Here is a 226,661-nt window from a genome sequence, read left to right on the forward strand (position 1 = left end):
GCTGAGCCGGCTGGCACGGGACCCGGACGAACCGGGACTGGATGTCAGACCACTGCAGGGGCGCGAAGGTTACCGTCTGCGCATCGGCCGGTGGAGGGTTCTGTTTCGTCGGCAGGATGACGATCTGGTCATTCTGGTGTTGGACGCAGGCGCACGAGGAGGCATCTACAAATGAGTGAAGCGGTTCAGATCATCGAGCGCGACGGCAAACCCGAATATGCCGTGGTTCCCATCGACACCTATGAGCGCCTGGTGGCGAGCGCCGAAAAGGCCGAGGACATCCGGACTTTCGACCGCGCCATGGTCGAGCTGGAGCGTGGCGAGGACGAGGTTGTGCCGGAGGCGGTTGCGCAGCGGCTTCTGGCCGGGGACGAGCACCCGATGCGCGTCTGGCGTGAACATCGCGGGTTGACGCAGGAGTCGCTGGCGACGGCGGCGGGGGTGGGCAAGTCCTACATCTCCCAACTGGAAGCCGGTAGCAAGTCCGGTTCCGTGGATGCCATGCGTCGCATCGCCGCTATCCTCGAGGTCGACATCGAGGATCTGCTCCCGGTAGAGCCCTGAGGAACGGCGGCCTTTGGCGGCCCCCGGAGCTGACCGAATGCCGATCCGGGGACAACGCGGATACCCTGCTCAGGCGCGCCGACCGGGCGCTGTACTCGGCCAAGAACGACGGACGCGACCGGATCGAGGTGGTTGATCCGGAGACCGAGCCGGGGGCCTTTGCTCCGGACCCCGCTGTCCCGGCCGACACGTCGCGAAACGGGCCCGGTGAGGCCCGCTCAGGCCGGTAGCGGAATCAGCCTTCCCCGCGGAGCGGGCCCAGTTCCAGCAGCTCCAGGCGGTGATTGCCCGAGGGGTGCGGCTCGGAGGGGCCCTGGACGAGCAGGGCCAGACCTTCGTTGATTGCGTTCTCCGCGAGCCACTGGTGCGCAAAGTCGTTCCAGTCGCTGCGGTCCTCGGCCACGGCCTCCGGCCGGACACCGTAGGAAAACTGCAGGCCCTGAGCGGTCTCGGGGTGCGGCGTAAAGGCCGCGATCCAGCAGGGCAGGCCCAGGCCGGCGATGCGTCGGGCGGTGGCGCCGCTGAGCGTGGGCACCAGCGTGACCTGCGGTCGGCTCCGGTGCGCGGTGTGGAATACGCTGCGCGCGATCAGGTCGGCGGCACGCTCCTGCTCGGGCAGGTCGGGTTCGTCCGGGTGGTCGGTGCCCGCGGCGGCGTCGCGTTCCGGTTCGATCGAACGGGCGATGGCTGCCAGCATCGCCACCGACTCCACCGGATAGCGCCCCATCGCGGACTCGCCGGAGAGCATCACGCAGTCGGTGCCGCCGAGGATGGCATTCGCCACGTCGGTGGCCTCGGCGCGCGTGGGCCGGCGCGAGTTCACCATCGACTCCAGCATCTGCGTGGCGGTGATCACCGGGCGGTTGTGCCGGTTGGCACGGCGGGTGATGCGGCGCTGGGCCAGCGCGATGCTCGCGATCGGGATCTCCACCCCCAGATCCCCGCGCGCCACCATGATGCCGTCGGCCGTCTCGAGGATGCTGTCGAGCTGCTCCAGCGCATCGGCGCGCTCGATCTTGGCAATGATGAAGGGGTTGTAGCCCAGATCCTCCGCGGCCTTGCGCACCGCCAGGATGTCCTCGCCGTCGACCACGAAACTCTGGCTGACCGCGTCCACCCCGTGCTGCGCCGCAAACCGCAGCCATGCGTGATCGTCCAGCGTGAAGGCGCGGATGCCCAGATCGATGCCCGGCAGGTTCAGCCCCTTGCGCGAGCGCAGCTCCCCGCCGGTCTGCACGCGGCAGCTGACGTCGGGCCCGGCGACCGACTCCACCTCCAGCTCGATGTAGCCGTCGTTCAAAAACAGCGCATCGCCCGGCTGCACCGCCTCCGGCAACCCGGAGAACGACACGCTGACCCGCGAGGCGTCCCCGATGCACTCCTGCGTGGTCAGCGTGATGCCCTGACCCGGCTCCAGCTCGATCGGCTCCTCGGCCAGCTCGCCAATGCGCATCTTCCGTATCCAGCGCTGCCAGCAGTATTCTCGGACGTCCTGCATGTCGAGGCTGTATGCCTGTCACGCTGCCTGACTCGTAGAAGCGGCGCAGTCCCTTGTGCCGACACGACTTGATCTTTGGCGAGCGCAGCGCATTGCGCGACACGCGATATATCATCGATTTGATCAGTCGAGAAAGGCGACGGCTTTGACGAGGGCGTGGGCGCGGGTGCCGGGTTGGAGGCGCAGGCGTTCGGCGGAGAGGCGGGTGAGTTCGGCCATCAGGGTCTGGCCGTCGTGCTGGCGGCAGACGGCGAGGATGCGCGCGGGACCGTGGTGGCCGGGGGCCTCGTCGAGGGACTCGATGGTGACCGGGACGATGTTGAGGACGGAGACGTCGTCGGGCGCGGAGAGGGCGAGGGCGACGTCGCGGGCATCGATGCGCAGGCGGGCCTGGCTCCCGGCGCCGTTGGTGGTGCCGGGGGTGGATGGTACGTGGTAGCGGGCCTCGGGCGGGCCGAAGGGGTGCAGGCCGTGTTCGTCGGGCGGGCCCAGTTCGCCCTGGAGGACGGAGACGGCGCCTTCGTCGCGGAACAGGGGGGAGTCGGCGCGGGCGAGGGCGTCGCGCAGGGGTTCCAGGCGTTCGAGCTGGCCGTCGTGCATGAAGGCGACGCGGGTGGCGAGGCGTTCGACCTCGTCCGGGGCGTGGGTGACGAGCAGGGTGGGGATGCCGGTCTCCTCGGACAGCCGCGCGAGGAAGGGCATGATCTCGCGCCGGGTCTGGGTGTCCAGGGCGTTCAGGGGTTCGTCGAGCAGCAGCAGGTCGGGGCTGGTGAGCAGGGCGCGGCCGAGGGCGACGCGCTGGCGCTGGCCGCCGGAGAGCGCCTCGGCGCGGCGCCCCAGCAGGTCATCGATGCCGAGCAGGCGGGCGACCTCGTCCAGGTGCAGGCGGCGCAGGGGCTCCGGTGTGCGCTTGTAGCCGTAGAGCAGGTTGCCGCGTACCGACAGGTGCGGGAGCAGGGTGGATTCCTGGAACACCAGGCCGACGCGGCGGCGGTGCAGCGGGACGAAGGTCTTGCCGGATTGCCAGGGGGTGGCGCCGAAGTGCACCTCGGCGCCGGGCGGGTGTTCCAGCCCCGCGATAATGCGCAGCAGTGTGGTCTTGCCGCAGCCGGAGCGGCCGAACAGGGCGGTGACGCCCTGCAGCGGGAAGGCGGTGTCCACGTCCAGGGTGAAGCCTGCGCGCTCCAGCCGCGCCTTGATCCGCAGGGTCTCGGTCATGGGGCCGGTCACGGGCGCACCGTGTCGAAGCGGCGGTTGATCGCGTAGACCACGAACAGCACCGCGAAGGCGAAGATCAGCAGGCCCAGCGACAGGCGGTGGGCGGCCTCGAAGTCCATGGCCTCGGCGTGGTCGTAGATCAGGATGGACAGCACCTGGGTCTCGCCGGGGATCGCGCCGCCCAGCATCAGGATCACGCCGAACTCGCCGAGGGTGTGGGCGAAGGCGAGGGTGGCGGCGACGATGAAGCCGCCGCGGGTCATCGGCAGGATGACGGTGAAGAAACGGTCGATGCGCCCGGCGCCCAGCGAGCCGGCGATCTCCACCGGGCGGCGGCCGAGGTTGGCGAAGGCCTGCTGCAGCGGCTGCACGGCGAACGGCAGGGAGTAGATCACCGAGGCGATCAGGATGCCCTGGAAGGTGAAGGCCAGGTGGTTCAGGCCCCAGTTCTCCAGCGTGCTGCCGACCGGGCCGGCCGGGCCCAGCAGGACCAATAGATAGAAGCCCAGCACGGTGGGCGGCAGCACCAGCGGCAGGGCGACCAGTGCCTGCACCGCGGTGCGCAAGCCACCGGGGGCGCGGCCATTGGCCAGCCACCAGGCGATGGGCGTGGCGATCACCAGCAGGATCAGCGTGGTGTAGATCGCCAGCTTGAGGGTGACCTCGATCGCCATCCAGTCCGTGGAGCTCAGGTCGAACATGGGTGCTTACGGGGCGGCCGTGGTGGCTTCGGCGGAGCGGTTTTCGGCGAGGTCGTCGCCGGGCATCACGAAGCCGTAGCGACGCATGATCTCGCGGGCGGTGTCGGCGTTCATGTAGTCCGCGAAGCGGTGCGCGGTCTCGTTGTGTTCTCCGCGCCGAGTGATGATGAAGCCCTGGGTCAGGGGTTCGTGCAGCGCGTCGTCGATCAGGTAGTGCGGGTGCTCGGCGAGATCGGGAAACTCCGCGAGCGACAGCGCGATGATGCCGATGTCCGCGCCGCCGGCCTGCACCATGCGCGCGGTCTGGGCGATGTTGTCGCCGTTGACGATCCTGGGCTGCAGTTCCTTCCAGACGCCGGCGGCCTTCAGTGCCTCCATCGCCCGCACGCCGTAGGGGGCGTGCGTGGGCGAGGCGATGGCCACGCGGCGGATGTCGTTGCGCGTCAGGTCCTCCAGCGTCAGCTCTGACGCATCCATGCGGTTGCTCCACAGCACGATGCGGCCGATGGCGTAGACCTCCGGCTCGGTGACCGCGTGGCCCTCGGCGCGCAGCTTCTGCGGGTAGGCGATGTCGGCGGAGAAGAAGACGTCGTAGGGGGCGCCGTTCATGATCTGCGTGGTCATGCGGCCGGAGGAGCCGTAGGTCACGCGGATCGCGTCGTCCGGGTGTTCGCGCTCGTATTCCTCGATGATTTCGTCCAGCGCGAAGCGCAGGTCGGAGGCGGCGGCGATGGTCAGCGGGTCGTTAGCGGCCACCAGGCCGGGCAGCAACAGGAGCAGGGTCAGGAGCAGGGTGCGCAGGTGCATCATCGGGCGTCCTTTTCTTCCGGCCGAGTGCCCCGGGGGGAACGCGTTGTCGGTTCGTTCTTTCCCGCACGAGGGTACTCGTGCCTTTTGCACGGGATCGGGCCACGGGTGGAGGATCCGGGTGTCGGGTCGGCGGGGATTTTTGCATTCGCGTTATGTTTAGTGAAACATAACGGGCTCGATGAACCCGGTCAAGCATCGGGCGGTCGGGCCCGGTGGCCGCAGGGGCCGGGGGACCGCCGGCCGGCCGTGCATTCCGGATCCGGGATGCCTCGATTCAGCGCCTTTTTGAAGGAGTGCGCATGAGTAACGAAACGAACGAACCGATGGACGAGCCGCAGCTGGAGATCAGCGTGGATGCGTCGCGCGAGCTGGTGGATATCGGGCTGGCGGTACTGCTGGACATCCGCCAGCCGTTCGAGCTGGAGCTGGAAGGCGCGGTGGATGGTGCGGTATCGGTGCCGCTGTTCCGGCTGAAGCAGCTGCTGGGCAAGCATCTGTCGGAAGAAGAACAGGAGCTGCTGGATGCGGACGAGCCGGACGAGCGGGACTTCCAGCACTTCCTGTCGCTGATCAACCAGCACCATGTGCGCCAGGATCAGATCCTGCTGTGCCTGTGCAACAGCGGGCGGCGCAGCCTGCGGGCGGCGCAGCTGCTGCGCGATCTGGGGTATGTACGCAGCCTGTCGGTGCGCGAGGGGTTTCGCGGGTGGCAGGGGGCCGGGGAGGCGGATTGAGGGTCGCGGGCCGCGGCGGTTTCGTCACGGCCGGGGCCCTTGAGGGCGTCGGGGTGTTCGCGTGCGAGCACGCTCCCACATACCCACATACCCACATACCCACATACCCGCATAGTCCCATAGCCCATAGCCAATATGGTCAGATATGCGGGCTATTCGTTGTCGTCGCGGAGCAGCGGGCGCATGGCGTCGAGCTCGTCGCGGATGGCCTCGGCGGCGCGCTCCTCCATGCGGCGGTAGCGGGCGAGGACGTCCTCGCCCAGCGGCGTGACCCGCGCGCCGCCGCCCCGGGTGCCGCCGCGGGCGGTGTCCACCAGGGGTTCGCGGAAGCTGCGGTTCATGGTCTCCACCAGGTTCCAGGCCCGGCGATAGGACATGCCCATGTCACGCGCCGCACCGGAGATCGAACCCGCGCTCCGGATGGCCTCCAGCAGGCGTGCCTTGCCCGGTCCCAGGGCCGTGACCTCGCCCAGCAGGATTCGCAGGCGGGGTGTCGGGTCATGCCGGTTCTGGCTGTTGGGGGCGCTGTCGGGGTTGTCAGTGTCGCTGCTCATGGCTGGCCATGGTCGAAATCTGCAGGGATGGTGCCGTGAAAGGACGCGGATTGCGAGGCATGCGCCCGGCGGGCGGCGCGGTGCGGCGGTATCTGCGAGACTGAGGACATGGTGAGCAAGCTTTCCAGATCGGCCCCGTTCCGTCTCGGCCGCGTCGTCCGTGGCGTCCGCTGGCGGGTGGCCCGTTCGCGATGAGCGCGACGATGGCCCGCGAAGAAGCGGCGGCGCTGGAGGAGCTGCTGGGCCCGCTGGATGCGGCGCTGTCCTCGCACGGGGCGACGGTGCTGGTAGCCGAGCCCGGTGCGGGCAAGACGACGCGCGTGCCGCTGCATCTGGCCTCCGGGGAGTCGCCCGGGCGTGTCGTGGTGCTGCAGCCGCGGCGCCTGGCCGCGCGCATGGCGGCGACGTTCATGGCCGGGCAGTGCGGCGACGCCGTGGGGAAGACGGTCGGTTATCGCGTGCGCGACGCGCAGCAGGTGTCGGCGCAGACCCGGGTGGAGCTGGTCACCGACGGGATCTTCCTGCGCCGCATCCAGGCCGACCCGCTGCTCGAGGGCGTCGATACCCTGGTCTTCGATGAATTCCACCTGCGTCGGCCGGAGGCGGAGCTGGCGCTGGCCTTCGCGCTGCAGGTGCGCCGGCTGCTGCGCCCGGAGCTGCGCATCGTGGTGATGTCGGCCACGCTGGATGATGACGCGGTGGCGCGCCTGCTGGCCGGGGGCGGGGCAGAGGGCGGGGCCGACCCCGTGCCGGTCCTGCGGGCGCGCGGCCGGCAGTTTCCGGTGGACGTGCGGCATGCGCCGCCGGCGCCGGACGCGTCGCTGGCGGAAGCGGTGGCCGGAGCCGTGCGCGAGGCGCTGGCGGCCGAGAGCGGATCCCTGCTGGTCTTCCTGCCCGGGGAGCGCGAGATCCGCGAGGTGGCTGGGCGGCTGCAGGCGGGCGGGGACGCCGGCCTGGATACGCCGTCCGGGTATGCGCGGGTCGTGCCGCTGTTCGGTCGTCTCTCCGCGGAGGAGCAGGCGCGCGCGGTGCAGCCGGCCCCGGCGGGCGAACGCAAGGTGGTGCTGGCCACCGACATCGCCGAGACCAGCCTGACGATCGAAGGCGTGCGGGTGGTGGTGGATGCGGGGTTGGCCCGCGAGCCGCGCTTCGATGCGGCCACCGGGCTTTCGCGCCTGGTGACGGTGGCGGCCTCGAAGGCCGCGGCCGAACAGCGTGCCGGGCGTGCCGGACGCACCGAACCCGGCGTCGCGATCCGGCTGTGGGCGCGGGCGGAGGAGGTCGCCCGGCCGGATTACGCAACCCCGGGACTGCGCCAGGTGGACCTTCTGCCGCTGGCGCTGGAACTGGCGGGCTGGGGCGAGCCGGTGGCCGGGCTGGACTGGCTGGAACCGCCCCCGGCGCAGGGACTGGCCTCGGCGCAGGCGCTGCTCGCGGAACTGGGCGCGGTGGACGCAGCGGGGCGCATCACCGATCACGGGCGTGCGCTGCTGCGCCTTCCGACCCATCCGCGGCTGGCGCACATGCTGCTGCGTGCGCAGGAACGCGGGTGGTCGCGGCTGGCCTGTGAGCTGGCGGTGCTGGTGGAAGAACCCGGGCTGGTCGGGCCGCAGGCCCCGCTGGATCTGGAGTTGCGGCTGGAACGGGCACGGCGCCCGGGCGGACGTGCCTGGCAGCGATCCCTGAGGCGTCTGGAGCAGGGGCTGGAACGCGTCGCGGGCGCGGCCGAAGCCGGCGAAGCGGCGGCGAACGAGGCGATGGACGAGCCCGCCGCCTTGGGCGTGCTGGCCGCACTGGCCTGGCCGGAGCGCATCGCCCGGCGCCGTGGCGGCGCGGCCGGGCGTTTCGTGATGGGCAACGGCCGCGGCGCGGTGCTGCCGGAGCGCGAACGCCTGGCGCATGCGGAATTCCTGGTGGCGGTGGACTGCAGCGATGCCGAACGCGAGGCCCGCATCCGCTGCGCGGTGGCGCTGGATCCGGCGGTGCTGGAACGCGAGGCGCCGGAGCTGTTCCACCGCGAGACCCGCTGCGACTGGGTGGAGGACGGAGCGCGCCTGGAGAATGCGCGTATCCGCCGGGTCGGCACGCTGGTGATCGAACGGCAGATGATCGCGCTGGCGGATCCCGCCGACACCGTCGCCCCGTGGTGCGCACGGCTGCGCCGCGAGGGGCTGGAGCGGCTGCCGTGGGACGCGGCGGCCAGTCAGCTCCGCGCCCGCATCCACCTGCTGCACGAGGCGATGCCGGAGGCGGGGTTTCCGGATATGAGCGATGCCGCGCTGCTGGCGGACTTCGAGCAGTGGCTGGGGCCGTATCTCGCCGGGATCACGCGGCGGCGCGATCTGGAACGCCTCGATCTGGCGGCGATCCTGCGCGCACGCCTGGACTGGGCCCAGCAGCAACTGGAACGCGAGGCGCCGGCGCGCATCGAGGTGCCGTCCGGTTCCGCCCACCGGGTCGACTACACCTGCGAGCCGCCGGTGCTGGCGGTCAAGCTGCAGGAGCTGTTCGGCCTGACCGATACCCCGACGGTTGCCGGCGGCCGGGTGGCGGTGATGCTGCATCTGCTGTCACCGGCCGGGCGCCCGGTGCAGGTCACCCAGGACCTGAAGAGCTTCTGGGCGAACGGCTACCCGGAGGTGCGCCGCGAGCTGAAGGGGCGCTATCCGAAGCATCCGTGGCCGGAGGATCCGTGGAACGCGCCCGCGACCCGGCATGCAAAGCGGCGGTGATCGCGGGGACCGCCCCCCGGAGTCCGGCTCCGGATCGGGTCCACGATGCGGCGCGCGGCGTTCTCGGGTAGTGTCGCGTTCAGCACCACTGCGAGAAGATTCCCCCGATGCTGAAGTTCCTGACCGCGATCCTGATCCTGCTGTTCATCTGGTGGCGGGTGTCGCGCTGGCTGGAGGTGCGCCGCCGCCGGGCACGCGGCGAGGACATCTCCTACGAGGTGCGGATCAAGGGTTATCGGCCGATCACCATCCTCAGCGTGATCTTCCTGATCCTGTACGGGGGCTATGTCGTCTGGTACCTGCTGACGGAACATCTGGGACTGCTGTAGTCCGTTCGTCCCGCGGGTCGAGCCACGGGTCAGCAGTCCCCGATGCGCTCGCCCTCGATCTCCATGATGATCGTCATCGGGCCCATGGGGCTGTCGACGTCGGTGGTCATGGTGCCTTCGGAACGCGTTCCCATGAAGCGCATCTCGCCTTCCATGGTGGCGCGGCCGCCCTGCGGATCGGTGCAGGTCATGGCGAAGTCGGCGCCGTCGGAGCGGACGTCCACGTGATCCAGGGTGCATTCTTCCGGAACCTCGATGACGTCCTCGCCCTTTTCGATGTCTTCCTGCGTCACGCATTCGCGGGTGACTTCGACCTGGTCCTGCATCTGGGGCATGCCTTCGATGGTGGTCGTATGGGTGTACTCCCATTCGCCGGGTTCGAGGTTGGGGGTCTCGGCCTGGGCGGCCACGGGCAGGGCCAGCAGGGCCAGCGGGATCAGGAATCGCAGCATGACGGTTCTCCGGATGCGGAAAAGGGCTTTCCCGGTCCATCTTGCATGGGGGCCGGAGGTGTGGCAACTCTGCATTTGGAGGGGACGAGGAGTACGCAATGACGGGACGCTGGTGGTTGCCGCTGATCGTTGTGCTGGTCGCGGCCGGAGCCTGGCGCGAGCTGGTGCAGGACGACGCGCGGGAGGCGGACGCCCCGGCCCCGGCCGCGTTCGCGGAGCACCCGGTTGCGCCGGGGTGCCGGCTCCCGGTGACCTTTCATCTCGATCGGGTCGACACGGCGTTCGGTCTGGAGGAACACGAAGTGCGCGCGGCCCTGCGCGATGCCCGCCGGATGTGGGAGGCGGTGACCGATGCCCGGCTGTTTCGCGAGCGGGCGGGCGAGGGCGTGGCCGTGCGGCTGGTGTTCGACGAGCGGCAGGCCGAGGCCCTGCGGCGCGAGCAGGTCCGCGCGGGGCTGGAAGAACGGTACGCGGAGATCGAGCGACGGCGCGAGCGTCTGGATCACGCGCGCTCCGCGCTGGAGGCGGACCTCCGTCGCCACGGGGAAGACCGCGAAGACCTGGCAGAGCGCCAGGCGGCTCACCGGCGCGACGTTTCCGCCTGGAATGCCGGCGAGGGGCGCCGCAGCGAGGCGCGTCGCGCGCGGCTGGAGCGCGAAGCGGAGGCCATCGAGGGCCAGCGGCGCGAGCTGAACCGGCGGGCCGAGCGCCTGGACGAACGCCGCGAAGAACTGGAACAACGCCGGGCGGAGCTGGACGCGGCGATCGCGGACTACAACGCCCGTGCGGACGGCCACAACGAGCGCTCGCGCGGAGCGACCGGATTCAACGTGGGGCTGTACGAACAGTCCGCCGACGGACGCGCCATCACGGTCTATCAGGCCGCCGACCGCGAACGGCTGACGCTGGTGCTGGCGCACGAGCTGGGCCATGCGCTGGGCATCGGCCATGTTGCGGATCCGGCGGCGGTGATGCACGCCAGTCTGGGTGCCGAGAATGCGGGGCGCGAGCGACTCGCGGAGGCCGACCGGCGTGCGCTGGAACAGGCCTGCGACGTGACCACCGAGCCCGCCGGGTCTTCCGGGCCTGCAGGGGGTCAGTAGCGGTAGCGCAGCCCTGCCGACAGGATGTCCACCCGCCCGCGGGTGCTGCCGCTGTATTCCACCGTGCCGGTGTCGAATTCGCGGGTCAGTTCGATGTCCTCGCTCGACACGTGGACGTAGGAGTAACCGAGGTCGACGCTCAGTCGTTCCGACGGATGCCAGGAGGCCCCCAGCGACAGCCAGGTGCGGTCGCCGTCCGGGGTTCGGGTCGAGCGGTGGCTGTCGCGGGTGGGGGTGCGGTCGTACTGGATGCCGCCGCGCAGGGTCCAGGCCGGGTTGGGCTCGTATTCGGCCCCGATCGCCAGGGCGTAGCTGTTGCGATAGTCCTGCTCCAGCTCCTGTTCGGCGAGCGGGTTGGCGGACTCCACCGCGATCTCGTCGAAGTTCGACCAGTTGAACCAGGTGTACTGCAGCAGCCCGGTCCAGCGTTCGTTGAAGCGATGGCTGAGCGCGGCGCTGGCGATGTCCGGGAGCTTGAGGTCGGCCTCGCCGGTTGCGATCACCGGTCGGCTGATCGGGCCGTTTTCGGGCATGGACACCCGGGCAGTGCCCTTGAGCGTGTGGGTCACCCCGCTGCGATAGTGCAACCCGAGGCGAGTGGTGTCCGCGAGGTCGATCAGCACGCCGAGGTTGTACCCCACGTCCCAGCTGTCCCCTTCCAGGCGGTATTCGCCGTCGAGTGCCGGATCCGGACCAATCGGGTCCGGGATGGCCGCACGCAGCGTGGCATCGGCGTACTGCAGGTCGATGCCGCCGCCGACGGAGACCCGGTCGCTGACCTGCACGGCGATGCTGGGCTGCAGATTGAGCACCCGCAGGTCGGTCTCCAGCGAGTCGTAGCGGGCGAAGAAATCGTCGTCGTACTCGCCCTTCAGTCCGAAATGGGTGCCCAGTCCGAAGCCCAGCCATACGCGATCCGACTGTGGCTCGGCCCAGTAGAAACTGGGCAGCGGGGTGGGGTCGTAGGGGTTGTCGCCCTCGCTGCCTTCCACGTGGAGCGTCTGACCGTTGGCATTCGTGAAGCGCGAGCCGTCGTTGCGGGTGCTGGAACGCGGGAACAGCAGATGCGCACCGGCCTGCACCTCGGCGCTTTCCAGGCGGGTCATGCCGGCGGGGTTGAAATAGATGGTGCTGGCGTCGGAGGCGATGGCGGCCTCGCCGGCATAGGCCCGGCCCAGGCCGGTGACCCCCTGTTCCTGCAGGTAGAAGCCGGCGGCCAGTACGGTGGCCGGGGCCAGACCGAGCGGCGCGGCGATGGCCGCGGCCGCGAGATGGCGCGGTCGAACAGGCATGGTTCCCCCTTCACACCCGTGACACGGATTCTCGTGATCCGACTGGCAGCCGAAGGTGGCGACCCCGCCGGCCGGACACAAGGGCCGGCTTGCAACGGGAGCTTAAATCAGCAGCAGGGCGAGCCCGATTGCGGCGGCCGCCGCGCCGCCACCGGCCAGCCCCAGGGTGCGGGCCGTGAAGCGGCCGATCACCGGGCGTGCCCGTTCGCGCCGGGTGAAGGCATCCTGCACGGCGACCAGCGCGGTAATGGCGCCGGCGACCAGCAGGATGATGCCGAAGATGTCCAGCAGTGGGGCGTATTCCATGTCGGTGTCCCTGGCGGCGGTCGAGGCTGCTTGGGTGGATCATCCGGGGCGGCTTCGGGTTCCGCACCCCAACCCTGATCATGTCGGGGTTGGTTGTGAACGGGGTCTCAGTGCTCGAAAGTAGAAATGACCATTCAGGATAGTGGGTTGTCAGGAGACAGCCAATCGGGAGGGATCTCATGTCGTCGATCTTGCTCAATCGTTCGCAGCACGCACGTCACTGGTTTCGGTCGGGCCTGATGGTCGCCGGCGCGGCCATGTTGATGGCCTGCGGCCCCGGCGAAGGGCAGTCCGAGGTGCCCGGGGTGGAGGCGTCCGCGCTGGCACATCCGGAGGAAGCGGGCGAACTGGTGGTGGTCACCCGCAACGCACCCACCGCCTGGTTCTACGACCGCCATACCGAGACCGCGGGCCCCGAACACGATCTGGTGGAGGCGTTCGCCGACGCCCGCGGCTGGGACGTCGAGTGGCAGGTGGTGGATTCGGTCGATGCCGTGCTGCGGGCCCTCGCCTCGGGAGAGGTCCACATGGCCGCGGCCGGGCTGACGCACCTCGAGTCACGCGATGCCGATTTCCTTCGCGGGCCGCAGCACACCGAGGTGACCGAGCAGGTCGTCTGTCATCGTGACCAGCGTCCGCAGCCGCAGACGGCCGCCGACCTGGACGGGCTGGAGCTGGCGGTGAGTGCCAGCAGTGCCTACGTGGAAACGCTGCAGGCGCTGGAGGAGCCCGTGCCCTACCGTGCCGAACCCGAGGGTACCGAGCGGCTGCTGGCGGCCGTGGAAGAGGGCCGGCTGGACTGCACCGTAGCGGATTCGCATATCGCCGAACTCAACCGGCGGATGTTCCCGCATCTGGAAGTGGCCTTCGACCTGAGTGACGTCCGCGCGATCGGCTGGTACCTGCACCCCGATTTCGAGGGGCTGGCCGCACAGGCGCGCGCCTGGATGGACACCGACGAGGGCACGCAGGCCCGCGCCCGGGTGGACGAGCTGTACTACGCCTATGTACCCGAATTCGATTTCGTCGACCTGCGCGCGCTGACCCGGCGCATCGACCAGCGGCTGCCGGATTTCCGGCCGGTGTTCGAGGAGGCCGCGGACGAGTACGAACTGCCCGCCGACCTGCTGGCCGCGCTGGCCTACCAGGAGTCGCACTGGGATCCGGAGGCCCGCAGTCCTACCGGGGTGCGCGGCCTGATGATGCTGACGCAGCGCACCGCGCAGGAGCTGGGCATCGAGGATCGCCTGGATCCGGTGCAGAGCATTCGCGGCGGCGCGCGTTACCTGCGTCAGATGCACGAGCGCCTGGATGAGGACATTCCGGAACCGGACCGCACCTATCTCGCGCTGGCCAGCTACAACATCGGCCGCGGGCATCTGCTGGACGCGCGGCGCCTGGCGCGCGAGCTGGGCCGCGATCCCGACCGCTGGGCGGACATGCGCGAGGTGCTGCCACTGCTGACCGAGGAGCGTTACTACAGCGACCTGCGTTACGGCTATGCGCGTGGCTACCAGCCGGTGTACTACGTCCAGCGCATCCGCAACTACCGCGACGTGATCCGGCCGGTGTTCGTCGAGGACGAATCGGCGCCGCTCACCGGGTCGCGAGTGGCGCTGGACTGAGCACGCTCCCGGTCAGGTCCTCCAGGGCCCGCGCCCAGGCCGGCAGCAGCGCGTCGGTTTCCAGCGCCGAGACGTCCACCGGTGGCGGCAGGCCGTCGGTGAGCCAGCGTTCCAGTCGCGCGGCCAGGGCCTCGGGGTCGCCGGCCGGATAGCGGTATTCGGGCGGGTACTGCTCCGGGTAGCAAAGGGCGTCCGGGACCAGCGGACGCGCGCCGGCGCCGCTGGCCTCCAGCATCGACAGTCCCTGGAATTCGTGTGCGGTGGTGCTGACCACGATGCCCGCCCGCCGCAGCAGGGCGTCGTATTCCTCCCGCGGCTGGCGCCCGTCGGCCTCGATCCGTTCACCGAAACGCTGCCGGATGCGCTGCAGGGCGTCGGGGGGCGGTTCCGGACGCGGACCCAGCAGGGCCAGGCGGAAGTCCCGCCCGCGCGCGGCCAGTCTTTCCAGCGCCTCGGCGAAGAGTTCGGGGCGCTTGTCGTATTCCCAGCGATGGTTCCACAGGATCAGCCCCGGGTCGCGTTCCGGCGTGCCCCCGTCGGGTCGCCGCGGCGGCGCGACCGGGACCGGGAGTACGTGCGCCCGCTCGGCCAGGCGCTCGGGGACGCCGGGCGGGACTGCGTCGGGCATGCGCCGCAACAGGGCCCGCAGGCCGTCGAGGAAGGAATCGCGATTGAATGCGGAGTTGAATGCGATGCGCCCGGCGGACAGCGCGCCGTAGACCTGCACTATCTGCGGCTCGATGGAGCGCACCTGATGCTCGCCCACCGGGTAGGCGAACTGGTTTTCGTGGAAGTAGTACAGCGCGGGCAGGGCCGCCAGCGGCGGGTGCAGGCCCCGCAGCGTGGCCAGATCCACCATCGAGGTGGCGACGATCGCATCGGGGCGCACGCCTTCCAGCGCATCCAGCCACGAGATCGGGTTGCCGCGGATGCGCCAGCGGAAATGGCGCCCGGGCAGTTCGAAGCGCTGCCAGTCGATGCCGGGAAAGGCGGTCACCAGGGCGTCCGCCCACGCGGCATGGCTGTCGGCACGATAGGCCGACAGCAGCAGCACGCGTGGACGTATTTCCCGGTTCATTCGGGCTGCGCTCTGTCTCAGCCGCCGGTCGGGGCGGTCCAGCGTTCGCCCTGCATCGGCTCGTCCACCGGTGTGGCGGCGAGGTGGTTGGTGTAGTTGGACAGGGTCTTGAGGCCGATGGCGAGGATGACCTCCAGCATCTTCTGCGGGGTGTGGCCGGCCTCCAGAAAGGCCTGCTTGTCCTTCTCGTCCACCCAGCCGCGGTGTTCCAGCATGGCCCGGGCAAACCCGCGCAGGGCCTCCAGCGCGGGGTCCTCCAGCGGCCGGTCCTCGCGCAGGGCATCTACCACCGAATCGGCGACGCCGGCCATCCGCCCGGTCATGCTGTGGGCGGCCATGCAGTAATCACAGGCATGGAAACGACTGACGGTGAGCAGCAGCACGGCCTGTTCCTCGCCGCTCAGCGAGGTCTGCTGCAGGAGTTCGTTGAGATCGAGATAGGCCGCGGCCAGGGCCGGGGCGGTGGCCATCTTGCGGATCAGGTTGGGGACCATGCCGAAGGTGGCCTCGGCGCGGTCGAAACTGCTGGCGGCCGCAGGGGCCGATGCGCGGTCGTGCAGGGGGAAATCGGATTCGGTCGTCATGGCGCGTCTCCGTCGGGATGGGTGGTGAGCAGCAGGTCCTGCAGCGCCGGGGCCAGGCGCAGGATGGTGTCCGCATCCTGTTCCGCCCGTGCCATCAGCAGGATGCCCTCCATCAGCGCGAGCCAGTGATCGGCGAGGCGGGCGGTGTCGGTGCGTGCGTCCAGTTCGCCGTGCGCCACGGCCGTGTCGAGGGCCGCGCGGAATTGCGCGCGGATCGCGTCCAGATGGCCCTGCATGGCTGCGCGCAGGCGCGGGCTCTGCGTGCCGGTTTCCACCGCCAGGCTGCCGAACGGGCAGCCGGGAAGGCGGCCCTCCGCGGCCTGCATGCGGGCCTGGAATGCGTGGATCGCGCCGACGAAGGCGGTGATCCGCTCGCGCAGTCCGCCGGGGCCGCGCAGGGCGGGCTCCAGGACTTCCGCTGTGAACTCGGTATACAGCGCCTCCAGCGTGGCGATGACCAGATCCTCCTTGCCCGGGAAGAAGTGATACAGGCTGCCCCGCCGGACGCCGGCGCGCTCGCAGATGCCGGCGATGCCCACCGAACCGTAGCTGCGGGTGAGCACCAGACCGCGGGTGGCGTCCATCAGGGCCTGTCGACTGTTGTCCGTGGTGTTCATGATCTAGAGTCTAGTTGACCAGTCGGTAAACGCAAGGGGAGGAGATCCAATGGCAGATCCCATGAACGAAGCGAATGGCTCTGCACGGGTCGTTTCGGATGACGGGGTCCCGGGTACCTCCGGTGGATCGGCCATACCGCCGGTGCATGTGCCGGTACGTTATTGCAGGACATGGGAGGATGGCTTCGGCGCGCGCGGCTGGAAGCTGGCCCTTCCCGGACTGGGCGAGGACGTGATTGCCGCGACCCCGTTCACCGGCGAACGCATCCCCACCTCGGTCTTCGTGCATGACATCGTGGATCACCATCTGTGCGGCTTCGCGCTCTCCGGTTACCTCGACGAGGCGGGCGCGCTGATGCAGCTGGCGCTGCGCACGGGTTCGGATCCGGTGGAGGACTATCGTCAGATGATCGACGAGGACCTGCTGCCCGGGCGTCCGGTCGCGGACGACTGGCCGGCCCTGTTGCCGCAAGCCCTGAGGCCCGGCACGGATACGCGCCCCGATCCGGAGCATCTGCGCGGGCTGGCTCAGTGGGCGGGGCAGGGGGCCCTGCGGGCACTGCTGGTTGCGGGTTTCGTGCAGGCCGGGTACGCGCGTCTGGCGACCGCGCACGCGAACTGGGAAGGATACGGTCTGGACGTGCGGGCCCGGGAGGCGATTGCGTTGGCGCTGCAGCGCCTGTTCGAACGTCTGGACGAACGCATGCTGGCGGGCGACGTGCGGCACGCCGAGGGGGAATTCGAGATCACCGACCGGCGGGTGGTTTATCGCGATGCCGGCGGAGCGTCGGAGGACGCGGAGATCGTGAGGGAAGACCCCGCCGATGCGTGACCGGCGGGGTCGGGACGTGCCCGTGAATCAGCTCATCACGTGCGCGTCGCACCAGCCGGCTTCGTTGACCAGGACGTTCTGGAAGTCCTGGTGGAAGCAGCCGCCCCAGCCGTCCGGGGCATCCGCGTTAGCGTTCCAGAAGGCGCAGTTGTCGCAGCGCGCGCCTTCCTGGAACTGCGGGTGATCCGCGGCATCGGCCGCGTCGTTGACATAGTCGTGGGCGTGACCGTCTTCGGCCTTCTCCTCCGCGGCGTGGACGGACTGCGTGCCCATCAGGCTCACCACCGGAATGGCGGCCACCGCGGCGGATGCGCGGCGCAGGAAGGCACGGCGATTGGCGTTGTGCTTGTCGGACATGGGAAACCTCCGTACTTGCGTAGGCTTGTGAATGTTCTTCGCTGACAACGTCCGGTGTTTTTTCACGATGTATTCCGGACGCTGCTTTCGAGTGTTACAGATGACGAGGGTTCCCGGCCAGATCCGGGATCCGTGTCGCGGGCCACCGCTCTGCGCATCGGCCTCACCCTGAGTAGATGATACGGGCTCGCGGGAAATTCCTTCCGCTCCCGCCGGTGCGGTCGATCGGTAACGGCTGCGGCAGGCTTGCGGAGCACCGGCACCTGTCCCGGGAGTTTTACGGATCGGGTGTCAGCGTTAAACTACCGTGAAACACAAGCTTTTCCGGGAGTTCGACATGCAGGTACGCAGGATGATGTTCGCAATGGCCGCCGCTCCGCTCCTGGCGGTCGGCACCGCCAGTGCCGACGGGATGGGGCTCAACCCGAGCTTTGCGGTGATGGGGGGTGGCCTGTGGACCACCGACTCCGATCTGCGAGATGACCCGGCCTATGGTCTGGAAATCGGCGCCGACTGCCTGCTGTTCCAGCCGGACAACGGCGTGCTGCGCCATCGTCTGAGCGTGACCGAGTTCGACGACGGCCCGCTGCGGATGACCAGCACCGAACTGAACACCCACTGGGAGTTTGAAGTTGCCGACAGCGTGACCATGGGCTTCGGGCCCGGGCTGGGCTATGTGAACACCAAGCTGGACGGTGACCGCAACGGTCTGTGGGCCGGGCAGTTCGGCGGCTCGGTGCAGTACGACGTGGACGACACCCTGTTCGTCGGCATGGAAGCGCGCTACCAGATCACCGAGAGCGATCGCTTCGCCGGCTCGCGCGAGGACATGGACAACATGCGCGTGATGGCCAAGGTCGGTTTCAATTTCTGAACCGGCAGGGCCTTGACTGAGAAAAAGGGCCGTCCCGGGCGACCGGGGCGGCCTTTTTTGTGCGTTCTGTGACGGAATCGGCGGGCTTGTGGCCGGCGCCGAACTCCGACAGGATTGAACCGTGACGCACCAACCACCCGGATGAAGCCCGCCCATGGATGAATCCCGTCCCGATGCCCCTGACACGCCTGACACGTCCGGCGGCTCGGGAGACGATACCGGTGCCACCACTGCGTGGCATGCACTGGAAGCCGATGAGGCCCTGCGGCGCCACGACGCCGCACGCGAGGGGCTGAGCAGCGACGAGGCCCGTGAACGGCTGGAGCGTTTCGGTCCCAACGCCCTCAAGCCGCCGGAGAAGGCCGGGGTACTGCGGCGCTTCCTGCGTCATTTCCACAACATCCTGATCTACATCCTGGTGCTGGCGGCCATCGGGACCGCCCTGCTGGGCCACTGGGTGGACACCGGGGTGATCCTGGCGGTGGTGCTGATCAACACGCTGATCGGCTTCGTCCAGGAGGGCAAGGCGGAAAAGGCGCTGGATGCGATCCGCAGGATGCTCTCGCCGCAGGCGGTGGTGCGGCGCGACGGCGAACGCCGCGAGGTCCCCGCCGACAGCCTGGTGCCGGGGGATATCGTGTATCTCCAGGCCGGGGATCGCGTGCCGGCCGACGTGCGGCTGTTCGAAACCCGCAACCTGCAGGTCGAAGAGGCGGTGCTGACCGGGGAGTCGGTGGCGGTCGAGAAGGATACGGCCGCGGTCGATGAAGGCGCCGACCTGGGCGATCGGCGCGGCATGGCGTTCTCCGGCACGCTGGTGTCCTTCGGCCGGGGTACCGGGGTGGTGGTGGCCACCGGCGGCGATACCGAGATCGGGCGCATCTCCACCATGCTGGGCGAGGTGGAGAGCCTCGAGACGCCGCTGGTGCGCCAGGTGGCGCAGTTCGGCCGCTGGCTGGCCGGCGTCATCATCGTCATCTCGGCGGCGACCTTTGCCTTCGGCTTCTGGGTGCGCGATTACCCGCTGGACGAGATGTTCCTGGCTGCCGCCAGTCTGGCGGTGTCCACCATCCCCGAAGGCCTGCCGGCGATCCTGACCATCGCCCTGGCCATCGGGGTGCAGAAGATGGCGCGGCGCAATGCGATCATCCGCAAGCTGCCGGCGGTGGAGACGCTGGGTTCGGTGTCGGCGATCTGTTCCGACAAGACCGGGACCCTGACCCGCAACGAGATGACCGTGCAGACCCTGCTGACCGGCGCCGGCGAATACGGGGTCAGCGGGGTGGGTTATGCGCCGCACGGCGATTTCACCCGTGACGGGGTAGAGGTGGAGCCGACGGATGCCCCGTGTCTGGAAGAGGTCCTGCGCGCCGGCTTGCTGTGCAACGACGCGGAGGTTTTCGAGAAGGACGGCCAGTGGGTGATGCAGGGCGATCCGACCGAGGGCGCGCTGGTGACCGCGGCGTTCAAGGGCGGGTTGAGCTCCCGACGGGAACACGAGGCTCTGCCGCGTACCGACGTGATCCCGTTCGAATCGGATCACCGTTACATGGCGACCCTGCATCACGACCACGACGGCCACGGGCGCATCTACCTGAAAGGGGCCCCGGAACGGGTGCTGGAGCTGTGCGAGCACCAGGCCACCGCCGACGGTCGCGAGCCGCTGCGGGCGGATGAATGGCATGCGTCGATGGACGCGATCGCGGCACGCGGTCAGCGCCTGCTGGCCATCGCCCGGCGCGCCACCACCGCCGAGCAGCGCGAGCTGACCTATGGTGACGTGGAACAGGGCGGATTCATCCTGCTGGCGCTGGTCGGGATCATTGATCCGCCGCGCGAGGAGGCGATCGCCGCGGTCGCCGAGTGCCAGCGGGCCGGGATCCGGGTCAAGATGATCACCGGCGACCACGCGGCCACTGCGCGGGCGATCGGCGAGCAGCTGGGCCTGCGCGGCGAGGGCGGCACGCTGACCGGCCAGCAGCTGGAAGCCATGGATGACGCCGAACTGGCGCGCGCGGTGGAAGACACCGACGTGTTCGCGCGCACCACGCCGGAGCACAAGCTGCGGCTGGTCAGGGCACTGCAGGGCAACGGCCGTATCGTCTCCATGACCGGGGACGGGGTGAACGACGCGCCGGCCCTCAAACGGGCCGACGTGGGTGTGGCCATGGGCCACAAGGGAACCGAGGCGGCCAAGGAGGCCTCGGAGATGGTGCTGGCGGACGACAACTTCGCTTCCATCGCACATGCGGTGGAGGAAGGCCGCACGGTCTACGACAACATCCGCAAGGCCATTCTGCACATGCTGCCCACCAATGCCGGGCAGTCACTGACCATCATGATGGCGATCCTGATGGGCCTGGCCCTGCCGCTGACCCCGGTGCAGGTGCTGTGGGTCAACATGGTGACCTCGGTGACCCTGGCGATGGCGCTGGCCTTCGAACGGACCGAGCCGGGGGTGATGGGCCGTCCGCCGCGAGCGCCCGATACCCCGCTGCTGTCGGGCTTTTTGCTGTGGCGCATCCCGTTCGTGGCGATCCTGCTGTGGCTGGGGACCTTCGGCCACTTCGTGTACATGGAGGAGGTGCTGGGGGTGGCCGATGACCTCGCCCGCACCGTGGCCATCAACACCCTGGTGGCCGGTCAGGCCTTCTACCTGCTGAACCTGCGCCTGATCCATCAGCCGGTGCTGGCGGGCGGCGAGCTGTTCCGCTCGCGAGCGATGTGGATCGCCATCGGGGTGCTGGTCGTGCTGCAGCTGGCGTTCACCTACGTGCCGGTGATGCACACCCTGTTCGGCACCACCGCCATCGATACCGGGGACTGGGCGCGCATCCTGCTGTTCGGGCTGGCGGTGTTCCTGATCGTGGAAGGCGAGAAGCTGGTGTTCCGGCGCATGGGGTGGGCCGGGGCCGGGACCTGACCGGGCTGGTCAGGTCCGGTCCCCGCCCCGGCCGGTATCAGTCGGTGTGGGTGACCCACTCGCGGCCGGTGGCCTCTTCCCAGTCTGCGGGTGTGGGCGTGCTGCGGTCGTAGTCCAGCCAGGCCTCGTAGACCTCGTCGGGCCAGTGCGACTGCAGCCAGTAGATGATGGCCTCGGCGTCTTCTTCGTCGATCTGTTCCTCGAACGAGGGCATGGTGCCGCCACGGGCCTGACCGCCGTACCGGATCATGTCCTTGAGCTGCCACCAGGGGTGGTGCCAGGTGTGGGCCGAGCCGTCGAGCGGCGGCGGGGGCCAGTTGCCGTCTTCGTCCGGCTGGTGCCAGTTCTCCGCCCCCTCGCGGTCCTCGCCATGGCAGGCCGCGCAGTACTGCTGGTAGAGGTGCTCGCCGCGCGCGAGGATCTCCGGGTTGTCGGTGCGTTCGCGGTGTTCCGGCTCGCCGGACCAGAAGCCGCCGTCACAGCCGGCCAGCAGCAGGGGCAGGGCGAGAAGCGGTGAGGTCCGCAGGGTCGCGGTCATTCGGCTTCCTCTTCGTCCGGTGCGTCGTCCCCGCCGAAGGCATCACGGACCCCGTCCCAGGCGTCGCGCGAGCCGTCGCGGATGCGGCCCCAGGCGTCCCGCGACCCGTCGCGCACGCCATCCCAGGCCTCGCGGGAACCTTCGCGGACGCCGCCCCAGGCCTCGCGCGAGCCGTCCCGCACGCCTTCCCAGGCCTTGCGCGAGCCTTCGCGGATCGACCCGCCGGCGCGCCCGCTGCGCAGCTCCATGTCGTCGTACCAGGCGGCCAGGGCATCGCGTTCGTCGTCCAGGGCCTGCAAGGCCCGTTCGCGGTTTTCGCGCGTGGTGTCGGCGAGATCGTCCCAGGACTCCCCGGCCTCCCGGTGCAGGCGCCGCAGGGTGTCATCCATTGCGTCCAGGGTATCCCGGGTGCGCTCGCGTGCGGTCTCGTCGCCTTCTTCGGCATCGCGCTGCAGCTGCTCGCGGCGCTGCTGCCAGTCCTCGCGCAGACTCTTCATCGACTCGCTGGTGGTTTCGGCAGCGGTGGTCCCGTCGCCGGATTCCGCCCAGGTGGCCGGTGGCAGCGCCAGCAGGAGCCCGAGCACGGCCAGGAGTAACAGTCGGGTGGCTGGATTGCGGGTCATGAGGAGTCTCCGGATGCCTCGATTTGTCCACCATGGTAGACGAGTGCGGCCCGGTGTAGTTTCCCCAGTTCCGTGCGCGACGGCCGACGAGGAGGTGAATCCGTGAAATTCGACGCTTTTGTCCGCGGTGCTCCGGGCCTGTCCGTGATCATCCCCGCGTGGAACGAGGCGGAATGGCTGCCGCGGACCCTGGCCGCGGTCCAGGGGGCGCTGGCCGGTGTCGAACGGGCCAGCGAGATCATCGTGGTCGACAATGCCTCCACGGATGCCACCCCGGAGATCGCGCAGCGCGCGGGCTGCCGGGTGGTGTACGAGCCCGAGCGTCGCATCAGCCGGGCGCGCAATGCCGGCGCCGGTGCGGCCCGCGGTGACTACCTGGTGTTCGTCGATGCCGATACCTGGCCCGATGCCGAACTGCTGCAGGCCACGCTGGACGCGCTCGACAGCGGAAAGGTGTGCGGCGGTGGCGCCCGGGTCGCCTTCGATCACCTCGACCACCGCATCTATCGCTGGGGCGCGGCCGCATGGAATGCCCTCTCCGCGCGCCTGGGGCTGGCGGCGGGCTGCTACGTGTTCTGCACCCGCGAGGCGTTCACGGCCGCGGGCGGCTTCAGCGAGGCGGTCTATGCCGGCGAGGAGGTGTTCCTGTCACGGGCGCTGAAACGTCGGGGCAGGGCGCGCGGGCAGCGTTTCGAGATCCTGCAGACGCCGGTGCTGACCTCGGGGCGCAAGGAGGACTGGTTTCACCCCGCGCGCCACGTCCTGGTGGTGCTGCAGGTGCTGCTGTTGCCCTGGAGCCTGCGTTCGCGGCGTCTGAGCTGGTTCTGGTACACGCGTCCCCCGCGCAATCCCTGATTCACAGCGCGTCGAAGCGGTTGCGTCCCGAGGCCTTGGCCGCATACAGGGCGTGGTCGGCGCGTTCGAGGATCTCGTCCACCGGTTCGCCGGGTTGCGCGAGATGGCCCCCGGCGCTGAAGGTCACCGGCGTGTCCTCCGGCGTTTCGACCCGGGCGGCGGCATCCACGACGGTCTGCCCCGTCGCCGCCAGGCGGCCTTCGTCGCAGGGGTGCAGCAGGATCAGGAATTCGTCCCCGCCCCAGCGCGCGACCCGGTCGTCGGGGCCGAGGATTTCGCGCAGCCGTTCGGCGACCCGGGTCAGGGTCACGTCGCCCTCGGCATGGCCGTGGGTATCGTTCAGCGGCTTGAAGTGGTCCAGATCGAGGTAGATCACGCCGAACGGCTCCCCGGAACGCCGGGCGCGCCGGGCGTGGTCGTCCAGCAGTTCGTCCATGCCCCGCCGGTTCACCAGGCCCGTCAGCGGGTCCTTGCGGGCCATCTCGTGCAGTGCCTCGGTGCGTTCGCGGACCTTGGTTTCGAGGTCGCGGGTGTGGCTGCGGATGGCCTCGGCCATGCCGTGGTAATGGCGGATCAGGCGGCCGATCTCGCCACGACCCTCGGGCAGTTCGACCGGGCGCAGGTCGCCCGCCTGGATGCGCGCCATGGCCGTTTCCAGTGCGGCCACCGGGCGGAAGATCAGGCGCTGCAGCGCAAGATGGACCAGCAGCAGCGTGAGCACCAGGGTGAAAGCGAAGACCACCAGGACCGGTGCGAAATGGCGCACCGGCATCACCTTGTCGAGGTCCAGCAGGGTGATTTCGTACCAGTCGAGAGCCGGCAACCGGGCAATGCCCGCCAGCTGGCGCTGCCCGTCGATCTGGACGAAGTCGGTGCGCACCTCGCCTTCCGGATCGGACAGATTCCGCAGTTCGTCCATCATGGAGCGGATGCGCTGGTGGTCGCGGGGCCGGTCGACCAGGCGTTCCACCGTGCTTTTCTGGCCCTCCGGCTGCACCAGGCTGGCGAATTCGATGAACTCCGGATCGCGGTAGAGCTGGATGGCGCCGCTGAAGTCGGCGAACACCGTGGTGATCCCCGGCTGCTCGATGTCGACGATGTCGCGCAGGATGCCGTCCAGTTCCAGGCCGGTCCCGGTCATGCCCAGGATGGAGCCGTCGCGGTCGCGGATCAGCACGTCGATCCACAGCTTGGTGACCCCCAGCTCGGTGTCCGGATTGACGTTGAGATGGAAGTCGCGTTCCTCCTCGATCAGGCGGAAGAACCAGGCATCATCGGGGTCGTCGGGGTCCAGGTGATAGCGCAGCGGGTCGTCGGCGAATTCGTCGTCGGCGTTGTTGTGGTAGTAGGCGCCGTTTTCGCGCAGGGCCACGAAGTAGTTTTCGTCGCGAAAATTGCCACGAAAGCTCTCCATCTCCTCGATGGCGGCCGCCTCCCTGTCAGGGTTGTCGGGTTCGCGGGCGAACCGGAGGATGGCGGTGGAGTCGGCCAGCTGGTGCGACAGGGCGATCTCGCGTTCCAGCGGCTGCTGCAGGCGGGCGCTGTCGTAGCGCACCTGGATCTCCGCGACGTGCTGCCCCCATTGCTCGATGATGCCTTCGGCAATGCGCTCGAAGGCAAACCAGACGCCGACCAGTCCGACCAGGAGCAGGGCGCCGGCGAGCATCAGGAAGCGGCTGCGCAGGCTCATGCCGGGGGTGGGAAGGGAGATAAAAGACCGTGCATGGTTCAAGTTTACCAGAGGGTCACGCGGCCCGTTTGCATGCCAGCGTCAGGCCGTCGCCGATCGGCACCAGCGACAGATCCACCCGCTCGTCCCGGTGCACGAACCGGTTGAATTCGCGGATCGCTACCGTGTCCTCGCGCTGATCGCTGCGGTCGGCCACCGTGCCGTGCCACAGGGTGTTGTCGATCATCACCAGGCCCCCGGGCGCCAGCAGGGCGAGGCAGTGTTCGTAGTATTCGCGGTAGCCGGTCTTGTCGGCGTCGATGAAGGCCAGGTCGAAGGGCTCGACCGCGGGGTCTTCTTCGCACAGGGCCTGCAGGGTGTCCGCGGCCGGTCCGAGGCGCAGGTCGATGCGGTCCTCGACGCCGGCGCGGCGCCAGTAGCGGCCGGCGATGTCGGTCCATTCGCGGCTGAGATCACAGGTCACGATCCGGCCGTCGGCCGGCAGGGCCTCGGCGATGACCAGGCTGCTGTAGCCGGTGAAGGTGCCGATCTCCAGGTAGCGCCGGGCACCCGTCAGCCGGGCGAGCAGGGCCATGAACTGCCCCTGTTCCGGGGCGATCTGCATGCGCGCCTCGGGCAGGGCCGCGGTCTCCGCACGCAGTTCCGCCAGCAGCGGCGATTCGCGCAGCGAGGCGTCGAGCAGATACGGGTGGAGTTCGTCGTCGAGTCCGATGGAACGTGTCGACATCGCAGCCTCCGGGTCATGCGGACCGCGCCGCGCGCAGGCGCCGCAGTACGCGCAGGGGGTGGGTGGCGGCCAGGACCAGGGCGATCAGCGCCGCCCATTCCAGCCAGTGGGGCAGCCATTCGGTGGCGGCCTCGACCCCGGTCAGCGGATCGAAGCCGGTCTGCGCCAGGGCCAGATCCAGCAGCAGCCCCAGGGCGACGGTCGATACCACGATCCCGACGAGGTAGCGAACCAGCGCGGCATTGCCCATCTCCCGACGATAGACGCCCAGGGTCGCCATGCTGGTGATCGGCGCGGCCAGCAGGAACACCAGCACGGTCCCGGGCGAAACGCCGGCCACCAGCAGGCCGGCGGCGATGGGCGTGGCCGCCGTTGCACACAGATACATGGGGATGCCCACCAGCGCCATCAGGAGCATGACGGCCGGCCCGCTGCCGTACGCGGCCAGCGCATCCGGCGGTACGGTGGCCAGCAGCACGCCCGCCACCAGCAGTCCGAGCACCAGCCACAGGCGGATGTCGTCGAGGATGTCGCCAAAGGCGTAGGCCAGGCCGCCGCGCAGTTCGGCCAGGCGCCCGGGACTGGCGGGTGCCGGCGCGGCCTCCGTGCCGCAGGTGCTGCCGCAGGTGCTGCCGCAGGTGCTGCCGCAGGCGTCGCCGCCGACATCGTCCGGGCCGGGGTCGGGCGGCGTCTGGCGGGCGAGGCTTCCCGCTCCGACCAGCAGCCCGGTGGCCAGCGCGGTAACCACCGCGCCGAGCCCCCGGACCACGGCCATCAGCGGTCCCAGCAGGACGTAGCTGATCGCCAGCGAATCGATCCCGATGCCGGGGCTGCCGATCAGGAAGGCCGTGGCGGGGCCGCATCCGGCGCCGCCTCGGTGCAGGGCCAGGGCGGCCGGGATGGCGCCGCAGGAACACAGGGGCAAGGGCGCCCCGGCCACCGCCCCGCGTGCCGTGGCCCCCACCGAGGATCCCCCCAGCCAGGCCTGCAGGCGTTCCTGAGGCAACAGGGCGCGCACCAGCCCGGCGACCGCCAGCCCCGCCAGCAGCCAGGGCGCGGCGGCGAGCGCGAGTTGCAGGGTGGCCTGAAGGATGTCGCTTGCCATGACTCCATCCTTCGCCGTGTGCCGCGCGGGTGCAAGAGCGACCAGCGCGGGTGGCGGTTCGGCACCGCCCGGCGGGAGCGGCTACACTGCCGCCCATTCACGCAATGCAACGAAAGGAGATGATAATGACGGGATACGCACTGGCGAACGTGCTCCACGTCCTGGCCGTGGTGATCTGGGTGGGCGGCATGTTTTTCGCCTGGGCCATCCTGCGCCCGGCGGCCAACGCGGAACTGGATGACGCCACGCGCCTGCGCCTGTGGCCGGCGGTGCTGGGGCGGTTCTTCCCCTGGGTGTGGGCGGCCATCGCGGTGGTGCTGGTGACGGGCTTCTACCTGATCTTCGGCGTGCTCGGCGGCATGGGCGGGGTGCATCCCAGCGTGCATACCATGCTGCTGCTGGGCATCATCATGATGCTGATCTTCGCGCACATCTTCTTTGCGCCGTACCGCCGGCTGAAGCAGGCGGCCGAGGCCGGAGACATCGCCGAGGGTCTGCGCCGGGTCGGCCAGATCCGCCTGTTCGTGGCGATCAATACCGTGCTGGGCCTGGTCACCGTGGCCGTGGGCTCCGGCGGCCGGCTGCCGCTGTAAAGCCCGCTCAGCGGCCCGGCCCGGACCGCAGGCGCGGGTGCCAGACGAGTTCCGGCGCCCGCGGCGGTTCGCACTCCACCACTGCGTTCTGCTCGAATTTTTCCAGCCAGTGGTCACGGATCGCCGGCGGGAGGTCGGGGATGCCGAAGCCGGGTTCCTCCGGCCATTCTCCGTCCGGGTCGCCGCTGGTGGCCGGCCAGGCGGGTCGTCCCGCGCTGGTGATCGTGGCCCGCAGCTGTTCCTGGCGTCGGGCGTTCTCCGTCGCACCGGACGGCCGACTGAAGGGGTTGTGTGCGGTGATCAGCGTGATCCGTGCATGGCCCCGTGCGCTCAGCTGGCGCGCCAGTTCCGCGTGGGGCTCGCCAATGCGCAGCTCCAGGGTCGCGGCGCCACCCTGTGCGGCCCCGGCCGGCCCCGGCGGCAGCTGCAAGCGGTAGTGCGCCGCGGCGTACACCTGCTCCAGACGCCGGATTTCTGCGCGGCTTCCGGGGGCAGACGATCCCCCGCTGCTTGTCTGTTCGGTCATATCGCGGCACTCTCGAGGTTGCACCTGCACGGCAGGCGATTCGACAGGGGGAGCGGGATGTCGGTCAAGCCATGGATCCAGCGGGGAAGGATGTGAGCCGCGGGTCGGCCCCCGGTCGGGTCCCCGGGCGGACTTCGCATCTGACCGGGGCCTTTCTGCTGGTCCTGCTGCTGGTGGCGGCGGTGGCGGTGGTCAGCTGGTTGCGCGTGCAGCAGCTGCAGCAGGAGGTCCAGTCCCTCACCGCGGAATACGTGCAGGGGGTGGACAGTGTCCACCGCATGCGCCCGCTGGTGCGCGAGCGGACGCTGCGCGCGACGCTGGTCCTGAGCACCGATGACCCTGCCATGCAGGACCAGTACCGCCAGGAATTCCGTGATCTCGCCCGACGCTTCATCGAGGCGCGCGACGAGGTGGAGCGGGCGATCGACGATCCCCGCCATACGCGTCTGCTGGCGGAACTGCGCGAGATGACCGCGGTGGGGGCGCCGCTGATGAGCGAGATGATCGACCTGGCCCTTGCCGGCGGCCGTCAGGAGGCGTTGCCGACCCTGTATTCCCGCATCATGCCGGCGCAGGAGCGCACCCTGGAGCAGATCGAGCGCCTTCTTGCGGCCCTGGAACAGCAGAACGCGGCGGACATTCGCGCGATGGTGCGCCAGCACGAGGATACCCAGCAGGTCATGGTGATGGCCTCGGGCGTGGCCATGCTGCTGATCGCCGGCATTGGTTTTCAGGTGCACCGGCGCATCCGCCAGGATCATTCGGCGCTGCAGGAGGAACTGGTGCAGCGCCGCCGGGCCGAGGCGCGCCTGCGCGAGACCCAGGCCGGGCTGGAGGCCGCGGTGGCGCGGCGGACCGCTGAGCTGGAGGATGCCTCCGCGCGCCTCGAGGAGGCCCAGCGCATCGCCGGCGTGGGGTACTGGGACTGGGGCATCCGCGGCGAGCAGCTCAACTGGTCGACCAATGTCTATGAGCTGTTCGGTCTGGATCCCGAACGGGACACGGCCGGTTTCGAGGCCTACATGCACGCCATCCATCCGGACGACCGGGTCCGGGTGCGCCAGGGCATCAACGCCGCGCGGGCCGAGGGCAGCCATTATCATCTGGAGCATCGGGTGGTGCTGCCCGATGGCGGTCTGCGGCACGTGCGGGTGGAGGGCGAGATCTCGCGCGATGCCGACGGGCGCCCGCAGCGGGTGCTGGGCATGGTGCGGGACATCACTCGCGACAAGCGCTCCGAGGAACGCCTGTGGCATCAGGCCCATCACGATTCGCTGACCGGACTGCCGAACCGCAGCCTGCTGCAGGAGCACCTGCGTCAGGCGCTGAGCCGGGCGCGGCGCAACGGCACGCGTCTGGCGCTGCTGGTCTGCGACCTGGACGGCTTCAAGCCGGTCAACGACCGTCTGGGTCACGATGCCGGTGATGTGGTGCTGGTGACCGTGGCCGCGCGCCTGCGCAGTGGCGTGCGCGAGAGTGACGTGGTCGCCCGCGTGGGGGGCGACGAGTTCGTCCTGCTGCTGGAGGCCGTGGGCGGACCCGAGGACGTGCGCGCCGTGGGACACAAGCTGCACCAGCGTTTCGCCGAGCCGGTGGAGATCAATCAGGAGGCGGTACGCGTGGGCCTGAGTCTGGGGGCGGCGATCTATCCCGACGACGGCGAACGGGCCGAGGAGCTGCTGCAGCAGGCGGACCACGCCATGTACGTCGCCAAGAACGGTTCCGGCCAGGAACTGGTGCTGTCGGATCAGAGGTAGGGGGTCAGCAGCCGGGCAGCGCCGTCGCGCAGGCGGATCGGCAGCGGGCGGCGGTAGACCTCGGTAAGCGTGAGTTCGCGCGAGTCTTCCAGCAGCTCGTCGGCCCACTGCGTCAGGCGCCCGCCCAGCCCGGGGTCGTAGCATTCCAGGTTGAACTCGAAATTCAGGCGCAGGCTGCGCGGGTCCCAGTTGGCCGAGCCCGCCAGCACCCATTCGCCGTCGACCAGCATGATCTTGGAATGGTTGAACGGCGGCGGGGTCAGCCACAGGCGGCAGCCGCGTTCCAGCAGTTCCGCCTGGCCCGGCTGGCTGGCCCATTGCACCAGCCGCAGGTTATTGCGCTCCGGCAGCAGGATATCCACCCGGATCCCGCGCAGTGCGGCGGCCTTGAGCGCCCCCACCAGGGCATGGTCGGGCAGGAAATAGGGCGTGGCGATCACGATGCGCTCGCGGGCCTCGGCGATCGCCGCCTGCAGGGTGAAGTTGAGGACCTCGAAGTCCTCGTCCGGGCCGTCGGGCAGCCCGCGGCACAGCAGGGCACCGCCGTCGGCGTCCAGTGGCGGGAACCAGGTCTCGCCCTTCAGCTGTTCGCCGGTGGTGAATTCCCAGTCCTCGGCAAACACCCGTTGCAGCTGGCGGCAGACCGGCCCGCGCACGGCGAAATGCAGATCCTGGATCGGGTGACGTCCGGGGTCGCTGGGGCTGTGTCCGCGGCGGATGTTCATGCCGCCGGTGAAGCCACGATACCCGTCGACCACCAGCAGCTTGCGATGGTTGCGCAGATTGAACGCGGCCAGGCTGCGCGGGATGTGGTGCACCGGCAGGAACTCGGAGGCGACGAGGTCGGCACGGCGCAGGTGCCGCACGGTGTTGCGCCGGCTGTAGCGCACGCCGATCCCGTCGACCAGCACGCGCACGGCGACCCCGCGCTCGCGCGCCGCCTTCAGGTGACGCACGAAGCGCTGCCCCTGGGCATCGTAGTCGAAGATGTAGGTGGCCAGGGTGATGGAATGTTGCGCCTGGTCGATCGCCTCCAGCATCGCCCCGAAGGCCTGGTCGCCGTCGAACAGCGGTTCCATCGCGTTGCCGCCGGTCAGGCGGAACGGGCTCAGGCGGTCGCCGCTGTGCACCAGGCGTTCCCAGCGCGCCGGGGGCGCCGGACGTGTCCCCTCGCGCGGCTGCAGGTCGGACAGCAGGTGCCCCTCGCGCAGGGCATGCGCACGGCGCCGGATGCGGTTGACGCCGAACAGCCAGTAGAGGATGGACCCGGCCAGCGGCAGCAGGAAGATCAGCCCGACCCATGCGATCAGCATGCCGGTGTCGCGCCGCTGCAGCAGGGCATGCGCGGCGGTGGCGACGGCGATCGCGAGCGAGACGACGGCGAAAACACTGGCGGCCCAGCCGGTGTCGAGCACAGCAGGTCTCCCGGTGACGGTGTGGCGTGGCGGCGTTGTGGATGAACCGCCGCAGGCCCGCTACAGTACGCGGGCCGGGCGGCAGCTTAAAGATTTTCCCCGGTGCCCGCCACGGTGGCCCGCGGGAATCCAGCCCTGTCGCCCTCCGTTTCGCTCCCCGGCCGAGAATCGCGCATGAGCCATTCCCTGACTCCCGAATCGTTCGCCAATGGCGAGCAGCTGCCGCTGAAGGATTTCACCGAGAAGGCGTACCTGGATTACTCCATGTACGTGATCCTGGACCGCGCCCTGCCGCATATCGGCGACGGGCTCAAGCCCGTGCAGCGGCGCATCATCTATGCGATGAGCGAGCTGGGGCTGTCCGCCACCGCCAAGTACAAGAAATCGGCGCGTACCGTGGGCGACGTGCTCGGCAAGTTCCATCCGCACGGCGACGCCGCCTGCTACGAGGCGATGGTGCTGATGGCGCAGCCGTTCTCCTACCGCTATCCGTTCGTGGACGGGCAGGGCAACTGGGGCTCGCCGGACGATCCGAAATCCTTCGCCGCGATGCGCTACACCGAGTCACGCCTGTCGCGCTATGCGCAGCTGCTGCTGTCCGAGCTGGGCCAGGGCACGGTGGACTGGGTGCCGAACTTCGACGGCGCGCTGGAGGAGCCGAAGATGCTGCCGGCGCGGCTGCCGAACGTGCTGCTCAACGGCGGCTCCGGGATCGCCGTGGGCATGGCCACCGACATCCCCCCGCACAACCTGCGCGAGGTGGCCGCGGCCTGCGTGCACCTGCTGGAACACCCGAAGGCCACCGTGGACGAGCTGTGCGAGCACCTGCCGGGGCCGGACTTCCCCACCGAGGCGGAGATCGTCACCCCGCGCGCCGATCTGCAAAAGCTCTACGCCACCGGCCAGGGGTCGGTGCGCGCGCGGGCGCGCTACGAGCGCGAGGGCGACGACATCGTGGTCACCGCGCTGCCGCACCAGGTCTCCGGGGCGAAGCTGCTGGAACAGATCGCCGCCCAGATCCGCGCGAAGAAGCTGCCGATGATCGAGGACCTGCGCGACGAATCCGATCACGAGCACCCGACCCGCCTGGTGATCACCCCGCGCTCGAGCCGCGTGGACATCGAGGCGCTGATGGCGCATCTGTTCGCCACCACCGACCTCGAGAAGAACTACCGCGTGAACATGAACGTGATCGGGCTCGACGGCCGCCCGCAGGTGCGCGACCTGCCCGGGCTGCTGCGCGAATGGCTGGAGTTTCGCATCGAGACCGTGCGCCGGCGCCTGCAGTGGCGCCTGGAGAAGGTGCAGGCACGGCTGCACGTGCTGGAAGGCCTGCTGATCGCCTATCTCAACATCGACGAGGTGATCGCGATCATCCGTGAATACGACGAGCCGAAGCCCGAACTGGTCAGCCGCTTCGGCCTCAGCGAGACCCAGGCCGAGGCGATCCTGGAACTCAAGCTGCGGCATCTGGCGAAGCTGGAGGAGATGAAGATCCGCGGCGAGCAGGACGAGCTCTCGCAGGAACGCGACCAGCTGGAGAAGACCCTGGGGTCCGAGCGCCGCCTGCGGACCCGGGTGCGCCAGGAGATCGAGAAGGACGCCGTCGACTATGGTGACGAGCGGCGATCCCCGCTGGTGGAACGCGAAGCCGCGCGGCCGCTGGACGAATCCGCGCTGGTGCCGGCGGAACCGCTGACCATCGTGCTCTCGGAGAAGGGCTGGGTACGCGCCGCCAAGGGCCACGACGTGGACGCCCGCGGCCTGAACTACAAGGCGGGTGATGCCTTCCGCGCGGCGGTCGCCGGGCGCAGCAACCAGCCGGTTGCTTTTGTCGACTCCACCGGACGTGCCTATACCCTGCAGGCGCACAGCCTGCCTTCGGCGCGCGGTCAGGGCGAACCCCTGTCGGGCCGGGTGAACCCGGCCGAGGGGGCGCATTTCGTCGGCATGGCCACCGGGAGCGGCGAGGATCGCTGGCTGCTGGCCACCGATCATGGCTATGGCTTCATCACCCGGCTGGAGGATTTGCTGGGACGCCAGAAGGCGGGCAAGAACGTGCTGACCGTGCCGGCCGGGGCGGCGGTGCTGCCGCCGGTCGCGGTGCCGGATCCGGAGCGCGACCATCTGGCGGTGGTCACGACCCGGGGCTACCTGCTGGTGTTCCCCGCGGCCTCGCTGCCGGAGCTGGCCCGCGGCAAGGGCAACAAACTGGCCGGGATCCCGGCGGCGGCGATCAAGGACGGCTCGGAGCGGGTGCAGGAGGTGGTGGCCCTGGCTCCGGGCGATACCCTGGTGGTGCATGCCGGCAAGCGCTTCAAGGCGCTGGCGCCGGCGGAGTGGGGCGAATACGTCAGCGAGCGCACGCGCCGCGGGCGGCAGCTGCCGCGCGGTTACCAGAAGGTCGATTCGCTGGAGGTGCGCCGCTGACCCGAGCCGCGAGGTCTATGTACGGCGTTGCCCGGCGCCGGTGGCGTCCCGTGCCGGGGCGATCAGCGCGCGGGCATCGGCCTCGGGCAGCGGACGGTGATAGAGAAAGCCCTGGCCGACGGGGCAGCCCAGCTCCCGCAGCAGGTCGGCGTCGTCCCGGGTCTCGATGCCTTCGGCCACCGTCTCCAGGCCAAAGCCGCGACTGACCGCAAGGATCGCCTCGAACAGGCGGCGCATGTCGGGGTGGCCCGCGATGCCGTCCACCAGGGCACGGTCCACCTTGACGGTGGAGACCGGCAGCCGCCGCAGATAGGCCAGCGACGAGTAGCCCGTGCCGAAGTCGTCGATGGCGATGGAGACCCCCAGTTCGCGGAGTGCATGCAGCTCTTCCAGGGCCTGATCGAGGTTGTGCATGATCGCGGTCTCGGTGATCTCGACCTCGAGGCACTGCGGCGGCGTGCCGGTCTGTTCCAGGGCCAGCCGTACGGCTTCGGTCAGCGTGTTGCCGCGCGCGGTCAGGGCCTCGAACTGGCGTGCCGAGATGTTGACCGCCACCGGGTAGCAGTCACCGGTCGATGCCCGCCAGCGGGAGGTCGCGGCCAGCGCCTCGCGCAGGGCCCACTCGCCGAGGTTGACGACCGCGCCGGTGGTCTCCGCCACCGGGATGAACTCCCCCGGCGAGACCCGGCCGAATTCGGGGTGATCCCAGCGCATCAGCGCCTCGAAACCGGTGACCATGCCATCGGGCAGGTGGATCTTGGGCTGGTACAGCAGCGACAGGCCCTGACCGTCATGGGCATGCGCGAGGTCGTGTTCCAGGCGGTGACGCCGGCGGGCGGCCTGCTCCAGTTCCGGGGCGTAGCTGAGCCAGGGGAGCTGCCGGCGGTCGGCCTTGGACAGCGTGAGCATGACCCGGCGGATCAGCTCGCCGGTGTCGTGGCCGGCCTCGGTGGTGCGCGCATGTCCGGCCACGATCTCCGGGCGTACCTCGTACTGGCCGATCTGCAGGCGCTGCAGGGCGGTGTCGAGCATGTCGCGCAGGGCGTCGTCCGTCAGCCCGTGTTCGCTGCGGGCCAGCAGCAGGAAGGTGGCGCCGCCCCAGAGCCCGCAGATCCCGCCATGGTGGCCTACCGCGGCGTCGAGGCGGCCCTGCAGGCGCTGGCCGGTTTCGCGCAGCATCAGATCGGCGGCGGCGGCGGCGTGGCCCTCCATGCGTTCCAGGGTCTCGTGGCCACTGACGCGCAGCATCACCAGATCGATCACCGGGATCGCCGGGTCCTGCAGCCATTGCTCCAGGGTTTCCAGCAGCGCCGCGCGGTTGGGCAGGTCGGTGGCCAGATCGTGGTGGGCCAGGTACTCAAGGTCGCGGTCCTTGCGCTTCAGGGTCAGGGACTGGGTCTCGAGGCTTTGCGACAGGTCCTGCACCTCGTTGTGCGTGGCGTTGTGCAGGGCCCGTACCCGCAGCAGGTTGCTGATGCGCTGGACCACCTCGGAGGCATCGAACGGCTTGGTGATGAAATCCAGGGCCCCGCCCGCCAGGGCCTGCTGGCGGGTGTCGGGGTCGATCTGTGCGGTCAGCACGATCACTGGCAGCCAGTCGCCGTTGTTCAGTTCGCCACTCAGGGTCTCCATGACCCGGTGGCCGTCCATGCCCGGCATGCGGATGTCCAGCAGCATCAGGTCGCGCGGGTCCTCGCGCCAGGACTGCACCGCCTGCTGCGGACGGGTCTCGCCCCGGACATGCTGAAAGCCGGCGTCCTCCAGGATGGTGGTCAGAAGCTCCACGTTCATCGGATTGTCATCCACGATGAGGATGCGGGCTTCGGTCCGGGACTGGTCGGGTGTGAGCATGGCAGCGTGGCGATCGCGGGTCAGTCGTCGGTGGGGTTCAGCAGCCGGTCCAGGCTGCGCATGAAGGCCGGGATATCCAGCGGCTTGGTCAGATAGTCTGCCAGATCGGGGTTCTGGTTCCCTTCACCGGCCTTTTCGCGGGTGGCGTCCGCGCTCAGGGCGATCAGGGGTATGTGCCGGGTCTCCGGCCGCGACTTGAGCACACGCGCCGCGGCGGTGCCGCTCATCCTGGGCAGATGGATGTCGAGTACGATGAGGTCCGGCAGCCATTCGCGCGCGGTGATCAGGCCCTGTTCGGCACTGCCGGCGACGCGCAGTTCGGTCCGGTCCCGGTTGCGCAGCAGTTCGCGCATCAGTTCCACATTGGCCGGGTTGTCTTCGATATACAGGATCCGCTGGGCGGCGGCCGGGACGGCATCGATATCGGCATCGGCATCGCCGGCGTGGCCTTCGTCGGGGTCCGGCGGCGCGCGATCGGGCCCGTCGGCCGCCGACGATGGCTGGCCGAGGGGCAGGCGGATGCGGAAGCACGAGCCCTCGCCCTCGATGCTGGAGAAATCGAGCTCGCCACCCATGCGTGTGGCAAGCTCGCGCGAGATGACCAGGCCAATGCCGGTGCCCTCGACGCCGCCGCCTTCGTGTTCCAGGCGCTCGAACGGCTGGAACAGGCGTTCGCGGTATTCCTCCGGGATGCCGGGACCGGTGTCATGGACCTCCACGTTCAGCATGCCGTGTTCCGGATCTCGCTCCGGATCGGCGGCCGTGCCGTTGCGCTCGGCGTGCACGATCACGTCCACCCGGCCGTCGGGCCGGTTGTACTTGATGGCGTTCGACAGGAGGTTGATCAGGACCTGACGGGCGCGGGTCGGGTCGGCGTGCACCGCCGGCCAGGCGGTCGCGGGGTCGGGATGGTGGAGTGCCACCCCGTGTTCCTCTGCCAGCGGACGCACCATGTCCAGTGCCTCGCGCAGCACCGTGCCGACCTCGATCGCCTCCAGCGAAAGGGTCAGGCGGCCGGTCTCGATGCGCGAGAGATCGAGGACATCGCTGATCAGGTTGAGCAGGTGGCTCCCGCTCTCGCGGATGTGGGCGATCTGCCGGGCCTGCCGTTCGGTCAGGGGGTCCCGCGAGCTTTCGGCGAGGATCTGGGCGAAGCCCAGAATGGAGTTCAGCGGGGTGCGCAGCTCGTGCGACATGTTGGACAGAAACTGCGACTTGGCCTGGCTCGCGCGTTCGGCCTCGTGCATGGCCCGTTCGAGCTCCTTGCGGTCGCGGTGGCGCGCCTCGCGGTCATGCAACGCGTTGATGAGGATCGCGCAGGTCGAGGTAAACGGGGCGAGGAAATCCGCGAGAGCCTCGTCGTAGCCGCCCGCGCGGCCGGCGATACCGAACATGCCCACCAGTTCATCGCCATGGTAGATCGGCATGCCGAGATACGGTCCCGGGTCCGGGTGTCCCTCGGGCAGACCCCCGGCCCGCGGGTCCTTCGTGATGTCGTCGGCGATCAGCATGTGGCCATCCCGGAGCACCCGGCTGATCAGGTTGTCGGTTCCGCACAATCGCTGGTCACCCGTGAGCAGCTCCTCGTAGAGCTGAGCCGAGTCCTCGTCCCACGCGATATTCGTGACGGCGTGAATCCTGAGGCGTGGCTGATCATGATGCCATTCGGTTTCGCCGATGAAACCGTAGTGACTGTCGGTCACCTGCAGCAGGGCGTACAGCAGAAACGGCCAGACATCCGCTCCGGATTCCGTTTCCATAAAGTGGATCGTGGCCAGGCGCATGGCGTCCAGCAGATGCTGCTGGCGCTGCTGCTGCGCGGTCGCGTTGCGGTAGGCGTCGATGTCCTCGACGATCCCCAGCAGGTGTCGCGGGCGGCCACGGTCGTCGCGTTCCAGATCGCCCTGGGCGCGCAGCCAGCGCGGCGGCGAGGTGCGGATACGGAATTCCACGTCCAGCGGAGTCCCCGAAGCCAGGCTTTCGTTCAGCGCTCCCTGGACGCGGGGACGGTCCTCCGGCAGCACGATGTCGGTGAGGAAACGCGGATCCTGTAGCGCGGGATGCTCGGCGCCTTCGGTCAGGGCGGCGGCCTCCGGGGTCCAGTCCAGCTCGCCGGTGACCGCGTCCACGCTCCAGTTGCCGATGCGCGCAAAGCGCTGTGACAGGCTGCGACGGCGTTCCGCCTCGCGCAGGGCATTCTGCGCACGGGTGATCTCGCTGAGGTCGTGGGCGACGGTGATGACGCCTTCGGAACGGCCGTCCTGGCCGACCAGCGGGGTCTTGATCAGTTCCAGTTCCCAGCTCCGGCCGTTGTGCTCGAAATGCAGCGGCTGGGTGCGGGTCTGGCCGGTGGTCATGACTTCGTGGTCGAGGGCGCGGGCATAGTCGGCCACGTCGGCACTGAAAAAATCGTGGGCCGTGCTTCCGAGGGCCTTTTCCGGCGCGAAGCCCAGCAGGGGTTCGCAGGCCGGGTTGGCCACCACGTAGCGGCCGTCGGCATCGCTGGCGTAGATCGGATTGGGGGCGCCGCGCAGCACCGCGTTGAACAGGCGGCTTTCGCGCAGTTCGCGTTCCTGCGCCTCGTGCAGTTCGGTCAGATCGTTGACGATGCCGATGTAGTGCTCTCCGCCGTCGATCCGGATGGAGGAGACCGCGAGCTGCATCGGAAAGGTGTGCCCGTCGCGATGCAGGCCGCGGACCTCGCGGCCGACCCCGATGATGCGCGCCTCTCCGGTAGTCTGGTAGTGGCGCAGGTAGTCGTCGTGCTGGCTCGCCCAGGGGTCCGGCATGAGCATGGACACGTTGCGGCCCAGGACTTCGTCGGCAGAGTAACCGAACAGGCGCTCGGCCGCGGGGTTGAAGCTCTCGATGAGGCCACCGGCGTCGATCTGGATGATGCCGGCGGCCGCGGTCTCGAGCACGGCGTGCAGCTTGCGGCTCTGGTGCTCGTGTGCAGAGCGGGTGGCGTCATAATCTCCACGCAGGAACTCGGTACGGAGGATGTGCCCGGCGAGCCCGGCGAAGTCCTCCAGCGCGCGGATCCGGTCCGCATCGAACCGGCGCGGCCGGGTATCCATCACGCTCAGGGTGCCCACCGCGAGGCCGTCTTCCAGGGTCAGGGGGATCCCCGCGTAGAAACGTACGCCGGGCTCGCCGGTGACCAGCGGGTTGTCGGCAAAGCGCGGATCGTCGGTCGCGTCCTCGACGATGGTGGTGTGCTGCGGGGTGGCGATGGCATGGGCGCAAAACGAGACCTCGCGCGGTATGCGGCGGTGACAGGCGCCGTGGGTGCCCAGCAGGCGCTGGTGGTCATGGTCGATCACCGAGACCACCGCGATCGGGACCTCCAGCCGTGCCGCTGCCTGACGCAGCAGCGGCGCGAACAGGCGTTCGCCGTCGGTCTCCTCGAGCAGGAGACGGCGGACGCCGGCCAGGCGCCGGTCTTCGTCTTCGGGGGTGGGGGGTGCCCGCATGCATGAACCTAGGCGGAGGATTGTCTACGAAGGGATGATACGTCATGCAGGCGACGGTGTGTGTGACCGGGACTTGAACCCGCGTGTATCGCCCCTATCTAATACACCGTCCGAAATGCCTGATTCCACCCGCAACGGAGAACGAGTTCATCCGATGAAACGCATACTGCTGTTCCTGGCCACCAACTTCGCCATCCTGATCGTGCTCAGCATCACGCTGCGCATCCTCGGGGTGGAGAGCATCCTCGACGAGCAGGGGGTCAACCTCGACCTGACGGCCCTGCTGATCTTCGCCGCGGTGTTCGGTTTTGGCGGCTCGTTCATCTCCCTGGCCATCTCCAAGTGGATGGCGAAGAAGACCATGAAGGTCCAGGTGATCGAGAAGCCTTCGAATGCCACCGAGCAGTGGCTGCTGGAGACCGTCCAGCGCCAGGCGAAGCAGGCGGGCATCGGCATGCCGGAGGTCGGGATCTACGATTCGCCGGACCCCAACGCGTTCGCCACCGGCATGAGCCGGAACAACGCGCTGGTCGCGGTCAGCACCGGGCTGATGCAGAACATGGGGCAGGGCGAGGTCGAGGCCGTGCTGGGCCACGAGGTCGGCCACGTGGCCAATGGCGACATGGTGACCCTGGCCCTGATCCAGGGCGTGGTGAACACCTTCGTGATCTTCCTGTCGCGCGTGATCGGGCACTTTGTCGATCGCGTGGTGTTCAAGAACGAGTCCGGTCACGGCCCGGCGTTCTGGATCACCGCCATCGTGGCCGAGATCATCCTCGCGATCCTGGCCTCCATCATCGTGTTCTGGTTCTCGCGCCAGCGCGAGTTCCGTGCCGACCAGGCCGGGGCCGAACTGGCCGGGCGCGAGAAGATGATCGGGGCGCTGGAGTCGCTGGCGCGGGCCTCCGGCCGGCCGGTGGACATGCCGGATCAGATGGCCGCCTTCGGCATCCGTGGCGGCATGGCGCAGGGCCTGAAGAAGCTGTTCATGAGCCATCCGCCGATCGAACAGCGCATCGCCGCGCTGCGCGCCGGGGCCTGAGGCAGGCCCCGCGCCGGGGTTCACCCGGCGAGCACGTGATCGGCGACGAACGGATTGCGCTGGCGCTGCTCGCCGAAGGTGGATTCCGGTCCGTGACCGGGGATGAAACGGACGTCATCTCCGAGTGGCCACAGTTTCTGCGTGATCGACTCGATCAGAACGCGCCCGTTACCGCCGGGAAAATCGCTGCGTCCGATCGCGCCGTTGAACAGCACGTCCCCCACCAGCGCCATCCGCGCGGACGGGCTGAAGAACACCACGTGGCCCGGGGTGTGCCCGGGGCAGTGCAGTACCTGCAGCCGTTCATTCCCCAGCTCCAGGGTCTCTCCGTCGTCCAGCCAGCGATCCGGGGTCAGCGGCGCGATCTCCGGAAATCCGAACATCGCGGCCTGCTGCGGCAGCTGCTCGAGCCAGAACGCGTCTTCGCGCTGCGGGCCGACGACGGGCACGCCGGACAGCCGTGCCAGCTCGGCCGCGCCGCCGGCATGATCCAGGTGGCCGTGGGTCAGCAGGATGGAATCCAGTTCCAGGCCCTGATCGCGCACGCGGGCGAACAGGGTCGGGGCCTCGCCGCCGGGGTCGACCCAGGCCGCGCGGCCGGTTTCGTTGCACCAGATCAGGGTGGCGTTCTGCTCCAGCGGGGTTACCGGAAGGGTGCAGTGTTCAAGCATCGGGGTATCGCTCCGCGGCGAACGCGTCGGGAGGGAATAGTTGTGTGGCGTATGCGTCTTACGGTTGTGCAGATCGCAAGCTTAGGAGAAAAACCGGTCCGGCGCGACCGCTTTCTGTTCGTCGCTCGCGGGAAGTGCTTGACAGGAATATCCTAATATTAGAAGATCTGCATACGCTGAATGTTGTCCCCCCTGACAGCATCGGCGGACTCCTCCATCCTCCTTTGGTGGTTTTCTTGGCGCGGGCTCTGTCCCGCGCTTTTTTTTGCCCGTTCGCATCGTCCGGCCGCCGCGCCTACCATGGCGGCATGCCCGCCCCCGGTTCCCATCGATCATGACGCGACGCCTGAACAGCCTGCGCAATGTGGTGGTGATGTTCATCCTGCTGCCGCTGCTCCTGTTGGTGGGTGCGGTGGTCGCGCTGGGCCTGCAGGAATTCCAGACGCAGATGGAAGACCGCATGCAGGACGACATCGAGCTGGTTGCGCGGGCGATCCGTCTGCCGGTGTCCACGGCGATTGTTGAACAGGACGTGGCGGCCGTTCAGGAGTCGCTGGATTCGCTGTTCCAGATCGACGAGGTCTTCGGGGTGTATGTCTACGACGCGCGCGGCGAGCTGGTGGCGACCTCCGGGCCGCCCAGCCCGTCGCTGCGGCATCGGGGAGAGGCGCAGGCGATCAGCGAGACCGGAACCCTGGGCGCGTTCGACGAACATCGCGGGCGCGAGGTTTTTTCGTTCTTCCTGCCGCTGGCGGACCACGCGGGACGAATCGTGGGCCTGCTCCAGGTGACCCGTGATGTGTCTCCGTTTCGTGCCTACGTCTCCCAGCTGCGCTGGCAGGGCGCGGTGCTGACCGGGGCGGTGACGGTGCTGTTTCTGGCCCTGGTGCTGGTGGGGTACCACCGGGCCGTGGGGCGCCACGTCGAGCGCCTGACCGGGGTGATGCACGACATCGGCGAAGGGGTGCGCGGCGTGCGGGCACCCGAGGCCGGGCCGGCGGAGCTGCGCCATGTCGCGGCCACCATGAACGGGATGCTGGAGCGGCGCGAGGCGTCCGAAGCCGCACTGGAGGCGCAGCGGGCCGAGCAGCGAGCGCTGGAGGAAAAACTGCGGCATTCGGAAAAGCTGGCGGCGATTGGCCAGCTGGCGGCCGGGGTGGCGCACGAGCTGGGAACCCCGCTGGGGATCATCGCCGGACGCGCCCAGCGGGCCGCCCGCCGTCTGGCCGAGGACGACCCGGCGCGCAAGGAAATGCAGGAGCTGCGGGCAGAAACCGAACGGGTGGAGACCATCGTGCGGCAGCTGCTGGATTTCGCCCGGCGCAATCCGCTGCAGCGCCGCAGCGTGAATCTGGACGAACTGGTCCGGGAACTGGTGGATCGCGTGCGCGGTCGGGGGCATTGTCCGGACGTGGAGTTCCGGCTGGAAGGCGCGCCCCTGCAGGTGGAAGCGGACCGGCTGCGGCTGGGCCAGGCGCTGGAAAACCTGATCGAGAACGGCGGGCAGGCAGCCCGGTCGCACGTGCGGATCACCTGGGGCGTGGAGGACGAGCAGGTCGAAGTCACCGTGGCCGACGACGGCCCCGCCGCCGGAGGCGGTATCGATCCGGAGGCCGCGGAGCGCCTGTTCGAACCCTTTTTCACCACCAAGCCGACCGGAAAGGGAACCGGTCTCGGGCTGGCGGTGGCCCAGGTGGCGATGGAGGATCATGGCGGGTCGATCGCGCTGGATCGTTCGGACCCGGGCGAGACCCGTTTCGTGATCCGGTTTCCGCGGGCTGCGGATGCCGCGGGAAGTGCCGCGCGGGATGGAGAGAATGGAACGTTGCCGGAGGAGGGTGCATGACCAATCCGGAGTCGGTGCTGGTGGTGGAGGACGATCGCGGTCACCGGGACCTGCTGGTGGAGGAGCTGCGCGAGGCGGGTCATGGCGTGGTGGCCGTGGGCAGCGCCGAAGAGGCGATGCAGGCCCTGGGCCAGCAACCCTTCGGCCTGGTGGTCAGCGATCTGAGACTGCCGGGCGAGGATGGCTTCCGCGTGCTGGAAGCCACGCGCGAGGCGGTGCCGGAGCCCGGTTTCATCATGCTCACCGGCTTCGGAACCATCGACCAGGCCGTGGCCGCGCTCAAGGCGGGGGCGGATGATTTTCTGACCAAGCCGGTGGATCTCGATCATCTGCGGCTGAAGGCCGAGGTGCGCCAGTATCGCGAGCTGCTGGCGGCCGGCGAGGGATTTCACGGCATGCAGGGGAACAGTCCGGCGATGCTGCGGCTGTTCGACCTGATCCGGCGGATTGCGGCTTCCGACGGATCGGTGCTCATCACCGGCGAGTCCGGTACCGGCAAGGAGCTGGTGGCGCGTGCGCTGCACGCCGAGAGTGCTCGCCGCGACGGTCCCTTCGTCGCCCTGAACTGCGCCGGCATTCCCGAGAGCCTGCTGGAATCGGAACTGCTGGGGCATGTCGCCGGGGCTTTCTCCGGCGCCCGGGGCGCGCGCCGCGGCCTGTTCCGCGAGGCCGACGGGGGCACCCTGTTTCTCGACGAGATTGCCGAGATGCCGGTGGCGATGCAGAGCAAGCTCCTGCGGCTGCTGCAGGACGGGCGCGTGCGCCCGGTGGGCGGCAACGAGGAGGTGGACACCGACGTTCGCATCGTGGCGGCGACCCACCAGGACATCCCGGGGCGCATCGCGCAGGGCGAGTTCCGCGAGGACCTCTACTATCGGCTGGAGACCTTTCGTATCGAGATCCCGCCGTTGCGCGACCGGGGCGAGGATATCGAGCGCCTGGCCCTGCAGTTCCTGCGCCAGCACGCCCTGGCTCACGGGCTGCCGGAGCGCCGTCCGAGTCCCGAGGCGATGCGGGCCCTCCTCCACTATGCCTTCCCCGGCAACGTGCGCGAACTCTCCAGTCTGATGGAGCGCGCCGCGACCCTGTCTTCCGGTGACCAGATCGAGTTGCGCGACCTGCCGGAGCGGGTGCACGCATCGGCATCCGGCGGGACACCCGCCGGCACGTCCCCGGGTGACGGCGTTCCCGGCGCCCGGGACGCCCACTGGCCTTCGCTGGCCGAACTCGAGACCGATTACATCCAGCGCGTGCTGGAACACTGCGAGGGCAACAAGCAACGGGCGGCGCGCATGCTCGGGATCGGCCGCAAGACGCTTTATCGGCGGCTCGGCGAGTCCGATACGAACTGAGCCCTTTCCCTTGCACGATGTGTCATGCGGACGCGGTGACACGTTTCATTGCGACCCATGTGTCGAAAAGAAACAGTTCTGATCTTCTTTCTGTTCTCCTCCCGGCCGCACGGACGGCCTTCATGTCTCTGATTGAAAAGATATTTTTTTGTGTTCTGAATGTTGGCCCGTGGTTTGCTTCGTATGGGTTGTCCGTAGCGAAATCCGCAAACCACAGGAGGTCGCATGACGACTTTCCGCAAAACCGCAACGGCCATGGCGCTCGGTTCGGTGCTGACCCTCGGTTTTTCCGGGGTGGCCGCGGCCCAGGCGGGCCAGGGCGGTGCCCCCGCCGGCGACATGCCGCCCGAGGCCGGAACCCCGGGGCAGGGCCAGCCGCCCGAGCCGCGGCAGGACGCACCGGCACCGCGGGATGCCCCGCCACCCGGCGGGAGCGGCCAGGGCGGGGGGCTTCCGCCCGGCGGCACCGGACAGGAACGCGGGCTCCCGCCCGGCGGGCAGCCCCCCGAACCGCAAACCGGGCCGGGGCAGCCGGATCGGCCGCAGGGCGCGCCGCCCGAGCCGCGCGACGCGCCGCCGGGGAGCATGGAACCCGAGCGCACGGATCCGCGTGGCGGTGCCAGCGGCCAGCAGATGCCGGCCCCGGGCGAGCGGCCCGAGGGCGAGGCGATGCCCGAGCCCGGCGAAGACCCGCGGCAGGGCACGGAGCGGGACTGGTAGTCCGGACCGCAGATCATGATTTTCGTGAATACAGACCGTCGTAAAGACCAAGGAGCAAACGCAATGATGAACTTTCGCAAGACCGCAATGGCTTTCGCCCTGACTTCCATGTTCGCCTTCGGTGGCGTGGCCTCCGCACAGATGGGTGGCGGCGCCGAGGGCGGTGCTCCGCCGGAAGGTGGCGCCCAGGGCGGCGCCCCGCCGCAGGGCGGTGCTCAGGGTGGCGCGGGCGCCCAGGGTGGCGCTCCGCCGGAAGGTGGCGGCGCCCCGATGCAGCAGCAGGCCCCCGAGGTCGACCTGTCCGATGAAGACATCGACACCTTCGTCGAAGCCTTTGTCGGTGTGCAGGAGGTCCGCGAGGACTTCTCCCAGCGCCTGCAGGAAGCCGAGGACGAGACCCAGGCGCAGCAGATGCAGCAGGAGGCCCAGGACGAGATGGTCGCGGCCGTGGAGGATGCTGGCATGACCGTTGAAGAGTACAATGAGGTCGCCATGGCCCTGCAGAACGACCCCGAGCTGATGCAGGAGGTCCAGCAGCAGGCCGAAAGCGCCATGTAAGCCCGCAAGGGACAGGCATGCGCTGACGGGGCCGTCCTTCGGGGCGGCCCCGTCTTTTTGCGCGATCGCTCGTGGGACCCTTGAATGACGGGGTACAACACGGTATTCTTTCGCGCTTTCTGAATCGCCCCGACATCGGAGCATCGATACATGAGCACCATCAGCGCCAAGCCGGCAGAAGTCGAACGCGACTGGTTCCTTGTGGATGCCAGTGACAAGACCCTCGGTCGACTCGCCACGGAAATCGCGCGTCGGCTGCGCGGAAAGCACAAGCCCGTCTACACGCCGCACGTGGATACCGGCGACTACATCGTCGTGATCAACGCGGACAAGATTCGGGTCTCGGGCAACAAGGCTTCCGACAAGATGTATTATCGCCATACCGGTTATCCGGGGGGCATCAAGGAGGCGAACTTCTCCCAGATGATCGAACGTCATCCGGAGAAGGTGCTCGAGCTGGCCGTCAAGGGCATGCTGCCGCGCAATCCGCTCGGCCGGTCGATGCTCAAGAAACTCAAGGTGTATGCCGGAACCGAGCACCGGCATGCGGCCCAGCAGCCGCAGCCGCTGGACATCTGATCCGCGGCGCCGCCAACCAGAAACAGGGAAATCGATTCCAATGGCTATGAATCAGTACTACGGTACGGGTCGCCGCAAGACGGCTTCCGCGCGTGTCTTCCTGCGTCCCGGCTCGGGCAACGTGACCGTCAACGGCCGTCCGCTGGACGAGTTCTTCGGTCGTCCGACCTCGCGCATGGTTGTCCGGCAGCCGCTGGAAGCGGCCGAAGCCCTCGACGGCTTCGACGTGGTGGCCACGGTCTCCGGCGGCGGCGGTAACGGTCAGGCGGGTGCCATTCGTCTGGGTATCGCCCGCGCCCTGGTTGAGTATAATGAGGACCTGCGCAGCACGCTGCGTCGTGGCGGTCACCTGACGCGGGATGCCCGCGAGGTGGAGCGCAAGAAGATCGGCCTGCGCAAGGCCCGTCGCGCGACGCAGTACTCCAAGCGCTGATCCGGTTTTCGCCGGTGCACCCGGAGGTTTCGGGCACCGGCCAGAATTGGGGGATCGTCTAGCGGTAGGACTACGGACTCTGACTCCGTCAACCCAGGTTCGAATCCTGGTCCCCCAGCCATCCATGGAAAAGGGCCCCCTCGCGGGGCCCTTTTTCATGGATATGGACTCGGGCCAGGATGAGAACCTGGAAGGTTCGGCGGAGCGCAGCGGAGCAACGCACACGCGCAGCTCTTTTACGGAATGTCGGTCTTTCTCCACGCGTCTGTGGTCTATAGTCAGTCCCAGGTTTCGAGCAAGGAGAAGCCATGTCCGTACCCGAGAATCCGTATCCCGAGGTCACTGTCGATACCCGCGCCCGCCAGGTGGAAGGGACCAATGCCTGGTACATGATCGGTCTGTCGGGCATCCCGGGCCCCGACAACGAGGGCCACACTTCCAACGCCGGTTTCGTGGTGACCGACGAAGGCGTAGTGGTCTACGACGCCCTGGGGACCCCGGCCCTGGGGTTCGAGATGATCCGGCGGATCCGGGAGGTCACGGATCAACCCATCCGCTACGTGATCGCGGGTCATTACCATGCGGACCATATCTACGGTCTGCAGGCATTCGCCGATCACACGGAAGCGCGCATCATCGGTCAGCGGCGTGCGGAAGATTATCTGCGCGGGCCGGGCGCCGAATCCCGGCTGCAGCAGCGCCGGGGCGTACTCTATCCGTGGGTGGACGAAGACACCCAGGTGATCCCGCCGGACGAGCTGTTCGACGAGGAGTACACCATCGAGCTGGGCGGCAGGACCTTCCGCCTGCTGCATGCCGGTCCGGCGCATTCACCGGATGACGTCATCATGGTGGTCGAGGAAGACGGCGTGGTGTTTGCCGGCGATATCGTGTTTGATGGCCGCATCCCGTTCCTCGGCGATGATGCCCTGGATTCCGGCAACTGGGTGAACCGCCTGGAGCAGGTCGAGGCGATGGAGCCGAACTTTCTGATCCCGGGGCATGGCGACGCGACCGCCAATGCCCGGCGCGCGGTGCGTTTCACCCGGGACTACCTGGTGAAGCTGCGTGAGCACATGGCGGAATCGGTCGAGGACATGATGTCCTTCGAGGAGGCCTACGCTGCCATGGACTGGTCCGAATACGAAGACCTGCCGGCGTTCGACCAGACCAACCGTTCCAACGCCAATGCGGTGTTTCTGGAGATGGAATCCAAACTGTTCTGACGCCGCATTATCTCCGCAGCTGACCGGGCCCGGGCTGTTCCGGGCCCGGTCGGGCGTGCACGTCGATCAGGGTTTCCTTATTATTGCGCAATTACTTTGGTGCCAAAAGAATGGACCGCGAGTGCGAGATCGTGCTTTCGGTCCGGCTGGCCGTTAACCTTGCGCTTCACTCTGATCGGGAGGCCCCGCCTCAATGACCGCCGAACGCGTGCGCGAAATACCGTACAACTACACTTCCTTCTCCGACCGCGAAATCGTTATCCGCTTCCTCGGGTCCGATACCTGGGAGCTGCTCAACGAGCTGCGTGGCGAACGCCGTACCGGCGTGTCCGCGCGCATGCTGTTCGAGGTCCTGGGGGATATGTGGGTGGTCACGCGCAACCCGTACATCCAGGACGATCTGCTGGGGGACCGCAAGCGTCGCCGTTCGTTGATGGATGCGATGCAGCACCGCCTCGACCAGATCGAGGCGCGTGCCGAGGGCAACGAGAAGGCCCTGACCCTGGCCCGGCGTGCCCAGGCGGCGCTGACCGCGTTCGCGGAGGAGTTCGACAAGACGCTGGCGCTGCGCGACAAGGTTCGCAAGCGCATGAACGGGCTCACGCACAAGGACAATATCCAGTTCGGCGGGCTGGCGCGTGTCTCGCACGTGACCGATGCGACCGACTGGCGCGTGGAACTGCCGTTTGTGGTGCTCACCCCCGACTCCGAGGAAGAGATGGGGCCGCTGGTGGCGGCCTGCATTGAGCTGGGCCTGACGGTGATCCCGCGCGGCGGTGGTACCGGCTATACCGGCAGTGCCGTGCCGCTGTCCAAGCGCTCGGCGGTCATCAACACCGAGAAACTGGAAGGCCTCGGCGATGTGCAGCGTCGCACCCTGCCGGGTGTGGACCGTGAAGTCCCGGTGGTGCATGTCGAGGCGGGCGTGGTGACCAAGCGCGTCTCCGAGCTGGCCGACAACAACGGCCTGGTGTTTGCGGTGGATCCGACCTCGCAGGATGCCTCGACCATCGGCGGCAACGTGGCCATGAATGCCGGCGGCAAGAAGGCCGTGCTGTGGGGTACCGCACTGGACAATCTGGCTGCCTGGACCATGGTGACCCCCGAGGCGGACTGGATGTATATCGAGCGCCTCGATCACAACCTCGGCAAGATCCACGACGCGGAGACCGTGCGCTTCCGCGTGACCCGTTTTGAGGCGGACGGCCGGACGCAGAAGGGCGAGCCCGAGATCCTCGAGATGCCGGGGGCGCAGTTCCGGAAGACGGGGCTGGGCAAGGACGTGACCGACAAGACCCTGATGGGCGTGCCCGGCATCCAGAAGGAGGGCTGCGACGGTCTGATCACCTCGGCCGAGTTCATCCTCCATCGCATGCCGGACAATGCCCGCACCGTCTGCCTAGAGTTCTACGGCACCGATCTGCACGAGGCGGTCCCGGCGATCGTCGAGATCAAGGATGCGGTGGATGCCGAGGAAAACGTGCTGCTGGCGGGCCTCGAGCACCTGGACGAACGCTACGTGCGGGCGGTGAAGTACACCCCCAAGGGTGCGCGCGGCGACCTGCCGAAGATGGTCCTGGTGGCGGACATCGTGTCCGATGACGAGGACGCGCTGGGCCGCCTGGCCGCGCAGATGGTGCGCGCGGCCAACGCCCGCAACGGCGAGGGCTTCATCGCGGTGAGCCCGGAGGCGCGCAAGCGGTTCTGGGCCGATCGCGCCCGCACCGCGGCCATCGCCCACCACACCAACGCGTTCAAGATCAACGAGGACGTGGTGATCCCGCTGGAGCGCCTGGCGGAGTACACCGAAGGGGTGGAGACCCTCAACGTCCGCGAGTCGCTGACGAACAAGCTGGCGATGGTCGACGAGATGCTGGAATGCATGCGCGGCGACCATCCCGAGCTGCGCGAGCTGCTGGAGGACGCAGAGGGCGAGGGCCAGCAGTGGTTCGAGACCAAGCGCCAGCGGGCGGTGGAGGTGCTGGAATCGGTGCGTGACCGCTGGAACCGCATCGCCGACAACTTCCACACCCTGGCCTCCGAGTGCGACGAGCTGCTGGACGATGCGGCCCGTGCGGATATGCGCCCGCACGACAAGCTGATCCACCTGCTGCTGCGGCGCAGCCTGCGCATCTCCTATCGCGCGGAGGTCGAACGGCCGCTGTTCGACATCTTCAACGGCCACCAGATGGAGTCGGTGCGCAAGCGCCTGACCGCGATCCACGACCGCGTGCTCACCAGCCGGCTGTTCATCGCCCTGCACATGCATGCGGGCGACGGCAACGTGCACACCAACATCCCGGTCAATTCCAACGACTACCCGATGATGCACCAGGCCGAGCGCCTGGTGGACGAGGTGATGCGCCTGGCGCGCGAACTGGACGGGGTGATCTCCGGCGAGCACGGGATCGGCCTGACCAAGATGCAGTACCTGGACCGCGACCGCATCGACTCGTTCGCGAAGTACAAGAAGCAGATCGACCCGAACGGGGTGTTCAATGCCGGCAAGCTGCTGGAGGGCTCCGGCCTGAACAACGCCTATACGCCGTCGCTGCGTCTGGTGAAGCAGGAGGCGCTGATCCTTGAGCAGAGCGAGCTGGGCGATCTCAACGACGAGATCAAGGACTGCCTGCGCTGCGGCAAGTGCAAGCCCGAGTGCAACACGCACGTGCCGCGCGCCAACCTGCTGTACTCGCCGCGCAACAAGATCCTGGCGACCGGCCTGATCGTGGAGGCCTTCCTGTACGAGGAACAGACCCGACGCGGGCTGTCGCTGAATCACTTCGAGGAGATGAACGACGTGGCCGATCACTGCACGATCTGCCACAAGTGCCTGAACCCGTGCCCGGTCGACATCGACTTCGGCGACGTGACCATGCACATGCGCTCCATCCTCAACAAGAAGGGCAAGCGCAAGGCGTCGCCGGCCACCATGATGTCCATGGCGTTCCTCAACACCAAGGATCCGGCCGCGGTGAAGGGCATCCGCAAGGGCGCGATCCAGATGGGCTATGCGGCCCAGCGTCTGGGTCACTGGTCGTTCAAGAAGCTCGGCCTGACCGGCGAGGGCAAGCGGCCCCGCTCGACCACCGGCAAGGCGCCGGTGCACGAGCAGGTCGTGCATTTCGTGAAGAAGCCCATGCCGGCGGGGCTGCCGAGCCAGACCACGCGGCAGATGCTGGGGCTGGAGGACTCGCGCTACGTGCCGATCCTGCGCGATCCGGTGAAGACGGACATGGACTCCGACGCGGTGTTCTACTTCCCGGGCTGCGGCTCCGAACGCCTGTTCAGCCAGGTCGGCCTGGCCACCCTGGCGATGCTCTACGATGCGGGTGCGCAGACCGTGTTGCCGCCGGGCTACCTGTGCTGCGGTTACCCGCAGAACGCCGGCGGCGACTTCGAGAAGGGGTCGCAGATCAGCACCGAGAACCGGGTGCTGTTCCATCGCATCGCGACGACGCTGAACTACCTCGACATCAAGACGGTGGTGGTCTCCTGCGGGACCTGCATGGATCAGCTGCTGAAATACGAGTTCGAGAAGATCTTCCCGGGCTGCCGGCTGCTGGACATCCACGAGTACCTGATGGAGAAGGGCATCAAGCTGGAAGGGCTGCAGGGCGTGCAGTACATGTACCACGATCCCTGCCATTCGCCGATGAAGTCGCACAAACCGACCGAGGTGGCCGGCAACCTGCTGGGCCAGGAGGTCCTGCAGTCCGATCGCTGCTGCGGCGAGGCGGGCACCTTTGCGGTGAGCCGCCCCGACATCGCGACCCAGGTGCGCTTCCGCAAGCAGGAGGAGCTGCACAAGGGCATCAAGCAGTTGACCGGCGAGGAGAAGGCGGAAAACGGCAACGTGAAGATGCTGACCTCCTGCCCGGCCTGCCAGCAGGGCCTGTCGCGCTATCGCGAGGACACCGGGCTGGACACCGACTACATCGTGGTGGAGATGGCCAACCGGCTGCTGGGCGAGGACTGGCAGAAGGGCTTCATCGACCGGGCGCGTGAAGGAGGCATCGAGAAGGTCCTGCTCTGAGCGGCGGTTTCCCGTACACTGCGCAGTGGAATAAACGGAGTTCACGGGGCGTCGCAGGGAAGGCCGTATCCCGCGGCCCCCTGCTGACGTCAACGGAGATCGCATGAGCTTTCGTCATTTCGCTGTTCGTTCGGGTGTGTTCGCCCTTGCCGCCGGCCTGCTGGCCACCCCTGTCACCCTCTCGGCCCAGCTGGCGGAGTTTCCGGGGCGTCATCTTTACGAACGCTTCGGGGTGGAGGCCATCGAGCTGTTCGACCTGCGCGGTCAGTTCAGCGGCTCGACCCTGGTGGACGTGCGCCCGCGCGCGGAATACGACGTGATGCGGATGCGCGACGCCCATCACGTAAATCTGCACGCCCCCGATTTCGACGAGCGTGTCCGCGACCTGGAAGCCCGGGAAGGCAGCCCGCTGGTGTTCTACTGCAACGGGCGCGACAGCCATCGGGCGTACCGTGCCGCGGCGCGGGCCAGCGATGCCGGGCTCGATGCCGTACTGGCGTATGACGCCGGCATGCATGACTGGGCGCAGAGCTATCCGCGCTTTTCCCGCCTGTTCGGCGAAGCGGTCGAGGACGGCGATCTGATTCCCGACGCGTCGTTCGAGGCGCGGCTGCTGGATGGCGAGACGTTCGCACGCCGGGCCCAGGAGGACGACAGCCTGCTGCTCGACATCAGTGGTGCCGGGGACGAGGATGACATCGCCCTGTTCGGCGGACGCGAACGGGTCATGCCGGTGAACGAGCCGGCGGCCCTGGACGACGCCCTGCGTGCGGCCGCCGCGGACGGCGACACCCTGCTGATCTTCGACCAGCACGGACAGCAGGTGCGCTGGCTGCAGTATCGCCTGCGCGAGCTGGGCATCGAGGACGAGCGTTATTACTTCCTCGAGGGCGGCATGCAGGCGTTCTACGATGAGGTGATGGGCTGAGAGAGCGGGGTCAGCGGCGGAAGAAGCCCAGGATCAGTGACAGCACGATGCTGACGATGATCATGGTCGTCAGCGGGAAGTAGAAGCGGCTGTCACCGCGTTCGATCACGATGTCCCCGGGGAGTCTTCCCCAGGGGATCTTTCCCAGCCAGGGCCACAGCAGCCCGATCAGGACGATCGCGCCGCCGATGATGATCAGCCACTTGCCGGTCTCGTTCATCGTGCCTCAGTGATGGTGGAGTTCGCGCACGCCCTTCTCGCTGCCGATCAGCATCACGTCGGCCGGGCGCCGCGCGAACAGCCCGTTGGTCACCACCCCGGCGATGTGATCGATCTCCGATTCCAGCTCCACCGGGTTCATGATGCGCAGGTTGTGGACGTCGAGGATGACGTTCCCGTTGTCGGTGACAAAACCTTCGCGCAGTTCCGGATTGCCGCCCAGGTTCGACAGCGCGCGCGCCACGTGGCTGCGGGCCATCGGGATGACCTCCACCGGCAGCGGGAAGTTGCCCAGATAGTTCGCGATCTTGGTGTCGTCGACCACGCAGACAAAGGTCTCGGAGGCGGCGGCCACGATCTTCTCGCGGGTCAACGCGCCGCCACCGCCCTTGGTCAGGTGCAGGTGGGTAGTGGCCTCGTCGGCGCCGTCGACGTAGATCGGCAGCGGGCCGGCCGAATTCAGGTCCAGGACCTCGATGCCATGTTTGCGCAGGCGCTCCGCGCTCGCCTCGCTGGAGGCGACAGCCCCGTCGATGCGGTTCTTCATGCCCGCGAGGGCATCGATGAAATAGTTGGCGGTCGACCCGGTGCCGACACCGACCACCCAGCCGTCCTCGATCTTCGACAGGGCCGCTTCGGCCACCGCCTTTTTCATTTCGTCCTGAGTCATCGCTTCGTCTCGCATGTTCTTGATATAACCTGCCGAGCATAACCATCCCGACGTTGACGGGACAAGCGCCGCGCAGCTCTCGCGCCGTCATTGCGAGTCATGCCATGCCCAGTCATCGCGAGTCGCGCAGCTCTCCCCCCTCGTCATCGCGAGTCGCGGAGCGACGTGGCGATCTCCATCCGACGCCACCTGTTCCTGCGTGCAGGCCATTGCGGCCGATTGCCGCGTCGCCTTCGGCTCCTCGCAATGACGGTGGAGGGGTGGATTCCCGTCATCGCGAGTCGCGGAGCGACGCGGCGATCTCCATCCGACGCCACCTGTTCCTGCGTGCAGGCCATTGCGGCCGATTGCCGCGTCGCCTTCGGCTCCTCGCAATGACGGGGGCACGAACGGCCTCGCGCGAGGGAGTCACAAGGTATGCGGCGCGCGTGCTATCGTGCGAAGTCATGAAAGACTATCCCTATCTGGAGAAGATCCTCACCTCCAGCGTGTACGACGTGGCGCGCGAGACACCGCTGGATACCATGCCCACGCTGTCGAACCGGCTGGGCTGTGATATCCGCCTCAAACGCGAGGACCTGCAGCCGGTGTTCTCGTTCAAGCTGCGCGGCGCCTACAACAAGATCGCGCAGCTTTCGGAGGAGCAGCGCTCGAAGGGCGTGATCGCGGCCTCGGCGGGAAACCACGCCCAGGGCGTGGCGCTGGGAGCCACCCATCGCGGTATCCGTGCGGTCATCGTGATGCCGGTGACCACGCCGCAGATCAAGGTGGATGCGGTACGCCGCTTCGGCGGCGAGGCGGTGCTGTTCGGCGATTCCTTCGACGAGGCCGCAGCGCATGCCCGCGAGCTGGAGGCCGAGCACGGCTATACCTTCATCCACCCGTTCGACGATCCGGACGTCATCGCCGGGCAGGGCACGGTGGCCATGGAACTGCTGCGTCAGCACCCGGGACCGCTGGACGCGGTGTTCGTGTGTATCGGCGGTGGCGGACTGGTCTCGGGCATGGCGGCCTATATCAAGCGCCTGCGCCCGGAGATCCGGGTGATCGGGGTGGAGCCGGACGACGCCCCGTCGATGTACAGGGCGCTGCAGCAGAACCGGCGGGTCAGCCTGAAGCAGGTGGGGATCTTTGCCGACGGCGCCGCGGTGCGTCAGGTGGGCAAGGAGACCTTCCGCCTGACCCGCGAGCTGGTGGACGAGGTCCTGCTGGTGGATACCGATTCCATCTGCGCAGCGATCAAGGACATCTTCGACGACACCCGCGTGGTGGCCGAGCCGGCCGGGGCCCTGGCGGTGGCCGGCATGAAGCAGTACGCCCAGCGCGAGGGGCTGCGCGGCGCGCATCTGGCGGCGGTGCTCAGCGGCGCCAACATCAATTTCGACCGCCTGCGCCACGTGGCCGAGCGCGCCGAGATCGGCGAACACCGCGAGGCGCTGTTCGCGGTGACCATCCCCGAACGGCCCGGCAGCTTTCGCGAGTTCTGCGAAGCGGTCGGCAAGCGCGGCATTACCGAGTTCAACTACCGCTACGCCGACGACAGCACCGCGCATGTCTTCGCCGGGATCAAGCTGGAAGGCGGCGATCCCGAGCGCGCGGAGATCCTCGCGAACCTGCGCGAGCGCGGCTACGAGGTCCTCGACATGACCGAGAACGAGGTCGCCAAGCTGCATCTGCGGCACATGGTGGGCGGCCACGGTGGCGAGGTGCGCAACGAGCGGCTCTACCGCTTCGAGTTCCCGGAGCGTCCGGGGGCGTTGCTGAACTTCCTCAACCACATGGGGGAGACCTGGAACATCTCCCTGTTCCATTACCGCAACCATGGCTCCGCGCATGGTCGGGTGCTGGTCGGCATGCAGATCCCGAAGGAGGAGCGCAAGCGCTTCCGGGAATTCCTCGAGGAAGTCGGCTACCCGTGGCACGAGGAGACCGGCAACCCGGCCTATTCGCTGTTCCTGCGCTGAAGGTCGCGTGCGGGGTCAGTCTTCCGGGGCGTCCAGTGCATCCGCCGGCGGCGTGCCCTCGGTTTCGATCCCCTCGCGCATGGCTTCCTCCGCCTCCTGGTTGAGGACGATCAGGGTGATGCGCCGGTTCACCGCGGCCTCGGGGTTGTCCTCGTCGAAGGGGACGGTGTCGGACAGCCCCACCACGCGCGCGATCTGTTCCGGCTCGGTGCCGCCGGCGATCAGCTCGCGCCGCGCGGCGTTGGCGCGGTCGGTGGACAGCTCCCAGTTGGTGTAGTCCTCGCGCTGCAGCGGGCGGGCATCGGTGTGGCCGGTGATCGAGATCCGGTTGGGGACCTCGTTGATCAGCCCCGCGAGCTCGCGCAGGATGCCGCTGGCATGGTCCAGCGGCCGCGCGCTGGCGGTGGCGAACATCGGACGATTCTCGGCGTCGATGATCTGGATACGCAGGCCTTCCGGTGTGATGTCCATCAGCAGCTGGTCCTTGAACGGCTCCAGGGCCTGACTGCGGTCGATGGCTTCTTCCAGCGCTTCCTGCAGCGATTCCAGGCGCTCCCGGTCGCGTTCCAGCAGGGTCTCGTCATGCTCGGCCGGCTCCGGCGGGGCGTCGTGACGGTCCGGGAGGCCCTCGAAATCGATGATCGACGGATCGGCGCCGGTGCCGTCACCGATGGCCTGCGACGGAGCCATGGCCTCGCCCTCGAACGCCGAGGGGTTCTGGAAGTACTCCGACAGCGCGGCGCGTTCGTCCGCCTCCAGCGCGGCCAGCAGCCACAGCAGCAGGAAGAAGGCCATCATCGCCAGGGCGAAGTCGGCGAAGGCGACCTTCCACGAACCGCCGTGGTGGCCGCCCTGGACCACCTTCTTCTTGACGATGATCGGCTGGGTCTTGTCCTCGACGCCCATGAGCGGTGTCCGGCCGGCCTCAGGCCGCCTTCACGTGTTCCTCGAGTTCGGTGAAGCCCGGGCGCACGTCGCTTTCCATGGTCTTGCGGCCGAATTCCACCGAGACCTGCGGGCTGTAGCCCTGCACGTTGGCGAGGATGCAGGCCTTGATGCACTGCATGTACTTGGTGTCCTCGTGCGAGCGGGCCTCCAGCGCGGAGGCCGTCGGGCCAACGAAGCCGTAGGCCAGCAGGATCCCGAGGAAACTGCCGACCAGCGCGGCGGCCACGTTCATGCCGATGGTCTCGATGTCGCCGCCGATGGCGCCCATGGTGTTGATGATGCCGAGGATCGCCGCGACGATGCCGAAGCCGGGCAGGGCGTCCGCCACCTTGTTCACCGCATGGCTGGGACGCTCCACCTCTTCGTGGTGGGTCTCCAGATCCACGTCCATCAGGGCGTCCAGCTCATGCGGGTTCATCGAGCCGGAGATGATCAGCCGGAGGTAGTCGGTGATGAATTCGACGGCATGGTGATTCTTCAGCACCCGCGGGTGGGCCTGGAAGAGCTCGCTGTTTTCCGGATCATCGATGTCGACTTCGACCGCCATCAGGCCCTCCTTGCGGGCCTTGACGAACAGCTTGTACATCAGCGCCAGCAGATCGAGGTAGTCGGCCTGCGCATACTTGCGCCCCTGCATCAGTTTGGGGATCGACTTGAAGACCGTAACCACCACGTGTGGCGGGTTGGCGATCAGGAACGCGCCCAGCGCGGCGCCGCCGATGATGATGTATTCGTAGGGCTGCCAGATGATGAAGATGTCGCCGCCGTGGGCCACGTAGCCCCCGAAGACGGCGCCCAGTACGACGAGAAAACCGAGGATGAACTTCACGCGCGCAGGTCCTGCGTTGCTATAGTCGGCCCGCCAACTTTAATCGAGAACCGCAGGCGAGGTACAGCAATGGCCCTGGATGAAACGGCGCCCTATGCCGGGCGGGCACGCAGCCTGGCGGAGACGGACTGGCCGGTACTGGGGTCCAGCGAGGCGGTTTTCGCCGACACCGACGCCCTGGTCAACCGCTCGCTGCGCGAGGTGGGGCTGTATGCCGAGCGCGATCCGGGGCTGGCACTGCGGCTGATCCTGCGGGCCAACGCCCCGCGTCCGGGCCTCAAGCAGGAGGTGCATTCGGTACCGGATGCGATCGCCATGCTGGGCCTGCGGGCGGTGCACGAGGAGATCGAACGCGCACCAAGGGTGGAGGACATCCTCCCGGACCCGCAGCCGTACCGGCGGCGGGCGGCCCAGGCGCGCCTGGCGGCGCTGATCGTGGAGGAACTGGGACGGGTGCGCCACGACAGTGAACCGGGCGAGCTGGGGCTGGCGGCCCTGTTGAACGACCTCGGCATGCTGGCGCTGGAAATGACCGACGCGCCGGAACTGGCGGGGCTGCGCTCGATGCTGCAGCTGCGGGCGCTGCCCGACGAGGCCAGTTACGTGGCCCTGGGCTATGCCACCGACGACCTGTCGCGCGGGATGGCCGAACACATGCACCTGCCGGAGCTGGTGCGGGGTACCCTGCGCGCGGAGAATGCCGCTCACCCGCGGGCCATGGAGGTGATGGTGGCTTCGGCGGTGGCCGGCCAGATCTTCCACGGCATGGACACCCTGCGCGAGGACCGGGATCTGCGCCTGCTGGCCGAGTTGCTGGGCGAGCCCGACAAGGCGGCGGCGGACCGGCTCGGCCGGCTGATGCAGGGCTTCAACCGGGACGCCTGGCTGTATGCCATGGACCCCCTGGATCCCGCGGCGATCGCGCGCGTCTGGCGGGAGGGCTGCTCGCCGGTGCCACTGGGCCTGGCGCCGCGCGGCGACATCGCGGTCAGCGGCGAGCTCGCGCTGCAGCGCGAGCCACACCGGGGCGTGCGCCAGCGGCGCCTGTTGCGCGCCTGCCAGTTCGGTCTGGGGCTCAATCGGGTGGTGTTCGCGGAGCTGGCGCATGATGGTGACTGGCTGCAGGCGGCCGATCTCGTCGGTACGCTGCACGAGCCGGAGTTCAGCCATTTCGGCATCGGTCGCCATGACCTGGGCGCCATGGGCGCGGTACTGGAGCAGACCGATCCGGTCTGGTGGTCGCGCGATTATCCCGATACCCCGCTGCCCGGGGCCGTGGCCGGGCTGACCGGCGGGGTAGACTGCCTGCTGGCGCCGGTGCGGGAGCACGGGCGCTGCATCGGGATGATCTACGCCGACCGGCGCTCGCCGGCGCTGGCGCTGGATCCCCGGACCTTCGACGGCTTCGCCCGGCTGCTGGCGGCGGCACGGCGCTGAAGCTCAAGCCGCCCGGGCGGCGGCCGTTACCCCGTACAACGACACTCACGCGACGAGCAAAGGGCGCGCCGGCCGGCGCGCCCGCGGAGACCGAGCAGCATGCGCGAAAACCTTCCCGTCACGGGGACCGAATACCCTCTCAACGAGGGCGAGGACCTGATCTCGTCCACCGACCTGAAGGGCCGGATTCGCGACGCCAATGACGCCTTCGTGCGTGTCAGTGGTTTCGACTGGGAAGAACTCCACGGCTCGGCGCACAATATCGTGCGCCACCCCGACATGCCGGAGGCCGCCTATGCCGACATGTGGGCCACGCTGCAGTCCGATCGCGCCTGGATGGGTATCGTGAAGAATCGCCGGAAGAACGGCGATCATTACTGGGTGGACGCCTTCGTCACCCCGGTCTACGAGAACGGGCAGAAGGTGGGCTACGAGTCGGTCCGGCGGGTCCCGTCGCGCGAGCACGTCGAGCGCGCGGAAAAGGTCTATGCCGCGATGAAACGCGGGCGCCAGTTCCGCCGGCACCTCTGGGACAGCCTGCTGTTCCGGCTGCTGGGTGTCTGGGGCCTCGGCTTTGTGCTGGCGCTGGGGGTGCTGCTGCTGGCGCCCTGGGGAGCACTGGCCCAGGGACTGGGTCTGGCCCTGGTGTTCGCCCTGGGGGGCGCGGCCACGCTCGGGCTGATGCAGCCGCTGCAGCGTACGATGCGGGGACTGCGGCGGATCTTCGACAACCCGGTGATGGAGACCATCTACTGCGGCCGGCGCGACGGTTCGGCGACGCTGGAGCTGTTCCAGCGCTTCCACGAGGCGCGGCTGTTCACCGTGCTCGACCGCATCGAGGAGCAGTCGGGGGCGGTAAGCGACGGCGCCCGGACCATGGCGGGTGCGGTGGAGCAGACCGCCAGCGGGGTCACCCGCCAGCAGGGCGAGATCGATCAGGTCGCCACGGCGATGAACCAGATGACCTCGACCATCCAGGAGATGGCGCAGAACTCGGCGCAGGCCGCGGACAGCGCCCATCACGCCGAGCAGGAGACCCGTTCCGGGGAGGAGGTGGTGAACGCCACCGTGGAAGCCATCAACCGCATGGCGGGCGAGGTCGAGACCACCGCGGAGAAGCTCAACCGGCTGGAGACCGACGCTGCGGAGATCGACAACATCCTCGGCGTGATCCGGGAGATCGCCGAGCAGACCAACCTGCTGGCCCTGAACGCGGCCATCGAGGCGGCGCGGGCCGGCGAACACGGGCGCGGCTTTGCGGTCGTGGCCGACGAGGTCCGCCGGCTGTCGCAGCGCACGGACGAGTCCACGGTGACCATTCGCCAGATGATCGAGACCCTGCAGAACGGCTCGCGGGAGGCGGTCAGTGCGATGCGCTCGAGCCAGGAACAGGCTGCCCACGGCGTGGAACAGGCGCAGTCGGCCGGTGAGTCGCTGGGGCGCATCCGCGAGGCGGTGGGGCGCATCACCGAGATGAACACCCAGATCGCCACGGCGGTGGAAGAGCAGAGCTCGGTCGCCGAGGAGATCAACCGCAACGTCACCTCCATCCACGACGTGGCCGGCGAGACCGGGACCGTGGCGGAACACGCGCGCGAGGCCAGCGCCGACATGGAACGCCTGGCCGGCGAGCTGAAATCCCTGATCCACCGTTTCGACACCCGCGTGTAGGAGGCCGGCCCTCCGGCCGATCCGGCCCCGGTGGCTCGTCGGGCCCCGATAGGCCAGGGGGCTGGCCTCCTGCACGCGGGGTTCCCGCCCGGTGGCGGGCGGACGTATGCTGTGGGCTGCGACGCCGCCGAGCAGAGGAGCCCCGCCGGATGCCCATCGACTGGAAACACTACGATCCCGCCCCGTTTTTCGACGAGCTGATGGAAGGGGCGGGACAGCCGCGTGCAGCGGCCCGCGCGGTGGCCGATTACCTCGCCACGCTGGACGACGCCGAACTGCAGGGGCGCAAGCAGGCGGCGGACAACGCGATCCTCGAGATGGGGATCAGCTTCACGGTCTACAGCGAGGGCGAAAACATCGATCGCGCCTGGCCGTTCGACATCATCCCGCGGGTGATTCCGCGGCGCGAATGGGAGCAGGTCGCGGCCGGGCTGGAGCAGCGGATGACCGCGCTCAACCTGCTGATTGACGACATCTACAACGAACAGCGCATCTTTCGCGACGGCGTGATCCCGCGTTACGTGCTGGAGCAGTCACGCAATTTCCGCGAGCAGTGCGTCGGGATCCACCCCCCGCACGGGGTGTGGGCGCATGTCTGCGGCAGCGATCTGGTGCGCGCCGGGGACGGGCAGTTCCATGTACTTGAGGACAACCTGCGGGTGCCCTCGGGGGTCTCCTACATGCTGGAGAACCGGCAGGTCACCAAACGGGTGTTCCCGGAACTGTTCCAGGACAGCTCCATCCTGCCGGTGGACGAATACCCCGCGCAGCTGTTCGACATGCTGGCCTCGATCTCGCCGCGGCCGCAGGACTATCCCGAGATCGCGGTGCTGACACCCGGCATCTACAACTCGGCCTATTTCGAGCACTCCTTCCTCGCGCAGCGCATGGGTGCCGAACTGGTGGAGGGGGCCGACCTGATGGTGGGCGACGACGACTGCGTGTACATGCGCACCATCGACGGCCCCGAGCGGGTCGACGTGATCTACCGCCGCATCGACGATGCCTTCCTCGACCCCGAAGTATTCAATCCCGATTCCATGCTGGGGGTGCCGGGGCTGATGCGCGCATGGCGCAAGGGCAATGTGGGGCTGGCCAATGCCCCCGGGGCCGGCGTCGCCGACGACAAGGTGATGTATGCCTTCATCCCCGAGGTGATCCGCTATTACCTCGATCAGGATCCCATCATCCCGAACGTGCCGACCTGGCTGTGTTCCGACGACGAGCACCGCCAGTACGTGCTGGACCATCTGGACGAGCTGGTGGTGAAGCCGGCCAACGAATCGGGCGGCTACGGCATGCTGGTGGGGCCGCATGCGAGCAAGAAACAGCGCAGCGAGTTCGCGAAGCTGATCCGCCGGGATCCGCGCAACTACATCGCGCAGCCGACGCTGGATCTGTCGGTCGCACCCACGCTGTGCGGGGCGGAAATCGAGCCGCGCCACCTGGACCTGCGACCGTTCATCCTGCAGGGCGTGCGCACCGACGTGACCGCCGGGGGGCTGACCCGCGTGGCGATGCGCAAGGGCTCGCTGGTGGTCAACTCCTCGCAGGGCGGGGGCAGCAAGGATACCTGGATCGTGGACGAGGAGGACTGAGATGCTCTCGCGGGTGGCAGAACGGGTGTACTGGATGGCGCGCTATGTGGAACGGGCCGAGAACACCGCGCGCATGGTCATGGCCTTCAACCTGCTGGCGCTGGACATGCCGAAGGCGGTGCAGCTGTCGTGGAAGGGCCTGGTATCGGTCACCGGTCACGATGCCGAGTTCGAGTCGCATTACCAGCGCGAGGACGAGCGCAATTGCGTGAAATTCCTGCTGGCGGATGCCGACAACCCCGGCTCGGTGCTCTCGTCGCTGCGCGCGGCGCGCGAGAACGTGCGGACCACGCGTGATCTGGTGCCCTCCGAGGCCTGGGAGGTGATGAACGAGCTGTACCTGTTCGCCCGCGATCACATCGATCAGGGGATCACCAAGCGCGGGCGCTTCGAATTCCTGTCGCAGGTGATCCAGCGCTGCCAGATGCTGACCGGTCTGCTGGCCGGCAGCATGAGCCACGATGCGGCCTACGATTTCATCCGCCTGGGGCGCAATCTGGAGCGCGCCGACATGACCACCCGCCAGGTGGACGTCGGGGCACTGCGGCTGCTCAAACGCCACGACGAGCCGGCCGAGCCGTACGAAGGGCTGCTGTGGACCTCGATCCTGCGTTCGGAGGGCGGGTTCCAGATGTATCGCCTGCATGTGAAGCGCCGTATCAACGGCCCGGACGTGGTGCGCTTTCTGCTGCAGGACACGGCCTTCCCGCGGGCGGTGGCGCACGCCCTGACCGAGGTGCAGTCGGCGCTGGAGCGCCTGCCGCGCAACGAGATGCCGCTGCGGCTGGTGAGTCAGGCCCGGCGGCATGCCCTGAACGCCGATATCGACGCGCTGATCGCCGAAGGCGAGCTGCATGGCTTCCTGGAGGTCCTGCAGCGCGACGTGGCCGAGCTGCACCGCGCCAACGAGCGGACCTGGTTCCTGTTCCCGGAACACGCGCCCGCGCCGGACGCGGCCTGAGCCGGCCCGGGCTGTGTCGCGGCCCGGGCGTCAGGACTTCTTCTTCGCCCGGCGACTCACGCGAGTGCCGCGGTCCTTGCGCCCGTGGCGGTGTTCCCAGTCGAAGCGGGGCAGATCGGTGAAGGCCTTCTTCACGTTTTCGTCCCAGGCATGCGTCAGCGAGCGCAGGTATTCGTCCTCCGCCTCCAGGCAGAGGTAGTGATCCATCTCCTGGGTGTCGCGCTCGTACACCAGCACCTCGATCGGGGGCCCCACGGTCAGATTGGAGCGCACCGTGGAGTCGATGGAGACCAGAGCGCAGCGCGCCGCGTCGCCCAGCGAGGTGTCCGCCTCGATGATGCGGTCGAGGATCGGCTTGCCGTACTTGCTTTCGCCGATCTGCAGGAAGCGGGTGTGCTGCGAGGTGGTGATGTAGTTGCCCTGCGGATAGACCAGAAAGATCGCCGGGGGCTCGCCGGCGATCTGGCCGCCGATGATCAGGGTGGCATCGGCCTTCATCCCCGACTTCGACAGCGCCTCGGAATGCTTCTCCTGTTCCTCGCGGTTGATGCGTCCGAGGTATTCCGCCGCCTCCGACATGTGGGCGACGGTCGCGAGGTTTGGTTCGGCGGCGCCTTCCTGGCCGGCTTCCTCCATTTCGCGCTGCAGGCGACTGACCACCGCCTGGGTGGTGGCGAGGTTGCCGGCGGCGAGGACCACGAACAGGCGCTGTCCCTGGACCTCGAAGGTATGCATCTTGGAGTAGGTGCTGACCTGATCGACGCCGGCATTGGTGCGCGAGTCGGAGGCGAACACCAGACCGTCGTCCAGATCGATGGCGACACAGTAGGTCATCGGGCGGGCAATCCGGGCAGGGCGGAGTCCCGGGATACTAGGCGCCGCCAGCGAGTGCGTCAACGCGGGCCGGTCCGGCACCCGGGTGCGCGGACCGGCGGCCGGCCTCTCAGTTCTGCAGGATGCCGTTGGGTGCGTGGGAGCGCATCCAGTCGCGGACCATGTGGCCGTATTCGTGGTCATCCTTGCGGATATGGTTCATCAGCCAGTCGCGCAGGGTCTCGCCCAGTTCGCTGGCCACGTCGTGGCCGTCGGCGAAGTCCTGCTGATACTGGCGGATCCGCTGGCTGAACGCCTCGTGCGACTTGCGATGCTGCTCTAGGTCGGGGTATTCCACGATCTCCAGCATCTCTTCCTCGAAGGCAAAGTGGGTCAGGGTGTAATCCACCACCTGGTCGAGCACTTCGTGGACCTCCTCGCGCGACGCGCGGCCCTCGACGGCTTCGCACAGGCGGTTGATGTATTCGACGATGCGCTTGTGCTGGTTGTCGATGACCGGGATCCCGGTATCCAGATCGTCCGACCAGTGAACGTACGGCATGGCTCCATCTCCTGGTGATGTTATCGGTATGCGGTGCCCGCCGCGTGGCGGCCCTCCTCCGCCACACGGGAGCGGCGCGGCGATCAGCGGCCGAAGAGCTTGCTGAACAGTCCCCGGTTGTGGGCCGTGTCGGCCCCGGTGTGCTGGCGCACGAGCTCGGCGTAATCGGCGTCGTCGTGCTTGATGTGATTGACCAGCCAGGTCTTGAGTACGGTGTGCAGTTCGCGGGCGATGTCCTCGCCGTTCTCGAACTGTTCCTTGAAGGTTTCCACCCGCCGGATGAACAGGCCGTGCACCCGCTGATGGGCGCGCAGGAACGGGTAGCCGGCTTCCTCCATCATTTCTTCCTCGAAGGTGAAGTGCGACTGGGTGTAGTCGATCAACTGGTTGATGACATCGCCCACCTCGTCGCGATCACTGCTCTCGATCGCGTGGTGGAGCTCGTTGATGTAGTCAACGATGCGCTTGTGCTGGTTGTCGATGACGTCGATCCCGGTGTCGAGATCGCTGGTCCATTCCATGTGTGCCATTCGTTGCTCCGGGCCACGGATGTGGGACTGAGAATATCGTCACGCGAGGATACGGGATGCGGACGCCGGTCACAGTGATTCGGCTCATAATCATCGGCGTTAGAGTTGTGCGCGGCCACGCCCGATCCGTGTACCCTCGGGTCTTTATGCAGGCCGTCCGCGGGAGAGGACATGACGCTGTTCTGGGTAACGCTGGTTCCGTTCGCACTGCTGTTCGTGCTCCTGGTGTTCCTGCGCCGGCCGGCGTACGAGGCGGCGCCGCTGGCGTGGCTGGCCACGCTGCTGATCGGGCTGTTCGTCTGGCAGTTGCCGGGCACGGTGGTGGCGACCAGTCTGGCCAATGCCGGGGTCGTGTTCCTGGAGGTGATGCTGATCATCACCGTGGCCCTGCTGATGCTGAACGTGCTGATCCGGACCGGGCACCTCGACACTATCCAGTGCGCGATCGCGCGGGTCTCGGACGACCGCCGGGTTCTGGCGATGCTGCTGGGCTGGGGCCTGGTCGGCTTTGTCGAGGGGATCGCCGGTTTCGGGACCCCGGCGGTGCTGGCCGCGCCGCTGCTGGTGTATTTCGGCCTGCCTCCGCTGAAGGCGGTGGCCATCGCGCTGATCGGCAATTCCACCGCGGTGCCGTTCGGGGCCGCGGGGACCCCGGTGGTGATCGGCTTTTCCGGGCTGGGGCTGAGCGAGGACACCATCGGCCAGGCGGTGTTCCAGACGGCGGCGATCCACGGGACCCTGGGGGTGTTCATCACGGTGTTCATCGCCTGGGTCGCGACCCTCGGCGAGGAGAAGGGTCGTTTTCGCGAGTTCATCCCGTTCGCGGTGTTCTCGGGTCTGGCCTTCGGGCTGCCGTATTTCCTGGTGGCCTGGCTGGTGGGGCCGGAACTGCCGGCGATCATCGGCGGGGTGAGTGCGATGGCCCTGATCGCCTGGGCGGCGCACCGCGGCTGGCTGCTGCCGGTGCGCGGGGGTCGCGAGGCGGCCGAGCCCGTGGATACGCGCGGGGTGTTGCGTGGCCTGGTTCCGTTTTTCGTGATGGCCGTGGCCCTGATCCTGTCGCGTACGGTGGGGCCCCTGCGCGAATGGCTGGCGGCAGTGGAGATCGGGTTTGCCGGGCTCCCGGGCGTCAGCCCGGATCAGACCCTGCAGCCACTGTTCACCCCGTATTTCTATTTCCTGCTGGCCCTGATCACCGCGATGTTCCTGTTCCGCGTGGATCGCGCGACCCTGGGCGGGGCGGCCGTGGCGACCTGGCAGCGGGTACGTATCGCCGCGATCGTTCTGGTGTTCATCATCAGCCTGACCCAGCTGCTGCTGATCTCCGCGGACAACGGTGCCGGGCTGCCGTCCATGCCGCAGGTTCTGGGACAGGGGCTGGCGGAACTGCTGGGCGGGGGCTTCGTGCTGTTCAGTGCCTTCGTCGGTGCCCTGGGCTCGTTCATGACCGGCAGTGCCACGGTCTCCAACCTCCTGTTCACCGGGCTGCAGGTGGATACCGCGGAGGCCCTCGCGCTGGCGCTCCCGTCGATCCTGGCCCTGCAGCTGATCGGCGCCGGCGTGGGCAACATGATTTCCCTGCAGAACATCGCCATGGCCGCCGGGGCGGCGGGGCTGGAGGCGCGCGAGGGTCAGGTGATCCGCGAGACGATCATCCCCGTGCTGGTGGTGTGTACCAGCGCCGGGCTGCTGATGCTGGTCTGGTGAGCCGCCCCCGGGACGGGGGCGGCGGGACACGCGGACCGGCTCAGTACAGGAAGTCCGGGAGGTGTTTGCGCAGGTCGGCGGGCTTTTCCACCTTGGTGACGTTCTTGGCCACCTCCGCGGTCACGGTCTGCGCCACCTGCCGGTCCAGGAGTTCGCGCAGGGCGCCCAGGAAGGAGGGCGCGGCCACGATCACCAGATGCTGAAAACTGCCCGCGTGGTGGGCCTCGCGCAGGCGCTCGGCGAGCTGACGGGCGAAACGGTCGCGTTCCTGAACACCGGGGTCGGTGGGATCCTGCATCGCATGGCGGCCGTCCCCGCCCGTGCTGCCCCAGCTGCGTCCGGGCCGGTCGGAGACCAGGTCCTGATTGTGGGCCCGGGATTCGCTGTGACTGAGGGCCTCGACATCCTGCATGTTGCTGCAGGCCCGGCCTTCACAACTGAGGATGCGCGCGCGCGCGGCATCGGCAACCACGATCCAGACGTTGTTCATGCATTTCCTCCCGTAGATTGACGTGGCGGGTACCCGTGACGGCCGGGGACGTATCCCGGGCCGCGGGTCGGCCCAATTCGGGAGTGTAGATGCCGGGGCGGCCCTTCGGGTGACGAATCCGCCGCGTGCGTGATCCGGATCACTCGACCGGGGCCGGGGCGGAGGTCTGCGACGGCGTACAGGCGGCCAGCGGGGCGGGCATGGCCAGGCCGTAGCCCTGGCCGTAGGGGATGCCCAGGGCGCGCAGGTGGTTGCCGATATGTTCGTTCTCGACATGTTCTGCGATGGTGGTCAGGCCGACGATGCCGCTGATGTCATGGATGGCGCGCACCATGGCGAGGTCGATGGGGTCGTGCTCGATGTCCTTGACGAAGCTGCCATCCACCTTGAGAAAGTCCACCGGCAGGTTCTTCAGATAGGCGAAGGAGGACAGGCCGCTGCCGAAATCGTCCAGCGCGAACAGGCAGCCTTCGCCACGCAGCTCGCGCATGAAGCGCGCGGTGCGGGTCAGGTTGCCGACCGCGGCGGTTTCGGTGATCTCGAAGCACAGGCGGTGGCCGGGGATGCCGGCCGAGCGCACCCGTTCCAGCAGGAATTCGGGGAAGGCCTCGCTGTTGAGGGCGGTGCCGGAGATGTTGATCCCGATGACCGGCAGTTCGGCACCGCGGGCCTGGCAGTCCTGCATCCATTCCAGTGCGGTTTCCACCACCCAGCGATCCAGCTGGCACATCAGATCGTATCGCTCCGCCGCCGGGATGAAGGTCCCCGGGGGAACCGGGTTGCCATGCTCGTCGCGCAGCCGGAGCAGGAGCTCCTGGTAGGCGGGCGGTCCGTCGTCCAGTGCGAGCACCGGCTGGGCCCAGAGTTCGAATTCTCCGCGTTCGATCGCCTGGGGGATGCGGCTGACCCAGTGCATCTCGCCCGCGCGATCGGCCAGATCGACATCCTGCGGGGTGTAGACGCGGACCTGATTGCGTCCCGAATCCTTGGCTGCGTAGCAGGCGGTGTCGGCGTGGCGCAGCAGCTGCTGGGTGGACTCCGATTCGGCGTCCACCGGCACGACGCCCAGGCTGGCCGACAGGGCAAAGACGTTGTCTTCCCAGAACAGACGCATGCCGGCGATCTCGCTGGCGATGTCCACGGCCATCTGGCTGCCCTGCTCGATGTCGCAGTCCTGCATCAGGATGCCGAATTCGTCGCCGCCCAGACGCGCGAGGTGGTCCTGCGGCCGCATGATGCTGCGCAGCATGCCCGCGATCTGGCGCAGCATCTCGTCGCCGGCCTGGTGGCCGCGGGTATCGTTGATCAGCTTGAACTGGTCGAGATCGAGATAGCACAGCACATGCGGGCGTCCGTCGCTGCGGGCGCCGTGCAGGGCTTCCTCGACCAGCTGCTCGAAACGTCGCCGGTTGATCAGGCCGGTCAGGTCGTCATGCGAACTGTAGTAGGCCATGTGCTGCAGGGCCTCGCGGACTTCGGACACGTCGCGCAGAACGATGACGTGTCCGCGTGCGGTGCCGTCGGTGTCCTGCACCGGGGTGACGGTCAGCTGGACCGGCAGGCGGGACCCGTCAGAGCGCCGGAGGACCTGTTCGTCGGCGCCGTCGCCGCGTCCGCTGGCCGGGGGAGCGGCATCACCGCCGGGCAGCGGGTCCAGGGGGCGGCCAGTGCTTTCGTCTTCCAGCTGCAGCACCCGTTCGAGCGGCTGTTCGGTCAGTTCTTCGACCGGCTGGTGCAGCAGTCGGGCGGCCATCGGATTGGCGTAGTCGATCCGGCCGGTGGTGTCCACGGTCAGCACGCCGTCGCCAATCGAGGCCAGGGTGGTCTGCGCGCGGCGCTGTTCACGCGCATGGCGGGCACGCTGCTCTTCGATGATCGCCTGCTGATGCCGGCGTTCCAGGCGCATGCCCAGCCATTCGGCACACAGCCCGAGGAAACTGCGGACCACCGGGTCAGGCGGACGGCGGGTGCGGTGACTGCGGCGACACGCGGCCAGGACCACGGGCTCCGGCAGATCGGCCGGCACCCGCACGAGATCCACCCGTCCGGCCGCCGGCAGCTCCACTTCCTGTCCGGGGACGCTCCGGGGAACCGGCTCTTCGGCGCCGCGCGTGCACAGCGCGGCGGCCCGTTCCTCGATCAGACAGGCCGGGCGCTGCGGGTCGCGCGCCCAGTGGGCCAGACGCTCGATGCCCGTGTCGCCCTGCCGGAAAAGCGCGATCTCGTCACTGTCCAGCTCGCCGGCCGCGGCCTCCAGCAGACGGCGGAAGGCCCGGGCGTCGTCCTCCGCTTCCGGCTCGCGGGTCCCGGCCGTGACCGCGGCGAAGGCGCGCAGCACGTGGGTGTGCGACGCGAGCACGCGGATGCGCGCGAGCATGATGCCGAACAGCAGCCCGACCGCCGACGGGATGACGAACAGCTGTGGCGGGAAGCCTTCGACGGCGTAGACGAAGCGCACCTGGACCACCGCCAGCACGGCGACGATCGCCACGGCCAGCGCCGTATAGCGCAGATAGATCGGCCAGGTGTCCCGCCAATCCGGATGCTTTTGCATGTTTTCCCCCTTCAGGAAACGCACACATGGATCAGCGTTTCCTTAACGGACCGCGCGGCTTTTTTGTGCTCTGGCGGCCCCTCCTTTGGTCGCCGCATACGCTACACCGCGAGGCGCAGCGGGTACAGTCCGGCGGAACCGATCGCAGTGCCATCCGGGTGTGGGATACTGGCGGCATCAAGCGACCGCCGGGGGCGAGGATGACGACTGCGCTGACCTGGATCGGCGTGCTGCTGTGCCTGTCGCAGTCGGCGATCCTTTCGGGACTCAACCTGGGGCTGTTCGCCCGCAGCAAGCTGGAACTCAAGGTGGAGGCCAGCAAGGGGGACGCGCGGGCGCAGCGGGTCCTGCACCTGCGCGAGGATTCCAACTTTGCGCTGGTGACCATCCTGTGGGGCAACGTGGGCGTCAACGTCCTGCTGGCGCTGCTCTCCGGCTCGGTGCTCGGCGGGGTCGCGGCGTTTCTGTTCTCCACCGTGGTCATCACCATCTTTGCCGAGATCATCCCGCAGTCGTATTTTTCCCGCCACGCCCTGCGCGTGGCCTCCGTGCTTTATCCGGTGCTGCGTTTCTATCAGTTTCTGATGTATCCGGTCGCGCGGCCCACTGCGTGGGTGCTGGACCGCTGGCTGGGCGGGGAGGAGATCCGCTATTTCCCGGAACGCGACCTGCACCAGGTGCTGGATCTGCACATGCGTGCGGGCGAGAGCGAGATCGCGCGGGTGGAGGGGCGCGGGGCGCGCAATTTCCTCGAGCTGGACGACATCGCGGTGCGCCACGAGGGCGAGCCGGTGGATCCGGCCAGCATTCTGACCCTGGAGTTCGACGGGGACCGGCCGCGGTTTCCGCACATCGAGCCGCGGGTGGACGACCCGTTCCTGCGCAGTATCAATCGTTCGGCCTGCAGCTGGGTGATCGTCACCGACCCGAACGGCGCGCCCCGGCGGGTGCTGCGCGCGGCGGATTTCACCCGCGAGGCGCTGTTCGCGCCGGAGCGTTTCGACCCGCTGCATCACTGCCTGCACCCGGTGGTGGTGCGCGACGGATCGCGCCGCCTCGGCGAGCTGATTCCGCATTTCCGCGTACGCCCGGCACACGAGGGGGACACGGTGCTGGGCGAGGACGTGATCCTGCTGTGGGACGAGCAGCGGCGGATCCTCAGCGGCACCGACATCCTCGGGCGGCTGCTGCGCGGGGTGGCCCGGCCGGCGCCGGAGTGACCGCGCGGGAGGCGCGCGGAGCGGTCCGGTTCAGTCCTTGCCCGGGTCTTTCAGGCGTTCGGCGAGGTCGGCGAAGGGGTTCCACGTCGCGCCCCCGGACGTCGCCGCGGTGCCGGACCCGCCGCCGGATGCCCCCGCCGCACGCGCCTCGCCATGGCGCTGGTGTTCGTTGTCATGGCAGTACAGGCACAGCAGCTCCCAGTTGCTGCCATCCGGGGGATTGTTGTCGTGGTTGTGGTCGCGGTGGTGCACGGTCAGTTCGTGCAGGTTGGCGCGGGTGAACTCGCGGCCGCAGCGCCCGCAGACCCACGGGTACATGCCCAGGGCCTGCTCGCGATAGCCGCGTTCGCGTTCGTCCCGCTCGCGCCGGGCGCGTGCGACCAGATCGTCCAGACGTTTCGAATCGCTCATGCCCGGAGCATAGCCGTGCGCGCTCAGTCGCGCGAGCGCGGGGGCGGCAGCAGGAATTCCGCCGGGTGGCGCCGCAGGTGGCGGCCGTAGGCGCGCAGCAGCCGCGCCGGGGAGCCGATGCGCACGCCGCGGGCGCGCAGCGCCACGTACAGTGCCAGGCCGAAGCTGACCCACAGGTTGATCGCACCGATCAGCAGCACGAACGCCAGGAACAGCCCGAAGGTGGCCAGGGCGAGTCCCTCGTTCACCGTGACGTAGCCCAGATTGGCCGACGCGAACGCCACGTGCTGGATATCCAGCGGCAGCCCGGTGAGATAACCGACATAGCCGGTGGCCCCCAGCAGGGCCCCGAACACCATGTTGCCGAGCACGGCGCCGTAGTGGTAGCCGACCCAGTTCGCCAGGCCGTGGCGCGCCCGCTGCGGCAGCAGGCGCCGCAGCAGCGGGTGTTCGCGCAGGCGCCCGGGCAGGTCGAGATAGGCGCAGCGGTTGTCCAGCCAGCCGGCCACCAGCCCGGAGACGAACAGCCACACCCCGGCGATGGCCGCGAACAGCAGGGCGAGCCCGGCGAGCGGGCGCAGGCCGTCCAGCAGATAGTCGGCCTTCGTGCTGTCCAGCACCGGCTGTTCGAAGACCGACAGCGCGAACAGACCGATGAACAGGGCCATGGGCAGGGCCACACCCACGTTGCCGAGGATGGCGGCGAACTGCGAACGTCCCACCCGGACCAGCAGATCGGCCAGTTTCGACGGGTCGGCGGTGCCGCGTTCGGTCTGTTCGATGGCCGCGGCCATGCGTGCCGCGGTCATCGCGGGCTGCTTGGTGGCCACCGTCAGGTGCAGCATGTGGATCAGCACGAAGCCCAGGCCGTAGTTGAGGCTGGACCAGAATGCGTACCAGCCCTCCGACAGTCCGAGGTGGCCGATCTGGATCTTGATCAGGGCCATCAGCGCGATGATCACGCCGGCGCCGGCGCCGGACCCGAGCATGCCGAAGTATTCCTGGCGTCCCCGGGTGATGTACTTCTCGCCGGTGTCGGAGACGTGCTGGGTCACGCTGCGCGAGACCTGGCGGATGTTGTCCTGCCACAGGGCGCGCACGCCGTGGCGCCGGGCGCTGGTGGTCACCAGCTCGCGGAACAGGCCGACGGCGGTGGCGCGGGTGGTCGCGGATTCTTCGGGCTCGAGCAGATCCAGCAGCTTGTGGATGCGCGCCAGCGTCTGGTTCAGCCGCTCCAGCAGGTGTGTCAGCGACAGGCTGTTGCCGCGGCTGTGCGACAGCGTGCGCAGCTTCTCGATCTGCTCGGCGCACTGCTCCAGCAGGACCCGCGCATGGCGGTCGTCACGGCGCTCGCGGGTCGGGTCCTGCAACCAGGCGCGGTACTCGCGCACGTAGGCCGCGATCTCGCGTTCCTGCGCCACGAAGGCCGAATTGCGCTCGGCGATCGACGGATCCAGACGCAGGAGTTCGGGTTCCAGCTCCTCCGCCGCGATCCAGATCGAGAGCATCTCCAGGGCGTAGAGGATCTCCTCGCGGGCCCGTTCCAGGACTCCGGGGTGTTCGCCGGAAAGACAGCCGAGCGCGCTCAGCAGGCGCAGCCAGGCATCGTCCGGCAGGCGTGCCACCCAGACCGCGTCGTCCGGATCGTGGAACACGTGATAGAGCACGTCGCGCAGGTCGGTGCGATCCATCGGCGACGGGTTGATGCGCTCGTACAGCAGTTCCGCGGCCTCGCGGAAGAAGCCGCGGCGCGAAAACAGTCCGATCCCGGTGTACAGCGTCAGGTGGCGGGCGTCTTCCAGCCCGGCTTCCAGGCGTTCACGCAGGCGTTCGCGCAGCGCAGGCTGATCCTGCAGGGCCAGTACCAGGGATTCCAGGCGCGCGATCACCGGAGCGACATTGCGCGGGTCGTCCGGGCGCAGCCAGTCGACCAGGCGCCGGAGGATCTCCGCCAGGTCGATGTCGGGGTCGTCTTCGAGGGCGGTCAGCAGGTCCGCGGGGTCATCGGCTTGCGACATGGGATTCGGGCTGGATTCCGGATGATGGCGCGAAGCTTATCATTCGTTCCCGGTGACCGCGCGCCCGCGGATTTGATCGGCGCCGCCCCGCAGTCCAGAATACGCCCCCTGCGGCCGGCCCCGGCGACCTTCCCGACGAGATCGATGATCAAGCTCCGTACCTACGTCTACATGGACTCCCTGCAGCCGCAGCTGGCGGCCTACATGGCGACCGTCTCGCAGGGATTCCCGCCGGTGCCGGGTGACTCCTGCCTGTGGGTGGAGGTCTCGCCGGGCATGGCCGTGCACCGCCTGACCGACATCGCGCTGAAGTCCACCCGCGTGCACCTTTCGCAGCAAGTGGTGGAACGCGAATACGGTTCCATGGTGGTGCACCAGCGCGACGACTCCGACGTGCAGGAGGCCGGGCGCGTGCTGCTGTCGCGCATGGGGGCCGAGGTCTCCGACCGCCAGCAGTGCAACATCCCGTGGCAGGAGATCATCCGCGGGATGTCGCCCGACCACACGGTGCTGATCAACCGCCAGAACCGTCGCGGCTCGATGATCCTGCCGGAACAGAGCATGTTCATCCTCGAGGCCGAGCCGGCGGGCTACATCATCTATGCCGCCAACCAGGCGCTGAAGGCCGCGCACGTGACCCTGATCGACGTCAGTGCGGTGGGGGCCTTCGGCCGGCTGATCCTGGCCGGGAGCGAGGCCGACATCGACGAAGCGGCGCGCGCCGCCAGCGCCGCACTGGAACGCCCTGCGGGAACCTGAGCGCCATGCATCGCGAACAGCTGCTGCATCTGCTGCAACGTCACCAGACCCCGTTCATCGAAGAGGCGGGCTTTCGCCGCCGCGCGCTGGATTTCGTCCGCCGGCACCCCGACTGCTTCAACTGCGATCTGCTGCCGGCGCATGTCACCGGCTCCGCCTGGGTCCTCAGCCCCGACCGCGAGCGGGCGCTGATGTTGCTGCACGGGAAGCACAACCGCTGGTTCCAGCCCGGCGGCCATGCGGACGGTCAGGCCGACATCCTCCAGGTGGCCCTGCGCGAGGTGCACGAGGAGACCGGGCTGGCACGCGAGCACATCCGACTGGTCGCCGAAGACGTCTTCGACCTGGATATCCACACCATCCCCGCCAGCCCCGAGTTTCCGCAGCACGACCACATCGACGTGCGCTTTCTGGTGGAGATCGACGACCGTCTGGAGATCCCCGGCAGCCACGAATCGCACGCCGTGCTGTGGGTGCCGCTGCAGCATGTCTCGCGCTACAACAACAACCGCTCCTGCTGGCGCATGGTGGAAAAGAGCCGCCGACTGCGCACTGCCGAGCATGTCGACGACCCGGTGCCGGCCCACCGGGTGCCGGGTCCGGGCACCCGCCCGGGGTACTGATTCGCGGCCAGGGCCGCTCCTGCGACGCCTGTAGGGTGCCTGCTCGCAGGCGAACGGCCAGGGCCGTTCCCACGATGCCTGTGGGAGCCTGCTTGCAGGCGAACAGGGCCGGGCCGGCGCCGCATGTTCAGAACCGCCGGGAGCCATGCCCGGGCAGGGGCACCGCCTCCACGTGTACGCGCACGTTGCGCAGCTCCAGCGGCCCGTCGGAATCCACCCGGCGGGTCTCGCCGCGGCGCCAGCCGGAGCGCCACGGCAGGCGGGCCGCACCGAACTCGGTGCGGCCACGGGACGGCACGTCCAGCAGCAGGAGGCCTTCGCGGTAGGCGACCTTCATCTCTCCCGAACGTCGTTCGCTGTGGACCTCCACCGTGCGCGTCTCGCCATCCGCCAGGGTGAAGGCCAGCGGGGCATAGCGCCGTTCGCGGCCGCCGATGCGCATCCGCCCGCGCTCCAGGCTCACGCGGATCAGGTCACCGAAGTGCCCCTCCTCGCCGCGGTGGATGCGGTCGATGCGCGCCTGGCGTTCCGCGCGTTCGCGCGCCTCGATCTTCTGCTGCTCGCGCCGGGTCTGCTCGCGCTCCTTCTGCACCGACTCCCAGGCGCGCATCGCCTCCTGGCGCTCGGATGTGCTCATCTGCTCCCAGTGTTCCTCCGGCACGCCGTAAATGCGCGGGGCACAGGCCGCCAGCATCACGGCCAGGCTCAGCACGGCGGATATCAGGATGAGGCGGGCAACGGATCGGGTCATGGTCATGGCGGCAATCCCTGTCGGATGGAACATGATGGCCGCCGGGGCGGCTCGGTCAGTCTATCCTGCCGGGGCCGCCTGAGTGGCGGCTGAACGGCCATGCCCCTGGCGGCCGTGCCACCCGCTGCCGCGCGGTTTCAGGCTGGCGCCCGGCGGTTGTGGGAGATTGCTTGCAAGCGAAACGGGCTGCTGCCGGGCCTGACCGCTGCCGCGAGGCCTTGAGCTGGCGCTGCGGAGTCGGCGGCTTTGGCTACCGCCGGGGGTTGCGCTCTCTCGCGAGCGCGCCGCGAGGTCCTTTCTTGCTTGCCCAAGAAAGGACCCAAAGAAGGGCACCCGGAGCTCGCCCGGGAACCTTGCTCCGGGCGCCTCGCGCCGGCGGCGCCGAACTCGCGAAGCTGCGCTTCGCTCAGACAAGCAGCGCCTTTTCTCCCGCGCCCGACCTCTGCGCTCGGTGCGGCAAACGGGGGCGCAGGGCCACCGGTCGTTCCTTTTCCGCCAGGCGGGCAGGCCGGGGGTTATGAACGCCCCCGGCCGAGACCAGGACCGTTGGCAACCGATTGTGTCGGATCGGCGAGAGGGCTCGCCTCCCACCGTGTTGAAACCTGTTCCCGCAGGAGGCCGGCCCTCCGGCCGATCGGGGCCGGGATGCCGTGTCGCATGGGAAGATGTCGCCCCCAAAGGACACCACGAGCCTACGGTTCGCTTGCAAGCAAGCTTGTATGTTTACTCGTGGCAGGCCTAGAAAGGGTCTGTCGGGGCGGAGGGACGAAGCAAGCATCTCCCACAGTCACCGTTGCATACCCGGTACCGGGAGGGTGCCCGGGTAGGGCCATGGGCATGCCCTGCCGAGCCGCATGACCTTCTTCCATCAGGGCTTGGGGGTGGGCCGGCCCCTGCCCGCACGCGATTCCTTTGCAAGGATGGTTGGGAATGAGCTCTGCGAAGGGCCCGTACAAAGCTTGAACCCGTTGGTGCACCGGGCCGCCTTTGCATCAGAAGCCAGGAAACGCACGATTCGGGCGCCCCGCAACGAAGCGGGTCGGGACCGGGGCACCAATGGCCTGAACGCCTCCGGTTTACCCCCCCTCCCGTTGCGAGCCCCTTGCGGAGGGTGCCTCGCGCCGGAAACAAGGCGCCGGATGTTTGAGCGAAGCGCAGCTTCGCGAGTTCGGCGCCGCCGGCGCGAGGCGCCCGGAGCAAGGTTCCCGGGCGAGCTCGGGTGCCCTTCTTTGGGTCCTTTCTTGGGCAAGCAAGAAAGGACCTCGCGGCGCGCTCGCGAGAGAGCGCAACCCCCCGGCGGCAGCCAAAGCCCCGGACCCCGCAGCGCCAGCTCGAAACCCCGCGGCAGCGGTCAGACTCGGGCAGCAGCCCCTGCTCGCTTGCAAGCAAGCTCCTGCAGCCGCATCCGGGCGCGGGCGCGGATGGCGCCTACGCGCCGTGCCCCGTGCGTTCGCGCAGGGCCGCCACCAGTCCGTCCATCGGCAGGTGTTCGGCCTCGGCGGCGGTGCGGGCCTGGTATTCGAGTTCGCCGGCGTCCAGGCCGCGTTCGCCGATCACGATGCGGTGGGGGATGCCGATCAGCTCCATGTCGGCGAACATCACGCCGGGGCGCTGTTCGCGGTCGTCCAGCAGGACCTGGAAGCCGGCGGCCTCGAGCTCGTCGTGCAGCTGTTCGGCGGCCTCGCGCACGCGCTGCGACTTCTTCGCGCCGATCGGGCAAAGGGCGATGTCGAACGGGGCGATGGCGGTGGGCCAGCAGATGCCGCGCTCGTCGGAGTTCTGTTCGATCGCGGCGGCGACCACGCGCGAGACGCCGATGCCGTAGCAGCCCATGGTGACGATCTGCTCGCGGCCGTCCTCGTCCAGCACCCGGGCGCCCAGGGCCTCGGAGTACTTGTCGCCGAGCTGGAAGATATGGCCGACCTCGATGCCGCGGCGGATCTCGATGGGGCCGGAGCCGTCGGGCGCGGATTCCCCCTCGGTGATGTTGCGCAGGTCGGCAGTCTCCGGGCGCGGCAGGTCGCGTTCCCAGTTGACGCCGGTCAGGTGGTGGCCGTCCTCGTTGGCGCCGACCACCATGTCGGCCATGCCGAGCACGGCGTGGTCGGCCAGCACCGGGATCGGGCTGTCCACCGGGCCCAGGGAGCCGGGGTCGGTGCCGAACACGGTACGGATCTCGGCCGCCTCTGCCATGCGCAGCGGCTCGGCGATCCAGGGGTGCTTTTCGGCCTTGACGTCGTTGAGTTCGTGGTCGCCGCGCAGCACCAGGGCGACCAGATCGGCGTCGACCGCGTCGCTGGCGGCCACCACCAGGGTCTTGACCGTGCGTTCGGTCGGCACGTCGAGGAAGGCCGCGAGATCGGCGATGGTGTGGACATCCGGGGTGGCGACCTTCTGCAGCGTCTCGGCGGGGGCGGCCGGTGCGGCCGGGCCGGGGCAGGGCGCGAGTTCGACGTTGGCGGCAAAGCCGCCCGGGGAGAAGGCGATCGCGTCCTCGCCGGAGGCGGCCAGCACGTGGAACTCGTGCGAGGCATTGCCGCCGATCGCGCCGGTATCGGCTTCCACCGCGCGGAAGTCGAGGCCGCAGCGCTGGAAGATGCGGCAGTAGGCATCGTGCATCTGCTGGTAGGTCTGCCCCAGGGAGTCGGCATCCAGGTGGAAGGAGTAGGCGTCCTTCATCAGGAATTCGCGCGCGCGCATCACGCCGAAGCGCGGGCGGCGTTCGTCGCGGAACTTGGTCTGGACCTGGTAGTAGTTCACCGGCAGCTGGCGGTAGCTGCGGATCTCGCGGCGGACCAGATCGGTGATGACCTCTTCATGGGTCGGGCCATAGCAGAAATCGCGTTCGTGGCGGTCCTGGATGCGCAGCAGCTCGGCGCCGTAAAAGTCCCAGCGCCCGGACTCCTGCCACAGCTCGGCCGGCTGGATGGCCGGCATCAGCACCTCCAGGCCCCCGGCCCGGTCCATCTCCTCGCGCACGATGTTCTCCACCCGGCGCAGCACGCGCAGCCCCAGCGGCAGCCAGGTGTACAGCCCCGAGGCGAGCCGGCGGATGTAGCCGGCGCGCAGCATCAGCTGGTGGGAGACGATCTCGGCGTCGGCCGGGGTTTCCTTCAGGGTGTTCAGCGGGAATTGCGAGACGCGCATGGGGCTCGGGCCTTGTGGTCGGTGGTCGTTGAGCGGACGGGGTCGGGGATCAGAACGTGGTGCCGTTGGTGCCCCAGAAATGGCGCGGGGCATCGGCGAACTCGATGTAGACGCGCGCCGGCTCCACGCCCAGTTCGGCCTGCAGGGCGTCGCACAGCTTGCGTGACAGCTCGCGGGTCAGGCCCTCGGGCAGGCCGATGCTCTTGAGTTCGCAGTAGGCGAGTGCCTCGGTGCTGCCGCCGAAACGCATGTGCGCGTTGTGGCCAAGGGCGACCATCACGTAGCCCTCGGGCTTGTTCAGCCATTCGGCAACCGCGGTCGACAGGCGGGCGGTGACGGCATCCGGATCGGCGGGCAGGGCAACGTTGGTCTCGATACGCAGCAGTGGCATGGCGGTCTCCCGGGAATGAAACGGTGGTCGGGGAACGTCCCCGTGCGGGTGCCGTTATGATACGGACAGACGCGGCGCGGTGCAGGGGGTTGCAGGGCTTTGCTGCAAAACCGACGGGGAAAGCTATACTCCGGGCAGTTACCGGGGTTGCGGTCGGGGATTTGCCCGCCCGTGGCCGGCTCCGTTAAATTAGGGAAAACTAATATATTAAAGAACGGCCCCGTGACGGCTGATCGCCCCGCAAGAAGGGTGGCAGGAGAGGGCCGAATATCCGGAAGGGACCACACCATGACACGACTCCCGATCATCGGGGCCGCGCTGCTTGCGCTGGCTCTGCCGCTGGCGACTCAGGCCGATGACCTGCCCTTCGAGACGGTCGAGGCCGAGCGTCTGACCCTGCCGCAGGAGCGTCTGCTGGATGGCCGCGTCGAAGCGGTCCAGCGCTCCACCATCTCGGCCCAGACCTCGGGCCGCATCCGCGAGATCTACGTGGACGTGGATGACTTTGTCGAAGAGGACGAACTCCTGCTGCGCATCAGCGACGTCCAGCAACAGGCGCGCCTGAGTCAGGCCGAGGGTGACCTCGCCGATGCGCGGGCACGTTTCCGCGAGGCGCGCTCCGAGTTCGAACGCATCCGCGAGGTGTTCGAACAGGACGTGGTGTCGCGCTCCGAGTTCGAGCGCGCCGAGGCGCAGCTGGAATCGGCCCGTGCGCGCCTGCGCTCGGCCGAGGGGCGGGTGGACGAGGCCCGCGAACAGCTCGGCTACACCGAGGTCTACGCGCCGTACTCCGGGATCGTGACCGAGCGCATGGTCGAGGTCGGGGAATCGGTCTCGCCGGGTTCGCCGCTGCTGGCCGGGCTGAGCCTGGATCGCCTGCGGGTCGAGGTCGACGTGCCCCAGCGTCTGATGCCCGGGGTGCGGGATCGGCGCGAGGCCGAGGTCCTGCTGGATTCCGGCGAACGGATCGCTGCCGAGAGCCTGACCCTGTTCCCCTATGCACATCCGCAGAGCGCCACCTTCCGGGTGCGCGTGAACCTGCCCGAGGACGAGAACAACCGCGGTCTGTTTCCCGGCATGTTCGTGAAAACGAGCTTCGTGCTGGACGAGGTCGAGCGCCTGATGGTGCCGCAGGAGGCCGTCGCCTATCGCTCCGAGGTGATCGCGGTCTACGTGATCGACGACGAGGGCCGGGTGCGCTTCCGTCAGGTCCGCACCGGGCGCGAGCACGACGGCATGATCGAGATCCTTGGTGGCCTGCGCGAGGGTGAACGCGTGGCGCTGGATCCGGTGCATGCCGCGATCTATCTCAAGGAACACCAGCAGGTGACGCGATGAGCGGCGGCGGCACGGACGCGGCCCCGGAGCGCATGGGGATCTCCGGGCGCATTGCGAAGGCCTTCCTGACCACCCAGATCACCCCGTTGCTGGCCCTGGTGGGGCTGCTGCTGGGGCTGTTTGCCATCCTGGTGACTCCGCGCGAGGAAGAGCCGCAGATCAACGTCACCATGGCGGACGTGTTCATCCCGTTCCCCGGGGCCAGCGCCGAGGAGGTCGCCCATCTGGTGTCGACCCCTGCGGAGCAGGTGCTGTCCGAGATCGAGGGGGTGGACGACATCTATTCCACCTCGCGCCCGGACATGGCGCATATCACCATCCAGTTCGAGGTGGGCGAGGACCGCACCGCGGCGCTGGTGCGGCTGTACAACCAGGTCTTCTCCAACGACGACTGGATGCCGCGGAATCTGGGGGTCGGCGAGCCGATGGTGCGGCCGATGGGCATCGATGACGTGCCCATCGTCAACGTGACCCTGTGGACCGAGGACGAAGAACGTGGCGGACACGACCTGCTGCGCGTGGCCCACGGGCTGGAATCGGAACTCAAGCGGGTGCCCGGCACGCGCGACATCTACACCGTCGGCGGGCCCGACCACGTGGTCCACGTGCGCTTCCAGCCGGAGATGCTGGCGGCGCACAACCTCGCGGTGGACGACCTGCGCGAGGCCCTGGCGGTGTCGAATTTCTCGCGCGATGCCGGGCATCTGTATCAGGACGACGAGGAGATCCTGATCCAGGCCGGCGACTTCATCACCGAGCCCGAGGCGTTCGCGCGGCTGGTGGTGGGGATGCATGACGGACGTCCGGTGCATCTGGAAGACGTGGCCGAGGTCGAACAGGGCCCCGGCTATCCGAGCGAGCACGTACGCTTCGCCCATGGGGCCGCGGCCGAGGGCGGCGGGCACATTGGCCAGAGTCACCCGGCGGTGACCGTCGCGGTGGCCAAGCAGCCGGGCACCAACGCCCCCGATATCGCCGACCAGGTCATCGAGCGCCTGGACCAGCTGCAGGGCACCTACATCCCCGAGGGGGTCGAGGTCTCGATCACCCGCAACTACGGCGAGACGGCCGAGGACAAGGCCTCCACGCTGATCCAGAAGCTGATGCTGGCAACCGCGTCGGTGATCATCCTGGTGTGGATCGCGCTGGGCTGGCGCGAGGCGTTCATCGTCGGCGTGGCGGTCATCATTACCCTCGCGCTGACGCTGTTCGCGTCCTGGGCCTGGGGTTTCACCCTCAACCGGGTGTCGCTGTTCGCGCTGATCTTCGCCATCGGCATCCTGGTGGACGACGCGATCGTGGTGGTGGAGAACATCCACCGACACATGGTCCAGGGCGGGCGCAAGTTCCTCGAATCCATCCCGCTGGCGGTGGACGAGGTGGGCGGCCCGACCATCCTCGCGACCTTTACCGTCATCGCGGCGCTGCTGCCCATGGCCTTCGTGACCGGGCTCATGGGGCCGTACATGAGCCCCATCCCGATCAACGCCTCCATGGGGATGGTCCTGTCGCTGGCGGTGGCCTACGTGGTGACTCCGTGGCTGACCTACAAGGTGCTGCGGCGTCAGGCCGAACAGCACGAGGCCGGGGGCGGACACGGCGGACACGAGGCCGGCGAGGCGGCCTCCGATGGCCTGATGCGCCTGTTCAACTTCGTGCTGCGTCCCTTCCTCGGGACCGGCGGGCGCAAGAAGATCAACCGCATGGCGCTGTGGATCGGCACGCTGGTGCTGATCGTCGGCTCGGTGTCGCTGGCCTATTACCAGCTGGTGGTGCTGAAGATGCTGCCGTTCGACGACAAGTCGGAGTTCCAGGTGGTGCTGGACATGCCCGAGGGCACCAGTCTGGAACGCACCGGCCAGGTGCTGGGCGAGATGGCCGACTACCTCAAGACGGTGCCCGAGGTGCACGACGTGCAGACCTACGCGGGCACGGCCACGCCCATCAACTTCAACGGCCTGGTGCGGCAGTACTACCTGCGCGAGGGGAGCCATGTCGGCGACATCCAGGTGAACCTGACGCATGCCTCCGAGCGCGACCGGCGCAGCCACGACATCGCGCTGTCGGTGCGCGACGAGATCAATGCCATCGCCGGGCGCCATGACGGCGCAGCGGTGAAGGTGGTCGAGGTGCCGCCGGGACCGCCGGTGATGTCGCCGATCGTCGCCGAGATCTACGGGCCGGACTACGACGGCCAGATCGAGGTTGCGAAACAGGTGCGCGAGGTGTTCGAGAACACCGAGGGCCTCACCGACATCGATGACTCGGTGGAACACCCGGGGCCGAAGAAGATCCTGCAGGTGGACCGCGAGCGCGCCGCGCATCTGGGCGTGCCCCAGCGGGCGGTGGTCGAGGCGATCGAGACCGCCCTGTCCGGCGAGGACGTAACCTATCTGTACGGCTCCAACATCAAGTATGCGGTGCCGGTGCGTCTGGAGTTCGATCGTGCGGAGAAGGGCAGCCTGGATCCGGTGCTCGGGCTGCGAGTCCGCTCGCAGAGCGGCGAACTGGTCCCGCTGGCCGAGGTCGTGAACGTGGTGGATTCGAGCCGCGAACACTCCATCCATCACAAGAACCTGCTGCCGGTGGTCTACGTGCAGGGCGATCTGGCGGGCGGTGTGGACAGCCCGCTGTACGGCATGTTCGACATGTTCTTCGGCCTGCGCGACCAGCCCATGGTCCATGGCGAGCCGCTGGAGCAGCGGTTCATCAGCCAGCCGGACAACCCGTACAACTTCAGCCTGAAGTGGGACGGCGAATGGCAGGTGACCTACGAGACCTTCCGCGACATGGGCATCGCCTACTCGGTGGGACTGATCCTGATCTACCTGCTGGTGGTCGCGCAGTTCCGCTCGTACATGGTGCCGCTGATCATCATGGCGCCGATCCCGTTGACGGTGATCGGGGTGATGCCGGGGCACGCGTTCGTGGACGCGTTCTTCATGGATGCCAAGTTCACGGCGACCTCCATGATCGGGATGATCGCGCTGGCGGGGATCATCGTGCGCAACTCGATCCTGCTGGTGGATTTCATCAACGAGGAGCTGCGCCGCGGGGTGGATACCATCGAGGCGGTGGTGCATGCCGGTGCGGTGCGGGCCAAGCCGATCGTGCTGACCGGGCTGGCGGCGATGGTCGGCGCCGGGTTCATCCTCGATGACCCGATCTTCTCCGGGCTGGCGATCTCGCTGATCTTCGGGGTGTTCGTGTCCACGGTGCTGACCCTGGTGATCATCCCGGTGCTGTACTACCTGTACGTACGCAACCGGGTGGACCAGATCCGCGAGCAGGCGGCGTAAGCCGGCCCCGTCATTGCGAGGAGCGTAGTGACGAAGCAATCGCCATGGCGGCCCCCGGCCCCGGTGCACTGCGGGCAGCAACCGATTGCCACGTCGCCTTCGGCTCCTCGCAATGACACAGGCGGGGGCGAGTAGCGGCCCCGGCACGTTGTCGCATGGCAATGGCACGACCGGAGTCCGGCGTTTTCGCCGGGCGACGGTACCGGCATACAATCGGGGGACCGAACGAACCGGAGTGGCTCGATGAATGTGGACATGGGAGACGAGGGCCTGGATGTCACCGGGATCAGTCGTGAACAGTGCGCGACCCTGGTGGAGGCCCTGAAGGCCAGCAGCGATCAGAGTTTCATGGAGGATCCGGAGCTGCGCAAGCTGTTCAAGCTGCTCGCCGTGCTGCAAAGTGATCTGTGGGACGAGATGACCGCGGGTCAGTTCGATTTCAGTCAGTACAAGAAGCAGTAAGCCACTGCAGGAGACTGTCATGTCCGATCCGTCCGGCGGCCGCCCCTCGAATTTCGTCATCGGCAATATCCTGCTGGGGCTGGCGGCCCTGATGCTGTTCTTCTTCGTTCCGCTGTGGGAGCGGATCGGCGTGGTGGCCCTGTTCCTGTGGATGGTCCTCGCTGCGGCGGGGGTGTACTTCATCGTGAAGGACAAGGACATAACGCCCGGTGGACCGCCGAACTGATGCCCCCGGAGCGGGGGAGCAGGCAGCCGGTTTCGAGGGTCCGGACACCGTGTCCGGCGGGCGCTCGCGGGCCGCTTTTCCGGCCTTTCTGAGCGCGCGCCTCGCACGCCTGCGCGACGCCGCGGGCGAGCTCGATCAGGGTGAATGCTCCGGGGACTGCGTGGATCGGCTGTATCGCGAGGTCAGCGCCCTGGCCCGCGTGGCCCGGACTCACGGGGTGCAGGAGATCCTGCGCCTGGCCGAGTCACTACAGGCCACCCTAGCCGGGCTGCGGGCCCGTCCGAACACTGCCGACCACGAACTGCTGCGTCTGGGCCTCGCGCGCCTGGAGGCCGCCGCGGATGCGTGGTCGCGTCAGGCTCAGGGGGTGCCGGAGACGCGGCTCCAGCCGCAGGTGTCGGCGGATGCGGGTGGCGGCCGGGTGCAGGTGGTCGCGGAGGACCCGGAAGTCGGCGAGGCGGTGGCGGGCATGCTGCGTGATCACGGCTTCGCCGTGGTATTGGCCGGCGCCGTACCGGACGCGGCGGGCGCCGGCGGGATTACCGCGCGGGTGGTCTGCGTCGGCGAGGTGGCCCCGGAGTCCGTGGTGCTCACGCGACTGCAGGAGCCGGGACGCGGGTTTCTGCCGACCCTGGTGGTGGCGCGCTCCTGGAGCCCCGGGGCGCGCCTGCAGGCCGTGCGCGAGGGCGCTGCCCGCTGCCTCGATTACCCGCTGGCGGACGATACCCTGCTGGAGCAGCTGGTGCAGATCGGCGGGGTGGTCGCGGAAACGGGGTACCGGGTGCTCCTGGCGAGTGCCCGCCCCGAGGCTGCCGACGACACCCTGGCGGCGGGCCTGCGGGAGGCCGGACTGACGGTCGAGGTCCAGCCGGACCCCGATGCCGCGCTGGCCGGCCTCCACGGCGGCGAGGTCGAGGTCCTGTTGCTGGATCTGGACGAGGGGGGATGCAGCTTCGCGGAGTTCGCGGCGCTGCTGCGCACCCGCGACAACGGTTCCTCCATCCCCATGCTGGTCCTGACCGCCGATCCCGGGCGGGTGAACGAGCTGATGGCCCTGCACCCCGGGGCCAGCGGGGTGTTCCTCAAACCGGTGGAACCGCGCCGCCTGGCGGATGCGGTGGTGGCGCGTGCCCGCCAGCAGCGGCAGATGGACGGGGTGACCCGTGCTTATCGCCAGGCATTGTACGAGCGTGAGCGCGAACACCTGGCGGTCAACGAGCACGCGCTGGTGAGCATCACCGACGTGGCTGGCGACATCATCTATGCCAACGAGCGGTTCGCGCGGGTCAGCGGCTATAACGTATCCGATCTGCTGGGGCGCAACCATCGCCTGCTGAAATCCGGAATGCACGCCCCGGCTTTCTACGAGGAGCTCTGGGAGACCATTGCCGCGGGTCGCGTCTGGCAGGGCGAACTCTGCAACCGCGCGCGGGACGGCTCGCTGTACTGGGTCGAGACCACCATCGTTCCCTATCTGGACGGCGACGGCCTGCCTTATCAGTACGTGTCGATCCGCACCGACATCACCACGGTGAAGCGCCAGGAGCATCGCCTGCGCAGCAGCCAGCGCTTCGCCAACATGGGGACCTGGGAATGGACCCCGGGGCGTGAGGAGCTGCAGTGGTCCGAGCGTATCGCGCCCCTGCTGGGCCACTCTCACGGAGACCTCGAGCCCACGGTGGAAAACTTTCTCGGTGCGGTGCACCCGGAGGATCGCGAGCGGGTGGAAAACGCCATCCGCAGTTCCCTGCGTCGCGGGTCCTATCTCGAACTGGAGCACCGGGTGGTCTGGCCGGATGGCACGGTCCGCTGGCTGCTGCAGCGCGGTGACGTCGAGCGCGACGCCAGTGGCGACGTGCAGCACATGCTGGGCGTGTCACAGGACATCACCAAGCGCAAGCAGTCCGAGCTGGCGCTGACCCGGCAGACCACGCGACTGCGCGAAGCCCAGCGCCTCGCGCGCGTGGGGCACTGGGAGCACGATCCGGTGACCGGAGCGCTGTGGTGGTCCGACGTGGTCTACGAGATCTTCGCCCTGTCCCCGGGCGACGCCCCGGTGAGCATGGAGGGCTTTCGTGCGTTCGTGCACCCCGAGGATCGCGAGGGGCTCGACCGCGAATATGCCGGGGTGCTGGCCGAGGGGCGGGGCGAGGTGTTTCTGCGCATCCGGCGCGATGACGGCGAACTGCGGCACCTGCATCTGATTGCCCATGGCGAAAGCACCGGGGGCCGGGAACAGAACGGCCGGCTGACCGGAACCGTTCAGGATGTCACCGAGCTGCAGCAGGCCCAGGAGGAACTGTCGCTGTTCCGGCGCATCTTCGAGGCCTCGGAACAGGCGATCTCGGTCGCCGACCGGGAAGGCCGCATGGTGTACAACAACCCCGCGGTGCTGGAGATGACCGGCTTCGAGGAGGCCGATCTGGCGGGCCGATCCTATCGCGAACTGATCCCGGCGGAGGCGGAACAGTCGGCGCGCGAGATCGACGAAATCCGCGAGGCCGGCGGGGCCTGGACCGGTCAGCTGCCGATCCGCTGCCGCAACGGCGCGGTGTTCATGTCCAGCAGTACCATCGGCGTGGTGCGTGACAGCCGTAGCGAGCCGCAGTACATCTTCAACATCTTCGGGGATTTCACTGCGGAGCTGCAGCGGCGCACCGAGTTGCAGCGGGCCCGCGAGGAGGCCGAGCAGGCCAGCCGGGCGAAGTCCGACTTCCTGTCCAATATGAGCCACGAGCTGCGCACGCCGATGAACGCCATCCTGGGCTTTGCCCAGCTGTTGCAGCGCGACACGTCGCTGGGCGAGCGCCAGCAGAGTCAGCTGGACGAGATCGCCCGCGCCGGTCGGCACCTGCTGGAGCTGATCAACGAGATCCTGGACCTCGCGCGCATCGAATCGGGGCGGCTGCAGGTGATGCCGGAACCGGTGGACGTGGCGGACGTGGTGGACGAGTGCCTGTCGCTGCTGCGGCCGCTGGCGCAGGAGCGCGAGGTTCGCCTGGAAGGCGCGCGGGCGGCCACCGCGGATGCCCCGCGCGTGCAGGCCGACCGTACCCGGCTCAAACAGGTCCTGCTGAATCTCTTGTCCAACGCCATCAAGTACAACCGCGCAGGCGGGCGGGTGACGCTGCTGGGCGCTGCGGGGCAACAGGGGCTGCAGCTGGAGGTGCACGACACCGGCCCCGGACTGACCGCCGAGCAGCTGGAACGGCTGTTCCAGCCCTTCGACCGGCTGGAGGCGGACGCCAGCGGGATGGAGGGCAGCGGCGTGGGGCTCACCATCACCCGGCACCTGGTGGAGATGATGGACGGCCGGCTGGGCGTGACGAGCACGCCGGGCGAGGGTTCCTGCTTCTGGTTCGAACTGCCGCTGGCCGCGGACAGCGATCCCGGGGCAACACCCGCGGGCGGGCCCGATCACCCGGCCGCGACCGGCGCCCCGGAACTGCCGGCGTCCGGCACGCCGCGCACGGTGCTGTGCATCGATGATCAGCCGGCCAACCTGCGCCTGATGGAAGAGGTCCTGGGACCGGAGCCGGACCTGGAAACGGTGGTGGCCGAGACCCCCCTGAAGGGCCTGGAGGAGGCGGCACGGCTGGCCCCGGACCTGATTCTTCTGGATCTGGCGATGCCCGGCATGGACGGTTATCAGGTGCTGCGCGCGTTGCGGGCCGACGACCTGCTGGCCGCCGTCCCGGTGCTGGCGGTGACCGCCGATGCCACCGACCCGACGCGTGAGCGTGCGCTGGCGGCCGGTTTCGCCGAGGTCATCACCAAGCCGGTGGATCCGGCGGGGCTGCGGGAGCGGGTGCGCGGGTTCGCCCGCGACGCGGGTCAGAGGTAGAGCCAGGCGACGATCGCGACTGCGGCGACCACCGCCACCGCGTCGGCGCTCAGCGCGGCCGCCAGGGTGTGGCGGACCCGTTTGACCCCGATCGCGCCGAAATAGACCGCGAGCACGTAGAAGGTGGTCTCGGTGGAACCCTGCAGGGTGGACACCAGCATGCCGACGTGGGTATCCGGCCCGGTGGCGGGGTCCTGCATGATCCCGGCCATGATCCCGTAGGCCCCGGATCCGGACAGTGGCCGCAGCAGCGCCATCGGCAGGGCCTCGGCGGGCAGCCCGAAGGGCGTGGTCCACGGCCCGATCAGCCCGACGAACATCCCCAGCGCCCCGCTCTCGCGCAGCATGCCCACCGCGACCAGGATCGCCACCAGATACGGGATGATCCGCAGGGCCACGTTGAAGCCCTCCTTTGCCCCCTCGACGAAGACCTCGTAGACCGGGACCCCGCGGATGACGCCATAGGTGAGAAAGCCCACCACCAGCCCCGGGATGATCCACGGGGCGATGGCCTGGCCGTAGATGATGGTCAGCGGGATGATCGCCAGCACCCCCAGCAGGACCAGGAGCGAGACCCAGGCGGGATAGCCCTCGGCCGGGACCTCGATGTTCATCGGCTGGGGCTGCTCGCCCGGCTCCGTGTCCCGGTCCGCATCGGAACGCCGGTCCCCGGGGTCGGCTTCGGCGTCGGGGTCGTCAAGGCCGCCGGGCGGGATCTCGCGGGTGGCCGCCGGGGGGCGGAACCAGCGTTGCAGGACCAGCGCGCTGGTGATCCCGGCGACCGTGGCGAACAGCGTCGCGAACAGCGTGGTCGGCAGGATGGCGGCCGGATCCTCCGAGCCCAGCGAGGCACGCAGCGCGATCACCCCGGTGGGCAGCAGGGTGATGCTGGAGGTGTTGATCGCCAGGAACAGCGCCATCGCGTTGGTGGCGGTGCCCGGGTGGGGGTTGAGCTTCTCCAGTTCCTGCATCGCGCGGATGCCGAACGGCGTGGCGGCATTGCCCAGCCCGAGGATGTTGGCGGAGAAGTTCAGGATCATCGCGCCCATCGCCGGGTGTTCCGGCGGGACGTCCGGGAACAGGCGCACCATCAGCGGCCGCAGCAGGCGGGCGAGGACGGTCAGCAGGCCGCCGGCCTCGGCGATCTTCATCAGGCCGAGGAACAGGGCCATCACCCCGACCAGTCCCAGTGCCAGCTCGACCGCGGCCCCGGCCGCTTCCACCGCGCCCTCGGAGAGCTCGGCCATCGGACGTTCGTCGGGATCGGTGGAGCGCAGCTCGCGCAGCGCCGCGGTGGCGAAGGCGATGACGACCAGCGCAAGAAAGATCGCGTTCATGCGCCGGGGGCCGCGACCGTCAGCGGTTCTCGCCGCGCGAGACCAGGCGCAGGAAGGCGTCCATCCAGCGCGCCGGCAGGATCGCCTTGAGGAAGGCGAACAGATGCGTGGGGAAGGTCACGCGGTAGCGCAGCTTCGGCCGCCGCGCCTCCAGGGCATGGATCACGCAGCGCGTGACCGCCTCGGGCCCGAGGGTGAACGGGGCGTCGGCCTCCGCGTTGGCCATGCGCGCCTCGGCCGCCTCGTAGGTGCGGGCCCAGGGGCTGTGGGCGCGGTGGATGTGGTGGCGGAAGGCCTTCAGCGCGTTGGCGCGGAATTCCGAGCGGATCGGCCCGGGCTGGATCAGGACCACGCGGATGCCGCTGCCGTGGAGTTCCTGGCGCAGGGTGTCGGACATCCCTTCCAGCGCGAACTTGGAGGTGACGTAGGCCCCGCGCAGGCGCAGCGGGGCGAACCCCAGCACCGAGGAGTTCTGGATGATGCGCCCCTCGCCGGCGCGGCGCATCGCCGGGATGACCAGATTGGTGAGCTCCAGCCAGCCCAGCACGTTGGTCTCCAGCTGGGCGCGCAGGGCGGCGCGCGAGAGGTCTTCCACCGCCCCCGGCTGGCCGTAGGCGCCATTGTTGAACAGGCCGTAGAGCTTCCCGCCGGTGCGGTGCAGCACCTCGTGCGCCGCACTGCGGATGCTGGCGGAGTCGTTGAGGTCCAGCTGCAGGGCCTCGAAGCCCTCCTTCTTCAGGCGCGAGACGTCTTCGGCGGCGCGCGCCGTGGCGAATACCCGGTAGCCGCGGTCGCGCAGGGCGCGGGCGGCGTGGGCCCCGATCCCGGAGGAGCAGCCGGTGATCAGGACGGCACGGGCATCGTCTTCGGCGGAACTCACGCGGACCTCCGGGTGCCGGTCAGTAGGTCAGGGTCGCGACGCCGTCCTCGACGACCTCGCCGATGAAGGCCCCGCCGCCGCGCATGCCGTCGAGTTCGGGCACCGCGTTGTCCAGCGTCAGGCCGTTTTCGTCCATCGCGCCGGCGCAGGCGTAGAAACGCGCACCGGCCTCGTGGGCATCCTGCATGAAACTGTAGACCGATTTCTCCTGCCCGTCGCCGGGGTACATGGCTTCGGCGACCCCCTGGCGCAACAGGCGGGTGGTCTGCGCAGCGAAATAGATCTCGACCTCGAGATCCATGGCACCGGCCACCGTGGCCTGAAAGAACGGGGCCCCCAGAGTGCCGGGGCGGTCGAGGTCCAGATTCAGCAGCATGATCACGATCTTGTCGGCCATCTCGTCTCTCGCTTTTGGGCGTGGGCTCGGCATTTTTTCGGGATCGCCGCATGATCGGATCTCCGGGCGCGCGAAGCAATCGCCGCGAGTCCTTTTATTCCGGGCCGGTGCCCGCATAATACAGGCAATCCATACTGATCGATCCACGGACTCCGGGAGAATATCCTCATGCCGATCTACGAATACGCCTGCCAGCAATGCCACCAGGTCTCCGAGATCCTGCAGAAGATTTCGGATCCGCCCGCCACCACCTGCCCGCAGTGCGGTGCCGAGGCGCTGACCAAGCAGGTCTCGGCCGCCGGGTTCCGCCTGGCCGGGGGTGGCTGGTACGAGACCGATTTCAAACGGGGCGGCCAGCGCAACCTGAAGGAGGGCGGCGGGTCCGCCGGTGACAGTGGCGGCTCCGGGGGTTCCGGCAGTTCCGGCGGCGGCGATGGTGGGGGCAGCGCCGCCACGACCGGAGGCTGAGTCCGATGCTGGCCGCGCTCCGGCGTTACGTGATCGCGGGCCTGCTGGTCTGGTTGCCACTGGTGGTGACCGGCTACGTCATCAAGCTGCTGGTGGACCTGCTGGATTACAGCGTGCTGGTGCTGCCGGAGGCCTGGCGCCCGGAGGCATGGCTGGGCTTCGACCTGCCGGGTGCCGGGGTGGTGCTGGCGGTGGCGATCGTGCTGGTGACCGGGATGATCGTGGCCAACATCGTTGGCCGCCGTCTGGTGCACCTGGGCGAGGCGGTGGTGCGGCGCATCCCGCTGGTGAGCACCATCTATGGCGCGGTGAAACAGGTTACCGAGACGGTCTTCACCAACGGCGGGGAGTCGTTTCGCAAGGTGGTGATGATCGAGTATCCCCGTCGGGGGACCTGGTCCATCGCGTTTCTGACCGGTACCGCCACTCCGGAGACCCGCGAACGCACCGGCGAGGACATGGTGACGGTGTTCGTGCCCACCGCCCCCAACCCGACCTCCGGCTTCGTCCTGCTGACCCCGCGCACCGAGGTCACCGAGCTGGACATGTCGGTGGAGGACGGGCTCAAGTTCGTGATGTCGCTGGGGGTGGTGATACCGTCCGATGATCCCGTCAGCGAGCCGCTTCCGGTTGCGCGGGACGGGGGCAGGCCGTAACATTTCCGGCCCTTTGACGGGCGTGACGCGCCCGTTTTCCCCGATCAACCCGCGCGGCCGCCATCACCGGCATGCCGCGCCCGGCAGCTGGAACGGCGCAATGCGAACGCATCTCTGTGGGCAGGTCACCGAACGCGACCTCGATTCCGAAGTGACCCTGTGTGGCTGGGTCAACCGCCGCCGTGACCACGGCGGCGTGATCTTCGTCGATCTGCGTGATCACGCCGGACTGGTGCAGGTGGTGTTCGATCCCGACCGCGAGGAGGTCTTCGCGCGGGCCGAGCAGCTGCGCAGCGAATACGTGATCCGCATGACCGGGCGCGTGCGCCGGCGCCCGGAAGGCACCGAAAACCCCGAGCTGACCACCGGCGCGGTGGAGATCCTCGGGCTGGAGCTGGAGGTGCTGAACGCGGCGAAGACCCCGCCGTTCCCGCTGGATGACGAGGACGTGGGCGAGGACACCCGCCTGCGCTATCGCTACATGGATCTGCGGCGGCCGGTGATGCAGGAGCGCCTGCGCCTGCGCGGGCGGGTCACCGCGGCGATGCGCCGGTTCCTCGAGGAGCGCGACTTCCTCGATCTCGAGACGCCGATGCTGACCCGCGCGACGCCCGAGGGCGCGCGCGACTACCTGGTGCCGTCGCGCACCCACGCGGGCAGCTTCTTCGCCCTGCCGCAGTCGCCGCAGCTGTTCAAGCAGCTGCTGATGATGTCCGGCATGGACCGCTACTACCAGATCACCCGCTGCTTCCGCGACGAGGACCTGCGTGCCGACCGCCAGCCGGAGTTCACCCAGCTGGACATGGAGATGGCGTTCGTCGACGAGGCCGACGTGATGGGCGTGACCGAGGAGCTGATGCGTCATCTGTTCCGCGAGGTCATGGGCATTGAGCTGGACGATCCGTTCCCGCGCATGAGTCATGCCGAGGCGATGACCCGCTTCGGCTCCGACAAGCCGGACCTGCGCATCCCGCTGGAGTTCACCGAGCTGACCGAGGTGATGCAGGCGGTGGAATTCAAGGTCTTCAACGCGCCGGCGAACGACCCCGAAGGGCGGGTGGCCGCCCTGCGCGTGCCGGGCGGCGCGGAGCTGACCCGCAAGGAGATCGACGGCTACACCGAGTTCGTCGGGCGCTACGGGGCGAAGGGTCTTGCGTACATCAAGGTCAACGACCCCGCCGATCCTGCGAACGGGCTGCAGTCGCCGATCCTCAAGTTCCTGCCCGAGGACGTGATCCGCGAGATCCTCGCGCGCACCGGCGCGGCCGCCGGCGACCTGATCTTCTTCGGCGCGGACCGCGCCGACGTGGTGAACGAGGCGCTGGGTGCGCTGCGCGTGCAGGTCGGCCATGATCGCGGCCTGGTCGAGCCCGGCTGGCGCCCGCTGTGGGTGGTGGATTTCCCGATGTTCGAGTGGGACCCGGACGACAAGCGCCTGTATGCCCTGCATCACCCGTTTACCGCCCCGGCCACCGACAGCCCCGACGCCCTGCGCGAGAACCCGCGCGAGGCCATGTCGCGGGCCTACGACATGGTGCTCAACGGCACCGAGGTCGGCGGCGGGTCCATCCGTATCCACAACCCGGAGATGCAGCAGGCCGCGTTCGAGGCGCTGGGCATCGGCGAGGAAGAGGCACGCGAGAAGTTCGGCTTCCTGCTGGATGCGCTGAACTTCGGCGCCCCGCCGCATGGCGGCCTCGCCTTCGGTCTGGATCGTCTGGTGATGCTGATGAGCGGCGCCCACTCGATCCGCGACGTGATGGCGTTCCCCAAAACCCAGACCGCGGCCTGTCTGCTGACCGACGCCCCGGCGCCGGTGGGCGAGAAGCCGCTGCGCGAACTGGGCATCCGTCTGCGGGCCGGGGTTGCCGGCGACGGCGCGCAATAGGACCGGGGCAGCGCGGCGATGACGGCCATGCGGACCACAGTGGTGACCCTGCATGGCTGGCACATGACCGGGGCGGAGATGGTGCTGCTGCGGCGCCGTCTGCATGCGGCGGGTTACCGGGTGCGGGCGTTTCGCTATCCGTCGCGCAGGGCCAGCCCCGAGGAAGTCGCGCGCGCCCTGGCGGCCTGGCTGGAGACCCTGCCGGACGACATGGTGCACCTGGTCGGCCACAGTCTTGGCGGGGTGATCCTGCGGCATCTGTTCGCGGTGGCGCCGGTGCAGCGGCCGGGGCGCGTGGTGATGCTGGGCTCCCCGCTCGCCGGCAGTCGGGTGGCCGCGCGGCTGGCCGCCAACCGGGCCGGGCGCTGGTGGCTGGGGCGCGCGCTGGATCGCGGTCTGCTGGGCGGCAGCCCGGTGCTGCGCGGGCGCCAGGTGGGGATGATCGCCGGGACCCGCGGGCGTTTTCCGGGACCGCTGCTGACCGAGCTGCCCGAACCGCATGATGGCCTGGTCGCGGTGGAGGAGACCCGGGGCCCGGAAGTGTCCCGGCATCTCCAGGCACCGGTCACCCACATGGGCCTGATCTTCAGCGATCCGGTCGCGCGGGCCGTCGCGCATTTCCTGGAGCACGGGGAATTCGACCTCTGAACCCCGTTACACTGAGCAGCGTTTCCCTGAGCACAGGCAACGAGGAGGCGGAACACCATGGCCGGTCACAGCAAGTGGGCGAACATCAAGCACCGCAAGAGCGCGCAGGACGCGAAGCGCGGCAAGCTGTTCACCAAGCTGATCCGCGAGATCACCGTGGCCGCGCGTCACGGCGGGCCGGACCCGGAGACCAATCCGCGTCTGCGTCTGGCGTTCGACAATGCCCTGAAGAACAACATGACCCGCGATACCATCGAGCGCGCGGCAAAGCGGGGCGCCGGGGAGACCGAGGGCGAGGCCTACGAGGAGCTGCGCTACGAGGGCTACGGCCCGGGGGGCGCCGCGATCATGGTCGACTGCATGACCGACAACCGCAATCGGACGGTGTCGGAGGTGCGCCACGCCTTCAACAAGATGGGCGGCAATCTCGGCACCGACGGTTCGGTGGCCTATCTGTTCGAGAAGAAGGGCGTGATCAGCTTCCCGCCGGGGCTGGACGAGGAGACGGTGATGGAGCCGGCACTGGAGGGCGGCGCCGAGGACGTGCTGGTGGACGATGACGGTTCCATCGAGGTCATCACCGACCCGGATGCCTATCAGGACGTGCGTCAGGCCCTGCTGGATCACGGTCTGGAGCCGGAGAATTCGGAGGTCACCATGCGTCCGGAGACCCTTTCCCCGCTGGACGAGGAAACCGCCGAGACGGTGCTGAAGCTCCTGAACATGCTGGACGATCTGGACGATGTGCAGAACGTCTACACCAACGCCAACTTCCCCGAAGGGGTGGGCGGCGATGGTTGAGCTCCGGATTCGGCGGCGGGGCTGAAGCGGTGCGCATCCTCGGCATTGATCCCGGTTCGCGCCTGACCGGTTTCGCGGTGATCGAAACCGGGTCGCGGCAGTCGCGCTCGCTGGGGCACGGCGTGGTGCGCCCGCGGGCGAAGGCGTTCCCCGAGCGCCTCGGCGAGATCTTTGCGGGGATCGAGGAGGTGATCGCCGAGCTGGCCCCCGAGGTGCTCGCGATCGAGAGCGTATTCGTCGCACGCAATGCGCAGTCCGCGATCAAGCTCGGGCAGGCGCGCGGGGCGGCCATCTGTGCCGCTACCCGGGCGGGGTTGCCCGTCCACGAATACACCCCGCGCGCGATCAAGCTGGCCGTGGTCGGGGTCGGCGGTGCCGGCAAGGAGCAGGTCCAGCACATGACGCAGCAGATCCTTTCTCTCGGCGAACCGGTGTCCAGCGACGCCGCCGACGCCCTGGCCGTGGCGCTGTGCCATGCGCATACCGATGCCAGCCAGGCGCGGCTGCAGCCGGCCGCCGCCATCGGCGGGGGCCGCCCATGATCGCGCGCCTGGAGGGAACCCTGATCAGCCGCGAGCCCGGTGGCGTGCTGCTGGACGTTGGCGGGGTCGGCTACGAGGTGGACGTGCCGGTGTCCACGCTGGCCCTGTTGCCGGACCCGGGCGAGACCGTGGTGCTGGCCACCCATCTGGTGGTGCGCGAGGACGCCCATCAGCTGTACGGGTTCCATCATCGCCGCGACCGTGACCTGTTCCGGCGCCTGATCCGGGTCAACGGCATCGGGGCGCGTCTGGCGCTGGCGATGCTGTCGACCTACGCCGGCGACGAACTGGCGGGGCTGATCCGTTCGGGCGACACCACTGGACTGGCGAAGGTCCCGGGCATCGGCAAGCGCACAGCCGAACGCGTGGCCCTGGAGCTGGGCGAGCGTCTGGGCGAACTCGGCTTTGGCGGCGCGGCGCCGGAGAAGGGGGGCGATGCGGCGCCGGCCCCGGCCGGCCCGTCGATGGAGGACGAGGCCCTGGCGGCGCTGGAGGCCCTGGGCTATGCGCGTGCCAGTGCCGAGAAGATGGTGGCCGCGGTGCGCGAACAGGCGGATTCGGTGGAGACCCTGGTGCGCCTCGCCCTGCGTGCGACCGTGCGTTCCTGAGGCTGCAGGCCGGGCCGGCGTGATCCGGCCCGGATTCCGCGAAAACCACAGTCCCGGGCCCCTGTAAATGGTTCCCGGCAGGATGCATACTGCAGCGCATGGAATCCCGCCTGGTCGACATGCAGCATCAGTCCGAGGACGCCGGCGCCGAAGTGAGCCTGCGGCCGAAACGGCTGACGGACTACACCGGCCAGCCGCAGGTCGTGGAACAGCTGGGCCTGTTCATCGATGCCGCGCGTGGCCGGGGCGAGGCCCTGGATCACACCCTGGTGGCCGGTCCGCCGGGGCTGGGCAAGACCACCCTGGCGCACATCGTCGCCCACGAACTGGGGGTGGGGCTGCGCCAGACCTCCGGCCCGGTGCTGGAACGCGCCGGGGATCTGGCCGCGATCCTCACCGCGCTGGAACCGCGCGATGTGCTGTTCGTCGACGAAATCCACCGCCTGCCCACGGTGGTGGAAGAGGTGCTGTACCCCGCGCTGGAGGACTCGCAGCTGGACATCGTGATCGGCGAAGGGCCGGCCGCGCGCTCCATCAAGGTCGATCTGCCGCCATTCACCCTGGTCGGGGCCACCACCCGCGCGGGGCTGCTGTCGGCGCCGCTGCGTGACCGTTTCGGCATCGTGCAACGCCTCAATCATTATTCCGTCACCGACCTGGCGCATATTGTCGAGCGGGCCGCCGGGCTGCTGGGCGTGGGCATCGATGCCGCCGGGGCCGAGGCCATCGCGCGGCGCGGGCGTGGCACCCCGCGGCTGGCCAATCGCCTGCTGCGGCGGGTGCGCGACTACGCCGAGGTGCGCGCCAGCGGGGTGATTACCGCCGAGGTCGCGGAGCACGGTCTGGATCTGCTGGCAATCGACGCCGGTGGCCTGGACGCCCAGGACCGGCGACTGCTGGAGGTGCTGGTGGACAAGTTCGACGGCGGGCCGGTGGGCGTGGAGAGCCTGGCCACCGCGCTCAACGAGGATCGCGGGACCCTGGAGGACGTGGTCGAGCCGTTCCTGATCCAGCAGGGTTACCTGCAGCGCACCCCGCGCGGCCGCCAGGCGACCCGGCGCACGCTGGCGATGTTCGACCTGCCCGGCGGGGATGGCGACCTGCTGGCCGGCGGAGGGCGTGCATGACCGCAGCCACGGATTTTCGCTGGCCGGTGCGCGTCTATTACGAGGATACCGATGCCGGTGGCGTGGTCTATCACGCCAATTATCTGAAATTCATGGAGCGTGCGCGCACCGAGTGGCTGCGGGAACTCGGCTTCGAGCAGGACCGTCTGAGGGCCGACTGCGGCGTGGTGTTCGCGGTTCGCCGCGCCAGTCTGGACATGCGCCGGCCGGCGCGTTTCAACGAGGCACTGGAAGTGACCTGCGAACCGCGTCGCCTGCGCCGCGCCAGTGTGGAGTTCGACCAGGTCGTGCGCCGCGACGGCGAGGCGCTGGTTGTCGGCGAGATCATGATTGCCTGCGTGGATCCCGAGCGCGGCGTGCCGGCTGCCGTGCCGGAATCCGTCCACCGCGCGATGCACGCGGCGATCGCAACCGATACCGAAGCAACAGGCTGAGGGAGAAGATCCGTGGAAGTCGATTTTTCGATGTACCAGCTCATCATGGACGCCAGTCTGGTGGTCCAGCTGGTGATGATCATCCTCGTGCTGGCCTCGGTGTTTTCGTGGCTGGCCATCATCGTGAAGGCGCGCACGCTGCGCGGCGTGGACCGTGCGGCCGACGATTTCGAGGAACGTTTCTGGTCGGGCGCGGATCTGTCCCATCTCTACGAGGGATTGCGGCGCAAGACCGTGCTGAACCCGATGGAGCATGTGTTCTCCTCCGGGTTCAAGGAGTTCCTGCGTGCGCGCCAGCACGGCATGCCGCCCGCCGAGCCGGCCCAGGGCGCGATGCGGGTGGCGATCTCGCGCGAGCTGGACGGCATGGAGCGCTATCTGCAGTTCCTGGCCACGGTCGGGTCGACCAGCCCGTACATCGGCCTGTTCGGTACCGTCTGGGGCATCATGCACGCGTTTCTCGGGCTTTCCGGGGTGCAGCAGGCGACTCTGGCAATGGTCGCCCCGGGCATTGCCGAGGCCCTGATCGCCACCGCGCTGGGGCTGTTCGCGGCGATCCCGGCGGTGATCGCCTATAACCGTTTCTCCGGGGACGTGGATCGTATTGCCGGGCGGCTGGAGAACTTCAGCGAAGAGTTCGCGGGCCTGCTCAACCGCCAGTCCCATCCGCGCGCAAGCGAGGCGTCGGTCGCCACGACCGGCGAATAAACCATGGCGAAGACCTCGCTCCGCAGTCAGCGTCGCAGCCGGCGGCCGATGTCGCAGATCAACGTCGTGCCGTTCATCGACGTGATGCTGGTGCTGCTGATCATCTTCATGATCACCGCGCCCATGCTGCAGCAGGGGGTGGAAGTGGATCTGCCCGAGGCTCAGGCCGAGGCGCTGGATGACGGGACCGAGGCGGCCGAACCGCTGGTCGTCACGGTGGACGCCGCGGGCGCGCTCAGCCTCAACCAGGGGCCGCGGGTGAATGAACCGCTGGCGCCCGAGGAGATGACCGAGATCGTTATCCAGTTCCTCGAGGACCACCCGGGCACGCAGACCTACGTGCGCGGCGACCGCAATGTGGACTACGGACGGGTGATCGACGCGATGATCGCGCTGCAGCGGGCAGGGGGCGGCCGCGTGGGCCTGATCACCGATCCGCCGCGCGACGACTGAACCGGCTGCCGTGTTCGAACTGCTGCGACAACATCCGTTTGCCCTGCTGCTGGTGCTGGCGCTGCATGGCGTGCTGTTCGCGGCGCTGTTGCTGAACGTCAACCTTGCGCCGGACAGCCGTTCCGGGGAGCCCCTGGAGATCACGACCGGCGACGAGGTGGAAGTGGTTCAGGCCGAGGCGGTGGACGCCGAGACCTTCGACCGCATCCAGCATGAACGCGAAGTCGCGGAGCAGGAGGCGATCGCCGAGGCCCTGCGCGAGGAAGAGGAACGCCGCCGCGCCGAGGAACAGCGCAGGCTGGAAGAACAGCGCCGGCGCGAGGCCGAGGAGCAGGCCCGACGCGAGGCACTGGAAGAGGCGGAACGGGCGCGGCGGCAGGCACAGGAAGAAGCCGAACGTCTGGAGCGTGAGCGCGAGGCCGCCGAGCAGGCGCGGCGCGAGGCGGAAGCGGAACGCGAGCGCGCGGAACAGGAACGGCGCGAACGCGAGGAAGCGGAGCGTCGGGCACGGGAAGAGCAGGAGCGCCGCGAGCAGGAGGAGGCCGAACGCAGGGCACGCGAGGAAGCCGAGCGGCGCGCCGAAGCCGAGCGGGAACTCGAGGAGCAGCGTCGGCGCGAACGCATGGAAGAGGAGATGCAGCGCATGGCCGAGGCCGCGGAACGGCGCGAGGCGGCGCGGGCGGCGGCCGAACGCCGCGAGGCGATCGAGGAGTGGCAGGCACAGGCCAGCGCGGTGGTCCAGCGCCGCTGGCGTGAACCCGCGGACGTCAGCACGTCGGACCGGGCGACGGTGCACGTGCGGGTCAACGAGACCGGGCGTATCATCAGTTTCGAGGTGGAGCGCTGCGCCGGGGGGCCGGCCTTCTGCGCGTCCGTGGAGGAGGCGATCGAGCGCCTGCGTGCCCTGCCGGAGCCGCCGGATGCCGACGCCGCGGCGCGCGGGGTCCGGATCCAGTTCGAACCGCAGTGACGGTGAGGTTTCAATGGCATTGCAGGCACCAATGATGAAAAAGATGTTGCAGCCCCTGACGGGCCTGCTCGGGATTGCCCTGATGCTGGGGGCCTCCCAGGCGCACGCGGTGCTGGAGGTCACGGTGACCGAGGGCGTGTCGGGGGCGATTCCGGTAGCCGTGGCACCGTTCGAGTGGCGCGGAGAGGGTGAACCGGAGACCCGGATGAGCGGGATCCTGGGGGACAACCTGCACCGCAGCGGGCTGTTCGAGGTGCTGCGCGAGGACCTGCCTTCGGGGGCCACCGGGCCTGCGGATTTCATTCCGGAGCCCTGGGCTGCGGCCGGGGCCGAGTACGTGGTGGTCGGCAGCAAGCGCCCGGACGGCGATCGCGTGGTGGTGGATTTCCATGTGTTCGACGTGCTTGCCGAGGAACGCCTCGGCGGCTGGCGCATCCCGGTGCCGGCCGACATGCTGCGGCGCGGCGGGCACCGGGTGTCGGATCTCGTGTTCGAGGCCATCACCGGCGATCCGGGGGCGTTCAGTGCGCGCATCGCCTTCGTGCAGGTGCAGCGCGACGGCGACGGCCGCGAGTTCCGGCTGCAGGTCGCCGACTCCGACGGCGCGAATCCGCGCACCCTGTACCGCTCGTCGGATCCGGTGATGTCGCCGGCCTGGTCGCCGGATGGCAACGAACTGGTGTATGTGTCGTTCGAGAACCGGCAGTCCGAGGTCTTCCGCCACGACGTGCGCAGCGGCGAACGGGTGAGCCTGGCCCGGTTCCGGGGAATCAACAGTGCGCCGGCGTGGTCGCCGGACGGACGCTACCTGGCGCTGAGCCTGTCGCGCGACGGCAGTCCCAATATCTATCGGCTGGATCTGCAGAGCGGGGACCTGGAGCAGCTGACGCGGTCCTCCGCGATCGAGACCGAGCCGGCGTGGTCGCCGGACGGCGGGACCATCTATTTCACCTCCGACCGTGCCGGGGCACCGCAGATCTACCGCATGGACGCCGACGGCGGGGATGTCCGGCGCCTGACCTTCGAGAGCGGATATGCGGCGGGTGTCACGGTGTCCCCGGACGGTGATTCGGTAGTGTATGTGGAGGGGGGCGATGGCGGCTTCCGTCTGGCCCGCCTGGATCTCGGCGACCGTCGTGTCACGCGACTGACCGATTCCGGTAATGCCGAATCCCCAAGCTTTGCTCCCAACGGCAGCATGATCCTGTACGCCATCAGCGAAGGCACTCGTGGCGTCCTGGGCTCGGTGAGCCGGGATGGCCGGGTACACCAGCGGCTGGAGGGCCGGGACGGCGAGGTGCGTGAACCGGCCTGGTCGCCACTCGGCGAATGAGGGGCTGCCCGGATTCTTTGATGATTGACAACACCCTGAGGAAACGAACGATGAACCACCTGATTCGCTGGGGCGTTCTGGCCCTTGTCGTGGGCTCGCTGGCGGCCTGCGCCCAGCCGGTGCGCGATGCCGAGGATCCGGCCGAGCGTGAGGCACGTGAGGCGGCACAAGCCGAAGCCGAGGCCGAGCGGGAGGCCCGCGAGCGGCGCGAGCGCGAGGCACGCGGGCTGGGCGAGGACCGGCGCCTGGACGCCGCGGCGCTGGATGACCCGGACAGCCTGCTGGCCGAGCGCCTGGTGTATTTCGAATTCGACCGTGACGAGGTGAAGCGCGAGTACGAGGAGATGCTGGAGGCGCATGCCGAGTATCTCGCGGCCAACCCCGGTGCGCGGCTGCGTCTGGAAGGGCATACCGACGAACGGGGTACCCGTGAGTACAACCTGGGGCTGGGTGAGCGTCGTGCGCAGTCCGTGCGTCGGGTGCTGAACCTCAACGGGGCCGAGGACGAGCAGATCGAGGTCGTCAGCTACGGCGAGGAGATGCCGGTGGCCTTCGAACAGACCGAAGAGGCCTGGGCGCAGAACCGGCGCGTGGAACTGGTATACGACCGTCGGCAGTGATGATGGTGATGGATACGCGTCCCATGCAGGCGATTCGGCGGCGGGCCGGGCAGCGTTTCCCGCAGGGTGCCCTTCGGGGCGCCCTGCTGGCCGGGATGCTTCCGGCGCTGCTGCTGGCCGGGCCCCCGGTGCTGGCGCAGGAAGACGGCATCGTGGCGACGCAGTCGCAGGTGCGCGAGCTGGACCGCCGGCTGGATCGCATCGAGCGCAGGCTGGATTCCAGTGCACTGGCGGACATGCTGCGCGGCGTCGAGGAGATGCAGCGGGACCTGCGCAATCTGCGCGGAGAAGTGGATACCCTGAATCACCGCCTTGATCGCCTGGAAGAGCGCCAGCGCGACCAGTTTGCTCATCTGGACGAGCGGCTGGCGACGCTGGAGGCCGGCGGTGTCGCCCGCGAAGGCGAGGCGCCGCAAGAAGAAGTGGTGGATTTCGATCTGCCGGACGCGGGCGAGCAGGAGGCCTACCAGGAGGCCTTCTCGGTCCTGATGGACGGGGATTATGCCGGGGCGATCCGGCAGCTGGAGGCGTTCATCGAGCGGTTCCCGGACGGGGATTTTGCCGCCAACGCCTGGTACTGGCTGGCCGAAGCCAAATATGCCAGTGGCGATTTCGAGGCCGCGCTGGAAGACTTCGAGCGGTTGCGTGAGCAGTTTCCGGAGAGTGACAAGCAGGGCGATGCCCTGCTGAAGATCGGTTACTCGCATTACGAGCTCGAGGATTTCGAGGCGGCGCGCGAGGCGCTGGAACAGGTGCGCGAGGAATACGGCGGCACCACGCTGGATCGCCTTGCCCGCGAACGCCTGCAGCGGATGGACGGCTCGTGAGCGTGGAAGCACCGCTGCGCCGCACCACGGCACCGGCTTCTGCGTCCGGGGGCGCACCCCGGCTGCGCCTGAGCGAGATGTTCGTTTCGCTGCAGGGCGAGGCGGCGCAGGTGGGCTGGCCCACGGTGTTCGTGCGCCTGACCGGCTGCCCGCTGCGCTGTCGCTGGTGCGACACCGAATACGCCTTCGAGGGCGGCGAGACCACCGACGTCGACACGGTGCTGCAGCGGGTGGCGGGCGAGGGGGTGCGCCACGTGTGCGTCACCGGGGGCGAGCCGCTGGCCCAGCCGGGCAGCCGTGCCCTGATCACGGGCCTGTGTGATGCCGGTCTGGCGGTCACCATCGAGACCTCCGGTGCCATGGACGTGAGCGACGTGGATCCGCGCGCCGGACTGGTCATGGACTGGAAGGCACCCGCGTCCTGCGAGTCCGGGCGTAACCGGACGGAAAACCTCGCGTATCTGGGGGAGGGCGACCAGCTGAAGTTCGTGCTCGCCAACCGGGCGGATTTCGAATGGGCCCGTGAAGCCCTCCCCGGGATGGGACTGGATCCGGCGGTGGAAGTCCTGTTTTCCCCGGTGCATGGCGAGCTGGAGCCGCGGCTGCTGGCCGACTGGATCGTCGCCGAACGCCTGCCGGTACGTTTTCAGGTGCAGCTGCACAAGTGGCTGTGGGGCGACGAGCCGGGGCGTTGATGGCCACGGGGGTGAATGAACGCGCCGTGGTCCTGCTGTCGGGCGGACTGGACTCGGCCACCTGCCTGGCGCTGGCGCAGGAGCAGGGGCTGGAATGCCACGCCCTGTCGGTGGACTACGGGCAGCGCCACGCCACCGAGCTGCAGGCGGCGCGGCGTGTGGCCGCGGCCGCCGGGGTGGCCGACCATCGCGTGGTGCATGTCGACCTGACTGCCATTGGAGGCTCCGCGCTGACCGACTCGGCCATCGAGGTGCCCGAGGCCGGCGGTGAGGGTATCCCGGTGACCTACGTGCCGGCGCGCAACACCGTGTTTCTGTCGCTGGCACTGGGGTTTGCCGAGACCCTGGGCGCCCACCGTCTGGTGGTGGGCGCCAACGCGGTCGACTACTCCGGCTATCCCGACTGCCGCCCCGCGTTCATCGAGGCCTTTCAGTCGCTGGCGCGCGTCGCGACGGCCACCGGTGTGGAGGGCGCGCCATGGTCGGTTGAGGCCCCGCTGATGCATCTGAGCAAGGCGCAGATCATCCGCGAAGGGGTGCGTCTGGGCGTGGACTATTCGCTGACGGTGTCGTGTTACCGGGCCGACGCGGACGGGCGGGCCTGTGGCACCTGTGATTCCTGCCGGCTGCGCGCCGACGGTTTCGCGGCGGCCGGGATCCCCGATCCCACCCGTTATGCCGGATGAGCCCCGGCCCCGGGCCCGGGCCCGGAAGGCTCGCCCGGGGAAGTACGGAATGAAACCTCTCTCGATCTCGTCTGGTGGTCGATGTATGCTGCGCGGCCCTGAACGGCGAAACCGGATACCCTGCTCCGGTCGGTCGTGCAGCCCGAGTGACAACTGATCAAGAGGGTTTGACGCATGGAATTCTCCAGCTTTTCCGCAGCCGCCACGGCGGTGCTGGTCGGGACGTTCATCCTCGCCTTCATCATGGGGGCGGTCGCCAACAAGACCAACTTCTGCACCATGGGGGCGGTGTCCGACTGGGTGAACATGGGTGACACCGGGCGCATGCGCTCCTGGCTGCTGGCCATCGCCGTGGCCATGCTGGGCGTGAGCACCCTGGAATTCTTTGGCGTGCTGAGCGCCGAGGGTTCGTTTCCTCCTTACCGCATGGATAACCTGAACTGGCTCGGGCACGTGCTGGGCGGTTTCCTGTTCGGGATCGGCATGACCTACGGCTCGGGCTGCGGTAACAAGACCCTGGTGCGCGTGGGCGGCGGCAATATCAAGTCGGTGATGGTGATGGTCCTGATCGGCATCGTCGCCTACTTCCTGCTGAGCACGCAGTCGGTATTCGGCACCGGCGAGACTCTCAACCAGCTGCTGTTCGGCTGGATGGACGCCACCGCGATCACGCTGTCCGGCGGCCAGGATCTCGGCTCGATCGTCGCGGGCGATGCCGACGGCACCGCGCGTCTGGTGCTGGGCCTGGTCATCGGCGTGCTGCTGCTGGCGCTGATCTTCAAGGCGGCGGACTTCCGCAAGAGCTTCGACAACATCCTGGGCGGGCTGGTGATCGGCCTGGTGGTGATCGGTGCCTGGTGGCTGACCAGCAACGTGCAGGTGGCCGACGAGATGGGCGACACCTACACCCCGACGGCCTATCTGGCCGACTGGGACTTCCTGGGCGAGCCCGGTGAAGAGCGCCCGGCCGACCAGCTGCGTTTCTGGAACAACCAGTCCTTCACCTTCATCGCCCCGATGGGCCAGAGCGCGGCCTACGTGAAGGAAGGCTTCGACAGCCGCTTCCTGTATTTCGGCGTGATGGCGCTGGCGGGCGTGATCCTGGGCTCGTTCTTCTGGTCGCTTGTGTCGCGCAGCTTCCGCATTGAGTGGTTCTCGTCGCTGCGCGATTTCTGGAACCACTTCGCCGGGGGCATCCTGATGGGCGTGGGCGGCATCCTCGCGATGGGCTGTACCGTGGGGCAGGCCATCACCGGGGTCTCCACGCTGGCGATCGGCGGGTTCCTGACCTTTATCTTCATCGTGTTCGGCGCGGCCCTGACCATGAAGATCCAGTACTACAAGATGGTCTACGAAGACGAAGCCAGCTTCGGCAAGGCGCTGATCACCTCGCTGGTGGACATGAAGCTCCTGCCGTCGAAGATGCGCAGCCTCGAGGCGATCTGATCGCCGGCGGGGCGGGAACCTTCCTGCCCGGGCGGGCCGCGATCGCGGCCCGCCTTGCGTTTTGGCGACGGGGCCGTACACTACGCCCCCGTTGCAGATCACACGGGTCGTTAGCTCAGTTGGTAGAGCAGTGGACTTTTAATCCATTGGTCGTAGGTTCGAATCCTACACGACCCACCATCTCCCCGGTCCCGGACCGGCACAAGGCCCGTTCAGCGGGCCTTTTGTGTTTCCGGCATGCAGACACGCTACAATGTCGGGTTACGAAACCAACGGCGAAAGTGGCGGAACTGGTAGACGCGCTGGGTTTAGGTCCCAGTGGGGTAACACCCGTGAGAGTTCGAGTCTCTCCTTTCGCACCAGGAACCCCGTCCGGCCGCGAGACGACGGCCCCGCGCCCGGACACGACTGATTTCCGAACCATTTGACGAGGCCCTCCATGCAAGTTTCCGTTGAAGCCACTGGCAACCTGGACCGCAAGATGACCGTCCAGGTCCCCTCCGAACGCGTCGACACCGAGGTCGACAACCGCCTGAAGAACCTCGCCAAACGGGTCCGGCTCGACGGCTTCCGCCCGGGCAAGGTGCCGCTCAAGGTGGTGCGTCAGCGCTACGGGGCCGGGGTGTACCAGGAGGTGCTCAGCGAAGTCCTGCAGGAGAGTTACCGCGAGGCGGTGCAGCAGGAGGGCCTGGAGCCGGCGGGCAGCCCGAGCATCGAGCCGAAATCGGTGGAAAACGGTCAGCCGATCGAGTTCGAGGCGTCCTTTCAGGTCTTCCCGGAGATCGAGGTTGCCGACCTGTCCGGGGTCGAGATCGAACGCCCGGTGGCCGAAATCGGTGACGAGGACATCGATCGCGTGATCGATACCCTGCGCGAACAGCACAAGGAATGGCAGGCGGTCGAGCGTGCAGCGGCCTCGGGCGACCGCATCACCCTGGACTTCGTCGGCAAGCTCGACGGCGAGGCCTTCGAGGGCGGACAGGCCGAGGACTTTCAGGTGGAGATCGGCAGCGGGCGCCTGCTGGCGGAGTTCGAGAACCAGCTCGAAGGCGTGAAAACGGGCGAGGAAAAGACCATCGAGGTCACCTTCCCGGAGGATTACCCGGCGGAGGTCCTCAAGGGCCGGACCGCGACCTTCGATATCACGGTCAAGGCAGTGGAAGAGGCCCGGCTGCCCGCGGTCGACGCGGCCTTCGCGGAGAAATTCGGCATCGAGGACGGCTCGGTGGAGAAACTTCGCGAGGATGTGCGGTCCAACATGGAGCGGGAGCTGAATCAGGCGCTGAAGAGCAAGATCAAGCAGCAGGTCATGGATGCGCTGGTGGAACGCCACGACTTCGACCTGCCGGATGCCCTGGTGAAGTCCGAAATCAATCGCCTGCGCGAAGACGCCGAGAAGCGCTTCGGCGGGGCGGAGCAGACGCAGCCGCTGCCGGACAGCCTGTTCGAGGAAGAGGCGAAACGGCGGGTGCGCCTGGGCCTGGTGCTGCGGCATCTGATCGACGACAAGGGTTTCGAGGTGGATCGCGAGCGGGTCGAGCAGGAGCTCGACAACATGGCCGCGACCTACGAAGACCCCGAAGAGGTCAAGCAGTACTACCGCACGCAGCCGCAGGCCATGCAGAACCTGGAGTCCATCGTCCTGGAAGACCAGGTGGTGGACTGGGTGGTGGAACAGGGCAATGTTACCGACAAGCCCACCACCTTCCAGGACGTAATGAATCCGAACAAGGAGTCGAGCGAATGACGCACGACATGGGCGATCAGGGCGCGCAGCATACCCAGGGCCTGAACCTGGTGCCGATGGTGGTCGAGCAGACCGCCCGCGGCGAACGCGCCTATGACATCTACTCCCGGCTGCTGAAGGACCGGGTGATCTTCTGCGTGGGGCCGGTCGAGGACTACATGGCCAACGTGATCGTCGCGCAGATGCTGTTCCTGGAATCCGAGAATCCGGACAAGGAAATCAGCCTCTACATCAATTCGCCGGGTGGTGCGGTCACCGCCGGCATGGCGATCTACGACACCATGCAGTTCATCAAGCCGCAGGTGTCCACGCTTTGCGTGGGCCAGGCGGCGAGCATGGGGGCCGTGCTGCTGGCCGGCGGCGCCGAGGGCAAGCGCTACGCCCTGCCGCATTCGCGCGTGATGATCCACCAGCCGCTTGGCGGCTTCCAGGGTCAGGCGACGGACATCGACATCCATGCCCGCGAGATCCTCAAGATCAAGGAAGAACTCAACCGCGTGCTGGCGAAGCACACCGGTCAGACGGTGAAACAGATCGAGCAGGACACCGACCGTGACCGGTTCATGACGGCCTCCGAGGCGCAGGAATACGGCCTGGTCGACAACGTGCTGGCCGACCGCGCGGAAGCCGGCGAGAAATCCGGATCCTGATGCCTAGACCGCACGAACACTTGGCTCGTTTGCACCGGCCGGTGAAACGGGGCATGTTCGAAAGGAATTGCAATCCAATCGAGGGCAACGGATGAGCGACGACAAGAACCCTCCCGCGGACGGCAAGCTGCTGTACTGCTCCTTCTGCGGGAAAAGCCAGCACGAGGTGCGCAAGCTGATCGCGGGGCCTTCCGTGTTCATCTGCGACGAGTGCGTTGAGCTGTGCAACGACATCATCCGCGAGGAGATGCAGGAGGCCGGCCAGACCGAGCATGCCTCGCTGCCGCGGCCCCGTGAAATCCGGGACACCCTGGATGATTACGTGATCGGCCAGAACGACGCGAAGAAGATCCTCTCCGTCGCCGTCTACAACCATTACAAGCGCATGGAGGCGCGGGCCGGCAAGGATGAAGTGGAGCTGTCAAAGTCCAACATCCTGCTGATCGGTCCGACCGGATCCGGCAAGACCCTGCTGGCGGAGACCCTGGCCCGGGTGCTCAACGTCCCGTTCACCATCGCCGACGCGACCACCCTGACGGAGGCGGGCTACGTTGGCGAGGACGTCGAAAACATCATCCAGAAGCTGCTGCAGAAGTGTGATTACGACGTCGAGAAGGCGGAGAGCGGGATCGTCTACATCGACGAGATCGACAAGGTATCGCGCAAGGCCGACAACCCCTCGATCACCCGTGACGTCTCGGGCGAGGGCGTGCAGCAGGCCCTGCTCAAGCTGATCGAGGGCACGACCGCCTCGATCCCCCCGCAGGGCGGGCGCAAGCATCCGCAGCAGGAGTTCCTGAACGTCGACACCAGCAACATCCTGTTCATCTGCGGTGGTGCCTTCTCCGGCCTGGACAAGGTGATCCAGCAGCGGGCGGAGAAAGGGACCGGCATCGGCTTTTCCGCGGCGCTGGCGAGCAAGGACGAGGACGCCTCCTCGGACCACTGGCTGAAACAGCTGGAGGCCGACGATCTGGTGCGTTACGGCCTGATCCCGGAATTCGTCGGGCGTCTGCCGGTGCAGGCGACCCTGGACGAGCTGGACGAGGATGCCCTGATCACGATCCTCACGCAGCCGAAGAACGCGCTGGTCAAGCAGTATGCGCGGCTGTTCGAGATGGAAGGTGTCGAGCTGGAGTTCCGCGACGATGCGCTGCACGCGATCGCCGCGAAGGCGCTGGAGCGCAAGACCGGTGCCCGCGGCTTGCGGACCATCCTGGAGAACATCCTGCTGGACACGATGTACGAACTGCCGTCCATGGAGGGGGTCACCAAGGTCGTGATCGACGAGGCGGTGATCCGCGGGGACGCCGAGCCCTACCTGATCTACGACAACACCTCGTACACCCGGCAGGCCGCCGCGGAATCCTGAGCGGGAAACATCGGCGGGGCGACCCTTGAAAGCCGCGCGGGTCGCCCCCATTTCCCCCCTACATTCGCCCAGCCCTGAGGGGGCCACATGACCGACGACCGTCCTTCCCAGAACGAGGTGGAATCGCCCGTCAAGCGCGTTGCGGTGCTGCCGCTGCGCGACGTCGTGGTGTATCCGCACATGGTCATTCCGCTGTTCGTCGGGCGCGAGAAATCGATTCGCGCGCTGGATTCGGCGATGGCAGAGAACAAGCAGGTCCTCCTGGTCGCGCAGAAGAGCGCCGAGGTGGACGAACCCGACGCCGGGGATCTCCACGAGATCGGGACCCTCGGCAACATCCTCCAGCTCCTGCGCCTGCCCGACGGCACCATCAAGGTGCTGGTGGAAGGCGCGCAGCGTGCCCGCGTGATGGATGTCTCCACCACCGGGGATCCCGAGCAGGAAGAAGACTACTTCGTCTCCGACATCAAGCTGATCGATGAGGAATTCGATACCGAGGACAAGGAACTCGAGGTCCTCGGTCGCTCCGCGCTGAATCAGTTCGAGCAGTACATCAAGCTGAACAAGAAGGTCCCGCCGGAGATCCTGACCTCGCTGGCCGGGATCGACGACACCTCGCGCCTGGCCGACACCATTGCCGCGCACATGTCGCTGAAACTCGAGGAGAAGCAGCAGGTCCTCGAGATCGCCAACGTGCGCGAGCGTCTGGAGCATCTGGTCGCCAAGATCGAGGGCGAGATGGACGTGCTGCAGATCGAGAAGAAGATCCGCGGCCGCGTGAAGCAGCAGATGGAGAAGTCCCAGCGGGAGTACTACCTGAATGAGCAGATGAAGGCCATTCAGAAGGAGCTGGGCGACCTCGAGGACGCACCCAACGAGCAGGAGGACCTGGCGGAGAAGATCGAGAACGCCGGGATGTCCGAAGAGGCGAAGAAGAAGGCGACCGCCGAGCTCAACAAGCTCAAGATGATGTCGCCGATGTCCGCCGAGGCCACGGTGGTGCGCAGCTACATCGACTGGCTGGTGTCGCTGCCGTGGAAAAAGAAGACCCGCGTCTCCAAGGATCTCAAGCGTGCCGAGAAGATCCTCAACGAGGATCACTACGGGCTGGAAGAGGTCAAGCAGCGCATCCTGGAATATCTCGCGGTGCAGTCGCGCGTGCGCAAGCTGAAGGGGCCGATCCTGTGTCTGGTGGGGCCGCCCGGCGTCGGCAAGACCTCGCTGGGGCAGTCCATCGCGCGGGCCACCAACCGCAAGTTCATGCGCATGGCGCTGGGCGGAGTGCGTGACGAGGCCGAGATTCGCGGTCACCGGCGCACCTATATCGGGTCGCTCCCGGGCAAGATCATCCAGAACCTGTCCAAGGTCGGGGTGCGCAACCCGCTGTTCCTGCTGGACGAGATCGACAAGATGGCCATGGATTTCCGTGGGGATCCGGCCTCCGCGATGCTCGAGGTGCTGGATCCGGAACAGAACCACACCTTCAGCGACCACTACCTGGAGGTCGACTTCGATCTCTCGGACGTGATGTTCGTGGCCACGGCCAACAGCATGCACATCCCCGGGCCGCTGCTGGATCGCATGGAAGTGATCCGCCTGTCCGGCTACACCGAGGACGAGAAGGTCAACATCGCGCACACCTACCTGATCCCCAAGCAGATCAAGACCAACGGTCTGAAGAAGGGCGAGATCAACATCTCCGATGCGGCGGTGCGCGACGTGGTCCGCTACTACACTCGCGAGGCCGGGGTGCGTGCGCTGGAGCGCGAGATCGCCAAGATCTGCCGCAAGGTGGTCAAGCAGCGCACCCTGTCGAAGGGCAAGGACGCCGACCGCATGACTTCGGTTACGCCCAAGACCCTGGACAAGTACCTGGGCGTGCGGCGCTACCGCTTCGGCCAGGCCGACGAGGCCGACCGGGTCGGCCAGGTCACCGGCCTGGCGTGGACCGAGGTCGGCGGGGAACTGCTGACCATCGAGTCCTCGGTGGTGCCCGGCAAGGGCAAGACCCAGCAGACCGGTAAGCTCGGTGACGTGATGCAGGAGTCGGTCCACGCCGCGCTCACGGTGGTCCGGTCCCGCGCTGCTGCCCTCGGCCTGGAAGAGAATTTCCACGAGAACAAGGACCTCCACATCCACGTCCCCGAGGGCGCCACACCCAAGGACGGTCCTTCGGCCGGGATCGGCATGTGCACGGCCATCGTTTCGGCGCTGACGAACATCCCGGTCCGTGCGGATGTGGCCATGACCGGGGAGATCACCCTGCGCGGGCAGGTGCTGCCGATCGGCGGGCTCAAGGAGAAACTGCTGGCGGCGCATCGCGGGGGTATCCGTACGGTCCTGATCCCGGAGGAAAACGAAAAGGATCTGGTGGATATCCCGAAGAACATCAAGCAGAAGCTGGATATTCGCCCGGTGCGCTGGATCGACGAGGTTCTGGAAGTCGCCCTGGCCGAGATGCCGGAAGCCCGTACCGGCGAGTCGCCGGAGGGCGAGGCGCCCGCCGAGGAAGTCGTTTCTGGCAAGAAGAAACCCTCGCGGGGTCGTGGCCGGGTCCGGCATCACTGATCCGTCCACACACCCGGGGGAGAGGGCCCGGGGCGAGGACTTTTGTCGAGCCGGTCGCAGGGAGCGGGCGACCGGCGTTTGACACCATTTTCGCAGCCTTGCTATAACCCTGATCGCATTGTCCGGATCCGGTTGTCGACCCCATTCCCGTTCCCTGCACAGGCCGTGGCGGCATCGGCCCGGATTGTTGTAAGCTTGGCCCTGCCGGCTGCACGCCCGAGTCACTAAAACGATAAGGAACCGTTTCATGAATAAATCCGAATTGATCGACGCGATCGCCGCGGAAGCCGATGTTCCCAAGGCTCAGGCCGGCAAGGTGGTCGATGCCATGGTCAGCGTAATCGGGGATTCCCTTGCCAAGGGTGATCAGGTATCATTGGTGGGTTTCGGGACGTTCCTCGTCCGCGAACGTGAGGCGCGCACCGGGCGCAACCCGCGCACCGGCGAGACGATCCAGATCGCCGCGTCGAAAACGCCCGGTTTCAAGGCTGGCAAAGCGTTGAAGGATCGGGTAAACTAAAGAGCTTTACCGGGTGCTTAGCTCAGTTGGTAGAGCGTCGCCCTTACAAGGCGAATGTCGGCGGTTCGAATCCGTCAGCACCCACCAGGCGCAGACCTGCTCGATGCGGCTGCGCTGAAAAGAATACGGAGCGGTAGTTCAGTTGGTTAGAATACCGGCCTGTCACGCCGGGGGTCGCGGGTTCGAGTCCCGTCCGCTCCGCCATATTTCGAAAGGCGCCCTCCGGGGCGCCTTTTTTGTTGGTGTGTCCGACAGACGGCGGAGGGCGCGCCTGCTACCATTGATCTGTTTTCCCTGCTGAACCCGAACGGACAAAACCAGCATGCTGCAAGCAATTCGAGATCGGGCGACCGGCTGGCTCGCCTACGTAATCATCGGCCTGATCGCGGTCCCCTTCGCCCTGTGGGGCGTGGGCGAATACTTCGGCGGAGCCGGCGACATCGTGGCTGCCGAGGTCAACGGCGTGGACATCGATACCCGGTCCGTGCATCAGGAGGCGCGTGCCCAGCGGGATGAACTCCGCCGCATGTTCGGCGGCGAGATCCCGGACGAATTCGACGACGAGGGGATTCGGCTGCAGGCGCTGGAGAGCCTGATTCGCGAGACCCTGTTGCGTCAGGCGGCCGGTGATCTCGGGTTTACCGCCGCCAGCGAATCGGTGCGCCGCGAGATCCGCGCGATGCCGGTGTTTCAGGAGGGCGGGCAGTTCAGTCCGGAGCGCTATTCCCAGCTGTTGTCGGCCCAGCGCATCAGTCCCGCGGATTTCGAGGATGACATCGGTCGCTCGCTGGTGATGTCGCAGATCCAGACGGGCATCCGCGAGTCGGGTCGCTTCGACGAAGGCCTGGTGGACGAGTACGCCGCGCTGCGCAATCAGGTGCGGACGGTGAGCTGGCGGGTGTTCGCGGCGGAGGATTTCGATCGCCCCGGCGTGGTGGACGAGGACGCCGTTCAGGCCTACTACGAAGCGAATCCGGAGGAGTTCACGACCGCAGAGCGTTTGCGGGTGGAGTATCTTCAGCTCGATCCGGCATCGCTGGAAGAGGCCGTCGAGCTGAGCGAGGAAGACATCGTGGAGCACTACCGCGCCAACCGGTCGCGTTACGAGGAACCGGAACTGCGCGATGTCCGGGTCATTCGCCTGGCGGACGAGGACGACGCCGAGGCACGGATTGGCGAGCTGCATCAGCGGATCGAGGACGGCGAGGATTTTGCGGAGCTTGCCGAGGAATACTCCGAGGATTCCCTGAGCGCGCCGCGGGGCGGCCGCATGGGGGAGCTGGCCCGCGGGGATCTGGGATCGTCGACCCTGGAGACGGTGATCTTCAGTCTGCCCGAGGGGATGGTGAGCCAGCCGGTGCGGACCGATCAGGGCTGGTACATCATCCAGGTGACTGCGGTCGAGGATGCCCGCGCACAGCCGCTGGAGCAGGTGCGTGACGACGTGGAATCCGACCTGCGTGACCGGCGTGCCGAGCAGATGCAGATCGATGCGCTGGACGACCTGATGTCGCTGAGCGTCGAGTTTCCGGAAAGTCTGGAGCCCGCGGCCGAGGCGACCGGGCTGGAGATCCGCACGACCGACTGGTTCACCCGCGACTCGGGCAGCGGCATCGCGGACTCGCGTTCCGTGCGCGATGCGGCCTTCGGCGAGCGGGTGCGCGAGCGCGGAGAGAACAGCGATGCCCTGGATCTCGATGATGGCTCGACGATCGTGCTGCGCGTGGCCGAACGGGAAGAGGCGGAGCTGCGCCCGCTGGCCGAGGTCGAGGACGAGATTCGGGCCCGGCTGCAGGCCGAAGCGGCCGCCGAAGCGGCGCGCGAAGCCGGCGAGGCCCTGCTGGAAGACCTGCGAGAGGCTGACGACTGGGCGGCTGCCATCGAAGACGAGGGCAGCTGGACGCGCTCGCGCGAGCTGCGCCGGGATACCCGCGACGGTGACGTGCCGGACGGCCTGGTGGCACCGGTGTTCCGTCTGGCCGCACCCGGAGAGGACGGGCCGAGACTGGCGGGCCTGACGCTATCCGGCGGTGACTTTGCCGTGGTGGCCCTGGAGGCGGTGCAGGCCGGGGGCATGCAGGAGGATCCGGCTCTGCGCCAGCAGGCCCGCGACCAGCTGCGCAACGCCTACGGCGGTGCCGAGATGCGTGCCTATCTGGCGTGGCTGGAGTCCGAGGCCGATATTCAGCGTTTTCCGGAGAACCTGGAGTAGAGGGAAGAGGGAGTAGAGAAAGAGCCGGGCGGTATCAGGCCGCCCGGCCGCGCACAAAAAAAGGCCCGGCCAGATGACTGGCCGGGCCTTTCTCGGTTCAGAGACCCGGCGGCCGGCAGGCCGCCGCTTGTGGCCTAGCTGTCGAGGCCGATCTCGTGCTGGCCGAGGCCGACGGTGTTGTAACCGGAGTCGACGTACATCACCTCACCGGTGATGCCGGAAGCCAGGTCGGAGCACAGGAACGCCCCGGCATTGCCAACCTGATCAATGGTGACGTTGCGCCGCAGCGGGGCGTTGCTCTCGACATGGTCGAGGATGCGCTTGAAATCCCCGATCCCGGATGCCGCGAGGGTGCGGATGGGGCCGGCGGACACGGCGTTCACGCGAGTGCCCTCCGGACCGAGGGTGTAGGCCAGATAACGGACATTCGCTTCAAGGCTCGCCTTCGCCAGTCCCATCACGTTGTAGTTGGGCATGGACCGCTGGGCACCCAGGTAGCTGAGCGTCAGGATGGAGGCATCGCGATCCTTCATCATCGCGCGTCCGGCCTTGGCGAAGGCCGCCAGCGAGTAGGAGCTGACATCATGCGCGGTGCGAAAGCCGTCGCGGGTCATGTTGTCGAGGAAATCGCCGTCCAGTTCCTCCTTGGGCGCATAGGCCACGGAGTGAACCAGAATGTCGACGCCGTCCCAGTAGTCGTCCAGGTGTTCGAAGACCTGTTCGATCTCTTCGTCGCTCTCGACGTTGCAGGGAATCAGGATGTCCGAGTCGAAATCGGCGACCAGTTTTTCCACGCGGTCGCGCATCCGTTCGTTCTGATAGGTGAAGGCCAGCTCCGCGCCCTCCCGGTGCAGCGCCGCGGCGATGCCATAGGCGATGGAACGGTTGCTGGCGACCCCGACGACCAGGGCGCGCTTGCCGGTGAGAAAGCCCATGAAACTCTCCTTGCTGGTTTGATGCGATTGGCGTCGCGGACGCGTACTTCGGGGATCATACCGATGTGCCCCGGGTCGGGCCAGCGCGTCAGCTGTCCGCGCGGGCCACGGTCGCGTCGTCGTGCTCGATGTGCAGGACCAGGGTTTCACCGGCGCGGATGCGGTCGCCGTTAAGGCCGTTCCAGCGCCGGACATCGTCCACCGAGACCTCGAAGCGCCGGGCGATGCCGGACAGCGAATCCCCCGGGCGGACCTCGTACTGCACCGTGCCTTCATCGCCGTGTGCCGCCGCGACCTGCAGTACATCCCCGGGCTGCAGGGTGGTGTCGCGCCCGAGGTCGTTGACCCGGCGCAGCTCGCTCAGGCTCATGCCGGTGGACTGGCTGATGGTCCAGAGGCTGTCGCCGCGGCGGACTTCGTATTCCGTCAGTGAATCCGCATCGCCGGCCTCGGCGACGGCCGTGCCGGCCCCGGCGTCGTCCCCGCCCACCGGCAGGCGCAGGGTCTGGCCCGCGCGAATCAGGTCGCCATTGAGATCGTTCATCTGCCGTACGACCGCGACCTCGGTGCCGGCGTCGCGTGCGATACGGCCGAGGTTGTCGCCCGCGCGCACGGTGTATTCGCGGAAACGCAGCAGCGGATCGTCGCCGTGTTCCGCCAGCGCGGTTTCCAGGCGGTCCGCGGCTTCGGTCGGCACGAACAGGTGCCGCGCATGCTCGGGATGCGTGGCATGCCGGTGGTAGCCGGGGTTCAGGCGTTCCAGCTCGGCGCGGTCCAGCTCGGCCATGTCCGCGACCAGGGCCAGATCCGCCTGGCGTTCCGGGCGGATGATCTCGAGTGCCGGTTCGTTGGCCACGGGGGTCAGGGTCACGCCGTGTTCATCCGGGGCGCGGAACAGCTCGCGCAGGGCCAGCAGGCGGGGAACGTAGGCATGCGGTTCGGCCGGCAGGTCGAGGCTCCAGTAGTCGGTGTCGCGGCCCTGCGCGGCATTGGCCTCCATCGCCCGGCGGACGTTCCCCTGGCCCCAGTTGTAGGCGGCCAGGGCGAGGTACCAGTCGTCGAAGCGGGAATGCAGGTATTCGAGATAGTCGAGTGCCGCCAGGGTCGACTGGTAGACATCGCGCCGGCCGTCGTACCAGTCGTCGCGGTGCAGGTCGAAATGATCCCCGGTGGACGGTATGAACTGCCAGATCCCGGCGGCACGTCCGCTGGAGGTGGCTTCCGGGGCATAGCCGCTCTCCACGATGGGAAGCAGCAGGAGTTCCGCCGGCATGTCACGAGCCTCGAGCTCCGACAGGATAAAATAGGCGAAGGGTTCGGCCCGCCGCGTGGAGAGTTCGATGATGCGCGGCTGATCGCGATAATGGTCGAGATAACGCTGGACGCGATCGTGGTCGAGTTCGTCGCTGAAACCGTAGTTCAGCCGGGCACGTTCCCACAGGTCGTCGGTTTCGGCGGCACGCTTTTCCGCCTTCTCGGCCTGGCGCTGCATGGCGGCTTCGACGTCTTCGGTGTCGTAGGTGCGCGCCTCGGCCGGACTCCCGGTACCGGTGTCGGCGGTATCCAGTGACCGCTCGCGGTCGTGTAGGCTACAACCGGAGAACAGGGCCACGGTAACGGCGAGGGCCAGCGGGCGAACGGGAACAGCGGGGCATCGAAGTTTCATGGGGACGAAGGATAAACCAGCCAACCCGGAGCACCAAGCACGGGCACGCGATTGCCTCGCCCGGTGGTATGCCCAGCCTCAGGGCCAGCGGGTGCGCGAGCGCCTGCTGGATCGCATGCGCCGCCACGCGACCGGGAGCCCGCTGAACGTTGCGGTGGAACTGGCGCCGGCGCCGTTGATGGATCCCGACGCCCCGGATCAGGCACGGGTGCTGCGCGTGGCGGATCCGGGGGCGCAGGTCCGGATCGATCCGGAGGCCTGGGCGCTGGAATCCGCCGGGGCGCGGATCATCGTGCTGGGCCATCCCTGCAGCTGGAGTCCGGAGCCGCAGGTGGTGGTCAACGAGGCGGCCCGAGTGCTGGAGCCCGAGGGGCATCTGTTCATGCTGGAGGCCAACCGGCTGCACGGCGATCCGGAAGCCGGGCTGCGCCCGTCCCCGCTGCCCGAGGGACTGCGCAGCGTACGCTATCGGGGGATGCTGGCGGCCGCCGGCCTGGAAGTGCTGGAGCAATGGAACCTCAGCGTGCTGCCGCCCGGCCTGCCGGTGGCCTGGCAGCGCCGGCTGGCACGCCTGGACCGCTGGGCTCTGCGTGGACTTCCCCCGCTGGCCGGGGTCATTCTGACCATCGCGCACAAGCGGGTGGAGGAGCCCCTGCGGCCGGCACGAGCGCTGCGCTTCGCGCCGCCGACGGGTGCTCCCGGCGTGGCCGTTTCGCGCGTATCATGCGCCGGCGAACGCGGCCGAACGAGGGACGGCAATGAGTGACGACGACGAGCGGGTGTACATCTATACCGACGGCGCCTGCCGCGGCAACCCCGGTCCCGGCGGCTGGGGGGCGGTGCTGCGCTACCGTGGGCACGAGCGCGAGCTGTACGGCAGCGAGGCCGAGACCACCAACAACCGCATGGAGCTGACCGCGGCCATCCGCGCGCTGGAGACCCTGCAGCGACCCTGCCGGGTGGAGCTGGTGACCGACTCCAAGTATGTGAAGCAGGGCGTGACCGAATGGCTGCCCGGCTGGAAACGGCGCAACTGGCGCTCGGCCAGCGGCCAGCCGGTGAAGAACCGGGACCTGTGGGAAGCCCTGGATGCCGAGGCGGCGCGCCATTCCATCGAGTGGTACTGGGTCCGCGGCCACAGCGGGCACCCGGAGAACGAACGCGCCGACGAGCTGGCGAATGCCGGCATCGACGAACTCCTGAGCGGGGCGGCCAGCTGAGCCATCCGCGGGACGACCGAACCGAAGGGAACGCAACATGCGCCAGATCGTGCTGGACACCGAGACCACCGGCCTGGAACCGGCGGACGGGCACCGCATCATCGAGATCGGCTGTCTGGAGGTGGACAATCGCCGGCCGACCGGCCGGGTGTGGCATCACTTCATTCAGCCGGATCGTGAGATCGATGCCGGTGCGGTGGCGGTGCACGGGATCGACAACGAGTTTCTCGCGGACAAGCCGCGTTTCGCCGACCTGGCGGGGGAATTCGTGGAGTTCGTGCGCGGGGCGGAACTGGTGATTCACAACGCCCCGTTCGACATCGGCTTTCTCGATCACGAGCTGGCGCTGCTGGGCGAGCGGGCGCCGGCGACTTCCATCGGCGAGATCTGCGGGGTGCTGGATTCGCTGGTGCTGGCGCGGCGCATGCATCCGGGCAGCCGCAATTCGCTGGATGCGCTGTGCAAGCGCTACGGGGTGGATGCCTCGGACCGGACGCTGCACGGCGCGCTGCTGGACGCGGAGCTGCTGGCCGATGTCTATCTGGCGATGACCGGCGGGCAGGTGAGCCTGACCCTGGACAGCGACAGCGAGCAGGATACTGGGGATCAGGCGCCGGCGCGGGCACGGCGTTCGGGGCAGCCCCTGCCGGTCGTGGAGCCGTCGGCGGAAGAGGCGGCCGCCCATGCCGAGCTGCTGGCAGTGCTGGACGAGGCGGCCGGGGGTGCCTGTCGCTGGCGCGCGGCCCGCGAGTGAGCCCGCATCAGCCGTTCTTCATGATGCGCGCGCGTTCGCGCTGCCAGTCCTTTTCCTTCTTGTCGGCGCGCTTGTCGTAGGCCTTCTTGCCCTTGGCCAGGCCGATCTCCACCTTGGCCCGGCCGCGTTTCCAGTACAGGGCCAGCGGGACCAGGGTGAAGCCGCGGCGTTCCACCGCACCAATCAGTCGGTTGATCTCGGAGCGGTGCAGCAGGAGCTTGCGCGTGCGGCTCGGATCCGGATTGATGTGCGTGGAGGCGGTGGGCAGCGGGGTGAAATGGGCGCCGAACAGGTACGCCTCGCCGTTGCGCAGCAGGACATAGGCCTCGCTGATCTGTGCGCGGCCGGCCCGCAGCGACTTGACCTCCCAGCCCTCGAGGGCCAGCCCGGCTTCCAGCCGGTCCTCGATGTGGTAGTCGTGACGCGCGCGGCGGTTGAGCGCGATGGTACTGGAGCCGTCTCCGGCGGTTTTCTTCTTCTTGCCCATGGGGGCGGAGTGTACTCCAGGCGTCAACGGCGGGCATCCATGGACCGGCACTCAGTTGAGTGCCGGCCGGCCTTGGCTCACAATCCACGGGCAAAAACACGGAGATCCGCATGCCACCCACCGCATCGATCCATGGTCAATGGACCACCCGCCTGGCCTTCATCCTCGCGGCGACGGGCTCGGCCGTCGGGCTCGGGAACATCTGGCGTTTTCCCTACATCGCCGGCGAGAACGGCGGTGGCGCCTTCGTGCTGGTGTATCTGGGCTGCATATTGCTCATCGGCCTGCCGGTGATGATCGCCGAGATCATGCTCGGCCGGCGCGGGCGGCAGTCACCGATCAATACCATGACCAGCCTGTCGCGCGAGGAAGGGGTCCCGGTCGGCTGGGTCTCGATCGGCTGGATCGGCGTGGTGACCGGCTTCCTGATCCTGTCGTTCTATTCGGTGGTCGCGGGCTGGGCCCTGTCGTATATCTTCAAGAGCGGGGCCGGCGGCTTTGTCGGCCTGGACGCCGGGGGTTCCGAGGCGATGTTCGACGGCATGCTGGCCTCCCCCGAGGCGCTGCTGGCCTGGCACACCATCTTCATGGTGATGGTGGGCATCGTGGTTGCGCGCGGGGTGCAGTCGGGGCTGGAGAAGGCCGTGACCATCCTGATGCCGCTGCTGTTCGTGATGCTGCTGGTGATGGTCGGCTATGCGGTGGTGCAGGGCAACTTCGCCGAGGGTCTGGCGTTCATGCTGGCGCCGGACTTCTCCGAGTTGTCCGCCAACGCGGTGCTGCTGGCCATGGGGCAGGCCTTCTTTACCCTGAGCCTGGGCATGGGCGCAATCATGATCTACGGCAGCTATCTGCAGAGCGACGCCTCCATCCCGCGCACCGCCGGGGTGGTCGTGGGGGCGGATACCCTGGTCGCGATCGTGGCCGGGCTGGCGATCTTCCCGATCGTGCTGGGCGCCGGGCTGTCGCCGGGCGAGGGGCCGGGGCTGATCTTCGTGACCTTGCCGCTGGCCTTCGGCGAGATGCCCGGCGGGCTGATCTTCGGGACGGTGTTCTTCATCCTGTTGAGCTTCGCGGCCTGGACCTCGGCGATTTCGATCGCCGAGCCGGCGGTGGCCTGGCTGGTGGAAACCGTGGGCATGACGCGGGTGGCTGCGACCACGGTGCTGGCGATCGCGGCCTGGACCCTGGGGATCGCAGCGCTGCTGTCGCTCAACGTCTGGTCGGACTACACCCTGTTCGACATGGGCGTGCTCGATTTCCTCGACTACCTGACCGCGAATATCCTGCTGCCGCTGGGCGGATTCCTGATCGCGCTGTTCGCCGGCTGGCGCATGACCCGCGGGTCGGTGAGTGCGGAGCTGGCGATGCGCTCCCCGGCGCTGTTCGGGCTGTGGTACTTCCTGGTGCGCTTCGTCGCGCCGGTCGCGATCCTGCTGGTGTTCCTGCGTGCGGTGGAGCTGATCTGATGGGCTCGAAGATCCAGCGTTCGGCCGACGTGCCGTATTCGCGCGAGCAGATGTTCGACCTGGTGGACGACATCGACTCTTACCCGGAATTCCTGCCGGGCTGTCGCAGCGCGTCCGCACGCAACCGCAGCGAGAACCAGGTGGAGGGCACGATCGAGCTCGCCAAGGGGGCGCTGCACAAGTCGTTCACCACCCGCAACACCCTGCGGCGGCCGGAGTCCATCGACATCCGTCTGGTGAAGGGGCCGTTCCAGCGCCTGCACGGCACCTGGCGCTTCACCGAGCTGGAGGGCGGCGGCACGCGCATTTCGCTGGAGCTGGAATTCGAGTTCGCCAGCCGGCTGATGTCGTTCGCGATCGGCCCGGTGTTCCACCAGATCGCCAACTCCCTGGTGGACGCCTTCGTCCGCCGCGCGCAGGAGGTGCACGGGAATGGCTGAGGCAGACGATGGTGGCGAGGGGCCGATGACGGTCGAGGTCGCCTATGCGCGGCCCGACCGTCAGGTGATCCTGTCGCTGGAGGTCTCGCCCGGAACGACCGTCGAGCAGGCGCTGCGCCAGTCCGAGATCGACCGGCAGTTTCCGGAGATCGATCTGGACAATGCGAAGGTGGGGATCTTCGGCAAGATTACCCGCCGCGATACCGTGCTGCGGCCGCGCGACCGGGTGGAGATTTACCGCCCGCTGATCGCCGACCCGAAAGAGGTGCGGCGCCAGCGTGCCGGCAAGGGCAAGACGAAAGAAAAGGGCGGGGAGGCGTGACCCCGGTGACGCCGCCCGCCCGTCTCCCTCAGTCGTCCATGTCCACCGGGTGGTCCTCCAGGGCGACCGGCTGCGGCACGTCGGAGTCGATGTAGGCGACCACGCCGTCCTGGAAATACACGCTCACGCGCTGGCGTTCGGTGGGGCCGATCCCCGGACGCCGGTAATAGACATAGTCCCAGCGGTCCTCGCTCTTGAAGGCCGCGTCCAGTTGCGGCGTCCCCAGCAGGAAACGCACCTGGCCGGGCGTCATGCCGGGCTGGACTCGCGCCACGTCGGTGGCGTCGATCACGTTGCCCTGCTGCACGTCGAGACGGAACTGGTTAAAGCCACTGCACGCGGTAAGCGTGCTTGCGGCGACCGCGATAGTAATGAGAATCTTGTACATCGAGCGCGCGGGACCTTGAACGAGTCTGGAAACGCGCATGGTACACCAAAGCATCCGGTGGCTCTCAATGCCCGGAGCCCGACGCGATGCAGGGATCGTGCATGGAAACGAGCAATCTCAAGAAGGCCGGTCTGAAAGTCACGCTGCCGCGGATGAAGATCCTGGAGATCCTGGATCAGTCGGAGACGCGGCATCTCACGGCCGAGGCGATCTACCGCGAGCTGCTGGATTCCGGCGAGGAGATCGGCCTGGCCACGGTGTATCGCGTGCTCACCCAGTTCGAGGCCGCCGGCCTGGTCTGCCGGCTCCATCTGGAGGGCAACCAGGCGGTGTTCGAGCTGGAGCGCGGCGGCCACCACGACCACATCGTCTGCAACCAGTGCGGGCGGGTCGAGGAGTTCTACGACGAGACCATCGAACAGCGTCAGCAGCAGATCGCCTCGGACTACGGGTTTTCGATCCGGGATCATGCCCTGGTGCTGTACGGCGACTGCAGCGACGAGGCCTGCCCCCGCCGCCCCGCCTGAACCCTCTCCCCACCGGGCTTCGCCGGGGGAGTCGTCTCAGTCCCCGGGCGTTTGCAGCAGCTCCCGTGCGTGGGCGCGGCTGCTCTCGGTGAGGGCACTGCCGCCGATCAGGCGGGCCAGGGCGTCTACCCGGTCTTCGTGATCGAGACGCCGGATGCCGGTGCGGGTGTGATCCTCGGCCGTGGTCTTGGCCACTTCCAGCTGATGATGGGCCTGTGCGGCGACCTGCGCGAGATGGGTGACGCACAGCACCTGGTGGCGTTCCCCCAGCCGCCGCAGCTTGCGCCCGACGACCTCGGCCACCGCGCCGCTGATGCCCGAATCGACCTCGTCGAAGATCAGGGTGGGCACGGTCTGTTGCTGGCTCGCGAGCACCTGCAGGGCCAGGCCGATACGCGACAGTTCGCCGCCCGATGCCACCCGGGCCAGCGGCTGCGGGGTCTGGCCGGGGTTGGCGGCGACGCGGAATTCCACCCGGTCGGCGCCATGGGCGCGCGTTTCGTCGTCGGGTTCCACGGCGATCTCGAAACGTCCGCCGGCCATGCCCAGTTCCTGCATGGTCTCGGTGACAGCGGTCTCGATGCGCCGCGCGGCCTGCTCGCGTGCGCGGGTGAGTTCCGCCGCGGCGTCTTCCAGCGCGCTGCGCGCCTGCGTGGCCCGGGCCTCCAGTTCTTCGACCGTCCGGTCGCCGGATTCCAGGTGCTCGAGTTCGTCCTGCAGCCGTTGATGCAGCCCGGGGAGTTCCTCCGGTTCGACCCGGTGCTTGCGCGCCAGACGCAGGTACTCCCCCAGTCGCGCATCCAGTTCCGCCAGGCGCTGCGGGTCGGGGTCGATGTCCTCGGCCAGCCGGCGCAGGGTGTCCCCGGCCTCGTCGATCTGGATGCGGGCCGACTCCAGCAGCTCGATCCCGGGCTGCAGGCGGTCGTCATGGCGGGCCGCCTCCTGCAGCCGGTGCAGCATCTGGCCGAGCAGGGCATCCAGCCCGTTGTCCTCGCCGATGGTGTCGTCGGCCGCCTGGAGGGCCTGCAGGACCTCGGTGCCATGCGCCAGCCGGCTCTGTTCGGTGGAGAGCTCGGGGTATTCGTCGGGCTCCGGCGCCAGTTCGGCCAGTTCGCCGGTCTGAAAACGCAGCAGGTCCAGCCGGTCGCCGGCCTCGGCCAGTTCCGCACGGGCCTTTTCCAGGGCGCTGCGGACCTCGCGCCATTGCTGGAAGGCGGTAGACACCGCATGGCACAGGGGCGCCTCGACAAAGCCGTCCAGCCAGGCCCGCTGGGTATCGCGCCCGAGCAGCTGCTGATGGGCATGCTGCCCGTGGATGTCGACCAGCCACTGGCCCAGTTCCCGCAGCTGGGTAACGGTTGCGGGGCGCCCGTTGATCCAGGCGCGGCTCTTGCCCTGGCGCGTCAGCACGCGGCGCAGCAGGAGCGGGTCGCCTTCCTCGCCGGCCAGACCGGCCTCGGCGAGCCAGGCATGCGCCGGGCTGTTGTCCGGCAGTTCGCATTCGGCGCCCAGCTCGGCCTGTTCGGCGCCCTCGCGCACCATGGAGGCGTCGGCGCGGTCGCCCAGCAGCAGGCCGACCACGTCAACCAGGATGGACTTGCCCGCCCCGGTCTCGCCGGTCAGGGCGTTGAGGCCGTCGTCGAGCTCGAGTTCGAGTTCGTCGACGATGGCGAAATCGCGGATGTGGATCAGGCGCAGCATGTCAGGGCTGTTCTCCCCAGCGCAGCTTGGAACGCAGCATGCGCAGGAACTGGTGATTGTGCGGGTGGATCAGGGTCATGCCGTATTCCCGGCGGCGGATGCGCAGGCGGTCGCCGGGCCCGAAGTCGACGTTCTCCTGACCGTCCAGCGCGACCTGTGCCGGCGAGCGGCTGTCGGGGGACAGCTGGATCTCGATGACCGAATCACCGCCCACCACCAGCGGGCGGTGGTTCAGGCTGTGCGGCGCGACCGGGACGATCACCATGCCGTCCATCTGCGGGGTGAGGATGGGGCCGCCGGCCGACAGGGCGTAGGCGGTGGAGCCGGTGGGCGTGGCCACCACCAGCCCGTCGGCCCGCAGGCGCCCGACGTCCACGCCATCGATGGTGGTGTCGAACTCGATGATGCGCACCACGCTGAGTACGTGCAGCACGGCATCGTTGACCGCGACCCCGGTGTGCACGGTCACGCCGTCGCGCACCACTTCGGCCTCCAGCATGGAGCGCGGTTCCAGCACGTAGGCGCCGTCCAGGACCTCCCCCAGTTCCTCCGCCGCGGTATCGGGGGATACGTCGACCAGGAAGCCCAGGCGGCCGAGATTGATCCCCAGCAGCGGCGTGCCGATCCCGGCGGTGACCCGGGCGGTCGCCAGCAGGGTGCCGTCGCCGCCGATCACGATCAGCAGGTCGGCTTCGCGCGCCAGCTCGCCGACCGGCCGGATCGGTACGTCGGCCGGGCGCTGGAAGCCCTGGATGTCGGCCTCCATCAGTATGTGTCGCTCGCGCTCGCACAGCAACTGTACCAGCCGCTCCACCAGCGGAGCGGTGCGCGGGTCGTTGGCCTTGCCGATCAGGCCGACGGTCTTGAACTCTGGCATCATGCCGGCATTATCCGGAAAACGGGGCGGTCCTGCACGCGGCCGCTTGACGGCGGGGCGCGGTCCCCGAACACTTGGACGGTTGTGGCACTCGTCCGGAAGGAGCGCTGACAGAAACATGAACGACTCGTCGATTCAGCTGGATGCCCGCGAGCGGACCCTGCTGCGGACGCTGATCGAGAGCTATATCAGCGATGGTCAGCCGGTGGGGTCCCGCAACCTCGCGCGCGCCTCGGGCCTCAAGGTGAGCGCCGCGACGGTGCGCAACGTGATGGCCGATCTCGAGGATCGTGGCCTGATCCAGGCGCCGCACACCTCGGCCGGGCGGGTTCCGACCACCGCCGGCTACCGGCTGTTCGTCGACAGCCTGCTGGAGGTGCGCAAGCCCAGTCGCGAGCAGATCGATGCGATCGAATCGCGCTTCGATCCCGGCGCCTCCACCCAGGACCTGCTGGACAGCGCCAGCAGCGTGCTGTCCCAGGTGACGCGCATGGCCGGGATGGTGCGGCTGCCGCGGCATCGCAACGTCGCGTTGTCGCAGATCGAGTTCCTGCGGCTGGGCGAGGGCCGGGTGCTGGCGATCCTGGTGATCGACGGCCGCGAGGTGCAGAATCGCGTCCTCGAACTGGAGCGGGACTTCAGTCAGGACGACCTGCAGCGCATGGCCAATTATCTCAACGCGCATCTCGCGGGGAAGAGCCTGCATACGGTGCGCGCCGAACTCCTGCGGGAAATGCGCGAGGTGCGCGACGACCTGGACGCGCAGATGCTGGCCGCCATCGACCTGGGCGAACAGGCGCTGGGCGACGAGGACCCCGACGATGTCGTCGTGGCCGGCCAGACCCAGCTGCTGGGCTACGAGGAGCTTTCCGACATGGAGCGCCTGCGGCAGCTGCTGGAAGCGTTCAACGAGAAGCGAGAGATCCTCGGCATCCTCGACCAGTGCATCCGCGGCGACCGGGTGCAGATCTTCATCGGCCGCGAGTCGGGTCTCGACTGGTTCGAGAACTGCTCGGTGGTGACCGCGCCCTACAGCGTGGAAGGCGAGGTGGTGGGTGTGCTGGGTGTGATCGGCCCGACGCGCATGTCCTACGACCGGGTCGTGCCCATCGTGGACGTCACCGCACGATTGCTGGGCTCGGCCTTGAATGTGCGCGGGGAATCCCCAGACTCCCAGTAAACACCGCGAAGGCGGGGCCGCGAGCCCCGCCTTCCTGCTTGTGCGCCGGCGACAGGCGGCGCCCGTCCGAACAACACTCGATACGAACGCGAGGGAAGCATGTCCGAACAGCCGGAATCCCGGGAAACCCCCGAAAACGAAGCGCAGGAGTCGCCCTCCCCCGAGGAACAGGAAGCGGCCGCGGCGGCCGGCGAGGCCGATCGCATCCAGGAGCTGGAGGCGCTGGCCGAGGAGCGGCGCGACCAGGCCCTGCGCGCGCAGGCCGAGCTGGAGAACCAGCGCCGGCGCTTCGAACGCGAGCTGGAGAACGCGCACAAGTATGCGATGGAGAAATTCGCCTCCGAGATGCTGGAGGTCTGTGATTCCCTGGAGATGGGGCTGCAGGCCGCGCGCGAGTCGCAGGACGTGGACCGCGTCATCGAGGGCGTGGACCTGACCCTCAAGAACCTGCACAAGGTCTTCGACAAGTTCGGCATCCAGGCCGAGGAGCCCACCGGCGAGCGTTTCGATCCGGAGCGCCATCAGGCGATGTCGATGCAGGAGGATCCCGAGCAGCCGCCGAACACCGTGGTCGCGACCATGCAGAAGGGTTACATGCTGCAGGACCGGGTCCTGCGTCCGGCGATGGTCATGGTCTCGAAGGCGCCCAGTTCCCCGGGCATCGACGAGAACGCCTGACCACTCGCCGGTCACGAATTCCGGCCGGGGCGGTTGAAAAGGCCGCCACGGCCCCCAGATCACCGTACAAACGGGCAGGGGCGTCCCCTGTGCCGCGAACTTTCAATTTCAGGAGAATTCAGCCATGGGCAAGATGATCGGAATCGACCTCGGGACCACCAACTCCTGCGTCGCCGTGATGGAAGGCGACCAGGCCAAGGTCATCGAGAACGCCGAGGGCGCGCGCACCACGCCGTCCATCGTCGCGTTCAGTGAAGATGGCGAGGTGCTGGTCGGCCAGGCCGCCAAACGCCAGGCGGTGACCAACCCGCACAACACCATCTTTGCGGCCAAGCGACTGATCGGCCGCAAGTTTGACGAGGGCGAAGTGCAGAAGGACATCGACCTCGTCTCCTACAGCATCGTCAAGGCCGACAACGGCGACGCCTGGGTCGAGGTGCAGGGCAAGAAGATGGCCCCGCCGGAGATCTCCGCGCGCGTGCTGCAGAAGATGAAGAAGACCGCCGAGGATTACCTCGGGGAAGAAGTGACCGAAGCGGTCATCACCGTGCCGGCCTACTTCAACGACTCGCAGCGCCAGGCGACCAAGGACGCCGGCAAGATCGCCGGGCTGGAGGTCAAGCGCATCATCAACGAGCCGACGGCCGCCTCGCTGGCCTACGGCATGGACAAACAGCGCGGTGACCGCAAGATCGCGGTGTACGACCTGGGCGGTGGTACCTTCGACATCTCGATCATCGAGATCGCCGAGGTGGACGGCGAGCACCAGTTCGAGGTGCTGGCGACCAACGGTGATACCTTCCTCGGCGGCGAGGACTTCGACAATCGCCTGATCGACTACCTGGCCGACGAGTTCAAGAAGGACCAGGGCATCGACATCAAGGGCGATCCGCTGGCCATGCAGCGCGTGAAGGAAGCCGCCGAGAAGGCGAAGATCGAGCTGTCCTCCGCGCAGCAGACCGAGGTCAACCTGCCGTACATCACGGCCGACAATACCGGGCCCAAGCACCTGGCGATCAAGGTCACCCGGGCCAAACTGGAGAGCCTGGTCGAGGACCTGATCCAGCGCTCCATCGAGCCCTGCAAGGTCGCCCTGAAGGACGCCGGCCTGTCCGCCTCCGAGGTGGACGACGTGATCCTGGTCGGCGGTCAGACCCGCATGCCCAAGGTGCAGGAAGCGGTCTCCGGCTTCTTCGGCAAGGATGCGCGCAAGGACGTGAACCCGGACGAGGCGGTCGCGGTCGGCGCCGCGGTGCAGGCCGGCGTGCTGGGCGGCGACGTCAAGGACGTGCTGCTGCTGGACGTGACCCCGCTGTCGCTGGGCATCGAGACCATGGGCGGCGTGATGACCAAGCTGATCGAGAAGAACACCACCATCCCGACCCGGGCGCAGCAGGTGTTCTCCACCGCCGAAGACAACCAGACCGCGGTGACCGTGCACGTGCTGCAGGGCGAGCGCGACATGGCCAGCGCCAACAAGTCGCTGGGCCGCTTCGACCTGCAGGACATCCCGGCGGCGCCGCGTGGCGTGCCGCAGATCGAGGTCACCTTCGACATCGACTCCAACGGCATCCTGAACGTCTCGGCCAAGGACAAGGCGACCGGCAAGGAGAACAAGATCGTCATCAAGGCCTCCTCCGGCCTGTCCGAGGACGAAGTCGAGCAGATGGTCAAGGACGCCGAGGCCCATGCCGAAGAGGACAAGAAGTTCCAGCAGCTGGTGCAGGCGCGCAACCAGGCCGATGCCATGGTGCACTCCGCCGAGAAGTCGCTCAGTGATCTGGGCGATCAGGTCTCCGACGAGGAACGCTCCGAGATCGAGTCGGCGGTGAGCGAGGTCAAGACCGCGATGGAAGGCGACGACGCCGAGGCCATCGAGCAGGCCACGCAGAAGCTGACCGAAGCCTCCGGCAAGATCGCCGAGAAGGCCTACGCGCAGCAGGGCGGTGACGCCGGGGCGGCCGATGCCTCCGGGGAAGCCGGTGGCCAGCAGCAGGGCGACGACGTGGTCGACGCCGAGTTCGAGGAAGTCGACGACAACGACAAGAAGAACGGCTGATCGGCCGTGGCCGGCCGGCCACGCGCCGGCCGGTTTCCCTTGCCAGCCACCACGCCCGGGCCCGCGCATGCGCGAACCCGGGCGCTTTCGTTCCCGGCAACGGCTGAACGCCCCGGACCATCCGCAGGAAAACGATCATGGCAAAACGCGATTACTACGAGGTGCTGGGGGTGTCGAAGGACGCCTCCGCCGCCGACATCAAGAAGGCCTTTCGCCGTCTGGCGATGAAGTATCACCCCGACCGCAACCCCGGGGATGAAGATGCCGAGGCCCGTTTCAAGGAGGCCCGCGAGGCCCACGACGTCCTCAGCGACGACCAGAAGCGGGCGGCCTACGACCGCTACGGCCACGCCGGCGTGGACGGTTCGGCCGCCGGCGGCTTCGGCGGCGGTGCCGGAGGGTCCAACTTCAGCGACATCTTCGAGGACATCTTCGGCGACATCTTTGGTGGCGGCGGCGGTCGCGGCGGGCAGCGTGCCTACCGCGGCTCCGATCTGCAGTACAACCTCGAGCTGACGCTGGAGGAAGCGGTGTTCGGCACGGAGGTGCAGATCCGCATTCCCACGACCAGCAGCTGCGAGGCCTGTGACGGCTCGGGCGCGGAACCGGGCACCTCCACCGAAACCTGCCCGACCTGTAATGGCATGGGGCAGGTCCGCATCCAGCAGGGATTCTTCTCGGTGCAGCAGACCTGCCCGCGCTGCCAGGGAAGTGGACGCATCATCCCCACGCCCTGCAAGGCCTGCGGCGGTCAGGGCCGGGTGCAGGAGCAGAGCACCCTGGACGTCAAGGTCCCTGCCGGAGTGGACACCGGCGACCGCATCCGCCTGTCCGGACAGGGCGAGGCGGGCCTCAACGGCGGCCCGCCGGGGGACCTCTACGTGCAGGTGCGGGTCAAGCCGCACCAGCTGTTCCGCCGCGATGGCAACGACCTGCACTGCGAGGTCCCGATTTCCTTCGCCACCGCCGCGCTGGGCGGCGAGCTGGAGGTGCCGGCGCTGGACGGCCGGGTGAACCTCAAGATCCCGCCGGAGACCCAGAGCGGCAAGCAGTTCCGGGTCAGCGGCAAGGGCGTGAAATCGGTGCACGGCGGCGGCGTGGGCGACCTGATCTGTCGCGTGGTGGTGGAGACGCCGGTCAACCTGACCAAACGGCAGAAGGATCTGCTGCAGGAGTTCGAGGAAGAGACCCGGGCCGGCGGCACCAAGCACAGCCCCAAGGAACACTCCTTCTTCGACGGGGTGCGCTCGTTCTTCGACGACCTGAAGTTCTGGTCGAAATAGGGCCGGGAGCCGGCCCCGAGCGCGTCAGACGGACTCGAAGTCGAAGTCCGGCTCGGGCATCGGGGCCTGCAGGAAGAAGCCCTGCACGAGGTTGACGTTCAGGCCGTACAGCACGGCCAGCGCCGAGGCATCCTCGATGTGGGGGACGATGACCTGCTTGCCCTTGGCGTGGGCGGCCTCGGTGTATTCGCGGATCGTCTCCTGGTTTTCCTCGCTTTCGGCAAGATCCTTCACGAACGAGGCGTCCAGCTTGATGTGGTCGGCATCCAGGTGCTGCAGCAGCTGGAACGGCTTGAGGCCGTTGCCGAAATCGTCCACGCACAGGTGACCGTGCATTTCCTTCAGCCCGCGGCCCACGTTCATCGCCGGTTTGAGATGGGTGACGATGGTCGGTTCCTTGAGTTCCACCACCACGTTGTCCGCGGGGATGCGCAGGGCGTGCAGGTCGTCGTTCAGCCAGGTCAGGACGGACGGGTCGCCCAGCGAACCGTTGGTCAGCTTGAGGAAGAACTGCGTGCGCGAGTCCTTCTTCAACTGCCGGGCCAGCACCGCCAGGGCATGGCGCAGGATCCAGCGGTCGATCCGGGTCGCCACTTCGGTGCGTTCGGCGCTGGGCAGGAATTCCACCGGCTCGTGTACCGTGCCGTCGGGATCCAGCAGGCGCACGAACACGCTGTAACGCGGACGGTCGGCGCCGTGCAGGTTGACCACCGGCTGATAGCGCAGCTCCAGACGGTTCTCCTCCAGCGCCTCGAGGATGCGGTTCTTCCATTGCTGATCCAGCTGCGCCTGGGTCAGCTCGCCCTCGGCGGGACGGTAGAATCGATGGGTGCCGCCACCGGCCTTCACCGCGTCTTCCAGTGCACGGTCGGTCTGCGCCAGCAGTTCCTCGGTATCCGGCGCGGTCTCGTCGGCGATGACCCCGCCGGCCGAAACGCTGCCATGGGTGGACAGCGTGCCCACCTCGAACACCCGCGAGGCGATGGCCTCCTGCAGTGCATCCAGGCGTTCTTCCGCGGCGGCCTGCTGGGCTTCGGGCATCAGCACACCGAAGCGTTCGGCCTCCAGCCGTGCGACCACCGCGGTTTCCGGGAAATGGCTCTCGATGATCTGGCCGACGTCGGCCAGCATCAGGTCGGCCCCGGACATCCCGGCGTTGGCGCGGATTTCGGGGAAATGGTCCACCGCCACGGTCAGCAGGGCAAAGGGCTTTTCGGTTTCCGCGGCCCGCGTGCGCGTGGTTTCGATGGCGTCCTGGAAGTACTGTCGGTTGTACAGGCCGGTGACCAGGTCGCGCTGTGACAGATAGTCGATCTTCTGCGCCAGCTCCTTGTCTTCGCCGGAGCTGAGCTGGACCTGGGTCGCGGCCTCGCCTTCCACGGTCGTGGAGGACAGGTGCAGCTCCGCCTCGAAGGCCTCGCCGTCCATCGTGCGCAACTGGAAACGTTGCGCCATGGCCTCCTCGCTGCCCTCCTGGTAGCTGCGCAGGAAGCGCTTGAGGTCGTCGCGGCTCTCCGGCGCGACCAGATCCATCAGCGGCAGGCCCTCGATGTCGTCGGGGTCGTCAACGCCGAAGCGTTCGCGCCAGGAGGCGTTGGCGTACACATGCATGCCGTCATGGATGTAGGCGATGGCGTCGCGCGAGTTGTCCAGCAGCAGCTGGCTGCGCCGCTCGGACTCCTGCAGCGAGTTCTCCATGCGCTTGATCTGCTGGCGCAAATGCAGCGAGTCGGCCGCACGCAGGGTCAGGATCGCGGTGAGCTCCACCAGCTGATGGTCCACCACGGCGAATACACCGGCCTCGTAGTCGGGCAGGCGTTCCTCCTCCGGGCGTTCCGTCATCAGGACCAGGGGGGTGCGGCGGCCACTGGCCTGCAGGGCCGCATCCACGTCGCTGCGCGCCAGATTCAGCCCGGGTTCGGTGAAGACGACGACGTCGAAGCGGGTTTCACGCAGCGCCGCGGTCAGGCCCTCGCCGTCATCGACCTGCTCCGGGCGAACCGCGCAGCCACGCGACCGGATACTGCTGATGACCTGCTCCGCCAGGTTGGGGTTGGCGGTCACGAAGAGGACGCGAATGGATTCGATCATGGAAGTGGGGGTACTCGGTTAATGCGGGTCCAGGGAGAGCGCATCTCCCGCATCCGGGGTTCCCGGCTCGTCGGTCGGGGCTTCATCCAGCTCGATATCGGTCATGCGGCAGCCGACTTCGGTGAACAGTGTAGTGCCCGTGCGCTCTGCGTCCAGCGCCAGTACGCGTGCGCGGCCGTTGAGCCAGACGACCAGACGATTTTCGTGATCGAATTCCTGTGCCGGCAGGAACAGCGCCGCTCCGTCCTGGCCCACGCGCACCGGCGTGAACAGGCCCGGCCGGGCCTCGCGAATCGCACGACCGGCGCGGAAGAGCTGGATCAGTACCGGCATGCAGCGCTGTGCAAGGTACTCCACGCCAATGCTGATCTCGTCGTCGGTTTCGAAACGGATCCAGCGCAGCACGCCGACGGTCCAGCCGATCTGTTCCGGGTCCTGTTCCCGCAGTCCGACCAGGTCGCCGATCAACAGGGTCTGTTGCGGGTTCTGCAGGCGCAGACGAACCCCGCCCGCGCCAATGTCCTCGACCTGCCAGTGCTCGGGCTGCTGACGCTTGACGATGGGGGCCTGCGGCTCTTCGTGGTCGGCGATCTCGAGACCACGACCGACATCTTCCCATGCGTGTCCGGCGCGGTCGGTGCCACGGTCGGCCAGCGGACGGGGGTCATCGTCGGGCTCCGTCGCATGCGGTTCGTCGGACAGGCTGAGGCCGCTGTCGGCACGCGCGGCCTCCGACATCCGGATGACGTTCACGGTGGCCGGCCGCCCGTCCGGGTGAACGTCGTCGTCACCGGTGTCGGGGACCGCGGCGTCGGTCGGGGCAGGGCGTGCGGGGCCCTTGCGGCTGTCCAGCGCGGCCTGCATGTAGGCCTGGATGCGGGTCAGGCCGAACAGGCAGTAGCGCTGTTCGTCGGCGGTCTCGCGCGAGTGGCGACGGGTCGGCAGCCGCGACCACAGGCGCAGCATGCGCTCGGCCAGCGTGCGACCGTCGGCCCGGCGTGCGGGGTCCAGCGATTCGGGCTGGTTGCGCAGGGCCTCCAGCAGGGTCCCGAGTTCGACATGGGTGCTGCTTTCGCCGGGCGGCAGGTTGCGCAGGACCAGACCGGGCGGGTGGTCGGTGTCCAGATCCGCGCGCAGGACCGGGAGGTCCGGGTGTTCTTCGGGGCTCGGGGCTTCGCTGCAGGCGACCGGGAGGCCGGCGATCCAGTGGGCCAGGAGGTCGATGTCGCCGATTTCCAGGGCATTCACGCCGGTGCTGCCAAGCACGAACAGGCGTGCCGTGGTGGCATCGATCGAATCCGGGCCGAGCGGGCTGATCGCGGTTTGGCGCAAGGCCTTTTGCCGATCCACTCCCAGCTCGCGGGCGAACCACAGCAGACCGTAGATCTGTCGCCACAGGCCCCGAGGAAGCGGCTGATACAGCCGCCAGTGATGGATGGCCAGCGCGGCCAGGGCATCCACGGCGGCCTGCAGGTGCGGGGTGGCCTTCTCGCGCGAGGCCTTGTTGCCGGGCACGCTGACCGGGGTCAGCAGCAGATGCATGTTCGCCAGTTCGCGCAGCGCGTCACCGAAGATCCGGGCGCGGTGCAGGCTGCGTTCGGCCAGCGGCAGTGGCCGCCGGCGCAGCCCGCGTTCCACCTCCGGGATCAGGGGCAGCAGGTGTTCTTCGATGATGTCCGCGAGTTCGTCGCGCACACCGGGCTTGAGGGCGACCCGGTTGAGCGAGCCGAGCAGGGCACAGAGTTTTTCGAACGCCGTCTCGCGGTCGGCGCGGGGCAGCTCCTCGCACCAGGCCCGCAGCGCCCTGGCCGTGTGCGGCGGGAACCCCTCGGGGCTGGGTTCCGCCTCGGGAAGGGGAGGGAAAACGGCATCCGAATCGATCATGGTCTGTTCCGGAAAGTGGGAAGATCCCCTGAAGGTACCCGATCAAAAGTCAGGGTAAAAGTCGGGGAATGACGTTTCGCCGTCAGCCGGTATTCCGGCGATCGGGGTTTTGCCCGGTTCACCGGCGATTTCGCGCACCCGGCGGGGGAGCAGGTAGCCCGGGAGTCGGCGGTGCATTTCCCGGTAAATGGCGGCGGCGCGGTCCGGAGGTACCTCGAAGTGCGCGGTGCCGCGGGTGCGGTCCAGGCAGTGCAGGTAATACGGCAGCACGTCGTGGCGAAAACCGCTCTCCTGCAGTTCGACCAGGGTGTCGGCGTCGTCGTTGACCCCGGCCAGCAGCACGGCCTGATTGAGCAGGGTGATGCCGATCGCCCGCAGGCGTTCCAGCGCGCGATCGGCCGGGGCCGCGAATTCGCGCGGGTGGTTGGCATGCAGCACCACCACGTGCTGCAGGCGCCCCTGCCCCAGCCAGCCCAGCAGGGCGTCGTCCACCCGCTCCGGCAGCACCACCGGCAGGCGGGTGTGGATGCGCAGGCGTTCGAGGTGGGGAATGGCTTCCAGACGCGCCACCAGCCGCGCCAGCCGGGTGTCGGACTGGCTCAGGGGGTCGCCGCCGCTGAGGATGACCTCGTGGATGTCGGGGTGCGCCGCGAGATAGTCCAGTGCCGGGCCCCAGTCGTCGCGTGCGGGGTTGTGGTCGGCGTAGTCGAACTCGCGGCGGAAGCAGTAACGGCAGTGGATGGCGCAGGCCCCGGTGGTCAGCAGCAGGGCGCGTCCGGCGTACTTGTGCACCACGCCCGGCGCGGCCAGCGCGTCATGGTCGCCGACCGGGTCGGCGACGAAGCCGGGCACCTCGTCGGTCTCTTCCGCCAGCGGAAGCACCTGGCGCAGCAGTGGATCCTTCGGTTCGCCGGGCACGATGCGGGCGAGCCAGCTCTCCGGTACCCGGATCGGGAAGCTGGCGTGTCCGGCCTGCATCCCGGGCAGGTGCTCCGGGGCGAGGGACAGGCGCCGGGCGAGGGTGGCCGGGTCGCGGATCGCGGTAGCCAGCGAGTGTTGCCAGCGGGGCGTATGGGTTGCCGGCGGCGTACGCGTTATCATGATCGGATTTTTGGGCATGGTCGGTTCCCGGCGGGACGGCCGGCCCGCGTCGTTTGAACGGCTGGAAGAACTGGCTGGAAACCTTCGAGGACTACGCGCAATGGCAACCTACAGTACCAACGAATTCAAGGGCGGTCTCAAACTCCTGCTGGACGGCGATCCGATGTCCATCGTCGAGAACGAGTTCGTCAAGCCGGGCAAGGGGCAGGCCTTCAACCGCGTGAAGCTGCGCAACCTGCGCACCGGGCGCGTGGTGGAGAAGACCTTCAAGTCGGGCGAGTCGGTGGAAGCCGCCGACGTGCTCGAGACCGAGATGCAGTATCTCTACAACGACGGCGAGTTCTGGCACTTCATGACCCCGGAGAGCTTCGAGCAGTATGCGGTGAGCAAGGCCGCACTCAATGGCTCCGACCAGTGGCTGAAGGAACAGGACATGTGCACCGTGACCCTGTGGAACGGCGAGCCGCTGTCGGTGGAGGCCCCGTCCTTCGTCGAGCTGCAGATCACCCAGTGCGACCCGGGCATCCGCGGCGACACCGCCCAGGGCGGCACCAAGCCGGCCACGCTGGAGACCGGCGCAGTGGTCAAGGTGCCGCTGTTCGTCGAGGAGGGTGAAACCATCAAGGTGGACACCCGCAAGGGTGAATACGTCTCGCGCGTCTGAACCGGCGTTCGTGTCGGACTGGCGGCCGCGGGCCGCCGGGGCCCGCGTGGCCCGGGCCCGCCTGCTGGCCGAACTGCGGGGCTTCTTTACGCGCCGCGGCGTGCTGGAGGTGGAGACCCCGATCCTCGGTCGGGGCACGGTCCTCGACCCCGCCATGGAGAGCTGGCACGCGCAGGCCGGCGATGGCGCCGGCGGGCGCATGGAGGGCTGGCTGCAGACCTCGCCGGAATACCCGATGAAGCGCCTGCTGGCGGACGGGGCGGGCGACATCTACCAGATCGCCCGGGTGTTTCGCGGCGGTGAAAGCGGCGTTCGCCACAACCCCGAGTTCAGCCTGCTGGAATGGTATCGCCTCGGGCTCGACGACCGGACGCTGGCCGACGAGGTGGTGACCCTGCTGCAGGAGATCTCGGCGGCGGACCCGGCCTGGCACGTGCCGGACCCGGAGCCGCGGGTGGTCGCCTACCCGGACCTGCTTGACGAGGCCCTGGGCGTCGATGCGCTGAACGACGACGCGGCGCGCCTGCAGGCCGTGGCCGCGGAGCGCGGCCTGACCGTCCACGGCGAACTGGACCGCGACGCCTGGCTGGATGCTTTGGTGTCTCTGTGCGTGGTGCCCGGGTTTCCGCCGGGGCGCATCACCATCCTGCACGACTACCCCGAGAGCCAGGCGATCCTCGCCCGGCGCAGTCGCCAGCGTCCCGGCTGCGCCGCGCGCTTCGAGGTCTACTGGGGCGATCTGGAACTGGCCAACGGCTATTTCGAGCTGACCGACCCGGTGGAATTCCGCCGGCGCCGCGAGCAGGACCGGGCGCGGCGGCGCGCGCGCGGCCAGCCGGAACCCGCGGCCGATCCGTTCCTGGAGGCTGCGCTGGAAGCGGGACTGCCCGACTGCGCCGGGGTGGCGCTGGGGGTGGACCGCCTGCTGATGCGCCTGCTGGGCGAGGACGATATCCGGCGGGTGATCGATTTCCCCTGGGGATGCGCCTGAAGCGCCCGCGGCGGCGGCTCAGTCCCGGTCGGTGTAACGCCCCAGGGCGCTGCGCACCCGCACCTCGGTTTCGGGCGTCAGCGCCGGGTCCAGTTCCAGCGGCCCCGGGGGCAGCAGCAGGACCACCGACGATCCCAGGTTGAAGCGGCCCATCTCCGCGCCGCGCTCCAGTGCGATGTCGCGCTCCGGCCAGGTCACGCAGCTGGCCTCGCGCGCCGCGGGCGGCGTGATCTCCCCGGCCCACACGGTCTCGATCGAGCCCACGTTCTGGGCGCCGATCAGTGCCATCGCCATGGGGCCGAAGCGGGTGTCGAACAGCGCCACCACGCGTTCGTTGCGGGCGTAGATGCGCGGCACGTGGCGCACGATGCGCGGCGCCACCGAGAACAGCCGCCCGGGGACATGGATCGCGTGGGTCAGGGTGCCGTCCAGCGGCATGTGCAGGCGGTGGTAGTGGCGCGGGGACAGATACAGGGTGACGAAATGCCCGTCGCGAAACGGCACCGCGAGGTCGTTCTCGCCGCCCAGCAGTTCTTCCACCGAATAGTCGTGCCCCTTGGCCTGGAAGATGCGCCCGGCCTCGATGCGCCCGCTGGCGCTGACCCGGGCATCCGCCGGGCTGACCACGGTCGCGGCGTCGCCCTCCAGCGGGCGTACCCCGTCGCGCAGGGCGCGGGTGAACAAGGCGTTGAAGCTGGGGTAGGCGGCGATGTCCGGCTCCGCGGCCTCGCTCATGTCGAGCTCGAAGCGGCGGACGAAGGCACGCAGCAGCGGCTGGACGCGCGGGGATTCGATGCGGGCCAGCCGGTGCACCAGCCGCGACAGGGCGTGATGGGGCAGGGCGCGGGACAGGCGGGCAAGCCAGGGATCGACGGCGCTCATGGGGTTCTCGTGGCGTGGGATCGGGTGCATGATGCCGGCTGCGGTTTATCATGACGACCCTTCAACCCTTCCCGGAGTGTGAAAATGGAACCCGGTACCGGTCTGCTCACCCTGCGCGACTTCATTCGCTACGGCGCGTCGCAGTTCCGCGCGGCCGGGCTGGCGTTCGGGCACGGCACCGACAATGCCTTCGACGAGGCGGCCTGGCTGACCCTGCACGCGCTGCATCTGCCGCTGGACCTGGAGGCCCACTGGTGGGACAGCCGGCTGACCGAGGCGGAGCGCGAACGGGTCGAGGGCCTGCTGCGCGAGCGCATCCAGTCGCGCAAGCCGGCGGCCTATCTCACGCGCGAGGCGTGGTTCGCCGGGCTGCCCTTCCATGTCGACGAGCGGGTGCTGGTGCCGCGCTCGCCGTTCGCCGAGCTGATCGAGTCGGGGTTCGAGCCGTGGGTGGACCCGGACGGGGTGGAGCGCGTTCTGGATCTGGGCACCGGGGCGGGCTGCATCGGCATCGCCACCGCGCTGGTCTTCCCGCAGGCGCAGGTGGATCTGGCCGACATCTCGCCGGATGCCCTGGCGGTAGCGCGCGACAACGTGGCGCGCTTCGAGCTGGAGGGCCGCGTCCGGCTGGTGCAGAGCGACGTGTTCGAGGGGCTGGGTCCGGAGGATCGCTATGATCTGATCGTGACCAACCCGCCCTACGTGGACGCCCGCGACATGGCCGATCTGCCGGACGAATACCGCCACGAGCCGGAACTGGGCCTGGCGGCCGGGGACGACGGCCTCGACATCGTGCGCCGCATCCTCGCCGGGGCGCGTCGCCACCTGACCGACGACGGCGTGCTGATGGTGGAGGTGGGCAACAGTCAGGAGGCGGTGGAGGATGCCTTCCATGACATCCCGATGGTCTGGCTGGATTTCGAGGCCGGTGGCCACGGGGTGTTCGTGGTGCGGGCGCAGGACCTGCCCCCCGCCTGAGGTCCGCCTTCAGCACTGCTCCCAGGGCAGGCCGTGATAGCGCCAGCCGCCTACGGTGGAGCGGTGGTGCTGCTCGTCCAGCGGGCCTTCGAAGCCCTCCTCGACCGAATACACGTTGTGCATCCCGGCCTGCAGCAGGGCCTCGGCGGCCGCCAGGGTACGCTTGCCGCTGCGGCAGATCAGGTACACCGACGGGGCGTCCTCGGCGGTATCCATGGCCCCGCCCAGCAGCAGCTTGCGCACCTGCGGCACGAAGTCCGGGTTCACCGTCCAGTCCGGTTCGTCGATCCACGGGATGTGCACGGCCCCCACCGGGTGGCCGACGAACAGGAATTCCATGGTCGAGCGAACATCGACCAGCAGATCCCGGGGCCGTTCGCGCAGGCGCTCCCGGACCTCCACCGGGTGGATGCGCGGGACGCCGGCGCCGGTGTCCGGCGAGTGTCCGTGCGGGTCGGAATGTTCGCTCATGCGATGGTCTCCGGTTGCAGGGTTACATGGCGAAGTCGAGTTCTTCCCGGATCGCCTCCATGCCTTCTTCCGCGCAGGCCCGGTCCAGATCGCCACCCGGGGCGCCGGAGACCCCCACCGCACCGAGGACGCGGCCCGCGGCCTCGATGAGGATGGCCCCGTCCAGCATCAGGATCCCGTCCACGTTGTTCATTTCGTGGCGGATGTCTTCCCGGTTGGCGACGAAATCGCCGGAGTCCAGACCCGACATCACCGAGGCGCGGGCCTTGTCACCGGCGATCGAGATGGTCTGCGGCGCGGCGCGGTCATCGCGCATGACCACGCGGTCGTTGCCGCTGCGGTCGACCACCACGGCGCTGACCTGGTGCCCGTCGTCGCGGCAGGACTGCACCGTGGCCATCGCCAGCTCCTGGGCCAGGTCCAGGTTGAGGCTGGGCAGCTCGGTGTAGACATCGGCCGCGGCCGAGCCGCCGAAGCCCAGCATGCCGCTGAGCAGCGTGGCCAGGGCGGTGCGGCGGAGGGATTGCAGGCGGGTCATGGGACTCTCCTTGGGTTGAATGACAGGAGCATAGACGACACGGCGGCGGCGCGGATTCCTCGGCCGACTTTCGTGTCGACGCATGGGTCGACGGATGGCCCGGTTCCCGGGCCGTGGCCGGGGACGGGCGACATCCCCGGCCGCGGGCGGTAGACTGGCGCCATGTCAGGAAACAGCTTCGGACGACTGTTCGTCGTCACTACATTCGGCGAAAGCCATGGACCGGCCCTGGGCGGGGTCGTGGATGGCTGCCCGCCCGGGATCTCGCTCACCGAGGCCGATCTGCAGAAGGATCTGGACCGGCGGCGGCCGGGCCAGTCGCGCCATACCACCCAGCGGCGCGAGCCGGACCGGGTGCGCATCCTGTCCGGGGTGTTCGAGGGCGTGACCACCGGTGCTCCGATCGGATTGCTGATCGAGAATACCGACCAGCGCTCGAAGGACTACGGCGAGATCAAGGACCAGTTCCGGCCGGGGCACGCGGACTACACCTATCACCGCAAGTACGGCATCCGCGACTATCGCGGGGGCGGGCGCAGTTCCGCGCGCGAGACCGCGCTGCGGGTGGCGGCGGGCTCGGTGGCACGGCGCTTCCTCGAGGAGCGCTACGGCATCGCGATCCAGGGCTGGCTGTCGCAGCTGGGGCCACTGGAGCTGGCGGAGAAGGACCTTGCCCGCACCGAAGAGAACCCGTTCTTCTGTCCGGATCCCGAGCGGGTCCCGGAGCTCGAAGAGTTCATGGACCAGCTGCGCAAGTCGGGGGATTCCATCGGGGCGCAGGTGACGGTGGAGGCCCGCGGAGTCCCGGCCGGGTGGGGCGAACCGGTGTTCGACCGCCTGGATGCCGAGCTGGCCCACGCCCTGATGAGCATCAATGCGGTGAAGGGCGTGGAGATCGGCGCCGGTTTTGACAGTGTCGCCCAGCGGGGCACCGAACACCGCGACGAGATCACCCCGGAGGACGGTTTCCTGTCCAACCATGCCGGGGGCGTGCTGGGCGGGATCTCCACCGGCCAGGCGCTGCGCGCGAACCTGGCGCTCAAGCCGACCTCGTCGATTCGCCTGCCGGGTCGCAGCATCGACACCGCCGGCGAGCCGGTGGAGGTGGTGACCAAGGGGCGCCACGACCCCTGCGTGGGCATCCGTGCCGCGCCCATCGCCGAGGCGATGACGGCGCTGGTGCTGGCCGATCATGCCCTGCGTCATCGCGGGCAGAACGCCGACGTGCCCGACCGCGGGCCGCATCCCGGGGGCTCCCCGGGCGCCTGAGCCCGTTGGCCCCGTAGTGGCACCCGGGGGCATTAGCCGGCCCCTTTCGTCCGTTTTCCCGGTCGCCCCGGGCCCGTCACGCGCGGGGCCGGGGTGGCCCGTAACCCGTGGTTCCGGTCGTGACGCCCAATCTGCGCCTGTCCAGCTTCTACTTCTTCTATTTCGCCACCATCGGGGCGTTCATGCCCTACTGGGGGCCGTATCTGTCCGAGCTGGGGTTCTCCGGCTCGCAGATCGGCGAGCTGATGGCGATCGTGCTGGCGACCAAGATCATCGCGCCCAATGTGTGGGGATGGCTGGCCGATCGTACCGGCACCCACATGCCGCTGGTGCGCTCGGGGGCGCTGGCGGGGCTGATCGCCTTCACCGGGGTGCTGCTGTACTCGGGGTACTGGTGGCTGGCGGCGGTGATGGCGGTGTTCAGCTTCTTCTGGAACGCGATCCTGCCGCAGTTCGAGGCCACCACCCTGCGCACCCTGGGGCGCGACAGTCACCGCTATGCGCTGGTGCGGCTGTGGGGGTCGGTGGGCTTCATCGTGGCGGTGGCCTCGCTGGGCTGGCTGTTCGACTACATCGACGTGGCCTGGCTGCCGTGGCTGGTGCTGCTGCTGTTCGTCGGGCTGTATGTCAGCACGCTGCAGGTCCCCGAGCCGCCGCGTGACGAGGTGGCCGAGAACAACGTGCCGTCGATCGGGAGCGTGCTGCGGCGGCCCGAGGTCATCGGGCTGTTCCTGGCCTGTTTCTTCATGCAGGCGAGTCACGGGCCGTACTATGCGTTCTTCACCCTGTACGTGGAGGAGGCCGGTTTCTCCCGCTCCATGGCCGGGCAGCTGTGGGCCCTGGGCGTGCTGGCCGAGGTGTTCCTGTTCCTGATCACGCCGCGGCTGATCCTGCGCTTCGGCGCGTGGTTCCTGGTGACGCTCGCGCTGGTGCTGACCACCCTGCGCTGGTCGCTGCTGGCGGCGGTGCCGGAGTCGCTGCCGATGCTGCTGTTCATCCAGACCCTGCATGCCTTCAGCTACGGGGTGTATCACGCGGCGGCGATCTCGCTGATCCATTATTTCTTCCCCGGCCGGCTGCAGGGGCGCGGGCAGGCGCTTTATTCATCGCTGGCCTTCGGCATCGGGGGTGCGCTGGGCAGTCTGGCCGCCGGCTATCTGTGGGACGGCGTGGGCTCGGCCTCGGTCTACGTGCTGGCCGCGGGGCTGGCGGCAGCCGGGGTGGTGGCCTCGCTGTTCGGTCACTGGCGCCACCGGCGGGTGGTGGCCCGGACCCGGGCGGGCTGACGCATCGGCGGGGCTCGCGTAGGCTTTGTGCAACTGACAGGAGGACGCAACGATCATGATCCGAGTAGCAGTCGCGGGCGCCGCCGGGCGCATGGGGCAGAACCTGGTGCGCGCGGTGGAGGAACACCCGCAGGCGGAACTGGGTGCCGCCAGCGAACGTCCGGGCAGCGAGGCCATCGGCCAGCCGGTGGATGCGGCCGGCCGCGTGCACCTGGTGGAGGATCTGGACACGGTGACCGGAGATTTCGACGTGCTGATCGATTTCACCCGCCCCGAGGCCACCATGGAGCACCTCGAGATCTGCCGCCGGGCGGGCCGCACCCTGGTGGTCGGCACCACCGGCCTGGATGCGACGCAGGAGGCGGCGCTGCGCGAGGCGGCCACGGAGCATACGATCGTGTATGCCCCCAACATGAGCGTGGGGGTCAACCTGACCTTCAAGCTGGTGGAACTGGCGGCGCGCGCGCTGGGTGACAGCACCGACGTGGAGATCCTCGAGGCGCATCACCGGCACAAGGTGGATGCCCCGTCGGGCACCGCGCTGCGTCTGGGGCGCATCGTGGCCGACACCCTGGGGCGCGACCTGGAACAGGACGCGGTGTACGGCCGCGAGGGGCACACCGGTGCGCGCGAGCGCAGCACCATCGGCTTTGCCACGGTGCGCGGCGGCGACATCGTCGGCGAGCATACCGCGCTGTTCGCCGGCGAGGGCGAACGGGTGGAGATTACCCACAAGGCCTCGGATCGCGGGATCTTCGCCGCCGGCGCGGTGCGTGCGGCGGTGTGGGCCAGCGAACGCGGGCCCGGGCTGTTCGACATGCAGGACGTGCTCGGCCTGCGCGAGCTGTAGCCCCGTCCGCGCGGTCCGTGTTGGACGGGGGTTCGGGCCCTCGCGTACACTGATTCCATCCCTTTCGTAGATGCCCTGCCGGAGGTTCGCCCGTGCCCGCGCCCGCCCTGCTCGTCCTTGAAGATGGCACCGTGTTCCATGGCCAGGCGATCGGCGCCCTCGGCCAGACCGTCGGCGAGGTGGTGTTCAACACGGCCATGACCGGCTATCAGGAGATCCTGACGGACCCCTCCTATGCCCGGCAGATGGTGACCCTGACCTATCCGCATATCGGCAACACCGGCACCACCCCGGAAGACGACGAGTCGTCCCGCGCGCAGGCCGCCGGGCTGATCGTGCGCGACGTGCCGCCGCTGGTGTCGAACTTCCGCTCGCGCGAATCGCTGCCGGACTACCTGCTGCGCCACGGGATCGTCGCCATTGCCGGCATCGACACCCGGCGGCTGACCCGTCTGCTGCGCGAGAAGGGCGCGCAGAACGGCTGCATCCAGGCCGGCGAGGTGGACGAGTCGGCGGCCCTGGCCGCCGCCCGCGAGTTTCCCGGCATCAAGGGCATGGATCTGGCCCGCGAGGTCACCACGCGCAAGCGCTACGAGTGGCTGGAGGGCACCTGGCAGCTGGGCGGGGAGCCGCGGCAGCTGAGCCCGGAGGCGGCCGAGTATCACGTGGTGGCCTACGACTTCGGCATGAAGCAGAACATCCTGCGGATGATGGTGGATCGCGGCTGCCGGGTGACCGTGGTGCCGGCGGAGACCCCGGCCGCCGAAGTGCTGGAGCTGGCGCCCGACGGGGTATTCCTGTCCAACGGGCCGGGCGATCCGGAACCCTGTGGCTACGCGATCGAGGCGATCCGTGAATTCTGCGAGCGGCGCCTGCCGCTGTTCGGTATCTGCCTCGGCCATCAGCTGCTGGGCCTGGCCAGCGGCGCGCAGAGCGTGAAGATGAAATTCGGCCACCACGGCGCCAACCACCCGATTCGTCAGGAAGCCAGCGGGCGCGTGATGATCTCGTCGCAGAACCACGGGTTCGCGATCGACGAGGACCGGCTCCCGGAGACCCTGACGCCGACCCACCGCTCGCTGTTCGACGGCACCCTGCAGGGCGTTGCGCGGACGGACTGCCCGGCGTTCAGCCTGCAGGGACACCCGGAGGCGAGCCCGGGGCCGCATGACGTGTCCGCGGCGTTCGACGATTTCGTCGAGATGATGCGCGCCGCCCGCGCCTGAGAACCCCGGCGGCGCGCCCGCGTGCCGTCCGCCGAACCCGAATCCTGACCCGACAGCCAGCGAGAGCGGCCTCATGCCCAAGCGTACCGATATCCAGAGCGTCCTGATCCTCGGGGCCGGCCCGATCGTGATCGGCCAGGCCTGCGAGTTCGACTACTCCGGCGCCCAGGCCTGCAAGGCCCTGCGCGAGGAGGGCTACCGGGTGATCCTGGTGAACTCCAACCCGGCGACCATCATGACCGATCCGGAGATGGCCGATGCGGTCTACATCGAGCCGGTGGAATGGAAGACCGTGGAGAAGATCATCGCCGCCGAGCAGCCGGATGCGCTGCTGCCCACGATGGGCGGGCAGACCGCGCTGAACTGCGCGCTGGATCTCTCGCGCGAAGGGGTGCTGGACAAGCACGGGGTGGAGATGATCGGCGCCAACGAGGCGGCGATCGACATGGCCGAGGACCGCGACCATTTCAAGGCGGCGATGGCCGATATCGGCCTGGACACCCCCACCGCCGAGCTGGCGCATTCCTGGGAAGAGGCGCAGCAGATCCAGCCGCGCATCGGCTTTCCGGTGATCGTCCGGCCCTCGTTCACCCTCGGCGGCTCGGGCGGCGGCATCGCCTACAACCGCGAGGAGTTCGAGTACATCGTCAAGAACGGGCTCGACCTCTCGCCGGTCAACCAGGTGCTGCTGGAGGAGTCCGCGCTGGGCTGGAAGGAGTTCGAGATGGAGGTGGTCCGCGACCAGGCGGACAATGCCATCATCATCTGCTCCATCGAGAACGTCGATCCGATGGGGATCCACACCGGGGACTCGATCACCGTGGCCCCGGCGCAGACCCTGACTGACAAGGAATACCAGATCATGCGCGACGCCTCGCTGGCGGTGCTGCGCAAGATCGGGGTGGAGACCGGCGGCTCCAACGTGCAGTTCGCGATCAACCCTGACAACGGGCGCATGATCGTGATCGAGATGAACCCGCGGGTGTCGCGTTCCTCCGCGCTGGCCTCCAAGGCGACCGGCTTCCCGATCGCCAAGGTCGCGGCCAAGCTGGCGGTGGGCTATACCCTGGACGAGCTGAAGAACGAGATCACCGGCGGCCTGACCCCGGCCTCGTTCGAGCCGTCCATCGACTACGTGGTGACCAAGATCCCGCGTTTCACCTTCGAGAAGTTCCCGCAGGCCGAGGCCAGCCTGACCACGCAGATGAAAGCGGTCGGCGAGGCGATGGCCATCGGCCGGACCTTCCAGGAATCCCTGCAGAAGGCGCTGCGCTCGATGGAGACCGGGATGGACGGCCTGGACGAGCGCATCGATCTCGACGCGCCGGATGTGGTGGAGCGCCTGCGCACCGCACTGGCCAACCCGACGCCCGACCAGCTGCTGTACGTGGCGGATGCCTTCCGTCACGGCTTCAGCGTGCAGGACATCTTCGAGCTGACCGCCATCGATCCCTGGTTCCTGGCGCAGATCCAGGAGCTGGTGGATCTGGAAAAGGCGGTGCGCGACCGCATCCTCGGCGAGATCGATGCCGAGGAGATGTACCGGCTGAAGCAGCGCGGTTTTTCCGACCTGCGCCTGGCCCGGCTGCTGAACGAGACCGAGAAGGCCGTGCGCAAGCACCGTCATCGTCTTGGCGTGCGCCCGGTGTACAAGCGGGTGGACACCTGTGCGGCCGAGTTCGCCACCACCACCGCGTACATGTATTCCTCCTACGAGGAAGAGAACGAGGCGGAGCCGGGCGACCGGCAGAAGATCATGGTGCTGGGTGGCGGGCCCAACCGCATCGGCCAGGGGATCGAGTTCGACTACTGCTGCGTGCATGCGGCACTCGCCATGCGCGAGGACCAGTACGAGACCATCATGGTCAACTGCAACCCGGAGACGGTCTCCACCGACTATGACACCTCCGACCGGCTGTACTTCGAGCCGCTCACGCTGGAGGACGTGCTGGAGGTCGTGGAGACCGAGCGGCCCGCCGGCGTGATCGTGCAGTACGGCGGTCAGACCCCGCTGAAGCTGGCGCGGGACCTGGAGGATGCCGGGGTGCCGATCATTGGTACCAGCCCCGACTCGATCGACCTGGCCGAGGACCGCGAGCGCTTCCAGGCCCTGCTGAACAAGCTGGGGCTCAAGCAGCCGCCGAACCGCACCGCGCGCAGCGAGGAAGAGGCCGAGAAGCTGGCCGACGAGATCGGCTACCCGCTGGTGGTGCGCCCGTCCTACGTGCTCGGAGGCCGCGCGATGGAGATCGTGCGCGACCGCGAGGACCTGCGCGGCTACATGCACAGCGCGGTCTCGGTTTCCAACGAGGCGCCGGTGCTGCTGGACCGTTTCCTCGACGATGCGATCGAGGTCGACATCGACGCCGTCTGCGACGGCCAGGACGTGTTCATCGGCGGGGTGATGGAACACATCGAGCAGGCGGGTGTCCATTCCGGGGACTCCGCCTGCTCGCTGCCGCCGTTCTCGCTGTCGCTGGAGCTGCAGGAGCGCATGGTGGATCAGGTACGCAAGATGGCCGTGGGCCTGCGCGTGGTCGGGCTGATGAATACCCAGTTCGCGATCAAGGGCGACGACATCTACGTGCTGGAGGTCAATCCGCGTGCCTCGCGCACCGTGCCCTACGTGTCCAAGAGCGTCGGCCTGCCGCTGGCCAAGATCGCGGCGCGCTGCATGGCCGGGACCTCGCTGGCCGACCAGGGCGTGGGTGGTGCGGTGTTCCCCGACTACTACTCGGTCAAGGAAGCGGTGTTCCCGTTCGCCAAGTTCCCCGGCGTGGATCCGATCCTCGGGCCGGAGATGAAGTCCACCGGCGAGGTGATGGGGGTGGGCCGCAGCTTCGCCGAGGCCTTCGCCAAGAGTCAGCTGGGCGCGGGCGTGCGGCTCCCCTCCACCGGCAAGGCCTTCGTGTCGGTGCGCGACATCGACAAGCCGGAGGTCATCGGGATCGCGCGTCGGCTGGTGGAGCTGGGTTTCGAGGTGCTGGCGACCCGCGGCACCGCCGGATTGCTGGAAGAGCAGGGCATCGCCGTGACCCGCGTGAACAAGGTCACCGAAGGGCGCCCGCACATCGTCGACATGATCAAGAACGACGAGGTCAGCTTTATCATCAATACCGTGGAAGGCAAGCAGTCGACCGCCGACTCCTACACCATCCGGCGCGAGGCCCTGATGCACAAGGTGGGCTATACCACCACCATCGCCGGGGCCCGGGCCACGGTCCAGGCCCTGGACCATCTGGAGGGCAGCGACGTGTTCCGGCTGCAGTCGCTCCACGAGGAGAACCGAGCAGGAGGGTTGGGTTCATGAAGAAGACACCGCTTACCCTGAATGGCGCCGAGAAGATGAAGGAAGAGCTGCGGCGCCTGAAGGCCGAAGACCGGCCGAAGGTGGTCAACGCGATTGCCGAGGCGCGCGAGCACGGCGATCTGAAGGAAAACGCCGAGTATCATGCGGCGCGCGAGCAGCAGAGCTTCATCGAGGGGCGTATCCGCGAGCTGGAGGCGACCCTGTCGAATGCGGAGATCATCGACGTGACCGCGCTGCCGCAGACCGGCAAGGTGGTGTTCGGCACCACGGTGGTGCTGGAGGCCACCGAGGACGGGCGCGAGGTCACCTACAAGATCGTCGGCGACGACGAGGCCGACATCAAGCAGAACATGATCTCGGTATCCTCGCCGATCGCCCGGGCGCTGATCGGCAAGGAAGAGGGCGACATCGTGACCGTTCAGGCACCCGGAGGCGAGACGGAATACGAGATCCTCGAGGTGCGCTACGTCAACTGACGGGGTCGAGACTGACCTTCGGCGCTTCGGGGTTGCGCCGGAACAGGGTGGCCACATGCCCGATGCGCTGAACCAGCTCCGCGCCGGTGCGCTCGCACATGTCGTGGACGACCTCGGCGCGGGTGTCGCGGTCGCCGATCCCGACCTTCACCTTGACCAGTTCGTGGTGGGCCAGCGCCTGTTCCAGCTCGGCCAGTACGGCCTCGGACAGGCCGTGGCGGCCAAGGGTCACGACGGGCTTGCGCGGGTGGGCCAGGCTGCGCAGATGGCGGCGTTGCGCGTCAGTCAGATTCACGGGAGGCTTGCTTCATTTTGAAACGTTACGAGTGTAGCACGCCGCCGCCGGCACGAAACCGGGGGACGGGTGGTGCCTAAGCGCAGTCGCTCCAGTCAGCGCTGGCTGAAGGAGCATTTCGATGACCCGTACGTGCAGCGCGCGCAGCAGGAGGGGTATCGCGGTCGCGCGGTCTTCAAGCTGGAAGAGCTGGACCAGCGCGACCGTCTCCTGCGGCCCGGGATGCGCGTGGTGGATCTGGGGGCGGCTCCCGGGGGCTGGACCCAGTACGCGGCCGGTCGCATCGGGCGCAAGGGCGTGCTGGTCGCCTCCGACATCCTGCCGATGGACCCGGTCCCCGGCGCGGAGGTCGTGACCGGGGATTTCCGCGAGGACGAAGTGCTGGACCGCATCCTCGAGACCCTGGGCGGCGAGGGTGCGGATCTTGTGCTTTCCGACATGGCCCCCAATCTTACCGGTACGGATGCCGTTGACCAGCCGCGTTCGATCCATCTGTGCGAGCTGGCGCTGGATCTGGCGCTGCGCGTGCTGAAACCGAATGGCGCGTTTCTGGTCAAGCTGTTCCAGGGGGAAGGCTCGGATGCCTACCTTGCGGAGCTGCGCCGGTGTTTCGCACAGGTGAAGGTGCGCAAGCCGAAGGCGTCGCGGCCCCGCTCACGCGAAGTGTATGTATTGGCGCGGAACCCACGGGATGTGTAACGATCCATTAGTATTCACGGATACGCGTTCGGCCCAGCACAGCTTTTGAGGTGTCGTTTTGAATGGCCTGGTAAAGAATCTGATCATCTGGGCGGTGATTGCCGTCGTCCTGATGTCCATCTTCAACAATTTCGCGCCCGATCCCGAGCAGCAGGCGACGCGCAGCATCACCTACTCGGAGTTCATCCAGCAGGTGCAGAGCGGTCGCGTGGACAGCGTCACCATCGAAGGTGACAAGATCACCGGGCAGATGGCCGACGGGGAGCGCTTCTCCACCGTCAACCCGAACGATTCGGGGCTGATCGGCGATCTCCTCAACCATAACGTGGAGATCAACGCCGAGGAGGAGGCCGAGCGCGGCCTGTTGATGAGCATCCTCATCAGCTGGTTCCCGATCCTGCTGCTGATCGCCGTGTGGATCTACTTCATGCGGCAGATGCAGGGCGGCGGTGCCGGCGGCAAGGGCGCGATGTCGTTCGGCAAGTCCAAGGCCAAGCTGATGTCCGAGGACCAGGTGAAGGTGACCTTCTCCGACGTGGCCGGCTGTGACGAGGCCAAGGACGAGGTCGTGGAGCTGGTCGATTTCCTCAAGGACCCGGGCAAGTTCCAGAAGCTCGGCGGGCAGATCCCGCGCGGCGTGCTGATGGTGGGCTCTCCGGGTACCGGGAAGACCCTGCTGGCGAAGGCCATCGCCGGCGAGGCCAAGGTGCCGTTCTACAGCATCTCCGGCTCCGACTTCGTCGAGATGTTCGTGGGTGTGGGCGCCTCGCGCGTGCGCGACATGTTCGCCGAGGCCAAGAAGAACGCCCCGTGCATCATCTTTATCGACGAGCTGGACGCCGTGGGCCGTCAGCGCGGCGGCGGCATGGGCGGCGGCGGCCACGACGAGCGCGAGCAGACTCTCAACCAGCTGCTGGTCGAGATGGACGGCTTCGAGGGCACCGAGGGCGTGATCGTGATCGCCGCGACCAACCGTCCGGACGTGCTGGACCAGGCGCTGCTGCGTCCGGGGCGCTTCGACCGTCAGGTGGTGGTGCCGCCGCCGGACGTGCGCGGTCGCGAGCAGATCCTCAACGTGCACATGAAGAAGACGCCGATCGCGGACGACGTAAACCCGCACAAGATTGCGCGTGGCACGCCGGGCTTCTCCGGTGCGGATCTGGCCAACCTGGTCAACGAGGCGGCGCTGTTTGCTGCGCGTGCCGGCAAGCGCCTGGTGGACATGAGCGACTTCGAACGCGCCAAGGACAAGATCATGATGGGCGCCGAACGCCGCTCCATGGTGATGTCCGAGGACGAGAAGAAGCTGACCGCGTATCACGAGGCGGGGCACGCGATCGTGGGCCTGACCGTCCCCGAGCACGATCCGGTGTACAAGGTCAGCATCATCCCGCGCGGCCGCGCGCTGGGCGTGACCATGTTCCTGCCGGAGGAGGACCGCTACAGCCATTCGCGGACCAAGCTGGAGAGCCAGATCGCCAGCCTGTTCGGCGGACGCCTGGCCGAGGTGATCATCTTCGGCGAGAAATCGGTCACCACGGGGGCATCCAACGACATCGAGAAGGCCTCGCAGATCGCCCGCAACATGGTGACCAAGTGGGGGCTGTCGGAGAAGCTGGGGCCGCTGGACTACGGCGAGGACGAGCAGCAGTCGTTCCTCGGCCCGCAGATGGGCAAGCCCAAGCAGATGTCCGACGAAACCGCCAATGCGATCGACGAGGAGGTGCGCAAGATCATCGATACCCATTACGATCATGCGCGCCAGATCCTGCTCGACAATCTCGACAAGCTGCATGCGATGGCCGGCGCACTGATGAAGTACGAGACCATCGACGACAAGCAGATCGAGGACATCATGGCCGGTCGCGAGCCGCGTGAACCCGCCGACTGGAACGACGGCTCCTCCGGCGGGGGCGATGCCGGCAGCCCGGCGGGTGACGGCGAGGGTGAGGAAGGCGCCGACGACTCGCGGGACAGCGACCGCGGCGTGGTCGGAGGGCCGGCACCTCAGTCCTGACCCGCCCGAGGGCCCGTCGTCGCGTGGCGGCGGGCATGACCGTTGAGCACCCTGGCCGCCGTGACCCCGTCGCGGCGGCCTTTCTGTTGGTGTCTTCCGCCATTCCAGGGACGACTGATGACCGCTACAAATGCAAGCCCCGTGCTGCTGCAGGGACCGGCCGGTCCGCTGCCTCTCGATCGCCCGCGGGTGATGGGCATCCTCAACGTGACGCCGGATTCCTTCTCGGACGGTGGCGCCCATGATCGCGTGGATCGGGCGGTGGCCCGTGCGCGGCAGATGCAGGACGAGGGCGCGGATCTGATCGACGTGGGCGGGGAATCCACCCGCCCGGGGGCCGAACCGGTTTCGCTGGCGGAAGAACGGCGCCGCGTGCTGCCGGTGCTGGAGGCGCTGGGGGCGGAGGTTTCCCTGCCGGTCTCGGTCGATACCATGAAGCCGGAGATCATGCGCGACGCGGTGGCCGCGGGCGCGGCCATGCTCAACGACGTGAATGCCTTCCGCCGTCCGGGCGCCGAGAAGGAGGCGGTGGTGGCCGCCCGGGAGCGCGGCGTGGCCCTGTGCGTGATGCACATGCAGGGTGAGCCGCAGTCGATGCAGCATGCACCGCACTACGAAGACGTCACCGCCGAGGTGCGGGCGTTCCTCGACGCACGCTGCAGTGCACTGCAGGAAGCGGGGGTGCCGCCGGACCGCCTGGTGGTGGATCCGGGCTTCGGTTTCGGCAAGACCCTGGAACACAATCTCGAGCTGTTCCGCCATCTCCCGGACCTGGTCGGTGATGGTCGGCCGGTGCTGGTCGGGGTCTCGCGCAAGTCGATGATCGGGGCCCTGCTGGGACAGCGGCCGGTGACGGAGCGTGGCAGCGGGAGCGTGGCCGCGGCGCTGCTCGCCGCGCAGCAGGGGGCGCGGATCCTGCGTGTGCACGACGTCGCGGCCACGGCGGACGCCCTCGCGATATACTCCGCGCTGGATCCCCGCGGTACTGGCGGGGTCATGTCTTAGGGAGGAACCGCATGGGACGTTATTTCGGGACCGACGGCATCCGCGGGCGAACCGGCGAATGGCCGATGACGCCGGAGTTTGCCCTGCGCCTGGGCTACGCCGTGGGGGAGATCCTGGGCGAGAACGGACATGCCCAGGGGCCGGTGCTGGTCGGCAAGGATACCCGGGTCTCCGGCTACATGTTCGAATCGGCGCTGGAGGCGGGTCTGTCGGCGGCCGGGCTCGACGTGGCCCTGCTGGGCCCGATGCCCACGCCGGCCATCGCCTATCTGACCCGGACCTTCCGTGCGACTGCGGGGGTGGTGATCAGCGCCTCGCACAACCCGTTCAATGACAACGGGTTCAAGTTTTTCACCCCGGAGGGCGACAAGCTGCCCGACGCGGTGGAGGCCGCGATCGAGGCACGCCTCGACGAACCCGCGCAGGCCATCGACGGGCGGCGTCTGGGCAAGGCCGTCCGCATCTCCGACGCGGCCGGGCGCTACGTCGAATTCTGCAAGAGCGCGATCCCCGCGCGATCCGAACTGCGCGGCATGCGCATCGTGCTCGACTGCGCGCACGGGGCGACCTACAACGTCGCGCCGCATGTGTTCGAGGAGCTCGGGGCGGAGGTCGAACTGACCGGTGCCGCGCCCGATGGCTACAACATCAATGAAGGCGTCGGGGCGCTGCACCCCGAGCGCCTGGCCGAACGCGTGCGGGCTGCGGGCGCCGACCTGGGCATTGCCCTGGATGGTGACGGCGACCGCGTGATCCTGGTCGACGCTGCGGGGCAGATCGTGGACGGGGACCGCATCCTCGGGATCCTCGCCCTGGAACGCCTGCGCCAGGGCACGCTGGGCGGGGGTGTCGTCGGCACCCAGATGACCAACCTCGGTCTGGAAAACGCGCTGGCCGAAGCCGGCATCCCGTTCGTGCGCGCGCGGGTCGGGGACCGTTATGTCCTCGAGGAGCTGCGTCGCCACCATTGGCTGCTGGGCGGGGAGGGATCCGGACACATCGTCTGTCTGGACCACACGACCACCGGCGACGGTACCGTAGCCGGTCTGCAGATCGCCCATTTGATGCATCGGACCGGGCGCTCCCTGGCGGACCTGGCCGCGGCGATCCCGCAGTTCCCGCAGGCACTCGTCAACGTGCGTCTGGATGCGGGGGCAGGCGAGCGTCTGGAAGCGCCGCCGGTACGCGCTGCCGTGGCCGAAGTGGAATCGGAGCTGGGCCGCCGCGGGCGTGTGCTGCTGCGACCGTCGGGCACGGAACCCCTGATCCGCGTGATGGTCGAGGCGGAAGACGCGGGCGCCACGCAGGCCGCCGCGGAACGGATTGCGGACGCCATCCGCGCGGTCGCCTGACGCACGCCACCCGGTGCGCATCACGCGGCGCCCGGGTGGTCGGTTGATTTGCCGGGAACGCGCCGGTAACATCCCGCCGCTCAATCATGGAACCCGGGTCACCGCAGGAGGAACCACCGCATGCGCAAGCCGCTGGTCGCCGGAAACTGGAAAATGAACGGCTCCCGCGACGCCAATCGCGAGCTGCTGTCCGCGCTCCGTTCGGAGCTGGACGGACTGACCGGCGTCGAGCTGGCCGTGTGCCCGCCTGCGGTCTACCTGCCCGAAGTGGTCGAGGCCCTGGCCGACAGCCTCATTGAGGTCGGGGGGCAGGACTGCTCCGATCAGGCCTCCGGCGCTTACACCGGCGAGGTCGCCGCGGCCATGCTCAAGGATGTGGGCTGCCGTTACGTGATCGTCGGGCACTCCGAGCGCCGCGAGCGCCAGGCCGAGGACAGCGCCTGGGTCGCGGCCAAGTATCAGGCGGCCCTGGCCGCCGGCGTGACCCCGATCCTGTGCGTGGGCGAGCAGAAGGAAGAGCGCGAAGCCGGCCGCACCGAAGCGGTGGTGGGCGAGCAGCTCGATGCCGTGCTGGACGCCGCCGGGGTCGAATCGCTGGACCGCGCCGTGATCGCCTACGAGCCGGTCTGGGCGATCGGCACCGGCCTGACGGCCACCCCGGAGCAGGCGGCCGAGGTGCATGCGTTCATCCGTAACCGGGTCGCCGGCCGCGATCCGCGCGTGGCTGCCGACCTGCGCATCCTGTATGGCGGGTCGATGAAGGCCGACAACGCCGCCGGGCTGCTGGCGCACGATGACATCGATGGCGGCCTGGTGGGTGGAGCCTCGCTGGATGCCGCGAATTTCGCCGGGATTGCACGGGCCGCGACCGGGGCGGGCGAATGATCTACGGGATCCTCCTGGTCGTTCAGGTGGTGGTGTCGATCTCCATCATCGCGCTGGTGTTGATGCAGCACGGCAAGGGCGCCGATGCCGGGGCTGCATTTGGCAGCGGGGCCTCGGCCACCGTGTTCGGTGCCCAGGGGTCGGCCAACTTCCTGAGCCGCGCCACGGCCTTTCTGGCCGCGGTGTTTTTCATCAACGGGCTGGCGCTGGCCTATATCGCCGCGTCGGAACCCGAGGCGCGCAGCCTGATGGATGAACCGACGCCCGAAGAGGCGGTCGAGGACGATATCCCGATCGGGGATGTCCCGGGCATGGCGCCGGATGATTCCCCTGCCGACGAGCCGGCCGATCCGCCCTCGCGGCCACAGGACGTGCCACAATAGGGCTTCAGTCAGGAATACGCAGATGTGGTGGAATTGGTAGACACGCTATCTTGAGGGGGTAGTGGCGCAAGCCGTGTGGGTTCGAGTCCCACCATCTGCACCATTTTGCAGGGAAGGTTCCGTCCGGAGCACCGGGCGGAACCTTTTTATTGTAAAGCCTTTATAAACAGTAACTTGGCTTTCTATGTGAGCTTGACACCGTTTTCCGGCTTCACCTAGACTGCCTCACCGGTGAGCGCACCGGCCCGATCGCCCGAGGGCCGCGGCCCCGGCGCATTCACCCAGCAACGCTGAACCGCCCATGGTCCGGCCCTCCTGTTCGGCCGACCCGTGGACCTGCCCGCCCGAGGCGGCGTACGGGAGAGAGACATGCTGGAAGGATATCTGCCCATCCTGCTGTTCATTGCAGTAGGCATCGTGATCGGCATCGTGCCGCTGGTGATCGGCATGGCTGTGGGGCCCCGCAAGGCGGATGCCGCCAAGGATTCGCCGTATGAATGCGGCTTCGAGGCGTTCGAGGATTCGCGCCTCAAGTTCGACGTTCGGTTCTATCTGGTCGCCATCCTTTTCATCATCTTCGATCTCGAGATCGCCTTTCTGTTTCCCTGGGCCGTCTCCCTCGATGCCGTAGGCCTGTTCGGGCTTCTTGCGATGGCGCTGTTTCTGCTGATTCTGGTAGTCGGCTTTGTCTACGAATGGAAGAAGGGGGCGCTGGAATGGGAATAGAAGGCGTTCTGGAAAAGGGCTACGTCACCACCTCGGCTGACAAGCTCATCAACTGGGCCCGCACCGGCTCCCTGTGGCCGATGACCTTCGGTCTGGCCTGCTGTGCGGTGGAGATGATGCACACGGGCGCCGCGCGCTACGACATGGACCGGTTCGGGGTGGTGTTCCGCCCGAGTCCGCGCCAGTCCGACGTGATGATCGTGGCGGGGACGCTGGTCAACAAGATGGCACCGGCGCTGCGCAAGGTGTACGACCAGATGTCCGAACCGCGCTGGGTGATCTCCATGGGCTCCTGTGCCAACGGCGGTGGCTACTACCACTATTCGTATGCCGTGGTTCGGGGTTGCGACCGCATCGTGCCGGTGGATATCTACGTGCCCGGCTGTCCGCCGACGGCCGAGGCACTGCTTTACGGCATCATTCAGCTTCAGAACAAGATCCGGCGCACGAACACGATCGCGCGCTGAGCGACCCGGGGTGGCAGATGGCTGAACAACAGACCTGGATTGACGTACTGCGCGCGAAGCTGGGCGAACGCCTGGACGGAGTGCGGGTGGTCAACGGCGAGGCAACCATTGAAGTACCGGTGGACGCCTGGCGCGAGATCGCCGAGACCCTGCGCGACGACGAGGATTTCGGATTCGACATCCTGATCGACCTGTGCGGCGTGGACTATCTCGAGTACGGCCAGACCGAATGGGCTACCGATGATGCCTCCAGTGAGGGCTTCAGTCGTGGCGTCCAGCCCGCCACCTCCGGCCGGTTCACGTTCGATGATGCGCCCGGTGAGTCGCGCTGGGACGGGCCGCGTTTCGCCGTGGTGGTCCATCTGCTGTCGGTGCAGAACAATCGTCGCCTGCGCATGCGTGCCTGGCTGCCGGATGACGAATTCCCGGAGCTGGAGTCGCTGGTGGATGTCTGGGCGTCGGCCAACTGGTTCGAACGCGAGGCCTTCGATCTGTTCGGGATCCTGTTCTCGGGGCATCCGGACCTGCGTCGTATCCTGACCGACTACGGTTTTGTCGGCCATCCGTTCCGCAAGGACTTCCCTCTGATCGGGCACGTAGAGATGCGCTACGACACCGAGCAGGCTCGCGTGGTGTACCAGCCGGTGACTATCGAGCCGCGCGTGCTGGTGCCGAAGGTGATCCGCGACGACCATCGCTACACCGATGGCGACGCGCCGGCGGAAGGAGCCGATCATGCCTGAGATTCGCAATTTCACCCTGAACTTCGGCCCCCAGCATCCGTCCGCGCACGGGGTGCTGCGGCTGGTGCTGGAGATGGACGGCGAGGTGGTGCAGCGCGCCGATCCGCATATCGGTCTGCTGCATCGGGGGACCGAGAAGCTCGCCGAGAGCAAGCCGTACAACCAGTCGATCGGCTACATGGATCGTCTGGACTACGTGTCCATGATGTGCAACGAGCACGGTTACGTGCTCGCCATGGAGCGTCTGCTCGGGATCGAGGCGCCGCTGCGGGCGCAGTACATCCGGGTGATGTTCGACGAGATCACCCGAATCCTGAATCACCTGATGTGGCTGGGCGCGCACGCCCTGGACATTGGCGCGATGACGGTGTTCCTGTACGCGTTCCGCGAGCGCGAGGACCTGATGGACTGCTACGAGGCGGTCTCCGGCGCGCGCATGCACGCCACTTACTATCGGCCCGGCGGGGTTGCCCGCGACCTGCCCGGCACTATGCCGAAATACCAGCCCTCGGCCTGGAAGTCGCAGGAAACGGTCGACGAGCTGAATGCCAATCGGCAGGGCTCGCTGCTGGACTTCATCGAGTCGTTCACCGAACGGTTCCCCGGGTGCGTGGACGAATACGAGACCCTGCTGACCGACAACCGTATCTGGAAACAGCGTACGGTCGGTATCGGCGTGGTGGATGCCGACCGGGCGAAGCAGCTCGGATTCACCGGACCGATGCTGCGCGGATCCGGGGTGGAATGGGATCTGCGCAAGAAGCAGCCCTACGAGGTCTATGACCAGCTGGATTTCGACATCCCGGTCGGCGTCAACGGTGACTGCTACGACCGTTACCTGGTACGCATGGAAGAAATGCGCCAGTCCAACCGCATCATTCGGCAGTGCGTCGACTGGTTGCGCAGGAATCCCGGTCCGGTGCTGCTGGAGGATCACAAGATCACGCCGCCCAAGCGCGAAGAGATGAAGGCGGACATGGAATCGCTGATCCATCACTTCAAGCTGTTTACCGAAGGGATGTGCCTGCCGGAGGGCGAGGCCTACGCCGGCATCGAGCATCCCAAGGGCGAGTTCGGCTGCTATCTGGTGTCGGATGGCGCCAACAAACCGTATCGTCTCAAGGTGCGCCCGCCGGGCTTTGTTCACCTTTCCGCCCTGGACGAAATGGCGCGCGGCCACATGCTGGCCGACGTCGTGGCCATTATCGGAACCCAGGATATTGTCTTCGGGGAGATTGATCGCTGATGGCTGCCGAACCCAAACCCGTTGCCTTTCACAAGCCGGCCGAGCACAAGGTCGATCTGAGCGACCACGAGCGCGAAGAGATCGATCACTGGCTGGCCCGGTATCCCGAGGACCAGAAACGCTCGGCGGTACTCGCCGCGCTGCGGGTGGTCCAGCACGAGGACGGCTATGTCTCCACCTCGAAGATGGACGCGGTTGCCGACTACCTGGGGCTGCCGGCCATCGCCGTCTACGAGGTGGGTTCGTTCTATTCGATGTTCGAACTCGAGCCGGTGGGCAAGCACACCATTGCGGTGTGCAACAACATCTCCTGCAGTCTGCGCGGCTCGGCCGGGATTATCGAACATCTGGAGAACCGGCTCGGTATCACCCTGGGCGAAACCACGCCCGACGGGAAGTTCTACCTGAAGAAGGAAGAAGAATGCCTCGCCGCGTGTTGCGGGGCGCCGATGATGCAGGTGAACCACGTCTATTACGAGAATCTGACGCCGGAGCGCGTGGACGAGATTCTCGACGGCCTGGAGTCCTGAAGCGATGGCCAACCAGATCTGTTTTGCGACCCGCTACCTGGACAACCCGTCGTCGCTCGAGACCTATCGCAGCGTCGGCGGTTACCAGGCGCTGGAAAAGGTGTTCGGCGGCAAGATGGCCGCGGAAGACGTGATCGAGGAGGTCAAGACCTCCAACCTCCGCGGGCGCGGTGGCGCGGGGTTCCCGACCGGGATGAAATGGTCGTTCATGCCGCGCAATTCCCCGGGCCAGAAATACATTGTCTGCAACTCGGATGAATCGGAGCCCGGTACCTGCAAGGATCGCGAGATCCTGATGTACAACCCGCATGCGCTGATCGAGGGGATGGCGATCGCCGGTTACGCGATCGGCGCAACCGTGGGATACAACTACATGCGCGGCGAGTTCATGGACGAGGTCAATACGCGCTTCGAGGCCGCCCTGAAGGAGGCCTACGAGGCCGGCTACCTCGGGCGTGACATCCTTGGCTCGGGTGTGGACTTCGATCTGTATCCGACGCTGGGCGCGGGCGCCTATATCTGCGGCGAGGAAACCGCGCTGCTGGAGTCGCTCGAGGGCAAGAAGGGGCAGCCGCGCTTCAAACCGCCATTCCCCGCGAATTTCGGGGTCTACGGGAAGCCGACGACGGTCAACAATACCGAGTCGCTCGCCTCCATCCCGTCGATCATTCGTAATGGCGGCCAGTGGTTCGCGGACCTGGGCGTGCCCAAATCGGGCGGCGAGAAACTGTTCTCGGTGTCCGGACACGTCAACAAACCCGGCAACTTCGAAGTGCCCCTGGGTATGCCGTTTCGCGAGCTGCTGGAGATGGCCGGTGGCGTGCTCGATGGCCGCCAGCTCAAGGCGGTGATCCCGGGCGGCTCGTCCGTGCCGGTGGTGCCGGGCGACACGATGCTGCAGACCAACATGGACTACGACTCCATTACCCAGGCCGGATCCATGCTCGGCTCCGGTGCGGTGATCGTGATGGACGAGACCACCGACATGGTGAAGGCGCTGCAGACCATCGCGCGCTTCTACTATTCCGAATCCTGCGGTCAGTGCACGCCGTGCCGCGAAGGCACCGGCTGGCTGTACCGCATGCTGACCCGCATCGTCGAAGGGAAGGGTCGTCCCGAGGACCTGGAACGCCTGGACGACGTCGCGAGCAAGATCGAAGGGCACACCATCTGCGCCCTTGGGGATGCCGCCGCGATGCCGGTGCGCAGTTTCGTGAAGCATTTCCGTCACGAATTCGAACACTACATCCAGCACGGCCGGAGCCCGGTGGCCAGCGCCGCCTGATCGCCCCGTCGCGCACACGCAGCAGGAATCGAACATGAGTCAGGATCAGCCACAGGATCTGGTCACCGTCGAGATCGACGGGCAGACCTTGCAGGCGCCCAAGGGCACCATGCTCATCGAGGTTGCGGACGAGGCCGATATCCGGATTCCGCGCTTCTGCTATCACAAGAAACTGTCCGTGGCCGCCAATTGCCGGATGTGCCTGGTGGAGGTCGAGCGAGCGCCCAAGCCGCTGCCGGCCTGTGCCACGCCGGTGATGGACGGCATGAAGGTGTACACGCAGTCGCCCCTCGCGATTTCCGCGCAGAAGGGCACGATGGAATTCCTGCTGATCAATCACCCGCTGGATTGCCCGATCTGTGATCAGGGCGGCGAGTGTGAACTGCAGGACGTGGCCATGGGGTATGGCGAGTCCGTTTCGCAATACACCGAAGCCAAGCGGGTCGTGCACGACAAGGATATCGGTCCGCTGATCGAGACCGAGATGACCCGCTGCATTCACTGCACCCGCTGCGTGCGCTTTGGCGAGGAGATCGCGGGCGTACGCGAACTGGGGGCGACGGGGCGCGGCGAAGACATGCGGATCGGTACCTATGTCGAGAAGACCGTCGCGCACGAGCTCTCCGGGAACGTGATCGATCTGTGTCCGGTGGGCGCGCTCACCGCCAAGCCGTCGCGCTACGGCGCACGCGCCTGGGAATACGCCCAGGCCCCCAGTATCGCCCCGCACGACGCGGTGGGTTCCAACATTGCCGCCCATACCTATGACGGGCGCGTGATGCGGGTGGTCCCGCGCGACAACGAAGCGGTCAACGAGACCTGGATCTCGGACCGGGATCGTTTCTCCTACGCGGGGCTGTATGCCGAGGACCGCGTGACCACTCCGCGCATCAAGCGCGACGGGCAGTGGCAGGACGTGGACTGGGAGACCGCCCTGCAGCATGCGGTTGAAGGCCTGCGCAAGGTGGCCCCGGAGCGGATCGGCGGGCTGTTTTCCCCGTCGCTGTCGCTGGAGGAACACTACCTCGGCCAGAAACTGCTGCGCGGGCTGGGCGTGCGTGACATCGACCACCGCATGAGCCAGCAGGATTTCCGCGACGATGACGCCGCGCCCCTGTTCCCCTGGCTGGGCAGCCCGATCGCCGATCTGGACCGTGCTGATGCGATCCTGCTGGTCGGCACCAATCCGCGGCGCGAGCAGCCGCTGCTGGCGCATCGCCTGCGCAAGGCGGCGCTCAACAACGATGCCCGGGTCACGCTGGTGCATAACCAGCTGCTGGACCTGACCTACCCGGTTGCGGCCCAGCTGGTCGGCAACGAACACGACCAGGTCATGGCCCTGGCCGGGATCGCCGGCCGCATCGCGGCCGCCGGCGAGGGCCTGCCCCCGCGCCTCGAGAAGATTGTGAAGGCCGCCGAGAGCGACGATCCGGACACCCGCGAAGCGTTCGAGCGGGCGGCGCGCTCGCTGCTGGACGGCGAACAGGGCCACGTGCTGCTGGGTGCCGACGCGATGGCCAGCCCGGCGTTTGCGACCCTGCGGGCCCTGGCGGGCTGGATCGCCCGCCATACCGGCGCCCGTCTCGGGTACATGTCCGAGGGCGCGAATGCTGCCGGTGCCTGGCTGGCCGGGGTGCTGCCGCATCGCGGCGTGGCCGGTCAGGAGCCGGAGGTCGGCGGATGCCCGGCGCCGCAGATGCTGACCGAAGGCCGCGACGCGTTCGTCGTTGCCGGGCTCGAACCCGGCCGTGACGGGCATGATCCGGTCGCTTTCCAGCAGGCACTGCGCGACGCGGGTTTCGTGGTCGCACTGACCGCGTTTGCCGACCCCGAATTGCAGGCATCGGCCGATGTTCTGCTGCCGGTCGCGACCAGCTTCGAATCTTCCGGGACCTTCGTGAATGCGGAAGGACGCTGGCAGAGCTTCCGCGCGGCGAGCCGCGCCCCGGGCGAGGCCCGTCCCGGCTGGAAGGTCTGGCGCGTCCTGGGCAACCTGTTCGGGCAGAAGGGCTTCGATTACCTCGATTCGCCCGCGGTGCGCGACGAGCTGAAGGGCCTGCTCGCGGATGTCAGCTTCGACAACACGGTCAACCTGAACCGGGTGCACGTCGAGGAGCCGGAAATCGCTGACCCGGGCAAACGGGGCTTGCGGCGCATGGCCTCGCGTTCGCTGTACGCCGGCGATGCGCTCGTGCGTCGCGCCGAACCGCTGCAGCGCAGCCCCGAAGGTCAGCTCGCGAACGCGGTGCAGGTTCACCCCGACTCGGCCGGCGGGATCCCCGACGGCAGTCGCGTCCGCGTGCAGCAGGGCCGGGCCGAGGCCGAACTGACGCTTGTGCTTGACGATTCCGTACCGCCGGGCCTGGCCATCACCCTCACCGGTGGTGCCGCCGCCCCGCTTGGTGCCCCGGGCGAGCCGGTGACGCTCGCACGCGCCTGACAAGGGACTGAACCATGTTCGACTGGATTCTCAACCTGTTCCATTCGCTGCCGACGGTGATGCAGATCCTGATCGCCATCCAGCTGATCATCATCCCGTTGATGCTGGGGGTCGCCTATCTGACCTTTGCCGAGCGCAAGATCATCGGCTCTATCCAGGTGCGCGTCGGGCCGAATCGCGTGGGGCCGCGCGGCTGGCTGCAGCCGATCGCGGACGGGCTCAAGCTCCTGCTGAAGGAGGTGATCGTCCCGTCGAATGCCAATCGCTTCCTGTTTCTCAGCGCCCCGGTGCTGACCATCGCCCCGGCGCTGGCGGCCTGGGCCGTGATTCCGTTCTTCGAGGGCGGGGCGCTGGCCGACGTGAACGCGGGCCTGCTCTACCTGCTGGCGCTGACCTCGCTGGGCGCCTACGGGATCATCATCGCTGGCTGGGCCTCCAACTCGAAGTATGCGCTGATGGGCTCGCTGCGGTCGGCCGCGCAGCTGGTGTCCTACGAGATCGCGATGGGCTTCGCGCTGGTGGGCGTGTTGATGGCGGCGGGCTCGATGAACGTCGGCGAGATCGTCCAGGCCCAGTCGGGCAGCATCTACCACTGGTTCCTGCTGCCGTTGCTGCCGTTGTTCTTCGTGTTCTTCATTTCCGGGGTCGCCGAGACCAACCGTGCGCCTTTCGACGTGGCCGAAGGGGAATCCGAGATTGTTGCCGGCTTCCACGTGGAGTACTCCGGGATGGCCTTCGCGGTGTTCTTCCTTGCCGAATACGCGAACATGATCCTGGTATCCGCACTGACGGCCGTCCTGTTCCTGGGGGGCTGGCTGTCGCCGTTCCAGGGCATCCTGCCGGCAGCAATGTTTGACTGGCCGGTGCTGGGCACCCTGCTGGGTGACGGTCTGCACTGGTTCCTGATCAAGACGGCGCTGTTCCTGTTCATCTTCCTGTGGCTACGTGCCACCTTCCCGCGCTATCGCTATGACCAGATCATGCGCCTGGGCTGGAAGGTGCTGATCCCGGTCACCATCGTATGGCTGTTCGTGCTGGGCGCGTTCGTCGCGTTCGACGTCGGCCCGTGGTTCGCGTAAGGAGTTCGCCATGAAATCCGTGCGTCATTTCTTCAAGAGCTTCCTGTTCTTCGAGCTGCTTCTCGGCATGCGGCTGACCGGTCGGTACCTGTTCCGGCGCAAATTCACCGTGCAGTACCCGGACGAGAAGACCCCGATGTCGCCGCGTTTCCGCGGATTGCACGCGCTGCGCCGCTACCCCAACGGGGAAGAACGCTGCATCGCCTGCAAGCTGTGCGAGGCGGTGTGCCCGGCGCTGGCGATCACCATCCATTCGGAGGAGCGCGAGGACGGGACGCGGCGCACTTCGCGCTACGACATCGACCTGTTCAAGTGCATCTTCTGCGGATTCTGTGAAGAGGCCTGCCCGGTCGATTCCATCGTCGAGACGCACATCTTCGAATACCACTTCGAGAATCGGGGCGAGCAGATCATGACCAAGGACAAGCTCCTGGCGATCGGCGATCGCTTCGAGAAGGAGATCGCCGAAGCGCGCGCGATCGACGCCCCGTACCGGTAATCAGGGACGCAACGATGACCTTCGAGCTCTTATTGTTCTATGTTTTTGGCGCGATCCTGCTGGGCGCGGCGCTGGCGATGATCAGCGTGCGCAACCCGGTGCATGCCGCGCTGTTTCTGGTGGTCTGTTTCGTGTCCGCAGCGGCACTCTGGCTGATGGCGGAGGCCGAGTTCCTCGGTCTGGTGCTGGTGCTGGTTTACGTGGGAGCGGTGATGGTGCTGTTCCTGTTCGTGGTGATGATGCTCGACATCAACATGGCGAAACTGCGCGAGGGTTTCAGTGAATACCTGCCGGTGGGCCTGGTGGTCGCCGCGGCCATGGCCACCGTGCTGGTCCTGGTGATCACGCGTTACATCACCATGGAAGCCCCCGAGCGGGCCGGGCCCGAATATGCGAACACCGAGGCATTGGGCGCGATCCTGTACACCGAATACGTGTACTCGTTCGAGATTGCCGCCGTGATCCTGCTGGTGGCGATCATCGCGGCGATCTCCCTGACCATGCGGCGGCGGCCGGACAACAAGCGGATCGATCCGGCGCGCCAGATCGAGGTCTCGCGCGAGGGACGCGTGCGCATGGTGTCAATGAAGTCCGAAGACAAGGCGCGTGACAGCCGCGGGGCGGAACGCGACGACGACCCGAACTAGGAATGACGCCGGCGCGCGCCGGTGCCTAACCACCGCGGGGCGGGCTTGTCCGTCCCCCAAAGGAATTCAGGGCCAGACAATGATTACGCTAGAGCACTACCTGGTGCTGGCCGCGCTGCTGTTTTCGATCAGCGTGGCCGGGATCTTCCTGAACCGAAAGAACGTGATCGTGCTGCTGATGTGCATCGAGCTGATGCTGCTGGCGGTGAACATCAACTTCATTGCCTTCTCGTTCTTCCTGCAGGATCTGGCCGGGCAGGTCTTCGTGTTCTTCATCCTCACCGTCGCCGCGGCCGAGGCCGCGATCGGGCTGGCCATCCTGGTGTTGCTGTTCCGTAACCGCGGGACGATCAACGTCCAGGATCTGGACGAAATGAAAGGATAACGGGCCATGGATACGATCTATCTCCTTATTGTCCTGGCGCCACTGGCGGGCGCGATCGTCGCCGGCCTGTTCGGGCGTCAGATCGGCCGGGTGGGCGCGCACAGCGTGACCATCGCCGGGGTGGCCATCTCGTTCCTCCTGTCCGTGGTGGTGTTCTATCAGCACGTATTTGGCGGAGCGGGGGTGTACAACGAGTCGGTGTACACCTGGCTGGTTTCGGACGGCATCCGTTTCGAGGTCGGATTCCTGGTCGATAACCTGACCGCGATGATGATGCTGGTCGTGACCTTCGTGTCGCTGATGGTGCACATCTACACCATTGGCTACATGCAGGACGACCCGGGCTACCAGCGGTTCTTCGCGTATATCTCGCTGTTCACCTTTGCCATGCTGATGCTGGTGATGGCGAACAACTTCATGCAGCTGTTCTTCGGCTGGGAGGCCGTGGGGCTGGTCTCCTACCTCCTGATCGGCTTCTGGTACAAGCGCCCGACCGCGATCTACGCGAACATGAAGGCGTTCATCGTGAACCGCGTGGGCGACTTCGGTTTCCTGATCGGGATTGCGGCGCTGGTGTTCTACACCGGCAGCCTGAACTACAGCGAGGTCTTCGCCGAAGGCCAGGCGATGAGCGAGGCGACCATCACCATCTGGCCGGGCTGGACCTTCGGCCTGCTGGATCTGGCGCTGATCTTCCTGTTCATCGGTGCGATGGGTAAATCCGCCCAGGTGCCGCTGCACGTGTGGCTGCCGGATTCGATGGAAGGCCCGACGCCGATCTCGGCGCTGATCCACGCGGCGACCATGGTGACCGCGGGCATCTTCATGGTGGCGCGCATGTCGCCGCTGTACGAGTTCTCGGTGCCGGCCCTGTCGTTCATCCTGATCATCGGCGCGATCACCGCGTTCTTCATGGGTCTGATCGGCCTGGTGCAGAACGACATCAAGCGCGTGGTCGCGTATTCCACGCTGTCGCAGCTCGGATACATGACCGTGGCCCTCGGGGCCTCGGCCTACGCCGCCGGCGTGTTCCATCTGATGACCCACGCGTTCTTCAAGGCGCTGCTGTTCCTGGCCGCCGGCTCGGTGATCATCGCAATGCACCACCTGCAGGACATGCGCGCGATGGGCGGATTGCGCCGGCATATGCCGATCACCTACGTGACCGCGCTCATCGGTTCCCTGGCGCTGATCGGGTTCCCGTTCTTCTCCGGCTTCTTCTCCAAGGACGCGATCATCGAGGCGGTCGGATACTCGGAAATCCCGGGGGCGACCTTTGCCTACTGGATGGTGCTGCTGGGCGTGTTCGTGACCGCGCTGTACACCTTCCGCATGTTCTTCATGGTGTTCCACGGGGAGGAACGCTACGACCAGGCGCATCACTACATGCCGGATCACGGGGATGGCGAGGACCACCATCACCATGGCACGCCGCATCCGCACGAGACCCCGTGGGTGGTCACCCTGCCGCTGATCCTGCTGGCGATCCCGTCGGTGGTGGCCGGCTACTTCATCGGCCCGATGCTGTTTGGCGATTTCTTCGCCAATTCGATCTTCGTCAGCGAGGCGAAGGACGTGCTGGCGCAGAAGGGCGAGAGCTATACCGGGGTGTTCGGGTTCGTGCTGCACGGGCTCGTGGCGCCGGCGTTCTGGTTCGCGATGGCCGGACTGGCGACCGCCTGGTACCTCTACATCAAACGGCCGGATCTGCCGGCCGTGATCGCAGACCGTCTGCGGCCGGGCGTGCGCATCCTCGAGGACAAGTACGGGTTTGACCGCTTCAACGACTGGTTCTTCGCCGGTGGAACGCGGCGCCTCGGGCGCTGGCTGTGGCGCTATGGCGACGCGATGATCATTGACGGCTGGCTGGTCAACGGCGCCGCGCGTTCGGTGGGCTGGGTGTCGGCCCGGGTGCGCCATGTGCAGACCGGCTTCCTCTATCACTATGCATTCGTGATGATCATCGGGCTGCTGGTCCTGATGTTCGCCTACGTGATCTGAGGGGTTTCGACGATGACCGCTGCGAAGCCCACCGCTGTTTCAAGGAACGACCATGTTTGCTGACTGGCCCATTCTGAGTCTGTTGATCTGGCTGCCGATCCTCGGTGGCTTCCTGACGCTTGCCGCCGGGCGTGACGCGCCGGTGGTGGCCCGGCGCCTGGGCCTCAGCGTGGCCGTGGCCACTTTCGTGGCAAGCCTGCCGCTGTGGTTCATGTTCGAGCGCGGCACCGCGGAGATGCAGTTCCAGGAGGTGGCCTCCTGGATCCCGGCGTTCAACGTGAACTATCACCTCGGGGTCGACGGCATCTCCATGCCCCTGATCCTCCTGACCACGCTGATCACGGTGGTCGTGGTCATCGCCGCATGGGAGTCGGTGAAGGATCGTATCGCCTACTACCTCGCCGCGATGCTGGTCATGGAAGGACTGATGATCGGCATGTTCGCGGCGATGGACGCGGTGCTGTTCTACGTGTTCTTCGAGGCGATGCTGATCCCCATGTTCCTTGTCATCGGGATCTGGGGCGGGCCGCGCCGCGTGTACGCGACGATCAAGTTCTTCCTCTACACCTTCCTCGGGTCGGTGTTCATGCTGGTCGCACTGATCTGGATGTACATCCAGTCCGGCAGCTTCCTGATCCAGGACTTCCATGCGCTGCAGATCGGGATGACCGCGCAGATACTGATCTTCCTCGCGTTCTTCCTGGCGTTTGCGGTCAAGATCCCGATGTTCCCGGTGCATACCTGGCTGCCGGATGCGCACGTCGAGGCGCCGACGGGGGGGTCGGTGATCCTGGCGGCCATCATGCTGAAGATCGGCGGCTACGGCTTCCTGCGTTTCTCGCTGCCGATCACGCCGGATGCGTCCGCGGTGCTGGACACGCTGATGATCGTGCTGTCGCTGATCGCGGTGGTGTACATCGGGGTGGTGGCACTGATCCAGAGCGACATGAAGAAGCTGATCGCGTACTCGTCGATCGCCCACATGGGCTTCGTGACCCTGGGCTTCTTCCTGGCGTTCTACATCTACTCCACCACCGGCGACTGGCAGGGCGCGTCGCTGGGTATCGCCGGCGGCATGGTGCAGATGATCTCGCACGGCTTCATCTCCGCGGCGATGTTCCTTGCGGTGGGTGTTCTGTACGACCGCCTGCACAGTCGGCAGATCGCGGATTACGGTGGCGTGGTGAACACCATGCCGTGGTTCGCTGCGTTCTTCGTGCTGTTCGCAATGGCGAATACGGGCCTGCCGGGCACATCGGGCTTCGTGGGCGAGTTCATGGTGATCCTGGCCGCCTTCAAGGCCGATTTCTGGATCGCCTTCCTGGCCGCGACGACGCTCATCCTGGCCGCCGGCTACACCCTGTGGCTGGTCAAGCGCGTGATCTTCGGCACCGTGGCCAACGAGAACGTGGCCGGCCTGTCCGACATGAACCGGCGCGAATTCTTCCTGATGGGGCTGCTGGCGTTCTTCACGCTGTTGCTGGGCGTGTGGCCGGCGCCGCTGCTGGAAGTGATGAACGCGACCATCGACAACCTCGTGGCGCATATCGCGCACTCGAAGCTCTGAACGGACGCCTGACATGAATTTCGAGATTCCTGCCTTTCTGCCCGCCGTTCCCGAGATGTTCGTCCTCGGGATGGCGTGCTTCATCCTGATACTGGATGCGTTCCTGCCGGATTCGCGCCGCGACATCACCTACGGCCTGGTGCAGGCCACGCTCGCGGGTGCCGCGGTTCTGACGCTGTGGCTGGCGGGCCCGGAAGTGGTGCTGACCTTCAGCGACAGCTTCATCAAGGACCCGATGAGCGACGTGCTGAAGCTGGCGGTGTACGTCACGAGCTTCTTCGTCTTCCTCTACTCGCGGCCGTATCTGATGGCGCGCGACATCCACAAGGGGGAGTTCTACATCCTCGGGCTGTTCGCGGTCCTGGGGATGATGATCATGATCTCGGGCCACAATCTGCTGACCCTGTACCTGGGCCTGGAACTGCTGTCGCTGTCCTCGTATGCGCTGGTGGCGTTCTGGCGCGACAACACCCGGGCCAGCGAAGCCGCGATGAAGTACTTCGTGCTGGGGGCGCTGGCGTCCGGGCTGCTGTTGTACGGCATGTCCATGATCTACGGCATGACCGGCTCGCTGGATATCGCCGTGATCGCCTCCGAACTGACGACGGCCGATGAAGCCCTGAACGTCCCGCTGGTGTTCGGTCTGGTGTTCCTGGTGGTGGCGATCGCGTTCAAGCTGGGGGCGGTGCCGTTCCACATGTGGGTGCCCGACGTCTATGACGGGGCGCCGACGGCGGTGACACTGTTCATCGCGACCGCGCCGAAGATCGCGGCCTTCGCGTTCCTGATGCGGCTGCTGGTCGAGGGCATGGGACCGATGCACGCGGACTGGCAGGGCATGCTCATCATCCTGACCGTGCTGTCGCTGGCGGTGGGCAACGTGATTGCGATCGCGCAGACCAGCATCAAGCGCATGTTCGCGTATTCGACCATCGCGCATGTCGGGTTCCTGTTCATGGGGATCCTCGCGGGGACCGATTCGGGCTACGCCTCGGCGATGTTCTACGTGATCGTGTATGCGCTTACCGCGGCCGGCGGGTTCGGCATGATCGTGTTCCTGTCGCGCCGGGGTTACGAGGCCGATCGCCTGGACGACTTCGCCGGGCTGGCGAAACGCAACCCGTGGTTCGCGTTCATCATGCTCCTGCTGCTGTTCTCCATGGCCGGGGTTCCGCCGACCGTCGGTTTCTATGCCAAGCTGGCCGTGATTCAGGCGGCCGTGGGTGCGGGCCTGGTCTGGCTGGGTGTGCTGGCGGTGATCTTCAGCATCATCGGGGCGTTCTATTACCTGCGGGTGGTGAAGATCATGTTCTTCGACGAACCGAAGGAGGAAGCCAGCGAACCGGTGCAGCCGTCGGGCGCGCTGGCCACGGCGCTGAGCATCAACGGACTGGCGGTGCTGTTGCTGGGAATTTTTCCGGGCCTTCTGCTGTCCGTTACCCACTACGCCATCGCTGGCTGATCCGACCCGGAGGATGTCTTGAATCAACTGGTCCCGTTTGAAGTCCTGGTCTGGGGGTTTGTGGCGTTTGCCTTCGTGGCCGCCAACCTTCCGTGGCTGACCGATCGCATCGCACTGATGTTTCTGCCGGCGAGCGGCAGCAAGGGAGGCTGGACCCGGGTGTTCGAATGGCTGGTGCTGTTCCTGCTGGTGGGGCTGATCGGCAAGGGTCTCGAGCATCAGGCGACGGGCAGTGTTCATGCCCAGGGCTGGGAGTTCTACGTGATCGGGCTGTCGATGTTTGCGGTGTTCGCGATCCCCGGGTTCATCTGGCGGCATGATCTTCGCCCGCATCTGCGTCAGCGGGCGCGCCGTTCGCGCTGATTGCGATCGGGGCTTGCAAGCCGGCCCGCGGCTTGGTAGAGTACGGTTTCTCGGATGCGGGGTGGAGCAGTCTGGCAGCTCGTCGGGCTCATAACCCGAAGGTCGCAGGTTCAAATCCTGCCCCCGCTACCAGTTTTCGAAAGGGCCCCTTCGCGGGGCCTTTTTCTTGGGGCCGCGCTCCCGCGCGCCGACAGGCTTCGAGCTGCAGCCTGTTTCCATGACGGAAGGTGTAAAGGGGCGTTCAACGCCCTTTTTTTGTTTCCGGGCTCCGTGCACCGGTGCAGTGGAATCGAGGTCGACAGACATTTGTCCGAGCAGGTTGAACAACTGAAGGCGCTACTGGGACCCGTGGTCGAAGGCCAGGGTTGTGAACTCTGGGGTATCGAACACCATGCGGGTTCGAAGCCGCAGATGCTGCGCATCTATATTGATCGTTCGACCGGCGTGTCCGTGGATGACTGTGCGCGCGTCAGCGAGCAGGTCAGCGCGGTCCTCGATGTGGAAGAGCCGATCCGCGCGGACTACACGCTCGAGGTGTCCAGTCCGGGCATCGAACGTCCCCTGTTTACTCCCGATCAGTTCCGCGATTACGTCGGTCGTGCGGTCAAGGTACGTCTGACCTGGCCGGAACACGGGCGGCGGAACTACCGCGGGCAGCTGCTGTCCGCGGACGACACCATGATCGAGGTGGCGGTCGATGGCACGGCCTACGAGCTGCCGCTGGCCGCGATTCACAATGCGCGCGTGCTGGAAGAAGACCCGGGGACGCAATCATGAACAACCTGATGTCGACAGGCGACTGTCGAGGCTGCGAAGAGGCATGACATGAACAAGGAGATCCTGCTGGTCGTCGACGCCGTTTCCAACGAGAAGGGCGTCGAGAAGGGCGTTATCTTCGAGGCCCTGGAATCGGCCCTGGCGATGGCCACGCGCAAGTATCACGGTGGGCGCATGGATGTGCGCGTGAGCATCGACCGCGAAAGCGGCGATTACGAGGCCTATCGCCGCTGGACGGTGGTGGACGACGAGGATCCCGAGTTCGAGTCTCCCGACTATCAGATGCTGCTGTCCTACGCGCAGCAGAAATACCCGGAGATTCAGATCGGCGAGGTGATCGAGGAACCGGTCGAGGCCGTGGATTTCGGTCGCATCGCCGCGCAGACCGCCAAGCAGGTGATCGTGCAGAAGGTGCGCGATGCCGAGCGGCAGAAGGTCGTCGAGGAGTACGAGGACCGGGTCGGTTCGCTGGTGATGGGGATCGTCAAGCGTACCGACCGCAACGGGACCTACGTGGATCTGGGTAACAACGCCGAGGCCCTGGTCCCGCGCGAGCACATGATCCCGCGCGAGACGGTACGCACCAATGACCGCCTGCGCGGTTATCTCAAGGAGATCCGTCCGGATGCCCGCGGACCGCAACTGATCCTCAGCCGGACCGCGCCGGAGTTCCTCATCGAGCTGTTCAAGCTCGAGGTCCCGGAGGTGGGGCAGGAGATCATCGACATCCTCGGGGCGGCCCGTGATCCGGGCATGCGGGCGAAGATCGCGGTGCGCTCGAATGACCCGCGGCTGGATCCGGTGGGGGCCTGCGTGGGCATGCGCGGTTCGCGCGTGCAGTCGGTCTCCAACGAGCTCGCGGGCGAACGCATCGACATCATCGTGTGGGACGAGAATCCGGCGCAGTTCGTGATCAACGCGATGTCACCGGCGGAGGTCCTCTCGATCGTGGTCGACGAAGAGAAACAGTCGATGGACATCGCGGTGGCCGAGGACAAGCTTTCCCTGGCGATCGGGCGCGGGGGGCAGAACATTCGCCTGGCCTCGCAGCTGACCGGCTGGGAGCTCAACGTGATGACCGAGGAGCAGGCCGAGGAGAAGAGCGAGGCCGAGGCCCGGCAGCTGGTGACCTACTTCATGGAGGCGCTGGACGTCGACGAGGAAGTGGCCGGGATCCTGGTGCAGGAAGGCTTCAGTACCCTGGACGAGGTCGCCTACGTCGAAGAAGCGGAGCTTCTGTCGATCGAGGAATTCGACGAAGACGTGGTCGCGGAACTGCGCAACCGGGCGAGCGATGCACTGCTGACGCGGGCGATCGCGGCGCAGGACGGCGGCGGTGGCGAGCCGGCCGAGGATCTGCTGAACATGGACGGCATGACCGTGGCTCTGGCCAATCGGCTGGCGGCGAGCGGCGTGTGCACCATGGAGGATCTCGCCGAGCAGGCGGCCGATGATGTGGTGGAAATGCTGGGCATCTCCGAGCAGGAGGCGTCCGAGTTGATCATGACCGCGCGCGCTCCCTGGTTCGAAACCGGGGAATGACCGCGACGCAGCGGCGGTGGTCGGGCAGCGGCACGCCGGAACAGAATCTGGAATGGAGGTAGCGCCATGGCGCAAATGACAGTGCAGCAATTCGCGGAATCGGTGGGCAAGCCCGTCGATCGTCTCCTGGAGCAGCTCAAGGAGGCGGGCGTCGAGGTGGCCGGGCCCGAGGCGCCCATCACTGATGCCGAGAAGCGCCAGCTGCTGGACCATCTGCGCCAGAGTTCCGCGGGCGGGTCGAGCGACCGTGTGACGCTGCGTCGGCGTTCCCAGGCGCAGACGCTGAAGGTCAGCTCGGGCCAGGGCAAGACCAAGACGGTTAACGTGGAGGTGCGCAAGAAGCGCACCCTCAAGCGCAAGCCGGCGGATGCAACACCGGCGCCGGAGGATCGCCCCGAGGCGGCCGAGGGTGTGGAATCCGAAGCCGGTGCGGCACCGGAAGAGACCCGTGCCGATGCAGAATCGCCGGTGACCCCGGAAGCCGAGGAGGCCGCAGCCGGCGAGGCGCCGGTCGCGGAGCCGGAGGCGGAAGCGCCGGCGGATGAGCCGGTGGTGGCCGAGGCGCCGGAGCCGGAACCTGAACCGGCGGTCGACGAGGCCGCGGCGGAGGAACCGGCGGACGTCGAAGAAGAGCCCGAATTGGTGGAGGCGTCCGCAGCCGAGGCACCGCAGTCACCCGAGGCGGAAGAGGCGGACGAGGAACCGGCCGCCGCCGCGGAAGAATCGCCGGCCGCTCCGAAGAAGCCGCTGAGCCGCACGCAGCAACTGGCGATGCAGCTGGAAGCCGAGCGGGAAGCTCAGCGCAAGGCCGTCGAGGCCCGCAAGCAGGAAGAGGTCGAACGCGAGGAGCGCCAGAAGCGCAAGCAGGAAGAGCAGGAGAAGCAGGAGGCGAAGCGCGAGAAGGAAGAACAGGCGCGCCTGGAACGCGAGGCCGCGCAACAGCGCCAGGCACCGGCGCCCGCCGCGGCGCCGGCGGAACCCGCCAAGTCCGGCAAGGGCCGCAAGGGTGGCCGCAAGGACGACCGCAAGGAACTGCATGTCGCCGGCGACCGTCGCGGTCGGCGCAAGAAGGGTGACAAGGGCAAGGGTGCCGGGCAGTCGCAGGCGGCCCAGGCCGTGGCCGGCAAGCACGGCTTCGCCAAGCCGACCGCACCGGTGGTGCGCGAGGTGGAAGTGCCGGAGACCATCACCGTGGCCGATCTGGCGCAGGCGATGGCGATCAAGGCACCGCAACTGATCAAGACCCTGATGGGCATGGGCGTGATGGCCACCATCAACCAGTCCATCGATCAGGAAACGGCGATGCTGGTGGTCGAGGAGATGGGCCATACCGCGGTGCCGGCCAGGGAAGAGACGATCGAGGACCAGATCGAGGTGGCCCAGGAGCAGACCGGCGAACCCAAGGCGCGTCCGCCGGTGGTGACCGTGATGGGCCACGTCGACCACGGCAAGACCTCGCTGCTGGACCATATTCGCAAGACGCGCGTGGCCTCCGGCGAAGCCGGCGGGATCACCCAGCACATCGGTGCCTACCACGTCGAGAACGGGCATGATGGGGTGACCTTCCTGGATACCCCGGGGCATGCGGCGTTTACGGCGATGCGGGCGCGCGGTGCGCAGTCCACGGACATCGTGATCCTGGTGGTGGCGGCGGATGACGGCGTGATGCCGCAGACCCTCGAAGCCATCAACCACGCCAAGGCGGCCGGTGTGCCGATGGTCGTGGCGGTCAACAAGATCGACAAGCCCGAGGCGGATGCCGACCGGGTGATCAACGATCTCGCGCAGCACGAGGTGATCCCCGAGGAATGGGGTGGCGACACCCAGTTCATCCGGGTCTCGGCGCATTCCGGGGAGGGCATCGACGAGCTGCTGGAAGGCCTGGGTCTGCAGGCGGAGCTGATGGAGCTGATGGCCCCGGACGAGGGGCCGGCGCGCGGTGTGGTGATCGAATCGCGACTGGACAAGGGCCGCGGCCCGGTGGCCACGGTGCTGGTGCAGTCCGGCAGCCTTAAGCATGGCGACATCGTGCTGACCGGCAAGGAATACGGCCGCGTGCGGGCGATGTTCGACGATACCGGCACGGCGGTGAAGGAAGTCGGGCCGTCGATGCCGGTCGAGATCCTCGGTCTGTCGGGCGTGCCCGAGGCCGGCGACGAGATGCTGGTGGTCGCGGACGAGAAGACCGCCCGCGAAGCGGCCGAATATCGGGATGCGAAGCAGCGCGAGCGCAAGCTGGCGGCGCAGCAGGCGGCCAAGCTGGAAAACATCTTCAACCAGATGCAGGAAGGCGACGTCGGCACGGTCAACATCCTGATCAAGGCCGACGTGCAGGGATCCGCCGAGGCGTTGCGCGAATCGCTGGTCAAGCTGTCCAACGAAGAGGTCCGGGTCAAGGTGATCTCCACCGGGGTCGGCGGGATTTCCGAGTCGGACATCAACCTGGCGACGGCCTCGGACGCCATCGTGATCGCGTTCAACGTGCGCGCCGATGCCGGCGCCAAGCGGGTGGCGCAGGAAAACGGGATCGACGTCCGCTACTACTCGGTCATCTACGAGGCCATCGAGGACGTGAAGCAGGCCCTGTCCGGGCTGCTGGCGCCCGAGACCCGCGAGGAAATCGTGGGCCTGGCCGAGGTGCGCGAGGTGTTCAAGGCCTCGAGCTTCGGCCAGGTGGCCGGCTGCCTGGTGGTCGAGGGTTCGGTCAAGCGGGGCAACCCGATCCGCGTGCTGCGTGACAACGTGGTGGTGTACGAGGGCGAGCTGGAAAGCCTGCGCCGCTTCAAGGACGACGTGAACGAGGTCCGGGCCGGTACCGAATGCGGTATCGCGGTGAAGAACTACAACGACGTGAAGGCCGGGGACCAGATCGAGGTCTTCCAGCGCGTCGAGGTCCAGCGGTCGCTGTAATGCCCGGACCCCGCGACTTCCAGCGCAGTGACCGGGTCGGCGAGCAGATCCAGCGCGAGCTCGCCGAACTGGTGCGCGTCGAGGTGAAGGACCCGCGGGTCGGCATGGTGACCATCTCGGGGGTGGAGGTCTCGAAGGATCTGGCCCACGCCCGGGTGTATTTCACCCGACTGGGCGGCGAGGAGGGCGGTCGCGAGGCGCAGCAGGGCCTCAACAGCGCGGCCGGCTTCCTGCGTCGGGCGCTGGGCAGCCGGATTCGCATGCGCAGCATCCCGCAACTGCGGTTCATCTACGATGACACGCCCGAACGCGGCGCGCGCATGTCTTCGCTGATCAGTCAGGCGCTGGCGGAGGATCGCGAGCGGCACGGCGACGGTGATGCGGAGGCCGGAGCGGAAGGCGGCGGGGACCCGGATGCCTCCGGTGATCCCGACGTCCCGCAGGACCGGTAAACCGACTCCCCGTGGCGCGCAGGAAGGGGCGCAACGTCGACGGCATCCTGCTGCTCGACAAGCCGCAGGGGCTCAGTTCGAACCAGGCGCTGGGTCGGGTGAAATACCTCCTCGGGGCGCGCAAGGCGGGCCATACCGGCGCCCTGGATCCACGGGCGACCGGGCTTCTTCCACTGTGTTTCGGGCAGGCGACCAAGGTGTCCGGCTGGCTGCTGGACGCGGACAAACGTTATGTGGCTGTCGCGCGGCTGGGTGTGGAGACCGACTCGGCGGACATGGACGGAGAAATCCTTGCCGAGTCCCCGGTTCCCGCGATCACGGACGAGGATCTGGCGCGGCTGGAACGCGGTTTCACCGGCGATCTGGAGCAGGTTCCCCCGATGGTCTCGGCCCTGAAGAAGGACGGCCGGCGGCTGTACGAGCTGGCGCGCGAAGGGGTGGAAGTGGACCGTCCGCCGCGGCCGGTGCGGATCCATTCGCTGAATATCGAACGGCTGGCGGATGATCGCCTGCGGCTGGAGGTGCATTGCAGCAAGGGCACCTATATCCGGTCGCTGGTGACCGATATCGGGGAAGCCCTCGGCTGCGGTGCGGCGGTTGAAGAGCTGCGGCGCACCGGCCACGGGGCCTTCGCGGCCGACGCCATGTGGACCCTGGAAGCCCTGGAGCAGCGTTTCGAGGAGGGCGGTGCAGCGGCGATCGAGGCCTGTCTGCTGCCGCCGGAGGCCGCCCTGTCCGGCTGGCCGCAGCTCCATCTGGGTGCCGCCGGAGCGGCGGCACTGCGCCACGGGAATCCGGCGGGAGCGGAAGCGGTGAGCGAGCGCATCGCGGGTGTCTCGCCGGCTGCGGACGAACCGGAAGCGGGCGGGGTCCTGGTACGTCTGCACGGGCCCGCAGGCGAATTTCTCGGCGTGGGGCTGGAGGCCGGGGACGGCACGATTCGCCCGCGGCGTCTGTTCGTCACCGGCTGAGGCCCGCTGCAACCGACCTCATTCGCGGCGATACGCGGGCACCGGGTCCGCGATCAGCGCGGCCAGCTGCTCCGCCGACATCGGCCGCGCGAGGAGATACCCCTGGGCCTCGTTGCAGCCCTCCCGAATGATCAGGTCGCGCTGGGTGGCGGTCTCGACGCCCTCGGCGATGACCGTCAGCCCCAGCTTGTGACCCATGGTGATGATGGACGCGGTGAGCGCGGCATCGGCGGGGTCGCGGTCGGCCCCCTGCACGAACGAGGCATCCACCTTCAGCCGTTGCACCGGCAGGCGCTTGAGATAGCTGAGCGACGAATAGCCGGTACCGAAGTCGTCGATCGCCAGCTGTACGCCCATTGACCGCAGTTCCTCCAGGGTGGCGATGCCGCGCTCGGCGTGGTCCATGACGAAGCCCTCGGTGATCTCCAGCTCGAGCCTGTGGGGTTCCAGCCCGGTCTCGGCGAGCACCGACCGCACGTCCGTGACGATATCCCCGAACAGCACCTGGTGGCCGGAAACATTGACCCCGATCCGGCCCAGACGCTCCGGTCCCCATTCGCGCGCCCGGCGTACCGCTTCGCGCAGCACCCAGCGGCCAAGCAGACCGATGGTGCCGTTTTCTTCCGCCACCGGGATGAATTCCGCCGGGCTGATCATGCCGAACTCCGGATGGCGCCAGCGGACCAGGGCTTCGGCACCGGCCAGGCTCTCGCCGGGCAGGTCCCACTGCGGCTGGAACACGACCTCCAGCTCGTCGCCCTCGATGGCTCGTCGCAGGCCGGCCTCGATCGCCAGCCGGCGCTGGCTGGCGTCGGTGAGGTCGGCGGTGTAGAGCTGCACGTTGTTGCGCCCGCGTGCCTTGGCGCGGTACATCGCCGAGTCCGCGTTGCGGATCAGCATGTCCGGGGTTGCGGCGTCGTCGGGGAACAGGCTGATGCCGATGCTGGCGCCGATGAACAGCTCCTGACCGGCGACGTGGAACGGCGACTCCAGTGCACGCAGCAGCTCGTGTGCGACGCTGGCGGCGTCCTCCGCGGTGGCGATGTGTTCGGTCAGCACCACGAATTCGTCGCCGCCATGGCGCGCAATGGTGGAGTGCCGGTCGATGGCGCCCAGCAGGCGCCGGGCGACCGCTTCCAGGAGCTCGTCTCCGCGATGGTGGCCCAGACTGTCGTTCACGTACTTGAAGCCGTCCAGGTCGACGAACAGTACCGCCAGGCGCTCGTCGTGGAGTCGGCAGCGTTCAATCGCGCGCGCCAGGCGCTGGTCGAGCTGGGTGCGGTTGGGCAGATCGGTGAGCGGATCGTAGTTGGCCAGATGACTGACCCGGCGCCGGGCTTCTTCGCGGCTGGTCACGTCGCGGGCGACGCCGAAGATGTCCACCACCCGGTCGCCGTCATAGCGGACCCGCGCGTTGAGCTCCAGGACCACCCGTTCGCCGGAAACGTCGGTGACCTCGGCGCGTGCCGGAGGCAGGTCGGCGTCGCTGCCGCCGTCGATCGGCACCGCGGTGCCCTCGAGATAGGGCAGGAAGGGTTCGACCAGCGCGCGCAGGGTGGTCTCCGGCAGGCGGTCCATGCTGCGGCCGAGGACCCGCTCCACGCCGGGCGAGATGTAGCGCGCCCGACCCGAGCGGTCGAAGCGATAGACGAAGCCGCTGGCGTACTCCAGCAGATCCTCCTGCTCCTCGGACGCGCGCTCCAGGGCCTCGGACTGCGCCACCACCTGGCGTGACAGCGGCCGGATCACGCCGATCAGCCCCAGTCCCGACAGCAATGCCATGCCCAGTACCAGTGTGACCGGCAGCGCCAGGTGGGCCATCATGCCGGCGTAGAGTTCCTCCTCCGGTACGGCCATCGCCAGCCCCCAGCCCGGGCGTACCGGCACCGCAAAGACCACCTCGCCGTCCGTGCGCTGCAGGGCCTGCGATCCTCCGCGGGCCTGCTGCAGTGCCGGGGCCACCGGGTTCCCGGCGCCGGTCGGCATCAGGCTCCAGGTGATGTCGTCCACCCGCAGCACCACTCCCTGCGGGCCCTCCAGCCAGGCGGCCTTGCCGCCCTCGGCGGCGGACTCCAGCACGCCGACCATGGCCTCGGCGGGGAACACCAGGATGTCGGCGCCCAGCCATTCGTCCTCGCGCGAGAGGATCGGCACCGCGATCATGATCCAGGCCCGGCCCTCCCCGGCCAGATGGTCCCGCATGCGGGTTTCGCGCATTGCCGGGTCGATGTCCGGCCAGTAGATCGGGTCCGGGTTGGCGTCGCCCACCGCCAGTACCTGGCGGCCTTCCGCATCCAGGCGGATGATGCCGGCCGCGCCGGAGGGGCGCAGGGCATCTTCCAGTTTGTCGTGACTGAAGTCCTGCAGGTCTTCGAGATCGGTCGCGCCACGATTGTAGGCGGCCAGTTCGTCGCGGATGCGGCTGCGGCTGGCGACCTGCCACGCGATGTCCTCCAGGCGGTCGAAATACTGCGCCACCGCCTGGCCGTGATGCTGCAGCGCGGCCTGCTGCGCCAGATCCGCGCGGTCGCGCGCCTGCTGATAATAGGCATGGGCGGTAAGGCTGGCCGCGATCAGGCCCAGCAGCACCAGCACCGCCAGTGCCAGCAGCAGGATGCGGGCCTGGAGCCGGCGGGTTTCCTGCGTGGCCATGACCGTCCCTGTCGGGGAGTGATGAAGTTCACAATATACCAGAATCCCCCGCGCGGCGGCCGTCGGCCCGTTCGCTGTTCACGCTGCTTGAGCGCGTGCTAACATACGCGCCTGTTCGCCAGCGCCACTGGCCACTCAGACAGACGGTTCAGGAATCAGGAGTCAGCCTTACATGTCGCTCACTACCGAAGAGAAGTCGGCCATCGTCGAGAAGCACAAGCGCGATGCCAACGATACCGGATCGCCCGAGGTGCAGATTGCACTCCTGACGGCGCGCATCCAGCATCTGATGGGCCATTTCGACAAGCACAAGCAGGATCACCACTCCCGGCGTGGCCTGCTGAAGATGGTCAGCCAGCGTCGCAAGCTGCTGTCCTATCTCAAGCGCAAGGACGTCGAACGCTATCAGTCGATCGTGAAGGAACTGGGCCTGCGCCGCTAGGCCCCGCCCCTCGGGCCCGCGCCTCCGGTGCGGGCCCGTTTGTTTGGGCCCCTGTTCGGGGCATCGATTGCGGCAAGAACTTTACGGGGCCCGCCGTCCGCTGCAGCAAGGCGGCCGGTCGGCGGGCCGCATCGGGATTCAAAGGGAAACGGGAAAAAACGTGTCATACAAGAAGTCGTTCCAGTACGGAAATCACACCGTAACGCTCGAAACCGGAGACATTGCCCGCCAGGCCAGCGGCGCGGTGCTGGTCAACATGGCCGAGACCGTGGTCCTGGTCACCGTGGTCGCCCGCAAGGAGGCCGACCCGGGGCGCGACTTCTTCCCCCTGACCGTCAACTACCAGGAACGGACCTATGCTGCGGGCAAGATCCCGGGCGGGTTCTTCAAGCGTGAAGGGCGCCCGAGCGAGAAGGAAACCCTGACCTCGCGCCTGATCGACCGTCCCATCCGGCCGCTGTTTCCCGAAGGCTTCAAGAACGAAACCCAGGTCATCGCAACGGTGGTCTCGATCAATCCCGAAGTGGATCCCGACATCCCCGCGATGATCGGTGCTTCCGCGGCGCTGGTACTCTCGGGTGTCCCCTTTGGCGGCCCCATCGGCGCCGCCCGGGTCGGCTACCGCGCCGGCGAATATCAGTTGAATCCGAGCTTCAGCGCGCTGGAGGAATCCGAGCTGAACCTGGTCGTGGCGGGGACCGAAAACGCGGTCCTGATGGTGGAGTCGGAGGCCAGCGAGCTGTCCGAGGAGACCATGCTGGGCGCGGTGATGTACGGCCACGAACAGATGCAGGCCGCGATCCGCGCGATCAACGAACTGGCGGCCGAAGCCGGCGAGCCGGCCTGGGACTGGCAGGCGCCGGAGAGCGAGGCCTCGGTGGAAGAGCGCGTGGCCGCTGCCGCGCGCGACGAGCTGACCGAGATCTACCAGATCGCCGACAAGCAGACCCGCAGCCAGCGCCTGAGCGAACTGCGCAGCCGCCTGGTCGAATCCCTGGCCAGTGACGACGAATCCGGCCCCGATGCCGATGCGGTCAAGACGGCCCTGCACGATCTGGAATACCGCCTCGTGCGTGACCGTATCCTGGAGGGCCACCCGCGCATCGACGGCCGCGACACGAAGACCGTGCGCCCGATCGATGTGCAGACCGGCATCCTGCCGCGGGCCCATGGCTCCGCGCTGTTCACCCGGGGCGAGACTCAGGCGATGGTGGTGGCCACCCTGGGCACGGACCGCGACGCCCAGGTGATCGACGCGATCGAGGGCGAGCGTCGCGACCGTTTCATGCTGCATTACAACTTCCCGCCGTACTGCACCGGGGAGACCGGTTTCGTTGGCTCGCCCAAGCGTCGCGAGATCGGCCACGGCAGGCTGGCCAAGCGCGGCGTGGCCGCAGTGATGCCGAGCGACGAGGACTTCCCCTACGTGGTGCGCGTGGTCTCCGAGATCACCGAGTCGAACGGCTCCAGTTCCATGGCCTCGGTGTGCGGCACCTCGCTGGCGCTGATGGACGCCGGGGTGCCGCTGAAGGCCCCGGTCGCGGGCATCGCGATGGGCCTGATCAAGGAGGACGGCCGCTTCGCCGTGCTCTCCGACATCCTCGGCGATGAGGACCACCTGGGCGACATGGACTTCAAGGTCGCCGGGACTTCGGACGGCGTGACCGCGCTGCAGATGGACATCAAGATCGACGGGATCACCCGCGAGATCATGGAACAGGCGCTGGAGCAGGCGCGCGAAGGCCGGCTGCACATCCTCGGCTGCATGAACGCCGAGCTGGACACCCATCGCCAGGAGATGTCCGAACACGCACCGCGCTTCATCACCATGAAGATCAACCCGGACAAGATCCGCGACGTGATCGGCAAGGGCGGCGCGACCATCCGTACCCTGACCGAAGAGACCGGTACCACCATCGACATCGGGGACGACGGCACGGTCAAGATCGCGTCCACCGATGCCGCCGCCGGCAACGAGGCGAAGCGCCGCATCGAGGAGCTGACCGCCGACATCGAGGTGGGGCGTCAGTACACCGGCAAGGTCGCCAAGATCATGGACTTCGGCGCATTCGTGTCGATCCTTCCGGGTCGTGACGGGCTGGTGCATATCTCGCAGATCTCCGACGAGCGCGTGGAGAACGTGAGCGACTTCCTGTCCGAGGGCGATTCGGTCACCGTCCGGGTGCTGGAGGTCGACAAGCAGGGCCGCATCCGGCTCAGCATGAAGGCGGTCGAAGAAGACGCCTGAGGACGGGGCGGCGGGTTCGGCCCCCGGCCGGGCCCCGGTTTCCTTCGGGGACGACAGGCATGGATCTGGTCAGCATACGCAAGAGCTACCGGCGTTACGCACGGCACTACGACGCGACCTTCGGGCGGGTGTTCGCCACCGGGCGGCACAGCGCGCAGAAGACCCTGGCGCCGCTGGAAGGCAAACGGGTCCTCGAGGTCGGGGTCGGAACCGGTATTTCGTTTCCGGAGTACCCCGACGGCGTGGATCTGGTCGGCATCGACGTGTCGCGCGAGATGCTGCAGGTCGCGCAGGAACGCATCAACGGTGGTCTGCCGGGGGTGCGCGGGGTGGCCGAGATGGACGCCGAAGCTCTCGGTTTCCGCGATGACAGCTTCGACGCGGTGGTCGGGATGTACGTGGCGTCCGTGGTCCCCAATCCCGACCGCATGTTCGCCGAGATGTGGCGGGTGTGCCGCCCGGGCGGACAGATCCTGCTGGTCAACCATTTCGCGTCGCGGCAATGGCTGCTGCGCGGGGTGGAACGCAGCCTGCGGCCTCTTTCGCGGGCGGTGGGCTTTCGTCCGGACATGGAGCTGGACCACTTCGTGCAGCTGACCGGCTGCGAGCCCGAGGCGGTGGAACCCGCCAGCCTGTTCGGTTACTGGAAGCAGGTGGCGTTCCGCAAACCGGCCGGATAACCCGACCCCTCCGGCGCGCTTGCGCCCACAGGCCTGAACCCCTTAGGGTCTTGAGGGAATCATCCCGTGCCCGCATGCGTGGCATGCCTACTCCGGGAAACCGCCGATGACTCAGCGTGACCAGGCCTCCTTCCAGTCCTTCCACTACCGGCTTTTGCTGCTCGTGCTGGCCGCCATCGTGCTGCTGGGCGCAGTGCTGGCGACCGTGGCGTATCAGATGCTGGAGGGCGAAACGCGCGAAGCGGTGCGCTCGGAAGTGACTTCTACTTCCGAGTCCACGGCACTCTACGTGTCCCAGTGGTTTTCTTCCAATGCGCGTCTGATCGAGGGGCTGGCCGAAGAGGTGCCGGTCGGCCGCGATCCGCGTCCGGTGCTGCAGCAGTTCGAGCGCATGGGCGAGGTCGATCTGACCTATGTCGGTGACGCGCAGGGCGGCATGATCATGTCGGATCCCGAGACTTCACTGCCGGGTGATTTCGACCCGCGTACGCGACCCTGGTACGAGGGTGCGCTGCTGAACGATGGTCTGTATATCACCACGCCGTTCGAAGATGCCGCGCAGGACCGGCTGATCATCTCCATGGGCGCGCCGGTCTACCGCGACACCGGCGAGCTGCACGGGGTGGCGGCCGGGGACATCGGCCTGCAGGAGGTGGCTGCCAGCGTGGCCGGTCTGGATCTGCGCTGGGACGGCCATATGGTGCTGGTCGACGAGGACGGCATGGTGGTTGCCCACCCGGATTCCTCGCGGGTGCTGCAGCCGCTGGTGGATGCCATCGAGGAAGGCGGCGGTTTCGACCCGCTGGACCCGTCGTACGAGGGTGAGCTGCGCGAGGTGGTGATGGATGGCGAGGAACGCCTGCTGCACGCCACTCCCATTCCCGGTACGGACTGGTACCAGGTCCTGAGCCTGGATCGCTCGGCCGTGACCGAACCGCTGCGCGATCTGCTCTGGCAGTTCGCCCTGTGGACCGTGGTGGCCGTGGTCCTGGTGGGAAGCGGCACGGCGCTGATCCTCAACCGGCTGGTGCGGGTGCGCCGGGAACTGGAGAGCGAGATGAAGCTCGCACGCGAGCAGGCGGAGAGCGCCACCCGCGCGAAGAGCGAGTTCCTGGCCAACATGAGCCACGAGATCCGCACGCCGATGAACGCGATCATCGGCATGAGTCACCTCGCCCGGCGGACCGAACTGACCCCCCGTCAGCGGGGGTACATGGACAAGATCGACAACGCGGCCCAGCGCCTGCTCGGCCTGATCAACGACATCCTCGATTTCTCCAAGATCGAGGCCGGCAAGCTCGAACTGGAAGATGCCCCGTTCCACCTCGATTCCGTGCTCAACGGGGTCACCGACGTGGTCGGGCACCGGGCCGAGGAGAAGGGCCTGGAACTGGTGCATCACGTCGCCCCGGGGACCCCGCGGGACCTGCGCGGGGATGCCCTGCGTCTGGGGCAGGTGCTGACCAACCTGGTGGGCAACGCGGTCAAGTTCACCGAGCAGGGCGAGGTGGTGGTGAAGGTCTCCGCGGAGGCGGTGGACGACGGCTATGTCACGCTGCGGTTCTCCGTGCGCGATACCGGTCCGGGCATGAACGAAGAAGAGGCGCGCCGGCTGTTCCGTTCCTTTACCCAGCTGGATGCCTCGATCACCCGGCGCCAGGAGGGGACCGGCCTGGGGCTGGCGATCAGCCGCCAGCTGGTCGAGATGATGGGCGGTGACATCGGCGTGGAAAGCACGCCCGGCCAGGGGTCGACCTTCAGCTTCACCGTGCGCCTGGCGGTCGAGACCGAGCCGGCTCAACCGGCACGTGCTTCCTTCTCACGCTCGCTGCGCGGCCACCGCGTACTGGTGGTGGACGATTCCGCCGCGGCGCGCGAAACCCTGGCCGCCATGCTGCGCGACCTCGGTATCGACGCGGATACCGCCGCCTCCGGCCCCGAGGCGCTGCAGGTACTGGAGCGGGCGCCGGAGCAGGGCCTGGCATACGACATGGTCCTGACCGACTGGCGCATGCCGGGCATGGACGGCCTTGAGGTAGCCCGCCATATCAATTCCGGCCGCAAGCGGCAGGTGCCATCGGTGCTGATGGTGACCGGCTTCAGTCGCGACGAGGTTCTGCAGCAGGCGGAGGAGACCGTGGACGGGATCCTGCTGAAACCGGTGACCGAATCCACGCTGCACGACACCATGGTCGAGCTGCTGCAGGTGGCTGACGCCGAGCAGGCCCCGCGCGAGGCGGCCCCCGAGCCGGACGACGAAGTGCCACGGCTGGACGGGGTCCGCGTCCTGCTGGCGGAGGACAACGCCATCAACCGGGATCTCGCCGTGGAACTCCTGGAGGACATGGGCTGCGAGGTCACCACGGTGGAGAACGGCCGCGAGGCAGTGGATGTCGCGCGGGCCGACGCGTTCGACGCGGTACTGATGGATATCCAGATGCCGGAGATGGATGGCCTGACCGCGACCCGCCGGCTGCGGGAGGACCCCGCGCTCGCCCGGCTCCCGGTGATTGCGATGACCGCGCACGCGATGGCGGGGGATCGCGAGAAGAGCCTGGATGCGGGGATGAACGACCACGTGACCAAGCCGATCGACCCGGAGGCACTGGCTCGGACCCTGGCGACCTGGGTGGCGCGTCATGCGGCCTCCGGCGGGACGGCCCCCGGGATGGACCGCGCACCCACGGAGGGCCGCGAGCCGGCGGCATTCGAGGCGGCGCCGGTCACGGATGGCGCCGCCGGGGAAATCGCGGCCCCCGCGCCGAGTGCCGGTGGCGGAGTGGACGGATTGCCCGACGAGCTGCCGCCGTTCGACCTGCCGGCGGCCCTGGCGCGCTGCAACGGCAAGGCGTCGCTGCTGCGGCGCATGATCCTCGGCCTCGAGGAGCGGTACCGTGATGTGGGAACGGAACTGCGCGGCCTGCTGGATCGGGGTGAGCTCGAGGACGCCCATCGCCTGGCGCACTCCCTGAAAGGCGTGGCCGGGTCGCTGGAGCTGCATGCCTTGCGGGATGCGGCCGAGGCGATCGAAGTCGAGCTGGCCGGCGGCGACACGCAGTCCGCCCGCGCGCGGCTGCCCGATCTGGAGTCGCATCTGGCCCCCGCCATCGAGGCCGCCCGCAGCCTGGACGCTGCCGACGGGGCCACGGGTGGTGCGCCGGAGGACGCTTCCGCCGGGCCGGTGGCCCCGACGGGCGGAGCCCTGCCCGTCCCGGCCCTGCAGGAGTTGCGGGCCCTGATCGAGAGCAACAATCTCCGCGCCCGGTCCGAGTTCCGTGCCCTGCAGGAGGGGCTGCTCGGTCGGGGGCATGACGCCACGGTGCGGGAACTGGAGGCCCGGATCGAGGAACTCGATTTCGAGCAGGCCCTGGCCGCCCTGGATCGGCTGCTGGAGCAGGCCGGGGAGGAATCATGAACAGCGCGCATCGGGCACGCATCCTGGTGGTGGATGACGAACCGGCGAACATCGAGCTGCTGGCCGGCATCTTCGAGGACGAGCACGAGGTGCTGTTCGCCACCAACGGACACAAGGCCCTGGACCTGGCGGCCTCGGCTCGGCCTGACGTGATCCTGCTGGACGTGATGATGCCCGGCACCGACGGGTTTCAGGTCTGCGAGTGGCTGAAATCGGAGCGTGCTACGGCGAGCATTCCCGTTATCTTCATCACCGGCGTGGGGGACACCGAGGGCGAGGCGCGCGGGCTGGAACTGGGCGCGGTTGACTATGTGAACAAGCCGATCAATCCCCCCGTGGTGAAGCTGCGGGTGCAGCATCAGATCGAACTGAAACGGGCCCGCGACCAGCTGACGCGCATGGCGGTCACCGATGGCCTGACGGGACTCGCCAACCGGCGCCAGTTCGAGGAGACCCTGGAGGGGGAGAACGCCCGGCTGGCCCGTTCCGGGGGGGAACTCTCGATCATCCTGCTGGACATCGACTATTTCAAGCCGTTCAACGACACCCTCGGTCATGTGCGCGGCGATGACTGCCTGCGCGAGGTGGCGCGGGTACTGGACGCGACCGTCTCGCGCTCGGCCGATCTGGCGGCGCGGTACGGCGGCGAGGAATTCGCCTGCATCCTGCCGGATACGGCGCTGGCGGAGGCAGTCACCGTGGCGGAACGGGTGCGCGTCGCCATCACCGAGCTTGCCATTCCGCACCCGGCGTCCGAAGTGGCGGATCACGTGACCGCCAGCCTCGGGGTGGCGAGTCTGCAGTGCCAGCCGCGCCGCTCCGCGCTGCGGGTGGTGGCGCGCGCCGACGAGCAGCTCTACCGGGCCAAGGCCGAAGGCCGCAACCGGGTCTGCGCCGCGGACGGACCGGAGGAGTAAGCGGGGCTCAGGCGCGGGTGAACAGCGGGAGTTCGTGGCGCCGGGCGTTGGCGGCCAGGAAGCGGCCGCGCCCGGGCCGCTCGGCCTCGAGGGCGTCGAGACACTGCGAGGCCTCGCCCGCCACCGTCGCCAGGAACACCTCCAGTTCGCGCGGGTCCACCCGCGGCGCACCGAAGGCGCCACCGCTTTCCGTCGGGTGCCAGAACAGCCGCGGCTGCCAGTTGCAGCCCTGAATGCGCGGATCCTCGAACAGGGCCTGCACGCGTTGCAGCAGTTGCGAGTCGTGGTCGGCGCTCGCGCTCATCCGGCCTGCCCATAGCGGCGTTCGATGTAGGCCTCGACGCGGGCCTGGAACTCCTCGGCGATATGCTCGCCCTTGAGGGTCACGGTCTTCTCGCCGTCTTCGTAGACCGGCGCGACCGGCTGCTCCCCGGTGCCGGGCAGGGAGATGCCGATGTCGGCATGCTTGCTCTCGCCGGGACCGTTGACCACGCAACCCATCACCGCGACGGTCATCTCCTCGACCCCGGGGTAGTGCTGGCGCCAGGTCGGCATCTGCTGGCGGATGTAGCTCTGGATGTCCTGTGCCAGGTGCTGGAAATATTCGCTGGAGGTGCGGCCGCAGCCGGGGCAGGCCACCACCGAGGGCAGGAAGCTGCGCAGGCCCATGCTCTGCAGGATCTCCTGCGCGACGCTGACCTCCTGCGTGCGGTCGCCGCCGGGCTCCGGGGTCAGCGAGATACGGATGGTGTCGCCGATGCCCTGCTGCAGCAGGACGGACAGCGCGGCGGTGGAGGCGACGATCCCCTTGGCCCCCATGCCGGCTTCGGTCAGGCCCAGGTGCAACGGGTAGTCGCAGCGCGCGGCCAGGTCCTGGTAGACCCGGATCAGTGGCTGCACGCCACTGACCTTGGCCGACAGGATGATGCGGTCATGCGGCAGGCCGATGCGTTCGGCCTCGGCGGCGCTCTCCAGCGCCGAGGTGATCAGGGCCTGCTCCATCACCGCCTGGGGTTCCAGCGGCTCCGGGCGCTGCGCGTTCTCGTCCATCATGCGCGCCAGCAGTTCCTGATCAAGGCTGCCCCAGTTCACGCCGATGCGGACCGGACGGTCGAAGCGGATGGCGGTCTCGATCATCGCCTGGTATTGCGTGTCGCGCTTCGAGCCGCGACCGACGTTGCCCGGATTGATGCGCAGCTTGGCCAGGGCCTCGGCGCATTCGGGGTATTCGGTCAGCAGCTTGTGGCCGTTGAAGTGGAAGTCCCCCACCAGCGGCACGTCCAGGCCCATCGCGTCGAGCCGCTCGCGGATCTCCGGCACCGCCTTCGCGGCATCGGCCGAGTTGACCGTGATGCGCACGATCTCGGAGCCGGCGCGCGCCAGTTCGGCCACCTGGACCGCGGTGCGCAGGGCGTCGGCGGTGTCGGTGTTGGTCATCGACTGGACCACCACGGGATGCTCGCCGCCCACGGTCACGGGACCAACGCGGACGGGGACGGTGCGGTGCCGGACGGGAGGCGTGCTCATGGTCGTTACTCGCGTGCTGGGTCGGGCCGGATCGGGTGCCGAGTCTAACGCAGTCGCGCGGGCCTGCCGAGCCGCCGCAGGCCGCGCGGGTGCTTGTGCGGCGGTGATGCCCGTTACAGGCCCAGCACGGCCACGGCCACGCCGAAATAGATCAGGATGCCCCCGATGTCGACCACCGAGGTGATCAGCGGCGCGCTGGCCACCGCCGGGTCCAGCCGCAGGGCGGTCAGGGCAAACGGCAGGAGCATGCCGAACATCGCGCCGAACACCACCACCAGGAACATGCCCAGGGCGATGGCGTTGGCGACCTCCAGCGAGCCCAGCCAGTTGCCGGAGAGCCAGATGGCGGCCGCCAGGGTCACGCCCAGTGCGGTCGAGACCAGCAGTTCCTTGCCCCCCAGGCGCCAGGCGTCGCGCAATCGGACATCGTTGACCGCCAGCGAGCGCACCACCAGGGTTGCGGCCTGCGAACCGGTGTTGCCGCCGGTGGCGATGACCATCGGCAGGAAGAAGACCAGGGCGACCACCGCCTCGATGGCCGCCTCGTAGCGGGCGATCGCCAGCCCGGCAAAGATGTTGACCACCACCAGGATCAGCAGCCAGCCGATGCGCTTGCGGTACAGCAGGCCCATGCTGGCGTCGCGCAGCGACAGCACCACGTCGCCCACCGCGGCCATGCGGTGGAAGTCCTCGGTGGTTTCCGCGCGCAGCACGTCCATGACGTCGTCGACGGTGATGATGCCCAGCATGTGGCCCTGGTCGTCGACCACCGGCAGCACGTTGAGGTCGTAGTGGCTGATGCGGTGGGCCGCCTCCTCGCGGTCCTCCTCGGCGGTGATGCTGGCCACGTCGGTGTGCATCAGGTCGGCAACCCGCGCGGAGGCGCGCGCCAGCAGCAGCTCCTTCAGCCGCACCCAGGCCAGCAGCTCGCCGGCCGCGGTGGTCACGAACACCGTGTTCACGGTCTCCGCCACCTCGTGGTGGGCGCGCAGATGTTCCATGGCCTCGCTCACCGTCCATTCGGGCTGCACGGTGACGTACTCCGGGGTCATCACGCGCCCGGCGCTTTCTTCCGGATAGGCCAGCAGCGAGCCCACCGCCTCCTGGCTCTCCGCCGGGAGGGTCTCCATCAGGGAGTCGGCATGGTCGTCGCCCAGGCCGTCGATCACCGCCACGGCGTCGTCCAGCGAAAGGGCGGCGACCAGGTCCGCGGCCTGCTGCTCGTCCAGCGCGGCCAGTACCCGGGACTGATGATCGGGCTCCAGGTGCGCGTACACCGGCGCGGCGCAGGCCGGCTCCAGACGCTGGAAGAAGGCGACTGCCTGATCCTCGGGCAGGGTCTCCAGCGCGTCCGACAGGTCGGGTGCCGCATGCGCGTTGCAGATCGCGTTCAGCGGGCCGTCGGAGCCCTGCTCCAGAGCGGTGCGCAGGGTGTCGGGTAGGTTGTCGATGTCGTGATCGGTCGGACTCATGCGGGTTCCCCTCAGGCCGGCGTGGCAAGGCCGAGCATGGCCACGGCCAGCGAGAAATAGATGGCGATGCCGCCGAGGTCGGCGATGGCGGTGACCAGTGGCACGCTGGCGGTCGCGGGGTCGAGCTTGAGGCTGCGCAGGATGACCGGCAGCAGCATGCCGACCATGCTGGCGAAGGCCACGATCAGGGTCATCGCGACCGCCACCAGCACCGCGATCTCCATGCCGCCGCGCCACAGACCCAGCAGCGATACCGCGATCCCCATGCTGACGCCGATCCCGGTGGCCACGCCCAGTTCCTTGGCCCACAGGCGCAGCCAGTCGCGCGTGGTGACCTCGCCGGTGGCCATCGCGCGCACCATCAGGGTCGAGCTCTGCGCCCCGGCGTTGCCGCCGGAGTCGATGATCAGCGGCAGGAAGAACACCAGCACCGCCACCGCCTCGATGGCCTCCTCGTACTGCGAGATCATCAGGGCGCCCAGGGTGTTGAACGCCACCAGCCCCAGCAGCCAGCCGACCCGCTTGCGATACAGCAGGAACGGGCTCGCCTGGCGCGGACTCAGCGGGAGGTTGCCCACCGAACCCAGCTTGTGGAAATCCTCGGTGGACTCGGCCTCGATCACGTCCATGACGTCGTCCACCGTGACCACGCCCAGCAGCTCGCCGTTGTCGCCCACCACCGGCAGGCTCTCGATGTCGTAGTGCTGGATGCGCCGCGCGGCCTCGACGCGGTCGGCGTCCACCTGCACGGTGTAGGGCGATTCGTCGTCGATCAGGCTGCGTACCGGGCTGTCGGGCTCGGCGCGCAGGAAGCGCCGGATGGGGATGGCGGCCAGCAGGGTGCGGTCATCGTCGACCACGAAGATCACGTTGTTGGAGTGTTCGTCACCGGTGCGCCGCACATGGGCCAGTGCGCGCTTGAGCGTCCAGTCCGGGGCCACCGCGACCACCGACGGCGACATCACCCGGCCGACCGAATCCTCGGGGTAGTTGAGCTGCTTCAGGGCACGGCGGATGGCGCGGAACGGCAGCAGGCGCAGGTATTCGCGCAGGCGTTCGGCGTCCAGGGTCTGCAGCAGCGCGGTGAGGTCGTCGGTCTCCATCTCGGAGAGCAGAAAGCGCGCATCCTCGCGTGACGACGCACCCAGCAGTCGCAGCTGGAAGGGGATGTCGAGATAGGCGAAGACGTCGGCCTTGCGCCCGGGATGCAGCCGGTTGAAGATCGGGGTAACGGCGTCCGCGGGCAGCTCCATCAGCGCATGTGCAATGTCCTGGATGCGCATGTAATCCAGCAGCTCATCCAGGCCGGCGCGGTCGTCCAGCCGGACCAGTTCGCGCAGTTCGATGATGGACTGTTCGAGGTTGTGTTCCATGCCCTGCTCCCGGCGGTCGCTGGCGGATCACCGGCACGCGCGGCGCGGTGACGACGAGGGACCGTCGTAATCGGATTTCCAGGACGGGGCAGATCGCAGGATCCGGCCGCCTCCCGGCGCTCTTGTGTCATGAGGCCCGGCGGCAGCGGCGGAGAAGGGTGCGCAGTGCTTACGGCCGGGCGACGATAGATCGACAGCGTGTTCGGCGTTTCATCATGCGTTCCCTTGTGGCAGGTCCCGTTATTCTAACGGATCCTCTGTTTCACTCAAGTGCTTGCGTGCGATGCTTGCACCGGTTTGAGCACTCGCGCGAACCTTCGGGGCTGCGCCCGGTCGCTTGTTTGACCCCGTCTGGAGCCGAGCATGTCTTCGTCGCCGTCCCCATCCGCTGCCCCGTCGCAGGATCCCGTTCTGAACGTGGCCGCGCTGACGTTCGCCTATCCCGGCGCGCCGGAGACGCCGGTGCTGCGCGGGGTGGATCTGACGCTGGCGCCGGGGGAGCGGGTGGCGATCGTCGGCGAGAGCGGTTCCGGCAAATCCACCCTGCTGCACCTGGCCGCGGGGCTGGAGCGCCCGGGCGGGGGCGAGGTGCGGCTGGCGGGGACTTCACTCGGTGCCCTGGACGAGGCCGGCCGCACGCGTCTGCGTCGGCGTGTCGCCGGCATCGTGTTCCAGTCGTTCCATCTGATCCCGACCCTGGATGCGCGCGAGAACGTGATGCTGGCACTGGAGCTGGCCGGGCTCCCCGACGACGTTTCCGGCCGCCGGGCGCGGGTCGCGGAGCGTCGCCGGCGTGCGGACGCCGCGCTGGCGGCGGTCGGCCTGGAAGGACTGGGCGGACGCCTGCCCGAAGCCCTCAGCGGCGGGGAACAGCAGCGCGTGGCGATCGCCCGCGCGCTGGTGCACCAGCCGGCCCTGATCCTGGCGGACGAACCCACCGGCAACCTCGATTCGGTCACGGGCGAGTCGGTCTTCTCGCTGCTGCTGGAGCAGGTGGCCACGCATGACAGCGCCCTGCTGCTGGTGACCCACAGCGCGGAACTGGCCGGCCGCCTCGACCGCATCCACACCATGCACGACGGTCTTCTGCGGGAGGGCTGACGGCCATGGGGCTGATCTGGCGGGCGTGGATGCGCGACTGGCGCCGCCGGCCGCTGCAGCGGATGCTGACCCTGCTGGGTGTGGTGATCGCGGTGGCCGTGGTGCTGGCGGTGGATCTGGCCAATCAGTCCGCGCAGAGGGCCTTCGACCGTTCCATGGAGACCGTCGCCGGCACCGCCACCCATCAGGTGCTGGGGCCGCCGGAGGGCTTTGCCGAGGCCCTGTATGCGGAACTGCGCAGCGCCGGTCAGCGGGAGACGGCGCCGGTGGTGGAAGGCGCCGCGCGTCTGGAAGACGGCCGCAGTATCTATCTGCTGGGCGTGGACCCGTTCGCCGAGGGGCCGTTCCGCGGCGCCGCCTCGGACATCGGCGCGGCACCCGTGCAGCGGCTGCTGACCGAGCCCGGGACGGTATTGCCGCCACGCCAGTGGTTCGCGGAGCAGGATGCGGCGGATGGCGACCGGATCGAACTGCTGGCGGCCGGTGGCCGCCACGCGGTGCGGGTACTCGCGGCGGACGGGGCCGGCGAGGACGACGGGCGGGTGTGGGTGACCGACATCGCCACCGCCCAGATCCTGCTGGGGCGCGACGGGCGCCTCGACCGCATCGACCTGCGGCTGGAGGATGCCGAGGCGCAGCGGGCGATGGAACGCGCGCTGGAGCAGGCCGCCGGGGCCGCGGGGGTGAACCCCGCGGAGCTGGAGATCGTCGCGTCCGGGGCGCGCGATCAGGCCTCGCGCGAGCTGGCTCGGGCGTTTCGCATCAACCTCACGGCGATGAGCCTGCTGGCGCTGCTGATCGCGGCGTTTCTGGTCTACAACACCCAGACCTTCGCGGTGCTGCGCCGGCGCGAGGTCCTGTCCAGCCTGCGCCTGCTGGGGGCGGGGCGCGGTCGGGTCGTCGCCGTGGTCCTGCTGGAGGCGGCGCTGGTCGGACTGATCGGGACATTGCTGGGGGCGCTGGCGGGGATCGCGCTGGCGCAGGCACTGGTCGCGCAGGTGGCGCAGACCGTCACCGACCATTTCTTTGCCGCGGCGGTCACGCAGGTCACGCCCCGGCCGCTGGCACTGGCGGCGGTGCTGCCACTGGGAGTGGGCGTGGCGCTGCTGGCCGCGCTGGCCCCGGCGCTGGAGGCGGCCCGCCACGCGGGGCCGTCGGGGCAGGGTGCCGGGGCCGGCGAGGCGCGGGCGCGGCGGCGGGCCAACCGTCTGGCCGTGACGTCCCTGGGCCTGCTGGTCGCCGGTGCCGGGGTGCTGGTCACCGACGTGGCCGGGCTGCCGGGGGCCTTCTTCGGCCTGTTCCTGCTGATCGCCGGTTTCGTGCTGCTGCTGCCCCGAGTTCTGGGGTGGGCGCTGCGCGGGCTGGCCGTCGTCAGTGCCGGCCGCAGCCTGCCGCGGATCGGGCTGCGCAGCCTCGAGCGCAGCCTGTCGCGCAGCGGCCCGGCCGCCTCGGCACTGACCCTGGCGCTGGCGGCCACCATCGCGGTGTCGGTGATGGTGGGCAGCTTCCGCGGCAGCGTGGAGCAGTGGCTGGCACAGGCCCTGACCTCGGATCTCTATGTGACCCCGGTCGCCCCGGCCGCGGCACGGGATGCCGCCCGGCTGCCGCAGGACTGGGCCGGGCCGCTGTTGAGCGAATCCGGGGCCGAATCGCTGAGTACCGGTACCACGGTGGAGACCGGCAGCGACGCGGGTCGGGTCGAGCTGTTCGTGGTGCGGCCGCACCCCGACTGGCTGGAACACCTGCCGCTGCTGCAGGTGGATGGTCCCCGGGGCGGGCTGGCGGACCGTCTGGCCGCCGGCGACGCCGTGCTGGTGACCGAACCCTTCGCCGCCCACCACGACCTGCAGGCCGGCGACGGCCTGGAGCTGGCGGTGCCGGGCGGCCGCCGGTCATTCGCGGTGGCAGGGGTCTACCGGGACTATGGCTCGCCTCGGGGGCGGGTAATGATGCCCCATGCGGCGTATGCCCGGGACGGGCCGGCACCGGCGGGCGTGGGTTCGTTCGGGCTGGTGCTGCCGCCGGATGCCGATCCGGAGGCCGCGGCCGAACGCATCGAGGCGTGGCTGGCGGAGCGGGATCCGGCCGCGGTGGTAACGCGGCCCGACACTCTCGAGGAGGAATCCATGGCGATCTTCGACCGGACCTTCGCGGTCACCCACCTGCTGCGCATCATCACCCTCGTAGTAGCCTTCATCGCCATCCTCGGGGCATTGATGGCGCTGCAGATGGAGCGCGCCCGCGAGTTCGCGACGCTGCGCAGCCTGGGGCTGGAGCCCCGGGGCGTGCGGGGCCTGGTGCTGCTGCAGGGCGGGGTGCTGGGGCTGTTCGCGGTGCTCGCGGCGATCCCCGGGGGGCTGGGGATGGGCTGGATCCTGATCGAGGTGATCAATCGTCAGGCCTTCGGCTGGGGCATGGACCTGCGCTGGCCCGGGCGTGAGGTCGCGGGCACCGTGGCCGTGGGGATGGTGGCCGCGCTGCTGGCGTCGTTGTGGCCGGCCTGGCGCATGGCCCGGATGCGTCTGCTGCCGGCGTTGCGGGAGGTGACCTGATGCGGGGCATGCTGCGAGCGGGGCTGCTTGTGCTGTTGCTGCCGGGTGTGTGGCTGGCGGGCTGTGGCGGGGAGCCGCCGGACCCCGCGTCCGACGAAGAGGGGACCGCGCTGCGCGTCGCCGATGCCCTGGGCGAGGAGGACGTCGAGGGCTTTCGCCGGGCCGAGGAGCCGCGCGCGTTCGAGTTCCCGCGGGATCATGGGCCACATCCGGGGTTTCGCAACGAGTGGTGGTATCTGACCGGCAATCTGGAGGGCCCCGACGGCGGCCGCCACGGGTTCCACATCACCTTCTTCCGGGTGGCGCTGGCGCCGGAGCTGGAGGGCGACCCGGCGTTTCACGGGTCGATCTGGGCCACGCCGCGTCTGTGGATGGCGCATGCCGCGATCCTCGACGTGGAGGGCGACTGGCATGCCTCGGAGGAGCGCTTCGCCCGGGATGCCGCCGGGCTGGCGGGTGCCAGCGAGCCGGTGGGCCGGGTGTGGCTGGAGGACTGGGCGCTGACCGGCCTGGCGGGCGACACCTGGGATCTGCAGTTCACGGTGGACGGGCGCGAACTGGAACTGGAGCTGAAACCGGAGCGCGCCCCGGTGCTGCAGGGCGAGGCAGGGCTGAGCCAGAAGGGGCCGGAGCCGGGCAATGCGTCCTACTACTATTCCGTCCCTCGGATCGCCGCGCGCGGCACCCTGCGCGATGCGGACGGGGCGGAACGGGCGCTTTCGGGGCAGGCCTGGCTGGACCGCGAATGGAGCAGCGGCGCCCTGGCCGAGGGCCAGATCGGCTGGAACTGGTTTGCCCTGCAGTTCGACGACGGGACCGACCTGATGTACTACCAGCTGCGGCGCGATGACGGCACGCCCCATGAGCTTTCGAAGGGCCGCTGGATGCCGGCCGATGCCCCGGACCACGAGCTGCGCCCGGAGCATGTGGAGCTGGACCCGCTGCGGCATGCGCGCATGCCCTCGGGGAACCGCTATCCGGTGGTCTGGGCGATGACGGTCACGCTGCCGGATGGCAACTCGCCCCGGCGTTTCCGCGTGGAGGCGGTGCGGGAATTTCAGGAAATGGATACGGTCATTCCCTACTGGGAAGGCGCGGTGGACATCCGTGACGAGGAGGGCGAGCTTCTGGGCCGCGGCTTCGTGGAACTGACCGGCTATGAACGCGAGGACGAAGAATGAACGGAATGACCGGTGGCAACGCGGATGCCCTGCGGGTGAAGGTCTGGGACTGGCCGACGCGGGTTTTTCACTGGGGACTGCTGCTGTGTCTGGTGGGCCTGTGGTACACCAGCACCGAATTCATGCTGTTCCGGTGGCACAAGTGGCTGGGTTACACCGTGCTGGGGCTGCTGCTGTTCCGCATCGTGTGGGGCTTTGTCGGCAGCGAGACGGCGCGTTTTCGCCACTGGCTGGCGGGGCCGGTGACGGTCGCGCGTTACGTGTGGGGCCGACTGCGCGGGACGGCACCCGAATACCTCGGCCACAACCCGCTGGGTGGCTGGGCGGTCCTGCTGATGCTGGTGCTGCTGCTGGTGCAGGCGGTCACCGGGCTGTTCGCCAATGACGACATCTTCAACCAGGGGCCGCTGGCCGATTCCGTCAGCCGTGACGTCGAACGTACGATGACGCGGCTGCACAACTGGAACTTCGATCTGTTGCTGATCGTGATCGGCGTCCACGTACTGGCCGTGTTCACCTACCAGTTCATCCTGCGGATCCGCCTGATCGGCGCGATGATTACCGGCTACAAGCGCGGGGCCTGGTCGGACCACCCGCATATCGCGAATCCCTGGTTCGGGCTGGTGCTGGCGCTGATGGTGGCCGCACTGGTGTTCGGGGTCGGGTCCGTCTGGGGATAACAGGTTGTGGGAGCTTGCTTGCAAGCGAACGGGCTGCTGGTGCCTGTGCTTGATCGCTGCCGCGGGCCTTGAGCTGGCGCTGCGGAGTCGGCGGTTTTCGGTTGCCGCCGGGGGTGTTGCGCTCTCTCGCGAGCGCGCCGCGAGGTCCTTTCTTGTGTGAACAAGAAAGGACCCAAAGAAGTCACCCCGACTGCCGCATCCCGGTCCGCTGACGCGGCCCGGGATGCCCTCGCTCCGAGGCCGGTCGCGGGCGGCGCTGAACTCGCGAAGCTGCGCTTCGCTCGGACAAGCAGCGCCTTTTCTCCCGCGCCCGACCTCTGCGCTCGGTGCGGCAAACGGGGCTGCAGGACCACCGCCCGTTCCTTTTTCGCCAGGCGGGCAGGCCGGGGGTTATGAACGCCCCCGGCCGAGACCAGGACCGTTGGCAACCGATTGTGTCGGATCGGCGAGAGGGCTCGCCTCCTACCGTGTTGAAGTCTGCCCCCGCAGGAGGCCGGCCCTCCGGCCGATCGGGGCCCGGATGCCGTGTCGCATGGGAAGATGTCGCCCCCAAAGGACACCACGAGCCTTCGGTTCGCTTGCAAGCAAGCTCCCACAGTCACTGTTGCATACCCGGCACCGGGAGGGTGCCCGGGTAGGGCCATGGGCATGCCCTGCCGAGCCACATGATCTTCTTCCATCAGGGTTTCGGGTGGAGCTTCTGCCCACACGCGATTCCTTTTAAGGATGGACGGGAATGAGCTCTGCGAAGGGCCCGTACCAAAGCTTGAATCCGTTGGTGCACCGGACCGCCGCTGCATCAGGAACCGGGGAATGCACGATTCGGGCGCCCCACGATCAGCCGGGCCGGGACCGGGGCACCAATGGCCGGAGCGCCTCCGGTTTACCCCCCTCCCGTTGCGAGCCCCTTGCGGAGGGTGCCCCGCGCCGGAAACAAGGCGCCGGCTGTCTGAGCGAAGCGTAGCTTCGCGAGTTCGGCGCCGCCGGCGCGGGGCACCCGGAGCAAGGTTCCCGGGCGAGCTCCGGGTGCCCTTCTTTGGGTCCTTTCTTGGGCAAGCAAGAAAGGACCTCGCGGCGCGCTCGCGAGAGAGCGCACCCCCGGCGGCAGCCAAAACCGCCGACTCTGCAGCGCCAGCTCAAGGCCCGCGGCAGCGATCAAGCACAGGCAGTAGCCCGAAGCGCCGCGGCAGCGGTCGGGTAGCAGCTCCTGTTCGCTTGCAAGCAAGCTCCTGCAGCCTTTGCCGGGTGCCGGGTGCCGGGTGCCGGGTGCCGGGTGCCGGGGCCGGGGGGCGGCACCGGGCGGCGAGCACCGCGCCGGCGTTACATCGCGCGGATGCGTTCGCGTTGCGTGGCGAGCTGCTCGCGGGTGGCCTGCATCTCGGCGACGCGGTCGCGCTCCTTCTGCACCACCTCGGCCGGGGCGCGGTCGACGAAGCTCTCGTTGGACAGGCGTTTCTCGCTCTGCTCGAGGTTCTTGTCGAGCTTGTCGATCTCCTTGTCCAGGCGGGCGAGCTCGGCGTCCTTGTCGATCAGGCCGGCCAGGGGGATCAGCAGCTGCATCTCGTCGACCAGGGCCATGGCGGATTCCGGGGCCTCGTCGGCGGCGTCCAGCCAGGTGACGTCCTCGGGCTTGCCGAGGAATTCCAGCAGGGCGCGGTGGCGCTGATAGCGCTCCCGGTCGGCGTCGCTCCAGTTCTTCACCAGCACCGGCAGCGGCTTGCCCGGGGCGATGTCCATCTCCGCACGGATCCGGCGCAGGCCGGTGATGAAGTCCTTGACCCAGTCGAGCTCGGCGGTGGCGGTGGCATCGCGCGGGAATCCGTCCTGCGCCGGCCAGGGGCGCTGCACCAGGAACTCGACGTCGTCGCCGATGCCGGCGTGCGGCTTCGCACTGGTCCAGATCGCCTCGGTGATGAACGGGATCACCGGGTGCAGCAGGCGCAGCAGGGCCTCGAGCACAGTGACCAGCGTATTGCGCGTGGCGCGCTTGACCGCCTCCGGCGTGGCGTCGTCGTTCAGCACCGGCTTGGTCAGCTCCAGGTACCAGTCGCAGTAGTCGTGCCAGGTGAACTCGTAGAGCGTCTGGGCGGCGAGGTCGAAGCGGTAGGCGTCGAGCTGCTGCGTGGCGGTCGCGGCGGTTTCGGCCAGGCGGTCGAGGATCCAGCGATCGGCGAGGGTGCGGTGCTCCGCCGTGTCGTCCGCGGCCGAGCAGTCGTGGCCCTCGACGTTCATCAGCACGAAGCGCGAGGCATTCCACAGCTTGTTGCAGAAGTTGCGGTAGCCCTCGATGCGGCCGAGGTCGAACTTGATGTCGCGCCCGGTGGTGGCCAGCGCGGCCAGGGTGAAGCGCAGGGCATCGGTTCCGAACGCGGGGAAGCCGTCGGGGAAGGCCTTGCGCGTGGTCTTCTCGATCTTCTTCGCCATCTGCGGCTGCATCAGGCCCTGGGTGCGCTTGGCCACCAGGTCGTCGGCGCTGATGCCGTCAATGAGATCAATCGGGTCGATCACGTTGCCCTTGGACTTGGACATCTTCTGGCCTTCCGAGTCGCGGATCAGGCCGGTGACGTAGACTTCGCGGAAGGGCACGTCGCCCATGAAGTGCTCGCCCATCATGATCATGCGGGCGACCCAGAAGAAGATGATGTCGAAGCCGGTGACCAGCACGCTGGTCGGGTAGAAGTCGCGCAGTTCCGGCGTCTCCTGCGGCCAGCCGAGGGTGGAGAACGGCCACAGCGCCGAGCTGAACCAGGTGTCGAGCACGTCCTCGTCCTGTTCCAGCGCCACCTCGGTGCCCAGGCCGTGCTTCTCGCGCACCTCGTCCTCGGAGCGCCCGACATACACGTTGCCATCGCTATCGTACCAGGCCGGGATACGGTGGCCCCACCAGATCTGGCGCGAGATGCACCAGTCCTCGATGTTGCGCATCCACTCGAAGTAGGTCTTCGACCAGTTCTCCGGCACGAAGCGGATGCGGCCGTCCTCCACCGCCTTGATCGCCGGTTCGGCCAGCGGGCCGGCCTTCACGTACCACTGGTCGGTCAGATAGGGCTCGACCACGGTGCCGGAGCGGTCGCCACGCGGGACCATCAGGCGGTGGTCCTCGGTCTTTTCCAGCAGGCCGAGGTGATCCAGATCGGCCACCACGCGCTTGCGGGCCTCATAGCGGTCCAGTCCGCGGTAGGCCTCGGGCACGTTGTCGTTCAGGCAGGCATCGATGGTCAGGATGTTGATCACCGGCAGGTCGTGACGCTGGCCCATCGCGTAGTCGTTGAAGTCGTGCGCCGGGGTGATCTTCACGCAGCCGGAGCCGAACTCGGACTCGACGTAGTCGTCGGCGATGATCGGGATCTCGCGCCCGACCAGCGGCAGGCGGATGGTCTTGCCGATCAGGTGGCGGTAGCGCTCGTCCTCCGGGTGCACCGCGACGGCGGTGTCGCCCAGCATGGTCTCCGGGCGCGTGGTGGCCACGGTCAGGTGCCCGGAGCCGTCGGCCAGCGGATAGCGGAAGTGCCACAGATGGCCGTTTTCCTCCTCCGACAGCACCTCCAGGTCGGACAGCGCGGTGTGCAGTACCGGGTCCCAGTTGACCAGGCGCTTGCCGCGGTAGATCAGGCCCTCGTCAAACAGGCGCACGAAGACCTCGAGCACTGCCTCGGAGAGCCCGTCGTCCATGGTGAAGCGCTCGCGCGACCAGTCCACCGAATCGCCCAGCCGGCGCATCTGCCGGGTGATGGTCCCGCCGGATTCGTTCTTCCAGTCCCAGACCGCGCGGACGAACTCCTCGCGCCCGAGGTCGTGGCGGGTCTTTTCCTGCGCCGCCAGCTGGCGCTCGACCACCATCTGCGTGGCGATCCCGGCGTGGTCGGTCCCGCCCTGCCACAGGGTGCGGTCGCCGTGCATGCGCCGGTAGCGGATCAGGGTGTCCATCAGCGTGTGCTGGAACGCATGCCCCATGTGCAGCGTGCCGGTCACGTTCGGTGGCGGCAGCAGGATGCAGTAGTTGGCCTCGCCCGTCTCCGGCGGCGCGAAGATGTTCGCGGCCTCCCAGCGTTCGTACTGGGCCTGTTCGATGCTCTTGGGGTCGAAGCTCTTGTCCATGGTCGGGCCGGGCTCAGGGTGTGGATGGCAAAGCCGCGCATTATAACGAGGGATGCAGTTCGTGACCCGTTTTCCTGCGCGGCCTGTCGAAACCCTCGGCCCGTGTGCGAGAATAAGTCGAACGTGATGACCGCTGAGTGTGGCGGGCCTGTGCGCCGCAACCGGATAACAACGAGGAGAAAGACCGATGTTCACGAAAGGAAAGATTGCTGCCGCCGTGGGCGGTGCCCTGATGCTGGTCGGTGGCCTGTCCGTGGCCCAGGCCGACACCTTCCACGGCGGATACGTCGGTGGCCAGCTGGTGATCGTGGACTACGATTTTGATGTGGATCCCGGTCCCTCCCTGTCCGACACCGACGTGGGCATCGGTGGCGTGATCGGTACCGGCACCACGGAGAACAATTACTACCTGGGCGTGGAGCTCGACTTCTGGCTGGATCAGGCCGACGACTCGACCACCTGGAACGGTGTGGATTACGACGTGGATGTGAAGCACAGCTATGGCGTGAACCTGCGTCTCGGCCGGGTCTTCAACGACGACCTGCTGGTCTACGGTCTGCTCGGGTACCAGGGCACCAAGGCCAAGGTGTCCGCCGACGGGCTCGGGTCGGATTCCGAGACGTACGAGGGCGGTCGCGGTGGCGTGGGTGTCGAGTACCAGCTCGAGAACCGCATGTTCTTCCGCGGCGAGTATTCGCAGACCTTCCACGGAGACGAAACCGTGCTTGGCGGGGTCGATGTGGATCCGGATTCCTGGCAGGTGAAGGGCGCGATCGGTTACCGCTTCTGAAGCCCCACGGGGCAGGACCGGAATGAAGGGGCCCCGCGCGCCAGGGTGGCGTGCGGGGCCCGTTGTATCGGGGCATTCCGGTGCCCCGTGAGCGGGTTGCGGGATCAGCCGCTGACCCACTCATCGCACCAGCCGCCCGCGGCGACGTTGACGCCCTGGAAATCGGCGTGATGGCATCCGCCGTTGCCGTCCCAGAAGGCGCAGTTGTCGCAGCGCTCGCCCTCGGAGTAGTCCGGGTGATCGGCGTTGGCGGCATCCGCCACGTAGTTGTGGGCGTGTCCGTCCTCGGCCATGGGATTGGCCGTGGCCACGGACATGCCGGCCATGCTCACGACCGGGATGGCGGCGAAGGCCGCGGAGGCGCGGCGGAGAAAGGTACGGCGGCTGATATCGGTCTTGTCGGACATGGTTCCGACCTCCTTCCTGGTAGTTTTCTTGTGACGGGCATCTCTGCGGATGCCGTCGCTACCTTGCATCCATTGTCCGCGTGAGTTCTACGTGAATGGACCACATTTCCACTCGAATCGAAGGGATTCATGATCCAGCTCAAAGGTCGGGTCAGGGGAGGGGCATCGCCTGCCAACGGATCTCACATGGAGTGGTGTTCCAGCGGATAGCCGCGGTCGCGGAAGTAGCGCCAGCGGGCGCGACCGGCGGCGCGGCCGGCTTCGTCGCCGCCGACGATGTCGGCCACGCGTTCGAAACGCCCGCAGTATTCGGGGACCTCGGCGGCCAGGTTCACCAGCACGTCGCAGTGGGTGGTCGGGGCACGGGAATCGTGCAGGGTCACCGGCACGTCGGCGGCGTCCACCTCGGTGGCGTGGGGCAGGAAGGCGGTGTCACGGAAGGTCCAGAGCCATTCGTCCAGGCTCTGCGTCAGGGCCGGGTCCCCGGTGTGGACGTGCACCCGGTGGCCCTGGCGCGAGGCCTTCTCGGCCAGTCTGCAGGCCAGCCGCAGGCGCGCGTCAGGCTGCGCATCCTGCAGCAGGTAGAAGGTGACGCGGGTCATGTGCCGGCGAGCCTCAGGCCTGGTCCAGCAGGTACTGCATCAGCATCGGGACCGGACGGCCGGTCGCGCCCTTTTCCTTGCCGCTCTTCCAGGCCACCCCGGCGATGTCGACGTGCGCCCAGGTGTAGTCCTCGGTGTAGCGCGAGAGGAAGCAGCCGGCGGTGATGGTGCCCGCCGGGCGGCCGCCGATGTTGGCCATGTCGGCGAAGTTGCTCTTGAGCTGTTCCTGGTACTCCGGCCACAGCGGGAGTTGCCAGCCGCGGTCGCCGGTTTCCTCGCCGGCCTGCTGCAGCTGCCGGACCAGACGGTCGTCGTTGCCCAGCAGCGCGGCTCCCTGGTGGCCCAGGGCGATGATGCAGGCGCCGGTGAGGGTGGCGATGTCGATCACCGCCTTTGGCTTGTAGCGCTCCACCCAGGTCAGGGCGTCGGCCAGCACCAGACGGCCTTCGGCGTCGGTGTTGAGGATCTCGACGGTCTGCCCGGACAGGGTGTGGATGATGTCGCCGGGGCGGGTGGCGCGGCCGTCCGGCATGTTCTCCGCGCTGGTGACCACGCCGACCACGTTGATCGGCAGGCCCAGTTCGCACGCCGCCTCGATGACCCCGAACACGCTGGCGGCGCCGCACATGTCGTATTTCATCTCGTCCATCTCGGCGCCCGGCTTGAGCGAGATGCCGCCGGTGTCGAAGGTGATGCCCTTGCCGACGAACACCACCGGGGCATCGTCCTTGTTGCCGCCGCGGTATTCCATCGCGATCAGGCGCGGCGGGCGCTCGGACCCCTGGCCGACGGCGAGGATGGCCCCGGCGCCCAGGGCCTCCAGCTCGTGTTCGTCGAGCACCGTGGTCTCGAGACGGTCATACTGTTCGGCCAGCCGGCAGGCGGTGTCGGCGAGGGATTCGGGATAGCAGACGTTGGGCGGGGTGTTGCCCAGGTCCTTCGCCCGGTTCATGCCGGTGACGATGGCCGCGGCCTCGCTGCAGGCCTTCTTCGCCGCATCGGCGTGGCCGCGGTCCACGGCAAACTGGACCTTATCGAGCTTGACGGGGCGGGTCTCTTCCTTGCCCTTGAACTCGAAGAAGCGATAGGCGGCGTCGCCGATGGCGGTGATCAGGGTGCGCAGGGTCCAGGCGATGTCCTTGCCGCGCGGGACGAAGTCCTCCACCGCGATCACCGCGCTGTCGGCCGGGCGCTCCACCAGCGCGGCAGCGAGGGTCTGGCAGGCCTTGCGCGCAGCGCGGGCGTCGTAGTCCTTCTTCGCGCCCAGGCCGATCAGCAGCGCGGAACCCTTGCGTCCGGTTCCGGGCACCAGCAGGCGCGAGCCGGCGTCGCCGTCCATCTCGCCGGCCTTGAACAGGGCCGCGAGGTCGCCGTCGCGGGCCTCATCCAGGACCCGCGCGCCCGGGGCCGGCTTGCGCCGGTGGCTGACGGCGGCGGCGCGGATCCCGGCGCGGGGTTTGTCGACGGCGAAGGTGGTGACGGAGAATTGCATGGGCGCCTCGCGGGATGAAATGAATGTTTTCCAGTGATACTACCAGCGCGCCGCCGGGGCGCACTACGCACACCGGCGACGTGGATACGGGCCGCGCATGATCCTGCGCCGGGCCGAGCGCTTCGTTGCGCGCGAACTCCTGGTGACCCAGGCGGCGGTCACCGTGGTGCTGCTGCTGGTGATCGTCGGCGGGGTGCTCGCGCGGGTGCTGCAGGACGTGGCCGAGGGCAGCGTGCCGGCGGATTTCCTGCCGGCGCTGGTGGGTTTCGGCGCGTTCAAGGGCATCGTGTATCTGTGGCCGGTGGCGCTGTTTCTGGGGTTCATGCTGGTGCTGGGCCGCATGCAGCGCGACAGCGAACTGATCGCGCTGCAGTCGGGCGGGATGTCGTTTGCGGCGCTGTATCGTGCCCTGTTCCTGGTCGCCGGACCGGCGGCGATCCTGCTGGCGGCGCTGATGAACACCGTGGTGCCCTGGACCGAGGGCGAGGTGGACCGCATGCGCGATCTCGCCGACCAGCGCTCGGATCTGGTGGGGATCGCGCCGGGGCAGTTCCTGGAGTCGCGCGTGGGGGATCAGGTGTTCTTCGCCGAACGCCTGAGCGATGACCGCGAGGCGCTGGAGGAGGTCTTCATCTACCGCGAGGTGGACGGCGAGGCGCAGGTCACGGTGGCCGCGCGTGCGATCCCCGATCCCGGTGCCGAGGGCAGCGGCTTCCTGGTGCTGGAGGACGGCTACCGCTACGTCGGCACCCCGGGCAGCGGGGCCTTCCGCATGCTGGAATTCGAACGCCTGCGCACGCAGATCACCGAGCCCGACCCGGGCGCCGAGCGGCGCAGCCTGGAGGCGCACTCCACGCCGGAGCTGTGGGCCGAGCGGGACGACCACGAGGTGCGTGCGGAGCTGGAGTGGCGCTTCGCCATGCCGCTGTCGATCGTGGTCCTGACGCTGATCGCCCTGCCGCTGTCGCTGGTGCCGCCGCGCAGCGGGCGCTACGCGCGCATCCCCGCGGCGATCGGGGTGTACGTGCTGTACGCCAACTTCCTGATCCTGGGGCAGGGGCAGCTGGCGGACGGCCAGGTGCACGTGGCCGTGGGGCTGTGGTGGGCGCACGGCGTGATGCTCGTGCTGTGGCTGCTGCTGGCCTGGCGCAAGGGCCTGCTGCGTCGGCCGCGCCGGGGTGCGGGCCCGCCGGCGGGGGAGCCGGCATGACCACGATCCTGGGGCGCTACATCATCCGCCAGGTACTGCTGGGGACCGCGCTGGCGGCGCTGCTGCTGGTTGCGCTGGATGCGGTGTTCGCGCTGATCGACGAGCTGCGGGACATCGGCCGCGGCGATTACGGCGTGGCGCAGGCGCTGATGTACGTCGCCCTGACGCTGCCGCGGCGGATGTACGAGATGATGCCGCCGGCAGCGCTGCTCGGCGGTCTCCTGCTGCTGGGCAACCTCGCGGCGGGCAGCGAGCTGACGGCCATGCGCGCCGCCGGGATGACCGTCGGGCGGTTCGTCGCACGGGTGATGCAGGGCGGGCTGATCGTGGTGCTGGCGATGGTCGCGATCGGCGAGTTCGTCGCGCCGGTGGCGGAGAACCGCGCGCAGAACCTCAAGGCGACCGCCTTCGACCGCGAACTGAGCGTTGGCTCGATGGGGCTGTGGGCGCGCGACGGGCGGCGCATCGTGCATGCCGAGGCCGTGCTGCCGGATGACCGGCTGGCGGGCGTGCGCGTGATCGAACTGGGCGAGGACCGGCGCCCGCGGGTGATCACCCGGGCCGCGGGTGCGCGTTACACGGACGGCGAGTGGTGGCTGGAGGACGTGGAACGCTCGCGCCCGGATTTCGACGGGGTAGTGACGGAACATGCCGAGGAGGAGCGCGTGGAGCGCCTGATCGCCCCGGAGTACTTCTCGGTGCTGGTGGTGGAGCCCGCGCAGATGGGGGCGCGCGACCTGCATCGTTACATCCAGTACCTGCAGGAGAACCGCCTGGATTCGGCGCCCTACGAGGTGGCCTTCTGGCAGCGTCTGACCCTGCCGGCCTCGACCTGGGTGATGCTGCTGCTGGCGATCCCGTTCCTGTTCGGGTCGCAGCGCGAGGGCGGGGCCGGGCGCCGCCTGTTCGTGGGCATCGCGATCGGGGTGTCGTTCGCGATCGTGATGCGGGCGATGACGCACGTGGGACTGGTGTTCGCGCTGCCGCCGGTGCTGGCGGCCAGCGCGCCGGTACTGCTGTTCCTGGTGGCGGGGCTGCTGGGGCTGCGGCGCGTGGCATGATGTGACGCGGATCATCGACGACAGGAGAACGACGCAATGAGAGCAGGCGGAAGACCGTCCCGGACCGGGCGCGCGGGGCAACTCCTGTGGCTGCTGCTGGTAGCCGGACTGCTGGCCGCCTGCGACAGCCCGGGGCCCACCGATCTCGATCCGCTGCCGCGTTCGGCCACGGTGCTGGTGTTCGGGGACAGCGTGACCCACGGCACCGGTGCCAGTGATGGCGAGGACTTTCCGACGCGTCTGCAGGCGATCACCGGCTGGACCGTCATCAACGACGGGGTGCCCGGCGATCGGGCGGATACCGCACGCGGGCGCATCGAGGACAGCCTGGTCGAACATGAACCTGATCTGGTCATCCTCGAGCTCGGCGGCAACGACTTTCTGCGCGGGCGCCAGCCGGCGGACGTGAAGGAGGATCTGCGGGTACTGATCGGATACGTGCGCGACCACGGGGCGCAGCCGCTGCTGATCGGCGTGCCCGAGGCCTCGGCCCTGGGGGCCGCTACCGGGCGGCTCAGTGACGACGCGATTTATCGCGAGCTGGCGCGCGAGGAGGACGTGCCACTGATCGAGGGGGTGCTGGCCGGGGTGCTGAACGACGCGGATCTGCGTGCGGACCGCATCCACCCGAACGCGGACGGCTATGCACGCATGGCCGAGGAGATCGCCGACGGGCTGATGGAGGTCGGGCTGTGGCTGGGACGCCGAGCCCCGTGAGCGGATGACGGGGCGCGGGTGGCCGCGCGCGATCAGCCGCCCCCGGAGTCCTGTTCTTCCTGGTTTTCCTTCCAGCGCGGACGCTTGAGCGGCCGCGTGCGCATCAGCACGGTGGAGGACAGCCAGTCGTGCAGCATCCAGCGCTGCGGGTGCAGGGCGCTGGCGCCCAGGGCGAGAACGCCCAGGGCGGTCATCAGCGCGGTCATCCAGTCGCCGTGCTCGCGCGCCAGATGGATCGCCATCAGGATGATCATCCACTGCGAGATCCCCACCAGAAAACGCAGCGTGGCCTGCCAGGAGGTGATCCGGCTGCCATCCTCGCTGCGCACCACCAGGTTCCAGGTCTGCATCCCGAGGGTCTGTCCGGTCCGGCGCCAGAAGCCGTAGAAAAAGGCCCAGGTGGCGAAGATGTTGAGGGTCAGCTGGACCTGCCAGAAGAACACGTCCAGCAGGTTCCACAACGGCAGGGTCACCAGCCCCAGCACCAGCCAGATGGCCAGTACCAGCAGGCTGTCATAGAGCAGTGCGCCGAAGCGCAGCAGCAGGCCGACGGGGCGGGAGTCGCGTTCGGGAGCGGGGATGTCGTTCATGGGGTCTCGCTGGTCACTGCGCGGAAGATTGCGTAGTCTTGCGGTATGTCGCGACGGTTTCAACGTATCCCGCTCGAATTTCCGGCCCGGCTCGAGCTGGATGGCCGGACATGCCCGGTGCGCGTGCTCGACATCTCGTTGCGTGGAGTGCTGGTGGAATGCGAGGGGCTCGAACCGCTCGCCCCGGGCACGCCCGGTCAGGTGGACATCCCGCTCAGTGACGAGGCCCGCATCGCGTTCGAGGGCAAGGTGCGCTGGCAGCAGGGCGAGCGGCTGGGGCTGGAGATCGCCGCCATGCCGCTGGAATCCGCCGGGCACCTGCGGCGCCTGGTGGAGCTGAACCTGGGCGACGAGGCACTGCTGGAGCGTGAGTTCGCCGCCATGGTCGCCGAGCCGCCGGGCGAGGATGACCCGGGCAGTTGATCCCGGGCCCTGATCCCGGGCCCTGAACCCGGGGGGCTCAGTAGAGCTCGCTGAACGGCAGTACCTCCACCCACTCCCCGGCGCGTGCGCCGTCCGCCTCACGCGGCAGTACCACGAAGGCATTCGCCCGGCTCATCGCGCTGAGCTGATGCGATCCCTGTCCCCCGGCGCTGCGCACCACGTCCACGCCGTCCTCGGTCTCCACGATCGCCCGCTGATAGTCCGTGCGCCCCGGCCGCTTGCGCAGATCCTCGCACAGCCGTGCGCGCAGGGTGCGCGGTTCGGCCACCGGCAGGCCGGCCAGACTGCGCAGCGCCGGGCCGACGAACAGGCCGAAGGTGGCCATCGCCGAGACCGGATTGCCCGGCAGCCCGACAAACCGGGCCTGGCCGAAGCGGCCGAAGGCCAGCGGACGCCCGGGCTTCATCGCGATCTTCCAGAAGCCGACTTCGCCGCGCTCCTGCAGGATGCGGGTGATGTAGTCGGCATCACCCACCGAGACCCCGCCCGTGGTCAGGATCAGGTCGGCCTCGCGGCCCGCGGACTCCAGGGCCTCGCGCACGGCGTCCTCGTCGTCGGGAATGATGCCGTAGTCGCGGGCCTTGACCGCGTAGCGCGACAGCAGGGAACGCATCATGTGACGGTTGCTGTCGTGGATCTGGCCGGGCTCCAGGGGTTCGTCCACCGGGACCAGTTCGTCGCCCGTGGAGAAGAACACCACGCGCGGCTTGCGCAGGACCTCGACCTCACTGATGCCCTGGCTGGCGAGCACCCCGATCTCGGCCGGACCGAGCACCTGCCCGGCGCCATAAAGCCGTTCGCCGCTGCGGGTATCCTCGCCGGGGCCGCGGATGTTCGCGTTGTCCGCGGCCGGGCGGTCGCAGCGTATGTGGTCACCTTCCACCGTCACGTGCTCCTGCATGACGACGGTGTCGGCTTCGTCCGGGACCACGGCCCCGGTCATGATGCGCACGCACCCGCCGGGTGGCAGCGGTTCGTCCCACGGGTGCCCGGCGGCCGCCTGGCCGACCCGGCGCAGGCGCGAGCCGGCCTCGCGGGCATCGGCGGCGCGCAGGGCGTAGCCGTCCATCGCCGAAACCCGGGCCGGAGGGACGTCCAGCCGTGCATGCACGTCCGCGGCAAGAACCCGTCCGGTGGCCGTCTCCAGACTGCGCGTGCGCGTCCCGGCGACCGCCTGGCAGGCCTCCAGGACGGCGGCGCGCGCCTGTTCCACGGTGAGGGCGGTGGGGTCGAATTCGTCACAGGCGGCCGCTTTCATCCGGTTCCTCCGTTGTCATCTGTCAGCCGTTCAATAACGGGTAAAGGGAAAGGTGTTCGATGATGAAGTCCGCCACCGGCGAGGGGTCGTCCAGCGGCAGCACCGGGCCATGGAAGGGCAGCCCGCCGGCGTCGGTGGCCACTGCGACCACCCCCGGTGTATCGGGGTACAGCGGTGGCTTGTCGTTGGCCTTGCGGTAGACCTCGATGCGCGGCAGGTCGGCGTTCTTGAAGCCCTCCACCAGGATCAGGTCCGAGCGCGCCGGATCCAGTTTCGCGCACAGGGCGTCGAGGTCGGGGGTCGCCCCTTCCTCGATCTCGGGCGTCTCCACCATCAGGGCGAAGCGCCGGGACGAGGCCACCAGTGTCTGGTCGGCCCCCGAGTGACGCAGCTCGTAGCTGTCCTTGCCCGGTTTGTCCACGTCGAACTCGTGGTGGGCATGCTTGATCACCGCCGGGCGCAGGCCGCGGTTGCGCAGCTCCGGGATGAGTCGTTTCAGCAGCGTGGTCTTGCCCGAGCCGCTCCAGGCGGCAAAGCCGATGCGCGGCAGCGTGTTGTCCGGGTGGCTCATGACGGTTCCTCTCCCTGGTGGCGACGGCCCGGTGCGGTACCGGTCGTCGGGGAGTGTAAGGAATCGGCCGCCAATCTACACGCCGGTTGCGGGGCGCAGTAAGTTCCCGGGGTCACCGCGGGGCGAGATCTTCGGGGGTGTTGAGGTTGGCGAAGGCCTCGGGGCAATCGGAGAAGTCGGCGGTCACGGCGCCGTGTTCGCGCAGCCAGGCGCCGGCGGGCAGGGGGCCCGCCGCGATCGCGGCGCGCAGGGCGGGCACCAGTCCGGCACCCAGCAGCAGGAACAGCGGCTGCAGGCGCCGGCCGTCGTGGGCCATCGCCGCGGGGGCGGCGTGTTCGGCCCGCGCCGCCTGCAGGCGGGGGCCGAGGTCGTGCGGGGCGCTCGGGGCATCCACGGGGACGCACAGCAGGTCGCGGCCGGGTCGGGCGGCACCGGCCGCGGCAATGCCGGCCAGCGGGCCGCGGTAATCGGGATGTTCGTCGGCGACACAGGGAAACCCCAGCCGCGCGCAGCGGTCCATTTCGGTATTGGTGCTGACGACGATGCCATCGACCTGTCCCTGCAGACGCTCGACGGCATGTTCGATCAGCGGCCGGCCCCGGTATTCGAGCCACGCCTTGTTGCAGCCGCCCATGCGCCGGCCCTGACCGCCGGCGAGGATGACCCCCAGCGGCGGGCGCTCCGGGGCGGCGGGTGGAGTCTGGCGGGAGTCCTGCGGCATGGGCGTTCGTTTGCGCAATGGCCTATGTTGTAGGGTGCAGGATGCGTGGCCGACACGATATGAGGACGACAGCGATCCATGATCCGATTCCGTAACCAACGCGGTGCCGCGGCCCGCTGGCTCCTGTGGCTGGCGCTGCTGGTGGTCGGCACGGCCGGCGCGCTGCTGGCCAGCGCCGATAACGGTGGCGACCGCGAAGCCGTGCTCCTGACCGTGGACGGGGCCATCGGTCCGGCGACCGTAGATTACATCACGCGCGGGATCGATGCCGCCGAGGAGCGCGGTGCCGAGATGGTCGTGCTGCAGCTGGACACGCCCGGTGGCCTCGACTCCAGCATGCGCAGCATCATCAAGCACATGCTGCAGTCCGAAGTGCCGGTGGTGACCTATGTGCACCCCGCCGGCGCGCGGGCCGCCAGTGCCGGAACCTACATGCTCTACGGCTCGCATGTCGCGGCGATGACGCCGGCGACCAATCTGGGCTCGGCGACCCCCGTGCAGATGGGTGGGGGCGGCCTGCCCGGCATGGACGAGGAAGACCTGGACGAGCTGCGCGACGAAGCGGAAGACGAGGCCGAAGCCGAGAACGGGAGCGGGAACGGGAACGGCGACGAGGAGCGGGACAACGGCGAGGAGGCCGTCGAGCCGGCCACCGAGGAAGAGCTGCTGGAGGACGACCCCGAGCCCCGGCGCGGCGACGATGCGATGGAGCGCAAGGTGCTGGAGGACGCGGTTTCCTACATCCGCGGCCTGGCCGAGCGCTACGACCGCAATGCCGACTGGGCCGAGGAGACGGTGCGCGAGGGCTCCAACCTGACCGCCACCGATGCGCTGGAAAAGAACGTCATCGATTTCGTCGCCGACAACCTGGACGATCTGCTGGCGCAGCTCGACGGGCATACCGTGAAGCTGATGTCGGGTGAACGCGAACTGGTGACCGAGGGCATCGAGATCGTGCGCATGGATCCCGACTGGCGCACCGAGCTGCTGTCGCTGATCACCAACCCCAACATCGCCTACATCCTGATGCTGATCGGGATCTACGGCATCATCTTCGAACTGGCGAATCCGGGCGCGGTCTACCCCGGTGTGATCGGCTCCATCGCGCTGATCCTGGCGTTCTTCGCCCTGCAGGTGATGCCGATCAACTACGCCGGACTGGCGCTGATGCTGCTGGGGATGATCTTCATGATCGCCGAAGCCTTCGTGCCCAGCTTCGGCGCGCTGGGCATAGGAGGGCTCGTGGCATTCATAACCGGTTCCGTGATCCTGTGGGACGACCCCAATCTGAACGTGGCCCTGCCGCTGGTGGTCGGCACGGCCATTGCCATCGGGCTGGTGTCGGTCTGGGTGCTGGGGCGGCTGTTCAAGCTGCGCGGCAAGAAGCCGGCCACCGGCCATGAAGAAATGATCGGCATGCTCGGCCACGCCCGCGAAGACTTCGAGGTGCGCGGCCCGGTGTGGGTGCACAGCGAGTTGTGGACCGCCGAGACCACCGCGCCGGTACGCGAGGGGCAGGCCGTGCGGGTGACCGCGATCGACGGCCTGCGCCTGACCGTGGAGCCGGTGGAACAGGACGAGCGGGCCGCGGGCAGCGGCCCGGCGTAGCGCGGGCCGCCCCCGCGCGGCCGGCACATGAAGCAAGCCGCCGATTCGGCGGGAAGGAGCGCAACATGCTGAACGATTTCGGTTTTATCGTCGTACCGCTGGTGATCATCATCGCCCTGATCGCGATGTCGATCCGTGTCCTGCGCGAGTACGAACGTGGCGTCGTGTTCTTTCTCGGGCGCTTCCAGTCGGTCAAGGGGCCGGGCCTGATCATCGTGATCCCCGGGATCCAGCAGATGGTGCGCATCGACCTGCGCGTGATCACGCTGGACGTCCCGAGCCAGGACGTGATCTCGCAGGACAACGTGACCGTGCGGGTCAACGCAGTGCTGTATTTCCGCGTGGTGGATTCGGCCAAGTCGGTGATCCAGGTCGAGGACTACTACGCCGCTACCAGCCAGCTGGCCCAGACCACTCTGCGTTCGGTGCTCGGCAAGCACGAGCTGGACGAGATGCTGTCCGAGCGCGACAAGCTGAATTCCGATATCCAGTCGATCCTCGACGCGCAGACCGACGCCTGGGGCATCAAGGTCACCAACGTCGAGATCAAGCATGTGGATCTGGATGACTCGATGATCCGCGCGATCGCCCGCCAGGCCGAGGCCGAGCGCGAACGCCGCGCCAAGGTGATCCACGCCGAGGGCGAGCTGCAGGCGGCCGAGAAGCTGGTGCAGGCCTCGCAGATCATGGAGGCCAGCCCGGCTGCGCTGCAGCTGCGCTACATGCAGACCATGTCGGACATGTCCACCAACGGGCATGCGAACACCATCTTCTTCCCGCTGCCGCTGGAGCTGACCAAGGTGTTCGAGAACCTGGCGGGCAAGTTCCGCGCGGAGAATCCCGAGAACCCGCTGAGCGCCGCCGCGGCTGCAGCGGGGATGGGGACGAAGGATTCCTCCTCCGGTTCCGGCGTGACCGGCGACACCTCCGGCGCGGAGGAGGATGCGGGCGGGGCATCCGATACCGGCCGCGGTCCCACGTCCGGGGGCCCGGCCAGCTCCTGATCGGTCCGCGGGCGTTCGTCCGGCATGGCGACGGAGACGCCGGAGACGGCCGCGGAGCTCCCCGCGGTCCTCGACCGGTTCCTGGACGAGCTGTGGGCGGTGGAAGGCCTGGCCGACCGGACTCTGGCGGCCTACCGGCGCGATCTGAGCGCGCTGGCGGGTTTCCTGGCGGCGCGGGACGGGGCACTGGAGGCCGCGACCCATGCCGACCTGCTGGCCTTTGTCGCCGCACGCATGCAGGGCGGGGCGCGGCCGCGTTCGGTGGCCCGGGCGCTGTCCTCGATCCGCCGCTTCTATCGTTTTCTGGTCCAGGCCGGCGAGCGCGAGGACGACCCCTCGGCCGGCATCGATCCACCGCGGCCCGGACGGCCCCTGCCGGCAGGGCTGTCGGAGGCGCAGGTGGAGGCGCTGCTGGCGGCGCCGGACACCTCGACGGCCGTGGGACTGCGTGACCGGGCGATGCTGGAGATGATGTACGCGGCCGGTTTGCGGGTCTCCGAACTCGTCGGGCTGGAAGGCACGGCGGTGAATACCCGGCAGGGCGTGGTGCGCATCATCGGCAAGGGCGGACGCGAGCGCCTGGTGCCGCTGGGCGAGGTGGCGACCGACTGGCTGGCGGCGTATCTCGACCGCGCGCGCCCCGAGCTGATGGCGGGGCACCCGCCGGTGGAGGCGCTGTTCGTGACCCGGCGCGGCCGCGGGCTCACGCGCCAGGCCTTCTGGTACCGCATCAAGGCGCATGCGGCGCGGGCCGGTATCGACACGTCGCTGTCGCCGCATACCCTGCGGCATGCGTTCGCCACCCACCTGCTGGACCACGGGGCCGACCTGCGGGTGGTGCAGATGCTGCTGGGCCACAGCAGCCTGTCCACGACCCAGATCTATACCCATGTGGCGCGCGCGCGGCTGCAGGCGCTGCATGCGGAACATCATCCCCGGGGATAGCCGTCTGTCCCCCGGAAGGCAACCGGCCTACAATCCACGTTTTGATTCATCAGCGAGACACCCATGTTCCTCAAGCGCGTTCTTCCCTTCGCGGTCGCCCTGGCGGCCGTCGGTACCACGGCCCAGGCCAGCGAGGCGATCGAGCAGGCCATGTCGCAGGCCATCCCCGATGCCGAGATCGACTCCATTCATTCCACCCCCCTCGACGGGATCAAGGAGGTCCGCTACGGCACCGAGATCTTCTACGTCAGCGAGGACGGCCGTTACGTGATGCAGGGCAGCCTGATCGACCTGCAGACCCGCGAGAACCTCACGGAACAGGCGAAGGGCGGTGCGCGCGCCGAGCTGTTCGCAGCCATCGACGACAGCGAACTGGTGGTCTACGAACCGAACGGCGAGACCCGCGCGGTGCTGAACATCTTCACCGATCCCAACTGCCCGTACTGCCGCGACATTCACGCGGATCTGCCGGAATACCTGGAAGTCGGCGTCAAGGTGCGCTACCTGATGTTCCCGGTGCTGGGGCAGGACTCGCCGGAGATCATGAACCGCACCTGGTGCGCCGATGACCGCCAGGCGGCCATGGACCGTTCCAAGGAGGGGGACAAGCTGACGGATCTGGACAGCGGCTGCGCCACCCCGCAGGACGAGCACATGCAGCTGGGGCAGAGCCTGGGCGTGCGCGGCACGCCGGCCCTGTTCACTGAAAACGGCGAGATGCTCGCCGGCTACGTCGAGCCGGAAGAGGTGCTGTCCCGCGTGCTGGGCGACTGACCCCATGAGCGTGGCCGCCGACGACGCCTTCTTCCTGCGCGAGGCCATCCGCCTGGCGCGGGAGTCCGTGGATGTCGGCGGCGGACCGTTCGGCGCCCTGGTGGTGCGCGACGGCGAGATCGTCGGCCGCGGGGCGAACCGCGTGATCCCGTGGCAGGATCCCACCGCGCATGCCGAGGTGGCGGCGATTCGCGACGCCTGCCGCCACCTGCAGGACCACCGCCTGTACGGCGCGACCCTGTACGTCTCCTGCGAACCCTGTCCGATGTGTCGTGCGGCGGCGTGCTGGGCGCGGCTGGACCGGGTGGTGCATGCCGCCTCGGCCGCGGATGCCGCCGCGGCCGGGTTTGACGACGAGCGGATCCGCGACGAACTGGTGGCACCCCCCGAGGCGCGCCGTCTGCCGCTGATCCGAACCCTGGCCGAGGAGGGGCGGGCGGTCTTCGACTACTGGGAACGCCACGCCAACTGCCGCTTGTACTGAATGTGCGGCGGGTCCCGGCCGTCGGTGCATGACGTGACGCCCGGACTGGGGCACAATCCGGGCACGGAACAGGGAGTCGGGCGGCATGGAGAAGCGTCTGCTGGAACTGTCGGTTTGTGTGGAGCCCGATCGGCGCCGGCTTGCGCGTTTCGCCCTGGACGCTGTGGTGGCCCTGGGCGGCAGCCCGTTCCGCGCCACCGCCCGTCTCGATGTCCTTCTGCACGCGCTGCGCGAGGCTGCCGCCAATGTGGAGGGCGGGCTGCAGGTGGCGCTGGTGGCCCACGGGCGAGAACTCGCCCTGTATTGGGAAGAGGCGGGGGGACGCGCGCGCCGCGAACACCTCGATCGTGTCCCCGAAGACCCCTCAGAGTCCTCGCTCGAGGCCCTGTCGCGCCGCCTGCGGCGGGGTTCCGAGTCCACCGATCCCGAGCTCCTGCGCCGACGCAATGCCCGCTTCGCCGCCGAACTGGAACGCGCCCGCGAGCGGGCGGCGGCCGAGATGGCCGAACTCGAGGCCGATCTGGAACGCAAGAAGGCAGAACTCCAGCGCTCAATCCGCGAAGCCGAGACGGACAGCCTGACCGGGCTGTTCAACCGTGGCGCCTTCGATGCCCGTCTGGAAGAGTCCCTGCTGCACTGCGCCCGCCAGGATGAACCGCTGAGCCTGGTGCTGCTTGATCTCGACTTCTTCAAGCAGATGAACGATACCCACGGCCATCAGTTCGGGGATGATTACCTGCGTGGCATGGCCGATGCCATGCGTGCGGCCATTCGCGAACACGTGGACCTCCCCTGCCGCACCGGGGGCGACGAGTTCGCCATTATCGTATTCGGTGACCGCGACGCGGCAGCCGGCGTGGCGCAGCGCGTGCTCGCGGCGATGGAGGGCCGGGTCAGCATCGGCGTGGGGCAGCGGGCGGACGGTGACGCGCCGGAGGATCTGGTGGCGCGCACCGATGCGGCACTGTATCTGGCCAAGCACCGGGGGCGCGGGCAGGTCGCCACTGAACTCGAGCTCGAGGCCCCCGACGCACCGGCGGCCGCGGGCCTCGAGCTCGAGGCCCCCGACGCACCGGCGGCCGCGGGCCTCGGAGCCCGCGCGTGAGCGCCGCACCGCCCGCGCGTCAGCCGTATGCCCTGCTGAGCGAGCAGGCGGCGGCGCGCGCCGGCGGGCAGGTCCTGCTGCAGTCGCGGCTGAAGACCGTGGCGCGGCGCCTGGGCTTCGGCGAGATCAAGCGCGAGCGCATGCTGCTGGTCTGCCAGGAGCTCGTGACCAACCAGGTGAAATACGCGCGCGGGACCGGACTGGTGCAGATCTGGGAGCAGCGCTCGCCGGAACCCGCGCTCGACCTGTTCGCGATGGATTTCGGTCCGGGGATCGCGGACCTGAACCAGGCCCTCGCCGACGGCCACACCACCTCGGGGACCCTGGGCAAGGGCCTGGGCACCGTGCGGCGTCTGGCCGACGCGTCCGATTTCTACAGCATCCCTGCCGCGCAGGCCGCCGGCACTCCGTGGCAGGGGACCGCCGCATGGGCGCGTTTCCGTCCCGGAGAAACCGGCGAACACGAGGCCGGGCCGAGTTTCGGGCGCTATCTGCGCGCGTTGCACGATGCCCCGCACAACGGGGATTGTGCCGGGCTGGATGTCGATCGGAGCGGGCTGCGCTGGGTCCACATGGACGGCCTGGGGCACGGGATCGAGGCCGAAACCGCGGTGGCCGGACGTTGCCGGCCCGGCGCCGCGGGCGAATCGCCGGCCGACGTGCTGCGCAAGCTGAGCCGCAACCTGCGCGGCTCGCGCGGGGCGGTGGGGGTTGTCGGCGAGGTCGCGGCCGCACAGCGCAGCGTTCGGGTGTGCGGCGTGGGCGACATGAACGCGTGGGTCGTGAGCGAAGGCGAGCGGCGCGGCCTGGAGATGGCACCGGGCATTCTCGGGCATGATCATCGCAGCTGCGAGGAGCTCCGGCTGGACCTCCCCCCGCATGCGCTGGTGATCACGGCCTCGGACGGTATCCGGCGCAACTGGAGCCTGGCGAGCTTTCCCGGCCTGTGGCGCCGGCACCCGCAGCTGCTGGCGCTGGTGCTGGGCCAGGTGCTGGGGCGCAGCAATGATGACAAGTCGCTGCTGGTCATCCGCCTTTGACGGCAGGCCGGGGAAACACAAAAAAAGAGGAGGAGTCATGACGGGGGACAACATGAATCGGGAGGACGACGAGACCCGCAGTGCCAACGAGATCCTGGTCGAGCAGCTGATGGTCAACGTCGGCCGGATTTCCGGGGTGATCGAGGAGCGCGGGCACAACATCTTCGTGCAGGGGAACATCCTGTCGCGCGAGGAGATCAGCGACTACTCGGTGGAGTTCATGGAGCTGTTCGTGATGCTGCTGCAGCACGAGGGACGGCCGGATCGCTCCAGCGAAGAGTTCCGTGCCCTGCAGCAGTTCTTCACCACCATGTCGCAACAGATCCTGATGCGGGGCGGCGACATGGAGGAGTTCGTGCGTTATCTGCAGTTCATGCAGAACGTGATGATCGAGGATCTGGGGCGCGATGCGGAGATCACGCCCGAACAGACCCGCGAGACCCTGCTCCTGCTGGCCGGGGTGTTCAACGGCATCATCCTGGACGTCTATCGGGTGTATCTGGAGCAGAAGGAAAGCACCATCGAGGCGCAGCAGGCCGAACTGCGCGAGATCTCCACGCCCATCACCGAGATCTGGGACGGCGTCCTGACGCTGCCGATCATCGGGACCCTGGATTCGTCGCGCACCATGGTGGTGATGGAAAAGCTGCTCGGGCGCATCGAGTAGGACCGGGCCCGCGTGGTGCTGATGGATGTCACCGGGGTCATGGCGATCGACTCCCAGGTCTCGCACCACCTGGTGCAGATGATCCGTGCGATCGGCCTGATGGGTGCGCGTCCGGTGCTGACCGGGATCCGGCCGGAGATTGCCCGGGCGCTCACCAGCCTCAACATCGATCTGGGCGACGTGACGACCCGCGCGACCCTGGCCGAAGGCCTGAAGGAGGCCTTCCACTGGCTGGGCGTGCGGATGGCCGACGCCCGGACCCCGGCCTGACGGGCGCGCCGATGGTCCAGGGCATGCATCTCACCCGGATCGGTGCGGACGCGGTGCTGCTGGAGCCGGGTGAGGGCCTGGATCCCGGCGAGCCGGACCGCTATCTGGTCGCGCTGGGGGATTACCTTCAGGCGGCGCGGGCTCGACGACTGATCTACGACCTCGACAGCGTGCCGGTGGTCGATGCCCTCTACTACGACTGGCTGAAGGCGGTGCACGGGCTTTGCCGGGTCATCGGGGTGGAGATGGTGGTCGCGAACATGGCACCTTCGGTGGCTTATGCGCTGGCGGCGCGCCTGGATGAGGTGCCGCCCTTTGCCTGTGCGCGCGATGTGGAGCGCGCGCGCTGACGTCCACCACCCCCGCGACCGGGAGAACGCCGCATGCTGGAACTGGGCATTGTTGCCCTGACCACCTTCTTCGTGACCGTCGGCCCGGTGGACGTGGCGGTGGTGTTCGCGGTGCTGACCCGTGGCATGGACCCGGCCCAGCGCCGCGCGATGGCGTGGCGCGGCGCGTTGCTGGCGACCACCATCCTGCTGCCGTTCGCGCTGTTCGGCGAGGCCGCGCTGGGGGTGCTGGGGATCTCGCTGCCGGCGCTGTATACCGCCGGTGGTATCCTCCTGCTGCTGATCGGCATCGACATGGTGTTCGCGCGCAGCTCCGGCGGGGTCTCGGCCACCCCGGACGAGACCCGCGAGGCCCGCTCGCGTACCGACCTCTCGGTGTTCCCGCTGGCCACGCCGCTGCTGGCCGGACCCGGCGCGATGGGCGCGGCCATCCTGATGATGAGCCGAGCCAGCGGCGATCTGGTCGCGCAGGCGGTAGTGATCGGGGCGCTGATCGCGATCATGGCCCTGGCGCTGGTCTGCCTGCTGATCGCGGTGCGTATCCAGCACTGGCTGGGCGTCACCGGTGCGCATGTGCTCACGCGCATCATGGGGGTGCTGTTGTCCGCGCTGGCGGTTCAGTTCATCTTTGACGGGCTGGCCGACAGCGGTGTAATGACCTGACATCGAAGGAGCGGTGCATGACCCGAACCTGCCCGCACTGCGCAACCGAGAACCCCGACGACGCGGCCTTCTGCAAGGCCTGTGGCCGTTCGCTGGATTTCGACCCCGAGCCGTCGGAGCCGAACGGCTCCGGCAGGGATCCGGAGTCGGGTTCAGGCCGGGGCGAGGCGCCACCGCCCGTTTCCGGCGGGTCCGGACAGGTGCCTGCCGAGGGGCCACCGCAGGATCGTGCGGCCTTCGGCGGCTTCTGGCGGCGCGTGCTGGCGGTGCTGATCGACGGGGTGATCCTGGGCATCCCGCTGACCGTGGTGCAGGCGATGGTCAGCCCGGAAACTATGCACACCGAGGAATGGACCGATGCGGACACCGCCTGGACCTTCGTGAACATCCTGGTCGGCTGGTTCTATTTCGCCGGCATGCACAGCTCGCAGTACCGCGCGACCATCGGGAAGATGGCGGTAGGCCTGCGGGTGGTCGACTGGCATGGCGAGCGCATCAGCTTCGCCCGCGCGACCGGGCGCCATTTCGCCGAATTCCTGTCCGGTCTGCTGTTCATGATCGGCTACCTGATGGTGGCCTTCACCCGGCAGCGCCGCGCCCTGCACGACTTCATCGCCGAGACCTGGGTGGTACGCCGCGAGTGGCTGGATGAATAGCCCGTTCGGCCGGGCGTTCGGCGGGCGGCCCTGAAAATCCCGGCCGAATCCAGTATGGTATTGGACCTTTCCGGCGCCGTACCCCGCCCGGTCCCGACCTTCCGGCCGCCGTCCGCGGCCGGTCGAGTGCCTCTGGCGGGCCGCTGCGCGCCCGAATTGCCTAGAACCCAACGGGAGTCACCGAATGTTTTCGATCGACATGAGCATCAACGGCTACGATGACGAACTCTGGAGCGCGATCCGCAAGGAGGCGCAGCGCCAGGAAGAGCACATCGAGCTGATCGCCTCGGAGAACTACACCAGCCCGCGCGTGATGGAAGCGCAGGGCTCGGTGCTGACCAACAAGTACGCCGAGGGCTATCCGGGCAAGCGCTACTATGGCGGCTGCGAGCACGTCGATGTGGTCGAGCAGCTGGCCATCGACCGCCTCAAGGAGCTCTACGGCGCCGATTACGCCAACGTGCAGCCGCATTCCGGCTCGCAGGCCAACGCCGCGGTGTACATGGCCCTGCTGCAGCCGCATGACACCGTGCTTGGCATGAGCCTGGACGCCGGCGGCCACCTGACCCACGGCGCCAAGCCGAACTTCTCCGGCAAGATCTACAACGCGGTGCAGTACGGCATCACCGACGAGGGCCTGATCGACTACGACGAGGTCCAGCGTCTGGCTACCGAGCACCAGCCGAAGATGATCGTCGCCGGCTTCTCCGCCTACTCGCGCGTGGTCGACTGGAAGCGCTTCCGCGAGATCGCCGATTCCGTGGGTGCGTACCTGATGGTGGACATGGCCCACGTCTCCGGCCTGATCGCCGCCGGCGAATACCCGAACCCGATCGACCACGCCCACGTGGTCACCTCCACCACGCACAAGTCCCTGCGCGGGCCGCGTGGCGGTTTCATCATCTCCAAGGGTCAGCCGGAACTGAACAAGAAGTTCCAGTCGCTGATCTTCCCCGGTACCCAGGGCGGCCCGCTGATGCACGTGATCGCCGGCAAGGCGGTGGCGTTCAAGGAGGCCCTGGAGCCGGACTTCAAGACCTACCAGAAGCAGGTGATCGCCAACGCCCGCGCGATGGCCGAAGTGCTGGTCGAGCGCGGTTTCGACATCGTCTCCGGCGGCACCGACAACCACCTGTTCCTGCTGAGCCTGGTGTCCAAGGGCATGACCGGCAAGGACGCCGACGCCGCGCTCGGCCGCGCCAACATCACGGTCAACAAGAACGCGGTGCCGAACGACCCGCAGTCGCCGTTCGTGACCTCGGGCATCCGCATCGGCACCGCCGCCCTGACCACCCGCGGCTTCACCGAGTCCGAATCCCGCGAGCTGGCCGGCTGGATCGCCGACGTGCTGGACAACATGGACAACGAGCAGGTGATCGACGACGTCCGCGGCAAGGTGCTGGACATCTGCCGTCGGTTCCCGGTCTACGGCGCCGGCGAATAAACCGGGGCGATGCGCTGTCCGGCCTGCGGTGCCAGTGACACCCGCGTGGTCGACTCCCGGGTCGCCGGACCCGAGCAGGAACAGATCCGGCGGCGGCGGGAGTGCCGCGTGTGTCGCGAGCGTTTCACCACCTTCGAGCGGGCGGAGTTCAGCCTGCCGCGGGTGGTCAAGCGCAGCGGCGAGCGGGTCGCCTTTGATGACGAGAAGCTGCGCAGCGGTTTGCGCCGGGCGCTGCACAAGCGCCCGGTGCGCACCGAGGACGTGGAGAACGTCATCGACGACATCAAGCGCCGTCTGGCCGGTACCAGTGCCCCCGAAATCAAGTCCGACCGTATAGGCGAGATGGTCCTGGAAGCCCTGCACGGGCTGGACCATGTCGCCTATATCCGGTTTGCCTCCATCTATCTCAGCTTTGCCAGCGTGCAGTCCTTCCGCGAGGCCATCGAGCGCCTGGAGGACGACCTGAGCCCCGAGATGCGGCGTCACCAGCTGCGTCTGATCGACGAGGAGGCCGCGCGCGCCGCGGCTGACGAACTCCCGGAAGAATCCCCGCCCGACGACCCCGATCCCGCCGGCGACCCCCGATGAACGCAGCCGACCGTGAATGGATGCACCGCGCGCTGATGCTGGCGGACTGCGGCCGTTTCACCGCCGATCCCAACCCGCGCGTGGGTTGCGTGGTCGTGCGCGACGGCCGCGAGGTGGGCGCCGGCGTGCACTGGCGGGCCGGCGAGGCGCATGCCGAGGTCAACGCCCTGCAGACGGCCGGGGAGGCCGCGCGCGGGGCGACGGTGTACGTGAGCCTGGAGCCGTGCAACCACCATGGGCGCACGCCGCCCTGCACCGAGGCGCTGATCGCCGCCGGGGTGGGGCGCGTGGTCATCGCCATGGAGGATCCCGATCCACGCGTGTGCGGGGGCGGGGCGCAGCGCCTGCGCGCGGCCGGCATTGCGGTGGAGACCGGGCTGCTGGAGGCCGAGGCGCGGGCGCTCAATCCCGGATTCGTGCAGCGCATGGAACGCGGGCGGCCGTGGGTGCGCATCAAGTCCGCGATCTCGCTGGACGGGCGTACGGCGATGGCCTCGGGCGAGTCGCAGTGGATCACCGGCGAGGCCGCACGCAACGACGTGCAGCTGTGGCGCGCGCGGGCCGGGGCCATCCTCACCGGCAGCGGCACCGTGCTGGCCGATGACCCGCAGCTCAACGTGCGCCGCAGCCCGGCGGAGCTGGCCGCCGCGGCCGGGTTGCCGATGTCGGGCCGTGTGGCCGATCTGCCGGTGCGCCAGCCATTGCGGCTGATCGTGGATTCCGGCCTGCGGACCCCGCCCACCGCGCGCATCCTGCAGGGTTCACCCACCTGGGTCCTCACTACCGAGTCCGCAGCGGCCGGCCCGGCGGCGGACGCCCTGCGCGGACGCGGCGCCGACCTGATCGCCCTGCCGGGGGCGGCGGAGGACGCCGCCGGGCATCTGGACCTGCATGCCCTGCTGGCGGAGCTGCACACCCGCGAGATCAACGAGCTGCACGTGGAGGCCGGCCCGGGGCTGGCCGGTGCGCTGGCCCGTGCGGGTCTGGTGGACGAGTGGCTGGTGTACCAGGCGCCGCTGCTGCTGGGTTCCGGCGGCCGGCCGATGGTGGACTGGGACATCGGACGCATGGCCGAGCGCGCGGAGCTGGAGGTCGTCGAGTCCCGCTGGCTGGGCGAGACCCTGCGGCTGCGGGCTCTCCCCCGAGGGGTCCCGAATTCGCTATGATCCCCGCATCATCACCGCAAGGACAGGCTGCGCCATGTTCACCGGCATCATCGAAAGCCTCGGCACCCTCGACACCCTGACCCCCAGCGGCGGCGACCGCCGGCTGCATGTCAGTGCGCCGGGGCTGGACTTCTCCGGCACCCACCTCGGGGACTCGATCGCGGTCAACGGCGTCTGCCTGACGGTGACCGATCTCTCCGTGGACGGCTTCACCGCCGATGTCAGCCGCGAGACCCTGGAGGTGACCACGCTGGGCGATCTCGGCCGCGGCGACCGGGTCAATCTGGAGCGCGCGCTGGCACTGGGCGACCGGCTCGGCGGTCATCTGGTTTCCGGCCACGTGGACGGCGTGGGCGAGCTGGTCTCGATGGAGCCGGATGCCCGTTCGACCCGGGTGCGGTTCCGTGCCCCGGCGGCGCTGGCACGCTACATCGCGGCCAAGGGGTCGATCACCATCGACGGCACCAGCCTCACGGTGAACCGCGTCGAGGGGGCCGAGTTCGAGGTCAACATCATCCCGCATACCCGGGACCTGACGCGCTTCTCGGTCTACGCCCCGGGGACGCGCGTGAACCTGGAGGTCGACCTGATCGCCCGTTATCTGGAGCGCCTGATGCTGGGCGATCGCGCGGCGGATCCGGGCGCCGGAGCCGGGGACGGCGGTGGCACGCTGTCCGAGGACTGGCTGGCCGAGCAGGGCTTTCCCAATCATTCCGGCCCGCGCGACTGAGCGCGGGCCCCGACGGCAGGTGTTCATGGAATTTTCCGATACCGAAACCATCCTCGCGGAACTCGAGGCCGGGCGCATGGTGGTCATCGTCGACGACGAGGACCGCGAGAACGAGGGCGACATCCTGATGCTCGCCTCGCACGTGCGCCCCGAGGACATCAACTTCATGGCCAAGTACGGCCGCGGGCTGATCTGCCTGACGCTTACCCGCGAGCGCTGCCGGCAGCTGGCCCTGCCGCTGATGGTGACCGACACCAACGACGTGCACGGCACCAACTTCACGCTGTCGATCGAGGCCGCCGAGGGCGTGACCACCGGGATCTCGGCGTATGATCGGGCGCACACCATCCGCACCGCGGTGGCGCCCAACGCCCAGCCGGAGGACATCGTCCAGCCGGGGCACGTGTTCCCGCTGATGTCGCAGCCGGGCGGGGTGGTGGTGCGCGCGGGTCACACCGAGGCGGGCTGCGATCTGGCGCGCCTGGCCGGCGCGGAGCCGGCCGCGGTGATCGTGGAGATCCTCAACGAGGACGGGACCATGGCGCGGCGGCCGGACCTCGAGCGCTTCTGCGCCGAGCACGGTCTGAAGATGGGCACCATCGAGGACCTGATCCGCTACCGCATCGAGAACGAGAAGACCGTGCGCCGCGTCTCCGAGCGCGAGTTTCCCACCGAGCACGGGACGTTCCGCCTGCTGGCGTTTCAGGACGAGGTGGATCACGAGATGCACTTCGCGCTGGTGCGCGGCGAACCGCGGCCGGACCGCGACACCCTGGTGCGCGTGCATCTGGAGAACACCCTCCACGACACGCTCGGTTATGCCGGCCCGGATCGCGGCTGGCCGCTGGATGACGCGCTGCGGCGCATCAACGAGGCGGGCGAGGGCGTGGTGGTGGTCCTGCGCAAGCACGAGGGGCCCGAGGCGCTGACCCAGCGGCTGGAGCAGCTGGGTCAGCCGGCGCCCGAGGAGCGCGGCGGCGGTCGCGAAAACTCCGCCGAGTGGCGCATGTACGGCATCGGCGCACAGATCCTCGCCGACTGCGGCGTCGGGCGGATGCGCCTGATGTCGGCGCCGAAACGTTTCCACGGCCTGGGCGGCTTCGGCCTCGAGGTGGTGGACTACGTCCACGACGAGGGCTGACCCGCGTCACCAGCGCGCGCGGTCCCACATCTCCGGGTTGGCCCAGAAGCGGGCGTTCAGCCAGTCGGGCGTGAGCTTGTAGTCGTACAGGCTGGTGCGGTAGACCGCGTGGTCCGGCGTGGCCGCCTCCGCCGCCGGCTCGCGGCGGAACCCCAGGGCGAGGAAGGCGTTCAGGTCCCAGCGGTCGTCGCGGTGGCGGTGCAGGATCAGGGTCTCCTCCGCCCAGCGGTCGCGCAGCCCGCCCAGCAGCTGCTGTCCCGCCGCAAGCTCCATTTCCGCGAGCACGTCCAGCACCAGCACCAGTGATTCGCGCCCGGCGGGCGGCTCGGCCATCAGGGCCTGCGGGGTGGTCACGCGCCGTTCGCCATGCGCCTCGGGAACGGCGTCCGGGTCGCAGGTCAGGATCAGCGGGGTGTCGCGGCCCAGGCGTGCGGGGAGCTGACGGCGCAGGCTGTCGATGTCGATCATGCGGGCTCTCGCAGAAGAGACGTTCGTTATACTCTACGTATCCAATCCAGAGAAAGCCGTAAAGGAAGCCGTGCCATGACCCGGGATCTGCTGACCGAGTTTCTGTCCCAGCATCCGATGTCCGCCTCCCTGACTCCCGCGGAGGTCGACACCCTGATGCAGTATCTGGAAGTTGTCGAGACCCATCACAAGGAGATCATCGCCGACATCGGCGAGGTGGGCGAGGCGCTGTTCTTCGTGGTCAGCGGCACCGCCGCGCTGTACGACGACGACGGCAGCCAGGAGATCGAGGTCGGGCGCATGGAGACCGGCGAACTGGCCGGCGAGATGTCGTTCTTCGACCGCGTGCCGCGCGGGGTGCGCATGCGCGCGCTGACCGACAACACCCGCCTGCTGCGCCTGACGCGCTCGAAGTACGACCGCCTGCGGGTGGA

203 protein-coding genes, 7 tRNA genes and 2 pseudogenes (2 of these 212 running past the window's edge) are annotated in these 226,661 nt (G+C 68.1%); 146 read left to right on the forward strand and 66 right to left on the reverse strand.

The features are described 5' to 3' along the window. Together F788_RS13320 and F788_RS0103320 are read left to right on the forward strand one after the other, a co-directional pair. Positions 1-175, forward strand: partial view of a type II toxin-antitoxin system RelE/ParE family toxin gene (locus tag F788_RS13320; RefSeq protein WP_024328514.1) — the 3' portion only. Its footprint begins 83 nt before the window's first position; 175 of the gene's 258 nt are visible here — the last part of the coding sequence; its start codon lies off the left edge, out of view; the stop codon is at positions 173-175. Further along, positions 172-564: a helix-turn-helix domain-containing protein gene (locus F788_RS0103320; protein ID WP_018946494.1), complete on the forward strand. Its 393-nt coding sequence runs from the start codon at positions 172-174 to the stop codon at positions 562-564. Before F788_RS13320 ends, F788_RS0103320 begins: the two co-directional genes overlap by 4 nt. A 235-nt stretch (positions 565-799) precedes the next feature. On the opposite strand, the pseudogene pyk reads toward F788_RS0103320, so the two are convergent. The 4 genes and pseudogenes from pyk to modA form a co-directional block, all read right to left on the reverse strand. Beyond that, positions 800-2,020: pseudogene (gene pyk / locus F788_RS0103325) on the reverse strand (pyruvate kinase); the annotation flags it as partial. Between the two features lie 165 nt (positions 2,021-2,185). Next, positions 2,186-3,292: a molybdenum ABC transporter ATP-binding protein gene (modC, locus tag F788_RS0103330; RefSeq protein WP_026332691.1), complete on the reverse strand. Its 1,107-nt coding sequence runs from the start codon at positions 3,290-3,292 to the stop codon at positions 2,186-2,188. Continuing rightward, positions 3,289-3,981 carry a molybdate ABC transporter permease subunit gene (gene modB / locus F788_RS0103335; protein ID WP_019589252.1) on the reverse strand — a complete coding sequence of 231 codons (693 nt, stop codon included), beginning with the start codon at positions 3,979-3,981 and terminating at the stop codon, positions 3,289-3,291. Before modB ends, modC begins: the two co-directional genes overlap by 4 nt. 6 nt (positions 3,982-3,987) lie before the next feature. Beyond that, positions 3,988-4,788, reverse strand: coding sequence for a molybdate ABC transporter substrate-binding protein (gene modA, locus F788_RS0103340; protein WP_026332692.1), 801 nt, complete (start codon positions 4,786-4,788; stop codon positions 3,988-3,990). 302 nt (positions 4,789-5,090) lie between these two features. Here modA and F788_RS0103345 point away from each other — a divergent pair, with 302 nt between their 5' ends. Further along, positions 5,091-5,525, forward strand: a complete 435-nt coding sequence (locus F788_RS0103345) for a rhodanese-like domain-containing protein (protein WP_018870094.1) — start codon at positions 5,091-5,093, stop codon at positions 5,523-5,525. A gap of 152 nt (positions 5,526-5,677) precedes the next feature. Here the strand turns inward: F788_RS0103345 and F788_RS0103350 are convergent, their stop codons facing one another. After that, complete coding sequence (locus F788_RS0103350) at positions 5,678-6,079, reverse strand: winged helix-turn-helix domain-containing protein (protein WP_019589254.1); 402 nt, start codon at positions 6,077-6,079, stop codon at positions 5,678-5,680. A 203-nt stretch (positions 6,080-6,282) separates the two neighbouring features. On the opposite strand from F788_RS0103350, the gene hrpB reads away from it, so the two are divergent. Together hrpB and F788_RS0103360 are read left to right on the forward strand one after the other, a co-directional pair. Further along, positions 6,283-8,811: an ATP-dependent helicase HrpB gene (gene hrpB / locus F788_RS0103355; RefSeq protein ID WP_019589255.1), complete on the forward strand. Its 2,529-nt coding sequence runs from the start codon at positions 6,283-6,285 to the stop codon at positions 8,809-8,811. Positions 8,812-8,918: 107 nt separating this feature from the next. Further along, positions 8,919-9,140: a hypothetical protein gene (locus tag F788_RS0103360; RefSeq protein ID WP_018870091.1), complete on the forward strand. Its 222-nt coding sequence runs from the start codon at positions 8,919-8,921 to the stop codon at positions 9,138-9,140. Positions 9,141-9,169: 29 nt separating this feature from the next. Here the strand turns inward: F788_RS0103360 and F788_RS0103365 are convergent, their stop codons facing one another. Continuing rightward, positions 9,170-9,592, reverse strand: a complete 423-nt coding sequence (locus tag F788_RS0103365) for a DUF3617 family protein (protein ID WP_018870090.1) — start codon at positions 9,590-9,592, stop codon at positions 9,170-9,172. A gap of 98 nt (positions 9,593-9,690) precedes the next feature. On the opposite strand from F788_RS0103365, the gene F788_RS0103370 reads away from it, so the two are divergent. Beyond that, positions 9,691-10,695, forward strand: a complete 1,005-nt coding sequence (locus F788_RS0103370) for a matrixin family metalloprotease (protein ID WP_019589256.1) — start codon at positions 9,691-9,693, stop codon at positions 10,693-10,695. Here the strand turns inward: F788_RS0103370 and F788_RS0103375 are convergent. Beyond that, the gene (locus tag F788_RS0103375; protein WP_019589257.1) at positions 10,689-11,987 is read right to left on the reverse strand and encodes an OmpP1/FadL family transporter; all 1,299 of its coding nucleotides are present in this window, start codon (positions 11,985-11,987) and stop codon (positions 10,689-10,691) included. The two genes, F788_RS0103370 and F788_RS0103375, sit on opposite strands and share 7 nt — an antisense overlap. Positions 11,988-12,089: 102 nt before the next feature. After that, the gene (locus F788_RS0103380) at positions 12,090-12,293 is read right to left on the reverse strand and encodes a DUF3185 family protein (RefSeq protein ID WP_018870087.1); all 204 of its coding nucleotides are present in this window, start codon (positions 12,291-12,293) and stop codon (positions 12,090-12,092) included. Positions 12,294-12,472: 179 nt separating this feature from the next. Between F788_RS0103380 and mltF the strand changes: the two genes are divergently transcribed. Beyond that, positions 12,473-13,918 (forward strand): membrane-bound lytic murein transglycosylase MltF, encoded by a 1,446-nt coding sequence (gene mltF / locus F788_RS0103385; protein ID WP_019589258.1) that lies wholly within the window; start codon positions 12,473-12,475, stop codon positions 13,916-13,918. On the opposite strand, the gene F788_RS0103390 is transcribed toward mltF, so the two are convergent. From F788_RS0103390 to F788_RS0103400, 3 genes are read right to left on the reverse strand one after another with little or no spacing between them, the layout of a single operon-like run. Further along, the gene (locus tag F788_RS0103390; protein WP_038037551.1) at positions 13,890-14,996 is read right to left on the reverse strand and encodes a DUF3524 domain-containing protein; all 1,107 of its coding nucleotides are present in this window, start codon (positions 14,994-14,996) and stop codon (positions 13,890-13,892) included. The genes mltF and F788_RS0103390 overlap by 29 nt on opposite strands. A gap of 17 nt (positions 14,997-15,013) precedes the next feature. Continuing rightward, positions 15,014-15,580 carry a carboxymuconolactone decarboxylase family protein gene (locus tag F788_RS0103395; RefSeq protein ID WP_019589260.1) on the reverse strand — a complete coding sequence of 189 codons (567 nt, stop codon included), beginning with the start codon at positions 15,578-15,580 and terminating at the stop codon, positions 15,014-15,016. After that, entirely contained in the window at positions 15,577-16,164 is a 588-nt protein-coding gene (locus F788_RS0103400; protein WP_051080610.1) for a TetR/AcrR family transcriptional regulator, read from the reverse strand. Before F788_RS0103400 ends, F788_RS0103395 begins: the two co-directional genes overlap by 4 nt. An 82-nt stretch (positions 16,165-16,246) precedes the next feature. Between F788_RS0103400 and F788_RS0103405 the strand changes: the two genes are divergently transcribed. After that, positions 16,247-17,029: a hypothetical protein gene (locus tag F788_RS0103405; RefSeq protein WP_019589262.1), complete on the forward strand. Its 783-nt coding sequence runs from the start codon at positions 16,247-16,249 to the stop codon at positions 17,027-17,029. 27 nt (positions 17,030-17,056) lie between these two features. On the opposite strand, the gene F788_RS0103410 is transcribed toward F788_RS0103405, so the two are convergent. Next, on the reverse strand, positions 17,057-17,386 hold the full coding sequence (locus F788_RS0103410; RefSeq protein WP_019589263.1) for a high-potential iron-sulfur protein: 330 nt from the start codon (positions 17,384-17,386) through the stop codon (positions 17,057-17,059). Positions 17,387-17,723: 337 nt separating this feature from the next. Between F788_RS0103410 and F788_RS0103415 the strand changes: the two genes are divergently transcribed. Continuing rightward, positions 17,724-18,260: an outer membrane beta-barrel protein gene (locus F788_RS0103415; protein ID WP_019589264.1), complete on the forward strand. Its 537-nt coding sequence runs from the start codon at positions 17,724-17,726 to the stop codon at positions 18,258-18,260. Positions 18,261-18,414: 154 nt separating this feature from the next. Next, positions 18,415-21,183, forward strand: coding sequence for a cation-transporting P-type ATPase (locus tag F788_RS0103420; RefSeq protein ID WP_019589265.1), 2,769 nt, complete (start codon positions 18,415-18,417; stop codon positions 21,181-21,183). Between the two features lie 37 nt (positions 21,184-21,220). Here the strand turns inward: F788_RS0103420 and F788_RS0103425 are convergent, their stop codons facing one another. Further along, positions 21,221-21,721, reverse strand: coding sequence for a cytochrome c (locus F788_RS0103425; RefSeq protein ID WP_019589266.1), 501 nt, complete (start codon positions 21,719-21,721; stop codon positions 21,221-21,223). Then, the gene (locus tag F788_RS0103430) at positions 21,718-22,344 is read right to left on the reverse strand and encodes a hypothetical protein (protein WP_019589267.1); all 627 of its coding nucleotides are present in this window, start codon (positions 22,342-22,344) and stop codon (positions 21,718-21,720) included. Before F788_RS0103430 ends, F788_RS0103425 begins: the two co-directional genes overlap by 4 nt. Before the next feature lie 102 nt (positions 22,345-22,446). Here F788_RS0103430 and F788_RS0103435 point away from each other — a divergent pair, with 102 nt between their 5' ends. After that, positions 22,447-23,199 carry a glycosyltransferase gene (locus tag F788_RS0103435; protein WP_019589268.1) on the forward strand — a complete coding sequence of 251 codons (753 nt, stop codon included), beginning with the start codon at positions 22,447-22,449 and terminating at the stop codon, positions 23,197-23,199. Position 23,200: 1 nt separating this feature from the next. On the opposite strand, the gene F788_RS0103440 is transcribed toward F788_RS0103435, so the two are convergent. Genes F788_RS0103440 through F788_RS0103450 form a run of 3 tightly spaced genes read right to left on the reverse strand, consistent with a single transcriptional unit; the run spans position 23,201 to position 26,721 of the window. Continuing rightward, entirely contained in the window at positions 23,201-24,889 is a 1,689-nt protein-coding gene (locus F788_RS0103440) for a GGDEF domain-containing protein (protein WP_019589269.1), read from the reverse strand. Positions 24,890-24,944: 55 nt separating this feature from the next. Further along, positions 24,945-25,616 carry an O-methyltransferase gene (locus tag F788_RS0103445; RefSeq protein ID WP_019589270.1) on the reverse strand — a complete coding sequence of 224 codons (672 nt, stop codon included), beginning with the start codon at positions 25,614-25,616 and terminating at the stop codon, positions 24,945-24,947. Positions 25,617-25,629: 13 nt separating this feature from the next. Continuing rightward, positions 25,630-26,721 carry an SO_0444 family Cu/Zn efflux transporter gene (locus F788_RS0103450; RefSeq protein WP_019589271.1) on the reverse strand — a complete coding sequence of 364 codons (1,092 nt, stop codon included), beginning with the start codon at positions 26,719-26,721 and terminating at the stop codon, positions 25,630-25,632. A 125-nt stretch (positions 26,722-26,846) separates the two neighbouring features. Between F788_RS0103450 and F788_RS0103455 the strand changes: the two genes are divergently transcribed. Further along, positions 26,847-27,314 (forward strand): CopD family protein, encoded by a 468-nt coding sequence (locus F788_RS0103455; protein ID WP_018870073.1) that lies wholly within the window; start codon positions 26,847-26,849, stop codon positions 27,312-27,314. A gap of 7 nt (positions 27,315-27,321) precedes the next feature. On the opposite strand, the gene F788_RS0103460 is transcribed toward F788_RS0103455, so the two are convergent. Beyond that, positions 27,322-27,768: a DUF3293 domain-containing protein gene (locus tag F788_RS0103460; RefSeq protein ID WP_019589272.1), complete on the reverse strand. Its 447-nt coding sequence runs from the start codon at positions 27,766-27,768 to the stop codon at positions 27,322-27,324. 143 nt (positions 27,769-27,911) lie between these two features. On the opposite strand from F788_RS0103460, the gene F788_RS0103465 reads away from it, so the two are divergent. Beyond that, the gene (locus F788_RS0103465) at positions 27,912-29,597 is read left to right on the forward strand and encodes a diguanylate cyclase domain-containing protein (protein ID WP_019589273.1); all 1,686 of its coding nucleotides are present in this window, start codon (positions 27,912-27,914) and stop codon (positions 29,595-29,597) included. On the opposite strand, the gene cls is transcribed toward F788_RS0103465, so the two are convergent. Then, a complete protein-coding gene (cls, locus tag F788_RS0103470) occupies positions 29,588-31,012 on the reverse strand; it encodes a cardiolipin synthase (RefSeq protein WP_019589274.1) in 1,425 nt (474 codons plus the stop codon). The two genes, F788_RS0103465 and cls, sit on opposite strands and share 10 nt — an antisense overlap. A gap of 174 nt (positions 31,013-31,186) precedes the next feature. Here cls and parC point away from each other — a divergent pair, with 174 nt between their 5' ends. Beyond that, complete coding sequence (gene parC, locus F788_RS0103475; protein ID WP_019589275.1) at positions 31,187-33,442, forward strand: DNA topoisomerase IV subunit A; 2,256 nt, start codon at positions 31,187-31,189, stop codon at positions 33,440-33,442. Between the two features lie 15 nt (positions 33,443-33,457). On the opposite strand, the gene F788_RS0103480 is transcribed toward parC, so the two are convergent. Together F788_RS0103480 and F788_RS0103485 are read right to left on the reverse strand one after the other, a co-directional pair. After that, positions 33,458-35,293, reverse strand: coding sequence for a bifunctional diguanylate cyclase/phosphodiesterase (locus tag F788_RS0103480; RefSeq protein WP_019589276.1), 1,836 nt, complete (start codon positions 35,291-35,293; stop codon positions 33,458-33,460). Positions 35,294-35,313: 20 nt separating this feature from the next. Continuing rightward, positions 35,314-38,766 (reverse strand): PAS domain S-box protein, encoded by a 3,453-nt coding sequence (locus F788_RS0103485; protein WP_019589277.1) that lies wholly within the window; start codon positions 38,764-38,766, stop codon positions 35,314-35,316. Between the two features lie 154 nt (positions 38,767-38,920). Here F788_RS0103485 and htpX point away from each other — a divergent pair, with 154 nt between their 5' ends. Then, positions 38,921-39,808, forward strand: a complete 888-nt coding sequence (gene htpX, locus F788_RS0103490) for a protease HtpX (protein WP_019021272.1) — start codon at positions 38,921-38,923, stop codon at positions 39,806-39,808. Positions 39,809-39,828: 20 nt separating this feature from the next. Here htpX and F788_RS0103495 read toward each other — a convergent pair whose 3' ends face one another. Then, positions 39,829-40,479 carry an MBL fold metallo-hydrolase gene (locus tag F788_RS0103495; protein ID WP_019021271.1) on the reverse strand — a complete coding sequence of 217 codons (651 nt, stop codon included), beginning with the start codon at positions 40,477-40,479 and terminating at the stop codon, positions 39,829-39,831. 334 nt (positions 40,480-40,813) lie between these two features. On the opposite strand from F788_RS0103495, the gene F788_RS0103500 reads away from it, so the two are divergent. The 10 genes from F788_RS0103500 (at position 40,814) to F788_RS0103545 (ending at position 52,157) form a co-directional block, all read left to right on the forward strand. Next, positions 40,814-42,325 carry an ATP-binding protein gene (locus F788_RS0103500; RefSeq protein ID WP_019589278.1) on the forward strand — a complete coding sequence of 504 codons (1,512 nt, stop codon included), beginning with the start codon at positions 40,814-40,816 and terminating at the stop codon, positions 42,323-42,325. Next, positions 42,322-43,677, forward strand: a complete 1,356-nt coding sequence (locus F788_RS0103505; protein WP_019589279.1) for a sigma-54 dependent transcriptional regulator — start codon at positions 42,322-42,324, stop codon at positions 43,675-43,677. Before F788_RS0103500 ends, F788_RS0103505 begins: the two co-directional genes overlap by 4 nt. Positions 43,678-43,902: 225 nt before the next feature. Further along, positions 43,903-44,397, forward strand: a complete 495-nt coding sequence (locus tag F788_RS0103510) for a hypothetical protein (RefSeq protein ID WP_026332693.1) — start codon at positions 43,903-43,905, stop codon at positions 44,395-44,397. A gap of 66 nt (positions 44,398-44,463) precedes the next feature. After that, entirely contained in the window at positions 44,464-44,955 is a 492-nt protein-coding gene (locus F788_RS0103515; RefSeq protein ID WP_026279505.1) for a DUF4168 domain-containing protein, read from the forward strand. A 150-nt stretch (positions 44,956-45,105) separates the two neighbouring features. Then, positions 45,106-45,534 (forward strand): 50S ribosomal protein L13, encoded by a 429-nt coding sequence (gene rplM / locus F788_RS0103520; RefSeq protein ID WP_018946445.1) that lies wholly within the window; start codon positions 45,106-45,108, stop codon positions 45,532-45,534. Between the two features lie 40 nt (positions 45,535-45,574). Next, complete coding sequence (gene rpsI, locus F788_RS0103525) at positions 45,575-45,967, forward strand: 30S ribosomal protein S9 (protein WP_024328551.1); 393 nt, start codon at positions 45,575-45,577, stop codon at positions 45,965-45,967. Positions 45,968-46,014: 47 nt separating this feature from the next. Continuing rightward, a tRNA-Gln gene (locus F788_RS0103530) sits at positions 46,015-46,088 on the forward strand. 187 nt (positions 46,089-46,275) lie between these two features. After that, positions 46,276-47,193 (forward strand): MBL fold metallo-hydrolase, encoded by a 918-nt coding sequence (locus F788_RS0103535; protein WP_019589280.1) that lies wholly within the window; start codon positions 46,276-46,278, stop codon positions 47,191-47,193. Between the two features lie 193 nt (positions 47,194-47,386). After that, positions 47,387-51,229 (forward strand): DUF3683 domain-containing protein, encoded by a 3,843-nt coding sequence (locus F788_RS0103540; RefSeq protein WP_019589281.1) that lies wholly within the window; start codon positions 47,387-47,389, stop codon positions 51,227-51,229. Positions 51,230-51,332: 103 nt separating this feature from the next. Continuing rightward, the gene (locus tag F788_RS0103545) at positions 51,333-52,157 is read left to right on the forward strand and encodes a rhodanese-like domain-containing protein (RefSeq protein ID WP_019021265.1); all 825 of its coding nucleotides are present in this window, start codon (positions 51,333-51,335) and stop codon (positions 52,155-52,157) included. A 10-nt stretch (positions 52,158-52,167) separates the two neighbouring features. On the opposite strand, the gene F788_RS0103550 is transcribed toward F788_RS0103545, so the two are convergent. Beyond that, on the reverse strand, positions 52,168-52,377 hold the full coding sequence (locus F788_RS0103550) for a DUF2905 domain-containing protein (RefSeq protein ID WP_019021264.1): 210 nt from the start codon (positions 52,375-52,377) through the stop codon (positions 52,168-52,170). Positions 52,378-52,383: 6 nt separating this feature from the next. Next, a complete protein-coding gene (gene rpiA / locus F788_RS0103555) occupies positions 52,384-53,046 on the reverse strand; it encodes a ribose-5-phosphate isomerase RpiA (protein ID WP_018946441.1) in 663 nt (220 codons plus the stop codon). 446 nt (positions 53,047-53,492) lie between these two features. Between rpiA and ilvA the strand changes: the two genes are divergently transcribed. Next, on the forward strand, positions 53,493-55,010 hold the full coding sequence (gene ilvA / locus F788_RS0103560) for a threonine ammonia-lyase, biosynthetic (protein WP_019589282.1): 1,518 nt from the start codon (positions 53,493-53,495) through the stop codon (positions 55,008-55,010). A gap of 15 nt (positions 55,011-55,025) precedes the next feature. Here the strand turns inward: ilvA and motB are convergent, their stop codons facing one another. After that, positions 55,026-55,916: a flagellar motor protein MotB gene (motB, locus tag F788_RS0103565; RefSeq protein ID WP_019589283.1), complete on the reverse strand. Its 891-nt coding sequence runs from the start codon at positions 55,914-55,916 to the stop codon at positions 55,026-55,028. Positions 55,917-55,935: 19 nt separating this feature from the next. Then, positions 55,936-56,787: a flagellar motor stator protein MotA gene (gene motA, locus F788_RS0103570; RefSeq protein WP_018946438.1), complete on the reverse strand. Its 852-nt coding sequence runs from the start codon at positions 56,785-56,787 to the stop codon at positions 55,936-55,938. A gap of 69 nt (positions 56,788-56,856) precedes the next feature. Between motA and F788_RS0103575 the strand changes: the two genes are divergently transcribed. The 4 genes from F788_RS0103575 (at position 56,857) to F788_RS0103590 (ending at position 62,454) form a co-directional block, all read left to right on the forward strand. Then, positions 56,857-58,224, forward strand: a complete 1,368-nt coding sequence (locus tag F788_RS0103575) for an HDOD domain-containing protein (protein ID WP_019589284.1) — start codon at positions 56,857-56,859, stop codon at positions 58,222-58,224. Between the two features lie 99 nt (positions 58,225-58,323). Beyond that, positions 58,324-59,895 (forward strand): PAS domain-containing methyl-accepting chemotaxis protein, encoded by a 1,572-nt coding sequence (locus F788_RS0103580; RefSeq protein WP_019589285.1) that lies wholly within the window; start codon positions 58,324-58,326, stop codon positions 59,893-59,895. A 149-nt stretch (positions 59,896-60,044) separates the two neighbouring features. After that, the gene (locus F788_RS0103585) at positions 60,045-61,493 is read left to right on the forward strand and encodes a circularly permuted type 2 ATP-grasp protein (RefSeq protein WP_018870049.1); all 1,449 of its coding nucleotides are present in this window, start codon (positions 60,045-60,047) and stop codon (positions 61,491-61,493) included. A 1-nt stretch (position 61,494) separates the two neighbouring features. Then, positions 61,495-62,454: an alpha-E domain-containing protein gene (locus F788_RS0103590; RefSeq protein WP_018870048.1), complete on the forward strand. Its 960-nt coding sequence runs from the start codon at positions 61,495-61,497 to the stop codon at positions 62,452-62,454. Between the two features lie 30 nt (positions 62,455-62,484). On the opposite strand, the gene F788_RS0103595 is transcribed toward F788_RS0103590, so the two are convergent. The 3 genes from F788_RS0103595 to F788_RS0103605 all read right to left on the reverse strand — a co-directional run bounded on the left by F788_RS0103595 (position 62,485) and on the right by F788_RS0103605 (position 64,359). Continuing rightward, positions 62,485-63,288, reverse strand: a complete 804-nt coding sequence (locus tag F788_RS0103595; RefSeq protein ID WP_018870047.1) for a proteasome-type protease — start codon at positions 63,286-63,288, stop codon at positions 62,485-62,487. 109 nt (positions 63,289-63,397) lie between these two features. Further along, on the reverse strand, positions 63,398-63,829 hold the full coding sequence (locus F788_RS0103600) for a bacteriohemerythrin (RefSeq protein ID WP_019021256.1): 432 nt from the start codon (positions 63,827-63,829) through the stop codon (positions 63,398-63,400). 83 nt (positions 63,830-63,912) lie between these two features. Further along, positions 63,913-64,359 (reverse strand): bacteriohemerythrin, encoded by a 447-nt coding sequence (locus F788_RS0103605; RefSeq protein WP_019021255.1) that lies wholly within the window; start codon positions 64,357-64,359, stop codon positions 63,913-63,915. A 171-nt stretch (positions 64,360-64,530) separates the two neighbouring features. On the opposite strand from F788_RS0103605, the gene F788_RS0103610 reads away from it, so the two are divergent. Next, entirely contained in the window at positions 64,531-66,066 is a 1,536-nt protein-coding gene (locus F788_RS0103610) for an L-lactate permease (RefSeq protein ID WP_019589286.1), read from the forward strand. Positions 66,067-66,106: 40 nt separating this feature from the next. Here the strand turns inward: F788_RS0103610 and F788_RS0103615 are convergent, their stop codons facing one another. Both F788_RS0103615 and F788_RS0103620 read right to left on the reverse strand, forming a co-directional pair. Then, a complete protein-coding gene (locus F788_RS0103615; RefSeq protein ID WP_018870043.1) occupies positions 66,107-66,556 on the reverse strand; it encodes a host attachment protein in 450 nt (149 codons plus the stop codon). 139 nt (positions 66,557-66,695) lie between these two features. After that, a complete protein-coding gene (locus F788_RS0103620; RefSeq protein ID WP_038037570.1) occupies positions 66,696-69,110 on the reverse strand; it encodes an EAL domain-containing protein in 2,415 nt (804 codons plus the stop codon). A 200-nt stretch (positions 69,111-69,310) separates the two neighbouring features. On the opposite strand from F788_RS0103620, the gene F788_RS0103625 reads away from it, so the two are divergent. Continuing rightward, positions 69,311-70,330, forward strand: a complete 1,020-nt coding sequence (locus tag F788_RS0103625) for a DUF21 domain-containing protein (protein ID WP_019021253.1) — start codon at positions 69,311-69,313, stop codon at positions 70,328-70,330. Positions 70,331-70,360: 30 nt separating this feature from the next. Here the strand turns inward: F788_RS0103625 and F788_RS0103630 are convergent, their stop codons facing one another. Both F788_RS0103630 and F788_RS0103635 read right to left on the reverse strand, forming a co-directional pair. Then, entirely contained in the window at positions 70,361-70,741 is a 381-nt protein-coding gene (locus F788_RS0103630) for a YajD family HNH nuclease (RefSeq protein ID WP_019021252.1), read from the reverse strand. Between the two features lie 23 nt (positions 70,742-70,764). Further along, a complete protein-coding gene (locus F788_RS0103635; protein WP_018870040.1) occupies positions 70,765-72,759 on the reverse strand; it encodes a site-specific recombinase in 1,995 nt (664 codons plus the stop codon). Between the two features lie 144 nt (positions 72,760-72,903). On the opposite strand from F788_RS0103635, the gene F788_RS0103640 reads away from it, so the two are divergent. Both F788_RS0103640 and F788_RS0103645 read left to right on the forward strand, forming a co-directional pair. After that, positions 72,904-73,518 carry a BMC domain-containing protein gene (locus tag F788_RS0103640; protein ID WP_018870039.1) on the forward strand — a complete coding sequence of 205 codons (615 nt, stop codon included), beginning with the start codon at positions 72,904-72,906 and terminating at the stop codon, positions 73,516-73,518. A 5-nt stretch (positions 73,519-73,523) separates the two neighbouring features. Further along, positions 73,524-74,141 (forward strand): NUDIX hydrolase, encoded by a 618-nt coding sequence (locus tag F788_RS0103645; RefSeq protein WP_019021250.1) that lies wholly within the window; start codon positions 73,524-73,526, stop codon positions 74,139-74,141. Positions 74,142-74,268: 127 nt separating this feature from the next. On the opposite strand, the gene F788_RS0103650 is transcribed toward F788_RS0103645, so the two are convergent. The 3 genes from F788_RS0103650 to F788_RS0103660 form a co-directional block, all read right to left on the reverse strand. After that, positions 74,269-74,898 (reverse strand): hypothetical protein, encoded by a 630-nt coding sequence (locus tag F788_RS0103650; protein ID WP_019021249.1) that lies wholly within the window; start codon positions 74,896-74,898, stop codon positions 74,269-74,271. Positions 74,899-76,320: 1,422 nt separating this feature from the next. Continuing rightward, positions 76,321-78,039 (reverse strand): proline--tRNA ligase, encoded by a 1,719-nt coding sequence (locus F788_RS0103655; RefSeq protein WP_019021248.1) that lies wholly within the window; start codon positions 78,037-78,039, stop codon positions 76,321-76,323. Positions 78,040-78,088: 49 nt separating this feature from the next. Continuing rightward, on the reverse strand, positions 78,089-78,430 hold the full coding sequence (locus F788_RS0103660) for a phenylpyruvate tautomerase MIF-related protein (protein WP_018946422.1): 342 nt from the start codon (positions 78,428-78,430) through the stop codon (positions 78,089-78,091). Positions 78,431-78,718: 288 nt separating this feature from the next. On the opposite strand from F788_RS0103660, the gene F788_RS0103665 reads away from it, so the two are divergent. The 5 genes from F788_RS0103665 to F788_RS0103685 all read left to right on the forward strand — a co-directional run bounded on the left by F788_RS0103665 (position 78,719) and on the right by F788_RS0103685 (position 87,599). After that, complete coding sequence (locus tag F788_RS0103665) at positions 78,719-79,768, forward strand: efflux RND transporter periplasmic adaptor subunit (RefSeq protein WP_018870034.1); 1,050 nt, start codon at positions 78,719-78,721, stop codon at positions 79,766-79,768. Next, complete coding sequence (locus tag F788_RS0103670; protein ID WP_018870033.1) at positions 79,765-83,067, forward strand: efflux RND transporter permease subunit; 3,303 nt, start codon at positions 79,765-79,767, stop codon at positions 83,065-83,067. Before F788_RS0103665 ends, F788_RS0103670 begins: the two co-directional genes overlap by 4 nt. Before the next feature lie 243 nt (positions 83,068-83,310). Further along, a complete protein-coding gene (locus F788_RS0103675) occupies positions 83,311-83,529 on the forward strand; it encodes a hypothetical protein (protein ID WP_018870032.1) in 219 nt (72 codons plus the stop codon). 19 nt (positions 83,530-83,548) lie between these two features. Further along, the gene (locus F788_RS0103680; RefSeq protein ID WP_018870031.1) at positions 83,549-83,755 is read left to right on the forward strand and encodes a hypothetical protein; all 207 of its coding nucleotides are present in this window, start codon (positions 83,549-83,551) and stop codon (positions 83,753-83,755) included. After that, entirely contained in the window at positions 83,739-87,599 is a 3,861-nt protein-coding gene (locus F788_RS0103685) for a PAS domain-containing protein (RefSeq protein ID WP_019589288.1), read from the forward strand. Before F788_RS0103680 ends, F788_RS0103685 begins: the two co-directional genes overlap by 17 nt. Here F788_RS0103685 and F788_RS0103690 read toward each other — a convergent pair. From F788_RS0103690 to F788_RS0103700, 3 genes are read right to left on the reverse strand one after another with little or no spacing between them, the layout of a single operon-like run. Further along, positions 87,590-88,936, reverse strand: coding sequence for a nucleoside recognition domain-containing protein (locus F788_RS0103690; RefSeq protein ID WP_019569123.1), 1,347 nt, complete (start codon positions 88,934-88,936; stop codon positions 87,590-87,592). The two genes, F788_RS0103685 and F788_RS0103690, sit on opposite strands and share 10 nt — an antisense overlap. Positions 88,937-88,955: 19 nt before the next feature. Beyond that, the gene (locus F788_RS0103695; protein WP_019021244.1) at positions 88,956-89,816 is read right to left on the reverse strand and encodes an SDR family oxidoreductase; all 861 of its coding nucleotides are present in this window, start codon (positions 89,814-89,816) and stop codon (positions 88,956-88,958) included. A 19-nt stretch (positions 89,817-89,835) separates the two neighbouring features. Next, positions 89,836-90,213 carry a DsrE family protein gene (locus F788_RS0103700; protein WP_019021243.1) on the reverse strand — a complete coding sequence of 126 codons (378 nt, stop codon included), beginning with the start codon at positions 90,211-90,213 and terminating at the stop codon, positions 89,836-89,838. A gap of 168 nt (positions 90,214-90,381) precedes the next feature. Here F788_RS0103700 and F788_RS0103705 point away from each other — a divergent pair, with 168 nt between their 5' ends. The 28 genes from F788_RS0103705 (at position 90,382) to F788_RS0103840 (ending at position 114,192) form a co-directional block, all read left to right on the forward strand. Then, positions 90,382-90,681 carry an FmdB family zinc ribbon protein gene (locus F788_RS0103705; protein WP_019589289.1) on the forward strand — a complete coding sequence of 100 codons (300 nt, stop codon included), beginning with the start codon at positions 90,382-90,384 and terminating at the stop codon, positions 90,679-90,681. A gap of 5 nt (positions 90,682-90,686) precedes the next feature. Next, the gene (locus F788_RS0103710; protein ID WP_019589290.1) at positions 90,687-91,337 is read left to right on the forward strand and encodes a DUF502 domain-containing protein; all 651 of its coding nucleotides are present in this window, start codon (positions 90,687-90,689) and stop codon (positions 91,335-91,337) included. Between the two features lie 100 nt (positions 91,338-91,437). Further along, complete coding sequence (gene aspS / locus F788_RS0103715; protein ID WP_019589291.1) at positions 91,438-93,225, forward strand: aspartate--tRNA ligase; 1,788 nt, start codon at positions 91,438-91,440, stop codon at positions 93,223-93,225. Positions 93,226-93,243: 18 nt separating this feature from the next. Next, positions 93,244-93,873 carry a triacylglycerol lipase gene (locus tag F788_RS0103720; protein WP_018870023.1) on the forward strand — a complete coding sequence of 210 codons (630 nt, stop codon included), beginning with the start codon at positions 93,244-93,246 and terminating at the stop codon, positions 93,871-93,873. Between the two features lie 57 nt (positions 93,874-93,930). Continuing rightward, on the forward strand, positions 93,931-94,674 hold the full coding sequence (locus tag F788_RS0103725) for a YebC/PmpR family DNA-binding transcriptional regulator (RefSeq protein WP_019589292.1): 744 nt from the start codon (positions 93,931-93,933) through the stop codon (positions 94,672-94,674). Positions 94,675-94,703: 29 nt separating this feature from the next. After that, positions 94,704-95,216 (forward strand): crossover junction endodeoxyribonuclease RuvC, encoded by a 513-nt coding sequence (ruvC, locus tag F788_RS0103730; protein ID WP_019589293.1) that lies wholly within the window; start codon positions 94,704-94,706, stop codon positions 95,214-95,216. Continuing rightward, positions 95,213-95,824, forward strand: a complete 612-nt coding sequence (ruvA, locus tag F788_RS0103735; RefSeq protein ID WP_019021238.1) for a Holliday junction branch migration protein RuvA — start codon at positions 95,213-95,215, stop codon at positions 95,822-95,824. Before ruvC ends, ruvA begins: the two co-directional genes overlap by 4 nt. Before the next feature lie 98 nt (positions 95,825-95,922). After that, positions 95,923-96,951 carry a Holliday junction branch migration DNA helicase RuvB gene (ruvB, locus tag F788_RS0103740; RefSeq protein WP_018946409.1) on the forward strand — a complete coding sequence of 343 codons (1,029 nt, stop codon included), beginning with the start codon at positions 95,923-95,925 and terminating at the stop codon, positions 96,949-96,951. Next, the gene (gene ybgC / locus F788_RS0103745) at positions 96,948-97,385 is read left to right on the forward strand and encodes a tol-pal system-associated acyl-CoA thioesterase (RefSeq protein ID WP_019589294.1); all 438 of its coding nucleotides are present in this window, start codon (positions 96,948-96,950) and stop codon (positions 97,383-97,385) included. Before ruvB ends, ybgC begins: the two co-directional genes overlap by 4 nt. Positions 97,386-97,415: 30 nt before the next feature. Beyond that, positions 97,416-98,093: a protein TolQ gene (tolQ, locus tag F788_RS0103750; RefSeq protein ID WP_026279503.1), complete on the forward strand. Its 678-nt coding sequence runs from the start codon at positions 97,416-97,418 to the stop codon at positions 98,091-98,093. A gap of 3 nt (positions 98,094-98,096) precedes the next feature. Next, on the forward strand, positions 98,097-98,546 hold the full coding sequence (gene tolR, locus F788_RS0103755) for a protein TolR (RefSeq protein ID WP_019589295.1): 450 nt from the start codon (positions 98,097-98,099) through the stop codon (positions 98,544-98,546). Positions 98,547-98,556: 10 nt separating this feature from the next. Further along, the gene (gene tolA, locus F788_RS0103760; protein WP_019589296.1) at positions 98,557-99,516 is read left to right on the forward strand and encodes a cell envelope integrity protein TolA; all 960 of its coding nucleotides are present in this window, start codon (positions 98,557-98,559) and stop codon (positions 99,514-99,516) included. A 43-nt stretch (positions 99,517-99,559) separates the two neighbouring features. Beyond that, entirely contained in the window at positions 99,560-100,849 is a 1,290-nt protein-coding gene (gene tolB / locus F788_RS0103765; RefSeq protein WP_019589297.1) for a Tol-Pal system beta propeller repeat protein TolB, read from the forward strand. A 50-nt stretch (positions 100,850-100,899) separates the two neighbouring features. Then, positions 100,900-101,469 (forward strand): peptidoglycan-associated lipoprotein Pal, encoded by a 570-nt coding sequence (gene pal / locus F788_RS0103770; RefSeq protein ID WP_018870013.1) that lies wholly within the window; start codon positions 100,900-100,902, stop codon positions 101,467-101,469. After that, entirely contained in the window at positions 101,469-102,296 is an 828-nt protein-coding gene (gene ybgF / locus F788_RS0103775) for a tol-pal system protein YbgF (protein WP_018870012.1), read from the forward strand. Before pal ends, ybgF begins: the two co-directional genes overlap by 1 nt. Further along, positions 102,293-102,991, forward strand: a complete 699-nt coding sequence (gene queE, locus F788_RS0103780; RefSeq protein ID WP_018870011.1) for a 7-carboxy-7-deazaguanine synthase QueE — start codon at positions 102,293-102,295, stop codon at positions 102,989-102,991. Before ybgF ends, queE begins: the two co-directional genes overlap by 4 nt. Continuing rightward, complete coding sequence (gene queC / locus F788_RS0103785; RefSeq protein WP_019589298.1) at positions 102,991-103,677, forward strand: 7-cyano-7-deazaguanine synthase QueC; 687 nt, start codon at positions 102,991-102,993, stop codon at positions 103,675-103,677. Before queE ends, queC begins: the two co-directional genes overlap by 1 nt. 174 nt (positions 103,678-103,851) lie before the next feature. Further along, complete coding sequence (locus F788_RS0103790) at positions 103,852-105,123, forward strand: YeeE/YedE family protein (RefSeq protein ID WP_019021230.1); 1,272 nt, start codon at positions 103,852-103,854, stop codon at positions 105,121-105,123. A 104-nt stretch (positions 105,124-105,227) separates the two neighbouring features. Then, positions 105,228-105,303 (forward strand) — tRNA-Lys (locus tag F788_RS0103795). 95 nt (positions 105,304-105,398) lie between these two features. Beyond that, positions 105,399-105,485, forward strand: a tRNA-Leu gene (locus F788_RS0103800). 77 nt (positions 105,486-105,562) lie between these two features. After that, positions 105,563-106,870, forward strand: coding sequence for a trigger factor (gene tig, locus F788_RS0103805; RefSeq protein ID WP_019021229.1), 1,308 nt, complete (start codon positions 105,563-105,565; stop codon positions 106,868-106,870). Next, positions 106,867-107,520 carry an ATP-dependent Clp endopeptidase proteolytic subunit ClpP gene (gene clpP, locus F788_RS0103810; RefSeq protein WP_019589299.1) on the forward strand — a complete coding sequence of 218 codons (654 nt, stop codon included), beginning with the start codon at positions 106,867-106,869 and terminating at the stop codon, positions 107,518-107,520. The genes tig and clpP overlap by 4 nt, the downstream gene beginning before the upstream one ends. A 91-nt stretch (positions 107,521-107,611) precedes the next feature. Beyond that, positions 107,612-108,892, forward strand: coding sequence for an ATP-dependent Clp protease ATP-binding subunit ClpX (gene clpX, locus F788_RS0103815; protein ID WP_019589300.1), 1,281 nt, complete (start codon positions 107,612-107,614; stop codon positions 108,890-108,892). Positions 108,893-108,979: 87 nt separating this feature from the next. Further along, positions 108,980-111,460, forward strand: coding sequence for an endopeptidase La (lon, locus tag F788_RS0103820; RefSeq protein ID WP_019589301.1), 2,481 nt, complete (start codon positions 108,980-108,982; stop codon positions 111,458-111,460). Between the two features lie 232 nt (positions 111,461-111,692). Beyond that, positions 111,693-111,980 carry an HU family DNA-binding protein gene (locus F788_RS0103825; protein WP_255349426.1) on the forward strand — a complete coding sequence of 96 codons (288 nt, stop codon included), beginning with the start codon at positions 111,693-111,695 and terminating at the stop codon, positions 111,978-111,980. Between the two features lie 11 nt (positions 111,981-111,991). Continuing rightward, a tRNA-Val gene (locus F788_RS0103830) sits at positions 111,992-112,067 on the forward strand. A gap of 40 nt (positions 112,068-112,107) precedes the next feature. Beyond that, positions 112,108-112,184: transfer RNA gene (locus F788_RS0103835), tRNA-Asp, on the forward strand. 118 nt (positions 112,185-112,302) lie between these two features. After that, entirely contained in the window at positions 112,303-114,192 is a 1,890-nt protein-coding gene (locus tag F788_RS0103840; protein ID WP_019021226.1) for a SurA N-terminal domain-containing protein, read from the forward strand. A 134-nt stretch (positions 114,193-114,326) separates the two neighbouring features. Here F788_RS0103840 and F788_RS0103845 read toward each other — a convergent pair whose 3' ends face one another. Continuing rightward, complete coding sequence (locus F788_RS0103845; protein WP_018870002.1) at positions 114,327-115,127, reverse strand: enoyl-ACP reductase; 801 nt, start codon at positions 115,125-115,127, stop codon at positions 114,327-114,329. A gap of 88 nt (positions 115,128-115,215) precedes the next feature. Further along, positions 115,216-116,793 carry a LysM peptidoglycan-binding domain-containing protein gene (locus tag F788_RS0103850; RefSeq protein WP_051080603.1) on the reverse strand — a complete coding sequence of 526 codons (1,578 nt, stop codon included), beginning with the start codon at positions 116,791-116,793 and terminating at the stop codon, positions 115,216-115,218. A 91-nt stretch (positions 116,794-116,884) separates the two neighbouring features. Between F788_RS0103850 and F788_RS0103855 the strand changes: the two genes are divergently transcribed. Genes F788_RS0103855 through dnaQ form a run of 3 tightly spaced genes read left to right on the forward strand, consistent with a single transcriptional unit; the run spans position 116,885 to position 118,767 of the window. Then, positions 116,885-117,559, forward strand: coding sequence for a hypothetical protein (locus tag F788_RS0103855; RefSeq protein WP_019589303.1), 675 nt, complete (start codon positions 116,885-116,887; stop codon positions 117,557-117,559). Further along, positions 117,552-118,013 carry a ribonuclease HI gene (gene rnhA / locus F788_RS0103860; protein ID WP_019021223.1) on the forward strand — a complete coding sequence of 154 codons (462 nt, stop codon included), beginning with the start codon at positions 117,552-117,554 and terminating at the stop codon, positions 118,011-118,013. Before F788_RS0103855 ends, rnhA begins: the two co-directional genes overlap by 8 nt. 37 nt (positions 118,014-118,050) lie before the next feature. Then, positions 118,051-118,767 carry a DNA polymerase III subunit epsilon gene (gene dnaQ / locus F788_RS0103865; protein ID WP_019589304.1) on the forward strand — a complete coding sequence of 239 codons (717 nt, stop codon included), beginning with the start codon at positions 118,051-118,053 and terminating at the stop codon, positions 118,765-118,767. A gap of 7 nt (positions 118,768-118,774) precedes the next feature. Here the strand turns inward: dnaQ and smpB are convergent, their stop codons facing one another. Further along, entirely contained in the window at positions 118,775-119,254 is a 480-nt protein-coding gene (gene smpB, locus F788_RS0103870) for an SsrA-binding protein SmpB (RefSeq protein WP_018869997.1), read from the reverse strand. Positions 119,255-119,364: 110 nt separating this feature from the next. Here smpB and F788_RS0103875 point away from each other — a divergent pair, with 110 nt between their 5' ends. Genes F788_RS0103875 through F788_RS0103885 form a run of 3 tightly spaced genes read left to right on the forward strand, consistent with a single transcriptional unit; the run spans position 119,365 to position 121,485 of the window. Continuing rightward, on the forward strand, positions 119,365-120,723 hold the full coding sequence (locus tag F788_RS0103875) for a sodium-dependent transporter (RefSeq protein ID WP_019589305.1): 1,359 nt from the start codon (positions 119,365-119,367) through the stop codon (positions 120,721-120,723). Further along, a complete protein-coding gene (locus F788_RS0103880) occupies positions 120,723-121,163 on the forward strand; it encodes a type II toxin-antitoxin system RatA family toxin (protein ID WP_018869995.1) in 441 nt (146 codons plus the stop codon). Before F788_RS0103875 ends, F788_RS0103880 begins: the two co-directional genes overlap by 1 nt. After that, positions 121,156-121,485 (forward strand): RnfH family protein, encoded by a 330-nt coding sequence (locus F788_RS0103885; protein ID WP_019589306.1) that lies wholly within the window; start codon positions 121,156-121,158, stop codon positions 121,483-121,485. The genes F788_RS0103880 and F788_RS0103885 overlap by 8 nt, the downstream gene beginning before the upstream one ends. Positions 121,486-121,513: 28 nt before the next feature. Here F788_RS0103885 and F788_RS0103890 read toward each other — a convergent pair whose 3' ends face one another. After that, a complete protein-coding gene (locus F788_RS0103890) occupies positions 121,514-121,873 on the reverse strand; it encodes an outer membrane protein assembly factor BamE (protein ID WP_018869993.1) in 360 nt (119 codons plus the stop codon). Between the two features lie 101 nt (positions 121,874-121,974). On the opposite strand from F788_RS0103890, the gene fur reads away from it, so the two are divergent. Next, complete coding sequence (gene fur / locus F788_RS0103895; RefSeq protein WP_019021218.1) at positions 121,975-122,400, forward strand: ferric iron uptake transcriptional regulator; 426 nt, start codon at positions 121,975-121,977, stop codon at positions 122,398-122,400. Between the two features lie 36 nt (positions 122,401-122,436). On the opposite strand, the gene recN is transcribed toward fur, so the two are convergent. Beyond that, complete coding sequence (gene recN, locus F788_RS0103900; protein ID WP_019589307.1) at positions 122,437-124,101, reverse strand: DNA repair protein RecN; 1,665 nt, start codon at positions 124,099-124,101, stop codon at positions 122,437-122,439. Position 124,102: 1 nt separating this feature from the next. Further along, positions 124,103-124,981 (reverse strand): NAD(+) kinase, encoded by an 879-nt coding sequence (locus tag F788_RS0103905; RefSeq protein ID WP_019021216.1) that lies wholly within the window; start codon positions 124,979-124,981, stop codon positions 124,103-124,105. 115 nt (positions 124,982-125,096) lie between these two features. On the opposite strand from F788_RS0103905, the gene hrcA reads away from it, so the two are divergent. The 4 genes from hrcA (at position 125,097) to dnaJ (ending at position 130,178) form a co-directional block, all read left to right on the forward strand. Next, the gene (gene hrcA / locus F788_RS0103910) at positions 125,097-126,158 is read left to right on the forward strand and encodes a heat-inducible transcriptional repressor HrcA (RefSeq protein ID WP_018869989.1); all 1,062 of its coding nucleotides are present in this window, start codon (positions 125,097-125,099) and stop codon (positions 126,156-126,158) included. 99 nt (positions 126,159-126,257) lie between these two features. Next, positions 126,258-126,836, forward strand: coding sequence for a nucleotide exchange factor GrpE (grpE, locus tag F788_RS0103915; protein ID WP_018869988.1), 579 nt, complete (start codon positions 126,258-126,260; stop codon positions 126,834-126,836). A 124-nt stretch (positions 126,837-126,960) separates the two neighbouring features. After that, positions 126,961-128,895, forward strand: a complete 1,935-nt coding sequence (dnaK, locus tag F788_RS0103920) for a molecular chaperone DnaK (RefSeq protein WP_018869987.1) — start codon at positions 126,961-126,963, stop codon at positions 128,893-128,895. A 137-nt stretch (positions 128,896-129,032) separates the two neighbouring features. After that, the gene (gene dnaJ / locus F788_RS0103925; protein ID WP_019021213.1) at positions 129,033-130,178 is read left to right on the forward strand and encodes a molecular chaperone DnaJ; all 1,146 of its coding nucleotides are present in this window, start codon (positions 129,033-129,035) and stop codon (positions 130,176-130,178) included. Between the two features lie 24 nt (positions 130,179-130,202). Here dnaJ and F788_RS0103930 read toward each other — a convergent pair whose 3' ends face one another. From F788_RS0103930 to epmB, 3 genes are read right to left on the reverse strand one after another with little or no spacing between them, the layout of a single operon-like run. Further along, a complete protein-coding gene (locus F788_RS0103930; RefSeq protein WP_019589308.1) occupies positions 130,203-132,269 on the reverse strand; it encodes a GGDEF domain-containing phosphodiesterase in 2,067 nt (688 codons plus the stop codon). 18 nt (positions 132,270-132,287) lie between these two features. Beyond that, a complete protein-coding gene (locus F788_RS0103935) occupies positions 132,288-134,153 on the reverse strand; it encodes a hypothetical protein (RefSeq protein WP_019589309.1) in 1,866 nt (621 codons plus the stop codon). Between the two features lie 42 nt (positions 134,154-134,195). Further along, entirely contained in the window at positions 134,196-135,254 is a 1,059-nt protein-coding gene (gene epmB / locus F788_RS0103940) for an EF-P beta-lysylation protein EpmB (RefSeq protein WP_051080611.1), read from the reverse strand. Between the two features lie 100 nt (positions 135,255-135,354). On the opposite strand from epmB, the gene efp reads away from it, so the two are divergent. Both efp and epmA read left to right on the forward strand, forming a co-directional pair. Further along, positions 135,355-135,918, forward strand: a complete 564-nt coding sequence (efp, locus tag F788_RS0103945; protein ID WP_019589311.1) for an elongation factor P — start codon at positions 135,355-135,357, stop codon at positions 135,916-135,918. 10 nt (positions 135,919-135,928) lie between these two features. Then, the gene (gene epmA / locus F788_RS0103950) at positions 135,929-136,909 is read left to right on the forward strand and encodes an EF-P lysine aminoacylase EpmA (RefSeq protein ID WP_019589312.1); all 981 of its coding nucleotides are present in this window, start codon (positions 135,929-135,931) and stop codon (positions 136,907-136,909) included. Positions 136,910-136,927: 18 nt separating this feature from the next. On the opposite strand, the gene asd is transcribed toward epmA, so the two are convergent. Beyond that, complete coding sequence (gene asd / locus F788_RS0103955) at positions 136,928-137,791, reverse strand: archaetidylserine decarboxylase (protein ID WP_019589313.1); 864 nt, start codon at positions 137,789-137,791, stop codon at positions 136,928-136,930. Between the two features lie 84 nt (positions 137,792-137,875). Between asd and prmB the strand changes: the two genes are divergently transcribed. Further along, positions 137,876-138,769, forward strand: a complete 894-nt coding sequence (prmB, locus tag F788_RS0103960) for a 50S ribosomal protein L3 N(5)-glutamine methyltransferase (protein ID WP_018869979.1) — start codon at positions 137,876-137,878, stop codon at positions 138,767-138,769. A 9-nt stretch (positions 138,770-138,778) separates the two neighbouring features. Here prmB and F788_RS0103965 read toward each other — a convergent pair whose 3' ends face one another. Further along, positions 138,779-139,240: a rhodanese-like domain-containing protein gene (locus tag F788_RS0103965; protein ID WP_019021205.1), complete on the reverse strand. Its 462-nt coding sequence runs from the start codon at positions 139,238-139,240 to the stop codon at positions 138,779-138,781. A 22-nt stretch (positions 139,241-139,262) separates the two neighbouring features. Further along, positions 139,263-139,778 (reverse strand): heme-binding protein, encoded by a 516-nt coding sequence (locus tag F788_RS0103970; RefSeq protein WP_019569091.1) that lies wholly within the window; start codon positions 139,776-139,778, stop codon positions 139,263-139,265. 162 nt (positions 139,779-139,940) lie between these two features. Between F788_RS0103970 and aroC the strand changes: the two genes are divergently transcribed. From aroC to greA, 6 genes are all read left to right on the forward strand, one after another. Continuing rightward, positions 139,941-141,047: a chorismate synthase gene (aroC, locus tag F788_RS0103975; RefSeq protein ID WP_026332696.1), complete on the forward strand. Its 1,107-nt coding sequence runs from the start codon at positions 139,941-139,943 to the stop codon at positions 141,045-141,047. 119 nt (positions 141,048-141,166) lie between these two features. Further along, positions 141,167-142,333: an MFS transporter gene (locus tag F788_RS0103980; RefSeq protein ID WP_026332697.1), complete on the forward strand. Its 1,167-nt coding sequence runs from the start codon at positions 141,167-141,169 to the stop codon at positions 142,331-142,333. Positions 142,334-142,388: 55 nt separating this feature from the next. After that, a complete protein-coding gene (gene dapB / locus F788_RS0103985; protein WP_026332698.1) occupies positions 142,389-143,183 on the forward strand; it encodes a 4-hydroxy-tetrahydrodipicolinate reductase in 795 nt (264 codons plus the stop codon). Between the two features lie 92 nt (positions 143,184-143,275). Then, complete coding sequence (gene carA, locus F788_RS0103990; RefSeq protein WP_019589317.1) at positions 143,276-144,409, forward strand: glutamine-hydrolyzing carbamoyl-phosphate synthase small subunit; 1,134 nt, start codon at positions 143,276-143,278, stop codon at positions 144,407-144,409. 73 nt (positions 144,410-144,482) lie between these two features. Beyond that, the gene (gene carB / locus F788_RS0103995; RefSeq protein WP_019589318.1) at positions 144,483-147,719 is read left to right on the forward strand and encodes a carbamoyl-phosphate synthase large subunit; all 3,237 of its coding nucleotides are present in this window, start codon (positions 144,483-144,485) and stop codon (positions 147,717-147,719) included. Further along, a complete protein-coding gene (greA, locus tag F788_RS0104000) occupies positions 147,716-148,195 on the forward strand; it encodes a transcription elongation factor GreA (protein WP_018869971.1) in 480 nt (159 codons plus the stop codon). Before carB ends, greA begins: the two co-directional genes overlap by 4 nt. Here the strand turns inward: greA and yhbY are convergent. Next, the gene (gene yhbY / locus F788_RS0104005) at positions 148,188-148,490 is read right to left on the reverse strand and encodes a ribosome assembly RNA-binding protein YhbY (protein ID WP_019589319.1); all 303 of its coding nucleotides are present in this window, start codon (positions 148,488-148,490) and stop codon (positions 148,188-148,190) included. The two genes, greA and yhbY, sit on opposite strands and share 8 nt — an antisense overlap. 72 nt (positions 148,491-148,562) lie before the next feature. Between yhbY and rlmE the strand changes: the two genes are divergently transcribed. The 28 genes from rlmE (at position 148,563) to truB (ending at position 176,923) form a co-directional block, all read left to right on the forward strand. Continuing rightward, positions 148,563-149,189, forward strand: a complete 627-nt coding sequence (gene rlmE / locus F788_RS0104010) for a 23S rRNA (uridine(2552)-2'-O)-methyltransferase RlmE (protein ID WP_018869969.1) — start codon at positions 148,563-148,565, stop codon at positions 149,187-149,189. 58 nt (positions 149,190-149,247) lie between these two features. Continuing rightward, positions 149,248-151,206, forward strand: a complete 1,959-nt coding sequence (gene ftsH / locus F788_RS0104015; RefSeq protein ID WP_019021200.1) for an ATP-dependent zinc metalloprotease FtsH — start codon at positions 149,248-149,250, stop codon at positions 151,204-151,206. 117 nt (positions 151,207-151,323) lie between these two features. Next, positions 151,324-152,211 carry a dihydropteroate synthase gene (gene folP / locus F788_RS0104020; RefSeq protein WP_051080605.1) on the forward strand — a complete coding sequence of 296 codons (888 nt, stop codon included), beginning with the start codon at positions 151,324-151,326 and terminating at the stop codon, positions 152,209-152,211. An 11-nt stretch (positions 152,212-152,222) separates the two neighbouring features. Next, positions 152,223-153,563, forward strand: coding sequence for a phosphoglucosamine mutase (gene glmM / locus F788_RS0104025; protein WP_019569086.1), 1,341 nt, complete (start codon positions 152,223-152,225; stop codon positions 153,561-153,563). Between the two features lie 120 nt (positions 153,564-153,683). Further along, positions 153,684-154,448 (forward strand): triose-phosphate isomerase, encoded by a 765-nt coding sequence (gene tpiA / locus F788_RS0104030; protein ID WP_019589322.1) that lies wholly within the window; start codon positions 153,684-153,686, stop codon positions 154,446-154,448. Continuing rightward, positions 154,445-154,831 (forward strand): preprotein translocase subunit SecG, encoded by a 387-nt coding sequence (gene secG, locus F788_RS0104035; protein WP_018946359.1) that lies wholly within the window; start codon positions 154,445-154,447, stop codon positions 154,829-154,831. The genes tpiA and secG overlap by 4 nt, the downstream gene beginning before the upstream one ends. 18 nt (positions 154,832-154,849) lie before the next feature. Then, positions 154,850-154,934, forward strand: a tRNA-Leu gene (locus tag F788_RS0104040). Positions 154,935-155,200: 266 nt separating this feature from the next. Next, complete coding sequence (locus tag F788_RS0104045; protein ID WP_018869963.1) at positions 155,201-155,557, forward strand: NADH-quinone oxidoreductase subunit A; 357 nt, start codon at positions 155,201-155,203, stop codon at positions 155,555-155,557. After that, a complete protein-coding gene (locus F788_RS0104050) occupies positions 155,548-156,024 on the forward strand; it encodes an NADH-quinone oxidoreductase subunit B family protein (RefSeq protein ID WP_018869962.1) in 477 nt (158 codons plus the stop codon). The genes F788_RS0104045 and F788_RS0104050 overlap by 10 nt, the downstream gene beginning before the upstream one ends. A gap of 17 nt (positions 156,025-156,041) precedes the next feature. Beyond that, positions 156,042-156,767, forward strand: coding sequence for an NADH-quinone oxidoreductase subunit C (locus F788_RS0104055; RefSeq protein ID WP_019021196.1), 726 nt, complete (start codon positions 156,042-156,044; stop codon positions 156,765-156,767). After that, on the forward strand, positions 156,760-158,013 hold the full coding sequence (locus F788_RS0104060; protein ID WP_018946357.1) for an NADH-quinone oxidoreductase subunit D: 1,254 nt from the start codon (positions 156,760-156,762) through the stop codon (positions 158,011-158,013). Before F788_RS0104055 ends, F788_RS0104060 begins: the two co-directional genes overlap by 8 nt. Beyond that, positions 158,013-158,543, forward strand: a complete 531-nt coding sequence (gene nuoE, locus F788_RS0104065) for an NAD(P)H-dependent oxidoreductase subunit E (protein ID WP_019589323.1) — start codon at positions 158,013-158,015, stop codon at positions 158,541-158,543. Before F788_RS0104060 ends, nuoE begins: the two co-directional genes overlap by 1 nt. A 4-nt stretch (positions 158,544-158,547) precedes the next feature. After that, entirely contained in the window at positions 158,548-159,828 is a 1,281-nt protein-coding gene (gene nuoF / locus F788_RS0104070) for an NADH-quinone oxidoreductase subunit NuoF (RefSeq protein WP_019021193.1), read from the forward strand. Between the two features lie 34 nt (positions 159,829-159,862). After that, on the forward strand, positions 159,863-162,268 hold the full coding sequence (gene nuoG, locus F788_RS0104075) for an NADH-quinone oxidoreductase subunit NuoG (protein ID WP_019589324.1): 2,406 nt from the start codon (positions 159,863-159,865) through the stop codon (positions 162,266-162,268). 14 nt (positions 162,269-162,282) lie between these two features. Beyond that, positions 162,283-163,347, forward strand: a complete 1,065-nt coding sequence (gene nuoH, locus F788_RS0104080; RefSeq protein WP_019589325.1) for an NADH-quinone oxidoreductase subunit NuoH — start codon at positions 162,283-162,285, stop codon at positions 163,345-163,347. A 10-nt stretch (positions 163,348-163,357) separates the two neighbouring features. Continuing rightward, positions 163,358-163,846 (forward strand): NADH-quinone oxidoreductase subunit NuoI, encoded by a 489-nt coding sequence (nuoI, locus tag F788_RS0104085; RefSeq protein WP_018869955.1) that lies wholly within the window; start codon positions 163,358-163,360, stop codon positions 163,844-163,846. Positions 163,847-163,860: 14 nt separating this feature from the next. After that, positions 163,861-164,493 (forward strand): NADH-quinone oxidoreductase subunit J, encoded by a 633-nt coding sequence (locus tag F788_RS0104090; protein WP_019589326.1) that lies wholly within the window; start codon positions 163,861-163,863, stop codon positions 164,491-164,493. A gap of 79 nt (positions 164,494-164,572) precedes the next feature. After that, positions 164,573-164,878 (forward strand): NADH-quinone oxidoreductase subunit NuoK, encoded by a 306-nt coding sequence (gene nuoK, locus F788_RS0104095; RefSeq protein ID WP_018869953.1) that lies wholly within the window; start codon positions 164,573-164,575, stop codon positions 164,876-164,878. Positions 164,879-164,884: 6 nt separating this feature from the next. Beyond that, positions 164,885-166,879 (forward strand): NADH-quinone oxidoreductase subunit L, encoded by a 1,995-nt coding sequence (nuoL, locus tag F788_RS0104100; protein ID WP_019589327.1) that lies wholly within the window; start codon positions 164,885-164,887, stop codon positions 166,877-166,879. 52 nt (positions 166,880-166,931) lie between these two features. Next, entirely contained in the window at positions 166,932-168,446 is a 1,515-nt protein-coding gene (locus F788_RS0104105) for an NADH-quinone oxidoreductase subunit M (RefSeq protein WP_019589328.1), read from the forward strand. Between the two features lie 13 nt (positions 168,447-168,459). Then, positions 168,460-169,908, forward strand: coding sequence for an NADH-quinone oxidoreductase subunit NuoN (nuoN, locus tag F788_RS0104110; protein WP_019569077.1), 1,449 nt, complete (start codon positions 168,460-168,462; stop codon positions 169,906-169,908). Positions 169,909-169,926: 18 nt separating this feature from the next. Beyond that, positions 169,927-170,271, forward strand: a complete 345-nt coding sequence (locus F788_RS0104115; protein ID WP_018869949.1) for a DUF2818 family protein — start codon at positions 169,927-169,929, stop codon at positions 170,269-170,271. Between the two features lie 55 nt (positions 170,272-170,326). Further along, a tRNA-Met gene (locus F788_RS0104120) sits at positions 170,327-170,403 on the forward strand. A gap of 174 nt (positions 170,404-170,577) precedes the next feature. Continuing rightward, positions 170,578-171,048, forward strand: coding sequence for a ribosome maturation factor RimP (gene rimP / locus F788_RS0104125; protein ID WP_018869948.1), 471 nt, complete (start codon positions 170,578-170,580; stop codon positions 171,046-171,048). A gap of 48 nt (positions 171,049-171,096) precedes the next feature. After that, positions 171,097-172,590 (forward strand): transcription termination factor NusA, encoded by a 1,494-nt coding sequence (gene nusA / locus F788_RS0104130; RefSeq protein ID WP_018869947.1) that lies wholly within the window; start codon positions 171,097-171,099, stop codon positions 172,588-172,590. A gap of 66 nt (positions 172,591-172,656) precedes the next feature. Further along, the gene (gene infB / locus F788_RS0104135; RefSeq protein ID WP_026332699.1) at positions 172,657-175,500 is read left to right on the forward strand and encodes a translation initiation factor IF-2; all 2,844 of its coding nucleotides are present in this window, start codon (positions 172,657-172,659) and stop codon (positions 175,498-175,500) included. After that, positions 175,500-175,952 (forward strand): 30S ribosome-binding factor RbfA, encoded by a 453-nt coding sequence (rbfA, locus tag F788_RS0104140; protein ID WP_019021187.1) that lies wholly within the window; start codon positions 175,500-175,502, stop codon positions 175,950-175,952. Before infB ends, rbfA begins: the two co-directional genes overlap by 1 nt. Positions 175,953-175,963: 11 nt before the next feature. Continuing rightward, positions 175,964-176,923: a tRNA pseudouridine(55) synthase TruB gene (gene truB / locus F788_RS0104145; RefSeq protein WP_019021186.1), complete on the forward strand. Its 960-nt coding sequence runs from the start codon at positions 175,964-175,966 to the stop codon at positions 176,921-176,923. A gap of 18 nt (positions 176,924-176,941) precedes the next feature. On the opposite strand, the gene F788_RS0104150 is transcribed toward truB, so the two are convergent. Further along, positions 176,942-179,575: an EAL domain-containing protein gene (locus tag F788_RS0104150; protein ID WP_019589330.1), complete on the reverse strand. Its 2,634-nt coding sequence runs from the start codon at positions 179,573-179,575 to the stop codon at positions 176,942-176,944. Between the two features lie 172 nt (positions 179,576-179,747). Between F788_RS0104150 and rpsO the strand changes: the two genes are divergently transcribed. From rpsO to F788_RS0104175, 5 genes are all read left to right on the forward strand, one after another. After that, on the forward strand, positions 179,748-180,017 hold the full coding sequence (rpsO, locus tag F788_RS0104155) for a 30S ribosomal protein S15 (protein ID WP_018869942.1): 270 nt from the start codon (positions 179,748-179,750) through the stop codon (positions 180,015-180,017). Positions 180,018-180,177: 160 nt separating this feature from the next. Continuing rightward, entirely contained in the window at positions 180,178-182,265 is a 2,088-nt protein-coding gene (pnp, locus tag F788_RS0104160) for a polyribonucleotide nucleotidyltransferase (RefSeq protein ID WP_019589331.1), read from the forward strand. A gap of 59 nt (positions 182,266-182,324) precedes the next feature. Further along, complete coding sequence (locus F788_RS0104165) at positions 182,325-182,945, forward strand: class I SAM-dependent methyltransferase (RefSeq protein ID WP_018869940.1); 621 nt, start codon at positions 182,325-182,327, stop codon at positions 182,943-182,945. Between the two features lie 106 nt (positions 182,946-183,051). Further along, complete coding sequence (locus F788_RS0104170; protein ID WP_019589332.1) at positions 183,052-186,360, forward strand: response regulator; 3,309 nt, start codon at positions 183,052-183,054, stop codon at positions 186,358-186,360. Continuing rightward, positions 186,357-187,277, forward strand: a complete 921-nt coding sequence (locus tag F788_RS0104175) for a diguanylate cyclase (RefSeq protein WP_019589333.1) — start codon at positions 186,357-186,359, stop codon at positions 187,275-187,277. Before F788_RS0104170 ends, F788_RS0104175 begins: the two co-directional genes overlap by 4 nt. Positions 187,278-187,284: 7 nt before the next feature. Here the strand turns inward: F788_RS0104175 and F788_RS0104180 are convergent, their stop codons facing one another. From F788_RS0104180 to mgtE (F788_RS0104195), 4 genes are all read right to left on the reverse strand, one after another. Next, positions 187,285-187,581 carry a hypothetical protein gene (locus F788_RS0104180; RefSeq protein ID WP_019021180.1) on the reverse strand — a complete coding sequence of 99 codons (297 nt, stop codon included), beginning with the start codon at positions 187,579-187,581 and terminating at the stop codon, positions 187,285-187,287. After that, a complete protein-coding gene (gene ispG, locus F788_RS0104185; RefSeq protein ID WP_026332700.1) occupies positions 187,578-188,804 on the reverse strand; it encodes a flavodoxin-dependent (E)-4-hydroxy-3-methylbut-2-enyl-diphosphate synthase in 1,227 nt (408 codons plus the stop codon). The genes F788_RS0104180 and ispG overlap by 4 nt, the downstream gene beginning before the upstream one ends. 113 nt (positions 188,805-188,917) lie before the next feature. Continuing rightward, positions 188,918-190,276 carry a magnesium transporter gene (mgtE, locus tag F788_RS0104190; protein ID WP_019021178.1) on the reverse strand — a complete coding sequence of 453 codons (1,359 nt, stop codon included), beginning with the start codon at positions 190,274-190,276 and terminating at the stop codon, positions 188,918-188,920. An 11-nt stretch (positions 190,277-190,287) separates the two neighbouring features. After that, positions 190,288-191,649, reverse strand: a complete 1,362-nt coding sequence (mgtE, locus tag F788_RS0104195; RefSeq protein ID WP_018869934.1) for a magnesium transporter — start codon at positions 191,647-191,649, stop codon at positions 190,288-190,290. Positions 191,650-192,066: 417 nt separating this feature from the next. On the opposite strand from mgtE (F788_RS0104195), the gene F788_RS0104200 reads away from it, so the two are divergent. Genes F788_RS0104200 through F788_RS0104215 form a run of 4 tightly spaced genes read left to right on the forward strand, consistent with a single transcriptional unit; the run spans position 192,067 to position 197,163 of the window. Further along, entirely contained in the window at positions 192,067-192,750 is a 684-nt protein-coding gene (locus F788_RS0104200) for an ABC transporter ATP-binding protein (RefSeq protein WP_019589335.1), read from the forward strand. Between the two features lie 5 nt (positions 192,751-192,755). Then, positions 192,756-195,302 carry an ABC transporter permease gene (locus F788_RS0104205; RefSeq protein ID WP_019589336.1) on the forward strand — a complete coding sequence of 849 codons (2,547 nt, stop codon included), beginning with the start codon at positions 192,756-192,758 and terminating at the stop codon, positions 195,300-195,302. Then, positions 195,302-196,483, forward strand: a complete 1,182-nt coding sequence (locus tag F788_RS0104210; RefSeq protein ID WP_019589337.1) for a lipocalin-like domain-containing protein — start codon at positions 195,302-195,304, stop codon at positions 196,481-196,483. Before F788_RS0104205 ends, F788_RS0104210 begins: the two co-directional genes overlap by 1 nt. Positions 196,484-196,488: 5 nt before the next feature. After that, positions 196,489-197,163 (forward strand): cytochrome b/b6 domain-containing protein, encoded by a 675-nt coding sequence (locus F788_RS0104215; RefSeq protein ID WP_018946330.1) that lies wholly within the window; start codon positions 196,489-196,491, stop codon positions 197,161-197,163. A gap of 1,320 nt (positions 197,164-198,483) precedes the next feature. Here F788_RS0104215 and F788_RS0104220 read toward each other — a convergent pair. Next, a complete protein-coding gene (locus F788_RS0104220; protein ID WP_019589338.1) occupies positions 198,484-201,261 on the reverse strand; it encodes a valine--tRNA ligase in 2,778 nt (925 codons plus the stop codon). 187 nt (positions 201,262-201,448) lie between these two features. On the opposite strand from F788_RS0104220, the gene F788_RS0104225 reads away from it, so the two are divergent. Next, on the forward strand, positions 201,449-202,051 hold the full coding sequence (locus tag F788_RS0104225; RefSeq protein ID WP_019021172.1) for an outer membrane protein: 603 nt from the start codon (positions 201,449-201,451) through the stop codon (positions 202,049-202,051). A gap of 104 nt (positions 202,052-202,155) precedes the next feature. Here the strand turns inward: F788_RS0104225 and F788_RS0104230 are convergent, their stop codons facing one another. The 3 genes from F788_RS0104230 to F788_RS0104240 all read right to left on the reverse strand — a co-directional run bounded on the left by F788_RS0104230 (position 202,156) and on the right by F788_RS0104240 (position 204,552). Beyond that, positions 202,156-202,458 carry a high-potential iron-sulfur protein gene (locus F788_RS0104230; RefSeq protein ID WP_019589339.1) on the reverse strand — a complete coding sequence of 101 codons (303 nt, stop codon included), beginning with the start codon at positions 202,456-202,458 and terminating at the stop codon, positions 202,156-202,158. Between the two features lie 182 nt (positions 202,459-202,640). Beyond that, on the reverse strand, positions 202,641-203,060 hold the full coding sequence (locus F788_RS0104235; protein ID WP_019589340.1) for a DNA polymerase III subunit chi: 420 nt from the start codon (positions 203,058-203,060) through the stop codon (positions 202,641-202,643). Between the two features lie 13 nt (positions 203,061-203,073). After that, the gene (locus tag F788_RS0104240; protein ID WP_019589341.1) at positions 203,074-204,552 is read right to left on the reverse strand and encodes a leucyl aminopeptidase; all 1,479 of its coding nucleotides are present in this window, start codon (positions 204,550-204,552) and stop codon (positions 203,074-203,076) included. A 97-nt stretch (positions 204,553-204,649) separates the two neighbouring features. Between F788_RS0104240 and lptF the strand changes: the two genes are divergently transcribed. The 3 genes from lptF to F788_RS0104255 are packed head-to-tail and all read left to right on the forward strand — an operon-like array spanning position 204,650 to position 207,540. After that, positions 204,650-205,762 (forward strand): LPS export ABC transporter permease LptF, encoded by a 1,113-nt coding sequence (gene lptF / locus F788_RS0104245; protein WP_019589342.1) that lies wholly within the window; start codon positions 204,650-204,652, stop codon positions 205,760-205,762. Continuing rightward, positions 205,759-206,823, forward strand: coding sequence for an LPS export ABC transporter permease LptG (gene lptG, locus F788_RS0104250; protein WP_019589343.1), 1,065 nt, complete (start codon positions 205,759-205,761; stop codon positions 206,821-206,823). The genes lptF and lptG overlap by 4 nt, the downstream gene beginning before the upstream one ends. Before the next feature lie 36 nt (positions 206,824-206,859). Then, positions 206,860-207,540, forward strand: a complete 681-nt coding sequence (locus F788_RS0104255) for a GDSL-type esterase/lipase family protein (protein ID WP_019589344.1) — start codon at positions 206,860-206,862, stop codon at positions 207,538-207,540. 32 nt (positions 207,541-207,572) lie between these two features. Here F788_RS0104255 and F788_RS0104260 read toward each other — a convergent pair whose 3' ends face one another. Further along, positions 207,573-208,130, reverse strand: a complete 558-nt coding sequence (locus tag F788_RS0104260; protein WP_019589345.1) for an RDD family protein — start codon at positions 208,128-208,130, stop codon at positions 207,573-207,575. Positions 208,131-208,175: 45 nt separating this feature from the next. Between F788_RS0104260 and F788_RS0104265 the strand changes: the two genes are divergently transcribed. Then, positions 208,176-208,553, forward strand: coding sequence for a PilZ domain-containing protein (locus tag F788_RS0104265; RefSeq protein ID WP_018869921.1), 378 nt, complete (start codon positions 208,176-208,178; stop codon positions 208,551-208,553). A 37-nt stretch (positions 208,554-208,590) separates the two neighbouring features. Here the strand turns inward: F788_RS0104265 and glp are convergent, their stop codons facing one another. The 3 genes from glp to mobA form a co-directional block, all read right to left on the reverse strand. Then, on the reverse strand, positions 208,591-209,832 hold the full coding sequence (glp, locus tag F788_RS0104270; protein WP_019589346.1) for a gephyrin-like molybdotransferase Glp: 1,242 nt from the start codon (positions 209,830-209,832) through the stop codon (positions 208,591-208,593). Positions 209,833-209,854: 22 nt separating this feature from the next. Continuing rightward, positions 209,855-210,403 carry a molybdopterin-guanine dinucleotide biosynthesis protein B gene (mobB, locus tag F788_RS0104275; protein WP_018946318.1) on the reverse strand — a complete coding sequence of 183 codons (549 nt, stop codon included), beginning with the start codon at positions 210,401-210,403 and terminating at the stop codon, positions 209,855-209,857. Between the two features lie 112 nt (positions 210,404-210,515). After that, positions 210,516-211,124: a molybdenum cofactor guanylyltransferase MobA gene (mobA, locus tag F788_RS0104280; protein WP_018869918.1), complete on the reverse strand. Its 609-nt coding sequence runs from the start codon at positions 211,122-211,124 to the stop codon at positions 210,516-210,518. Between the two features lie 78 nt (positions 211,125-211,202). On the opposite strand from mobA, the gene F788_RS0104285 reads away from it, so the two are divergent. The 16 genes and pseudogenes from F788_RS0104285 (at position 211,203) to ribBA (ending at position 225,759) form a co-directional block, all read left to right on the forward strand. Then, positions 211,203-212,732 (forward strand): nodulation protein NfeD, encoded by a 1,530-nt coding sequence (locus F788_RS0104285; RefSeq protein ID WP_019589347.1) that lies wholly within the window; start codon positions 211,203-211,205, stop codon positions 212,730-212,732. A gap of 68 nt (positions 212,733-212,800) precedes the next feature. Then, complete coding sequence (locus F788_RS0104290) at positions 212,801-213,736, forward strand: slipin family protein (RefSeq protein ID WP_231364966.1); 936 nt, start codon at positions 212,801-212,803, stop codon at positions 213,734-213,736. 24 nt (positions 213,737-213,760) lie between these two features. Next, a complete protein-coding gene (gene xerD / locus F788_RS0104295) occupies positions 213,761-214,681 on the forward strand; it encodes a site-specific tyrosine recombinase XerD (protein ID WP_019589348.1) in 921 nt (306 codons plus the stop codon). Positions 214,682-214,744: 63 nt separating this feature from the next. Continuing rightward, on the forward strand, positions 214,745-215,455 hold the full coding sequence (locus F788_RS0104300) for a DsbC family protein (protein WP_019589349.1): 711 nt from the start codon (positions 214,745-214,747) through the stop codon (positions 215,453-215,455). Positions 215,456-215,459: 4 nt separating this feature from the next. Beyond that, positions 215,460-215,939: a nucleoside deaminase gene (locus tag F788_RS0104305; protein ID WP_019589350.1), complete on the forward strand. Its 480-nt coding sequence runs from the start codon at positions 215,460-215,462 to the stop codon at positions 215,937-215,939. An 85-nt stretch (positions 215,940-216,024) separates the two neighbouring features. Next, positions 216,025-217,044: a diguanylate cyclase gene (locus F788_RS0104310; RefSeq protein WP_019589351.1), complete on the forward strand. Its 1,020-nt coding sequence runs from the start codon at positions 216,025-216,027 to the stop codon at positions 217,042-217,044. After that, positions 217,041-218,084: a SpoIIE family protein phosphatase gene (locus F788_RS0104315; protein ID WP_019589352.1), complete on the forward strand. Its 1,044-nt coding sequence runs from the start codon at positions 217,041-217,043 to the stop codon at positions 218,082-218,084. Before F788_RS0104310 ends, F788_RS0104315 begins: the two co-directional genes overlap by 4 nt. A gap of 37 nt (positions 218,085-218,121) precedes the next feature. Further along, positions 218,122-219,021, forward strand: a pseudogene (locus F788_RS13325) (STAS domain-containing protein). 11 nt (positions 219,022-219,032) lie between these two features. Then, positions 219,033-219,371, forward strand: coding sequence for a hypothetical protein (locus tag F788_RS0104325; protein WP_019589355.1), 339 nt, complete (start codon positions 219,033-219,035; stop codon positions 219,369-219,371). A gap of 33 nt (positions 219,372-219,404) precedes the next feature. Then, positions 219,405-220,034, forward strand: a complete 630-nt coding sequence (locus F788_RS0104330) for a MarC family protein (protein ID WP_019589356.1) — start codon at positions 219,405-219,407, stop codon at positions 220,032-220,034. A 17-nt stretch (positions 220,035-220,051) separates the two neighbouring features. Next, positions 220,052-220,690, forward strand: a complete 639-nt coding sequence (locus F788_RS0104335) for an RDD family protein (RefSeq protein ID WP_019569050.1) — start codon at positions 220,052-220,054, stop codon at positions 220,688-220,690. Between the two features lie 184 nt (positions 220,691-220,874). After that, positions 220,875-222,134: a serine hydroxymethyltransferase gene (gene glyA, locus F788_RS0104340; RefSeq protein ID WP_019589357.1), complete on the forward strand. Its 1,260-nt coding sequence runs from the start codon at positions 220,875-220,877 to the stop codon at positions 222,132-222,134. 9 nt (positions 222,135-222,143) lie between these two features. Beyond that, entirely contained in the window at positions 222,144-222,722 is a 579-nt protein-coding gene (nrdR, locus tag F788_RS0104345) for a transcriptional regulator NrdR (RefSeq protein ID WP_019589358.1), read from the forward strand. Continuing rightward, entirely contained in the window at positions 222,719-223,888 is a 1,170-nt protein-coding gene (gene ribD / locus F788_RS0104350) for a bifunctional diaminohydroxyphosphoribosylaminopyrimidine deaminase/5-amino-6-(5-phosphoribosylamino)uracil reductase RibD (RefSeq protein ID WP_019589359.1), read from the forward strand. The genes nrdR and ribD overlap by 4 nt, the downstream gene beginning before the upstream one ends. A gap of 34 nt (positions 223,889-223,922) precedes the next feature. After that, on the forward strand, positions 223,923-224,618 hold the full coding sequence (locus F788_RS0104355) for a riboflavin synthase (RefSeq protein WP_019589360.1): 696 nt from the start codon (positions 223,923-223,925) through the stop codon (positions 224,616-224,618). A 25-nt stretch (positions 224,619-224,643) separates the two neighbouring features. Then, positions 224,644-225,759: a bifunctional 3,4-dihydroxy-2-butanone-4-phosphate synthase/GTP cyclohydrolase II gene (ribBA, locus tag F788_RS0104360; protein ID WP_026332701.1), complete on the forward strand. Its 1,116-nt coding sequence runs from the start codon at positions 224,644-224,646 to the stop codon at positions 225,757-225,759. 6 nt (positions 225,760-225,765) lie between these two features. Here ribBA and F788_RS0104365 read toward each other — a convergent pair whose 3' ends face one another. Further along, positions 225,766-226,227, reverse strand: coding sequence for a DUF6231 family protein (locus F788_RS0104365; protein WP_019589362.1), 462 nt, complete (start codon positions 226,225-226,227; stop codon positions 225,766-225,768). A gap of 75 nt (positions 226,228-226,302) precedes the next feature. Here F788_RS0104365 and F788_RS0104370 point away from each other — a divergent pair, with 75 nt between their 5' ends. Beyond that, positions 226,303-226,661, forward strand: the 5' portion of a protein-coding gene (locus F788_RS0104370; RefSeq protein WP_019021151.1) for a Crp/Fnr family transcriptional regulator. 124 nt of this gene lie beyond the right edge of the window; 359 of the gene's 483 nt are visible here — the first part of the coding sequence; it begins with the start codon at positions 226,303-226,305; the stop codon falls past the right edge of the window.

Origin of the sequence: Thioalkalivibrio sp. ALE10 (assembly GCF_000381385.1) — a bacterium.
In the GTDB taxonomy this organism is placed as follows: Bacteria; Pseudomonadota; Gammaproteobacteria; order Ectothiorhodospirales; family Ectothiorhodospiraceae; genus Thioalkalivibrio.

Coding starts and splice junctions, on each gene's coding strand:
- F788_RS0103665 (WP_018870034.1), top strand. CDS start 78,719: ATGACACGACTCCCGATCATCGGGGCCGCGCTGCTTGCGCTGGCTCTG.
- F788_RS0103580 (WP_019589285.1), top strand. CDS start 58,324: ATGCGCGAAAACCTTCCCGTCACGGGGACCGAATACCCTCTCAACGAG.
- mobA (WP_018869918.1), bottom strand. CDS start 211,124: ATGCCGCAGGACTCCCGCCAGACTCCACCCGCCGCCCCGGAGCGCCCG.
- nrdR (WP_019589358.1), top strand. CDS start 222,144: ATGCGCTGTCCGGCCTGCGGTGCCAGTGACACCCGCGTGGTCGACTCC.
- F788_RS0103680 (WP_018870031.1), top strand. CDS start 83,549: ATGTCCGATCCGTCCGGCGGCCGCCCCTCGAATTTCGTCATCGGCAAT.
- nuoE (WP_019589323.1), top strand. CDS start 158,013: ATGGCTGCCGAACCCAAACCCGTTGCCTTTCACAAGCCGGCCGAGCAC.
- F788_RS0103650 (WP_019021249.1), bottom strand. CDS start 74,898: ATGACCATGACCCGATCCGTTGCCCGCCTCATCCTGATATCCGCCGTG.
- F788_RS0104215 (WP_018946330.1), top strand. CDS start 196,489: ATGACCGGTGGCAACGCGGATGCCCTGCGGGTGAAGGTCTGGGACTGG.
- F788_RS0103620 (WP_038037570.1), bottom strand. CDS start 69,110: ATGCAAAAGCATCCGGATTGGCGGGACACCTGGCCGATCTATCTGCGC.
- F788_RS0104045 (WP_018869963.1), top strand. CDS start 155,201: ATGCTGGAAGGATATCTGCCCATCCTGCTGTTCATTGCAGTAGGCATC.
- F788_RS0103675 (WP_018870032.1), top strand. CDS start 83,311: ATGAATGTGGACATGGGAGACGAGGGCCTGGATGTCACCGGGATCAGT.
- rpsO (WP_018869942.1), top strand. CDS start 179,748: ATGTCGCTCACTACCGAAGAGAAGTCGGCCATCGTCGAGAAGCACAAG.
- F788_RS0103540 (WP_019589281.1), top strand. CDS start 47,387: ATGACCGCCGAACGCGTGCGCGAAATACCGTACAACTACACTTCCTTC.
- F788_RS0103635 (WP_018870040.1), bottom strand. CDS start 72,759: ATGTCGCAAGCCGATGACCCCGCGGACCTGCTGACCGCCCTCGAAGAC.
- F788_RS0104225 (WP_019021172.1), top strand. CDS start 201,449: ATGTTCACGAAAGGAAAGATTGCTGCCGCCGTGGGCGGTGCCCTGATG.
- F788_RS0103360 (WP_018870091.1), top strand. CDS start 8,919: ATGCTGAAGTTCCTGACCGCGATCCTGATCCTGCTGTTCATCTGGTGG.
- F788_RS0103600 (WP_019021256.1), bottom strand. CDS start 63,829: ATGCCGTACGTTCACTGGTCGGACGATCTGGATACCGGGATCCCGGTC.
- F788_RS0104090 (WP_019589326.1), top strand. CDS start 163,861: ATGACCTTCGAGCTCTTATTGTTCTATGTTTTTGGCGCGATCCTGCTG.
- F788_RS0104220 (WP_019589338.1), bottom strand. CDS start 201,261: ATGGACAAGAGCTTCGACCCCAAGAGCATCGAACAGGCCCAGTACGAA.
- F788_RS0103480 (WP_019589276.1), bottom strand. CDS start 35,293: ATGCTCACACCCGACCAGTCCCGGACCGAAGCCCGCATCCTCATCGTG.
- nuoH (WP_019589325.1), top strand. CDS start 162,283: ATGTTCGACTGGATTCTCAACCTGTTCCATTCGCTGCCGACGGTGATG.
- F788_RS0103410 (WP_019589263.1), bottom strand. CDS start 17,386: ATGTCCGACAAGCACAACGCCAATCGCCGTGCCTTCCTGCGCCGCGCA.
- F788_RS0103700 (WP_019021243.1), bottom strand. CDS start 90,213: ATGGCCGACAAGATCGTGATCATGCTGCTGAATCTGGACCTCGACCGC.
- tolR (WP_019589295.1), top strand. CDS start 98,097: ATGGCGAAGACCTCGCTCCGCAGTCAGCGTCGCAGCCGGCGGCCGATG.
- F788_RS0103585 (WP_018870049.1), top strand. CDS start 60,045: ATGCCCATCGACTGGAAACACTACGATCCCGCCCCGTTTTTCGACGAG.
- F788_RS0103720 (WP_018870023.1), top strand. CDS start 93,244: ATGACGGCCATGCGGACCACAGTGGTGACCCTGCATGGCTGGCACATG.
- F788_RS0103595 (WP_018870047.1), bottom strand. CDS start 63,288: ATGACCTACTGTGTCGCCATCGATCTGGACGACGGTCTGGTGTTCGCC.
- F788_RS0103495 (WP_019021271.1), bottom strand. CDS start 40,479: ATGCTTGAACACTGCACCCTTCCGGTAACCCCGCTGGAGCAGAACGCC.
- F788_RS0104335 (WP_019569050.1), top strand. CDS start 220,052: ATGACCCGAACCTGCCCGCACTGCGCAACCGAGAACCCCGACGACGCG.
- greA (WP_018869971.1), top strand. CDS start 147,716: ATGAAGAAGACACCGCTTACCCTGAATGGCGCCGAGAAGATGAAGGAA.
- F788_RS0103790 (WP_019021230.1), top strand. CDS start 103,852: ATGGAATTCTCCAGCTTTTCCGCAGCCGCCACGGCGGTGCTGGTCGGG.
- clpX (WP_019589300.1), top strand. CDS start 107,612: ATGAGCGACGACAAGAACCCTCCCGCGGACGGCAAGCTGCTGTACTGC.
- F788_RS0104255 (WP_019589344.1), top strand. CDS start 206,860: ATGAGAGCAGGCGGAAGACCGTCCCGGACCGGGCGCGCGGGGCAACTC.
- F788_RS0103705 (WP_019589289.1), top strand. CDS start 90,382: ATGCCGATCTACGAATACGCCTGCCAGCAATGCCACCAGGTCTCCGAG.
- F788_RS0103965 (WP_019021205.1), bottom strand. CDS start 139,240: ATGAGCGAACATTCCGACCCGCACGGACACTCGCCGGACACCGGCGCC.
- F788_RS0104330 (WP_019589356.1), top strand. CDS start 219,405: ATGCTGGAACTGGGCATTGTTGCCCTGACCACCTTCTTCGTGACCGTC.
- F788_RS0103640 (WP_018870039.1), top strand. CDS start 72,904: ATGATCAAGCTCCGTACCTACGTCTACATGGACTCCCTGCAGCCGCAG.
- F788_RS0104205 (WP_019589336.1), top strand. CDS start 192,756: ATGGGGCTGATCTGGCGGGCGTGGATGCGCGACTGGCGCCGCCGGCCG.
- F788_RS0103645 (WP_019021250.1), top strand. CDS start 73,524: ATGCATCGCGAACAGCTGCTGCATCTGCTGCAACGTCACCAGACCCCG.
- F788_RS0103365 (WP_018870090.1), bottom strand. CDS start 9,592: ATGCTGCGATTCCTGATCCCGCTGGCCCTGCTGGCCCTGCCCGTGGCC.
- secG (WP_018946359.1), top strand. CDS start 154,445: ATGATCTACGGGATCCTCCTGGTCGTTCAGGTGGTGGTGTCGATCTCC.
- parC (WP_019589275.1), top strand. CDS start 31,187: ATGAGCCATTCCCTGACTCCCGAATCGTTCGCCAATGGCGAGCAGCTG.
- dnaJ (WP_019021213.1), top strand. CDS start 129,033: ATGGCAAAACGCGATTACTACGAGGTGCTGGGGGTGTCGAAGGACGCC.
- F788_RS0103550 (WP_019021264.1), bottom strand. CDS start 52,377: ATGAACGAGACCGGCAAGTGGCTGATCATCATCGGCGGCGCGATCGTC.
- F788_RS0103725 (WP_019589292.1), top strand. CDS start 93,931: ATGGCCGGTCACAGCAAGTGGGCGAACATCAAGCACCGCAAGAGCGCG.
- lptF (WP_019589342.1), top strand. CDS start 204,650: ATGATCCTGCGCCGGGCCGAGCGCTTCGTTGCGCGCGAACTCCTGGTG.
- glp (WP_019589346.1), bottom strand. CDS start 209,832: ATGAAAGCGGCCGCCTGTGACGAATTCGACCCCACCGCCCTCACCGTG.
- F788_RS0104165 (WP_018869940.1), top strand. CDS start 182,325: ATGGATCTGGTCAGCATACGCAAGAGCTACCGGCGTTACGCACGGCAC.
- F788_RS0103850 (WP_051080603.1), bottom strand. CDS start 116,793: ATGAAACTTCGATGCCCCGCTGTTCCCGTTCGCCCGCTGGCCCTCGCC.
- F788_RS0104310 (WP_019589351.1), top strand. CDS start 216,025: ATGGAGAAGCGTCTGCTGGAACTGTCGGTTTGTGTGGAGCCCGATCGG.
- F788_RS0103840 (WP_019021226.1), top strand. CDS start 112,303: ATGCTGCAAGCAATTCGAGATCGGGCGACCGGCTGGCTCGCCTACGTA.
- F788_RS0103655 (WP_019021248.1), bottom strand. CDS start 78,039: ATGCGCGTCTCGCAATTCCCGCTGAACACCCTGAAGGAAACCCCGGCC.
- F788_RS0103875 (WP_019589305.1), top strand. CDS start 119,365: ATGCCACCCACCGCATCGATCCATGGTCAATGGACCACCCGCCTGGCC.
- mgtE (WP_018869934.1), bottom strand. CDS start 191,649: ATGGAACACAACCTCGAACAGTCCATCATCGAACTGCGCGAACTGGTC.
- F788_RS0104325 (WP_019589355.1), top strand. CDS start 219,033: ATGGTCCAGGGCATGCATCTCACCCGGATCGGTGCGGACGCGGTGCTG.
- infB (WP_026332699.1), top strand. CDS start 172,657: ATGGCGCAAATGACAGTGCAGCAATTCGCGGAATCGGTGGGCAAGCCC.
- nuoF (WP_019021193.1), top strand. CDS start 158,548: ATGGCCAACCAGATCTGTTTTGCGACCCGCTACCTGGACAACCCGTCG.
- ilvA (WP_019589282.1), top strand. CDS start 53,493: ATGAAAGACTATCCCTATCTGGAGAAGATCCTCACCTCCAGCGTGTAC.
- F788_RS0104170 (WP_019589332.1), top strand. CDS start 183,052: ATGACTCAGCGTGACCAGGCCTCCTTCCAGTCCTTCCACTACCGGCTT.
- pal (WP_018870013.1), top strand. CDS start 100,900: ATGAACCACCTGATTCGCTGGGGCGTTCTGGCCCTTGTCGTGGGCTCG.
- rbfA (WP_019021187.1), top strand. CDS start 175,500: ATGCCCGGACCCCGCGACTTCCAGCGCAGTGACCGGGTCGGCGAGCAG.
- folP (WP_051080605.1), top strand. CDS start 151,324: ATGACCGCTACAAATGCAAGCCCCGTGCTGCTGCAGGGACCGGCCGGT.
- F788_RS0103345 (WP_018870094.1), top strand. CDS start 5,091: ATGAGTAACGAAACGAACGAACCGATGGACGAGCCGCAGCTGGAGATC.
- F788_RS0103930 (WP_019589308.1), bottom strand. CDS start 132,269: ATGATCGAATCCATTCGCGTCCTCTTCGTGACCGCCAACCCCAACCTG.
- F788_RS0103535 (WP_019589280.1), top strand. CDS start 46,276: ATGTCCGTACCCGAGAATCCGTATCCCGAGGTCACTGTCGATACCCGC.
- F788_RS0104050 (WP_018869962.1), top strand. CDS start 155,548: ATGGGAATAGAAGGCGTTCTGGAAAAGGGCTACGTCACCACCTCGGCT.
- F788_RS0104150 (WP_019589330.1), bottom strand. CDS start 179,575: ATGGCCACGCAGGAAACCCGCCGGCTCCAGGCCCGCATCCTGCTGCTG.
- F788_RS0103350 (WP_019589254.1), bottom strand. CDS start 6,079: ATGAGCAGCGACACTGACAACCCCGACAGCGCCCCCAACAGCCAGAAC.
- F788_RS0103370 (WP_019589256.1), top strand. CDS start 9,691: ATGACGGGACGCTGGTGGTTGCCGCTGATCGTTGTGCTGGTCGCGGCC.
- F788_RS0103510 (WP_026332693.1), top strand. CDS start 43,903: ATGACGACTTTCCGCAAAACCGCAACGGCCATGGCGCTCGGTTCGGTG.
- F788_RS0104210 (WP_019589337.1), top strand. CDS start 195,302: ATGCGGGGCATGCTGCGAGCGGGGCTGCTTGTGCTGTTGCTGCCGGGT.
- F788_RS0103890 (WP_018869993.1), bottom strand. CDS start 121,873: ATGTACAAGATTCTCATTACTATCGCGGTCGCCGCAAGCACGCTTACC.
- nuoN (WP_019569077.1), top strand. CDS start 168,460: ATGAATTTCGAGATTCCTGCCTTTCTGCCCGCCGTTCCCGAGATGTTC.
- mltF (WP_019589258.1), top strand. CDS start 12,473: ATGTCGTCGATCTTGCTCAATCGTTCGCAGCACGCACGTCACTGGTTT.
- ribBA (WP_026332701.1), top strand. CDS start 224,644: ATGGAATTTTCCGATACCGAAACCATCCTCGCGGAACTCGAGGCCGGG.
- F788_RS0103670 (WP_018870033.1), top strand. CDS start 79,765: ATGAGCGGCGGCGGCACGGACGCGGCCCCGGAGCGCATGGGGATCTCC.
- F788_RS0103465 (WP_019589273.1), top strand. CDS start 27,912: ATGGATCCAGCGGGGAAGGATGTGAGCCGCGGGTCGGCCCCCGGTCGG.
- F788_RS0103440 (WP_019589269.1), bottom strand. CDS start 24,889: ATGAGCCTGCGCAGCCGCTTCCTGATGCTCGCCGGCGCCCTGCTCCTG.
- F788_RS0104260 (WP_019589345.1), bottom strand. CDS start 208,130: ATGAACGACATCCCCGCTCCCGAACGCGACTCCCGCCCCGTCGGCCTG.
- F788_RS0103625 (WP_019021253.1), top strand. CDS start 69,311: ATGACGACTGCGCTGACCTGGATCGGCGTGCTGCTGTGCCTGTCGCAG.
- nuoG (WP_019589324.1), top strand. CDS start 159,863: ATGAGTCAGGATCAGCCACAGGATCTGGTCACCGTCGAGATCGACGGG.
- F788_RS0103575 (WP_019589284.1), top strand. CDS start 56,857: ATGGCCCTGGATGAAACGGCGCCCTATGCCGGGCGGGCACGCAGCCTG.
- F788_RS0103630 (WP_019021252.1), bottom strand. CDS start 70,741: ATGAGCGATTCGAAACGTCTGGACGATCTGGTCGCACGCGCCCGGCGC.
- recN (WP_019589307.1), bottom strand. CDS start 124,101: ATGCTGCGCCTGATCCACATCCGCGATTTCGCCATCGTCGACGAACTC.
- rplM (WP_018946445.1), top strand. CDS start 45,106: ATGAGCACCATCAGCGCCAAGCCGGCAGAAGTCGAACGCGACTGGTTC.
- tolQ (WP_026279503.1), top strand. CDS start 97,416: ATGTACCAGCTCATCATGGACGCCAGTCTGGTGGTCCAGCTGGTGATG.
- efp (WP_019589311.1), top strand. CDS start 135,355: ATGGCAACCTACAGTACCAACGAATTCAAGGGCGGTCTCAAACTCCTG.
- aspS (WP_019589291.1), top strand. CDS start 91,438: ATGCGAACGCATCTCTGTGGGCAGGTCACCGAACGCGACCTCGATTCC.
- lon (WP_019589301.1), top strand. CDS start 108,980: ATGACCGACGACCGTCCTTCCCAGAACGAGGTGGAATCGCCCGTCAAG.
- epmB (WP_051080611.1), bottom strand. CDS start 135,254: ATGATAACGCGTACGCCGCCGGCAACCCATACGCCCCGCTGGCAACAC.
- rpsI (WP_024328551.1), top strand. CDS start 45,575: ATGGCTATGAATCAGTACTACGGTACGGGTCGCCGCAAGACGGCTTCC.
- nusA (WP_018869947.1), top strand. CDS start 171,097: ATGAACAAGGAGATCCTGCTGGTCGTCGACGCCGTTTCCAACGAGAAG.
- F788_RS0103845 (WP_018870002.1), bottom strand. CDS start 115,127: ATGGGCTTTCTCACCGGCAAGCGCGCCCTGGTCGTCGGGGTCGCCAGC.
- F788_RS0104265 (WP_018869921.1), top strand. CDS start 208,176: ATGTCGCGACGGTTTCAACGTATCCCGCTCGAATTTCCGGCCCGGCTC.
- F788_RS0104240 (WP_019589341.1), bottom strand. CDS start 204,552: ATGCAATTCTCCGTCACCACCTTCGCCGTCGACAAACCCCGCGCCGGG.
- smpB (WP_018869997.1), bottom strand. CDS start 119,254: ATGGGCAAGAAGAAGAAAACCGCCGGAGACGGCTCCAGTACCATCGCG.
- F788_RS0103880 (WP_018869995.1), top strand. CDS start 120,723: ATGGGCTCGAAGATCCAGCGTTCGGCCGACGTGCCGTATTCGCGCGAG.
- xerD (WP_019589348.1), top strand. CDS start 213,761: ATGGCGACGGAGACGCCGGAGACGGCCGCGGAGCTCCCCGCGGTCCTC.
- F788_RS0103320 (WP_018946494.1), top strand. CDS start 172: ATGAGTGAAGCGGTTCAGATCATCGAGCGCGACGGCAAACCCGAATAT.
- F788_RS0103515 (WP_026279505.1), top strand. CDS start 44,464: ATGAACTTTCGCAAGACCGCAATGGCTTTCGCCCTGACTTCCATGTTC.
- F788_RS0103690 (WP_019569123.1), bottom strand. CDS start 88,936: ATGAACGCGATCTTTCTTGCGCTGGTCGTCATCGCCTTCGCCACCGCG.
- ybgF (WP_018870012.1), top strand. CDS start 101,469: ATGATGGTGATGGATACGCGTCCCATGCAGGCGATTCGGCGGCGGGCC.
- lptG (WP_019589343.1), top strand. CDS start 205,759: ATGACCACGATCCTGGGGCGCTACATCATCCGCCAGGTACTGCTGGGG.
- F788_RS0103485 (WP_019589277.1), bottom strand. CDS start 38,766: ATGCGGGCACCCCCCACCCCCGAAGACGAAGACCGGCGCCTGGCCGGC.
- F788_RS0103445 (WP_019589270.1), bottom strand. CDS start 25,616: ATGTCGACACGTTCCATCGGACTCGACGACGAACTCCACCCGTATCTG.
- dnaK (WP_018869987.1), top strand. CDS start 126,961: ATGGGCAAGATGATCGGAATCGACCTCGGGACCACCAACTCCTGCGTC.
- ruvA (WP_019021238.1), top strand. CDS start 95,213: ATGATCGCGCGCCTGGAGGGAACCCTGATCAGCCGCGAGCCCGGTGGC.
- tpiA (WP_019589322.1), top strand. CDS start 153,684: ATGCGCAAGCCGCTGGTCGCCGGAAACTGGAAAATGAACGGCTCCCGC.
- F788_RS0103610 (WP_019589286.1), top strand. CDS start 64,531: ATGACGCTGTTCTGGGTAACGCTGGTTCCGTTCGCACTGCTGTTCGTG.
- F788_RS0103455 (WP_018870073.1), top strand. CDS start 26,847: ATGACGGGATACGCACTGGCGAACGTGCTCCACGTCCTGGCCGTGGTG.
- aroC (WP_026332696.1), top strand. CDS start 139,941: ATGTCAGGAAACAGCTTCGGACGACTGTTCGTCGTCACTACATTCGGC.
- F788_RS0103425 (WP_019589266.1), bottom strand. CDS start 21,721: ATGACCGCGACCCTGCGGACCTCACCGCTTCTCGCCCTGCCCCTGCTG.
- rpiA (WP_018946441.1), bottom strand. CDS start 53,046: ATGACTCAGGACGAAATGAAAAAGGCGGTGGCCGAAGCGGCCCTGTCG.
- F788_RS0104355 (WP_019589360.1), top strand. CDS start 223,923: ATGTTCACCGGCATCATCGAAAGCCTCGGCACCCTCGACACCCTGACC.
- hrpB (WP_019589255.1), top strand. CDS start 6,283: ATGGCCCGCGAAGAAGCGGCGGCGCTGGAGGAGCTGCTGGGCCCGCTG.
- ruvB (WP_018946409.1), top strand. CDS start 95,923: ATGGAATCCCGCCTGGTCGACATGCAGCATCAGTCCGAGGACGCCGGC.
- glmM (WP_019569086.1), top strand. CDS start 152,223: ATGGGACGTTATTTCGGGACCGACGGCATCCGCGGGCGAACCGGCGAA.
- F788_RS0103395 (WP_019589260.1), bottom strand. CDS start 15,580: ATGACGACCGAATCCGATTTCCCCCTGCACGACCGCGCATCGGCCCCT.
- rnhA (WP_019021223.1), top strand. CDS start 117,552: ATGAGTGACGACGACGAGCGGGTGTACATCTATACCGACGGCGCCTGC.
- modB (WP_019589252.1), bottom strand. CDS start 3,981: ATGTTCGACCTGAGCTCCACGGACTGGATGGCGATCGAGGTCACCCTC.
- fur (WP_019021218.1), top strand. CDS start 121,975: ATGGAAACGAGCAATCTCAAGAAGGCCGGTCTGAAAGTCACGCTGCCG.
- F788_RS0103590 (WP_018870048.1), top strand. CDS start 61,495: ATGCTCTCGCGGGTGGCAGAACGGGTGTACTGGATGGCGCGCTATGTG.
- clpP (WP_019589299.1), top strand. CDS start 106,867: ATGACGCACGACATGGGCGATCAGGGCGCGCAGCATACCCAGGGCCTG.
- F788_RS0103505 (WP_019589279.1), top strand. CDS start 42,322: ATGACCAATCCGGAGTCGGTGCTGGTGGTGGAGGACGATCGCGGTCAC.
- F788_RS0103710 (WP_019589290.1), top strand. CDS start 90,687: ATGCTGGCCGCGCTCCGGCGTTACGTGATCGCGGGCCTGCTGGTCTGG.
- ybgC (WP_019589294.1), top strand. CDS start 96,948: ATGACCGCAGCCACGGATTTTCGCTGGCCGGTGCGCGTCTATTACGAG.
- F788_RS0104365 (WP_019589362.1), bottom strand. CDS start 226,227: ATGATCGACATCGACAGCCTGCGCCGTCAGCTCCCCGCACGCCTGGGC.
- modA (WP_026332692.1), bottom strand. CDS start 4,788: ATGCACCTGCGCACCCTGCTCCTGACCCTGCTCCTGTTGCTGCCCGGC.
- F788_RS0103420 (WP_019589265.1), top strand. CDS start 18,415: ATGGATGAATCCCGTCCCGATGCCCCTGACACGCCTGACACGTCCGGC.
- F788_RS0103430 (WP_019589267.1), bottom strand. CDS start 22,344: ATGACCCGCAATCCAGCCACCCGACTGTTACTCCTGGCCGTGCTCGGG.
- nuoI (WP_018869955.1), top strand. CDS start 163,358: ATGAAATCCGTGCGTCATTTCTTCAAGAGCTTCCTGTTCTTCGAGCTG.
- motB (WP_019589283.1), bottom strand. CDS start 55,916: ATGGGCGTCGAGGACAAGACCCAGCCGATCATCGTCAAGAAGAAGGTG.
- F788_RS0103935 (WP_019589309.1), bottom strand. CDS start 134,153: ATGATCGATTCGGATGCCGTTTTCCCTCCCCTTCCCGAGGCGGAACCC.
- hrcA (WP_018869989.1), top strand. CDS start 125,097: ATGAACGACTCGTCGATTCAGCTGGATGCCCGCGAGCGGACCCTGCTG.
- F788_RS0103500 (WP_019589278.1), top strand. CDS start 40,814: ATGACGCGACGCCTGAACAGCCTGCGCAATGTGGTGGTGATGTTCATC.
- F788_RS0104285 (WP_019589347.1), top strand. CDS start 211,203: ATGATCCGATTCCGTAACCAACGCGGTGCCGCGGCCCGCTGGCTCCTG.
- queC (WP_019589298.1), top strand. CDS start 102,991: ATGGCCACGGGGGTGAATGAACGCGCCGTGGTCCTGCTGTCGGGCGGA.
- F788_RS0104235 (WP_019589340.1), bottom strand. CDS start 203,060: ATGACCCGCGTCACCTTCTACCTGCTGCAGGATGCGCAGCCTGACGCG.
- F788_RS0103450 (WP_019589271.1), bottom strand. CDS start 26,721: ATGGCAAGCGACATCCTTCAGGCCACCCTGCAACTCGCGCTCGCCGCC.
- F788_RS0104175 (WP_019589333.1), top strand. CDS start 186,357: ATGAACAGCGCGCATCGGGCACGCATCCTGGTGGTGGATGACGAACCG.
- F788_RS0104060 (WP_018946357.1), top strand. CDS start 156,760: ATGCCTGAGATTCGCAATTTCACCCTGAACTTCGGCCCCCAGCATCCG.
- tolB (WP_019589297.1), top strand. CDS start 99,560: ATGTTGCAGCCCCTGACGGGCCTGCTCGGGATTGCCCTGATGCTGGGG.
- F788_RS0103885 (WP_019589306.1), top strand. CDS start 121,156: ATGGCTGAGGCAGACGATGGTGGCGAGGGGCCGATGACGGTCGAGGTC.
- nuoK (WP_018869953.1), top strand. CDS start 164,573: ATGATTACGCTAGAGCACTACCTGGTGCTGGCCGCGCTGCTGTTTTCG.
- F788_RS0103615 (WP_018870043.1), bottom strand. CDS start 66,556: ATGAACAACGTCTGGATCGTGGTTGCCGATGCCGCGCGCGCGCGCATC.
- dapB (WP_026332698.1), top strand. CDS start 142,389: ATGATCCGAGTAGCAGTCGCGGGCGCCGCCGGGCGCATGGGGCAGAAC.
- F788_RS0104230 (WP_019589339.1), bottom strand. CDS start 202,458: ATGTCCGACAAGACCGATATCAGCCGCCGTACCTTTCTCCGCCGCGCC.
- dnaQ (WP_019589304.1), top strand. CDS start 118,051: ATGCGCCAGATCGTGCTGGACACCGAGACCACCGGCCTGGAACCGGCG.
- glyA (WP_019589357.1), top strand. CDS start 220,875: ATGTTTTCGATCGACATGAGCATCAACGGCTACGATGACGAACTCTGG.
- mgtE (WP_019021178.1), bottom strand. CDS start 190,276: ATGAGTCCGACCGATCACGACATCGACAACCTACCCGACACCCTGCGC.
- nuoL (WP_019589327.1), top strand. CDS start 164,885: ATGGATACGATCTATCTCCTTATTGTCCTGGCGCCACTGGCGGGCGCG.
- F788_RS0103970 (WP_019569091.1), bottom strand. CDS start 139,778: ATGACCCGCCTGCAATCCCTCCGCCGCACCGCCCTGGCCACGCTGCTC.
- F788_RS0103380 (WP_018870087.1), bottom strand. CDS start 12,293: ATGGAATACGCCCCACTGCTGGACATCTTCGGCATCATCCTGCTGGTC.
- F788_RS0103405 (WP_019589262.1), top strand. CDS start 16,247: ATGGCAGATCCCATGAACGAAGCGAATGGCTCTGCACGGGTCGTTTCG.
- grpE (WP_018869988.1), top strand. CDS start 126,258: ATGTCCGAACAGCCGGAATCCCGGGAAACCCCCGAAAACGAAGCGCAG.
- F788_RS0103660 (WP_018946422.1), bottom strand. CDS start 78,430: ATGCCACTGCTGCGTATCGAGACCAACGTTGCCCTGCCCGCCGATCCG.
- F788_RS0104055 (WP_019021196.1), top strand. CDS start 156,042: ATGGCTGAACAACAGACCTGGATTGACGTACTGCGCGCGAAGCTGGGC.
- F788_RS0103400 (WP_051080610.1), bottom strand. CDS start 16,164: ATGGACGCCACCCGCGGTCTGGTGCTCACCCGCAGCTACGGTTCGGTG.
- ribD (WP_019589359.1), top strand. CDS start 222,719: ATGAACGCAGCCGACCGTGAATGGATGCACCGCGCGCTGATGCTGGCG.
- F788_RS0104180 (WP_019021180.1), bottom strand. CDS start 187,581: ATGAGCGCGAGCGCCGACCACGACTCGCAACTGCTGCAACGCGTGCAG.
- tig (WP_019021229.1), top strand. CDS start 105,563: ATGCAAGTTTCCGTTGAAGCCACTGGCAACCTGGACCGCAAGATGACC.
- htpX (WP_019021272.1), top strand. CDS start 38,921: ATGAAACGCATACTGCTGTTCCTGGCCACCAACTTCGCCATCCTGATC.
- F788_RS0103905 (WP_019021216.1), bottom strand. CDS start 124,981: ATGATGCCAGAGTTCAAGACCGTCGGCCTGATCGGCAAGGCCAACGAC.
- ispG (WP_026332700.1), bottom strand. CDS start 188,804: ATGAGCACGCCTCCCGTCCGGCACCGCACCGTCCCCGTCCGCGTTGGT.
- F788_RS0103375 (WP_019589257.1), bottom strand. CDS start 11,987: ATGCCTGTTCGACCGCGCCATCTCGCGGCCGCGGCCATCGCCGCGCCG.
- carB (WP_019589318.1), top strand. CDS start 144,483: ATGCCCAAGCGTACCGATATCCAGAGCGTCCTGATCCTCGGGGCCGGC.
- F788_RS0103545 (WP_019021265.1), top strand. CDS start 51,333: ATGAGCTTTCGTCATTTCGCTGTTCGTTCGGGTGTGTTCGCCCTTGCC.
- F788_RS0104305 (WP_019589350.1), top strand. CDS start 215,460: ATGAGCGTGGCCGCCGACGACGCCTTCTTCCTGCGCGAGGCCATCCGC.
- asd (WP_019589313.1), bottom strand. CDS start 137,791: ATGAGCGCCGTCGATCCCTGGCTTGCCCGCCTGTCCCGCGCCCTGCCC.
- F788_RS0103390 (WP_038037551.1), bottom strand. CDS start 14,996: ATGAACCGGGAAATACGTCCACGCGTGCTGCTGCTGTCGGCCTATCGT.
- prmB (WP_018869979.1), top strand. CDS start 137,876: ATGGAACCCGGTACCGGTCTGCTCACCCTGCGCGACTTCATTCGCTAC.
- F788_RS0103415 (WP_019589264.1), top strand. CDS start 17,724: ATGCAGGTACGCAGGATGATGTTCGCAATGGCCGCCGCTCCGCTCCTG.
- F788_RS0104105 (WP_019589328.1), top strand. CDS start 166,932: ATGTTTGCTGACTGGCCCATTCTGAGTCTGTTGATCTGGCTGCCGATC.
- mobB (WP_018946318.1), bottom strand. CDS start 210,403: ATGAGCCACCCGGACAACACGCTGCCGCGCATCGGCTTTGCCGCCTGG.
- F788_RS0103605 (WP_019021255.1), bottom strand. CDS start 64,359: ATGGCACACATGGAATGGACCAGCGATCTCGACACCGGGATCGACGTC.
- F788_RS0104300 (WP_019589349.1), top strand. CDS start 214,745: ATGTTCCTCAAGCGCGTTCTTCCCTTCGCGGTCGCCCTGGCGGCCGTC.